This window comes from Spirochaeta lutea (assembly GCF_000758165.1).
Taxonomy (GTDB): Bacteria; Spirochaetota; Spirochaetia; order DSM-27196; family Salinispiraceae; genus Spirochaeta_D; species Spirochaeta_D lutea.
Map to the genome: position 1 here is coordinate 1 of NZ_JNUP01000064.1, position 230686 is coordinate 230686.

Consider the following 230686-nt stretch of genomic DNA (forward strand, 5'->3'; position numbering starts at 1 on the left):
ACCTACGTGCCGAAGTACATTTCGGCGTGATGAGGCGGGTGTGCTCTGGGGGGGTCTGAGGTGCAAAAAAGTTACAGGCTTTTGCGCACTATAAAACGGCATCCACCCACGCTGGAAAAGGCAGCGTTACCCATACCCCGGTCCATGCCCCGGCTACGGCACAGGCGGCCACGGTACATGCGGCCGGGGCGATTGCTTCCGGGACTACTCGTTCATTTTGCGCTTGAGATCTTCCATCATCTGGTCGACCTCGGCGGTATCAACATCCTCAGCCTTGGGGGCACTCTGGCCGGATGAGGCCTTTTTACCCGAGGCGCCGCTGGTATCCTCAATGTAGAGGCGGCTTTTCAGGTTTTCCAGCATTTCATCGGCGCTGCCCCCGGACCCGGCTTCAAGGGCGGCAAACTGCTGCTCCAGGGAGGTGTTGGAGGGACCGTCAAGCTCCTTCAGGGCATCTGCCTCGGCTTCAATCTGGTCTACCCGGGCCTCCATACGGTCGAAGGCCTCGAAGGCTGATGACTGGGAAATACCGGAAAGCTGATCCTGGATCCGCTTCTGGGCTTCCGCCCGGCGGCTGCGGGCCAGGAGAAGATTCTTTTTGCGCTGGGCTTCTTCGATACGCTGCTGGAGACCCCGCAGGGCATCCTTCAGCTTGGCCACAGACTCGTGCTGGGCCTCCCACTGCTCTTTGTATTTCTCCGCGTCGGATTCACACTGCTTTTTTTGAAGCAGGGCTTGTTTTGCCAAACCCTCGAAGTGGGCTGCCCGGTCCGGTTCCTTCTCGGCCGCCCGGACGGCAAGGATAGCCTTGCGCTCCCATTCCTTCGCCTGGTTGAGCATCTCCTGCATCTGACGCTCAAGTTTTTTCTCGTCTGCTATGGCCCCGGCCACACTTCGTTTCGACTCAATGAGCTGCTGATTCATCTCGGTGATGAGAGTGTTCAACATTTTTTCGGGATCTTCGGATTTACTGATTAACTGATTAAGGTTCGCGCTTATGACCCGCTTCAGTCTGCTAAAAAGGCCCATCTAATGTCCTCCTCAGGAATGCCTGTACTTAGATAATACCGGGTAGTGCTGGGCAATGGCCAGCCCGATGGCGTCCATTGATGCCTGAAACTCTTCCAAGTCCATGGTATTCAGCTCTAGGGTGTCCATTATTACAACATAATGATCTTCCAAGGCGTAGGCACCATGCACAAGATCGAGATTGAACCGCAGCAGGGTCTCAAAGAGTTCGCTGAGTTCCTGGCGGTCCCCAGGGGGAAGCTCCATTAACCGGCATCGGATGGTAACCAAGGACTCATCCACAAAGATGATGATCTGGTTTAAACCCTTGTCAGGATCGTTTACCAACCACACATCCTCACTTACCTGCTCGCTGGTAATACCCAGGGTTACGAGATAGCTTTGTATTCTATTATTTGCGTTATTCACAAAAGCCCCTTTCAGGATTGGTTTCCGGATAACCTCGAGGCCTATGATACCACGCTATCCAAGAAAAATCTGTCCTGAATTATCGATTGCCAGAATGGTCTTGCAGTTCGAGCAGCGAAAGCGCCCGGGTTTGGAGGCTTTGAGCTTGGTAGAACAGATCGGACAACGGAAAATCTTGGGAAAGGCATCAGAGGCTTGGCTGGAGGCGCCCTTCTTGAAGAAGTCCACCGCCTCATCAATATTATCTTTTATGTTGAAGAACTGGGAGAATCCAAGCAGCTGAAACACCTCGTATACCTTGGGCTGAATCTCCAAGAGGACCAGGTCTCCGCTTCGAGGCTTCACCGCCTTCAGGAAGGCAGTGAATGATCCGATTCCCGTACTGGAAACGTAGGTGAGGCCGTTACATTGGAATATTAGTTTGGTGAATCCGGTTTCGATAGCGCGGTTGACCCGTTTCTGAAAAAAGTTGGAGTTGTAGGTATCAATATAACCGTTCAGGTAAAGAACCAAGACCCCTTCCGCGCCTTCTATTTTCTGAAGCCGGATTTTAAGGCTTTCATCCTTCTCTTCGTCAAACCCTGGAACTATTTCGTTATTACTGCTCATGACTCCCCACTCTATTCGGTGAATTCATTCTATTCATCGGGATTTTCTTTGTCAAATCATTCGTTCAACTTACAGTATCGGCATACTACTCTTATTACTATAATCCCTGTCCAGCAGAAATTATAGCTCCATTTAACAGATTAGCGGGATTTTTTACCAGGAGGCGGATTAATTCATCCAGGTCCTCAGGCTTACCGGGCTCACCCTGGGGCAGATGACGTCTGGCTTGGGCAAGCAATCCCGGGCTGTAGTATTCCGTGGCGATGTATCCCGGACAGATTACATTGCAGCTTACTCCGAATTCTGCGGCTTGGCTACTCACTGATTTCGCCAACACCCCCAGGCCGGCTTTTGCCGCTTGATATACCGCGGTCTGCCGGTAGCCGTTTATACGGTCCGCCCCGGTTCCCCCGAACAGGAGGATTCTACCGAACCGGCGCTCCATCATCCCCGGGAGAACCGCAGAGACTAGTGCTCCGGGAAGCGCCAGGTTAAGCAGGGTAATGTGCTGCCAGTCCCCGGGGGCGGCCAGGGTGAGGGGGCCGTGGAGGTAGGGGCCGAAGGCACAAATCAGAATGTCCCATTGAGTAAGGGGGCCTGTTTCGTCCTGAAGTTGGGCGATGGTTTGTTCGGGCGTTCGAATCTCCATAGATACCACTGATAACCCCTGAACCCCAGCAAGCTCGGGACGGGATTTGGGTCTACCCAGGGCGGTAACCTGACAGCCCAGGTCTAATAGGGTATGGGTACAGGACAGGCCGATGCCCCCGGTGCCGCCGATGACCAGGGCTTTTTTGGTTTTCCATGTGGTTTCTTGACCCGGCATGGTTAGCATCATACTATGAAAGAAGCCATGTGTGCACAGGAGGTTGGTATGAAGCGGTCCTCGGGAGGTTTTTTTTGGTTTACCGGGTTGTTGTTAACCCTGGTTTTGGCCCAAGGGGCTGCCCAGAGCCAGGAGCCGGCGGAAGATCAGGGCGAACCCTACGACAGGGTGTATGTTTCCCGGGATTTACGGGATTTTTCCCGGGCCCTCTACGATCCTGAGGGCAGTGATTTTTCTATTGATCCCCAGGGCCGATACCTGATTATGGGGACGGTTTCCACGGTTACGGTGATTGATCCTGCGCCGGAGAGCTACTACACCGAGGTGGAGATTATTCAGGCGGAACGGATGCCGGATAATGAGCTGGAGCGCTTTGACGGGATTATTGCGGTCTTCGATTCGCGGTTCATGGATCTGATTCCCCAGCGGGCGCCCATGAACCCCGGGCCCGAGTTGATTGTCCCCAACCGGAAGGGGCTGTTCCTGGTGGAGTATTACGGTCCCTACGAAATGGGGGGCGGGGTTCTCATCCCGGTTTTCGTTTTATTGGAATACCAGGGGTTATAGGAATGATCCCAGGGCGCAACACCCCTTCGGTACCCACTGTGTATCTCAGCTCCGGCAGAATCATAGACGCCGGCGGTGTTTGGGCCGGCGGAGAGGGTGTATCTTGAACCGCTTGTCAGGGATGCTCCTGCTTTTTTCACGGGTGTTTGTGGCGCGTATGGTGGCAGTCCTGGCGGGATTGGCTATTCTGATTGTCGCCGATACCCTGGGGCTCATGTTCCTGGGGCAGGCCTGGGGTGCCTACGGGGCTCTGGGATGGTCCGGGTTGGCGAGTCTATTGATTACGGTTTTGGTGATTCTCCGGCTTCAGGCAGCCCGGGCGTTGTTGCTGGAACGGCTGAAGGCCGGGCAGCTGTCTTCGGGCATCCTGTACCGCTACATCGGGCTGGCAGTGGTGGTGATTCCTGCCATTCTGCCCGGGCCGGTCTCCCTTGGACTGTGTCTTTTTTTATACATTCCCGGGATGCGATGGCTGGTGGGCAGGCTGGTGCTCGGGGCGCGCAGTGATGTGCGCCGAGCCCTGGTGCAGCATTTGGCTGCAGACCACCACGAGGCGGGATAGGTTCGGGCCTCGTTTGTCCGGAGCTTTTCCCTGTTCCGGACCATGTCTCTGATTCTGTCCCTGTTCCAGAACATGTCCTTATGTAAGGGTATTGGATCCATGGGAGTCTGGTTCTTGATTGTCCGGTCATCCGGCTCATTACCCAACAGATCGCAGGTAAGCCGAGCGTAGTGCGCAAAAGGTTGTAACATTGCATCCCGGCAACACCACCCATGGGTGGACTGACTGATTGCTCCACTATATCTGGTGTCGTTTACAACCTTTTGCGCACTACGTAAGCCTAGCCAGCGCTTTCCCTCGAAATACACCCTATTGCTCGAGCATAGATACCCGTGATAATCCTATCGGCGGCGAAACACCCGTTCCATGAGGACCAAAAATCGGAACCAGGGCAGATGGATTCCGGTAAACACGAGCAGGGGATTACGGTACCACTCCCGAAGGAATTCCCGGCCGTTCCGGAAACTGATCCTGCTTACCCGGGGGGTGGTGCCCAGGGTCATGTTGAAAAATTCCCGGGAATAAATCTGAATACCCGAGTTGAGCCGGGTTCGTCGGCGGTATAGCCATTTGTTCTCGCCCCGGGGACCATCCCCCACCAGCAGTAGGTTCGGTGAGGCTTTTCGGATGGCCATACAGATATTGGTTTCCATCTCCCGGCTGTAGCGGCCCATAAAGCGGCCGACGATGCGCGCTCCCGGGAAGGTTTGGCGCAGGTTTGATTCGATCTGGCTGATCGCCGTGGAGCTGCCGCCGAGAAGGTACAGGGTACCCCGGCGCCGTTCCAGCCAGCCCAGTACGGATATGATTGCATCGAAGGGATAGTACCGGGCGGGCATGGGGCGCCCTAGGGCATGGAGTCCCCGGGTAATCTCTTTGGATACGGGAAGGACCAGGCTGGCAGCCTCAAGGGTTTTCCGGTAGCTGCGATCCCGCCGGGCCCGCAACAGGTCCCGGGTACGGAGAAACACGATCTGAGCCGGTTCCTGGCTGTCCATGAGACGATCCAGGACGGCATGAAAATCCTCCTGAAGAACACAATCCACCGGGATGCCGAGTATTCGTGTTCTCGTAATGAGTGTCCGTTGATTTTGATTTATCGATAGTTTATCTGCCACCGCGTAACCTCTCCACAAATTGCCTTGATTGCTCCCAGGGCGGCTACCACTGCTGTTTCGCAGCGGAGCACCGAGTTCCCCAGGTAGCCGGGTTGCCAGGAATGCTCCTGGAGCAGCCGGCGCTCCCGGGGTGATATACCGCCCTCGGGACCAAAGAGCAGATACACCTGCTCCGGCAGGGGACAAAGATAGTCGTGAAGGCCCTCTTTTGCAAGCATTGTCTCATGAAAATAGATGCCCAGCGCGCCATCTGTCGGGGTCATAATGACCCTTTCCAATGCCGCAGGATCCTGTAATTCCGGTATGCCCGGAGAACCGCTTTGCTGCACCGCCTCCTCTATGATCCGCCGGTAGCGTTGGCTCTTTTTCGCCCATCCCCGGGCATCCGGGTCGGGAATACTCCGGTCGCAGAGAATGGGCCGGATGGTCGCAACCCCGAGTTCGGTGGCCTGGCGGATGACCTGATCCAATTTCCGCGCCTTGGGATACCCTACCCAGAGGTGAATCTGAGGGTAGCCTGGGTGTCCGCCGAGCCTGCGGTCCAAACCGGGCTGGTCAAGAGCCTGTTCGGAATCACCCTTAGGGGAGGGTGACTCATCGGGATTGGCGGAGGGCAGGTCCCGATCCTCCTCAGTGCTGGTCCGGGGGGTGACCTCCCCTACAAGGCGGTCCTCGTAGATTTCAATGATGCGCAAGCTTCCCTGCTGGGGCTGAGACGGTGAGGGGACTAATACCGGAATGATCGTACCGACCGCGTACCGTCGTACCCGGACCAGGTAGTGATAGTCTTTTCCGGTGAGATACACCGTTCCCCCGTGGTCCGGCGCCTGGGGGAGTATGAACTGTTTCATTGCGGACTGGACAGGGCCGGCAAGGGAAGGCCGTGGCCTTGGCTGAAGTCAGCGTCCAGGGGCTCCCGGGATTCAATGATTTCACGCATTTCCCGGGGGTCGGCAATGAGTTCCAGGGCTCGCCGGAGGACCAGATCAAATTCAAGGTCATATACCGAGGTGGTGTTAGTCCTCCGCTCGAATTCCCGGCGGATAAGGCGCCTGATGAGCCTATCAGACAGGGAAATGTCGTACTCGGAATGCAGAGTTTCTAAAAACTCGCTAATCCGGGTCGGGCTGGGATCCGGGTTGTCGTCCAGGAATTGCTGAATACGCTGTTCCTCCGTCAAGCGGATAAAATCTTCCTCTTCCTCCCGGGTGAGGGCCGGTTCGCTCAATTCAATATCGGGGGCGATACCAACCTTATCGATGTAGACATTTCCCGGGGTATAATACTTAGACATCGTCAGCCGGAAACCCTTGGATCCGAGACTATGAATCTGCTGGACCGAGCCCTTTCCGTAGGTGGTTTCCCCGATCAAGACGGCCCGACCGCGGTTCCTCAAGGCTCCGGCTAGGATCTCTGCCGCCGAGGCAGTTCCCTGATCGACCAACACCACAATGGGCATGGTATCCGGGATAAGAGAACCGGGTTCAGCGACAAATTGATTGTTTTCCCGGGCAACCCGCCCCCGGGTTCCCACAATGAGGCCGTCGTCAAAGAAGAGATCGGCAGTATCCACCACAGCGGTTAACAATCCTCCTGGGTTGGTCCGTAGATCAATGATCAGCCCCTGAATGTTCTGATTCTTCAGGTCTTGCAGGGCCTGGGCGACTCGGTCATCCGTGGCCGGGGTAAACTGAATAATCCTCAGGTATCCATAGTCCCGGATGGGTTCATACTTAACCGTGGGTATTTCTATGATGGCCCGGGTAAGGGTGACATCAAACTGGGCTGTTTCGCCCCGTAGGATAGAAATGCGTACTTCCGAGCCCGGTTCGCCCCGGAGTCGGTCCACCACCTCGTCGATGGTAAGCTCCTCGGTAGAGGTATCCTCGATGGCGGTAATTAAATCACCGGGCATGAGTCCTGCCCGGAATCCGGGGGTATCTTCAATGGGAGATACGATTTCCACAAAGGGGCGGATCCAGGGTTCATCCTCAGGGGGGATAACCTTATTGATGTACAGCCCCACCCCGCCGAATTCTCCACTGGTTGTATCGCCAAGCTTCCGCATTTCAGTCTCGTCGAGAAACATGGAGTAGGGATCATCCAGGCTCTCGAACATTCCCTTGAGAGCGCCGTCGATGAGGGTTTCGGTATCAACCTCCTCGACATAGCTGTTCTGAATGAACTGCATCACCTGACGCAGCACCGTCAAGGCTTGGTCGTCAGCGGAGGAACCGCTCTGGGACCGTGCGCCCTGGGCAATGCCTTGGGCGGCTGCCACGAATAGAATAAATAATACACAGGCGAAAAATCCGACTGCCGTCCAAAGCCGGCGCTTAGTGGTAGGTGATGTACTCATGAATCCATGGTAGCACATGGAGCACTCCGGCTCAATGTATGCTTAGTGCGCAAAAGGTTGTAAACTACACCAGATATAGCGGAGCAACAGACATCTCTATCCTTAGGTGGTGTCGCCGGGGCGAAAAGTTACAACCTTTTGCGCACTATAGAATATATGCATCCCCGGGCTGCCGTGCAGGTCCGGCGGGGAGCTAAAAAAAAACGCCGCGGCCCGAAGACCGCAGCGGTGTGGTTGCTGCTCTTATGCCTTGTAGGCCCGCAGCATCCAGAGGGTTTTCTCGTAGCGGCCGATAAATCCGGCCATCAAATCTACGGTGCCCTGGTCCTTGGCCTCCTCAGCCAGGGTAAGGATCTCTCGGCTCTGCTTGAGCATGGCGTTAAAATCACCTTCCACAATATCCACCACTTCAGGACCCTTTACCGCCTTGCTGGGCAGTTCGGAAAGGGTTGCTGATGCCATAAAGTCCTTTAGACTCGCCAGGGGGCGGTATCCCAGGGTTAAAATGCGCTCAGCTACCTCGTCCAGGTCTTCCCCGGCCAGATCATAAAACTCCTCAAGCTTGGCATGGAGGGAGAAAAAGTTCTGTCCCTCTACATTCCAGTGCAGATTGTGCAGTTTTATATCCAGCACACCGAGGTTTGCCAGGTAGGTATTCAGGGCCTTAACCACACCCTGGATTTTGTCGTCAGAAAGCCCAATTACTGATGCACTCATACTACGTCTCCTTTTGATAAATCAGTTTTGTATTCAGTACAATTATATATTAATAACAATTTTCAGTTGCGTCAAGGTAATTGGGGGTAGAGTGAAGTAGCTCAGGGCTCCGGGGACGTATCCGGTTGCCCCGGCTTGGTATCGGCTATGCATAGAGTGCACAAAAGCTTGTAACATCCCCATCCGCGGCCCTATCCGGGGGTCAAACCCGGGCAGCTCCGCTATATCCGGTGTGATTTACAAGCTTTTGCGCACTACCCATGGGGCCGGTTTATCCGAAGAAAACCCGGGCTTAGGCGCTGCCCAGGCAGGAGGGGCAGAATCCGTTGAAGTGAACCGAGTGATCGTGTACCTCGAATCCCTGCAGATCCGGTAATGATAAGAGGCTCATGCCAACGGATATATCAAATACGTTCCCGCAGGATTCGCATTTAAAGTGGGCGTGGGTTTCAGGGTTATAGAGATCGTACCGGTTTTCCTTACCTTCGATGGTGATAACCTCGGCGATATGGCGTTCCACGAAGGTTTTTAGGGTATTATACACCGTGGTTTTAGAGAGGCTGGGGATGTCCCCCACCAAATCCTGGTAAATCTGTCCGACGGTGGGATGGTTGTGGTAGTCCATGAGGTATTCCAAGATCCGCTTGCGAGGATAGGAGGGACTCAGATCATGGTCCCGGAGCACGGACAGGGCATCCATGGAATTATCCTCGGGAGGGTCCTTATCAGCATCGGTTCGGAGGTTATGGTACCTGTTAGCATCCAATTTTGTATTCATTACATTAATATAATACTACCAAGATGCGGGGCAATCAAGCCGGCTGTCCCGGAAGTAGTGGTGCGGGGCGATCTTTTATGGTTGCAGTTTTGGCAGCCCGGGTTGAGGCTTGTTGGGGGTGCCGGTTCCCGGTGGGCTCTTAGTTACCCTTCGGGATTACCGTCCCTGGGACTCTTCATGGGTCCCTCCCTGAAACTCTCCCTCGAGCGCGCCACCCCCGAATCAGGAGCCGGCATCACCCTTGGACGCATCACCCTTGGACGCATCACCATTCTCACGTTCTTTACCGTCCGCGCTGTCCTCATCGGTCCCGGCCCGATGGGCTAACTGCTCTTCCAACATTCCCAGGGGAGGATCGGGGTCAACCTCTTCATACCCGGTGTTGATATTGTACAAGCGGTCGGCATACTCGGCCTGGGTCATGGTGTACCCCTGGTCTGGGTCCTGTTCGTCTTCCAGGCTCTCGGGGAGTACATCATCCTGGAGGGGATACACAAATACCCGGCTCCGGCGGTTAGGGTCGTATTTTTTCTGTTTGCTCTCGGGGAGATCCGCAGGGCCGGCCTGAATGAATCCCAGGTTTTCAAACCAGTCGCTGGTCTTTGTGGTTAACACGAACACCCGCTCCAGGCCTAGGCGCCGAGCCTTACCGATGAGGTAGCTCACGATCTTCTGTCCGATTCCCTTGGTGGAGAACCCCGGATCCACTGCAATACCCGCAATCTCTGCGGAATTATCCTCGTACCGGTGCAAGGCGCCGCATCCCCGGACCGAACCGTCGGTAATGTAAACCACGAAGTCCTGGTGCAAACGCTCCAGTTCCTGCTGATCCCGGCGCACGAGAATCCCCTTTTGAATATTGGGCTCCATGATATCCAACACCCCGGGTATATCATCAGCCTGCATATCCCGAATGGACTCAAAGGGATCGCTGTGCACCATGGTACCGAAACCCATGGTACTGAAAATTTCCTTGAGAATTACCCCTTCAATGCTGCCGTTTATAATATGCACCCGTTCTACACCATTGCTGGCGGCCCGGGCTGCCAGGTCGATGAAGAGGTAGTCCAGGGTCTCGGTGAGCTGGGTATTCAGTTCCAGGAACTCCCGGGCTGCGGGGACCGAAAGACGGGTGATGTTCCCAGCGTTGGTAACAACCCCCTCTTCGGGTAGACGGTAGCGATCCGCCGAAAGCTCCACCGAATCGGTGAGGAAGAATAGTTTTTCAGCCTTGAGTTGCTCGGCCAGATAGGTTGCCAGCTCCAATGAGCTGATATTGTATGGATTTCCTGTGGCGCTCCAGCCGATACAGGGGAGAATGGGCACCATCCCGTCTTCCAAGACCTTCTCCAGGAGCCGGACATCTATTTTACTTACCGCCCCGGTCTCCTGGTAGTCCACCCCGTCCACGACCCCGATGCTCCGGGCCCGCACCCAGCTGCCGATAACCGAATCAACATGAAGGCTGGATAGCTGGGTCATGAGTTTGTTGGCCACATCGAAGGCAGCCATCTTTATAAAGGGCATGTCCTCCCGGGCAGAAATACGGACCCCCAGATGCCTCCGGGACTCGTGGCCGTAGGCCTCCAGCACATCATCGATATGCCGCCCGGCTCCGGGCACCAGGAGAATCTGAATTCCGCTCTTATGCAGAATCCCAAGATCCCGGACCAGGGAGGGGAACCGGGGATCGTCAATGATGGCCGAGGAAATCATGATGACAAAGCGCTTATCAAAAAAGCGCTGGGCATACATGAAAACCTCGCGGATCAGGTCTACCTGACCCTGTAGAATACTTTCTTCCATAGGTTACTGGTAATTAATATACACCGGCCTGGGATCCAGACTCATGACCTCTTGGGGACTCATGAGGGGATCATCATACCCCTTATCCTTCCAATCCTTGGGGTAAAACAGCTTGAATCCTTTTAACGGCATATTCTCCGCCTCTACAATATAATTCCAGCTGTACATCTTCAAGGGCGGCGGGCCGAAGCCGTCGGCGTTATGGACCAAATCCACCCGCTCAAAATCAGACCGGACCAACTCCCGCTGGGTTATCATCTTCCGGTTGAATTGATGGACGATTAAAAACTTTCTGCCAGGAATCTCCTCCTGGATCAGATAATCCTGAATCATCTGCTGGGCCTCATTGACCTCCTGGGCGGAAACCCAACCGATCTCCTTTCCGGGCACCAGGGTAGACCATTCAGGATCGATGGCCAAATGAACCTGCTCGTACCGCAGCCAGGGCAGCATCTCTTTAACACTCTCCTCCACACTGAACTTTCCCAGTTGATGGTCCAGAATCACCAGCATGTCATGCTCGGCAGCATAATCCACGTACCGCTGTATAATAGAGGGAGCCAGCCGTCCTACGTTGGCATCGGCCCATACCGTAGCATAGATCAAGTGGAAGGCTGGGCGAACCCGGATATCCGGGGCCAGGGCCTGATATTCCTGGGCAACCTCCCGGAGGCGTTGGGCCGTCCGTTCGATGGACTGCTCCCCTAGAATCCCCATGAAGCTGGAATGAGGGTTCCCGTAGAATCCCAGAACCATGGAATCATCGAAGATGCTCGTAAAGGTCTTGTACTCTTCTGTTCCAGGTGATTCCAATGCCCCTGCATCCTGAGCCGTCCCCGGCTGACCCCGGTCACCCCCCGGCTCGTAGCCCTCTGACCGGTCCTCAATGCCCACCCCCTCCTCGCCGGGGAGGGACTGTTCGGACTGTTCCGGGTGTATCGGTCCTATTGATTGTTCTCCGGGCTGGGTTGCACCCCCATCCTCGGAACCGGACTGGGCTAGTGCCGGATTCTCAATCTCCGGCCCCTCCAGTTCCACCGGGCTTCCGTCCTCCTGGGATAACACCAGTACCGGACTGACAACCCCCAGAATAATAAGAAGACCCGCTATAAAGAGCCGCATAGGCTTGTGGATATCCTGCTGTTCAGTGCTCATGAAAACTCCGTCTTGCTCCAATAGTGAGTTTGCCTCATACTTGAGGAGTCATGGTTACTAGGAATGTCGGCATACCAGGAGTTTTCCTCAGCCCCAAAACCCAGGGATACACCCTATTCTGGGTTCTTTGGGCCGTGTTTTTACTCAACGCATGTTCCGTAGATCCCGCAGTTCAGCTAAACCGCATCGAAAGCCGCCTAACAACCATGGCCGAACTACGAAGCTACGAATATATCTACCGAGAGATTCTCTATTTCGGGGAACAGGAACGCTTTCTCGGTTTCATTCCCACAAAAAATCGACAGTTTCTCTTCAGCGTGAACCTCCACGTCTCTGCCGGCGTAGACCTTACCCAAGCGCGGGTCCGGCTGAATTCCCAGGACAATCCTGAACTGCTCCTACCCGAACCCCGCATTCTCTCCATCGATGCGCAAGAGGATTCCCTTCGACAGTACTTCTCCCAGGACCTTGGGGGAGGTCTCCAGCTTCTGGAGCTCAGTGATTTGCTCGACCAGGCCAAGGAATCCATCCAGGCCGATGCCGTGTCCCGGGGCATCCTGAACCAAGCCAGGGCGGAGGCTCAGGACATCCTTTCCGGGCTGGGAAGATCCCTGGGGTTTGAGCACATCCAAATCACCTGGTTGAAACCGGAAAATTCAGAGTCCGCGGAGCAGCCCCATGAGTAAGACTCCCAAAGAACCAAGACAGCAGTCTCCGAAACAGAAGGCCCCGCCCCGGGAGAACCGGAAGCCGCGGTTCCGGGTCTTCCGGTTTTTCGGTCGGCTGCTCTTCTCCAAGGTATTCTGGATACTGATACTTGCAGCCCTCCTGGTCCTCGGGTTTCTGCGCCTCTTTACCCCCTACCTCGGCCCGGCCCTGGTGCCCTCGGTGTCTCTGTTTAGCCGGAATCAGCACATGAGTACCGATGGACTCTTGGAAGAGATCCGCAGCCTGGATGAGCTGACCATCCTCGAATACCTGCACAAAGCCGTGTTCCCCTACGATTTTTTTGCCCCGGGAATCACCATCCCGGATATTTCCGAGAAACTCCGGACGGACCGGTCGGGCCGGACCCTGCGGGAGGTCCTGAGCGCCGAAGAATGGCAGACCCTGGAGGCCTATAACCTTGCCAGATTAACGGGGTTTGATCCCGGACTCTCCGGACGGCCTTTTCTCGTGGTTACCCTGGTATACCGCTACGGGTATAACCTCAAGGAACCGGGAATAATAACCATCCGGGAAAACCCGGGCGAGCAAACCGACTTTACCGTTTCCCTCCCGCCGCCCCGGCTTCTATCCATGGAGATAGAGGATCCCAGCCGCACCAGCTACCCCTACCCCGATGTGACCCTGGGAGTGCAGGAATGGAAACAGATCAGCAGCTTTATTTCCGGATACAGCCCCGGACTTCCCGATGAGGAAGCCGTCTTGCAAAGCGCCAAGGAATCCCTGACCCAGGTAATTACCGGGTTTCTTCCCGGAGACCTTGACTTCCGGGTCGAACTAACTACACCTTAGGTAGTGCATAGAAGGTTGTACACGACACCAGATTTCGTTGCATAGCCCGGAAATCAAGCCAGGGATGGTGTCGTCAGGGTGAATAGGTACAACCTTTTGCCCACTAATTGACCCTTAGAACCCTCGGTACACCCTGGGAGCACAGGGCCAGGTTCCCGGCAGGGCAACCTACTGCATTGACTTTTATGTATAGGGACTTTACATTACAAGAACTATCTAGTATATTCATATATAGAATTTTCAATATATAAGGACGGTAACAGTATGACACAGCAACTAACCAAGGAAGAATTTCTTGAAAAGGTTTTTAATTTCGAAGAAAAGAAGGACTGGGAGTATCAGGGCGATAAACCGGCCCTTATCGACTTCTACGCCGATTGGTGCGGCCCCTGTAAAATGGTAGCGCCCGTACTGGAGGAGATCTCCGAGGAATACGGCGATAAAATGCATGTATACAAGGTGAACACCGACGAGCAGCAGGAGCTCAGCATGGCCTTCGGCATCCAGAGCATCCCCAGCCTGCTTTTTATCCCCATGGGAGAGAAACCCCAGATGGCTCAGGGCGCCTTACCCAAGGAAACCCTGCTCCAGGCCATGAAGGAAGTATTGAAGGTTGAATAGACCCACCCTGTGCCGGCCTCTCGGGGCCGGCATACCCCGTTTTTCCTTCACCCGGTCCCCCGGACACCGCGGTCTTGCCAAAATCCTGGATGATCAGATAGACTACCGCCCATGAACGACGAACCTCCATCGAGTAGGGAGAATTCCCGATGACAACACATATTCTTGTGCTTGTCCTCCTGCTCGCACTCTCCGCATTCTTTTCCGGGACGGAAACGGCATTCACCAGCCTTTCTATGATTCAAATACAGCAAATCAAAAAACGGTACCGTAATCGCGGTGCCCTCATTGAACGGCTTCACAACCAGGCGGATACCCTTCTGGCCACGGTTCTCATCGGCAACAACCTGGTGAATATCGGAATGTCGGTGATCTCCTCGGAATTAACCATCCGTCTCTTCGGCTCCACGGCCCTGGGCATTACCACCGGCGTGCTTACCATGGCCATCCTGGTGTTTGGCGAGATCATTCCGAAACAAACCGCCATCTTAAATAACGCCTTTATTTGTATCCATACCGTGCGGATTATCTACCTGCTCTCCATTATATTTCGGCCCCTCATCTGGCTGCTCTCGGGTCTCAGCAGGATCATCTCCCGCCTCAGCCCGAAAAATCCCCGGACTCACCTTACCCTGGACGGAATTCTACACATGGTAAAACACGCCGAAAATATCGGCATATTGGAGAACTACCGCACCAGGATGGTGAAGAGCATTTTCCGGTTCAACGATGTAAGCGTCCATGCCATCATGACCCACCGGACCAAGGTGTTCAGTCTTCCCGCCTCTCTACCCATTTCCGAGGCCCTGCCCCTAATCACCGAGGCAGGATATTCCCGGATTCCAGTGTTTGGAAGGGATCAAGAGCAGATCTTGGGTATCGTATTGGAAAAGGAAGTAATCCGCGCCCTTAATGAGCCTGAAACCACCCTAAAGGATCTCATGATGCCCCCGGTGGTGGTGCCGGAAAGCTGGAAAATCCACCGGGTCTTTACCAAGCTCAAGGCTGAGCGGCTTAATCTTGCCATCGTACTGGATGAATACGGGGGATTAGCCGGGGTCGTTACCATGGAGGATCTGGTTGAGGAGATTATCGGCGAACTCTACGATGAGAATGAAGAGAAGGAGGGCAGCCGGGTAACCCGGAATGCCAGCGGTTGGTATACCATCCAGGGTGACACCCCCCTCCATGTCCTGGAAGATATTGTCGGCATAGAGTTTCCTCACGACCGTTCCATCGAAACCATCGGCGGATACCTGGCCGACCTGGCTGAGGAACTCCCGAATCCGGGAACCTCGATACCCACTGATGCGGGTACATTTATCATCGACCGGATCAGCCGGAAGCAGATCCTCTCGGTCCGATTCCGCCCCGGTACTGATGCCGATGAGACATAATGGTACCGGGCTGCCGGATTTCTGGCTTCCCTGGAGTCCGAGGCACGCCCCCTGGGGTTAGGAATCCCCGGGCTCCGGGCTTATCGACATCTTTATAAAAAACATGAGAGCCAATCGCAAAAATCGCCCGCAATTGACACTTTTTTTTTAACTTTTTTCTTGACAAAAAACTGGGTCATAGATTATATTACGCGCCGTTAGGACTTCTTCATTTAAAAAACTGTTCATTGTTTTTGTAACCGTACATCACATTGATTGTTTCCTACATGAACAGACTCGTTGCGATGGCTCGCATTGAGCTGCAACAAACCTCCTTTTTGTGTATCCGGCCTTGCCGTTGAGCAGTGGCTAGGGCCGGTATGTTTGACGATTCCCCTCGGGTTTACCTCCTTTCCCGAGGGGTTTTTTTATCGTAATTCATATTCCCAGCCGCGCCGGAGTCGATTGACGGTTCCTTGCCCCTGGGCTACTATTCCTGCCATGAGTAAATATCCATTTCATGACATCGAACGTAAATGGCAGGCAAGGTGGGAACGAGAACAAACCTTTGCCGTATCGGAAGATCCCTCGGTTCCTAAAGCAAAGCGGAAGTATGTTCTCGATATGTTTCCCTATCCCAGCGGAGCCGGACTGCATGTGGGTCATCCCGAGGGCTACACTGCTACCGATATTTACTGCCGCTACCTTCGAATGACGGGTCATCAGGTTCTGCATCCCATGGGTTTTGACTCCTTCGGCCTTCCTGCCGAAAACTATGCCATTAAAACGGGTACCCATCCCAAAATCACCACAGAACAAAACATCAATAAATTCCGGGAACAGATTAAACGCCTGGGGTTCTCCTACGACTGGAACCGGGAGATTTCGACCCATTCCTCGGACTACTATAAGTGGACCCAGTGGATTTTTCTCCAGCTCTATAAGAAGGGCCTGGCCTATGTGGCTGAAATTCCGGTTTGGTACTGTGAGGCTCTGGGAACGGTTCTTGCGAATGAGGAGGTGATTCAGAGCCCCGAGGGTCCCCGAAGTGAGATCGGCGGACATCCCGTGGTTCGGAAACCTCTGCGGCAATGGATGCTCAAGATCACCGAATACGCTGAACGCTTGCTTTCGGGTCTGGATGATTTGGACTGGCCGGAGTCTATTAAGGCAATGCAGCGCAATTGGATCGGAAAATCAGAGGGCGCGAACGTACGCTTTCCCCTGGCGGATAATCCCGAGACGGGGATTGAGATTTACACTACCCGCCCGGATACCCTCTTCGGCGCCACCTACATGGTCCTGGCCCCGGAACACCCCCTGGTTCAGGAGATTACAACCCCGGAGCAGAAGAAGGAGATCGATGGGTACATCCAGCGGGCTGCACTTAAAAGCGATTTGGAGCGGACCGAGTTATCCAAGGAAAAAACCGGCGCCTTCACCGGAGCCTATGCGATTAATCCCGTAAACGAGGCAAGGATTCCCATCTGGATTTCTGATTACATCTTGATTTCCTACGGTACCGGAGCAATCATGGCCGTACCGGCCCATGACGAGCGGGACTTTGAGTTTGCCCAGCGCTTCAACCTGGAGATTATCAAGGTGGTCGCCGATCCCCAGGATCCCGATGCCGCCCTGGTTGAGGCCTTTACCGATACGGGGATCAGCGTAAACTCCGGGCAGTTCTCCGGAAAACCCACCGAAACAGCCAAGGAAGAGATCATTCAATGGTTGGAGCAGGAGAAGATCGGATCCCGGGCGGTGAACTATAAGCTCCGCGACTGGATATTCAGCCGCCAACGGTATTGGGGAGAACCGATCCCCCTGGTTATCGGCGAAGACGGAGATATACAGCCCGTGGCCGAAGAGAACCTGCCCTTAACCCTACCGGAGGTGCAGAGTTACAAGCCCGCCGGCACCGGCGAGAGTCCCCTGGCAACGGTAACGGATTGGGTGCAAACCATGATGCCCGACGGTTCCGGGCGCCCGGGAAAACGGGAAACGAACACCATGCCCCAGTGGGCCGGCAGCTGCTGGTACTACCTGCGGTACCTAGACCCCAATAATCAGGATGTCTTCGCCGCCCGGGACAAGATTGACTATTGGATGCCCGTCGATTTGTATGTCGGGGGTGCGGAGCATGCGGTGCTCCATCTGCTGTATGCACGGTTCTGGCACAAGGTGCTTTTCGATATTGGGGTGGTGAACACTGATGAACCCTTTATGCGCCTGGTAAACCAGGGCATGATCACCTCCTACGCCTTCCAGCGGGGAGACGGCACCCTGGTGCCCACCGATGAGGTATCCGAAACCTCCCCGGATCAGTGGATCGAGACGGCTACGGGCAAACCCGTCGAGCGGGTTATAGCCAAGATGTCCAAGAGCCTGAAAAACGTTATCAATCCCGATGAGATTATCGAACAGTACGGTGCCGACAGCATGCGCCTCTACGAGATGTTCATGGGCCCGCTCCGGCAGTCGAAACCCTGGAGCACCCAGGGCCTCATCGGAATCCACCGATTTCTGGACAGGATCTGGCGGCTCAGCGAGAGGCCGGTAACCCATGAACCCTCCCCCGCGGAGCTTCAAAAGGTACTGCATAAGACCATTAAAAAGGTAGGCGAAGATACCGCCAACCTGGACTTTAATACCGCCATCAGTCAGATGATGATCTTCATCAATGAGGCGTTTAAGACTGAATCTCTCCACCGGGACGCTTGGGAACCCTTTGTTCTGGTATTAGCCCCCTATGCCCCCCATCTGGCGGAAGAATTGTGGGAGCGCCTGGGTCATACCGAGAGCTTGGCCTACCACCCCTTCCCGGAATACCAGGAAGAGCTTACCAAGGACGATCAGGTAACCCTGGTACTCCAGGTTAACGGGAAGGTCCGCAGCAAGGTAGAGATAGCCGCCGGTACCCCGAAGGAAGAACTTGAACCCCTGGCCCTGGCCCACGAGCGGGTTCAGGAATATACTACGGGAAAGACCGTCGTAAAGGTGATTACTGTTCCGGATAAATTGGTGAATGTGGTGGTGCGGTAAAACCATCCCCGGTTAGGAAGGCCCGATACCCGCGTATCGGGCCTGTTTTTTTTCAGCCTTTGCTGGTATGATTAGAATACTATGGAACAGAGTCAGGATTTTCTTACTACCCTTCAAGGGGCGGTACAGCAGAAATATGCCCACACTGCTAATATTACCGTCCCGAAACTCAAGGAAAACTTTCATTCCCTGGAGAGTAACTTCCGAAGTTTGCTTTCCCTCTGTCAACGCAAGGGTATTCTCAGAGAAGATCCTTATAAAAAAGAGCGGCAGATCTCCGAGGTTCAGGCCCCCCGGGATGAGATGTTTCAAGAATCCTACAAGGAAGATGAGCTTGCCATCCGGTTATCGGAATTCGACTCCCAGCTGGATTTTCTCAATCATTACACCTCCTTCGCCCTGGAAACCATGAACCTCAAGGAACTCAAAAGCCTGGTGAGTATGGTTCGTTTTATCCGCTGGACTGAGTTCTCCACCAATTCCACGAAACCCACCACCCGTCTCCTGGCTGAGGTGTTGGAGAAGATCCGGAAGGGCAGTGACTCTATGGCAGCGGGAGCGGTTAATTCATCCCTGAACCAATGTGCCAAAAATGCCAAGGAAGTAACTGAAGCCCTCAAACAGATTACCAACCTAAAACGCGAAGAATACAAGCTGGAGATACGGGAACGGATTCTCAGCCAGTGGGATATGGGAACCGCGATGCCCCACGACCTGTTCATTAAGGAAGTAAAACGCGCGTACACCGGGGCCGGGTTCATCCAGCCCTTTTACGGCGAGCTTGTTGAAGAGATTTACCAAGAGGATTTCGACGAGAGCAGGGAAGACTTCCGGAAAAAGGTATTCTCCCGGCTGGAGGTTCCCCAGCGCCAGGTCGCCGAGCCGGTTAAACAGGATGTTCTCAAGGAGATGCTCCTGGATGCCCTACGCGCCCTGGGAAATGCCAGCCGTCATCTGGAAATATCGGTTCAGAAGCTTAAGGAAAACAGCGCCATCCTTGAAAACCGACCCCGATCCTTCATGGAGCGATTCAGGGAGTGGATCATCCAGCTTTCCAGCGGTAAGGCGAAGGACATCGTGTACGAGGTGGAGTTTATCGATATAACAACCTCCGCCCATACGACCCGGCAGATTCAGTTTTCAAGCTTCATTGCCAATCTCGACCGGAAGGCCCGTCTGCTGACCGGCATCATCAATAAGCAGAGCTCGGCCTACCAAAAGCTGCGCATGGCGGATGAGGACCAACTGTACACCCTGTTGGAAAAAAACCTCTCAGACCTCATCGAAATACATAAGAACCTAGATGCCCTGGATACCTTTTTTAAGAGCGAGGTATCCCGGTTAAACCGGGATCAAATCCGAGGTATTAAAAACGAGCTTTCTGCCATTAAAAACAATATTCATCAGGCGAGCCAGCGTAAACACGAATACATCGCCAAGCGAGAAGAGATAGAACAGCTGCGGAAACTCGGCATTTCTCCGGTTTCCGGGGGATCTACCGGATCTCCGGGTGCACCAAGTTCATCGGGAACCGCCCCGCCCACCGGTCCACCCGTTTGATCCACCTCTAATCCAGCAGGTAGTGCACAACGGAGGGTAAGCCACATTTGGTGAACCGGTACTGCCTGGTGGCCGGCCCCAGGGGCAGCGCCGCCCATGGAGAACGTTCCAGGCATTTGCGCACTACAAAAACCGTACACCAACCCAAGTACTCACTAGGGAAACTACAGCCAGTTGAGGATCCAGGCCCTAGGCTTGAACATAGCGGCCCAATACCCGCAGGTCTTCCGTATGGTTCCCCAGTTCTGTTAGGGCATCCTGAAACACTCCCGGGTCTTGGGGCCGGCTCAGATCCAGGTAAAACATGTAGGTCCAGGGTTTGCCATGAATGGGGCGGGATTCTATCTTCTGCAGATTCACCTTCCTGTCGGATAGGACCTTCATGGCCTCTAGAAGTGCCCCGGGCCGGTCGGGGGTGGAGAAGACAATGCTCGCTTTGGTGGGGGAAGGGCTGTCCGGAACCTCGTTCCTGGCGATTATCACAAATCGAGTATAATTAACCGGATTGGTTTCGATACCTTCTTTCAGCACCTGGGCCCCGTAAATGGCCGCAGCCAGGGAGTTTGCAATAGCTGCAGACTGCTTGGAGCCCTCCTTCATAATCATGGAAACCGAGCCGGCAGTATCGTAGTGGGGAATCCGCGCCCAGGACGGCCAGGTATTCAGATAGCGCTCGCATTGCAGCAGTCCCTGGGGATGGCTGTACACCCTTTTGATGTCCTCCAGGGTGGAACCGGGCACTCCGATGAGGCTGTGCTGAATTCTAATCTTTGTTTCCCCGATGATTTTTATGTCCCGGTATTGCAGCAGAAGATCGTAGTTTTCATGGATGGAGCCGGTAAGGGCATTTTCGATGGGGAGCAGCCCCCGTTGAACCTCTCCCTTCAGGACAGCCTGGAACACATCCTCAAAGTGTTTACAGGGCACGGGCTGAGCGGAATCGAAGCCGAAGAAGCGTCCCAATGCCATCTCGCTGTAGGCTCCGCGTTCACCTTGGAAGGCCACCCGCGGTACGGAATTCTCCGAACTGCCCGGGGCGGTCCCACCCGAGGCCCCCGCCGCACCCGGTGATGCAACCACCACCTTGGGTCTTCGGTTTAGTTCCTTGCCGAGGACCGGGCAGAGGGCTTGAATGTCCCCCGAAAGCTTTTCAAACTGTTCGGGGTATAAACTCTGGGCTCCATCACTGAGGGCTTCTTCGGGGTTCGGATGGATTTCTACGATCAATCCATCGGCTCCGGCTGCCACCGCCCCCAGAGCCACCGGCAGCACCTTGTCCCGTATGCCGGTAGCGTGACTGGGATCGACAATCACCGGCAAATGGCTCAACTTTTTTACCACCGGTATAGACGAAATATCCAAACTGTTCCGGGTGTAGGTCTCAAAGGTTCTTATCCCCCGTTCGCACAGGATGATCTGATCTGTACCATGGGCCATCAGGTACTCCGCCGCCATGAGCCATTCCTCAATCCGGGCGGCTGCACCGCGTTTGAGGATAACCGGCATACCCATTCCACCGACGGATTTTAGCAGCTCAAAGTTCTGCATATTCCGGGCGCCGATTTGGAAGCAGTCAACGTACCCCCGCATCATGGTCAGGTGCTCAGCAGAGACTACCTCGCTGACCACCGGCAGCCCCAGGGATTCGCCGGCTTTTTTTAGAATCTCCAGGCCCCGCTCTCCCAGCCCTTGGAACGCATAGGGACTAGTTCTGGGTTTGAATGCCCCGCCCCGGAGCATCACTGCCCCCGCATCGGCAGCGGCCTCCCCGGCCCGCATCATTTGATCTTCACTCTCCACCGCACAGGGGCCGGCAATGAGAGATACCCGGCCGGCACCGATCCGTACCGGTCCCACAGATACCACGGTATCCTCGGGCTTAAACTCCCGACTCACCAGCTTGAAGGGCTTTGTGAGGGGTACCACCCGCTGAACCCCGGGAAGCACCTCGACCTCCCGGACATCCAGGGTGGAGGGCCCCACCGCACCGAAGATGGTTTCCTCTTCACCGGTTATCTCCCGGATCTGATATCCCCTGCCCTGCAGAAAATCCCGTAAAAAACGCTTCTGATCGGGACTAATGTGCTGATTTAATACGATGACCATTGGTGGAGTGTATCACGAAGCAGCGGTGGCTGGAATATCCTCCCCACCCCCTGGCGGTTACTCTCCCGTCCGGAAAACCACCTCGCTGCCCCGCCGAGACATGAACCGGGAGAATTCCCGGGCCAGGACCGACCGGAAGTTCATAATCAGGCGTACATAGCGTTGGGTGGACTCCGGGGTTTGGCCGTTTTTGACGCGGTACAATCCCGCGTTGTACACTGCCAGGGCCTCCTCCATAGAATCGGTTACAGAAACACACCAATCCAGATGACGAATCCCATGAAACACATTCACATCGATATTGAAGAAATCGTCCGGCCGCAGATGGGGAAAGCTCAAATTGTTCAACTGGAAAACCCCCCGGTCGTAGGAACCGGGATTTGCATTCACTGCCTCAGGCAAAAACCGGCTCTCCACATACGCCAGGGAAAAACTCACCAGGGCCGGAATATGGTAACGATCCGAATAATACAGGGTGGTCAGGGCCACCTCCTCGGATCCTGTCAGATCGATGAAAAAATCGATAACCAAATCCCGGGTATCTGGATTCCGGTACAGGGCCAGGGCCGGATTCGGCTGGCTCAGGTACGGCTCCAGATTGATGGGGATGGTAATATCGTCCATCCAAATGGTTTCCTTACTCGGTATAACCATGGTGACCAATCTGCTCTTTCGATACAAGCGGTGCTGGGCTTGATACTCGGTCAACGGGGTACGGAATACCGCCGGAATGATAGAACTGCCTGTAAGCAGAAAGGGGAGGATGAATAGGCAAATAAAACGAAATAACCCGGAACGAACCATAAAGAAAGCCTCACCTCATACAATCATAACAGAGTACAAGGATACTCTGCATATGATTCCAATTCAACTTCCCACACTTCCGGTGATGCGCGGTATTCTCTCGGGCCTGGTTGTACTCTACGGGCTGAGCCTGGCCTCCACCCATACCCGGCAGGGCTTCGGGATCTTTGTACTAACCGCAGGCCTGCAGCTGGTACGGGAACTGACACCCTTGAGCAGCCATCCGGTGTTCTTTTCCCTGATTGAAGGCGTGGTACTCATCCTCCTGCTCCTGCCCATGGGAAGATATTCCCCGGATATCCGGAGACATCTGTTGATAAGCCTGGTTGCCTACCTTGGTCTTGGAATAGCTTCCGGGCCGGGTTCGGCCCTCCACCAGGTTCTGGTATTCCCGGGCTTTCAGCTGAGCCTCCTCATTATTATGCATACCCGAATCCGAACCGAGCGCTACCAGGATCGACTGCACCTAAGCCAGATGAATCAAACCCTCAGCCTGATGAATACCACCCTGAGGTCCATGGGAACCCTCCTGGACGGCGGCAAGACCGGCGCTGAACTGTACGGAACCATTCTCAGCGGTGCCGTAGAACATGTGTACGCCGATGCCGGAATTCTGTTCCTGGTAGAAGACGGTCAGCAGGGTATCCTCCGGGTCGAGCAGACCCGGGGCCGCCCACCCCTGCTCCAGGAAATCACCCCCGTGGGCAACTCCGAAGGGGCTGACTACTACAGGGCGGAGGATCTATTTCCTGCCTCGGCCCCCTATATCCAGGAAGCGATACAGGAGGGTGTAACCCGATGGCACGTCCTGCCGGGGCAGCCCAAGGGCTGCCGTGTTATTGGGTTGAGTCCCCTTCTGGTGGATCAGAAGGTCTATGGGATCATCGTGCTGTTTCAGTTCCGGTCGTCCCGCATCCCCCGGGATCATCAGCGCAGCCAGTATAACCAGTATATCTCCCACGCAGGGATTACCCTTGAAACGGTGTTCTCCCTCTGGAAGGCCCAGGAGCTCCGGCTTCACACCGCTGAGGGTGATTATATCGGCCAGGCGCAAAAGCATCTGCTCCCCAAAGCCCTCCCCCCCGCCCCGGGGGCCGAGTACGAGGTTCTTTCCAGACCGGCCAGGGGTGTTCATTCCGACTACTGGGACGTATTCCCCGGACCCCAGGGCAATACCGCCTTTTTGGTGAGCGATATAGCCGGAAAGGGAATGTTATCTACCCTTACCATGACCATCATCCGCGGCACAGCCAACCTCATCGGCGGCAGTGAACGTAAGGCCGGGGAGGTGGTTACCTGGCTGAACCGTGCAATTACCAGGCGGTTAAAACTGGACCGCTTCGCAAACCTGGTGTACCTCAATCTGCAGCCAAGCCTCGGAACAGTAGAATGCGCCGGAACCAGTCACCAGAATATGATGATTTACCGCTTGGAAACGGGGTCCATTGAGACGGTCACCAGTGACCAGCCTGCCCTGGGCATTGATCCCGGTACCGAATACCTCAGCACCAGCGTCCCCGTGGATAGCGGCGACATCATACTAGTGTATACCGACGGAGTAGTGGAGAGTGTGAATCCCCAGGGCATTCAATACACCTCGAGGAACCTCGCCCGTCTGCTGGTGGAGGCCCATCACTACCCGGTTCGGGCGATTCGGGAGCGGATACAGGAGGATTTGCTGCGCTTTGAGGAGGGGGCAGGGAACCACGATGATCAGACCCTGGTGGTTATTAAGGTTAAATAGCCCTCGGGCTCTTGAGGAATGCAAACTGCAAGGGAGTGTACGGAGGGTAGTACCCAACACCGGATAGACTGGGGGTGCCTGTAATCCGGCTCCAGAGATAGCGATGTCCCTGGGCAACCCAACAATCCTTTGTGTAGTGCGCACGATAAACAATCTAAGGAGGAAGGCCATGGAACTATCACTCCGGAAAGCCGATGAAATCTACATTATCGATGTAACGGGCGAGCTGGACCTGTATAACACCAGCCAGCTCACCGAGCTGTTCCAAAAACTCATGGAGCGCCGTGTGACCCGGGTAGTAATCAATATGGCAGCCGTCAGCTACCTGGATTCCAGCGGGGTGGGTGCCTTGATCACCATCTATAACCAGGTGCAGCAGAAAAAGATTCGGTTTGCTATTTCTGGGGTCGGCGGATCCGCCCTACGGGTTATGGAGCTTACCCGCCTGACCGCGTATTTCCCTATGAAGGCAACCTGGGAAGAGGCGTTAGAATCACTTAGAAATTCCTAAATACACCAAAAAGGAGCAGCCCATGGATGAACCGAAATACATCCAGATCGACGATGCGAGTCCGTTATTGGACAAATCGGACATGTACTACAAGGAGTTTCCCTCGGATTTCCGGCAGATCCGGTATTTTACCCTGCTGATCGTCCAAAAGGCTCCTGCGGCTATCCGGGAGATCAACCTCCTGGAACAGCAGATCAGCGAGGTTATTAAAAATGCGGTTAAACACGGAAACGCCTCGGATCCTTCCAAGACGGTGCAGGTGTGGTACCGTTTTACCGAGGATGAGGCGCGGATCATCGTTAAGGATGAGGGAGGGGGATTCCAGGGCATTGAGGAATGGAATGAATTCAATCGAAAACGCCTGGAGTGCATTACCCAGGAAAATTTCGAGGAGATGATCAGGTATGTCAGCTACCGCACACCCCATTCCCAAGCCGACGACGGGGGAAACGCCCTCTTCGCTGCCGTGGAATTCTGGAACGGCGGCTATGTTTTCACATCCCGGCGGAATTGTGTCGCTGCCCAGCGCCGGTACCCAAAGAATCACATGGTAATGCCCGGTCGGGGAGCCTAAAACCAGAACCGGAGCAGCCTTCCGAACGGGGTATTTGCAGCCAGGGTAGTCAGGCTGCAGGTACCCAGCCGGCGTCCCGAAAGGGACCGCAGGGGGTGTCATGAGGAATAATCCATCCCGGCACCCTTGCCTGTTTGCATGAAAGCCATCATTATTAAAGCAGACCCCAGTGGGAGAAGACTATGCAGGATATTGACGATATTATGCGTTCCTTAGAGGATAAAACACCGCCCCAAATTGATGTACCCGAAGAGCCTAAGAAGGTTCTCCGCCTAGCTCGGAGCATTAAGGATCCCGGCGAAACCATCGCAAAGCTGGTGAATAACCGCTGGTACGTGGGGGCCGGGGCAAATCTCCTGGAGCTGGCGGACGATCTGACCACCTTTCCGGATATTCAGGCCGTGGGGGTGGTGGATGAAGACGACAAGGTTCTCGGGGTAATAGTCCGGCGGGATCTCTTCGATCTACTGGGCAGACCCTTCGGCCGGGACGTCATGCGCCGGGAGTTAGCATCCCGGGTGGCCCAGTCAACCCAGAGCTTCTACCATGATACCAACATTTTTTCCGTCAGCGAGAGCCTGAGCAAGGTGGACCATAGCGGGGAAGTCCAGTTTTTTCCTCTGAAAACCGGAACCGGGGAGTTTGTAGGGACCTTCAGCTCCCAGGACTTACTCATTTATCTGTCCCGGATTACCCAGAACGATATCGCCCTGGCCCGGAGCATCCAAAGCAGGATTGTAAAAGAGTTTAGTTACCACGAGGACGAGCATCTGGAGTTTGCCGGGTCCAGTACCATGGCGAAGGGTGTTGGGGGTGATTTTTATGCCGAGGCGCTCATTCAAGAGAACCGCTGGATGCATTGTCTCTGCGATGTATCAGGAAAGGGCATGGCAGCCTCCCTGGTAACCACCGCATTATGGGGTTCCCTCCGGACCTTTGATTACCGCCGGGGAATCGGCTCCCTTATTAAGACCCTGAACCAGGTGTTTATTTCCACCTTCGAGCTGGAAAAATATGTCACCGGAATTTTTGCAGATATCAACGCCGCCACAGGAACCCTGCTCCTGGCAGATATGGGCCACGGCTTCTCCTTCCTTCTCCGGAATAAGCAGCTCCTGAAGATGAAGGCCGGTGCTTCAAACATGCCCATCGGTGTGGTTCATGATTTGCGGCCCGAGATCAGCCGGTACCAGCTTGAACCCGGGGATTTACTGCTGTTTGTTACTGATGGAATCATTGAGCAGACTAACGAGATTGGCGAAGAGTTCGGCCTGGGACGGATTAAGCAGTTCCTCATGGAATCCACCAGCAAAAGTCTGAAAACTCAGAGAATTGAACTCATGGAGCGGTTCCACAGTTTTCGTAAACAGACCCCGCTCCACGATGATGTTACCTTCCTCATGATCCGCTACAAGGGATAGGCGGTCCGAAGAGCCGGAGGGCTGGGAGCTGGGAAGCCGGAGGGCTGGGAGCTGCCGTTCCATCCTCCGCTTTGCCTGCCGGCCGGGTACGTCGGCGCATTGGGTACGTCGGCGCATTGGGTACATCGGCGCATTGGGTGCATCGGCACGGCGCTGGCGGCGACCCATACTGCGGGTATCCGCCTCGGCAGAGGTTTGACCACCCGCTCTACCGGCTCAAAACCTCAAAGTCTGTGAACTCAGCCCGGCCGAGGGCTCGCAGGGATGTTTGGACGCCCCGGTTAACCCCGAACCAGGTCTTGTAGCGAACCTTTTCCTCACCGTTCACACTCAAGGTGATATAATCAAACTCAGGCTCGTAGAGAACCTCCAGATCCAAGTATCCGGATATGGGCTCCTGAATGGCCGCATGGAGAACCCGCTCCATATCTACATCATCTCTGGACCGGTAGACCTCGAGATAGGTCCGGTTGTTTCCATACACCTCCGGATCCCGGGTCAGCCACACCAGCAAACCCTCCCCGAATCCGTACCCCCGGGCCTCGGAGTTCTCGGTAAATAGATGCAGACCATACCCCACCCAATCGGGATCCAAACTCCGACCCCGCAGACGGTAGAGTAATGCTTGATTATCCTGGTTCAACCGGAAATCGTACCGGGCAAAATACTGATCAGGATCGGACTGTACCACCCCGTTCCTTGAGGCTGAGGGTGTTGCCGTATTCCAGGTACCCATGGCCGGAGTCCCCGACTCAAAACCCCTGAGCAGGGTTTGGGTAAACTCGCCCTTTACTACCCCAAGATATCCCTCAGCACCGAAGCGGGTAATAAGCTGGTTCTCAAGATCGTTACGGCTCTGGGTCATGTCCCTGAGCTGGTCCCGGAGAGATGCTATCTCCCTGGCTAGCTCCTGCCCCGCAGCCCGAAGATCTTGCCCCTCTTCCGCAGCTTCGCGTAAGTCTGTAGCCGTTTTTCGAAGCTCTTGTATCTCAGCCTTCAGGGCATCTACCTGGAATTCCAGGGCGGCAACCTGAGCGCGGAACTGTTCTTCATCTATTGAGTTGCCGGCTCCTGCCGCTCCGTCATCAGGGGCTGCATCCGGGTCATCATCGGACCTGGCAGCCAGTGCCTCCGCCAGGGAGGCCCGGACCTGAACAAGTTCTTTCTCAAGAGAAAGGTTTTCGTCCTCCAGCTGTTCAATCTGCATCCGGGCATCGGCAAGGGTCTGCTCAGCGGTAGAAGCCTGGCCGGTCAGCTCGTCTACCCTGCCCTCAAGATCGGTGACCTGGGAAGATAGCCGATTGCGATCGTTCTGGGCGGTCTGGAGATCATCCAAGGCATGGTCCCGCTGATCCCTAACCTCATTATAACTGTCCTTTAGCACAAATCCTGCATCGTTTAAAACCCGAGCCAGAGAGGTACCAATAATCGACCCGGTACTCAACATATCCGGGACCCCCAAGATCATATCCGGACCAAGTGACAATTCAGCCCGATAGGGTTTCCCATCCACTAAGATGCCGTCGATAGCTACCCGCGAGTCATCCAAGGCCTCCAATCGGGCGAAGTCCAGGATTACATCCGAAGGAAAAACCGCATCCTCCTGAGAAAACACCTGACCGAGCTGCCATTCGCCCTCAGCATTCTTGCGGAACAACAACGAAACGCTCTGGCCTTGAATACCCACATTCCGGAAGAAAAAGGCTGAAGGACCGGCAAAACTCACCCGGGTCTGGGAAAAATCGAAAGTAGTAAGATCCACCGACTCTGTTTCGAGTTCCTGGGCTGCAACCCTGTTCGCTAGCCCGAGAACCCCCACCATCAACAGGAGTAAGATCAAAACGTTTTTCTTTCTGCGGCTGCCCATTATTTCCTCCTATAGCTCTAGTCTATGTCGGCATCCCGAGGGTCCTACTTAAAGGATTGTTGAATATCCAACCCCGGAGCATTACAATTGTCCAGGAGGCCGTGATGAACATCGGAGTACCCAGAGAAATAAAAAACCATGAATATCGGGTAGGCTTAACCCCCGACTCTGTCAAGAGTTACGTCCAGCGTGGTCACCACGTAGCCATAGAAACCCAAGCAGGCGTCGGATCAGGGCACAGCGATGAAGAATACCGCAAGGCTGGAGCCCAAATAGCTAGCGGTCCGGAGGAGATTTGGACCGGTGCGGATATGATCATCAAGGTAAAAGAACCATTGGAATCTGAGTACCAGTACTTCAGGGAAGGGTTAATCCTTTTCACCTACCTGCACCTGGCTGCAAACAAGCCCCTCACCCAGGCCCTCATGGACAGCGGCGTAACAGCCATAGCATACGAAACCATTGAGTTACCCGACGGCCGCCTACCCTGTCTCACCCCTATGAGCGAGATTGCCGGCCGCTTGAGTATTCAGGAAGGCGCAAAGTACCTGGAAAAGTCCTTCGGCGGCCGGGGCATCCTGCTCGGCGGCGTACCGGGAGTCCACAGGGGCTCTGTTACCATACTCGGGGGCGGAACCGTAGGAACCAATGCATGCAAGATTGCCGTCGGCATCGGGGCTAACGTCACGATTCTTGACATTAACCCCCGCCGGCTCGCCTACCTGGACGATATCTTCGGCAGCTCCATCACCACCCTCTATGCCACCGAGGCCAACATCCACCAGGCAGCCGCAGATGCCGACATTCTGGTGGGAGCGGTACTCATTCCCGGAAAAGCAGCCCCGAAACTCATAACCCGGGACATCATCCAAACCATGCGCCCCGGTGCGGTTCTCGTAGACGTTGCTGTAGACCAGGGCGGTTGCGCCCAGACCAGCCGCCCCACCACCCATGACGACCCCATTTTCATTGTGGATAATGTCGTGCACTACTGTGTTGCCAACATGCCCGGCGCGGTGGCCTACACCTCAACCCAGGCACTCACCTCGGTAACCCTGCCCTACGGGCTTTCCCTTGCAGATCACGGGGTAGCCCAGAGTGTTTCCCGGAAGCCCGATCTCGCCCTCGGCCTAAACATCTACCAGGGAGAATGCGTCAACCAGGCAGTGGCCCAAAGCCTTGATCTTCCCTGGAAGGAGCTATAACCCATGGCAGAATTTCCTCATACAATCCTTCAGGAAAGCTTCTCCTTCCTGGTCTTCAACCAGGACACCCCCCCTGACGCCCTGACCTGGCAGTATGAAGATCCATCCCGATTCCAGATCACCTGCGATCAGAGCAGTATTCAGCGTCTTCTGCTGCTCTGGCTGGAAGCCTGCTTCAAGCTCCGGGACACCCTGGAAGTCACCATAAGTCTCCGGGAAAACCCCCTTCCCGGCGTACCCTATGGAATAGCCTTTCGGACTAGTCAGGTTGATTCCAATGCCGTCGCAACGATCATCGAATCCGAACCCGGGATCAAAGAACTCCTAGCAGCCCGGCGCCTGGAACTAGTGGACCACGGCATCCTGTTTCCAGTCCAGGAGGTTTCCCGCAGTCAGAAGGATCAGCCCCTGGACCTAACACAGCTCCACGGGAAATTCGAAGACCCCGCAGACGCCCAACTGCTTCTGGAACTCTTCATGCAGCACACACCGGTCCGGATCCTCCAGCTGGAAGACGCCTTATCTGCAGACAATTCCCGAGAGGCTCACCGACTGGCCCACTCCATCAAGGGAGGAGCCCTCAACATTTGTGCTGCGGATCTGGCAGAAACTGCAAAAACCCTGGAAGTTGAGCTAAAAACCCGGGGCTGTACTCCAAAAACCGTTGAATTATTATCTACACTGAAGAAACGCTACGGATTGGTCGATACCTATTGGAACAGCCTAGAGGGGGAGCAGTAGCATGGCTAACCAGCGCGTTCTTTATGCGGAAGACGAGGTAACCAACCGTCGGCTTCTACAAATCCAGTTACAACGAAACGGAATCACCTGCGACCTGGCCTCGGACGGTATTCAAGCTCTAGAGCTGTACCGAAATGAGTCCTACGGTGTTATTATCTTAGATCAATACATGCCCGGCATGAACGGCGATCAGGTTGCCCGGGAAATACTCCGGGACAACCCCGAAGCGGTTCTGATTGCCATTACCAGCGATGACTCGGAGCTCCAGAGCCTGGAGCAGGCCGGATTTAGGGAGGTCTTTATCAAACCTCTCCGAGGCAAGGAGTACATCGAGATTATCAAAAGCTATCTCTAAATTAGGATGCGCCATGAGAAAATATATCCTCCCCCTTTTGTTTGTTCTGATCTATGGCTTCCTTTCAGCAGCCTTGGGAGCAGCAACCCACGATGATGAGTACGTGGTCGTGTTAGGCCCAAGTTCTATTGAATGGAACCCTCTCTATACTTACTCCACCACCGAAGCCCAGCTGTACACCGCCGTATACGAGGGGCTGGTAGTCTACGATCCCCGCACCCTGCAACCCAGACCCGGGGTAGCCTCCCGGTGGAGTATCAGCGAAGATAAACGCAGCTACACCTTCCACCTGCGCAAGGATGCTCGGTATCAGGACGGAAGTCCGGTAACCGCCCAGGATTTCCGGGAGACCTGGGAACTAATGCTCCGCCAGGGAAATAACAGCCCCTTCTCCTTCCTATTGGAACCCATTCAAGGGGCGGCTGATTTTCGGTTAGGACGGACAAGGGATGCAAACACCCTGGGCATAGAAACCCCAGACGACCATACCCTGGTCATCACCCTGGAAAAACCTGCAGCGCATTTCCTCTCCATCCTCTGTCACCAGAGTCTGGTCCCCTTGCCCCAGGGCCACAGAACCGCCGAATCCTGGAACGGTTCAGACGAACTGCCCTCCAACGGCCCATACCGAATCGCTGAATACACCGATGAACACATCGTTTTTCAGAAAAACGATCAGTATTGGGATCGGGCCCGGGTACTGCTCCCCAGCATCCGGGTCCTTTTCAGGGAGGATCCCCTCAAAAATTCCCAGGAATTCAATTACGGCTCAGTCCAGTGGATCATGGATTCCTTCGACGCTGAGGCGATCCGCATCCCCGGCAGTCTGCAAATTCACCCCCAATTCAGCACCCACTACTACTTCTTCCGCTCCGCGGAGCCCCCCTGGGACGATCCATCCATACGGAAGGCCATTGCCCTCGCCCTGCCCCTTGCACAGCTCCGGTCCGAGGATGTGTACTTTGTACCCACCGCCCGGCTGGTCCCAGAAATACCCGGTTACCCGGAACCGGAAACCCTGGGTACCGCCCAGAATGCTTCGGCAGCCCGGGCCCTCTTGGCGGAAGCGGGCTACCCCCTGGGCAGGGGACTACCACCCCTCCGGGTCTTGCAGCCCGAGGGTCAGGAATCCCAACGGATCGGCACCCTGATAAAGGAGTCCCTGGAAGACACTCTGGAGCTGGAGGTAATCCTGGAAACACTTCCCTACGCCCAGTTCCAAGCCGCCCAGCGGGATGGATCCTTCACCCTCAGTACTATAAGCTGGGTAGGCGATTTCGCCGACCCCCTGACCTTTTTGAATATGTGGGTAACGGATAATCCAGTAAACATCGGGGGATACGCAAACCCGGAGTATGAGCAGCTCCTGGATCAGGCCTCTCTACTGGAAGGGGAGGAACGCTTCACCAAGCTCTCAGAAGCCGAAAGCCTTCTGTTGACCCAGGCGGCCCTCATTCCCATCAGCCACTCACCCTCTATAAACGTTATAGACCTGGAGGAAACCGAGGGCTGGTACCCCAATGCCCTGGACATCCATCCCTTTAAGAATATGGCCTTTGCCACCCAGCGGGCACCGTATAACGTGGTCCGCTTCTAACCCCCGAGAACCGTCAATTCTCGGGTCCGTGCTTTGACGAAGACCGGTTTTTTTGCTATACTCCCCCACCTATGAGCAATCAACCCCCTAAAACCGCCTTCGCGATGAACGAACGAATAGTTTACCCCCTTCAGGGGGTGGGTCACATCCAGGCCATTGAAGAACGGCCCTTCAGAGACAAAACAATCCTATACTATATTATTTACCTGGAAGTCTCGGATATGACCGTCATGATTCCTGTGGATAAGGCAGAAGAAATCGGCATACGCGCTATTGTATCCCGTAAACAGGCTGAAAACGCCCTGGATATTGTCGGCCAGGAAAATGAAGCAGCACCCACCGACTGGAAGATGCGCTACCAAATGAATCAGGAGCTCCTGAAAAAAGGCGATGTCAGCGACACAGCCTTGGTTGTTCGAACCCTCTACCACCGATCTAAGCTGAAAGAACTTCCCATCATGGAACGGAAGCTCTACGATTCAGCAAAAAAACTTCTGGTGGATGAAATAAGCCTGTCCCTCGGACTCGAGAAACCTGAAGTGGAAAAGATCATCCATACCAAACTTGAAGCCGAGTCTAACCGGCCGGTCAAAGAAACCCCGCCCATTGATGAGGCTGACGACTTCGAGGATGAAACCTTCGATGAAGAGGTAGAAGAAACACCCGTGGTGGAGGAGCGCTCTCTGGATGACATCGTCGAGGAAGAAGAAGAGCTTGACGACTCAGACGACGAGGACGAATAACCAGCCACCACCACCCTCCTGGGAAACATTCCTCGCGGAAATTTCCCGCCACATCCACGGCTGCGGAGCCCCGGCACCCGCCGTGGATACAATTCATCGCCGCTGGCCGGGCCCCTACAGTGTCCTAGTCTCCACCCTCATCAGTCTCCGTACCAAGGACAGCGTCACCCTTCAAAGCTCTGCCCGGCTGCTTGAGCAGGCGCCGACCCTGGAGGATCTAGCAGCCCTGGATACGGAACAAATTTCCCAGGCACTGTATCCTGCGGGATTCTACCGCCGTAAATCCCAGCAGCTGGCTCAAATCGCCCGATACATCATGGATCACCACCACGGCCGGATCCCTGATACCCGTGAGACCCTCCTCGCCCTGCCCGGTGTCGGTATTAAAACAGCAAACCTCGTCCTGGGGATCGGGTTCTCAATCCCGGCCATCTGCGTCGACATCCACGTGCACCGCATCGTAAACCGCTGCGGCCTGGTTTCCACCTCCAGTCCCGAAGAAACCCTCTCCGTCTTGGAAAAAACGGTTCCCCGGGATCATTGGATTGATGTAAACCAGATCCTCGTACCCTTCGGCCAGACAACCTGCAGCCCCGTAAGTCCCCGCTGCAGCACATGCCCCCTGGCCGATTGGTGTCCCCGAACCGGCGTTACCAATTCCCGATAGCAACCCGCAGCCTCGATACGCCCCCGGGGATTGCACCGAACCGTTTGTGCACTAACCAAAAAAAAGCAGAGCCGGGCTTCCCCCGCGCTCTGCTTTTTCTACAATCTTGACCAATGAGTCCTTCGTACGCAGGACCACCGTCATGGGAGTCGGGCTTTCAGGCTCCGACTCACCCTATTCCTCTGCGATCAGTAAGGTCTTGGAGTCGAGAATGAGGTGTAAATCCTCATCGACAATCCGGTCGTGATCCTTGCGCAGATTCAGTTTGATGTGATTCTTTTCATCCTCAAGGTCGATGAGCACGCTGAGAACCTGCTCGAAATTTGAAAGCTCCTTGGGGATTCCCCCGGTATTCTTTTCAATGTCGGCGGTAGCCCAAACAGTGAGATTATGCTTGGCTGCAAATCCCTTAAGTGCTTCGAAGGTTCCTACAGAACCCTTATCGAAGTCGTAGCCGTCAATAACCAGAAGATCGGCGGCAAAATGCCCTTCACTGATTAACGCCTCTATACTTTTTTCAATCTGATCGATGGTTACATCATGCTGGTTGAAGTTCAGAATTACCCGGTTCTTTACCAGTTCGTCATGAACCTCCACAGCGGACTCTAGATTACGGTTCGTGGCGATTTCTTTATATACCGCCTCGTACCAATCGATAATGTGGTCGGTTTTCGCTGCAAAAGAAAGATGGATAACATGCTTTCCCTGAAGCAGCTTATCCGTGGCGATGTGAACCAAACATGCGGTTTTTCCCACACCCCTGGGTGAGGCAATAACGCCGATATTACCGGCCTCGACGCCGCCCCGTGTTGACTTCTCCATTATTCGTAATGGACTACGCTTAACAAGCTCTGCTTTAACCATGGTTAATCTCCCCTCGTAGTTTAGGTTCTGATACCGTACCTACAGTGTAATACGAAAACCCGGGGGGTACATCAAAAAAAGGCTCCGGAACCAGAACCCGACAGAATCCCCCGAACATTACCTGTCTACGGCCAAAGAACAGGGGTCATGGTGGACCATGACCCCGTCGGTTGTTCCTTACTTTTGCTCAGCTCTCCGCTTCTCTTCGAATTGCTTCTTAAGATCATCAGAGATACTCTGGGGCACCCGTCCATATTTCAGGAATTCCATAGAGAACTCTGCTTTACCCTGGGTTAGGGAGCGCAAAACCGTGGAATAACCGAACATTTCGCTCAATGGCACCTCAGCTTCAACGGAGCAAAAGGCCGAATCCTCGGTAGATGATACGATTACACCCCGGCGCTGGTTGATAGACCCGAAGATGTTCCCCTGGAACTCCGTCGGTCCCTCGACAACAACCTTCATCAGGGGCTCAAGGATTACCGGCTTCGCCTTATCATACACCTGCCGGAAAGCACCCAGGGCAGCCTGCTGGAAGGCCATATCCGATGAGTCAACAGGGTGGGTAGAACCGTCGTTGATGGTCACCTTAATGCCGACAATAGGGAATCCGATCTGAGTACCCTTTTCCATGGCCTTCTTAAAGCCTTTTTCACAAGAAGGAATGTACTCGTTGGGAATTACCCCACCTTTTATGGCGTTAACAAACTCAAAATTACCCTCTTCCAGGGGCTCAAGGAATCCGGCAACCCGTCCGTACTGACCGGAACCACCGGTCTGCTTCTTGTGGGTGTAATCAAATTCAGCCCTCTGAGAAACTGCCTCACGATAGGCTACCTGGGGCTGCCCGGTCTGCACCTCGGCTTTGTACTCCCGCTTCATCCGTTCGATGTACACATCCAGGTGGAGTTCACCCATACCCTGAATAATGGTCTGATTGGATTCCGGATCAACATAGGTACGGAAGGTGGGATCCTCTTTGGTGAATCTATTCAGGGCCTTGGCCATATTGTCCGCGGCTTTTTTATCCACCGGTTCAATAGCCAGGTCGATTACCGGCTGGGGTATGAACATGGAGGTCATTGAGTAGTTAAGAGACGGATCGGTGAAGGTATCCCCGGAGGCACAATCCACGCCGAAAAGGGCGGCAATCATACCGGGCTCGGCCTCATCAATGTCTTCCATGTGATTAGCATGCATCCGGATCAACCGCCCGACCTTGAATTTCTTCTGGCTCCGGGTATTGAACAGTTCTCCGCCCTTTTTAACCACACCCTGGTATACCCGGATGTAGGTTAACTGACCGTACTGCCCGTCCTCAAGTTTAAATGCCAAGGCAACCGGCTTTTTACCATCCGCCTGGGGCTCCATAACCACCTCAGCTTCATCGTTATCCAAATCCAGGGCCTTGTTCTCAATATCAAGAGGGCTGGGAAGGAACCGAGTAACTCCATCAAGCAGAAGCTGAACACCCTTGTTCTTATAGGCTGAACCCATAAATACCGGGGTTAGGTCCAGGGTCAACGTACCCTTCCGAATAGCATCGTAAATGAGCTCTTCCGAGGCATCTCCCTCAAGGTAGGCTTCCGCCAGTTCATCACTGAACAGGGATGCAGCATCAATCAGCTCTTCTCTTCGCTGGTCCGCCTCAGCCTTGAGCTCCTCGGGAATATCGGTAATACGAATCTCCGTACCGTTATCACCCTCGAAATAGTAGGCCTTCATGGTTACAAGATCCACCACCCCTACATGCTTATCTTCCAGGCCGATAGGAATCTGAACAAGCACCGCATTATGGCCGAGCTTTTCGATGAGCTGATCCTTGACCTTATAGGGGTTGGCACCGGTACGGTCGAGCTTGTTGATGAAGGCGATCCGGGGGACGTTGTAGCGCTTCATCTGTCGGTCTACGGTAATGGACTGGGACTGGACCCCTTCTACACCGGAAAGCACCAGGATAGCGCCGTCCAATACCCGCAGCGCCCGCTCTACCTCAATGGTAAAGTCGACGTGCCCCGGGGTGTCGATGATGTTGATGGGAAAATCCTTCCACTCAACATGGGTAGCGGCAGATGCGATGGTAATACCACGCTCCCGCTCAAGTTCCATGGAGTCCATGGTTGCCCCAACTCCATCTTTTCCTCGCACCTCATGGATCGCATGGATCCGGTTGCAGTAGAAAAGAATCCGCTCGGTAAGGGTAGTTTTACCCGAGTCAATATGCGCGCTTATACCGATATTGCGCCGCTTCGTGATGTCTGCCATAAAAAATTAATACCTCTCAAACCAGAATAACGTGACTTATGTGTTTTGCTGCTAGACAATTACAGGCTGTGATATACTTTTGTCAGTATGGACACCCATAGTATCGTTAACCCATTCTTTTTTCAATACCCGGGTGATTTTACTCTACCGAAGATCGGGACGAGCGGTTTTTCCTACCGGGACTGGATCGGAACCGTGTACCCCAGGGGTACAAAAAGCTCGGACTTCCTGGAACATTACCAGCGGCTATTCACCTTCTGTGAAATAAACAGTACCTACTATCATATGCCCAGCCCATCCATGATCCAAGGGCTTGCAGCTAGGGCTGGCACCCTGGACCTAACCATCAAGCTTCCCGGTTCCCTGACCCACCCGCACCCCGACACACCCAGGACCCCCCAGGACACCGAAAACCTTCTGGATGAGTTTTTTACTAGTCTTCAGGCCGGCATGAACCCCGGGCCTATTCGGGGTATCTTACTCCAGTTCCCCTACCGCTTCGGGTATACCAAGGAGAACCGCTGGTATCTCGGGGAACTTACCGAGGGGGTGGTATCCCGCATTAGAGATCGTGACATCTCCCTAGAGGTATTCGTGGAGTTCCGAAAATCGGATTGGAATAAACAGCAGGTCTATCGGGGATTAGAATCCCGGGGTTGCCGTTGGGTACTCTGCGATCTGCCCTCCCTTCCGGGGCTGCCCTCCATGGAGGACCAGCTGCGGGCTGGAGGAAGCATCCCCCCAGGATACCTGCGGCTTCATGGGCGCCGCCAGGACACCTGGTGGCAGGGTACAGCGGTATCACGGTATGACTACCTGTACTCGCCGGACGAACTTACCTCCATTACAGGGGTCTTAAGACCCCTGCTCTCAGAGAAATCGATCCAGTACATCGCCTTTAATAACCATCACAAAGGAAAGGCGGCGGTTAACGCCATCCAGCTCTCAGAACTGTTACTCCCATTCATTGAAGAAAAGAATCAAGGTTAACCAGACCTCTTTTCCGCTCAGATCGAGCTCCTGTTCTTTAATACGTTGTTCAATTTCCTTCCGGGTTAAGCTGGGATTCTCCTGCTTCCATCCCACTACTGTCATGACATCATCCCGGGTAACATCATTCATGGATCCGAAGAAGCCCCGGTTGTTCAGAAGCATGACCCCGTACCGGAGCATGACCAGCTGATCGAGAATATTCTGCGCGGTTTCGTCACTGCGGCCCAAATGGGCGTCCTGGGCAACCTGCTGTTCCGCGAACTCATCCTGGCGGGTTATTATTCCCGCTATCTGGGTTTGGATAGCTGATAGCTGGTTCAGTATCTCCTCCTGCTCCGCTCGAACGCCCCTGAGGTATCGCATGACATACTCAGAGTCCTGGCTCAGAAGGTACTCCTCCGGGCTGTTCGCAATACGGATCAAGCGCTCGAAAAGCTCCTCAGCGGAGAAATACTGCCCACGAATCCTCAGTCTCAACTCATTAATAATCATGTTGAAGTCATAAAATAATGCACCATCAAATACAAAGGTTAACCCGCTGGGGAGGTACTGTAAAATGTCCCGTTCCTCAATCCGTAGATTTCGTAAGAGCACCACCGCCCTGGCATCCTGCTGCCCCAGGGTCAGCCTGATATTCCGGGGCTCAAAGAGGTCTGTACCATTAAGCGCGGAAAAAAGCTGCCGGGTGAAGGCAATGTTTTCCGGAGAGGCCACCGGGGTGGGAATCCCTGATAACTGCACCCTGAATCGTCCATCGCTCAGTTCATAATCGCCGAACTCGGTTTCCTGGGCCTGGATCCCAAGCTCACCCAGGGCTGTGAGCAGATCCCCGGATTGGGCTGTTACCCCGGGGGTGAGAAATAGGGTGAGTATCAGACCTAGGGTCCACCTCCAGGATGCTCGGCTAGGCTTCATATTCATCATCATTCATCTCCTCCGGAAATCGGTTGCTGCAGATTAAAGATCACCGCATCGAAGGGGAACAGTCTCTCGCCCTCCTGCAGCATCTCTAGCTGGGCAATAATATGGGGTTCCACCGCCTTCACACGGATGCGGCCGATCTGACGGGTATCTTCGCGGAAAATAAGAGCCTCAATACCGGGCACAATGAACTCTTTGTTCAAGGCGAAAAGCAGGATGTTTTCATCATCCCTGGCATCTACGATAAACCCGGAATCGCCGCTCCTCCGCGATAATGCCGCAAGAGAGTACTCCAGCTGACCAATGAAACTCTTCAACCGGTTCTGTTCAGCCACACTAGCCTCCAGACGACGGTTGGCAGCAGCTATCCGCTGGGTTGCCTCTTGAAATGCTGTTTCCTGGTCCAGAATCCGCTGGGACATCGCCTGACTAGACTCCTGCAATACCCGCAGATTTTGACCCTGGAGCTCCTTGAGCTGGCGCAGGGTTAACTCCACGGAGTTCGCGTATCCGACCCCGCCCAACCGGGTTATGAGGGCATCCATACCGGCAATATTGTTTTCAAGGTCCTCTATCTGCTGGAAGGACAGATCAAGAATCTGGCGGACCTCCCGCATCTGAGCGGTAAACCGCCAAATATCGGTGAGATTCGGTATCGCAGCCAACTCCTGAGACGGCTGGGGATTCAACCACTGGTCGGTGAACTCCTGGGAAAACACCGGATTGTAGGTAAGAAACATTTCATTTAGGGCGGCACGCTGTTCAGCCTCCAAGCGTTCCCGGAGGTTCTCTCGTAACTGCTCTTCAAACAGCTGCAGCTCCTGAAGTTCCTGCTCATGATCTGCTTCCAAGGCAGCGATCTGTTCTTCATACCGCGCTTGGACCTGCTCCAACTCAAGATTGAAGAGGCGTTTCTGGTTATCCAGGAGCTCTTCCTGGCGGCGGGCCTGCTCGACCTGCCGGGAATCGTATTGATCCATCTGGGCCTGGATACGCTGAATCTCCAGCTCCACCTCCTCAATCTGGGGTGCATACCGGGCCTGTACCTCGGCGATAGATTCCTGCAGCCGCTCCTGGATAAGCCGTTCTTCCTGTTGCATTTGGGCCTGGTTGAGGCCGCGGCTTTCAATGAGGGCTGTTTCCCGCTCGGATGCGGTGATCAGATCGTTTATTTCCTTCTCTTGGCTATTGCGGAGCTGCACCAGACGGCGTTGGGCTGCAGCCATGCTCTCATCAAGCCGTTTAGCGGTATTGAGCACATCCCGCAGATTCACATCGGCAAAGGCCCCCTCAAAATTGATGTCTGCCCGCTCATTCATACTCTGGATGTAGAAGGAGACCCCAATCGCCCCTCCGATGAGTACGACGGCAGTCAAGATTACAAAGAGGGGGATCAGAACCGATCGGTTCTTCTTCGTCTTTGCGAATTCTTCTTCCAGATTATAGCGCTTCTGCCGCTCCCTGAATTCCCGGGCCAATTCTTTGAGGAAGGTCTGTTTGCTCTGTTCTACAATCGCATTTATTTCTCTGTCATGGTCCATATTCCGCTCCATCCTCTGGGTGGCTTACCATCCTTGGTACGCTGTCTGAATATTTCGGCCATGGGTAACTCAATTTTGGAGAACTTCTCATGGGCAGCAGTCCAGTCTCCATCATAGTATTCGTAGAGTGCCTGCCTAAAAATGTCCGCTCTGGCCCTGAAGTCGGCATCCATCCGGCGGGTATCCAGGGGCCAAAAGATCTTTTTCCCTATGGTCTTACCCTTTACCTGAACCTGATCCAACTCCATGAAATAGTAGTGATCAAAATCAGATTCAACATGGTCCTTGATATATTCGCTCACAATCATGGGAACCCGGTAAAACCGGGTTAATCCTTCGAGACGGGAAGAACTATTCACGTTGTCTCCGATAACCGTATTTACCATCCGCTCGTTGGAACCGATATTCCCGTAGAAAACCTCGCCTCCGTCAATGCCGACCCCCACATCGATGAGCACCGCCTTGAAGACCCGCTCCTCAGCATCGGTTAAGGCCCCCCGGTTGGCCAAAATTTGTTCCCGGCGTTTAAACATCTGCTCCCGGAGGGTGGCGGCCACCCGAATAATCTGGTAGCCGGCCCTGATAGCCTGGTACGACTTGTTTTCATTAGGACGGCCGATAACCCCGAATACCGCAAGAAGGGCATCTCCGATGATGGAACCTACATCGCCGTTATTCTCATGGATATGCCGGATAGCCTGATCATAATGCAGGTTTAACAACTTGATGATATCCGTTCCCAGGGTTTCCGTCATGAAGGTGAATCCCTTGATATCGGAAAAAAGAATGGCCAAATCCCGCTTGGATCCCTCAAGCCGAATCTCACGTTCCCGGTAGGCTTTTTGGGCTACGTCCCGGGCAACGAACTTTTTAAAGATATTCAACAGGTTTTCGATGGTGCTCGCCAGGCTGTTAAAGGCTACCCCGAGATAGGAGATATCGTCGTTGGGAGCGCCGCGGATATCCACCAGTTCCATGGCTTGGCGCTCTTGCATTGCCATGATCTGGCTGGTGATTACTCCGACGAACTTTAAGATTCGCCGAAGAATGAGGACACCCACCACGGCACAAACCAGGGTAATCAGGAGAATCAGCCACAGGACCGTCTGAAAAATCCGAACAGAATCGGCGTAGAACTCGTTTTGATCCTCTGCCCGGATGAAAAACAACTCCCATTGGGGATGGTACTTATACACGCCGATGTATGGGCGGTCATCGTACACGAACCGGAACAACCCATCGGTGACACCTTCCTCCAATGCAGCATTCATACTCTGGAGTTGCTGCTGATCGGAAAAATCAATGGCCTGACCACCCCGGGGCGTTGCAACCATAAATATGGAGCCATCGGGGTAGAGTCCCATGGCCAAGGATCCATCCTGCTCCAACTGTTGGAGAGTACTCTGGGTGATATTCTCCCGGGCAGCGTCTACGTCCTGATTAAATTGAAATATCTCGTATTGGTTCGAAGCAAATACGTGCAGATCCTTAAGGTCGGCAATCAGCAGCTTGTTCAGCAGCCGGATCTGCTCTCCCTGGTTTAAGGTAAGGTTTAAATAGTTCGTTGAAACATTAGAAACCAGCAGAAAGACCGTGAACACCGTCACAATCTTCACCATTAACGGAACAACACGAACCCCCGAAACTTTCTTTCCCAACACGGTGTCGAGAAGTTTCATGAGCAGTCCCCTTTTCGTAATGAACTTTCCATCTCTCTTCACCAAGCATAGTCGATCCAGTTTTTTTTTCAATATTGACTAGAATAAAACTCAGAAAAAAGGCACCCCAATGGGTGCCTTTTTTTACTGGTACAGGTGTTTCTATGGATAATTACAACGGGCACGGCCTAACTGAGCAGTAACTCATCGTTCTCCAATTCGGTATTCCGAATCTCTTGGAACTTCTTCACCAGTTTCTCCACCGTTAACCCCTGCTTTTCTGGCCCGGATAGATCAAGAATAATCTCTCCCTTGTCCATCATGAGGATTCTATCCCCGTATTGAATGGCGTGATGCATGTTATGGGTGATCATCATGGTGGTAAGTCCGTACTCCCGAATGTACCGCAGGGTTAGATCCAGAACTACCTGGGCATTTTTGGGATCCAGGGCGGCAGTATGCTCATCTAAAAGAATGAGATCCGGCTTGCTCAACACCATCATTAATAGGGTCAGGGCCTGACGCTGCCCGCCGGATAGCAGCCCCACGTTATCCTTGAGCCGGTTTTCTAACCCCATCTGCAGGGGCACCAGCTGTTCCTGGAAGTACTCCCGCATCTGGTGGTTCAAGCTGATCCGGAGCCCCTTAAATCCCTTCTTCAGGGCGAGTATCATATTATCTTCCAGGCTCATATTACCGGCGGTCCCTAGTAGGGGGTTTTGAAAGATACGCCCGATATGTTTAGCCCGTTTGTATTCCGGCTGCTTACTAACGTTTTTTCCGTGGAGCCAGATTTCCCCGTTACTCGGAAGAAGAGTGCCGGAAATCAGGTTGAAAAGGGTGGATTTTCCTGCCCCGTTGGAACCGATTACGGTTATAAACTCACCCTGATTCACCGAAAGATCGATATTGCGAATAGCGAGATTTTCATTCACGGTGCCTGGATGGAACACCTTCTGGACGGCTTTTATCTCAAGCATCATCTCCCTCCTTGGTGCTAAGTACCTCTCCGGGTTTGGAAACCTGAGGTGGAGATGCCACACCCGGTGTGGGCTGGGTCGAGGCAAGGAGCTGCTTGGAGGGTTTATCCTTACGCATCTTTGTTGCCACCAGGGAGAGAATGATTAATAGGCCGGTGAGTAACTTGAGATCGTTCGGAGTTAACCCGACATAGTACCCGTAGTACCTGCCAAGATACATGATAGCCCGGAAGAGGATCGATCCCAGAATAACCCGGAGGGTCAGGGCGAAAATTCTATTGGATTTCCAGAGAAATTCTCCGATCATCACCGATGCCAGACCGGCAATGATAATCCCCTGGCCAAGATTCACATCGGCAAACCCCTGGAACTGGGCTGCGAAGGCCCCGGAGAGGGCAACCAATCCGTTAGACAATCCTACGCCGATCAGCTTCAGGTAGGAGGGGTTTACCCCGGTAGAGATAACCATTTGGGGATTATTCCCCAGGGCGCCCAGAGTCATACCCAGGTCGGTTCGGAAAAACACATCCAAAAGAAGCTTCACCATCATGACAATTAAAAAGAAAAACAACAAAAGCAGCCATTCCTGGGGAATTACACCCCCGAACTGAGATTCAAGATTCTTTAAGATGGTCACCTGCTGGATTAACGGCAGGTTAGCCCGGTTGCCCAAAACACGGATGTTAATAGACCACAACATGGTCATGGTAAGAATACCGGCGAGAAGGTTGGGTACCTTCAGGTAGTTATGTATTGCTGCAGTGCACAATCCCGCAAGGACACCTCCCAAAAAGGCAATACCGACAGAGATCCAAGGATCGACTCCCGCCGTGACCAGGCTGGCAAGGATTGCCGCACCCAAGGGAAAGGACCCATCCACCGTGAGATCGGGAAAATCAAGGATCCTGAAGGTGATGAACACCCCCAGGACCATGATCCCGTATAATAATCCTTCTACAAAGATTCCTTCTATCATACGGTACCTAACACCTTACTGCTTCACAACCTGGCCGTCTTGCACCAAGGTTGCAGCGGAGCTCCGAACATCCTGGGGAACGGTAATCCCGAGGGCTTCGGCGACATCCAGGTTGATGAGCAGGTCCACATCCGCAGCATCTGTCATGTACTGGGTCGGGATGCTTGCGGGGCTTTCGCCTTCCAGAAGCCGGGCGATGAGCCGGCCGGTAGCTCTTCCCATCTTATAGTAGTCAAATCCCCATGCCGCAAGAACACCAACCTCTTCGGCTGAGGAGGGATCGGCGCTCATGACGGGTTTTCCCTGCCTGCTGGCCACATCTACCAGAGCATTGAGGGCAGAAACCACCGTATTATCTGTGGATACATAGACCGCATCTACCTTATCTATGATGGTTTGGGTGGCCGTCCGTACCTCTGCGGAGTTGGTTACGGTTGCGGGAACAAATGTGAGTCCCAGCTCTGCCGCTGCCTGCTCGGCCAGTTCTGCCAGGGCTACCGCATTTGCCTCGCCGCTGGAATACACGTGCCCGATGGACTTGATGCTAGGGTTCAGACGGAGCAGCAGCTCCAGCTGTTCTTTAACGGGGGTCAGGTCAGAGATACCGGTTACATTCTCACCACCCTGGTCCACTGAGGGGACAAGGCCGGCACCTGCCGGATCGGTTACCGCACTGTAGACCACGGGAATATCCCGGAGGGTATTCACCAGGGCTTGGGCGGTGGGCGTGGCAATTCCCACTGCCAGAGCTACCTTATCTGCCCGGAATTTGTTAGCAATGGAAGTGGCGGTGTTTAAATCGCCGTTAGCGTTTTGAAGATCGTATTCGAGGTCAAATCCAAGTTCGCTAAGCTCATCCTGAATTCCCTGTTCGACGGCGTCCAGGGCGGGGTGAGCGACAATCTTGGAAATTCCAATGGTTTGTACCTGATTGCCCTGGGATGATTCCCCCGCTCCCGCGGCGAAAAGAGGCATCCCAGCCACCATGGCAATGAGTACCAGGACTAATCCTATAGTCTTGCGCATTTTGCTCCTCCTAAAATGTATGTAGGAGATATTAAAACCCATGACGGGTAACCTGTCCAGCGTCCAACCCGGGGCTTGACGCAGGTCCTTCGGCTTCCCACTATAATCCTCATGATTTTTGAGGTAGCGGTGATGCTTTTCGGCCAGTTTTCCGCAGCAACATCAATTCTAATGATCAAGGCATCGGCGGTGCCCCCGGGATATCTCGGAGCGTACCGGCTGGTTTTCGCAGCCCTTCTATTCGCCGGCCCGGGATTCCGGCGCTACCGGGAATGGAGGCGGAACATGCATGAGGCGACCAGCAGGCCTCCAGGGCTGGGGCAGCTGCTGCGCTACACCTGGTTGCCAGGGATTTTTCTTGGATTACATTTTTTTACCTGGAATATGGGTGCCAGATTAACCCTCGCAGGGAATGCCACCCTGGTAGTGAACATGATTCCCCTGGTCATGCCGATTCTCATGTACATCATGCACCGTATTGTTCCCAGCAGGCGGGAGTTGCTGGGCTCCGGGGTCGCCATGGCCGGCGTGGGGATCCTCGGAGTAGGATCAGTGCAGATTTCTCCCGAATCAGCAGCCGGGGATCTGCTCTGTTTTGTTGCCATGGTATTTTTGGCCCTCTACCTCATCTTCGCGAAAACAGCCCAGGGCGTAAACATACCCCTCCTGCTCTATTTAACCATGGTGTACATGGTCGGTTCACTCACCGCCTTTGTAATAAATCTCCCCTTTGCCCCGCCGGCTGTTGACCATCTTTTGCCACCCCAACTATGGTATATCCTCGGGCTCACCCTGGTACCGACCGTATTAGGGCATAGTCTGTTGAACCGGGCAATGCAGACTCTGCCGAGCCAGGTAGTAAGTATAGGACAGCTTTCTCAGTTCATTTGGGCTGCGTTACTGGCCTTTCTAGCATTCGGGGAGATTCCTGAACCGGTGTTTTACCCGGCAAGCGTTTTTGTGCTTATCGGCGCTGGGATAACCCTCTCCGCCCATAGAAAAAAATCCCTAGTTGTAAAGGAAAAACAGCAATGAACCTGATCTGTCTTGACCTCGAAGGTGTAATGGTACCGGAGATTTGGATAAACCTGGCAAAAAAAACCGGCATCGCCTCCCTGGAACGTACCACCCGAGATGAACCTGATTACAGCAAACTTATGAACGGCAGGTTGGAGATTCTGCGTGAGCATAACCTTACCATTCACGACATTCACGAGGTTATAAACTCTCTGGAGCCCCTGCCCGGTGCCGTGGACTTTCTTGATACCCTCCGGGAACAGGCCCAGGTGGTCATCCTCTCCGATACCTTCCAACAGTTCGCAGCCCCTCTGATGAGAAAACTCAGGTGGCCGACCCTCCTGTGCAACGACCTGGTTATCGACGATCATGGTGTTATTCAGGATTTCAAGCTTCGCCAGGCCGACGGGAAACGCAGGGCGGTAGAAGGGTTCCAGTCCATGGGTCTTTCCGTGACCGCCGCCGGAGATTCCTATAACGACCTGAGTATGATAAAGGCGGCCCAACGGGGAGCATTTTTTCGCCCGCCCCAGCGAATCACCCTGGAGGAACCGGACTACCCGGTATTCACGGAATACCCGCCCTTTGTGGATTTCCTATTGAATCGTATATAATACCCCCATGGACTCAGAGGATCAAAAAACGGGATGTTTTCGCAAGCTGGCGGAAGATCAGGTAGGTTCCGGCAAGATCGGTTCCGATGATCAATCCAGGCTCATCCGGGAACTGCGAATACACCAACGGGAACTTGAACTCCAGCAGGAGGCCCTGGAGGCAGTGCAGGAAGAGCTCCAGGAAAAAAACCGACAGTTTTCACTGCTCTTCCACCAGGCGCCGGTTCCGTACCTGCTGGTCAACCGGTCCGGCATGATCCTCATGGCCAATCAGGCGGCTGCGCGGCTCCTGCATTCCCAGAGCGATGCCGGATTGACGGGACATTCCGTGGCTGAATACATCCAATCGGGGGATCGCAAGCGCTTCAATCATCATCTTGATCAGGTACAAACCACCGGCAGCGCCCAGCTTGCGGACCTGGGGCTTCATGATATTGGGCTGTCCGGAGGACCGGAGAACCAGCGCTGGTGCTCCATAGACAGCCGATTCCATGACAGCGGTCAGGAAGGCTGGATTTTTATGGTTCTCCGGGAGATTACAAGTCAAAAAAACCTGGAGGATGATTTAATTCTCGCTCAACAGGAAGCCTTGAAGGCAAACCGGCTCAAAAATCTGTTCCTCGCTAATACCAGCCATGAGCTCCGGACTGCATTGCATTCCATTGCCCATCTACTCGCCGATTCAACCATATCCCCGGAAACCAGGGATTCGGTTATCCAGAATACGGTACAATCCACCCTCCGGGTAATCAACGATATCCTGGACTTTACCGCCATTGAAGAGGGAACCCTGGCAACCTCGGAATCCAATTTCACCCTGGAGCACATTGTACACCAAATCCGCAGCTCCTATGCTGGGTTATGCAGGGACAAGGGACTCACCCTGGAGTGCAGGGTTCAAGCACCGGATAAGCTTGAACTCTCCGGAGATCTTCAACGAATCCTGCAGATTCTGACGAACCTGGTACAGAACGCCCTGGACTATACCGACCGCGGACGGATTGACGTCATCGCCGATTATAAACCCATAACCAGCTTCCAGGGGGAGGTCGTATTTGAAATCCGGGATTCCGGCCGCGGCCTGAGCAGCGATGAACTTCACACCATCTGGCTTGAACCCTTCGATGAATCCAGCCGGTATAAAAAAAATACCAACGGACTCGGCATCGGTCTTCCCCTGTGTAAACGGTTAGCCCGATTACTGGGCGGGCAATTGTACCTGAGCTCCAACCAGGGCCTCGGAACTTCAGCCTTTTTCAGTATTCCCTTGTATCATGGCGATCCTCCAGCGGGGCAGCCAGCGCCATCCCCGACCCAGGGCAACCGCCACCGGAAAAAAATCCTGGTTGTTGAGGACAACGAACTGAACAGGATGGTGTTGGTTCACATCCTTCAACAACTGGGGTATGCCAATATCCTGGGGGCGGAAGACGGTCGGGAGGCCCTGGATCTGCTCTCCGAGCACGGGGACACAGCCCTCGTGCTGATGGATATTTCCATGCCCCGGATGGATGGACTCGAGGCGACCCGCCTGATTCGCCAAGGGCGCGCCGGGAATTCCGATATCCCCATCGTCGCCATCTCCGCTCACACCATGACCGGGGATGAAGAAACCTTCTTATCTGCGGGGATGAACGCCCATATCGCAAAACCCTTTACGCGGCATGACGTAGAAACCGTGGCATCCCGGTTCTTGGGGGCTGGTTCCGGATCTCAGCCCGGTTCGGGGAAAACGCCGGATCCGGAGGGGTAACCCATCCCCAGGCAGGAACTACCCCCACTCCGGAATCCGGAGAATCTGTCGGAGGATTTCCCGGGTAATCGCATAGAGGGGAGGAATTCCCTCGTTGGCTTGCAGGGAGTTCGCGAGGCTGCTGGTGGTATGAGCCAGGGGAAGATCGGAAACATAGTAGTAGAACCGCTGCTTGGTTTGTTTTCTCAGTAAACCGGTATAGATGCTTTCGGCAACCTGGCGGTGATAATAGCTTCCCTCCATCTCCAATCCAATAATGGCCCAGAGGTGCCGGTAAAACTGCAACATAAGGCGGTTCTGGAGCAGGGTACCCTCCACTGTCAGCATCGGCCCGGTATGCACCTGAATTCCTCCCAGGGTCTCGGTAAATCGCTGGGTGTCTGCCCGGGCCGGGGTCGGGACAGGATAGAGCTGATCCATGGCTTGGTCGAGAAAGGCTGTGGGAACCAGGATATCTCCTCGTTTTCCCGCCAAAGAGCCGGCCTTACCGAGAAAATTCACACTCTCAATACGGTGGCCGAAGAGCAAGATGAGGTTCCGAATGATATGTTCGGCCTGCTCCCCGAAGGCATAGTCAATATTTACAATGATGTCCTTGCAGCTCCTGGGCACAAGCCCGATACCCGGGTCAACCTCCGTACCGGCCAGGCGCGAGGCATCTATAATTTGCACCTGAATACCAGTGGACAGGGTTCCAGAAAGGGTTTTTATTCCCTGGGATTCTCCCGCCTGTTTTGCCAGGTTCTCCCGGTCGGGAAAGCTGCGAAAATAGTCCCGGAGCAGGGCGTAGGTTTTATCCTGGGGATTCGACCAGTCGAGGCTCAGCAGGGCATTGCCGGTATCCTTGGCCCAGGAGATGATCCTGTCCTGTTCTTCCAGGTACCAGGCATTCAGGCAGTTGGTAACCGAGTGGGTGTTTGAACTGATGATATGAACCCCAACACCCTCGGGAAGGGAGCCGGCATCACAGCCGAGGAGTTCCGACACTGCACTGCCCACATGGCCGGTCCAGATTTCGGTGCGCCGGCTGTTGTAATTATTCTTCTGCCGTCGGATATCGATACTGAACATCTCCCGGTGGTTTGTAATCTCGTAAATTCGCCGGGTGAGTTCCCGGGGCCAAACCCGGTAGAGCCGGTCGATTTCCTGGTCGTCAAAACCGAGGGTCCATAACAATTGCCGTTCCTGCTGGAGGTATTCTGGGCTTCCAGGCCGGGCGGGCGCGAACCCCGGCATCGCTCCATCCTGGAGCCACTGTTTGAGACGCGTCATCCCGTTGATGGCATACATCCGTTTTCTGATTTTCTGGGCCTCCACCGCGTACAGGCAGAGGCAGGTAATGAAGTCCATGAGATCGCTCATGCCGTTACGCAGGAGGACCAGGTCTTTTCCCGGCAGCATCTCCCAGATACTTCTCCGGCGGGCAGTCGAATCCACCCGGGGGAAAAAGTCTCCGGGACGCTTATAGGCCGTGGGAAGCTCGTCCCGAAGCAAAAACGCAAAGGTACGGGTCACATTTTCCGGCAGCCGGCGAACGGCATACTCCAATCCCCCAAGATCCAACTCAGTATCATCCACGGTTCCCCGGTGCAAGGCAGGCTCGAGACTCCGGTAAATATCCAGCAAGGCCGAAACGGTGATATGCCCCAGGGAAACCCCCCGGAGCACCTCGGCTCGAAACCGGTCAAAGGCCTGAAAAATACCCTGGCGATCCTTCAGAATGGTAGCCAGGGACTGGGCGAAGGCCCCGGAACTATGAACCAAGGATAAAAAGACATTCCCGGGAATCTTACAGCAGAGGGCGGAGGTCGCAGCACGGATGGAGAAAACCCGGGGGACCTCAAAAATAGCCTCCCACTCGCCGAAATAATGTCCCTGCTCGATGATGCTATGGGGCTCAAACTCCCCGGGAGATCCGGGATCGCCGTTGCCCACGGAAACGGAACCGGACAGCAATACATAGACCCAGCGGTCCTGGGTATCGCCCTGGCGGATAATTGCCTCGCTTTCTTCGAAGCGCACCACCTCGCTGGATTGAACCAGGCGCTGCATATGTGCCGAATCCAGAAACCGGAAGGGAATAACCTCACGAAGCTGCTGCTGATACACGGGATTCTTTTGCATGGTCACTCCTTGTGCTATACTATCACAGCATATGGAAAAGGAACGAGATCAAATTATCGACCATTTGAGCAACTGTTTTGCCCGGGATCTATTAACAGCCGAAGACTTTGAGCTCCGGGTGGAGCGGGCTCACCAGGCATCCACCCTCGACCAGCTGGCAGGATTGATCGAGGACCTTCCCACCCTGCCGGGGTCGCCTCGGTTCGCGGCACCATCGGGATCCCACTCCAGATTTCCCTCGGGCGACTACGCAGAAGGCCGCGGCGAGGGCAGTCCGGGGCCTTACAGGGGCGGGTTTCCCGGAGACCTGGAACCGGAAACCACCTATGCTATTTTTTCAGAGCAGAAGCTCGCGGGAAACTGGCTGCGCCGGAATAGTGCAGCTGCTACCGTGGCCCTGGGTTCCATGGTCATGGATCTGCGGGATGTAACCCTGGGTCCCTACACCGAAATCCAGCTGACGGCCTTTATGGGGGAGATAACCATAATCCTGCCGGATTACCCTGTTTTGGTGGAATCCTCTGTTTCGACGATCCTTGCGGAGTTTAAACGTAAGGGGATGGGACGAGCACCGGACAATGCGCCGTTGCTCAAACTCAAGGGCTATGCCGTTCTCAGTCAAATCACCCTAAAACAAAAGCGCTAAGACATCCTCAAGAATCGGTGCAGAGCCGGCTGAGGATGGGGCCGTGGTGGATGATGGGGTATTGGCAGACCATCCGGGTCAAGGCATCCACGGCCTGGGCGTAGGACGCATTGGTTGTATAATTAAACATACTATCCTCGACCTCTCGGCCGTCGGGTTCTCGGATATGCACAATGGGATTCATGAGCATGCCGCAGATGATCTTTTTGTCCACCCCCCGATTCAAGAGGTACCGGGCGAATGTAAAATCGCGAAGACTGATCTTCTCTCGCTGCTGGGTGTACAGATACCCCACCCCGTCCAGGATCTGTTCAAAGGGACCCTTGGAGTAATGAAAGGCCCGACTGGGATCATACTTCGGATCCAGGATTCCTCCATCCACCAGAGCCTGATGCATTCTCCGCACCAGGAGCTTAACCGATGAATAATCCCGCTCGGTCCGGAAGATCATAACGGCAATATCGGTTCCCTTGGCATTCTTGTGGAGCAGAGCGGGAATATCGTAATTCACCACATACACACCCTCGATGCGTTTAATGGTTTGGCCGTTGAGCATTACCATGTCCGCTTCATTCACCCAGGTGTGAAACAGCTCCTCCGGGGTCTTATCCAGACGTTCTAAGGCTTCGAAACTGCCAACAATCTCTGCTGAGTCAAAGTCCTCCCGGAAAAAATCGCTGAACCGCTCCGCCATGCTCAGGGTAAATGCCCGTTTTCCTACCACGGCGAAATGCAGCTTAAGGCTGTAGTACTGCTCCACAATGGTGTTTTTTACGATAAACTCCCCGGGAAAGTTCGCCATGTAGACCAGCTTCATGGGCTGTCCCTGCTCTGCGGTTTTAATGACCTTCAGCAGGGTGCTCTCCACCAGCACGCCGTTGGTCTCGGGCCGAAGATACACAAAAATGTCCTGTTCCTCGGGTTTGGCTGCAGGGCCGGGGTAAGGAACAATTACCGTAGGTAGGCTCGCCGCATGGGTGCTCATAACCTCTATTGTAAGGGGTTTTTGCGATTCTTTGCAGGGGTTTTATTAGGGTGATTCAACTGCCCGGAGCGCAGAGGGCTTTCAGGTTCTGTCGGGTCCCTTGGGCGGCCACGGTATGAATTTGCTGGTCCGCCGGGCGTACTCCTCAAAGCCGTCTCTGGCCTTCATGGACCGCTCCAGCATCGGTACCCCGGATACCCCGAGAATCAGCCAGGTTATGATCAGGGGCGAAACCAGGGCAATGAAGGATCCGCTATGGGCCAGGACGAATATTCCATAGCCCCACCATAGAAGAACCTCACCGAAATAGTTCGGATGTCTGGACCACGCCCAAAGACCTTCCCGGCAGAACCCGGCGCCGCCCCTGGACTTAAAGCCCTGTAGCTGGGCATCTGCCGCCCACTCCATGAGAAAACCCGCTGCCCAGATTATAGCCCCCAGGATCATCCCGGGCATCCACGGGGTTCCTTGGGAAGTGGTAAGCAACACTGCGGTAGCCGACGCCAGACCAGCAGCCAGCAGGGCCTGTAGGAGAAACACCTGAAACAGGGCCCCCAATAGCTGCCGGGAGCCCCAGCGCCTGCGGAACCCAGCATACCGCCGATCCTCGGGTTTGCCCCAGTTTCGGATCCCGATATGAACAGCTAAGCGAACCGCCCAACATCCCAGCATAATCAGGCCGGGATGAAGGGGGAGTGGGTCCCCGTAAATGCCGTGGGATGCCCCCAGGCCTGCGGCTAGGAATGCAAGCTGGGCAGGCCCCCAGAGAATATCAACAATTCCATTATTCCTGATTAGGCTGGCAACCACAAAACCCAGGAGCATCAGGAGAGTGATGCCGGCGGAACCCCAGGCCAGTAATTGGAGAAGGTTCATAACCGCCCGGACTCCGGAGGATCGGGGCTTGTACTGGTCTCCCCGGAGGACTGCTCTGGATCCGGACGTTCGAATCCCCTGGGAGGCTGAGATATTTCACCATTCCGATCTGCCCTACCGGTGTATAAGCCGTGGAGTAGCCAGACCTTTTCAAAGCGGTGCTCTTTGCCATGGATGAGCCGGGAAATATTCTTCCGGTGCAGGATGATAACCAGGGTCATAATAACAAGGCCGATGATCAGCGATGCGGCATCCCCGGATCCGGCGCCGGCCTCAAAGGGATCCAGGAGAATCCCCTGCATGGTCGGTAGTAGGATGGCGGCTACCAGAGACCCCACAGAGACAACGCCGGTCAGGAACAGTCCCAGTAAGAATCCGGCCAGACAGAACAAAAACACCGTAGGCCACATGGCTAAAACCACCCCCGCGCCGGTGGCTACCCCCTTGCCGCCCTTAAATCCGGCAAACAGGGGAAATGCATGGCCGAGCACCGCGGCGAACCCTGCCAACACCGGCAGAAGAACCATCAGGAGCGGGTCTCCGGAAACCCGCGGAACCACTGTGTTGAGGATCACCCGAGTCAGAAGCACCGGAACCGCCCCCTTGGCGATGTCGACCAACCCGGTACCAATGCCGAAGCCTAAGCCGAGGACCCTGACCACGTTGGTGGCCCCCGCATTACCGCTGCCATGCTCCCGTATATCAATCCCCTTAAAAACCCGGCCGACCACAATGGAGGTTGGGAAGGATCCCAGAAGGTACCCTAGGGTTAGGGCTGCAAAACTCGATAGCGCGATAATTCCGATCATCCTTCCATAGTACCACTTCATCATTTACTTGTCTGCACTTAGCAGGTTGTGGTACCCTTAAAGTACCGGGGGTGGGTACCCCAGGATTTAAAAAATGACGGAATCCGAATAACCGGCGGCAGAGGTTTCTACCACCGGTAGCCACACCGGATCAGGAGGAAGGAATGAATTTTATTACCGGAAAACAACTTTACTATGCATTCGCGGCTGGAGGCGAGGCAGTGATTGCCGAGCGGGAGATCCTAAACAGGATGAACGTCTTTCCCGTACCTGACGGCGATACCGGGTCCAACCTATCCTATACTCTGAAAAGCATTATAGAAAACACAGAAATCCATAACGACGCCGGGGCTACCATGCGGTCCCTGGCACAATCCGCCCTGGTAGGAGCCCGGGGAAACTCGGGAATACTCTTCGCCCAGTTTGTTAACGGAATGGCCGAGGCTGTGGGGGATCAAAGCCGAATTACCCTTGAGCAGTTTGTTGATTCGGTGAACCATGCCGTAACCAGAGCATACGAGGCCATATCGAACCCGGTAGAGGGTACCATGCTCACCGTTATGCGCGACTGGGCACACTCCATCAAGGAAGAACTCAATCACGTTAAAGACTATCCCAACCTATTCCGACGTACCCTGGACCGGGCGAAACAGAGCCTACAAGATACCATGTATAAGCTCGAACATCTCCGGAAAGCCGGGGTTACCGATGCCGGCGCCCGGGGGTTTGTGAACTTTATCTCAGGGTTCCACGACTTCCTGGAGGCTGGGGCGGAGGTGGATCATCTTCACGATCGGCCTGCCATCTCGGGGAGCCTGGCTGTGGATGAGGATCCCCATGCCGACCTGGAAGACCTGGAAGATCTAAGCTTCAGGTTCTGTACCGAGGGTATTGTATCCGGTACAGATATCGCCGCCGGCGGTGTCAGGGAGGCACTCAACGATCTCGGAGACAGCTTGATTGTGGCCGGGGGCGGTCCTCATGCCAGAATCCACATTCATAGCAACAATCCCGCCGAGGTCTTCTACCGGCTTAAGCAGTTCGGTACCGTCTCTAACCAGAAGGTAGACGATATGTTCCGGCAATTCCAGATGATGAAAAGCCCCAAGGCCAGGATTGGCCTTGTTATTGATTCCACCTGCGATCTTCCGCCGGAACTCTTGGATGAGCACCAAATTCACATGGCTCCCCTGACCATAAACTTCGGTGATAGCAGCTTCCTGGATAGACTCACCCTGAAGTCTGAGCAGTTCTACCGTCTCCTGGATGAGGAGAGCGACTTCCCCACAACAAGCCAACCCTCGCCTTCTATTTTTAGCAGACTCTACGGTCACCTGAGCAGCCATTACGATTCCATTATTGCAGTGCATATCTCCCGCCCCCTGAGCGGTACCTATAACACCAGTGCACAAGAGGCATCTCAAATTGAGGGTACAAAGATTTCTGTTCTGGATTCCAAGACCATCTCTGCTTCCCTGGGACTCATGGTACTGGAAGCGGCCCAGGCGATTGAAGAGGGAAAGAGCCATGAGGAGGTTGTCGAACTTCTGGATAATCTGTCCCACAGGACCGACATGTGGGTAACCACACCCAGTCTGAATAATTTCATTCGGGGCGGCCGGGTAAGTAAATTCAAGGGCGGCATCGGGAAGCTCTTGGGAATGCGGCCTATTATAGGCGTTACCCCCGAGGGTGCCAGCCGGTTCCGGGATAAGGCTTTCAGTTATAAAGGCGCATTAAAGAAGATTATCGATCAGGTCATCCGGGGCCATCAGGAACGGGGAATCCAAAGCTTTTCTGTGGTTCATGCTGCAGCGCAGGAAGAAGCGGAGTGGGTAGCCCGGGAGATAGAACAAGCGACCGGTGTGAAGAGCAGCTTTATTTCAGAGATCTCTCCGGTTCTCGGCGCCCATGCCGGGCTAGGCGCCGTAAACCTGGGGCTGCTCTATAAGAAATAGCCAGGCTGCAACAGGTCTTCCCCCTGCGCCATTAGAGGACAGCCTGGATGTTCCCAGGCTTACCCAATCCCTAATGGAGTGCGCAAAAGGTTGTAAACTACACCAGATATAGCGGCGCAACCAATAACTAAACCCATGGGTGGTGTCGACGGGGTGCAATGGTAGAACCTTTTGCACACTATAATCCCCTAGACTAACATGCCGGGCCCTTACCGGGCCTCTAACACCGATTCTATATCGATTTCTCCGGCGCTGCAGGGCATGGTGATTCCCCAATTCTCAAGAACACCGGGATGAATCTCCCCGAAAACCCCGACTTTTTTTCCACCCACGAGGATATCAGCGCACCGCCCCGAGATAAACCGGGGATCCTCGGATTCCTGCACCTGATAGTCCCAGGCCATGTAGTAGGCCAGGGCGTTGAACTGGCTGTACACCAGGTTGAATCCCGCCTCAGGATCAGCGGATAGAAAGCCGAGACTGGTAAGGGTTTTTGAACCGTAGTTTTCTCCGGAGTCGATCTTTACCACCTTCCCAACCTCGAAAATGTGGTGGGGATAGACGGCGTTGCCGGATACGGCCTCGCTGCTGAGCAGGGAAGGCAGGATTGAATTCCGTACATACTCGTAGTTCTCGCTCATGGGATTCATCACCCGAACAATGCTGGGATCCGTAATGAATGCTTCCAGGGTTTGCCCCTCTTCCAGGTTCGCTAAGAATTCCTGCATACCGGGATGCATACGGTAGATGTAGTCCCTACCCGATCCCAGATAGTTGTAAATCATCTCCTGAAACCCCTGGCCTACCATGAGCCCTTTGATTTTGCGGGATAGTTCCTCAACCTGGGTCAGCGCTCCCACGGTAAAATCCCGGGGTAGCTCGGGAGTAAAGCTGTCCATTCCCCGGCCGATCATGACATCCTCGATGATATCTACGGCATGGAGAAAGTCGTTCCGATAAGGTGCCGGAATAACCCTGAGAGACTCACCCTCCAACTCCACTGTATTACCCAACCGTTCAAGGGCGGCAGCCACTTCCCGAACGCTCAGGGTTTCTCCCAGGAGCTTATTTACAGCTGAAAGACTGGTGGTTTGGGGCTCCTGAAAGTAGTAGGGTGTAACCATTGCCGTCCCGAATTCGAGATCAGCGGGAAATGCCTGGGGATACTCAACCGCCACGGGCAGGATCTCAAATCCGGCATCGGACATATCACAGGCGACAATGTTTGCCGCCAGCAGCAGGGATCGTAGATCGGTGCCGGTAAGTTCTACGAACAACTCGGAGTCCCCCTCTTCCACAGCACCAATGTGAGCGCTGTTAATGATGGGAGGAAAACTGAGAACCTGATCCTCAGCATCCTTGAGGAAGGGGAACAGGGGTGCATCGGCAACAATGTGGCCGTATTCTTGGCCTTTGGGATGATTCTCCAGGATCTCCCGAAGGGTCAACTGGTTCTCCATTCCCAGGGGTACAAAGGCGGTGGTATCCGGATCGGCTCCCTGGTAGTACACAGGGTAGGATATGAGTTCAGACCGGTAAATCCCCATGGCAACGGCCCGACGTTTCTGTCCGAAATTCCAGCAGAGTTTCTCCTGGGTTTGGATCAAGTCCTTGAGTCCCGCCTCGTCCACCGGCGATCCCTTAGCCGCGAAGGCTACGATGTAGGGGCGTACACTGGCGGCACTGGGTTCGACCTTTACGACCCTGGTACCGGGATCCTGGGTCTCCGTCCGGGTGGACAGGAAGGTGTAACGGTTGGGTTTCTCTCCCCGGTACACCCGGAGTAGACGTCCCAACCCTGCGGCCGACCAGAGATCCGGGCGGTTGGTATCGTTCAATTCCACCTTCATGATCCCATCTTCGTTGGTCTGCTCATCCAGCTCAGCCTTTGCCGCAGGAAAGATCTCTTCAAGTTCTTCCGGGGTATATCGTTTTCCTACATATGAGAAAAGGGCATCTTCATAAACTTCAATTTTTGGCATTTCATGCTCCTCGTTCTGGTAGTCCGGCCTTACTGCTTCCGGCGCAGCCGGACATGCTCGATGTTCGGGGTGAAAAGCTCCCGAAGGTCATTCAGCCCCAGGTGCATCAGGGCCATACGGTCAATTCCGAGTCCCCAGGCGAGAACGGGAACGTCCACACCCATGGGTTTGGTAACCTCGGGCCGGAAGATTCCCGCACCGCCGAGTTCAAACCAACCGAGAACCGGGTGTTTTATATGCACCTCTACACTCGGTTCAGTGAAGGGGAAGTATCCCGGTACGTATTTTACCTCTGTGGCCCCGGCAATTTGTTCTGCGAACATCTTCAGCAGTCCTAGAAGGTTCTTCAGATTCACATCGTCGCCTAGCACGATACCCTCTGTCTGATAGAAATCCGACAGGTGGGTCGCATCCACCTGATCGTAACGGAAACATCGCAGTACACCAAAGTATTTTCCAGGTACCTGGGCACGCTGGAGGGTTTTAGCAGACATTACCGTGCCCTGACTACGGAGAATAAGGCGTTTGGTAAATTCCCGGTCGAATCCGTACTGCCAGCCCCGGCTTCCGGTCTGGCCGCCGTTTTCATGGGCAGCCGCGACATTATCAAGGAAGGGCTGCTCAATCTCCCGAGCAGACCGCGGCTCGTTCACATAATACACATCATGGATATCTCTTGCGCTGTGAAACTGGGGCATAAAAAGGGCATCTGAGTTCCAGAACTCGGTTTCCACCAAGGGACCGTCGAATTCCTCAAACCCAAGACCCACCAGCTTATCCTTGACCCAATCAAGGTATTCACAGTAGGGATTGCGTCGACCCATGGCGATACGACCCGGAGGAAGGGAAATATTGTAGGGTCGGAAGGAACCCTTCTTCCAGGAACCGGTTTTCAGCATGGCCGTGGTCAGACCGCCTAATTCTTCTCCGGTAATCCCCGCCTTGCTGAGTGCGGCTTGAAGCTGGAGTCCGGTGGGGGTAATCTCATAAGAAACAATTTCCCGCTCTACCATTTTAAAGGGAGCTGAGGAAGCACCGCGCTTCTTTGCCAAACCATCCATGGTGGTCCGCTCCTGAGGATCAAGCTGGTCTTCCATGAGGATGCCCTGAGGAGCGGTTCCAGCCTTATCAAGAATTGCCCGGATGGGGATCAGATCCTGAGCCTTTTCCCGGGAGACATACTCGGCCTGCTTCTGGGCATTCATTTTTACCGCACCCTGTTTGGAGAGGCTCCCGAAAGCGGATCCCACATCCTTATTCTCAAGGGAAAGAGCTTGGGCGAGCTCTGGAAGCGATGCTGGCCCCTTCTGCTCCAGGTGGGTCAGAATACGCTCCAGGGGTGTCCCCTGGGAGAGATAATCCCTACCCAGGTCGGTGAGTTCAAAGTAGACCTTCGTTATCCGGTTCACCTCCCGGAGACAGTCCTTGCCTGTAAGCCAGCTGATTGCCTGGTTTGCCTGCCCGGTCTTCCATTCCAGGGCATCGACTAAATCTTGGGCATGGAATGCCTTTCCTTCCTGCGCGGCGTAAAGGGCTTTAACTTCCAGGGGATGCAAGGTTTTAATGACTGCATCTGGATTCATGACAAACTCCTATTCCTGGTATGTAGAGTCGGGTTTCCCGACCACATACCCGGGGTGTACTACAATAAATATCCGAAAGAGGTGGTATTGTAAAGCATTTCGCTCCCGGGGTCACCTGTCGAAGCAGGAGGGCTCAGCTCCGGCCTCGAATTTCCTCCATCCGGTGGTAAATCGCCCGGAGGCGGGCTCTGATAGGCTCGCTGTCTTCTTTGGGAAGAATGGCAGCCATTTCCGTCAGCAGTCCGAAGGCTCGGCCGACCTTGGGCTGCTCTTCCGCGGGAGCGGCTTGCTTCGGAGCCTGGGCTTGCTTCGGAGCCTGGGATGGCGCGGGCGGGACAGGATGGGATTGGGAGGGATGCGAACCCGCGGGATTGGGGGACACCGTTTCCGGCCTCCCCGAAGCCCTTGGGGTTGTCGGGACAGGGGAATCCCCCTGAGCCTGACTTGCCAAACTCTTGTTCACCCGGCGTAACAGGTCCTTGGTTCCGCTGGCGGCAAATTCCGCGCGGATCGATTCCGGCAGTTCATCGGTGAGCTTCAGCAGATAGTCAAACAGACCGATTTGACGCTGGGGGTCCACACCGGAACTGCGGCTTCCTCGGCGGTCCTGCCCCGCGGGCGGGGTCTTGCCCGGGAATGCGCTTGGCGGCCCAGGGGGGGATTGGGCTGAGGCGGGACGGCGATCCGGCTGGGATTCAGAAACCGGCTGCTGATCTCCCAGGGGCAGTTCTTCTCGGGATTCCTTCTCAGTATCGGTTCCCTGATTCCCTAGGGATGCGAGATCCATATCCGGCTCTGCTCCGGATTCTGCTAAATCGGGCTCTGCTTCTGCCTCAGCTTCCGTTTCTGCTTCTGCCTCAGCTTCCGTTTTTTCATCTGTCTCCGCTTCCGTCCCAGTCGGGGTCTCCAGTGCCTGGTCAGCCTCAGATGTCTGGTTGGCCGCCGAGTCCTGTTCGGGCTCAAGCTCGGGTTCCTCGTCAAAGAGGGCTGCATCCAGGGGCTCAAAATCACCTTCGGAAATCAATTCTTCCTCGGGATCGATAGCACCATCGAATTCCGGCTCGGTTTCCTCGGTAATAAAGTCATCTTCCAGATGGATTCCATCCTGCTCGGGGGGGGTGTCCCCGGGTACGGTTTGAATCTGCCCATCGTCTTCCCCGTGATGGGGGGTGAGGGCGTCATCTGAGTAGGGTTCCCGAGGGGATTCGTTAGCTGGCTGCGGGGCGTATTCCTCGGGTTCATCCCAATTCTGCCGGTGGGGTGGGTATGATTCTTGGGGCGGCTGGGTCTGTTCAGGTGCCTGGGGTTGGGGGGCAGGTGCTTGGGGCGGCTGGGGTGGCTGCTCCTGCCTCGGAGGCGTGCTCGGGGGTCGTTCGGGGGCCGGGGGAGGCGGGGTTTGAGCCTGGGGTCCGGGCTGCGCCTGGGGTGGTATGGGTGGGGTCTGGGGGGCCTGGGTCTGGGCCGGATAGGGGGCAGCAGGCGGCTGGGGGGGCTGGACCGGTTGCCGGGGTGGATATCCCGGCGGAGGAAAGGCAGGCTGGGGAGGCTCTTGGTAGCCCTCCGGTGCTGCTGAATCAGCATAGCCTCCGGACTGACCTTGGGGTGCCCGGAGATCATCTTCAGGAGAACGGCGGACAGTGGGCTCGTCTACCATATTCATAAAGGGTTCTGAGATATCGCGTTCGGGCTGCTCAGATCTTGATCCTGGGTAACCGCCGGACTGGGATCCCGGGGTGACGCCGGATCCCAGGTTTGCGTAGCCGGACTCCGGCTCAGGTTGCTCTTCATCCTGCTCGGGCTCCTCAAGGATTTCGTCTATTTCCAGTCCCTCTTCTTCAAATAAAAATTCTTCATCAATGAGAGATTGGGTGTCGCCGAAATCCAGAACAGGAACGATATCTTCGTCAATCCCCTGGGGATTGTCCATATCGAGCCCATCGCTGCTCGCCGCAGCGGCGCTGCCGAATTTGCCTAAAGCAGATAGGCTTCGGTGCCAGGCTTCGCCGTGTTCATCCTGGTATGCGGATACCGCCTCTTCATACAGTTCCAGACTCTGGTTCAGGCTGGTGAGGTCATCCGGGGTTGCCCTCTTTCCTTGGAGGCTGATAAGTTCATCCGCTGCACCCAGGGCTTCGGCCCGCATTCCAAGATTTTGGTAGGTACGGGCCATGAGGCTGAGTATCTCTGCATCCCCGGGAATTCGGGCGTTAAGACCTTCCAACTGCCCCAAGGCCTGTTCGTACTCCCGGTGGTCCAGCATGATGGATACGAGGTAGACCGCTGCGGCACGATCCTCCGGAGTCTGCTCCAGGTAGGCAGTGAGGATTTCTTTGGCACGCTGATATTCGCCGCCCTCGTTCCAGGCCATGGCTTCAGCATGGGCGGGTGCTATGGGTTTTTCATTGAGCAGGGTTTGATTTTTCGGCTTACGGCTTCCCAGCTTCCGGGCCCGGTCGAAATACTCCTGAGCCTGGGTCCGGTCATTTTCCAGAAGGGAAATAATCCCCATAAGCCTGTCCATTTCGGGGGTTTGGTTTCCATTTCGCTGAAACGAATCAAGGACAGCCTTGGCTTCAGTGATATCTCCGCGCTTCCTCAGGGCTTGGGCGTAATGGTAGGCAATTTCGGGATTTTCCGGATTCCTGTCATAGAGGGTTTGCAGATCCGCTGCCGAGCTTCCTTCACGATCGGAATGTTCGAGGAGGTGCCCGAGATTTACTGCGGCACGTTCATATTCCGGCGCGTTATCCAGGGCGCTCTTGTAGAGTTGAATTGCCTCGTCCTGTCTTCCTTGGCGGGCATAGGTTGTTGCAAGGTTGTTCTTTGCCCGGACATTAGAATCATCCAAAGATAGAATTTCTTTAAACGCCTGCTCACTCTCATCGTATTTTTCCAGATGTTGCCGGATTATTCCCAGATTATTCAGGGCGTCAATCCAACCAGGCCGGAGGGAAAGGGCACGCTCGAAATCCTTTTCAGCATCATTGTAGGAATCCAGGTGTTGGAGAACCACCCCGCGGTTATAGAGGATCATGGGATGGTTCGGGTCCTGATCCAACCCCCTGTTGTAGACTTCCAGGGCAGAGTGGTAGTCGCCCTGCTGCTCATACAGGGTTCCCAGGTTGTTATAGGCCATCATGAGGTCGGGATCCAGGGTGATTGCATGGCTATACGACTCCACCGCGTCGGCAAACCGTTTCTGCTGCTTGTATACATTCCCCAGGTTGTAGGAGATATCCGCCCTCTCACCATGGTTTTCCCGGGCTTCCATGAGAACCTGCTCGGCCTTTCCGAGTTCCCCGTTGAATCGGTACATCACACCGAGGTTGTTCAATGCTTCAATATTCCCAGGCCTGAGTTCCAGGGCGCGATGAAACTCACCGATGGCTCGCTTGTATTCCTTTCTGGACCCCAGAACCATTCCCATGAGAATGTGCGGGGAGGCAGCGTAGGAGGCCTTCGCCATTACCTCCTTGGCATATTTTTCAGCGGTTTCCAGGTCCTGGAGGGCGTAGGCACGTGTTGCCCGGGTCATTAAATCTTCTAAAACTGTTTTTACCATGCACTCTATCCTTCAGCCCGAATATGAACTTCACTTGATAATTCCAGGGGAATATGAGCCCCCCGCTGGGGATTGTTGGAATAATTATAACTACCTACCCTAAAATAATACACTCTACCGGGCTGGAGGCCCTGGATAAGCGCCTGATTCCCCTGCTCCACCCTGCGGGGGTTCTGGTCGAAATAGGTATCCGGTCCCGTTCCGAAGAACACCATGTAACCCTCGGGGTTACCCCGTAGTACCGGATTCCATTCTAAGAGCACACCGTCCTCGGTGTTGCTCACCCGTACTCCCTGGGGTGCCGGGGGAACCGGGTCGGTTCGATATTCGACAGAAAGACTCCGGAGACCGGGTTTATTCTCCCTGACCCCATCGGGGAGCAGCTCGACCATGGTGTAGAGAAATCTCCCCCGGTAGGCAGGCCGGGGATCTTCGGAGACCTCTTTAAGGCCTCCTTGGACATCTAGCAGCTGCCAGCGCGGATCGCTAAATCCGGGATCCTCCAGGTAATCACTGAGAAAGAAATAGGTTCTGATCTCTGTAGCGCCAGGGGTTCGGCCTTCCACCTGCGCCCCCTGAACCCTGGCGCCGGGATAATACAGATCCAGAGGCCGGTAAATAAGACGGCCTCGTTCAAGATCGCCGGTTCTACTTTGATCCGGCTCCCTCCAGGTTCGGCTTATCCGGAACTCATCAACAGCTCCGTTGAGGTACTGGCCGATGCGAACCGCAGGTTCGCTGAGTTCGCCCACATACGGGTTGAAGGGAGTTCCGGTCTGATCCCCGGTATCGGTCACATGGACCACCGATTCAGGCACCCCGTTCACCAGATACTCCAACACACTGCGGTCCGGATTGTATCGCAACAGGTGATGACTCCAGGTTCGGGGAATCAACTCTCTACGCTGCCGAAGCACAACGGGCAATCCGGTGAATCCGTCGGTTTGATCTCCGATTTCACCCCGGACGAAGAAATTCTCCAGATTCCAGGTCAGGCGTCGATCCTGAAGGCTGACAAGGATTTTCTGAAAAAGCGGCTCGGTCCCAATCCAGCTTGAACCCTGCCAAGCCAGTACCTCCCCCCCTTCCCGCGGGGCTCCCGAGTAAAACCAAAACTCTATGCTGAAGGCCCCCAAATAGGTCCCTGGCTGAAACATGCTTCCCTGCCGGGGTTCCAAAACCATGCCTGCGCTGGAATCCAGGAATACCACAGCCCCGTTCCCCAGGGCATGAAGATCCTTTTGCAGGTACCCTTGAAAAGAAATGAGCTGGTAGGCACCCTGAACATCCGCCCGTCCGTCATCGAAAGAAAGTAATAAATCGGTGTCTTCATCCATGTGATGCACCGCATCGCGGATCGTAATTTCTTCCTCTCCGGCAGCGCCGCTGCGCCGCATTATCTCTTCCTGCCGGGCAAATTCACCCTGGTGCATCAAATCTACCACAGCCTCTCCGGCCTGGGCCTGGAGGCTGCTGGCAGCACCTCCCAGGAGAGCCATGGTGGTGAGCCACACCAATAATTCCTTCATATTCATTCTGATCCGTGCCCCTGGCTTCATAGTTTATTTTCCTTACAACTCGCTGTATCTTACTATCGGCATGAAAACTGAAACTCTGCATAGTCAAGCGAAACAGTTTCCCCGGGATCCCGGGGTCTATCTCATGAAAGACCCTAAGGGAACCATCATTTATGTGGGAAAAGCAAAGAACCTCAGGAATAGGGTACGGTCTTACTTCACGGGCCACAAGGACCCGAAAACGGCGGTGTTGGTCAGCAAGGTTCACCATATCGACTTTTTGGTCACCAAGAGTGAGTACGAGGCCCTGATACTGGAAAACAACCTCATCAAGGAATACACCCCCCGGTACAATATCAACCTGAAGGATGGGAAAACCTATCCGGTGATCCGCATTACTAATGATGCGTACCCCCGGGTCTTCAGAACACGACGGATTATTCGGGACGGGTCTCAGTACTTCGGGCCATACACCAATATAAAAGCCATTGAACTTTATCTTGAGGTGATCGACCGGTTATATCCCCTCCGAAAATGCCGCGGACCCCTTAAAAAACGCGAATCACCTTGCCTGTACTACCATATTGGAAAATGTCCGGGACCCTGTGCCGGTCTCATTTCCAAAGAAGATTATCGGAAGCGGGTCGCAAAGGTTGCCCGGCTTCTCTCCAAACCGCCGAAGACCCTTATAAAGGAATTTGAGCGGGACATGAAAAAAGCCAGCGCGAACCTTCAGTTTGAGGATGCGGCATACTATCGGGATGTCATTCAGGCCATGGAGGAGGTCTTTGCAGAGCAGCAGGTGGTGGACTATGACCAGGAAACCCGGGATTACATCGGCTGGTACAACCAGGACCAGTACCATAGTTTTGTAGTCCTGCAGATGCGGGAGGGGAAGCTGGCGGGTACCGATATGTTCCGCAGCCAAGGTTACGGCGAAGACTCAGAAAATCTGCTTCAGTTTATCACCCAATACTACAGCCAGCATGACCGGCGTCCGGCGGTGGTGTACCTCGGTGAACCGGACGTTCTTCCGGCGATTCAGGAGTTCTTTTCCAGCGAATTGGCATCTGCCATTAGGGCGGAAATACCCGAATCTGACCGTGATAGTTCCATCCTGGAGATGGCCAGGGAAAACGCCAGGCAGGATGGGCTCAAGCGGATTCATGAACTCGGCAGCCTGCCTGCATTGGAGGAGTTACAGAGGATACTACAGCTTCCCTCCCTCCCCCTGCGTATTGAGGGCTTCGATATTGCTCAGCTCCATGGCAAACACACCATTGCATCCCTGGTCAGTTTTCATCAGGGGAAACCCGATAAAGCCCAATACCGATATTATAAAATCAAGACCCTGGACGGGGGAATAGATGATTTTGAATCCATGCGTGAGGCGGTTGCCAGAAGATACAGCAGGCTTCTCAATGAGGATCGGGACATGCCCGATCTCATCCTTATAGACGGGGGCAAGGGGCAGTTGAGCGCTGCCAAATCGATTCTCGATAGCCTCGGCCTGGGAGACCTGGCAATCCTCGGATTGGCAAAGCAGGAGGAGGAGATTTTCCTCCCCGGCAGATCGAAGTCCATCACCCTACCCCCGGGCCACCCGGCGCTCCGTATTCTTCAGAATGTCCGTGATGAGGCCCACCGCTTTGCCACCGGTCTGAATCAACGCCTTCGCTCCGGAGACCTCCATCTTGAAACCTTGGAATCTATTCCCGGTATTGGTCCTGCCAGGGCAAAAAAGATACTGCAGCGGTATACGAGTATGAAGGTTATCCGGGATAAAACCGCCCAGGAAATCTCCCAGGACTGCGGGATTCCCCTGGCCGCAGCAACCGCATTAGAACATCAGCTCGGCCGAATCTCGAACCCCCTGGAGATCCTTGATACAGATTTCTCGGATTAGCTGGTCAAGCGCCGGGTTGAAAAATTCTGTCGCCGGCGGGGATTTTCCGATACAGAACCTCCCCGGCCCCTCCCCGTACCACAGCCTGGTAACAGAAGAGAGAAAGCAAATGACAATGCATCGCCGGGCGGTGCTCCCGGAGGGCAAACTCGTATTCTCCCGCTAACCGGACAATCCGGCCCAGTTCGATGAGAGAAAAATTTCGTAACCCCTGGGCGAATATCGCCTGGCTGCGCTTAAACACAACCCCGTGTTTTTTGAGACCCTCCTGGCTCGGTACGCCCCGGGGGTAATCGCTCTTTAACCCAAGCAGCACCCGGAACTGCCGAAGCAGCCCCGCCATGATCCCGATCCCCATGGAATCCCCGGCCGCAAAAACCTTTTGCAGCCCCTCCAAGGACAGGGAAAAATCCCGCTCCACCACATACTTAAAGATGGTGAAGGGATTTTCCTCCTTGCTATGGTAGATGTACTGCTCGATATCTTCGGCAACAATTTCACCGATCTGTTGGCCATCTCCGGAGGATATACCATGGAGCAATATCAATTTATCCGCCTCATGGGCCATCTGTTCGGTATTATTCTGGACAAGATCAAGAAACAGCTCAGCTGCTTCGGTACTGATTGTACTGCCCTTACTCCGAATATAGTTGATCAGCCAAGATTGGCGCTGGTTTTCAAACATCTCCCAAAATACCTTCTGGGCGGATTTAGGGGTCTTGGCAGCGATACGTTTGAGGCTTGCCGTCTTTTGGGATGAGGTTTCATCGCTTTCAAACACAACAAGGGTTTGCTCGGCCGGCTTCTTAAGGTACTCAGCCAGAAGGGAAAGATCACCCGTTCCCTTGATCTGCTCGGCATTCCGAAACCGGATGAAGACCCCGGCGGAAAAAAGACTACCATTTCTGGCCAGTTCGACCAGCCTGGAGAGGCTGTCCTCAAATCCGTAGAGGGTATAGGTGTCTATTTCCCCGCCTGCAGCGGATCGATACTGCTCCAGTAACCGGTTTACCGCGGCACCCTTCTCCCCGGATTCAGGACCGAGAAATAGATACACAGGAAACATGTTATTCATAGTTTCGAAGAATATGGGAGAGGGTTCCGAGAACCCGGACCTCCCGGGTATAGATGGAGGGATAAGCCGGATTTTCTGCCTGGAGTCTGACTCGGTTCCGTTCCTTATAAAACCGCTTCAAGGTAACCGCATCGTCTACCATGGCTACCACAATCTGCCCGTTATCCGCCGTTTGCACCTGCCGGACAATGGCCAGATCACCTTCCATGATCCCGGCATTCACCATGCTGTCACCCCGGACCCGAAGAGCAAAATAATCACCGTGTTTGAGCAGCCCTGCGGGCACCGGAAGAGCTCCTTCAAAGTTTTCCTGAGACAAAATCGGCAGACCTGCGGCAACGGTTCCCAAGATAGGAACACTCCGGACTATCTCCTCTTTCTCCTCAGAAACAATCTCAATGGACCTGCTCCGGTTGGAATCCGTATGGATCACTCCCTTCTTTTTCAGGGCCTGGAGATGGTCATAGGCTCCTCGCACCGAGATGTCAAAAAAATCAGACACCTCACGAATGGTCGGGGGATATTTATTCTGATCGATAAAGGACTCAATAAAACGCAAGATTTCCTTTTGTCGATTAGTCAGGTTTTTCATGGCTTCTCGATTCCGAACTTCTTCATTTTGCCGTGGAGATTACTAGGGTAGATTCCCATCGCAGTGGCAGCCTTGCTGATATTATACTCGTTCTCTTCCAATTTTTGAAGGATGTATCGCCGCTCAAACTCATCCTTTGCTTCATTCAGCCCCATAACAAAAAATTTATCAAGGCCGCCGAGACCATCTTTGTTGGCACCGATGTCCCGGCGCTCCTCCGCCAATGCACCATCCACTGCCTCGGCGTGAATGGTATGATTCTCCGAGAAGACGACCAGACGCTGCATGACGTTTTTAAACTGCCGGACGTTTCCCGGCCAGGGAAACTGTTTCAACCGATCCACCGCTTCATCCCTGAGAACAAACCGCTGCCCGGCTTCGGGATCTTGCCCCAGGAGCTGGAACTGAAACACGTCCAAGAAATGCTGTCCCAGAAGAGGAATATCCTCCTTCCGCTCCCGCAGGGGTGGTACGGCAACCGGCACCACATGTAACCGGTAGAACAAATCCTCTCGAAACCGGCCTTCGCTGATCTCCGTCTGCATGTTTTTATTGGTAGCTGCTACCACCCGTACATTAATATCGATGGTCTCCTCACCCCCGAGACGTTCGATCTTCAATTCCTGTACAGCCCTGAGGATCTTAGCCTGGGCTGACAGAGACAGATCTGCAATCTCGTCTAAAAACAGGGTTCCCCCGGCGGCAACCTCGAATTTCCCCCGTTTTCGGGAGACAGCCCCGGTAAACGCCCCCTTTTCATGGCCGAAGAGCTCGGATTCAATGAGATTTTCAGGAATTGCCGCACAGTTTACCGCCACAAAAGGCCCGTTCCTCCGCGGACTTCCCTCATGGACCTTCCGAGCCACCAGTTCTTTCCCAGTTCCGTTCTCTCCGGTAATGAAAACCGTAGCATTGCTTGGAGCCGCCTGGGCAATAATAGCCCGAATCTCATCCAACTGAGCTGCCTTGCCGAGCATCGCATCCTGGACATCCAGGGAATGTTTCAGTTGGCGGTTCTCCCGCTTTAAGGCCTCTACTGTGAGGGCGTTCCGTACCAGGGTTATCACCCGGTCGATGGATAGGGGTTTTTCCATCATATCAAAGGCACCCAGCTTGATAGCCTTCACCGCCATATCAATATTAGCGTGGCCGGAAATAATGATGACCTCGATCTGCGGATAATCGGCTTTTATATGCTCAAGAACCTCGATACCGCCCATCTTGGGAAGCCATACATCCAGAATAACCAGATCCACAACCCGGCTCTTAAGAATCTGAAGCCCTTCAACACCATCCTCGGCTGTTACTACCTGATACTCTTCGTCCTCGAGGATATCCTGGAGAACCTCCCTAATACCCGGTTCGTCATCAACAATAAGTATGGTGCTCATGTCTTTCCCTCCTGTTCGTCCATGGGATCCGGAAGATCGATATAAAACCGTGTACCGTGGTGTTCGGTGGATTCGAACCATATTTGCCCGAGATGATCACTGATAATCCGCTCCACAATGGCAAGTCCGAGCCCCGTCCCATCCTTTTTTGAGGTGTAATACGGGGTAAAAATCTTATCCCGATGCTCTTCGGCAATTCCCGGTCCGTCATCTTCCACGGTAATTCTGCAGTACGAGATTCCGCTTTTCTGTACCTTAAAGGCGCCGAGCTTTATCATACCACTTCTCTCACCAATTGCATCTACCGCGTTTGCTAGAAGATTTCCCAGAACCTGCCGCAACTGGCGTTCATCGGCGAACACGTGTAAATCGGGCGTTCCTACAGAAACCTCAATCCGGAGATTTGCATACCCGGAGTACATTCCTTGGAGGCTCTCCGCGAAGGGGGAGAATGGTATCCAGCTGGGTTCGGGATTCGGCAGACGGGCGAAGTTTCGGAATTCGGTAAGCATACTGCTGAGGCGATCAACCTCGGTGATTATCCGGGAAACAGATTGCTCGAGAACCCCGCGGAAGGTCTCTGGGGAGCTCTCATATTTCCGAATCAGCCGTTCTGTGGACAGCTTGATAGGGGTCAGGGGATTCTTAATCTCATGGGCCAGCCGCTGGGCGAGGTCTTTCCACGCCGCAATCCGCTCGGAATGAACCAGTTTTTGCCGGGACCTGTCCAATTCCAGGATCATCCGGTTAAAGGATTCAGCCAAATGATCGATATCCTCATTGCCCCGGGTAAGAATTCTATAAGAAAAATCACCCTGAGCAATACGCTGGGTCGCCACCTCCAGGTTCATTATGGGCCTGATGATCTCATCACTGAAATAGAAGCTGGCAAGCACCGCCACCAAGAGAAGGGGCAGGGCGAATAAGAGATAAAAGAACAGAACCGCAAAGGTAAAGGTGGCCTGATTCCGGCTAAATTGATTGAAATAGGTAACATTTTCCTGGATTGTCCGTGCCCGATCCTCAAACTCCGGGCTGATTTCCAGGGTCAACAGCACCACCACCCTCCGCCCGCCGTCTTGGAAGCTGCGCTTTATTCGTACTATGTCATGGTTTTCCAGGCTGTATCTGACGATCCTGCCGTCGGCCTCCTGTAATACCGCCTGGGCTGGGATCAACATGGAGGCCCCCCCCCATTGTCCGAGGATGACACCGTTTGCTGCGACTAATTGTACGGCGGACAGTTCGGGTCGTACCTGACGAATCCTCTGGATGATCCTATCCGGCTCAGAAGCAGCCCCCACCAAAATACCGTCCAGCAAATCAGACGCGGCGAATTGCTCCAACCTACGTACCTCCTGCTGGTAGTAGTCGATGGTCATGTCCAACCCGGCCTCGAGGGCCTGCCCCATCCCCGGACGGAACCAGGTTGAAACTGCAACCCGGACAAAGTTGAAGGAGAGCACGGCCTGGGGGATTGCTGAGATAAGCACGATAACCACAAAACTTGCTAACATCCGGTAACGGAACCGGGAACCGGGATGGCCCCTTCTCCGCTCCCGAACAAGTCTGAGAATGCGGATTATTACCGCGGCAATCAGGACCAAGGGAAGGAGCAGGGCGATGCCCAAAATCACCCAGAGAACGGCATTTTGCTGAAACTCAACCCCTTCCAAAACCTGAACGGAGAGCACCAGGAGCAGCGCCAGGATGAAGACATAGAGAAAAACCAGCCCCAACAGGGACCCCAGAGAGCTGCTACTGTTCCGTGCCATCGGTATCTCCCAAGGTTATAACCTGATCAAAGACCTCAACCCGCCCGGGGATGAGCACAGACAGGATCCACAGAGCCGGATCAAGTACATACCGCTCAAAGGTGACCCTAATTCGATAGTCCCCCGGAACACCGACCCTTAGAAAGGATCGGTCGGTAAAATGCCGGAGGGCATCGGAGAGTGCCGGGGCATTATACAGCAGGGTGTCCCCGTTTTTAACCAGGTATTGTTCTTCAAAGGGGTCGTAACTCAACTTTCGGTCCCAGACCCCGATGAGTGAATCCCCAGGGAGGGAGTAGAGCCGCCAGGTCAGCCGTACGGTCTGCCCGCCCAAAAGCAGGGATTCCACATAGGCCTGGTCATCCTGAGAAAGCCCGAACCTGGCATGTAAGCCCAGGGGGTCTTCAGGCCGGGGAAGGTAGACCGGTCCGGTAGATTGAGCGGCCAGGGGAAATTCCCCGAGGATCCATAGGAGGAACCATAATCCGAGGAACCGGGATGCCCCTGGGAGCCTACTGCTCCTCGAACCGGTTTTCGAATAGTGTCGCCAAGGCCTCCACTGCATCTTGCTCATCCGCTCCATCTGCTTCGATGGTAATCTCTGTATTGTATGACGCACCCAGGGTAATGATCCCCATGATGGATTTTGCGTTTATCTCTTCATTTTCCTTTTTGAAAAGAATCTTAGATTCAAAGCGCCCTGCGGTTTGGACAATGAGGGCAGCCGGGCGCGCATGTATCCCAGCCCTGTTCCGTACTGTTACAACTCGTTCAGTCATGAATACTCCGTATTACTCTGAGTCATCTCCCCGGAGTCTATCCTGGAGAGATTCAATCATCTGCCGTTTCTGCATGTATATTTTACGGGCATTTTCCGTTTCAAGCCACTTCATAACACTCTGGTTAAACTCTTTTGCGGAAAAATACCCCATTTTTTTTAACCGTTCATTCATGGCTGCGGTTTCGATGATGATCGGTATGTTTCTCCCCGGTTTTACCGGTACCAGGAGGTAGGGAACCTTGACTCCCAGGATCTCCGTGGTCTTCTCTTCTGCTCCGATACGGTCATACACCTTCTCGGAGTCCCAGTTTTCCAGTTCTACCACCAGCTGAATCTGCTTGGTTTCTCGTATGGCGCCAACTCCGAAGAGGTGGGTTATATTAATGATACCGAGCCCCCGGATCTCCATATGGTGGCCCAGGGCTTTGTTGGCTCCGGAGCCGATAAGCACGTTACCGGATACATTCCGAATCTCCACCGCATCGTCGGCAACCAGCCGATGTCCGCGGTGCACCAACTCCAGGGCGGCCTCGCTCTTGCCCACCCCGCTGTCTCCAATAATAAAAATTCCGATACCGAACACCTCCACCAAAACCCCGTGGGTTGTCAGGGTTTTGGCAAAAACATTGCTCAGGGCCCGGATAAGCCGGGAGTTAAAATCTGATGTGGCCAGACTTGTCTGCAAGACCGGGGTACCCGTGTCGGTGGCAATGGCGATTAACCGTTCGGTGGGATAAAGATCATGGGTAAAAATCGCGCAGGGTACCCCCTGTTCGAATAGATGCCTGATTGTATCGCTGTTCCCCTGGGCATCCAGTTTTTCTAAATAGGCGTGTTCCCCCCTGCCGAAGATCTGGATCCGCTCATACCCGAAATTATCAAAAAAACCCGAGAGAGCCAGGCCGGGACGGTTCAAATCCGGCATCCGAATCTCACGGCTTAAGCCCTGGCGCCCGGCGATACACCGGAGCCCCAGGTCATTATGTTCTTTCAGATCAAGGTTGAGTAGATCAAGAACGGTGAAGGTCTGTCTCATTTATGGTGATCCTGAATCTTATCCTTTTCTTTTCGCACCTTCTGCTCAAGTCTATCTATCAGTTTCTCGATGGCTTCATGGAGATTATAGTCACGCTCGGAGATATGGGCGCTTACACCAAACCGGAAGTTCACCGTTACCTCCGCAGTCCAATCGTTGCTTCCCTTACCTTTCGTGAGGGTGAAAAGCAGATCGGTAATCATGTCCGACGCAAAGTCCAGCTTGCTCAGCTTTGTTGTTAAAAATTCCCGGGTATCTTCTGTCAGTTCGTAGTGAACACCTTTAATCTCTACTCTCATTCAAGCCTCCGTTGTATTATGGTCGATCGTAAGAAGAAGAAATGTCGAGCTCCTTGCGGTATTTTGCCACGGTCCGCCTGGCTATGGAAACCCCGCGTTTTTTCAGGAGATCGGCAAGCTTCTGGTCCGAGAGGGTACCACCCTGCTCAGAATCAAGAATTTCTTTCAGTATCGCTTTCACCCCCTCCTTCGAGTATTGAATGCCCTTGGCGTTGGTTCCCGCAACGGCATTAGAAAAGAAATACTTCAGTTCAAACAGGCCAAAATCGGTATGTACATACTTTCCATTGGTAAGCCTGCTCACCGTTGCCTCGTGCACACCGATCTCCCCGGCAATATCCCGGAGGGTCAGGGGTACGATGTACTTCGGTCCCCGGAGAAAAAAATCACGCTGAAACTCCACGATGGCCTTGGCGACCTTTAACAAGGTTTTATTGCGCTGCTGAAGGGTCTGGATGAACCAGCGTGCATCCCGGATCTTGGAGGTTACAAACTGTTTCACCTCCTTCTGATCCCCCTGACTTTGGAGTACCTCATCAAAAAAGGCATTTACCCCGAGCACGGGTATTTCCTCATCATTGAGGATGATTACGAATTCGCCGTCCTTTTGGGTGATCATCAGGTCGGGAATGACGTACTGGGGACTGGTTGCAGAGTATTCCCGCCCCGGAAAGGGGGTAAGGGTTTGGATGAACTCAAGGGACCGCTCAATCTGATGCTCCGGAACCTTCAGCTGCCTGGCGATCTCCTTGAGCCTTCCTTTTTCCAGAAGCTCCAGGTGGTGCTCCAAAATCGGAATTACCGATGATGGCACTACTTCTTCGGAAAGCCGGGCCTGAACCAGGAGAGAATCCTGGTAGTTGGCAGTGCAGGTACCCTGGGGTTCAAATCCCTGGATGATGGACATCACCTGCCGGAGTGCGGGGTGCATTTCTTCGGGAACCAATTCCAGGGGATCTTCCCGGTGGAATCCGTTTCCATCCAGGTTCCGTATGAGTAATTCTCCAATCTGGAAAAACTCATCCGGAAGAGGCTGGAGGCGCAGCTGCCAAATGAGGTGATCCTGGAGGCTCTCGGGGCGGGCAATGGCCCCCTCCATGAACTTGCGCTTTGCCTCGCTGGCCTCATCGTCATAACCGCCGTAGGAGGTCGTGTAATCTCCGATATTTCCCGGATCACTGGTATTCTCGAAGGCCTCGTAATCCCCGGATTTCCCGGAGAACTCATCGATGGATACGGTTTTACGCTCCTCCACCACCTCGAGGGCAGGATTCACCTCCAGCTCTTCCTGAATCCGAGCCTGTAAATCCTGGAGGGGCATTGCTAATATCTGAATCCCCTGCAGCATCTGGGGGCTTAGTTTTAATTTCTGCTCCTGCATCATGGCAGGACGCTGGATCTGCATTGTTACTCCTTCGACGACCCTACTGTAATTGTGATTGAGCTATCCTGCTTTGTCAACGAAACGAAGAATCGCCCCGGAGGGTTACATCCGAAACGCAGACCCCAGGTAAATCTCCCGGGCAAGGGGATTATCCATGATTTCTTCCCGGGAACCGGAGACCAAAATCTCCCCCTGGGAGATAATGTAGGACCGATGGGTAATCTCCAGGGTATCCCGGACGTTGTGGTCGGTAATTAAAACCCCGATATTCTGTTCGGTTAGGGATGAGATTATCTGTTTGATTTCGTGGACGGCAATGGGGTCGATGCCGGCAAAGGGCTCATCCAGAAGCAGGAACTTGGGTTCGATGGCCAGGGCACGGGCAATCTCCGTACGGCGCCGCTCCCCTCCGGATAAACTGTAGGCCTGTTGGTTCCGACGGTCTTGTATGCCCAACTCTTCCAGAAGCAGCTCTAACCGCTCCCTTTTCTCCTTCTTGGAAAGGTCCTTTCGGGTTTCCAGGATTGCCCAAATATTGTCCTGAACACTGAGTTTCCGGAATACTGAGGCATCCTGGGGCAGGTAGCTGATTCCGAGCCGCGCCCGTTTATACATGGGAAGGTGGGTTATTTCGTGGTGGTCCAGCTCGATGAACCCGTCGGTGGGCTTTATAAACCCGACTATACTGTAGAAACAGGTCGTTTTGCCCGCCCCGTTCGGTCCCAAGAACCCCACGATTTCACCGGTGGTCATAGAAAAATCCACACCCTTCAGGGCAAATTTTTTTCCGTACCGCTTCTTGAGATTTCGAACCCTGAGCTCACTCATTTCGATTCTCCTGTTCGATGATACCGGTTACCCGGCCGTCTAGGAGGATGTCATCGGTGTCCAGGTTGATAGAGATGCGGTTCGCCCGGTATTCATCCCCGTCGCTGAAAACCAAGGGATTGCCGGAGAGTTCAAGCTGCTGGGTATTCCGGTGGTACTGCACTACCTCGGCCCGGGCCACGAGATCCTCCTTGAGAATCCGTACCCCCACTTGAATAATGGCCAGTTCCTGTTCCCCCCGGTTTTCTATAATACCGCCCCGGACGATCAGCCCCTCATCGGCATCCTCCAGCATGGCATTGCCCGATACCAGAAGAATGTCGTAGGTACGGTCGTATTCCAGGCTGTCCCCCTCCAGGGTGAGATTCTGCTTCTTTTCTATGATCAGCACCCCGCCGGTGGCCCGGATGGTTCGCTGATCGCTGCCGAGGATCTCAATCCGCTGGGCCTTGATCTGGACTCGTTCGGTATCTACCTGGGCATCACCCTGGAGAACGGTCCTCTCCCGGCCTTCGGCGGTTACCGATTCCACAGTCATGGCGGAAAACCGGATTGTCTCGCTGGCCAGGGGCATGAGAATCACCCCAAAAAAAAGCACTGCAAAACACCGAAGAGGGCACCGCTTCAGCGAGAGAAAGCTCAAGGTATTACTCTGTGGCATCGTTTGAAGATTCATCTTGCTCCTGGGCTTGAACCTCGCCGCTCACCCCGCCGCTAAACCGGATGGACTTCTCGGTAAGGTCCGCCGCGAACCCCCGGCCCTGGATCCGGTCTCCGTCATCGGTAACCACCTGGACCTCCTGATCAGACAAACTGGTGATCATTCGGTTAGAATCACTCCAATAAAAGTACTCCCCGGTGACCTCCGCCCCCTCCTGATCGCTGTATACCACAATATTTCCCTGGAGCTCCACATCCTCGGTATCGGTGAAGAGGGTGGCGAAGTCCGCGTGACCGTAGGATACCACCTCCCCCTTGAGGGAATACTCCTCAAACCGTACCCCTTCAAGTTCCCGGAGATTTCGAGAGGCATAGGATCGGGAGTGATCTGCTTCTAGCCGAAGCAGGAGGCTGTTATTGCGGTAGATGTTCTGCCGGAAGGCGGTAACCTCAATGTCCGGCACCTGATCGGATAGAGAATCGGCTTCTACATCGGCCCCGTAGTCCAGACGGCAGGCCTGGGTTGTCAACCCCATAGCCAGGAGAAGAAGCAGGGCCAAGGGTTTCCGAGGCTGCGTTCTAATCTGTATGTTTTTGTTGACACCCCGGGTGATCATACTCAGCTGTCCGTGCTATGGTTCGCAGCTTCAGGATTTGAACCGTTTTTCCCAGCTTCTATGGGTGTGCTGCGTTTCGCAGCTTCAATGAAGGAGGTAAAGAGGGGGTGACTTTTTAAGGGTTTTGAGAGGAATTCAGGGTGATATTGAACCCCGAGCCCCCAGGAATGGTTCGGCCACTGTACACTCTCCACGAGGTCGCCGTCCTTGGTTGTAGCGGTGATTAGCAGACCCGAGCGTTCTAGATCGGCACGCACCTTGTTGGAGACCTCATAACGATGCCGGTGCCGCTCGGCAATAACCGGGGCGCCGTAAATCGAGGCGATGGTTGTGCCCTCATGGAGATAGGAGTCGTTGCGCCCCAGGCGCATGGTACCGCCGTAGTTCTTCACGTCAATCTGCTCTTCCAGGAGGCTCACCACGGGGAACTTGCAGTCCGGTGCAAACTCCGTGCTATTAGCATCCTCCCAGTCAAGGACATCCCGCGCCCATTCGATAACCATGATCTGCATTCCCAAACAGATGCCAAAATACGGCAGCCCCCGCTCCCGACAGTACCGGGCGGTCAATACCATCCCCGGAATTCCACGGCTTCCGAACCCCCCGGGTACCAAAACGCCTTCCAGGTGGCCGAGCCGGTCCCCCAGGGCGTCCATGCCGCCTGCGGCATAGAGTTTTTCCAGCTCCTCGGAGTCGATCTTTTCGATTTCTACCCGAACCCCATTGGCTACCCCGGCGTGCAGCAGGGCCTCATCCACGGACTTGTAGCTATCCGCTAATTCGATGTATTTACCGATCATCCCGATGGTGATTACCCGCTGGGCGTTGGTGTAGGTAGTGACGTAGTTATTCCAATGGGACATATCGGCTTCCGGGGCCTGGATGCCCAGCCGGTGGAGGATGATCTGGTCGACCTTCTGCTTTTGGTAGCTGAGGGGGATTTCATAGATCGTACGGGAAACATCGTGGGCGCTTATCACGGCATCAAAATGCACGTTGGTGAACAGGGCGATTTTCCTACGCATATCGTCTTCAAGAACATGGGGGGCCCGACAGAAGAGCATATCCGGTTGAATACCGATTTCCCGCATTTTGTTAACCGAGTGCTGGGTGGGTTTTGTCTTCAGTTCGCCCCCGGCAACCTCGGGTATGAGGGTCAGGTGCAGAGACAGGGCGTTTTCATGGCCGATCTCGTGGATCATCTGACGGGCCGCTTCCAGGAACGGAATGCTTTCAATATCCCCAACGGTTCCGCCGACCTCTATGATCGTAACATCCACTTCTGCTTCTTCGCCCACCGCCAGAATGCGCTGCTTTATCCGGTCGGTAATATGGGGAATAACCTGGACAGTCCGGCCGAGGTAGCGGCCTTCCCGCTCCCGCTGAATGACCTCCTGGTATACCTGCCCGGTGGTGATGGAATTCTGGCGGCTGAGGGTGGAATTTGTGAACCGGGAATAATTACCCAGATCAAGGTCGGTTTCTGCTCCGTCATCGGTAACGAAAACCTCTCCATGTTGGTAGGGACTCATGGTGCCGGCATCAACATTGATGTAAGGATCAATCTTTACCATCCGAACAACAAGGCCCCGGGCCTCCAATAGACTCCCTACGGAGGCAGCTGCGATTCCCTTACCCAAACTGGAGCAAACGCCCCCGGTGACGAAAATATACTTCTTCATGTGTGATCATTATTCAAGGCACCCAGGGGGTTGTCAATGCCGTAGCTTTGACCGTCCGTATAATCTGGTTTTGCTTGACACCCCATGAGGGGGTGCATAGACTTTAACAATGTACAAACCCCCGCGGGAAAGCAGGTAGTCATGGCTGGTTTTCTTACCGACAGTGAATTTGATCAGTATAAAAAGCTCATATACGATGCCAGCGGAATAACCTTTTCAGCCAGCAACCGATCCATTCTTGAGAGCCGTCTCCGGGAACGGCTAAAGTCGGCAAATCTAGATTCTCCGGCCGAATACTATCGGCTCCTAACCAGCAGCCACGATGAACTCAAAACCCTGCTGGACTCTGTGACCACCAACCTTACGCGGTTCTTTCGTAATACAGCCCATATTCAAACCTTTGAGTATTACGTGATCCCTGAACTCATAAAGCAAAAACAGGCTTCGGGCAACAAGACTATAAAGCTGTGGAGCGCCGGGTGTTCCACCGGGGAGGAGCCCTACACCCTGGCAATGGTACTGAAGGAAACCCTGCCCGCCGACTTTACTATTCAGATCGTTGCATCGGATATCAGCCTTAAATCCTTGATGATCGGCAAAGAGGGATTTTACGGTCATAATAAAATGGCGGGGGTTCCCCAGAATTACCTCTCAAAATACTTCGATGAAAAGCCCGACGGTTTCCAGGTTAAGGGTTTTTTAAAGGACAATATCCGTTTCGATTACCATAATCTGAAGCATGATAGCGGACTCCGGGGGCTGGATGTTGTATTCTGCCGGAATGTGCTCATCTATTTTGATGCGCCGGCACAAAAGTCTGTGATCGACCGGTTTTGGGAGTGTATGGCCCCGAAGTCGTTCCTGTTCATCGGCCATAGTGAATCACTGTTCGGAATGGATACCCAATTCGAGTTTTTGAAAACCGATTGGGCGTGTATATACCAAAAGAAAACCTAAGCGAATCTCAGCCTGCTCCCAGGAGCCGGGCTTTATAATAGGATACGTAACGTTATAGAGGAACCCGTGGAAAAAAAACCAATTCAGGTGCTGGTGGTTGATGATTCAGCGCTCATGAGAAATATAGTCAGCCGGATTGTCGACTCGGCACCGGATCTTGAGGTAGCCGGCAAGGCCATGAATGGCCGTTTTGCCCTCCAAAAAATTGAAACCCTGAAACCGGATCTCATCATCCTGGATCTCGAAATGCCCGATATAAACGGCCTTGAGTTTCTCCAGGAACGCAGAAAACGGGAAATCGATATTCCAGTGATTGTTCTGTCGGCAGTAGCCCGGCGGGGGGCATCCATTACTATGGAAGCCCTGTCCTTGGGTGCTGCTGATTTTATAATGAAGCCCACCGGGGGAAATCCCGATGAGGTTCAACAGATTGCCAGCCAGCTGATAGAGCTCGCACGATCCTACGGGGCCACCTACCGGCAAAGCCATGGATTGGCTCCCATCGGCCTTAAACCGGGCACCGAGGAAACCCAGAAAAAATCTCCCGGCAGCGCCACTGCTCCGGCTGAAATACCCGGATTGCGAACCAGGCAGGACCAAGCGATTCCCGGCAAACCGGGAAGAATTCCGTCCAGTCCTTCGGGGGTTCCCCTGCGGAAACGAAGCCGTGCCGGTGGACCGGGCCCCCTGGAACTCATCGCCCTGGGTATTTCTACCGGGGGTCCGAATGCCCTGCGGCAGGTTTTTTCCGGGCTGGATCCGGAGCTGCAGACGCCCATCCTGGTAGTCCAGCACATGCCAGCCGGGTTCACCCTGGAATTTGCGAAGAGTTTGGACCGTATCTGCCCCATGGAAGTTAAGGAGGCTGAAGAGGGCGACCTGGTACGGCCCGGACGGATTCTCATTGCCCCGGGAGATTACCACATCGTTCTGGAACGCAAACGCTTGGCCACCATTGTCCACCTGGATTCCGGCCCGGCAAAAAACGGACACCGCCCCAGTGCCGACGTCCTGTTTGAATCTGCAGCCTCCATCTACGGTAACCGCTGTATGGGTGTAATCATGACCGGCATGGGTCGGGACGGGGCGGAGCATATCGGTGATATTTGGGAGGCCGGGGGGATAACCCTGGGACAGGATCAGCAGTCCAGCGTTGTCTACGGTATGCCCCGGGTGGCCTACGAATACGGCCACATTCTTAAGCAGGTAAGCCTTTCCGATATGGCAAAAGCCATCTGTGACTACGCCGCAGAGTTGGTGTAAGTTGGTGTAATTATGAGCACGGAATCAACGAAAAAACTCCTGGCGGTGCGCCACCTGGGCCTGGTCCCATACAGCCAGGCCTACGAAATTCAGCAGAGGCTCCACACCCAACGGGTTGAGGAAACCATTCCCGACACCCTTCTACTGCTCCAGCACCCCCATGTAATAACCCTGGGCAAACGCGGAACCGCCGAAGACTTGCTGCTCCCTCGAAGGGAGTATGACGAGCGAGGTATTGAGATAGTGGAAACCGACCGGGGCGGCCAGGTGACCTACCATGGCCCCGGACAGCTGGTGGGCTATATTATCAGTCATTTATACTCCCACAACAGGCGGCTCCGCTGGTTTGTGGAAACCCTTGAAGAGGTGATCTCGTCGGTTCTCCGGGACGGATTCGACCTTTCAGCCAGGGGAAGCGATACCGAACACGGGGTATGGGTCGATTCAGGAAATGAACCGCCCAGGAAAATAGCGGCCCTGGGAATTGCGGTAAAGAACCGGGTAACCATGCACGGCTTCGCACTGAATGTGGAACCGGATATGAGTTTCTTCAAGACCATCATTCCCTGTGGAATCCGAGACAAGGGCCAAACGAGTCTGCGCATGGAACTGGAACGTACTGGCGGTATCCGGGAGAACCGGCCCGCGTTAATGGATCAGGTGACGGAGCTGGTTATCCGGGAATTCTGCGAGTTGTACGACTATGAGGCGGTAGAATCCCCTTGACTATCCTCTTCGGGCTGAAGCTGTTCAGCCGGGGTTTCCACGGGCACCCGGACAGCCTCCACGGACACAGCCTTCCCGGAATCATCTAATTCGAAGATAGCCCCCTGAAGCTCCAGGCCCTGCCACCACTCATAGGACCGCTCAGGTATTCCGCCCACCAGCTGCTGGATCTCAATCTCCGGCTTGAACCCCTTTACGGACTGAATACTCCCGGTTCGGCCGGTATCAAGGATACTCCCGGTTCCCTTGGGCAGTACCTCGGCATCCGCGGTCAGGGTACGCATACCCGTTCCGGCGATCATCGTCACCTGGCCGTCGGCCATGAGTGCCATCGCCGCCTTTTCCGCGGTGGTGCAGGAATGGAAATCCAGAAAGGTGGCATGAACATCCTGGTTAATCCGCCGGAGGATCTCAGGTAAAAAGCTAAATGGGTTACTCGGATGCACCCGGTTGAATCCCGCCAGACCCATGAGGCTGATGACTGCAATCCGGTATTCGCCGAAGGTGAAGGTCCGCCAGCCCCGGCCGGGGTTTCCGGGCGGGAAATTGGCCGGGCGTAGGATGTAGGGTGCCTGCTCCATGTGGGGATGGAGATCCTTTTTAAAGTAGATTTGATCGCCTCCGGTGAGCACGTCGATTCCGAGCTTCCGGAGGTAGATGGAGTGGTTCCGCCCAAGGCCGTAGCCGTGGGTCGCCCCGTCGGCATTGGCTATGACACCGTCAATCCCTTGTTCTTCCTTGAAGCGCTGGAGCGCCGTCTTTACTACATAGATTCCCGGTTTACCGACAATTTCACCCAGAGCAAGTATTCGTAATCCCATCCCGCCATACTACCCCATCGGAGAAAAAAAGTATTCCCATGGACGATGATTTCCTTGGGTTTTCTCTGGAGTATGAGTATATTTGCATCACAGACCCAGCGCTCCTGAGAGGAGGCTGGACCAGGCGAGGGTTCCTGCTTGGACGGTCTGATTACAATGCTACTGCCCCGTAACGGGGAGCAGCCACAATCGCTTTAAGGAGGATTGTATGAAAAACAGAGATTTTTTGGATCTGCGTGAACTAATGGATGAGATTTTTGAAGCCGCCACTGATTTCAAAAACGCATTCACCGATGAGATGGGTTCCTGGAAACCCGACTTCAACTGGGGCGAACACCGGGATTACTACCCCGCCTATTCCTACCCCCCGACCAATGTGTACATGACTGCCGATAAGAGCCTGGTATTCCAGTTCGCTCTGGCAGGCTTCCAGGAAGAGCATATCGGCCTTGAATTCCGGGGCGATTACCTCTTCTTCTCCGCTAAGGCCCCGGAGGGCTTTGAGGAGGATGAGTCGGTTAAGTACTTCAAACGCAGACTGAAATTCAAAGACATCAAAGAGCAGAAGTATTTTGTTCCCGAGGATAAGTTTAATCGCGAGGCTGTGAAAGCTGTGTTAAAACATGCTATTCTCACCGTAACGATTCCAGCAAAGGATGAGGTGAAGGGTCCCGAAGGGGTAAAGGTTACCATCGTATCGGAAGATGAGCCTGGCCAGGCCCCGCCCAAAACCGGAAAGAAAGACAAGGAATAACCCAGGAGGAACAGATGTTAGGCACATTGTTTACCGTGCTGGTGGGAGTTGTCCTCGGATACGTGTTCAAACCCCAGATTGACCGGGCCCTGAAAAAGGTGGTCCGCAAGCTTGAGGATAAGAGCAAGGACGATTACCGCGACTTTTAGCACACGTTCTTATTAGAACAAAAGGAACCCAAGGGGACTGTCTCATTCGCAGGCAGCCCCTTTTTTTATCCTCCCCGCAGGCCTAAATCAGGTCCTCAACACAAACAAACCATGGCGTGTATTTCCCAATCAACCAAACTCCGGTATTCTCCGGCAGGCGGGGAACGCCGAAGACCTGGGGGCCCCGGTGGGTATCGGCCGGCGGTGGCTGAGCGGCCTGCTACAAGTGAAATTTACAGAAAGAGTGTTTCGTATTCATCGGCCGGCTTTCTGGAATGTCTTGTAGTGCGCAAAAAATGGTTCGACAAGGTTCGGCCACCAAGGTGGCGGGAAAGCCCCCTTGGTGGTCCGAGGTAGGCAGGCCGCGGCGGACAACGGCGGAAGATCGAATTCACTCTACTCAGAGCATCCCCCGCATCTTGACAGGTGCTGAGAGAATACGGTATTGTATGCGAACCTGATGCCCAGGTGGCGGAATTGGTAGACGCGCTAGATTCAGGTTCTAGTGGGGGCAACCCCGTGGAGGTTCAAGTCCTCTTCTGGGCATAGAAAAAGCAGATTGGCCTCTGGCCGGTCTGCTTTTTTTTGTGTCCAATGACCGGCGGACTTGAAGCGGAGGCGCGGAGTAATTCAAGACCCAACCCTCGGGTAGTGCCGCCACCATACATAGTTGCAACTCGCAGTACGCTGCAAAACCGTAACCCCCAGGTACAGAACCCAGGAAAACACCGGTTACTTGCACAAACCCTCCGGTGCTGGTACTATCGGGTACTCATTTTTAGGGAGAATCGACGGGATGATAGACAGAAACTAGGGAGTACCGGACAACTCGAAGCGGCACGTACTCACTGTTTCTCTATCCTCAGCCGCTCATAAATACCTTTAGGAGGTGATTATGGGCAAGTCGTTCCTTCATATATCGGAACTAACGTTTTCCTATCCCCAATCACATACGAATATCTTCAACCACTTTAGTATCCAACTCCCAGAGGGATGGACCGCTGTAACCGGGGCAAACGGGAGCGGAAAATCCACCCTCTTGAAGCTTGTTGCGGGGCGGCTTATCCCGGAAGCGGGTCAGATCCGATTTGACGGTACCTGTGTATACTGTCCCCAGGAGGTCAGGGTTATGGAAGAGAACCTTATTGGTTTCTTTTCCGAGCTTTACGATGGAAACTCCCTTGCGGGTAGATTGTTCAGTCAGCTGGAGCTGGACCATGATTGGCCGTACCGCTGGGAAAGCCTGAGTTACGGTGAGCGCAAGCGATTCCAGCTGGCCCGGGTGCTACTCGATGACCCGGAGGTGTTACTATTGGATGAGCCTACCAATCATCTGGATACCCGGGCACAACACTTGGTTTCGGAAGTACTCTCGGACTACCACGGTATAGCCCTTCTGGTAAGCCATGACCGGCGGCTTCTGAACCGGCTGACCACCCACACCCTCATGCTCTCATCCGCCGGTGACGGGGCTGAACCGAGATTTTTTAAGGGCAATTGGGACAGCGCTTGGACACAGTATGAACAGGAGCAGGAAACACTGCTGAAAAACCGCCGAAAGGCCCAGGTTGAAGAACAACGCCTGAGGCGGGAAATCCAACGGCGCAAGCAAGAGGCTCAGGGACATAAAAAGGACTTCAGCAAACGGCATCTCGACCCCAAAGACCATGACGGCAAGGGAAAGATTGATCTCATGAGGCTCACATCCAAGGATGCTACTGGAGCCAACGTTATTAAGAACCTTGAAGGCAGGGTTCAGGATCTACAGGACGGTCAGATCAAGCCCGATTACCGGAAAAAAACAGGAGTTACCCTGATTTCCCGCTCATTTGCTTCGGATTCCTTTTTTCAACTGGAGCCAGGGACTCTAGACCTGGGTGAAAAAAGGCTTGTTTATCCGGAGATTAGCATGGCTGCGGCGGACAGGATCTGCCTGGTGGGCCCGAACGGATCCGGAAAAACCAGTATTATTCGGCTGATTCTGAGCAAGTCGGGGTTGGGAAAAGAAGACTACGCCTACCTGCCCCAGGAGATACCTTCCCAAGACGCCGAAGATCTATTACTGCAATTCTCATCTCTAAACAACACAGAACGGGGAGAGATTCTTTCCCACTATTCCAGGCTCAATGGTGATCCCCAGTCCTTACAGGATGAGGATGTGCCGAGTCCCGGGGAACTACGCAAGATCCTGGTGGCTATGGCGTTTTTTAGAGCAATTCCCCTGATAATCCTCGATGAGCCTACGAATCATTTGGACCTTCCCTCACGGATGGCCCTGGAGGAGGCCTTGGTCCAGTATACTGGCGCAGTACTGCTGGTGAGTCACGATGACGAGTTCCGGGATAAAATTGGTTGCAGAATTTGGGATATCTGTCAGAATGGACAAGTTCATAGGTTGCAGCGGGATTAGTAACCCGCTGCCTGACGGGAAAGACTTGTGCCAATGTCATTTGTGGGGTAATTTTCCCTTCATACCGGGTACCGGGCTTCTAGTCGGAATCACCTGCAATACTGAGGTTGCCATGCACAATAAAATCACCATAAAGGATATAGCCCGGGAAGCTGGGGTTGGTATAAGCACTGTTTCCCGGGTCCTCAACGGATACCCCCTGGTAAAGGAAGAAACCAGAACAAGGGTTTTGGATATCTGCAATAAGAGAAACTTCATTCCCAACGGCGCCGCGAGAATGCTGGTTAAAAAATCGGGACAGGAAAATACCATCGCCATAGTCATGTCGGAGATCGCCCACCAGTTTTTCTTCGAACTCATCTCCAGTATGCAGGCCAATATGAGGAATGCTGGTTTTCATGCCATGATCTTCAACACCGACCAAGGCCGGGAATCGGTGATTCAGTACATCATTGAGCTGGGAATCTCGGCAGTCATTATTATGGGCACCCCTCAAATATCGGATGCCGATAAAGAACTGCTCCGGTTATACCGGGTGCCGCTTCTGTACATTGATCGCCACGATAAAGATTCCAACTTCATCACCTATTCCAATCACCACGGCGGCCGTCTGGCTGCCTCATACCTGGCAGAGAAGGGAGCCACCCAGGTGATGCTGGTAGGACTCACCGACCGGTCTGAACCCCAGGTGGACCGGTTTGAGGGGTTTCTGGCATACATTAAGGACGCCAATCTGCCCATGAGGACCCAGGAAGTATTGGTCTCTGACGAACAGGGAGCCTATACCTTGGCGAAGTCATTGATGTTGGATCAATCCATAGACGGCTATTTTTTCTTTATCGATACCATGGCAATGGCGGGAAAACAGGCAGCCAGGGATCTAAATAGAAACGTTCCCATTATTGGATACGATGATATATTTCCCGCCCGCTTTATGAATCTAACCACCGTCAGACAATCAGTAGCGGTACTGGGCGAGAAAACGGTCGGAATTATCAAAACTCTGATAACAGAACATCCAGATCATCTGATACAGGAAATCCTTACTCCGGAACTAATTATACGCGACTGACCTCACACGGACAGCAAAAGCCTCCATCTCGGAGAATTACTGGCGAAGTAGGTTCCTTCAAATCGGATCTTTGAAGGAGCCATGGGCTGGAATAGCAGAACTTTTGCAATTGGCACGTTGGAAAATCCTTGACAACAAAAAGATTATGCCTGACCATATATACCAGAAAATGAAAACGTTTTCATTTTCAGATTTTTTTAATGGAGGACTTCTTTATGAAGCGACTAACTGCTCTTGTTTTAATCCTGGTAGCAGCCACAGGATTTGTATTTGCTGGAGGAGATCAAGAGGGAGGCGGAGTGCCCCGACTCGAGATTCTCCAGAATAAGCCCGAAATAGATGCTCAACTCAAAGCCTATGCTGCAGCATGGGGACAAAAAAACGGTGTCCAGGTTGTAGTAAAGACCGTTGGAGGTTCGGTCGACGTAGACGTTGACCAGATGCTCACCATCGGGTATGCAGCCGGAGAAATGCCGGATATCTTCGTATTTCCCGGAGTGGCGGACTATGAAAAATGGTCGGAAGTAATTCTTGATGTTTCTGATCAGCCCTGGGTTGAAGAGACCTCGGTAGAATTCACCTATGACGGAAAGGTCTACGGCTTCCCTGTTGCAGTTGAGGGCTGGGGCCTTGCCTACAATGCCGACATCCTTGAGGCTGCCGGTGTTGATCCTGCTTCATTGGTGAACTATGCAGGTTACAAGGCAGCTTTCGAGAAAATTGACTCTATGAAAGCGGAATTAGGCCTGGAATCTGTGGTCTCCATGGCTGCATCCATTTCTATGTCGTGGGTAACCGCTCACCATAACTTCAACAGCCTACTTTCCGCAGGACTTCCCTACGGTGACCTTTCGGTGGTAAACGATCTTTTGGCGGGTAATGTAGATATGGCACGTCTGAGCCAATATGCCGACTGGGTTGAACTGCTCTTCACATACGCCGACCAGGCGGTACTGCTGACCGGAGATTACGATGCCCAGGTTGGCGCCTTCGCCCAGGGCAAGGCTGCATTCCTGCACCAAGGAAACTGGGCGGATGGTAACATTGAGGCTGCTGGCGCGGAATTCCCCCGGGCATTCGCTCCCCACGGCGCTCTCGCTACCGAAACAGACGGTATCTTTGCCTCAGCCCCGGCATACTACGCCATCAATGCTGATTCGGATGTTCAGGAACTTGCAAAGAAATTCCTGAATGACCTGGTATTCACCGATGCCGGACATCGCTACATGGTAGAGGAAGCCGGAATGATTCCCGCCTTTGCCTCAGTAGAACTGTCCCCCGCCTCCCCCCTGTCTCAGTCCGTACAGGAATGGGTTGCTTCCGGCAAGGTATACAGCTGGAACCAGTATTACTTCAGCGATTCCTTCCGTGACGACACCCTTGGTCCCATTTATAACCAGTTCGCCAGCGGAACCCTTTCAAAGGCCCAATTCATTCAGGCAATGAAGCAAGCCTTCGAATCACGGTAATCAGCTAACGGGATGGCGTGTACCCGCAGTGACCGGAAAAGCCGAAGGCTTGTACTGGGCATTGGGAATACACGCCAGTTGACTGAAGTTGCGAAGCAGCGGAAGACAACTGGCGGGCTTGTCCGCCGCCCGATTTTCTAAATACCCTCCCCGGCACTCTCATTACGGGAGTGTCGGGTTACATCATTATCAGGTACAAATATGAGAAAACAAAAATTCGATATGACCTCATGGCTTTTGCTGCTGCCTGCTCTTTTTGCCTTTGTTATGGTAATTATCATCCCATTTATTATGGGAATCCTCTATTCTTTTACCGACTGGTCATCCCGTCCGCAGCCCGACGGTATGCAGGTGGTAGGACTTTTAAACTACCTAGAAACCTTTAAGGATCCCTCCTTTCTCTATTCCTTTATTGTTACTACGGTGTACACCGCCCTCAATATGCTCATAATCAATGTAGTCGCCTTCATTCTTGCATTGCTGGTAACCAGTAATATCAAGTTTAAACACGCCTACCGGGTGGGATTCTTTCTTCCCAACCTCATCGGCGGGCTCATTCTGGGGTACATCTGGCAGTTTATTTTCAACATCGTAGTTCCGAACCTCCCCCTCATTACTGAATTGATTCCGGCCATCCAAAATCCTGCCAACTATATTCTGGCGGAGCGAAATTCCGCTTTGATGGCTATTGTGATCGCAGGGAGTTGGCAATACGCCGGCTATATAATGATGATTTATGTTGCCGCAATCATATCCGTTCCCGGGGAACTCTTCGAAGCCGCTAAAATCGATGGTGCCGGCCCCTGGATGCAGCTACGAACCATCATCATTCCCATGACCGCCCAGGCGTTTACCGTCACCCTCTTTCTTACCCTGGTACAATCCTTCAAGCAGTACGATGTAAACGTATCCCTGACCGGCGGTGGCCCGGCTACAACCTTTATGGAAAAGTCCATCCTGGGAACCGAACTATTGGCTATGAACATCTATAACACCGCCTTCAAAGCGAACCAACTGGCGCAGAGTCAGGCCAGAGCAGTAATCTTTTTCCTCGTCCTGGCTGTCATTTCTACATTCCAGGTCCGGGCAAATAAAAAACAGGAGATCGAATTATAATGGCAGATCAACATACCCAGTTTCAAAAAACCGGAGTACAGGCCAAAAAACTCCGTCAAACCCGGGAAACCAGAGCAAAAACGGGACTCATCGGTCTTGAGATCATTACCGCCCTACTTTTTCTTGTTACCCTCTTTCCCATTTTTCTGGTCTTGATTAACTCTGGAAAAACCGCCTTTTCCGTAACGGCATCCCCCCTTACCCTGCCCGAGGATTGGCTCCAGATCTTTCGGAACATGAAAACCATTTGGGTGGATCCGAATATCCAGTACGGCTCTTCCTTCTATTCGTCCCTCTTGATAACGGTTTTTTCCGTTGGGGCGATTATCCTGATTTCAGCCCAAGCCGCTTGGGTCCTAGTACGCAGCAAAACCAGGATCGCTGCCTTCCTCTTTATGATGTTCGTTGCCGCAATGACGATCCCGTTCCAGATCGTTATGCTTCCCCTGGTGCAGTGGTTTCGAATTTTAGGTGATTTTATCGGATTCCGGCTGCTTCGAACCTATCCGGGAATGATTCTATCGTATATGGGCTTCGGAATGAGTTTATCCATCTTCCTGTACCACGGCTTTATTAAAGGGATTCCCTACGAGCTTGAGGAGGCCGCAATCATCGACGGAGCCTCCCGGGTCGGTACCTTTTACCAAATTGTGTTTCCCTTGTTAAAACCCATCACCGCCACGGTGATGATTCTCAACGGGATATGGATTTGGAACGACTACCTTCTGCCCCTTTTAATCCTCGGGAAGGGCAACAGAATTCAGACCATTCCCTTGGCGGTTGCAAACTTCGCAGGTGCCTATGTTAAGCAGTGGGACCTCATTCTTACGGCCATCCTCATGGCCATGATCCCGGTTATCATCGTCTTTTTAATCGCCCAGAAGCAGATTATTAAGGGCATGGTTGCCGGTTCTATAAAATAATCCATACAACCTCCTAATACCCCTTTTTCTCGCCCGGACTCCCCCAGGAGTCCGGGCCTTTTTTCATCTCATCTTACCTTTCGTCAATGCACCGGTCTCTCCATACCTGGATACTATGAAAAACACGTATTCAGGAGTTGATTATGAACAATTCATCATCCCCGAAGGCTGGATGGACTATCGACAAAGGGCAACGAAGAGCAGCCCTGCAGAGCGGGATCTATCTTCTATTGATGGCGGTATTCGCCGGAATTGCCTACGGGGCCATCCATGGGCAGCTTGTGGTTGCCGGAAATTCCGATGCGACCGCTGCCAATATTGCTACTGCGCCGTGGCTCTGGGGTACAGAGATTGCTCTTTGGCTGGTGATTGCCGGTCTGGATGTTGCTGTCTCTCTCAGTTTGTTCGGGTTATTTGCGGGGACAGACCAAGCCCTGACTCGCGGAATGGCGGTCAGCCGCATCTTGTACACCCTGGTATTGGGGGCAGGCATCAGTCAATTGTTTTTTGGATTTCAGGGTGCAGGGGCTCTCGATGCAATCCAGCGCTTCGAGACTATTTGGTACTGGGGACTCATAGTCTTCGGCATTCATCTTTGTCTGCTCGCGTTCCTATCGGCTCGTAGCAGGTTTATACCCTGGGTACTCACCGGGTTACTCTTTATCGCTGGCCCTGCATACACCGTTATCCATGTGTTGTTTGTAATCGGGGGTGGAGCCAAGGAATTCGGACTGACATTGCAAGGAATATTCATGATCCCCATGACCTTGGGAGAACTGGGCCTAGCCCTGTGGCTCATAATCCTGGTTTATATCCAGCGGCGTCGGACTATCGCCCACGCTGATGGAGACGCCGCTTTATCCGGCTCAGAGACTCCGGTGTAACACCGAGGTAACTGGCAAGCTGGTGCTGGGGTACTCGGGCGGCTAAGCCAGGGCGTTTTTGGAGAAGGTAGATGTAGCGGTCCGCGGGATTTGATGATCTAAAGGTAGCCAGATCCTCCTGACCCGCTGCAAGATTCTCCTCCATGGCGGACCGGGTTATTTCAGCAAGGAAGGGAAATCGGCGGTTCATCTCATCCTCGTTGGTGAGATCCCCTTCCAAGAGAAGACAATCCTCAAGGCATTCCACGGCGTAGGGGGAGGGATGCTGATGTTTGTAGCTTTCAAAGATCACTAGGGATTGGGATTCGGTAATGAAATCGCTGGTGTGTTCAACCCCCGCCTCATCGACAAAAAACAACCTGAGGCACCCGGATAGAACAAAATAGCAGTCGGCAGCAACATCACCTTGCCGAACCAGGATGGTTTTTTTCGGGTACTCCCGGGCCGGGAGTGCGGCAACTAGTTCTTCCAACCTATCCTCAGCTAATTGGGGAGCCATAGACCGGATGAATTGTGATAATGAGATGCCCATACACCCTCCTGGGAGATTATACCCGATATTCTTGAGCAAGTGATTCCATGAATCAACTAGGGTATACGCAAAGGCTTGGGAACTAGGCCGGGTATGGCGGGACTCTAGTCCTTTCTCCGAGCCGATGGCAGACCGAGATACACCAGGGCTGAAATAAACAAGGCTGCCCCGGAAACCGTCCAAACCAGGGGAATCGAGTAGGTTCTAGCAAGAAACCCTAGGATAACCGATCCGCCTAGACCGCCGAACTGCATGATCAAAGAAGCCACGGAAAGTACGGTACTTCGGCGGTCAGAGGATACCTCGCGGTTAAGCACGGCAGATTCCGGGGAATTAGCCATTCCGTTAAAGAAAAACGTACCTATATAGAAAACCGAAAAGCCCGGTAATCCCCGGCTGCGGGCCAGCAGTACGAGACCTGCCGCCATCGCAGCGCGAATAAGAACCAGCATGAGGGTATAGTTCCCCTTGGTAAGGCGTCCTACCAACCCCGAGACAAGACTCCCGGCTGCGGCAGCCACGAAGTAACCCGCGGCAAGAAACCCAAAAACCCGGGAGTGAACCTCATCTGAACCTATCTCTTGAACCCGGGGCTGCCAGAACTGCTCCAGCCCGGAGATGGAAAAACCCCAGAGAAATCCCCCTATTAATAAAAGTAGGATCGCTTTATTTTTTAATCCTAGCTCCAAGGCGGACACAATAATACGGGGTACCGCCTTGAATCCCTCGGATAGCTGTTGTAACCCCGGACGCGGTCGGGATTCATGAATGAGCGTCAGAGTCAGAAGCATTTGAATCACCATAAGAGAAAGCATGACCAGAACATTCAGGCTGTAGGCATCTCTGAGAAGCCAGGGGACACCCAATCCCTCGCTGAGGTCGGGCAGATACCCGCCCAGAAGGGAGAACAGCCCGAGGGAAACCGGCACAGCCGCATGCACCTTCGCCATGACGCGTTGAAGATCGACCTCCGGATTTTCAGCATAGAGGGCGTCGATAAAGTGGGCATCCATGGTTCCCGAAGCGAGGGCCCGGCCTGTACCCAAGAACAAAAAGGCAACGGCTATTCCGGTGAAGGATCGGGCAGCATAGAAAACAAGGGCACCGGCGGCCATACAGCAGAGGGCGGATAGGTACACCGTTTTCCGACCCAGACTATCAGCCAACCCGCCCGTGGGAAGCTCAAGGACCACTGTGGCCCCGGAGTAAACAGCCATGAGGATACCGAGCTGGAAATAATTCATGCCCTTGGCAAGGATAGCCAGGGAAAGTACCGGGAAGATCACACCGACAATGGACCAGTGAATCCCCTGATTCAGAATAAACAGTCCCTGGGTGGATAGACGGGGCGGTACGCCATTAGAGCGGGGTTGCGCTTTCATGCCTCCATAGTGCACCATGGGAACGCTGTCGTCCATATCCGGAGGCTATCATGGGCTTTGAAGTATTATTTTTTTTAATCTTTGCAGGGGGCTGGGTCATGGGTCGTTTGGCCGAGAGATTCCGGTTGCCCGGGGTTTTGGGTATGACGATCTGGGGGATTGTCCTGGCCTTAATTCCCAGCCTGTTAGCCGGGGGGTCGGCTGACATGGGGGCGGCGGCACCCTCGGTCGGCTCCGGAAGCGGATTCTGGCCGTCGGGATTCTGGGAAACTGCTCCGTTTTTAAAATCCTTGGCTTTGGTGGTGATTCTCCTGCGTGCCGGCCTGGGAATCAGCAAGAGCGACCTTTCCCGGGCCGGAACAGCAGCCCTGCTGATGGCCTTTATTCCCTGCCTATTTGAGGGGGCCGTACTCACCCTTCTCTTTCACGGTCTCATGGGATTTCCCTGGATGGTAGCGGGGCTAACCGCCTTTATGTTGGCTGCGGTGAGCCCCGCTGTAGTAGTTCCATCCATGCTCGAGCTTCAGGACCGGGGATTGGGTAGACAAAATGGTGTGATTACTACGGTATTAGCCGGAGCCTCGGTGGATGATGTGGTGGTGATTACCCTGTTTACCCTGTTTTTGAACCTGGCTGTCAGCCCGGAACAGACCCGAATCGGATTAACCCTGGTTAGCATTCCCCTTTCCCTGCTGGGGGGGATCGCCCTTGGGGCGGTAATCGGATTGGTGCTTGCCTGGTGGTTCCGAAGTCACCATGCCTCCATTCGAGCTACGGAGAAGGCTCTGCTGCTCCTGGCTTCCTCGGTTTTCCTCCTGCAGGTAGGGGACTGGGTTCATCTCGCTGCCCTGCTGGGGGTGATGACCATCGGGTTTGTCCTTCTCGAACGGGCCGAACCCCAGGCTAGAGAACTAGCTGGGAAACTGGGTAAGGTCTGGGTGCCTGCCCAGATTGCATTGTTTGTGATAATCGGTTTATCCATAGATGTGCAGACAGCCTTCGAGGTTGGACCGGTAGCCCTGCTCATCATACTTACAGGCCTTCTTGCCCGGTCGGTCGGAGTAGTATTTGCAACCCTCCCCTCATCCATGAACTGGAAGGAGCGGCTATTCTGCGTCATCGCCTATACGCCCAAGGCCACCGTACAGGCGGCACTGGGCGGAGCTGCCTTATCCGCTGGACTACCCCAGGGCAAGATCATTCTGGCAGTGGCGGTGCTGGCGATTGTTATTACGGCACCCCTGGGGCTTATTGGCATCCGCGGATCAGCAAAACGGCTATTGGCTTCCGAGTTATGACTCCCGGATCTTCCTTTCCATGGAGTGTTGGAGGATATGGTAGCAGAAAAACCCTACTCCCACCCCCAAGACCTTATCAACCACATTAATCAGAACCCGAGCGATGAATGCCGAAGATCCGATGGACTGACCGGCCACAACCAAGGCGCGTACCAAGGAATCCACGGGCTCTCCCGTGGTCCCGCCCATGAATACTGTAACAATAACCGTCCCAGCCAAGGCATTCGCCAGGGCGACTGCAATGAGAACCACCAGGGCATCCAACAGACTGTTAAAATGTCCGTTCCGAACAAAGAGATGTACAATGACGGCGGTGAGCATGTTCACCAACGCGAAGGGGTACAAAAACCCGGGAAATCCAGCGATGACCTCAAAAAACAAGTTTGAGAGAACCCCAACGGTTAGTCCCGGCCAGAGACCGAATAATACCGTAGCAATAATGGTGAAATTAGAATCTAAAAAGACCGGGAGCATGAGCACTCGGTTGAGTAAAAAAAAGAGCCCGTTCATCAATACGGCACCTACAATACCAACACCGACCACAACCCTGCTCATAGGAGGGTCTATAAGTTTATGAATTTCCATACTGCTCTGCCTCTCAATACCAGTTCATCTCATTAAACCATGTGTAGTGCGCAAAAGGTTGTAACTTTTGGCCTCCGCGACACCATCCCTGGGTTAGCGTTCGGAACGCGCCGCTATATCTGGTGTCGTTTACAACCTTTTGCGCACTAAATAAACCATGAAGCCTTCGATTCTTCATGCTGTAGCATCACTTCATGGCTAACAAGAAAAGGTGTCCACATTCTCCAGTATAGAACCCTTCCAGTTTTTTGCGAAGTCTTTTTCTCCCATCCCTGGGAACCGTAATTTTTTGGCGGAGATAGCAGCACGGCGTGGCGACGGATTCTTGGTGGATCCCAGGTGGGGTGGTGTGTTTCGGGAGGTAGTTATCTAGGGAGGTAGGGGGTGCTGGCAGCCTTGCCTATCCATGAGCCCGGGGAAACGCCGGTGTATTAATTTTCTAGTAGCAGGATCTCAACCCGCCTATTTTTTTGTCTCCCCTGCTCGGTTTGATTATCAGCTACGGGTTCAAGACCGCCTACTCCTCGGTAGATGATACGCCTGGCTTCGATCCCGCGGCGGATGAGTTCATCAGCAATTACCCTGGCACGCTGCTCCGAAAGCTCTTGTTGGCTCTCCTGGGTGCCAACATCGGCGGTGTGACCAGTTATGAGGATGTTTCGGTCGGGATACTGACCAAGGATCCGGGAAATCGCCTCCAGCCGAGACTGCTCACCAGGCAGCAAAAGGGATTGATCCGCAATAAAGAGTAGGTTCTCCAGGGAAACGCGGATACCCTCGGCTACCTGGGTAATGTTTACGTCCTTCAATTCTTCAGCATCCACCCGGGCTTGGAGTTCACGGGTTATTTCCTGCCGGGGCAGAGCCGCAAGATACTCATACCAGGTTAGAAAAAAGCCCCGGTTCTCAACCGTTCCGCCTCCCTGGATGCCGAACTGTTCTTCCACGGTGGAACGGAAAAAGAGGGGCTGCCAATCTTTCGTATAGTAAATCACCGATTGGTGACGGCCTTGGGCAGAAACCACCTTAGGATCCCCATAGGGATCTCCACCCCGGTAGCGCAGGGCGAACAAGCTATCGACAACCCAAACAGCCTGCTCTCCATAGGTTCCTTCCCCCCTGAGTCGGTATTCGGCGATTATAGGAATACGGGTCATTTCCCCGCTATCCAGAGGATCCACTAAAACGGCGCCCAGGGCTTGCCAGGATTCCCCCACTGCCACAGGCTCCGGCGGCGGGGCGGGAATGTTCTGAAAGAGTAAGACATCCTCTTCCTCGGGTATTTGAATCACCCCACGATCATCCACAGTCACCGGCGCAGACGCAACCGTTTCAACCAACCGCTTCTCCAAACGGCCGTCATGGGCTAATTTCTCAAGATTATACTGGTGAATCCGAAGGTCAGGGGGAGATTCAGAAATCAGGGAAAACCGGTATTCACCGTACACCAGCCCCTGGTACCGGTTATTCACCGTCCTGCGTACATCATACCGAGTTGTTATCCTTCGATGGGTCTGTCCCGGCAGAGCGATGGAGGTTCCTAGCACAAAAACCAGGATGGATACCGTAAGAGTACACCGGCGTACCATCAGAAAACCCTGTACTCACGGATGCTATCTATTTGTATGCGCACCCGAACCTCTGCTAGAAACTCCCCGGCTCTGACTATGATCCGCGGTGGGGTCTCCAGCAGCACTTGGCCCTCCAAGGACTGGGGCTTGTCGTAGGTTATCCCTCTTGCATGACTCCGGATTGCTTGTTTTACCGCCTCTTGAACAGCCTGAAGCTGGCCTGAGACATCCATGGTATAGGAAGCGGTTCCTCTGGACTGACTATTTGGAATTCCCGGGGTAAGCCAGGCGTTCCGCCGTTGAATTTGCCAGTCCTGGAGCCAGTATCGCAGACGCAGCTCAATCATGGAGGCATCGTCATACCCCTCTAAAAACTCAAGTCCCGGATCGCCCCAAGGAATACGGTGGAGGGGGGTCAGGGTAAAGCGCTCTGACACCTGTCTCGCATTGTCGGAGGGTATATAAGAAAAGGAATATCCGTAGATCATTCCAGAGACCAGAGATCGAGCGAAATCCAATAACACGGCAATCCGTAGGTCCGGCGTCTCGATGGCCGTGGGATCAACCAAGCGATCAACCAGGCCCGCCTCTCCAGGGGGCACGGGCTCGGGGGTCATGGGTATTGATTCAGAGGATTCTTCAGCAGGAGTTCGCGCCGCCGAGTCTGCTCCCTTGGGGCCTCCAATCCCAGGATCCCCGGATTCACTCCAGGAATGCATCAGCACCTCCGGCTCCGGGGCCTCCCTATCCATCCAAACCAGCAGTTCCAGGACCCCATCCTCGGGAGGCATCTGGGCGTACCCGGCAACCGGAGTACCGGCAAACAACCAGAAAACGAGAATTACCCCAAAAATTCCGTGCTGTGCCCCGGTAGAAACCATCCTAGATACCCCATGGTAATTCCGCCGAACAGTTCCGGGCACTACCGTTGTCCGAACCATATTCGAAAGGCGTTTCTATTGAGACGAAGCAGCAAGTACAAATAGGCAAAGGCAAACCCGGCAAGGTGGGTAAGATGGGCCACCCCGCTGCCGGGATTACTGAGTTGGCTGAAGAGCTCAATGACCGTATAACCGATCACCAACACTGGACTTCGAATGGGAAATATACCAAATACAAAAATCCGCGCATCAGGATAGTAAACCGCGAAGCCAAGAAGCACGGCGAATACAGCCCCACTGGCACCCAGGAGGAACACCCCGTAGGCACCGGTTACAAGAAAAATGACCAGGGATAATAACCCTGCTAAGAGCCCTGTAATAAGGTAGAAGGTCAAAAACTCCCAGGTTCCCAGGGTTCGTTCCAGCTGGGTGCCAAAAAAGAACAGACCAAGCATGTTAAAGAGCAAGTGGGTGATATTCGCGTGGGCAAACATGTAGGTAAAGGGTTGCCAAATAAATCCCCGCTGGGTCACCAGAATGGGGTTCATGGCCAAGTAGCCCATCAGGTCTTGGAAGATATTCAGCCGCAGGAGAAACTGGTGAATTACAAATACAGCAACATTCAACCCTATTAAAAGCAGGGTAATATTCCGAAACTCAAAACGAAACGGTCTCTTATAGAGGGGGATGGTATTTCCAGTCATTCCATTAATCTATGCACAAAGTCTGCAGCGGTCAAGGCAGCCCCGATAGAAGCCGGCAGGGCTACCGCAATTCGCTTTCCAGGCTTTGGAATTTGCCGAAGCCGTAGTATAGTTTAGGAATCATTATGATTATAAAAAAATACGGGCCGGTCATTCTGAGCCTGACTTCGTTACTGGTACTAAGCCTCCCCGGTTGTGCAACCATGGAACGCTACTCCAGCTTTCCCGATGCACGCATTCGCCGGGGGGAGCGTCAACCGAATCAATTGCTTCCCCGCCTCACCGCCGACGACAGCGGTTCTGAACAGGCAAACCGGCAACCCGGCGACACACGGGTGCAGCAGACCAGGGCCGCCGGCTCCGGAATCTCCCGGATGGTCGAAGACGGGTACGGGCGTGAATTTTCGGTCTCCACAGCCGGTCTCTCCGAGAACAGACGTCGACTCGTCCAGGCAGCGCTCTCCCTCCTCGGCCGTGAAAACCTCCGTTTTTCCGATGCTACCTTCCCTCTGGACTGCACGGGGGTTGTTCTGGCTGCCTACCACGAGGCGGACCTCGATCTGACGGCGGAGTTTACCAAGTACACCGGGAACGGCGTCCAACGCCTCTATGAAATGGCGTACTCCAACGGGACGGCCTTTTCCTCCCGGCTGCCAGCGCCCGGAGATGTAATAATTTGGGACAATACCTACGATCGGAATGAAAACACCAGGTGGGATGATGAATACACCCACACCGGCATTGTCGTTGATGTTAACCAAGACGGTCAAATCACCTACATCCACCACAACTATGCCAAGGGAATTGTTGCCGCCCGGATGAACCTCCAGAAAGCCCAGACGTACCTGGCAGAAACACAGGAGTCCGGCAGTACCCTGATCAACTCGCCCATGAGGATGAAAAGCCACCGCTACCTGAACCCGGACATGTGGTTATCCAGCCACCTATTCCGGACCTACGTAAGTCTGGCCGAGCTACCTCGAGATTAGGAGCCCCCTATTCCCCCCCCTATTCCCCCCCTGTTCCCGCTATGGAACTAGGGACGAATAGAGCATTCAGGGCCAAAAACCCCTAACACTCAGTAGCGCCGGGATGCCAACAGGGTATTCAGGTCTACCAAGGTAGTGCGTAGCCCCTCATGGCCGCTGCTCGGGCCGTCCTGGAAAACCCGGTCGATCTCCGCCTCGGCCCGCACCATGTATGTATGAGCCTCGTTATGGGCTGCAACAAAACCCCCGGCTGTTTCTATCTCTTCCAGGATTTCTGAGAACGCGTTTTCATCCCCGGATTTAAACCTACGTATCCCCTGGATCAACCGGACTCGCTCGTTCTTTTGGGATGATTTTAATGCCTCGATAACCGGCAGGGTTATTTGTCCGTCCCGGAGATCCTGTCCAAGGGGTTTGCCAAAGCGCTTGGGGTCACCCTTAAAGTCAAGGATATCGTCCTGTATCTGGAAGGCAAGCCCCAGGTAGTACCCCGCCCGGCGGAGCATCTGCGCCCGTGAGCCCTCAGCACCCATTTCCCTAGCGCCGACATGGAAGGCCAGGCTGAACAGCAGAGCAGTTTTACCGGTTATAACCCGCACATACCGCCTCCTGCTGGGATTCTGAAGCAAGGTAAAAAAACGCTCCCGGTCTTCAGCCTGAAAAAACTCGCTGCGACACATCACCCGCACCATACTGGAGAGCAGCTGCCCGGTCTGGGGCTCTGCACCATGACTCACCAGGGCGAAGGTAAGGCTTAACAGCAGATCTCCCAGAAGAACCGCCTGGCTTGCACCAATCTGCTTCCACACCGCCGGCAATCCCCGGCGCTGGGTTGATCCGTCAATCACATCATCGTGGACCAGGGTGGCAAGATGTAATAGCTCTAGGGATGCTGCGAGAAGATAGATCCGCCGGGGAAGTCCGCCCGGGAAGGCCGGCTGATTTTTCCACTCGAGAATTTCCTGGTGTTCCTTGGCAGAAACCGTCCATCCGCTGCGTTTCAGTCTGGTCAGAAACCCATGATCGTGCCTGAGGATCCTGGACAATTCCGCGGTACCCGGAGCACCCGATTTCTGAGAGGGGTAGCCCGGCGGATACACCTCCGGACCTGACCCCTCTGTTCGCGCACCGAGAATGACCAGCAGGGGCCGCAGAAGTTTACCCCGGGCCGCTGAGAACCCTCGAAGGACCCGGGCGACCTCGGGGGCCTGTCGGGCCTCTTCATCCAGGAGGTAGTCAAGAATGGACTGTACATATGAAAGTTCAGCCTGGATCCACGGCTGTTTACACAGAGAATCCAGGCTGGTAATAGGTTTACTCATGCGGTGATGGTAGCTATTTACGCTTCTTTTTTACAATAGGTTCGCCATCGTAGAGGAAGGTCCGTTGAGCAAGTTTGGTGCTGTTCCAGCGATCCTTCAACCATGGCATAACCCAGTGATCAAGACCGGCCGCATGACCTGCTCCACCCATCATTACGATAGCAATGAAGATAAACCAGAGCTGGTTCCATGCGAACATCCCCGAGAGGGTAAAGACAACACACATCCCGATGGACACAACAGCTGCTGGCCAGGTCAACAATCCCGCCATGAGGGCAAGGCCGATGGCAACCTCTGTTCCGACGATCATTACCTGGAAAAATTGGTAGGGCAGCAGGGCGAAAAGACCGTCCATGAAGGTTTCCCTGAACCAGGTTACCAGAGGAGAATTCCAAGCGAAGATCGGCGCTTCTAAATCCCAGCCCCAGGGCTCGAAACCACCGCTGGCAACATCCGCAACCGTGTCCGTTGCAGTATCCCAGGCTTCACTGGCGGCCGTCGTCGCATCCGCAGCTGCCGAGGAAACTGCGTCCCCAGCCTGGGCCGCTGCATCACCAGCTGCATCCCAGGCCTCGCTGGCAGCAGCCGTGGCATCGGCACCTGCGGTAGCCGTATCTGCGGCTTGTGCCACAGCATCAGCACCCTCTTCCCAGGCTTCGCTGGCTGCGGCGGTTGCATCCGCCGCGGCAGTTGCTGTTCCCCCCGAGGCAGCTGCAGACTTAACCCCAGCCTGTGAAACCCCGGCACTGAACATCCAGCCTGACTTTGAACCAAGCTCAAAGTTAAACCAGCCCTCGCCGATTTTATTAACACCTTCGATGACCCACATCAGCCCAAGCCATAACCGGGCCGGCAGCGCCCAGTACGCGGGAATTTTTGCCGAAGCATGCCCGCCAAGAATCGAACGCTTATTTTTGATCTGGAAGAATTCCTCCTGGAGGTATCCCCAGCAGGCGTTAAAGCCGGCTAATCCCCAGAGGTAATGCAGGTTAATAAAGTGCTTCAACGCCATGGCGAAAAACCCGTAGAGGTTCATCCCCATAACAGAGGCAACACCGTACCGTCCTCCGATGGAAACCATGAATCCATGGTAGTTGGGCTTATAGGTCTTTTTATCTTGTTTACTGATCTCGGCAATGATGTTGTGGGCCGCCACTTCAGCACTCTGCAGGGCGTTTTCTACAATCTGGGGTACAACCTTTTCCTCATGGAGATACCAGATCATGTCCCCTGCGAGAAATACATTAGGGAAATCCACGGATTGCATATTATCGTTTACTAAGATACGGCCCCGTTCACCCACGATATCCCGGTCTTCCTCATCAAAGTGACAGCCGGCCATACCATGAATACCCTCAGGTGTTGCAATAGAACAGGTATCATTGGAAACACGGCCCTTGGTCAAGCCGATCTTTGCGGTAAATTCCGAACCCTGGATACCACAGGTCCATACGAAGGTGTCTGCATCGATGGTGCGTCCATCCTTGAGGGTGTAGGTACCTTCCCCGTCGCCCTTCACAATCGGTGCGTTTAACAGGATTTCTACACCGTGCTTCTCCATATAATTACGGGCTTTTCGCTGGGGTTTATCCGAGAGGATTGGGAGAATTCGATCCTGGGCCTCTATTACCATAATCCGCACCTCATCCTTATCGATGTGGTACTTCCGGCACAGGGTCTCGGACCGTTCAATCAGTTCCCCGACCAGCTCAATTCCGGTGAACCCCGCCCCTGCGACCGCAAAGGTTAGGTGCTTACGCCGCCGCTGCTCGTTGGGCTCCTTGGCTGCTGCCCGGAACATCAGCTCGACATGTTCACGAATTCGGATGGCATCCTCCAGAGACCAGAGAGTAAAGCTGTTCTGCTGAATCCCCTCGATCCCGAAGAATTCCGGATGCCCCCCGGTGCTTAATACGAGATAATCGTAGTGATACTCCGAATCCTCGGATTTTAAGACCTTGGTCTCAAAATCAATGCCCTCGATTTCATCGACAACCACCCTGACCCGGGTACCGCTGAAAATCCGTTTAAAGCTAACCTGAACCGCTTCAGGTTCGGTACGGTGCCCTGCTACCTCATGCAGTTCTGTCATGAGGGTGTGGTAGGGGTTCCGGTCAATGAGAGTTATCTCAACATCCTTATCCTTACGGTATTTCTTGTTGAGGATTTTTGCAGATTCTATTCCTGCGTATCCTCCCCCAAGAATGACTATGCGCGTTTTGGTACTCATTATCTCTCCTTCTACCTGGTAATCCAGAGATTTATTGTCTTTTTATTACAAGTATGATTATCTGTGGATCATGAAACGAATCAAACCCACAGGTATTGTACTACCGATTATATTCTTTGTGGCCGTCTATCTTACCGGCTGCACACAAAATGCCGCTCCGACCTCCCGAACCAGCCTAGACTGGCTGGGAACAACCATCACTATTACGGTCTATGACCGCGTTAATTCCAACACCATGGATGCGGTGTTCTCACGAATTGAAGACATTCATACAAAAATGAGCCTCCAATTGCCGACCAGCGAGATCTCCAGGATAAATGCCGCCGCCGGAGATTCCCCGGTTTCGGTATCGCCGGACACCTACTATGTGATCCAAAGGGCTATGGAGATCGCCGAAGCCTCCCAGGGAGCCTTTGATCCGACCATCGGGCCCCTGGTAAGTCTCTGGGACATTACCGGTACCCCGTACCTACCAACCCAGGCTGAACTTGATGAACTCATTCCCTTGGTAAACTACCGGTTGGTTGAACTCAGCCCGGAAAACCGCTCGGTGTATCTACCCCTTCAGGGTATGAAACTTGACCTGGGTGCAATAGCCAAGGGCTATGCTGCAGATGAATCCGCCTCCATCCTCCGAGATGCAGGAGTTGAACACGCTATTCTGGATCTCGGGGGTAACATTGTAGTCATGGGGAATAAACCCGACGACTCACCGTGGCGCGTAGGCATTCAAAACCCCTTCTCTCCCAGAGGATCTCATCTGGCCATCTATGCTGCCAAGAATCAGACCCTGGTCAGTTCCGGTATGTACGAACGGTTTTTCATCCAGGATGGGATCCGGTACCATCACATCCTCGATCCTTCCACAGGGTTTCCCGCGGAAGCCGGTATCGCCGGTGTTACCATTATCAGCGACTCATCAATCCTTGCCGATGCTCTTTCAACTGCATCCTTTGTTCTCGGGGTAGAGAAGGGTATGAACCTTATTTCCCGTTACCCGGGTGTTGAAGCAATTTTTATTACATACGGTCAGGAAATTATCACCAGTAAATCAATGAATAATCAGCTCAATTATACAGACGAGGACTTTTCTAACACCACCTATTCCGGTACGCGGTAACCTCCCCGACCCTTAATTAACTGCTGCTGCTCTCCCGAAGGAGAACAGCAGCTACCCCGAAGGGTTTATCGCATCTCTCGGACCTTCTGGACCAAACCGGCGAAGTTATTGTAGGCACCGGTTGCTCCGGTAATTACATCGGCCTCACTGACACTCTGATTCGCTACCAGGGCGTCCGCATAGGCTTTATACACCTCTGCAGGATTCTGTCCCCAGCGCTCGGCATATGCAGCATCCTCAGACTTCCGATAGTTGATGGTTCCATCCTCAGCCTTTTTTACCTCATCGTAGGCAACTTCAGCAATCTTATCGTTGCGATAGGTTACTTCCAAATGGGCAATGTATCCCCGGGAATCCGGCTCAGTCTCTACTACGTAGGTATCGTTCATGGGAAGAACAGCGGTAGTTGTATCGCCGGCTTTTGCCTTGGCCAGTGCAGCCTGTGCCAGGGCATTGAAGTTTTCAGTCGAGTGGGTAGCACCGGCAATAACATCGACAGGAGCGCTTTGCTTCTCTACCAGAGCCTTTTCGAGAGCCACGGTAAATTGCTCAGGATTGGTGGTGCCGGTAATTTGGAGCATGCGCTGATTATATCCATCGTCTTCACTCTTCCGAGCTCCGGCTTTATTCACATAATCAAAATCTACCTCGGTGATTTTTCCACCCTCGGTAACAGCAACCTCAACATAGGGCTTCCATCCGTGGCTGTCCAGTGCACTGTACTCAGCACGGTAGGTTACAGCCTCTTCTTGGCCGCAGCCGACGAACAGCAGCAGAGCAGCCGCAACAATAAATAGGGCGATCATGGATTTTCTCATAATCTTCCTCCTTTTGTGATTTCGGTATGGTTTCGGAATAATTCCTGTTAACCAGTGTAATGTGAGAATAAAAAAGTGAAAAGTAGTTTTTGCCTTTTTCTGATATGAATCACAATAAAAAAACAATCTGTTCACAATAAATGCCGGATTATTCCTTTTTTATTGTGAAATAGTAACTTTATTTCGTGTTTTTATGTGTTAATAAGATAATAAATCAGCTTCTTCTGTACTTTCTGTTGTATTATTTGCAGAATCTGCCTCTACCCTGACAAAAAGCTTGTTGGGCAAACAGGCGGTCCATTCATTCTCATGCTCCAGCCAGCCGGCAGCAACACAAACCTGATCCCTGCAGGGGGAAGAAAGTACCCGGACACGGTGGTCATGGATTTCCACCACCGTTTCTCCAATGGGCCCGGTAAATACGAACTCCCCCGGCTGCTCTAAAGAGTAGAGGTAATCCCCGGTTTCAGCCTGAACATGCACCTGCCCTCCCTGATTCGAAGAAGAATATGCCGCCGCCGTAACCCCGAGAAACACGGCCAGGGACACTAAAAAGACAACCCCGTCCAGAAGGGTAATGGTTATACCAAGTCTTCGTATCGTGAACGCCTTCACCCCCTAGGACCTCCGCCTTCTGCTATCCCGAACATAGATGGTTTTCGACAGCCCCGAGGGACTAATCCGTGCATCCACATCAAAGAGCCCGATTGCCCTGATTAGTTCTCCGAGCTTTTGATAGCCGTAGTTCCGGGTGTCAAAGTCCGGAAACTTATTGGTAATCTTTTGTCCCAGGGTTCCCAGGTTGGCCCAGCCGTCATCATCCGCAGAGTCTTCGATGGCATTTCGAATGCTGTTCACCAGCCAGCTGTCCTGGCGCAGATCGTTATTGGAGGCTTTTCGCGGTTTCGGCGTCGTCTCCTTTTCCGTATCCGTCCTCAGGTTCTCGGTATATATAAAACGGTCGCAGGAGCCGACGAAGGATTTTGGGGTCTTTTTCTCCCCAAACCCGTAAACGATCATACCTCCTTCTCTCAGGCGGGCTGCTAAGCGGGTAAAATCGCTATCCGAGCTGACGATACAAAAACCATCCAGGGTATTGGTGTATAACAGATCCATGGCATCAATGATCAGCGCTGAATCCGTGGAGTTCTTTCCCGTGGTGTAACTAAATTGCTGGATGGGTTGAATCCCGTACTGTAGGAGGGTTTCCTTCCAGCCCTTGAGGTTTGGACTCGTCCAGTCGCCGTAAATCCGCTTTACGCTGGCAACGCCAAGATTTGCCACCTCTTCCAGTAGCCCCTCAATGATTGCCGAAGGGGCATTATCGGCATCAATGAGCACCGCAAGGCGGCGTTGATTCTCTGAACTCATGTCATCCTCCCTGTGGTAAGTTTCAATGCCAGACGCTGGCGTTCACGGCTGGATAAGCCGCTGTGTTCCAGGGCCGACTGCAGCGCCCCGGGCACGGAGGCATCAGAATCCCCTTTAATCCCAACAAGCTCCTGCAGTATCGCGAACTCCTTGGCAGAGAAGGTTACCGCTCCAAGCCGGTGGGTTGAAAAACTCTCGCAGGCCATGGGTACAACGGTTTTAGCAATCTCGAACATGGTTTGGGCATAGGCGCGGATCTCGTACTGGGCATGATTGTCCATACGCAGCCGGAGGAAGTGAAAGAGGTTATGGAGATCTATCTGCCAGTACCATTCAGTATACATGGAAAGCGGCAGGTTTATCCGGGCCAGCTCCCGGGCCAGCCCCTGATCAATGAGGGCCTGATACGCCTGGTAGGCTGCCCCCTGTTGGGATTCCAAACTTTGCCGGATCCGCTCCTGAACCTCCGGGGGGACCGGCTCATCGCTGCGGCCCTGTTTATTGTCCTCACTCTGCAAAGAAATATGTTCGCCCCTGGGCAGGTAAAACTCATCCTTCATAATACTGTAACGGCCGCTGATCTCATTCAGCCGGGCGGTACGGTGACGGACCCATTGCCGGGCTACAAATACCGGCATCTTGGCATGAAAGGTCAGCACCACCTGCTCAAAGGGGCTGGTATGTTCATTACGCAGCAGATAATCAATGAGTCCCTGGTCCTGCCGGTAGCTTTTTGTGCCCTCGCCGTAACTTACCCGGGCGGCTTGGACGATCCGTTGATCCGAGCCCAGGTAGTCAACCAGGCGTATAAAACCCTTATCAAGAACGGGGTATTCCTTATCAAGTATGGCTTCGGCTTCAGGAACCAGAGTATGAGCCATGATGTTCTCCTTATGTGTTGATAGATGGTTAATCTAGGATGATTCTACTGCCAGTGTATCTCATAGACGGCATTACTGCCAGAAGCAGCCCATCCTGCGGACCCCTGGCTGAGGCTGATCCCGGTGCATGGCTTTGATAGTGCACATAAGAATGTACACCGCCCAAGATATGGCCGCTCCATCTACGGGTCACACAACCGGCTGGGTCGTCAGCACCGGATGTTACAACCCTTTGCGTACTACCCCTGGCGTGTAACCTACATCCGCCAGACTCCAACCCTTCGTGGGGAGGAGCTCCAGGCATAATAACCTTGGCTTGTTGTAAGGCTGGACGCTGCCCTTCCCTGGGGCATTCCCATGAGAGCCTACCAGGGAGTCCGATCGCGCTTCAATGCATGCCTCAGAAGGCTTTGAACCTGTTCCAGGCGGTTCCGGTAGAAGGTGCGCCATTCTTCTCGGAGATTTTTATCCTGGGTTAGATCCCTGAGCAGGTTCACGAAGGTTCCTTGTTCGGCGGAGGGGCCTGTACGGACGTTTTTAGTACTGATGAGGATTGCCTGAGGCATGTCCATGGTGATTTCCGGTGAATACTGCCCTGGCCGGTATCGGCGATGGACCCGAACCCGAAGCAGCACGGAATCCCCGGTAAAGGCCCGGTTGACCGCCCAATCCCCGGGGCCGAGAAACCAGGTCTGTCCGGAAACAAAGTTGCCTAGGGAGGGCATGATTACTCCCCGGATCCTGGGAAGATAGGGATCGTCTGCTTCCGGATATCCCGGGGTAACATCAGCAGGGGGCGGGGCATATTGAACCTCCCAGGGCTGTAATACGTGGGGATGGTGTCCCCAGACGATATCCGCACCTGCCTCATAGAGTTGGCGCATAAAAGCCATTTTCCGTTCCTGAGGCTGGGTCACATATTCAGTACCCCCATGGTAGGACAGGATAAAGAGGTCAAACCGGGGGCGGTGCTCCCGGATTAAGGAAAGCAGGGCACGTTCTGCCTCAGCATCCCAATAGGGAACCATGTAGGTTCGTTCATGCCCCTTCCACTCATTGATAAACGCGGTAACCGATAAAAACCCGATGGTCCAGTCCCAGTGGCGGATCTCGGTAATGCCCATGGCTTCCTGTTCATGCCTCCGAATACCCGAGCTATGTACCCGGCCGGGATAGGTGCGCTGCAATCTCTGAACCGAGAGCAGGGTTTGCAGGGCGCTCCAGGAACCATGGTCGTTGGTGTGGTTATTCGCCAGGCTGAAGACATCAAAACCGGCTAGTACCGCTTCCTCCACATAGGGAATGCGTACATTAAAAAAGGGAAAGGTCTGGTAGGCTTTAAAGGGATCCACCACGGTTTCCAGGTTAACAAAACTGAGATCATCCCTATGAAGCAGCTCTCCCAGCCCGGCATAGATGTCTGAAAAATCTGACATGCGAAACGAGGGGGCATGAGCCATGAGATCCCCAGCGAAGGTCAGTACCAGGGAATCACCGGTGGTCTGGGCGGATAGGTGGGCCCCAGCCGGAAGGTACAAGAAGAAGGGAATCAAAATGAATGGGAAGGTATGCCTTTTTTTCATGGGGGTAGTATCATATAGCCTATGAATCTCTCGAATGCACAGGTAACTATACACGGCTTTTTCTGGTTCCGGAAACTAAAAACCGTTTTTTTTCTTTTTGTGATGGTGATTTTCCCCATTTTGATACTTCCAGCCCAGAATCCCCAGGTACTACCCCTGGACTACCATCAGACCGAAGACGGCAGGGTCATTTTTTATACGACCAACACCCTGATCAGCCAGGCCTATCTCTTTGTCGATTTTCCTCAGCTTCGAAACATGGAAGCCTCTGTGGAGTTACCCTACCGGCTGGGGGTTACTCCGGATCAGACCGGTAACCCCCGGAACGTCCCCCTTCCCGAGGGGTGGCAGCCCGGACAACGTGATCTCATACTGTTTTCCCTCGAACCCAGGGATCCCGGAACAGGTCGGGGATATTCCACCAGTTTCCAGGTCCGGTACCGAAGTGCCTGGGGAAACCCCGATACCGTAACACCCGACGGATTTTCTTACTGGCTGCCCTACGAACACGGAACCAAACATCAATTAACCCAGGGATTCAACGGCAATTTCACCCACTTCGGCGAGAACCAGTTTGCCCTGGATTTTGATTTGGATACGGGTACCCCTGTTCATGCAGCCCGGGCTGGCATAGTCATTGAGGTTAAGGAGGATTCGAACCGCGGAGGCAGTAGTGCCGCGTATTCCCAGGATGCAAACTTTATCCTCATCGCACATCAAGACGGAACCTTTGGGAATTACGTCCATCTGCAACCCGGAGGCTCTCTGGTTGAACCGGGAGACAGGATTGAGGCAGGGGATCACATCGGATTTTCCGGAAACACGGGTCGTTCATCAGGTCCTCATTTGCATTTTGATGTTCGGATTCCGACCCATGAGGGGCGCATGATTTCTATTCCAATTGAACTACGCGGTCGAAATGGTATACCCGAAGAGCCCCGAGAAGGACGTTTTTACTACGCCTACCACCCCGGAGGTCCAGCCTTTGAGGCCGTTTTCGGCTCGGAACTCAGTAACCAGGATTATGAAGACCATACGGCATCAATTGCAGCCACGGATACCATTACATTCCGAACCGAAGAGGTAGACAGTACGATTATTGTATTTCTCCAAAACGGCTTTGCAGAGCCCCAGTATGTGGAGGTTCAACTGGGACTAACGAATATGACAAGCACCCAAGGCAGGTCGGTTTCTCTGGAGGTTCCAGGGACAACCGAGGTGTTTCTCACTATCCTGCGGCCCAACCCCGGGGTTTCTCGGGCAGCTTACCGATTCCAGTACCGTTACTCTCCCCGATGAAAGGCAGCGGCGTAGTCTTCCAGGTACATGTCATAGATCTTCTGGATCATCCGGATTCCCGGGTGGAGGGGCATTTCTATGGTCCCTGGCAGATGGTGGAGGGGTTCGGGATTCAGGGCGTGCCGGGGTCCTTGATAGCCTTCTTGGCCGAGGGGATTCATGATCCGGGAGATGGGCATTATCTTCGTTGAGGTGCTGGAAACCCAAAGACTGATTGTTCCTGAAGCCAAATTCTCCAGGGAAAGGGGCTTCTCAACACATGCAATACCATGGTTCTTCAGGGCGGTGATAATAGTCCGCCGAGTAATGCCCTCGAGGACCGTTGTACCCGGAGGCGTATACACTACCGGCGGGAGCTCCGTGGTGCTCCCACTCCTGTCCATCGGCAGAAAAAAGATATTCGTCCTTGTCCCCTCCGTCACCTCCCGTCGATGATTAACCAATAATGCGTCATAACAGTCCATTTCTTGTGCTTGGCGAAAAGCCAGAGTACTCATGAGCATGGATAGACTCTTGGCCTGGGGAAAGTGGCGTTCCCCCATGTAGAGGGATGCCGTTCCCCCATGTTTTAGCTGCCGCCGGTCCGGGTACAAGGGATTGGTCAGAAATGCATACACATCCCCGGGTCTTCCCGTGTGGCCCACCAGAATAACCTTGATATTCCAGCTGCCCGGCTGGGAATTGCTCTGGGACTGGCCCCATGCCATAAGGTCCCGCAATCCTTGAACTAGTTGGCCGGGCTTGAGTTCATGGCGGATACCAAGTAATTGCGCTGAGTTCATGAGACGTTCTTCATGGAAGTCAGGGAAGAATAACACCCCGTTTCGAACCTTTAGGGTCTCATATACCCCGTACCCGTAGGCAACATCGATGTCTGCCAATGAAACCCGGGCCTCTTCATCAGCAACCAGTCTGTTATTCAGTAGTATTCGGCTTTCTCTCACATTCAAATCCCTTCAATCCTGTATGTAGTACTTCCTGGGCAAAGACTGTAAACACCCCTGTGGAGAAGTGAAGTGTTCTGATTCCGCCCCATTGGTCGGGTCGAAGGAGGGGAATGCTCCATGCCTTTGCGCACTATCAACTCATTCCTGTGTTGCCTTGGGGGGTTTCCGCCGAACACTGAACTCCTGACGGTTTATCGCTTTTTTTGCCCGTTTCGTCTGCCGGAGCGATTGGTAGCGCGCCCATTGGGATTCCAGGGGCGGCTCGTTGGGGCCGGGTTGAATTCGAGTATAGCTCCCGTCGGGCTGTAACTCATAGGCCTGCTGGTTGTCCCCTAGGCAGAGATCCAGGCTTTCACGTAGGCGTTGCTTCAATTCCGGCTGCTCAATGGGAAACATGAGTTCAACCCGGCGTTCCAGGTTCCGAGGCATCCAATCCGCGCTGGACAGGTAGTACTCACCATCCCCGCCGTTTCCGACGAAAAGCGCCCGGGTATGTTCGAGATAGCGGTCTACAATGCTGCTAACCCGGATGTTCTCACTCTGCCCCGGTACCCCGGGTACCAACATACAAATGCCCCGGATATTCAGGAAAATTCGCACATGGTGGTTGTTTGCCCGATAGAGAGCCTCAATGATATCCACATCTGCAAGGGCGTTGAGTTTCGCGATGATTAACCCGGGCACCTCCGGAGACGATTTCTGAATCTCCCGATGAATCAGCTCCAGCAAACGCGGTTTTAAAACATGGGGGGCCATCAAGAGTTTTGTGAGGTTAGGTATCGCCGAGTATCCGGTTATGGCATTGAAAAAGAGGCCCGCCTCGTAACAGAGATCGTCCCGGCTGGTTAGAATACTCATATCTGTGTAGAGTTTAGCGGTTTTATCGTTATAGTTCCCGGTTCCCAGATGCAAGTAGCGTTTGATCCCGAAGCTCTCTTTCCGGACCACCAGCATGGCTTTAGCATGAACCTTCAGCTGGGCAATTCCATAAATAACGATGACCCCTGCCTGTTCCAACCGCTCAGCCCAGGAGATGTTTCGCTGTTCATCAAAGCGGGCCTTTAGCTCAACCAAAACCGTCACCTGCTTCCCGTTCTGTGCAGCCCGTTGGAGGGCTCGGACAATGGGTGAGTTACCGCTGGTTCGATAGAGAGTCATTTTTATCGCGAGTACCTGGGGGTCCTCTGCCGCTTCTTCAACCATCCGGATGACCGGGTTGAAGCTCTCGAAGGGATGGTGCAGCAATACATCACCCCGTTTCAGCTGCTCAAAAACCGATTCATCCTCGGGTATCAGGGTGGAATCCATGGGGGGCCAGCCTTCAATTTTCAGATGGTCAAAGCCCGGAAGGGCTACGATAGCCATGAGGCTGTTGAGTTCCAAGGGTTCGGGCACCGAGTACACCTCCCGGTCGCTCAACCCCAGACTGCTTCGAAGAATTTCTCTCAGCCGGTCGCTGGTATTGCCAACGGTCATACGTACTGCCATGCTCTTATCCCGATTGTTCAATACCTGTTCCATGGCCTCAACAAAGTCTTCATCACGGCTCTCATCAACACCGAAATCTGCATCCCGGGTAACACGGAAGACCAGGTGCTCAGTAATATCGTATCCGGGGAACAGGGTATGGGCAAACTCCTCGATAAGGGTTTCCAGGAGTACAAAGCTTCGATGATCTCCGCGGTCTGGGAGAAACACCACCCGGTCCAGACTGGAGGGAATTTGTACGATTGCAAGGTGATCTTCCTGGTCCTCGGGCCGGATCAATTGAACGCCCTGGGTTGCATGCAGTAAAAACGCCACCTGGAGCCGCAAATTTGCACCCCGGAGGGTTGGATCCTCAACATTCATCCGCACCGGTGTCAGCAGGGGAAAAACCTGATTCGTGAAGAAGCTCTTTGCATAACTCCGTTGTTCCGGGTCCAGATCCTGGTACTGCACCTTATGCTCCAGCCCCTGGACCGTCAGTTTAGGGAATACATCGTGTAACAGGCATTCGTACTGGGCCTGAACCAGTTCTCTAACCGTATCCGAACATGCCTTCAGCTGGGCCTCGGGACTCATTCGGCTAGGACAGGTCGTATAGTTTCCATTTAAATACTGGCGCTTCAAACTCGCCATTCTAACCATGAAAAACTCATCCAGGTTGGCACTCACGATCGCGAGGAATTTAAGGCGCTCCAGTAACGGTTTGTCCTTACGCTGAGCCTCGGAAAGCACCCGGCGGTTAAACTCCAACCAGCTGAGTTCTCTATTAAAAAACCGTTGAAACGTAGTACTCATATCTTACCTATTCCTGCTCCAGGACAATCCTGTATCCAAAGATCTCTTCGAAAAGGCTGCCCTTTCTACTGAGACCGTATCGTTCTACCGCGAGATCACCCCTAAAGGGTACCCTGAGGATCAAATCACCATCAACAATAGTACAAACCACCGAGGAAATCTGCTGGTTATGGTTCCGGTCCAGGGCATCAGCTACCCGGAGGATTGAACTGAGTTTCATAACGATGAGCCGTTCATCCCGGGCCAGACTGGAGTACTCAAAATGATTATTACTCGGTTTGGTAGTCCGATGGTACCGTACGATATTCGAGATAATTTGTATATCGTTCTTCGATAATCCGAAGATCTCCGAATGCTGCACGATGTACTGCCCATGTTTATGGTGCCCGCTGGGATTAATGAAGTACCCGATATCATGGAGAATCCCCGCCACTTCGAGGTATAGACGCTCCCGTTTTCCTAACCCGTGCTCAGCCACCAACTGATCAAAGAGCTGGAGAGCAAGCCCGGTTACATGCTGGCTATGCTTTTCATCCGAATGGTATTTCTTACCCAAACTTTGGGCGCTCGCCACTACCTGACTGGCAAACTGTGGATTCAGGTTGTTATCATGACCCAGGGCATACCGGAGCAAAACCCCTTCCCGAATACTGACATTGGGCACGATAATAATCTCCGCATTGGTTTCTTCCAAGAAGATTTTATATACCGTCAACGCGGGCTGCAGGTTTTCTGCCTCATGGTAGGTTATCCCTAGGCTTCTCACGATCTCTTCCACCGACCATCTCTGCAACTGAGCTACGAAATTGACAAAATCATTACGTTCAATAATCCAATACGCCTCACCCTGGGACGTCCCGACGTTATGGGCGGCTATCCGGGCATCTCCGCCGACCATCACAAAATATCTGAGCCGTCCGATGGAGGTTTCCGCATCAATCCCGTCCATGGTCACCCGAAACTGCTCACGGATATACTCCTCAAAGGGGAACTCGCCGCCGGACTGTGAGACCGTTGGAGCCATCTGTTGTTCGATACGGATGGTTCCCATCTTCAGGCTATGGGTGGCCGCCATCTTTCCACGCTTTAAAACCATTACTTCAATGGATCCACCGCCAACTTCCAGGATAAGCGAATTGGCCTTAGAGAAGGACCCATACATTCCGTCTACGGAGTGTTGCACAGCAATATAGGTCAAATGGTTCTCTTCAACCCCTTCCACCACCCTAACCTTTAGGCCCGTCTTCATAAGAACCCGGTCGATAAAGGTATCCCGGTTCCGGGCCTCCCGGATTGCACTGGTAGCGATAACGAAAATATCCTCTTCTCCAACCTGCCAGCCCTTCATGAGTTCCACAAATCCGGACAAAATGGTGATAGCCTGGAGGATGGTATCCCGTTTTATAACCCGGGTCATAAAAACATCCCGCCCGAGGCGAACAGGACGGTTCGCCCGGTCCACCCGTTGGTAGGTTCCGTCTGCTAACACCTCAATCACCACCAACCGAATAGCAGTTGACCCTATATCAATCACCGCCACCAGACGCGGTTTTCCCAGAAATACATCCTGGCGTCGTTTTTGTTTCATAATGCTACACCACTTCCCATCTTCCTAGAGTATAACCAGGAACCAGTACCCTTGTCGCCGTATGCCTTCCCTGGGTACATTGTGCCCATGGATACACCCCAACATCCAACCCAGCAAAAACCGGAACCACAAGGAACACCCCATACCACCGGGGCAATCATCGGCCGGTTCATGCCCCCCCATAATGGGCACCGCTACCTCATCGATTTTGCCCAGGGTTTCGTGGATCACCTCACCGTATTCCTCTGCTCTCTGCCCGATGAGCCCATTCCCGGTGAGCTGCGGGAGCGGTGGATGCAGGAGCTTTTCCCCCAGGTAACCCTCGTCCACTTTACTCAAGCCATTCCTGAGGCCCACCGTGACAATCCCCACAGCCCAAGCATCTGGGCACAGGCGATGAAACCCCATCTGCCCCAATCCACCGACTACCTTTTTGCCAGCGAATCCTACGGCGAAAACCTCGCCAAGGCCTTGGGGGCTCGATTTATTCCAGTCGATCCTAGTCGTAATCAGATTGCTGTATCCGCTAGTCTGATTCGGAAAAGCCCCCTCGCCTACTGGAGCTACATTCCCCCTCCCGTACGGCCCTATTTTGTCCGACGGATCTTAGTGATAGCCGGCTCGAAAAGCGAGGATATTGCCCAACACCTCTCCGAGGTATTCTCCACCGTATACCTTCCTCATTATACCAGTAGATCGTTACAAAACCATGAACTGGAATCCATCCACGCCGCCCAGTGGTACGCCCTATCCCGGCAGGCAAACCGACTCATCTTCTACCCCCAAAACCCGAATTCCAGTCAGCACTCCACCCTGGCCATTACCCCCCCCGGCCTTCCGGAACCTCACCTTATTCTGGTATTCGAACAGGGCCTTTCATCCGGCGACCTGCACGCCCTCAAAACAAAGACCTCCGACATGAATCTACCCATCCACTACTTCGATAAGGCGGTCGGTATAAATCTGGAGGTTCTCAAGCATAGAATACTTGCGGAATTCCACCAATGGGGATTAGACTCTCTTTAAATGGGTATATCTGAAATCATCTGGTTAGTTCTCGGCTTAGGTCTCATCCTCTCAGAGTTCGCTCTTCCCGGATTTGTCATCTTCTTCTTCGGCACCGGGGCCCTTCTCACTGGGCTTCTAACCTGGCTCATCCCCGGTCTGGGCAGCAACCTGCTTCTTCAAATCATCCTGTGGCTTGGTACCTCGGCATTATCCCTGGGGTTCCTGCGGAAAAAACTATCCTCGGTCTTTAAGGGGACTCTTTTAGGTGATTCCAAGGCCCCACAGCTCGAATCCGATGCAGATTCGGGACAGACAGCCACGGTGGTTCAGGACATCTCCCCGGAAAAAGCCGGGAGAATAAGTCTTCATGGGACCACCTGGACAGCTAAGAGTTTCGATGAGCACTTCCAGAAGGGCGAGACCGTAGAGATTCTCAAGAAGGAAGGCATGACCTACTGGGTAACCCGTAGCCTCATCTAAGCAAAACCCGCTGAATCTGAATATCTCCCCATCCGGGGGGTACAACAAGCACAACCAAATAAAAGGAGAAGCCTATGGATCTAGTAACAAGCTGGATTTTGGCCGGCGGTTTACTCGTACTGTTCTTTATTGTCTTCTTTAAGATGATTCGAATAGTACCCGAACAACAGGCCTGGATTGTAGAATTTCTAGGTAAATATCAAAGAAGCCTTGGACCCGGATTTCACCTCGTAATCCCCTTCGTACAAAAGATTTCCTACAAGCAAATCCTCAAAGAAGAGGTCATCGATGTTCCCCCCCAAGTCTGCATTACCAGGGATAACGTCCAGGTTACGGTAGACGGAGTCCTCTACCTAAAGGTGATCGACCCTGCAAAGGCTGGATACGGCATCGACGATTACCGCTTTGCTACCAAGCAGCTGGCTCAAACCACCATGCGTTCGGAAATCGGTAAAATTGAACTCGATAACACCTTCAGCGAGCGGAACCGCATTAACGAGGCCATCGTTCAGGCCGTGGATGAGGCCTCTGATCCCTGGGGTATCAAGGTCACCCGCTACGAAATCAAGGATATTACCCCGACCCAAACCGTTGAGGAAGCCATGGAACAACAGGTCCGGGCAGAACGCGAAAAGCGTGCGGAGATCTTAACCTCAGAGGGTGAACGGGAAAGCCGGATCAATGTCTCCGAAGGAAACCGGGAAGAATCCATTAACCTGAGTCAGGGGGAACGTCAAAAACGGATCAACGAAGCCGACGGGCGCGCTGAAGCCATGGAGATCCTTGCCAACGCTACCGCCGAAGGGATCAAGGAAGTAGCGGAAGCAATAAATATTCCCAACGGAGAAAAGGCAGTAAAACTCCGTATCGCTGAGCAATTCATTGACCAGCTACGGACGATTCTCAGCGAGGCAGAAACCAGCGTACTACCCCACGACTTAGCACAGCTGCAAGGGGTCATCGGCACATTGTTTAACGGAAATCAATCTGGCCAGACGGCCAAATCAGGTGCCGGCAAAGGTGGACCGACCTCGGGAATTAAGGGAGGTAACGCATGATTAACCCGGTAATTATTGTACTCGGATTATTTGGTTTTGTAGTTCTGGTCTCCATTTTGCGGAGCATCAGAATCGTCCCTGCCCAACAAGCCCAGATTGTGGAGCGCCTTGGTAAGTATGCCGGCACCCTGCAAAGCGGGTTCCACATCCTTGTTCCCTTCATCGACAAGGTCCGGTATCACCACAGTCTAAAAGAACAAGCAGTGGATGTTCCGGTACAAACCTGTTTTACCCACGACAACGTAAAAATTCAGGTCGACGGAGTGTTGTATTACCGTGTCGTCGATCCAAAAAAAGCCAGCTACGGTATCACCAACTTCCAGCAGGGAACCGTTCAGCTGGCCCAAACAACCATGCGGTCTGTCATTGGGAAGCTTGAGCTAGACAAGTCTTTTGAAGAACGAGACAATATCAATGCAGCCATCGTCCGCGAGGTGGACGAAGCCTCCGACGAGTGGGGTGTGAAGGTCACCAGGTACGAAATCAAGAACATAGAAGTACCCCGTACCATACTCGGGGCCATGGAAGTTCAGATGAAGGCCGAGCGGGAAAAACGCGCACTCATTGCCCGGTCCCTGGGGGAAAAAGAATCAAAGGTAAACTACTCCCAAGGTATTATGACCGAGTCAGTCAACCGCTCCGAGGGTGAAAAGCAGAAGATGATTAACGAAGCCGAGGGCCGGGCCGCAGAAATCCGTGCCATTGCCAGGGCAACGGCCACTTCTATTAAGACCCTTGCCCAGGCGATATCGGTCCCTGGTGGTCCAGATGCGGTTAATCTTCAGTTGGCTGAACAGTACATCCACACCCTAAACTCCGTAGCACGGAAGGGAACAAAGGTGGTTCTCCCAATGGATCTAACCGATATGGAAGGAACCATGGAGACTCTAAAAAAACTCACCAAAAATTAGTAGCATAATAAAACTGCTCAGGACACCCCGAGGTGTCCTGAGCCTATTCTAAAAAGCCTTTCAGTTTTTGATGCTCTGGAAAAATTAAAACCAGTGAGGTTCAATCAATACCCTCTGTTGCATGAACCATGGGTCGGACTAAAACCAGAAAACCAATTCTTGGAGATGATCTCCTGTTCTCCAATCATTGGGGATACCCAGGGCTATCGACGCTAAACCATGGATTACTGACCATCCCCCACCAGGAGCTTTTTTACAAAATTTGCAGCGTTTTCCCGCTCGGTAAATCCATGGGCCGCGTAAAATCCCCGGGCATAGGAGGGCATTTCCTTCAAATTATTGAGCATTAGCCGTTTACAACTCTGTGCCTGGGCAAATTGTTCCGCATGAGCCAGTAGCAGACTGCCGCACCCCCTGCCTCGGTAATCCGGTGATACGAGTAAGTCCGAAATATACAGCTCCCTGCCGGCCATGAGGGGAAAGGGGATCATATGAACGCCAATGTACCCGACCACCGACTCCCCTTCCGCTGCAACAAACACCCTGCTTAACGCCTCTCCGCCGGTTCGGGATAGGGAACCCATGAACTCGAGTTGATCCAGAACCTTCTGGTAATCCTCTTCAGAAAACTCCTTCGCGGTTTCTGCGCGGTACCCTTTTATGAGCCCGCAAATCTGCTGAATATGCTTTTTTTCCAGGGATTCTATCGTTATCGACATTCTAGGGTTTGATCCGTTTCCGGTCCCGGGGGAAGAGGCTAGCCTCCTTCACATTGCTGAGACCAAGAATTTTCTGGGTTATCCGTTCCAGGCCAATGGCAAATCCCCCATGGGGAGGACACCCGTATTTAAAGATATCCGTGTAGCCGCCTAGGCCCTCTTCGGTTAGTCCGAAGCGTGGCAGGGTTTCCAGCAGCATCGGATATTCGTTTATCCGCCTTCCACCGGTAGTGATTTCCAACCCCCTGAATATTAGGTCGAAACTCATGGTTTTTAATCCCTTGGGGTAGGTATAAAAGGGGCGTTTTTTCCGGGGAAACTCATTGATGTACACCAAATCTACCCCGTACTCCTCCATAGCCCATTCACAAATCACCCGCTCAGCCTCGGGATTAATCTCGAAAACCCTCCGTCCCAAACGTTGGGACACAATCTTTTTCGCTTCCTCATGGGCAATTCGGGGTGCTCGAGCTACATCCTCGGGACTCGGTACCCGAGCATCCCATAGCTCGAGAATATCCGAGTGCTCCTCTTGAATCCGGGCGAACATATAGCTCAGAATCCCGGATTCAAGATCCATCAAATCATGTTCATCCTCAATAAACCCCATCTCCACATCGAGGGAAATGTATTCATTGAGATGCCGGGGTGTCTCATGCTTTTCTGCTCGGTAGGCTGCTCCTACCTCGAAGACCCGCTCCATACCGGAGCTTACCATGGCCTGTTTATAAAACTGAGGACTCTGAGCCAGATACACCTTGGTGTCAAAATACTCAACCTCAAAGAGACCTGTTCCACCCTCGGTACCGCTCCCGATGAGTTTGCTGGTTTTGATTTCGGTGAAGTCCTGGTTGTGAAGGTACTCAGCGAAGTAGCGGCAGATCTCGCTCTGCAATGTAAAAATGCTGCGGATCTTGGGATTCCGCAGACTAATCAACCGGTTATCGAGTATTGCCTCAATCCCAAAGTTCTTGGGATCCTGGTTTACCGGGACCGGTAGATCGGGTGCAGCCGTGGCTAAAACCCTGGTCTCTGCAACCAACAACTCGAATCCTGCGGGTGCTTTTACATTTTTTTGGACCCTCCCTGAAACCGATACAACGGTTTCCAGGGTAACATCCACCGATCCTTCATAGACCAGCTGTGCCTGACCGGAACGATCACGAAGAATTACAAAGTTTATACCCCCCAGCTCTCGGATACGGTGTACCCAGCCCTGAAGTGTAATCTCCTGTTCAACATGGTCTGCGATATCTTTTATTAGTACTCTACTCATATCATTTCCTTAAGAACTGCCTGGACCGCCTGAGGTTCTGCTCGGCCGGCAGTAGCTTTCATAACCTGACCCATAAGGAACCCGAAGGGTTTGGGATCGCCTGCTCTAATCTGCTCAATAGCCTTGGAATGTTCCTGAAGGATCGGCTCGATAATGGCAGCAATTTCCTTCGGATCGGTTATCTGTTCCAATCCCTTGTCCTTCATAACCTGTTCAGGATCCACATCCTCTTCGAACACAATATCCAGGATCTGTTTCGCAATCTTGCCGTGGATTTTCCCCGATGCCAACAGGGTCAATAATTGATGAAACCTGGGTGGGGTTAGAACCGAATTGGAAGCCTGCACCCCGTACCGGTTAAGCAGCTTTTGAACATCCCCTGAGAGCCAGGTTGCCAGGGCGACCGGATCCGAGCCTAGGGCGATGATCTCCTCAAAATAATCAGCGGTACTGCGCTCCTCACAGATTTGCTCAGCCTGCTGCTCGTGTATCCCGTAGTCATTGATGAGCCGAAGCTTTCTTGCCAGGGGCAATTCGCATAACCGCTCCTCAATTCGAGTCAGAAACGGCTGATCGGTTACAAAGGGGGGTAAATCGGGTTCAGGGAAATACCGGTAATCATTGGCATTTTCCTTACTACGCATAACCACGGTCTGATCACGGTTCTCGTTCCATAACCGTGTTTCCTGTACCACCGTGCCTCCCTCTTCCAGGATTTCAGATTGACGGTCAATCTCATAATTCAGACCAAGGCGGACAAACCGGCTGGAGTTCAGGTTTTTAATTTCCACCTTACGGCCAAGGCCATGCCCCTTCAAGTTGAGGGAGATATTCGCATCGCATCTCATGGATCCTTCATCCATATTTCCGTCGCTCACTCCTAAATACCGCACGATCCTTCGTAGCTCATGCATGAGAATCTCTGCTTCCTCCCCTAGACTCATGTCGGGTTCGGTGACTATCTCTAACAGCGGTGTTCCGGTTCGGTTGTAATCCACCAGTGACATATCCCCAGCATGGATCATCTTTCCGGCATCCTCTTCGAGATGGCATTCATGGATGCGAACACGTTTAACCTGGCCATCCACTTGGATATCAATGTATCCATTTGTACCCAAGGGGGCATCAAACTGGCTGATTTGGTAGTTCTTCGGTAAATCCGGGTAAAAATAGTTCTTTCGTTCAAACATGGTCCGGGGGGTTAGGGTACAGTTCAGCGCTCTGGCCACCAGATACGCCTTTTCCATGGCTTCGGCATTCAGACTTGGTAAGCTCCCGGGCAGCCCCATACAAACAGGGCAGATATTGGTATTAGGCTCATCTCCGAAGTTATTTTTGCATGAGCAGAAAACCTTTGATTCCGTGGTTAGCTGCACATGAATTTCTAGACCTACAAAACTATCATACTTTGTTTGATACCTCATACTGCTCCTCCCGATCCAGCCATGGTGTAGGGATGGGGGGTATGGGGTGAATACTGTACTGGCAACAGCTCCGATAGCCGTCTTGCCACATCCATCAGTCTCTCTTCCCCGAAATACGGACCCATACACTGGATTCCCGTTGGCAGGCCCTGATGAACCCCGGTGGGAATCGCCAGGGCAGGCATACCCGTGAGGTTCGCTGCTGTGGTGAATTTATCTGCAACTTTCTGCTGAAAGGGATCCAGGCCACCCTCCCCATGTTTAAATGCCTGGGTGGGATACACCGGCATAATGATTGCGTCTACCTTTGAGAAAATACGTTCAAAATCCATCCGAATGGCAGTTCGAATTTTTTGAGCCCGGTGATAAAACTGGTCTTGAAATCCGCTCCGGAGGACGTAGGTTCCGAGAAGGATCCGGAGCTTCACCTCATCACCGAATCCCTCATCTCGGCTCTTTCTGATGAGCTCTTCCGGATTTTCAGCAAAAATCGGCCGATGGCCGTATCGGATGCCGTTGAACCGTGCAAGGTTGGCACTTGCTTCGGCGGTAGCGATGGTGTAGTAGGCTGGTACGGCATATTCAAGCATGGGCAGGGAGATCTCCTCCACCGTATAACCAAGCTGCTCCAGAGCTTTCCGGGAATTCCCGTACGCCTCGGCTACACCGGGATCAAGGCCTAAATCGCCTACCAGCATTCCAATGGTCCGCCCCGCGGTTTTGGTTTCCCGGACATGAGAATCATCCCAAACTAGACTGGTCTGATCCCGCGGGTCCACTCCCCGCATCGTCCGGAAACACTGCTCTAAAAGGTCAATGTCGAGACTGGTGATTCCAATGACCTCCAAACTGGACGCATAGGCAACCAGACCATAGCGGCTCACAGCCCCGTAGGTAGGTTTCAAGCCGTACACACCGCAAAAATTCGCCGGTTGCCGTACAGAGCCCCCGGTATCGCTGCCAAGAGCCAGGGGTACGAGTCCGGCAGCAACCGATGATGCGGAACCGCCGGAACTGCCCCCGGCGACAAACTCGGAATTCCAGGGGTTATTGGTGTTCATTAATGCGGAATTATCGGTGGATGATCCCATCCCGAATTCATCCAGGTTGGTTTTTCCCACTGGCACGGCCCCTTGGGTAATGAGGCGTTCCACAGCGGTGGCTGTGTAGGGGCTTACAAAGGTGGAAAGCATCTTACTTCCGCAGGTTAGTTTGAAGTTTTTGAGGGCGATGTTGTCTTTAATTGCGAAGGGAATATTCTTTAGAAGGGGCTCGGAATCGGAAACTTCTGTTTTTTTCTGGGTCTGGGCGGTCATCAGCCCCCGGGCGGGATCGAATTCCAGAAACGATCCGAGGGTTTGATCCTTTTCACGTACCCATTGGGCATACGAACGCCCTCCAGCCTCAGAAAGGACACTACTCCAGTGCTTTTGTTGTTCCATGTGTATCTCACTATGTCTAACGAATGGTTAGGTGTCGTCCACCTGCTCCTTGATCGACGACGTTTTATGTGCTGCTTGTAATGATAAAATAGGGTTGCAGTTGTATTAATTTTTACAGCACGTTGGGAATACAGATAAAACGATCTTCAAGATCAGGAGCCTGTTCCAGAATATCGTCGGCCAGGTCTGAGGTATTATTATTGTCCGGCCGGAGCCGGTTCGTTTTAAGCATTGCATGGGTGGTCGGCTCCAACCCCTCGACAGAGACTTCCATCATTTTTTCGAAGTAGGAAACCATTTGGGTAACCTCTTGGGTTAATCGTTCGGTTTCCTCTTCACGGAGCTCAATTTGTGCAAGCTCCGCAGTAACTGTCAGTTCACGCTTCTCCATAGTCTCACTGTTTACAACGCCCCTGGGGTACTGTCAAGGTTCCACCCTCCCGATTCACCGAATTAGGGTTCGGGAAAGCAAGGACCATGATTTGACGGATTAAAAAATATGAAATAAATTAGGGTCGGCGAGTTCAAAAACAAGATGCCTATGGTATACTTATAGTTCTATATATAAAGAGAATAATCGATGGTCATCAATGTAACCGAGCATCGATGATAGAATTCAATGGTACGTTACTATACCCCGGTGTTCATTCGTAAAATTTAGGCGGGAACAGAATACCGCCGCTGGTATAACGTTAGCAGGTATACATAATTCTCCAACGTTCCAGAACCGAATAAGTCATCTCACGGCTTTTCGGCTTGGGTTGTAGGATTTATCATAGATTGCTGCGTAGCGGGTATAAGATAAGGAGTTTTCGTGGCGAAAAAAGACTTTCCTGGTGTCCACTTTTATGATCAGGACTTCGTCGATGTGTATGACCAAACCTGGGCTTGGATTGAAGAATTCTGGCAGAAGGGTTCAGAAGAAAATGGGTTGCAGCCAAAATTTTTCAACCAGCCAACCGCAGAAACCATTAGCCAAGTCGAAGCCTGTTTCTCCACATTCTTCCTTGTCTACAGTAATAAAATCTACCCCTGCACTCCCCAGCTTGACAATTTTTATGCAAAACAGGAAGAAAATGGTGCAATCAGGAGTGAATACCGGGTTAGCGACGGCTCAGCCTTTTTAACGGACGATAACCCGGAGGGGGTATGTCTACCCTTATTTTCATGGGCTGAGCATAACCTCTTTCATAAAATCGGTAATAAAAAGCGAATCAAAGAAATCATGCCGATCCTTGAGAAACACTTCTCCTGGCTGGAGTCGACCTTTAAGGATGAAAACGGCCTCTACCGCGTACCGCTCTCAGCAACCGGGATGCCGAACAGTCCCCGTAAAAACAGCGTATACTATTGCGATTTCAATATGGTTATGGCAGTGAATGCCATGTATATGGCCGAGCTGGCTGATATTCTCAATGATAAAGAAATCAGCTTTTTTTATAAACGCCATTACTTCTCACTTAAAACGAAAATCAACCAGCTCATGTGGAATGAAGAATCAGGAACCTATTTTGACCTTGATGAGTCCCTTGCCCAGGTTCCGGTAAAACATCTGGGAGCCTTCTGGAGCCTGCTCTGTGAATTGCCCAACGATGCGAAGGCTGAAAAGCTTCTCGACCATCTCAAGAATCCCGATACCTTCGGTACCCCCAACCCCTTTCCTTCCCTTGCCGCTGATGAACCTGAGTTTCACGAAACCGGCAATGGATACCGGGGGTCGGTATTCCCCCACCTGACGTTCATGGTCATAAAGGGGCTTGAGAAGTACGCCGGCTACTCCCTGGCCCGGGAGAGCGCTATCCGCCACCTCTACTATATGCTTGATACCCTTCATCCCGAGGGCAATCGACGGGGTAAGGTATGGGAAGCCTATAAACCGACCAAAGAAGGTCCGGCAGAGTGGCCGGACAACCCAGATTTTCCCCGTGAGCAGTTCATCACCACCGTTAGCCTCTCAACCATAACCCTGATGATAGAGAATGTCATAGGATTGTTTGTTAGCTTGCCCCGAAAAACGGTGGATTGGATCGTCCCGACCCTGGAGGTCATGGGAATTGATAATCTATCCCTAAAACGCAACCTCATAACCATCCTTAGCAACAAATCAAATAGGGGCTGGGAGATCAGGTTAGAGAGCGAAAAATTGTATTACTTTACCATCGATATAATCGGGGATAAGAAAAAGACCCTGCCCATCCCCTCCGGTAAGTGTTCAATGCTCATCGACAAGCTGTAACCAGGGGTCAGATTTTAATTCCGCCTGGAGGGCATACAAGGTTGCAAGGGTTCCTACAGGCGGTACAATTCCGTGGGTCACCCACTGGTTATAAAACCCGGGACTAGACTACTTTCCTTCAATTATTGCAGGCTCTTCAAACATTTGCTTTGAATGAGCCCCGCGCTGGACCAAAAAACAGAACCTCGTTTCTAAGAAATGAGGTTCTGTTCTCTAATTGCCGCGTACTAGGTGCAGACGACTTCTGCACTTGGCTCATCAAGTTATTTTTTTTCTTCGCCTCTGCCCAATACGAGGTCGGTTAATTGCCGGGATAAACTCAGGGCCGGAGGCAGGAGCGGTAGATCCCCGGCAGTATAGAACCCTGCATGGGCTAACTCATCCTCCTGGAGATCCAGTTCTCCCGAGTGATATTCCGCCGTGTATCCCAGCATGAGCCCCTCCGGAAAGGGCCAGGGTTGGCTCTTCCAATAGCGAAGACGGTGTATGCGAATGCCGGTTTCTTCTAAAACCTCACGGTGTACCGCTTCCTCGGCGGATTCGCCGGGTTCGATAAACCCTGCAATCAACCCATAAAAACCATGGGGCCGGTTGGTATGTTTAGCCAAGAGCACTGCAGGCCCCCGATCCGTCGGTCTTGTGATCGCCACGATAATCGCCGGGCTTATTTTTGGATAGTACACCTCGTTACACTGGGTACAGGTTTTTGAAATCTCCCGGGTATTCCAAAGAGTAGCAGCTCCACACCGGCCGCAAAACTGAGAACGTATATGCCAGTGGTACACATGCGCCGCCCGCCCTGCGAACCAAAAAACAGGTTCCTCAATCAGTCCGTACAGCTCACGGAGGGGTATCGCCTGGCCTCCGGGCAGCCTACCGTAGGACTGGGCGACAGAATGGTGGCAGACGAACACCGCCGCAGACCCGAGACTACCCACAGGAACCAGCTCCGACCGGGGAATTGTGAGCCCATGGTAGGCCCAAAACACGCCACCCTCAGGAATAACCACACCGGAATCGGTTACAACCAAAATGAGATCAGCCGGTTGGGGGGTTCCTTCTCCGGGCAGATAATTCTTATCCATAGAATCAGCCTACCCGCTTTAAACGCCCCTTTCAACACTGCTGATCCCCAAGAGGATCGGTCACCGGGAAATCCCCGCACCCAACTCAGTAGAAAGTACGCAAAAGGTTGTAACGTACCCGCTATGCTAACTCGCCGTTCCCGCGTATAGTCAGTGCCTATGAATACTCCCTTCATTGTGTCCGGAGAGTTGCTTGCCCTCGGAACGGCACTGTGCTGGACAATTACCTCCATCATGTTTTCCGAGGCAGGCAGGCGGGTGGGCAGCCTCAATCTCAATCTCATCCGGTTACTCATCGCCTTGGGATTCTTCACCCTGTTCCAGGCTGTCACCGGCGGAGAACTCATCCCATTCTCAGCCCCCCAGCGAATCTGGGCTACTATGGGGATATCGGGCCTCATCGGATTTGTTCTAGGCGACCTGTTCCTGTTTCAAGCCTTTATCCTCATCGGACCACGGTTATCTATGCTGGTCTACTCATCGGTGCCGGTGATTACCCTGGTTCTCGGATGGTTCTTTTTGGGCGAAACCCTGGGGGCCGGTCAGGGCTGGGGAGTCGCTCTTACTCTTGGGGGGATTCTCATGGTAATCGCCCTCAGAAACCGCTCGCCATCAACCGGATCTGGGGAGACAACGCTCCGCGAATTTGTGGTAGGTGTGCTCTGTGCGTTTTTAGGAAGTATCGGCCAAGCCGGGGGGCTCATCGTCGGCAGATTCGGCGCGGGAACAGAGTATTCTGCCTTCGCGGCTACCCAGATCCGTGTCATTGCAGGAATCATCGGTTTTTTGGTGGTGTTTATCCTCACCCGCCGTTGGCGACAGCTCTGGGGAGCCCTGCATAACGCAAAGGCCTACCCCTTCATCGTGGCCGGTTCATTCTTCGGTCCGTTTCTAGGGGTTAGTTTGGGTCTTTGGGCTGCTCAACGTACTCAAACCGGAATAGCAGCCACCCTTATGGCAATTGTCCCGGTGTTGATTGTTATTCCCTCCATCCTCATCTACAAAGAAAAAATCAATCTCGCAGAGATAATCGGTACCGGGATAACCTTGTGGGGGGTCAGTTTTTTGTTATAATCACTGGGTATGTCCGGCCCAAGGCAATCCCCCACCCCCGAAATCTCGGCAATTGTATTTCTCGGTAATCCGGGATCCCAGTACAGTAAAACCCGACATAATGCAGCATGGCAGGTTTGTGACGCTTGGCGTACCGGCCAGTCCTGGGAAAAAAAATTTTCATCCCTCTGGTCAAAAACCTCGGTAGGGGGAAAGGATGTCCTTCTTCAGAAACCGGAAACCTACATGAATAATTCCGGTAGAGCAGTACAAGCCCTCCTGCAGTTTTTTAAGATCCCCCTCCAGTCCTGTCTTGTGGTTCACGATGATCTTGAGCTCCCCTTTGGTACGGTCGGGTTCCAGGCCGGCGGAGGTCTGCAAGGGCACAACGGCCTCAAATCCATAGCTGGGTCCTGCGGAGGGCCCGGCTTCCTTCGCCTTCGAATCGGTATCGGACGACCGGTTCACGGCTCCGTCAGCTCCTTCGTGCTGAGCCGGTTCTCTCGGGAGGAAGAGATTCAATTCCCTCTGGTTGTTGAAACATCCCGTAAACTCCTCGAAGACCTGCTTGGGGGATCCGTGAAGCTGGAAGGTTCCGGTCGAATCAAGCGAGAAATTTGATTCTCTGCATTTCTACCGGGAACCCTGAGGAAATACCGGGCTTTTATACCTTAATCCTGTGCTGGGATGGCCTGGGCGAGCTCCTCGAAAAAGAGCCCTTCATCCCACCTGGAGGGGAGTTCTTGATGCCAGCCCCGTACCATCCATTCATCGTCAATCTCAAGCTGGGGAATGGAAAATTCTCCCGCTTTGGCAACCATATGTTCTCTAGCAGAGGCGTTGGAATCCACATCCACCTCTGAAAACTCCAGACCTTGACGGGTTAGTAATTTTTTAAGCCGATGGCAATCAGAGCACCACGGGGTCGTATAAATCCGGAGCGACCGGGATTTTAAATCATTCCAATTCATGCCAATAGTATACTAAAAATTAGTTCTGCCGCGTAGGGATCGCGCCAAGGTGAGCTTATCCGCATACTCCAAATCACCCCCGACCGGAAGTCCCAGGGCCAGACGAGATACCCGTACCTGAGATTCCTTGAATAAGGTGTGGATGTACAGAGCCGTGGTATCACCCTCCACGGTTGGATTGGTGGCGAGGATGATTTCAGCTACCTCTCCGTTTCGGACCCGCGAAACTAATTTCGCAATATTCAATTGTTCGGGACCAACGCCGTCCAGGGGTGCCAGAACCCCATTGAGCACGTGGTATAAGCCGTTGTACTCATGGCTGGCCTCTAAGACCGCAACATCCTGGGGCTGTTCCACCACACAAATCACCGACTGGTCCCGGCGACGATCGGAACATACACCACAGATATCCTGTTCGGAATAATTCCCGCAAACCCTGCAGGGACGAATGGTCTGCTTCAGGTCGATCATAGCATCTGCGAGACCCTTGGCCACGGCGGCATCACTTTTCAGGATGAAATATGCAATCCGGGTCGCCGATTTTTTTCCAATCCCGGGTAGCTTCGAAAAAAGGGTAATCAGCCGATCAAGGCTTGTCATACCATTCCTTTCAGAAATGGGAAATCGTTACCGAGAGAGCCTGCCTCTTGTTGCAGGCGTTCCTTCAATTTTGCATTTGCATCCCGGAATGCGGCTACAATGAGGTCCTGCAGCATATCCACATCTTCCGGATCTACAGCCTCGGGGCTGATCTTAATTCCGGTCAACTCCATGGTTCCGCTGAGTTCCACTGCAACCATATCTCCCCCGGCTGTGCCAACAACGCGGATGGTTCCTAATTTTTCCTGGCTCTCCTGAAGAGTTTTTTGTATGGATGATAGGTTTTTAAAGAGATCCATCGGATTCACTGCGTACCTCACTCTCGTCTATAATTTGTCCCCGAAATACTTCCTGAACCCTCTGTACGTTCGGGTCCAGCCCTGTGCCCTCTCGGCTAGATGTCTGCTTAACCAGGGCCTTCAGCTTTAACCCGGGCATCAACAAGCGCTCGATGTAGGCGCCGAGGGTCGAGGCCTCTTGGTTAATCACCTTTGCATTATACGGCTTATCGAAGGTCAGAACCAAGGTATCCCCATCCAGACGCCACTCCAGGGCAGTTCCCAGGGTAATAGCCAGGGTGGCATTATCATGCTTCACCGCTTCTATTACCTCCCGCTGATGGCTTTCACTGATCACATCCGGGTTGTCCGCGGCAGGGCTAGTGCTCCGTCCATCGGTCCCCCCAGAGTTCATCGGGGTAATCTCCTGACGGGTTTGTACATCTTTCGGGGATTCCGGTTGGGATTCGGTCCCGGGGTGACCTCCCTCCCGGGTGCCAGAGCCGTCTTGTGTGCCAGCACCGCTCCGGGTGTCAGAACCGCCTTGTGTGCCAGCACCGACCTGGGTCGAACCAGGTGACTGGGGAGGTTCAGATCCGGATACATCGCCCCTTGCCCCCTGATTTGAATAATCCTGCTTCTTTGCGGATTGTGGTGAGGAGGGAACGGTGGGCTGGCGGAGATGTTTTGGTTCTTCGGTGGTGTTGCCAGATGCCTTGAGGTGAGAGGCATCTCCGGCGATCCCTGTTTTTAGCTCGGCAAGCTCACGCAGGGCATCCTCCAGGGTTAGGTACCGGGTTATCCCGCATGCTTTGCTTACAAAAACCTCAATATCGAACCGAGGATTCAAACTGTAGCGAATATTCCGGTAGGTCTGGAGCAGCAGCTCCAGTAACCGTTCAAGCTGGACCGCCGAAAGCCCATCCTGTACGAGATTCGAAAACCGGCCAGGGGATGCGCCAAGAAGATGCTCTCGGGTTATTCCATGTTTTAGAAATAATACACTCCGGAAGTATTCACTTAGATCGGTAATAAACTGCTCAATAGAAATCCCAGCTGACAGAATTTTATCCAGCTGTTCGAGGGCCTCATGTCCGTTACCCTGCACAAGCACCTCGGCGAACTCATTTACCCGATCCAATCCGATTAAGCCAAGTTTTTCCCGGATCTTCTCCATGGAAATCCTGCCCTCTGAAAAACTAATTACCTGGTCAAAAAGGGTGTATGCATCCCGAAGAGATCCGGTTGCTTCCTTAGCTATCCAGGTAAGGGCCTCTGATTCAGCCTCGATGTTCATTTCGTCGCAGGCCTCTGCCAGAAGAGTCCGTATTTGCTCGAGGGGAATGAGCCGAAAACTGAATTGCTGACATCGACTGCGAATCGTTGCCGGAACCTTATGAATTTCTGTTGTGGCGAAGATAAATACTATGTAGGGAGGAGGCTCTTCGATGGTCTTCAACAAGGCATTAAATGCCGAGTTTGAGAGCATGTGAACCTCGTCAATTATATAGATCTTATATCGAGAGCTTTGGGGCGGAAACAATACCTCGTCCTTGATCGCTCGGACGTCATTTACCGATGTATTACTCGCCCCGTCAATCTCGATTACATCGATGGCCGTACCTCGGGAGATCTCTTCTCCCCCAGGATAATCCAAACAAGCCTCGGCGCTTGGTCCGCCGGGGCAGTTTAATGCCCGGGCAAGAATCCGGGCGGCGCTGGTCTTCCCGACCCCCCGGGGTCCGGAAAAAAGATAGGCATGCGCAATCCGGCCAGACACAAGAGAGTTCTTGAGGGTTGCGACAACAAACTCCTGCCCTACCAAGTGGTCAAACGTCTTTGGTCTTTTTCTACTGGCGGTAACTTCGTATGCCATCTTATTCCCCCAGGGGTTTACCGCGGATCAGATGGTATCTACCAATCAGCCCGGCTTTTTACATTGTACTCAGATACGCTCTGGACGGCCGATCCCAATACAATATGGTCAATCGACGCTCAGGATAAAAAAAACCCCTTTAGCTCCGGTCAAGCAATCTGCGGCACACCCATAGGCCGCCTACCGTTGCTCCCTTCCGGGCCTGGCGGAGTTTGGCGGTTACGAATTGCACAGCGCCTGACCTTCAACACTAAAGGGGTGAAAACGGAGAGAGAGGGATTCGAACCCTCGGTACCCGGATAGAGTACACACGCGTTCCAGGCGTGCACCTTCAACCACTCGGTCACCTCTCCAGTTATTTTCTAATGGTACTCTCAAGCCGACGGAGAGAGAGGGATTCGAACCCTCGGTACTGCAGAACAGTACAACGGATTTCGAGTCCGCCCGATTCAACCACTCTCGCATCTCTCCATTGGGGATGGCAGGTTGATCACATCGGCCAGACTCCCCGCTACGTACCCTAGAGGATTCGAACCTCCGACCTTCAGATCCGCAATCTGATGCTCTATCCAACTGAGCTAAGGGTACAAACCGTAATACGGAGAGGGTGGGATTCGAACCCACGGTACCCGGTTAGGGCACAACTCCTTAGCAGGGAGCCCGATTCGGCCACTCTCGCACCTCTCCAATGAATTACACCTACATTTTTACTATGCCGCTGATTTTTTGGCAAGGCGGCTTATCCAGGGTACCCGCCAGTCCATCAGGAATAGTCCGGAGAGGGTGGGATTCGAACCCACGGTAGGGGACACCTACAACGGTTTTCAAGACCGCCTCCTTAAACCGCTCGGACACCTCTCCAAAATGAGAGCACAATATAGCTTGCACCAAGGTTCTTGTCAACTCACCGGAATTTTCAACACAGGACCGGCACATCACTTCCCGATTAGTTCCTACTCTGAGACGCCGGATATCAGGGCAAAAACGCGTTCTAAATCATCCTGGCTGTAGTAGCTGATTTCTATTTTTCCCTGGGTATTTGAACCCTTGAGCTGAACCTTGGTTCCCAGGTGACGGATAAGATGCTCTTCCATATCCCAGAGCTCGGGATTCTTTCGCCGAGTATCCGACGAGGGATCTTCCTTTTTTACGAACCGGGCACCTTGGGTTAAGGCCATGAGATCAATTTCCGGCTCCGGACTTTCTTGTACTATCCCGTCCTCATTCGGTTGCCCGTTATTTCGGAGAGATGTTAACGCATGGGCGGGATTCACCCCTTGGTTAATAACCTTGGCAAGAGCTTCGGCATCCCGCACAGATAATCCATGATCCAGAATCGTCCTAAACATCTGGATTTGAGCCTCGTCCCCCTGGGTAATGGAAAGTAGTGCCCGGGCATGCCCTGCTGACATCATTCCATCGTTCAATGATTCCTGAATATCATCAGGCAATTTCAGTAACCGGAGGGCGTTGGCGATGGTAGAGCGGTTTTTGCCTAATTTACGCGCCAATTCCTCCTGACTCAATTCAAACCGGTCAATCAAGTTTTTGAATGCCCGGGCTTCTTCGATGGCTGTTAAATCCTCCCGCTGGATATTCTCTATCAGCGCAATCTCATACTTTTCTTCTTCACTAAAGGTACGAATAATCGCCGGTACCTGCTCCAGACCAGCAATACCTGCAGCGCGGTAGCGCCGCTCTCCCGCTATTATCCGATACGCCTCTCCGTAGGGCTCAACTAAAATCGGTTGTATAATTCCGTTTTGCGTAATTGATTCGGCGAGTTCCTTCAGATGATCCTCATTGAACTCTTTTCGAGGCTGATCGGGATTCGCAACCAGCGATTCAATCGGCAGGGACGCTACCCTGGAGCCGGACACATCCGCCCCATCCACCGCCTGGGTTCCAGACTCCTGCCCCGAGACCGGCTCATCCCGAGTTACCTGAATCAACGAATCGATTCCCCTTCCTAATCCACGTTTAGCCACGGGATAGCACCTCCTGGGCAAATAGTCGATAGCTTTTCGCACCGGAACACCCGGGATCATATTGATTAATCGGAAGACCATGGGAGGGGGCTTCAGAGAGCCGTATGTTCCGAGGAATAATGGTTTTAAACACCTTTTTCCCGAAATACTGAACAACTTCTTGGACTACATCCTGGGCCAACCGAGTACGAGAATCATACATGGTAAAAAAGATCCCCCCCAAAACCAACCGAGGGTTGGAGCTTTTCTGAACCAACTTAATGCTTTCGATCAACTGGGTAAGCCCTTCCAAGGCGAAATACTCGGTCTGCAGGGGAATATAGACTGCATCTGCAGCGGTAAGCCCGTTCAAGGTTAAGATTCCCAGGGAGGGCGGGCAATCAATAAACAGATAATCATAATCCGCCACCAAGGGCTCCAAGGCCCGCTTTAAAAACAGTTCCCGGTTCTTTTCCCCCACCAACTCAACCGTTGCCCCGGTCAAATCGATACTGGCAGGAATAACAAAGAGGTTCTCACCCTTTGTGGACTGAACAACCTGGGTTGTTTCTGCCTGTCCGGTAATGAGTTCATAAATACCCATGCCATCCCGGTCCGCCCCGACGCTAGAGGACAAATTACCCTGGGGATCAAAGTCGATCAGCAGTACTTTCTTACCGAGTTCAGCCAGGTAGGCGCCTAAGTTAGCCGCAGATGTGGTCTTTCCAACCCCACCCTTTTGGTTTGCAAATACAATTGTAGTTCCCATCAATAAGAGAGTATATCCGAATACCGCATACCTGTCATTGTTCAAAACCGAAAGGTTTTATATGATCATTTCTGTAATATTTTAACACCCTTTTCTTTAGGAGGATTTGAATGCCACGGGATTCAAAATCAGTCGTTTCTTTTTACCAGTTCTTCCCCCTGGCTCATCCCCAGGGCTTTCGGACCATCCTACAAACCGAAGCGGACCGGTTAGAAATCACCGGTACGGTATTACTTGCCCAGGAGGGTGTAAATGCCAGCATCTGCGGCAACCGAGCCCAGGCTGAGCAGTTCATGGAATTGCTTTCATCCCTGTGGTCAACCCGGTTTGAAATTGTTAACTGGTCCGGAGTACCTGAGGACATACACCCCTTCAGAAGATTCAAGGTTAAGGTAAAGTCTGAAATCATAACCATGGGTATTCCAACCATTGATCCGGTTTCCATGCGGGGAGTCTATGTTTCCCCGCAGCAGTGGAATCACCTTATTTCAGATCCTAAGACCCTGGTACTTGATACCAGAAACGAGTATGAGGTAGCAGCCGGCACCTTTGAGTATGCTGCCAACCCCAACATAACCCGGTTCCGCGACTTCCCCCACAGGGCGTCCGACATATTGGAGGAGACGAATCCGGACCAGGTTGCACTTTTTTGTACAGGAGGAATTCGGTGTGAAAAAGCATCCGCTTACCTCCGCAGCCTCGGGATTCCACGGGTGTACCATCTAAAGGGTGGTATCTTGTCCTACCTCACCCAAATACCGGCATCCCAGAGCCTTTGGACGGGCCAGTGTTTTCTTTTTGACGATCGGATTGGGATAGATTACCATGGCCTTCACCCGACTAAACAGGATACCTGATCCCTTGAACACACTAGTTGTAGCTGCAGCCATTTGTATCGATACATCCGGTAGAATTCTCCTAGGTAGGCGCCGCCCAACCAAGAAAAATGCCGGATTATGGGAGCTGCCCGGCGGAAAGGTCGAATCGGAAGAAACAGCCCCGGAAGCTCTTGTTCGCGAACTCAGGGAAGAACTTGGGATTGAAAGCAGGATAATCCGGCATTACATGGATTCTGCCTCTCCCACTCAAACCGGTACCTTACTGCTCACCTGCTTCCTTGTTGAACTCCACAACCCGGCTGTTCAATCAACCGATCATGATCTACTGCAGTGGTACTCTCCCCATGAACTTGCTAGGGTAGTTTCCGATGAAGGGCTGGTATCATTACCGGATATACCGGTCCTGAAACAGTTGCTGGTAGATTGTAATTGACCCCTCCCCAGCGAATCTCTATTATCACTCATTGTTCACGCTAATTTTGCCGAACTATTCTAGTATCTCAAGGAATTATTATGACAGAAACCCTAGCTGATTTAATTCAAAGGATCCGTCCCGCTCTCCAGCAGGATGGTGGTGACATTGAGCTTATCCGGGTAACCGAATCAAACCAGGTTGTAGTCCGTCTTACCGGCGCCTGCAACGGATGCCCCATGTCACAAATCACGTTAAAACAGGGAATCGAACGGTTCTTGAAGGAACAGCTTCCAGAAATATCTGAGGTAATTCAAGAATGACATTGAATTTATAATAAAATTAATTAGATTTGTATTAACAGCAAAGAAAGTAGAGGGACCCATGGTAAGCGATAAGGAAAAACAAGTATTATCTCAAGAGAATGTTATGAAGGATTTCCCCAAGGTTGAACTCCATCGCCATCTTGAAGGAACCTTTTCCCTGGAAACTCTTTACAATATCTCCAAAAAAAACGGCCTGGATACACCCAATTCCTTTGAAGAGTTCAAAAAGGCTGTCCAGTTTCCGAAAAACGGGGATCCCGATTTTCTTCTTTTCCTTTCGAAATTTCGCACCGATTGGTACCGATCCTTCGATGATGTCTACCAAGTTGTGTACAACTCTGTAAAAGACTTCAAAGACGACGGCCTGCACTATATCGAACTCCGATTTTCCCCTGAACATTTTTCATTACAGAACAATTTCAACCGCTTAGATATTACCAAGTTAGTTGTTGAAGCCGGTAATGCAGCCGCAGCGGAGATTGGTGTTGAGTTAACCTACCTGCTTACCTTTAATAGAAGTAAACAAGAAGAGGAGGATATGATTTCCCTCTATAAGAAGCTCATGAATCTTGCTCTCCCTGAGGTGGTGGGAATTGATCTCGCAGGTGATGAACTCAACTTCCCCCCTGAGGGCTTTAAGCGCTTCTTTGAACTGGTGGATTCGGATGGTATACCTTCTACTATTCACGCAGGTGAGGTGACACCCTCTTCCCAAATATGGACAGCCATAGACACTTTACATGCCAACCGCATTGGTCATGGCACCTCAGCGATAAATGACCCCCAACTTCAAACCGTGCTCAAAGATCGGGGCATCGCCCTTGAGCAGTGCATAACATCTAACTACCAAACCGGTTCATGGGTGGATGAACAAAATCATCCATTGGGGAGGCTTTTTAAATCTGGGGTCCCGGTTACGATAAACAGTGACGATCCGTTCATCCAGGATACAAGCCTTTCAGATGATTATAGAAAAACTGTCCGGTATTTTGATTTCGGCGTTGAAGAACTAAAAAAAGCAAACCACATTGCTATTGATGCGTCCTTTGTGAGTAAGGAACGGAAACTGTCCTTGAAAAATGAATTCGATCGGAAGGTTCAGGCCTTTGTCACAAAATACGCTCTGTAACTAGGTGTTCTCTAAACCAGCAGTTCAGAACAAGCACACATCGTACCACTACTCTTCGATTACGGTTACTTGAATAGTACCCTTGGAAAGCTCGGTGATATCTCGCATCAAGGGCCTCAAGCTCTCAGATATTACCGATCCCTGAAGTGTTATCTCTTCGGAAAACTCCTCCCGTAAATCACCAACTCCGTACCGCGAAAAAAGGTCCCGAAATTCTCGGTGTAGATTATACGGAATCACTACAGAAAATGTTTCACGTGAAACATAGGGAACTTGGGTCGTATGGGACAACACCTCCTGAGCAGCCCTCGTATATGCGCGAACCAATCCCCCGGTACCAAGCTTCGTTCCCCCAAAATAGCGGGTTACCGTTATTAGGATATTGGTGATGGGAGAACCTTTAAGCACCTCTAGGACCGGCCGCCCGGCGGTTCCCCGGGGTTCTCCGTCATCGCTCATACCAAGTAGTTTGGTATTCCCCCTACCCCATTTATACGCATATACAGTGTGGGATGCCCCAGGATGTTCCTCCCGTACCGACTGAATGATCTCTTTTGCTTCAGTCTGCTCACCTATGAAAAAAGCGGTCGCTATAAACCGCGACCGCTTCTCCTCTATTTCATAACTAATAGTATTCTGTATAACATACTCAAGCTGTTTCACGTGAAACAACCCCTCTACTCATCTTGAGGATTATCCAGGTCTTCCTCGTCTTCTTCCGGGAGGGTCTCTTCCTCGGGATCCTCTGGATTCTCAAGGGTTCTTGGATCCTGAATATCCTCGTCCTCTGCTTCCTCATCCTCCCGGGTTGCGGTATCAATTCCAACTACAAAGTCGGGTTTTACCAGGGAAACAATCCGCACCCCACGTGTATTTCTGCCGAGAAGGCTGATGGTATCCGAGATCATCTTTATGGTTGTACCCTGGCTGGTCATAGCAATAACAAGATCATCATCTCCAACCTTCATGGCGCCGACCACCTCACCGGTTAAATCGGAGCAATTATACACCCTCTGTCCGCTGGTGTTTCGCCCATGGGGTGAGAGTTCTCCTGCCAACATCCGTTTTCCCCATCCGTTTTCCGTAACGAAAATGATCTTTGTTTCATCATCAACCTCGATGGCTGATGCCAGCTCATCAGCAGACGCAAGTTTCATTCCACCCACGCCTTGGGCCGTACGTCCCATAACCCTCACCTCTGATGGCGCCATTCTGAGGCCCTTCCCAAGTCGACTCACAAGAGTGATATCTTGTTCCCCGGTGGTATGGATTGCAGAAACAATCTTATCATCGCCATGGAGGGTCATAGCTACAATACCTCGGGTTTTTGCATTCCTGAACTCCGAGGTTTTGACCCTTTTCACCATTCCGCGACTCGTGGCGAAGAAGATAAACTCATCTTCAAGGAAGTCCTTTAAGGAAACCACCGCTGCCACTTCCTCGTTAACGTTGATCTGGAGCAGGGCCCGGATATGTTGACCCTTGCTGGTCCTCGATCCCTCGGGAATTTCATGCACCTTAAGCCAGTATGCCTTACCCTCAGAAGAAATAATCATGATGTAATCATGGGTATTGGCAATGAAAAGCTGTTGAATAAAATCGTCATCCCGGAGGGTAGCCGAGCTTGAGCCTCTTCCTCCCCGGCCTTGTACGCGATAAGCGCTAAACGGTACCCTTTTGATATAACCGCGGTGAGATATTAAGACGACCATATCCTCTTTCTGGATAAGATCTTCAATATTAATCTCCTCTACCTCGTCACGAATAATATCCGTTCTTCTCGGGTCCCCAAACTTTCCGGCAAGCTCAACCGTTTCTTCCTTTACAACACCGAGGATTTTCTGTTCGCTTGCTAGAAGATCCTTTAGTTTCTGAATTAGGGCCAATATTTCCCGGAGCTCTTCAAGAATCTTTTTGGTTTCCAAGCTTGTAAGCTTCTGCAATCGCATATCAAGAATCGCCTGAGCCTGGATCTCAGATAGGCCGAAACGATTCATGAGGCGCGTTCGGGCGGTGTCAACATTCTCTGATTCCTTGATGATTTTAATTACCTCATCAATGTTTTCCAGAGCAATCTTGAGACCTTCTAATATGTGGGCGCGTTCCTCCGCCTTCCGTAAGTCATACTTCGTCCTCCGGATAATCACATCTCTACGATGCGAGACGAAGTGAACGATCATATCCTTTAGATTTAGTACTTCCGGCTTTCCGTTTACCAGGGCGAGGCTATTCACGTTGAAATTGACCTGGAGCTGGGTGTGGGTGAACAAGTGGTTCAGAACGATCTTGGGACTCGCTCCCCGTTTTAACTCTATTACGACACGCAGACCGTCCCGGTCGGACTCATCCCTCATATCAGAGATGCCATCGATAATCTTATCACGCACCAAATCGGCAATCCGAATCATGAGATTGGCTTTATTCACCTGGTAGGGTATTTCGTGGAAGATAATGACATCTTTCCCAGAATTTGTAGATTCTATGGAAAATTTAGAACGGACGGTTATTTTTCCACGACCCTTCGTGTAGGCGTCGCGTATTCCCTTGCGTCCGAAAATTGTTCCACCGGTAGGAAAGTCAGGACCAGAAATAAACTTCATTAATCCGTCAATAGTTATCTCGGGATTATCGATATACGCGCCAATAGCCGCGGCCACCTCATTTAGGTTATGGGGTGGTATATTGGTGGCCATGCCCACGGCAATTCCGCTTGCCCCGTTCACCAGAAGGTAGGGTAAGGCTGCGGGCAATACGGAGGGCTCCTCCATGGAGTCATCATAGTTAGGAACGAAATCAACCGTTTCCTTTTTGATATCCCGCAACATCTCTTCAGCAAGTTTATGCATCCGAGCTTCGGTATACCGCATCGCTGCAGGTGGATCCCCGTCAACGGAGCCATAGTTACCCTGTCCGTTGACCAAGGGATAGCGCATGGAGAATTCTTGGGCGAGACGAACCAAGGCATCGTATACGCTTTGATCACCATGGGGATGAAACTTACCCAGAACGTCACCGACGATTCTGGCACTCTTTTTCGGGGCCTTATCGGACCGAAGACCCATCTCGTTCATACCGTGCAAAATTCTGCGGTGTACGGGCTTTAACCCATCCCGTACATCGGGTAGTGCTCGCGATATAATTACTGACATTGCATAATTCAGATACGAGGTTTTAACCTCATCCTCAATTGCGATAGGTATAACTCTTCCACGGTTTTCAATCATGAATTACTCCACTTAGTAACTGAAGTCAGGTCTAGACATCGAGGTTAACAACCCTGAGGGCGTTTTCCTCGATAAATTCTCTTCTGGGTGCCACATGCTCGCCCATTAAGGTGGTGAAAATAGTCTCAGCTTCGACGGCATCTTCCATCGTAACCTGCATAATATTCCTGGTTTCGGGGTTCATGGTGGTTTCCCAAAGCTGATCGGGATTCATTTCTCCTAGACCCTTATACCGCTGAATATTCAGCTTCTCTTTATCCAAAACATCAAAATCCTTAATAATCCGCTCACGCTCGATATCGTTATAGGCGTATTCAACCCGTTTATTATAGGAAATCTTATATAAGGGCGGCATAGCGATGTAGACATGTCCCTTTTCGATTAGTTCGGTCATGTATCGGTAGAAGAAGGTTAGCAATAATGTCCTGATGTGTGATCCGTCAACATCGGCGTCTGCCATAATAATCACTTTATGGTAACGAAGCTTCTCTAACGAGAAATTGGTTCCGACGTTACAACCAAGACTTGCAATGATGGGCTGCAGTTTATCGTTGGAGAGTACCTTTTCAATTCTCGTTTTTTCTACATTGAGCATCTTTCCCCACAGAGCAAGAATCGCCTGAATACTCCGGTCTCTTCCCTGCTTCGCTGAACCTCCCGCGGAATCACCCTCAACAATAAAAATCTCGCACTTCGTCGGATCCTTTTCCGAACAGTCCGCAAGCTTCCCGGGTAGTCCCGTAGAATCAAGAAAACTCTTCCGCCGGGTTAACTCCCGTGCCTTTCTGGCCGCGGCCCTGGCTTTAGCCGCTACAACCGCTTTTTCTAGTATGGAGTTAATGACAGAGGGATTCTCTTCGCAGAAATAACTGAGGTGCTCGTTCGTAATGGATTCCACAATTCCTTTTACCTCAGAGTTACCCAGTTTCCCCTTGGTCTGACCCTCAAATTGGGGATTCGGTACCTTTACGGAAACTACTGCAGTCAATCCTTCGCGGACATCATCCCCAGAAAGGTTCTCATCAATTTTTTTTGATAGTTTCGATTTCTTTAAAAAATCATTTAGTGTTCTTGTAAGGGCAGATCTGAACCCTACGAGATGAGTTCCCCCCTCCCGGGTATTAATGTTGTTTACAAAACTAAACAGGGTCTCATTGTAGCCATCATTGTATTCGATAGCTATTTCAGCCATTACGTCATCACGTTCTGCCTCAAAGTAGATCGGTTCCTTATGGACGGTGGATTTATTTTTATTCAGAAACTGTACGAATTCTTTCACCCCACCCTCAAAGGTAAATTGATGCTCCTTTGGGGTTGGCAATCGATTGTCCGTGATTGTAATGGTAATTCCCTTGTTCAGAAACGCCAGCTCACGCAGCCGCTGACTCAGTACATCAAAGCTAAAGGTACAACTTTCAAAGATCTCATCGTCGGGTATGAACCGCACTTCGGTACCGCTGATATCTGATTCACCAATAATCTCCACCGGCTTATCAGGGATCCCACGGCAATAGCTCTGGTGATAAATACTGCCGTTTTTATATACGAATGCCTGGCATCTCACCGATAGGGCGTTCACCACCGAGACCCCAACCCCGTGTAAGCCTCCGGAAACCTTATAGCTTTTCTTATCGAATTTACCTCCGGCGTGTAGCCGGGTTAGTACGATTTCCAGGGCGCTGACATTCTCAACAGGGTGCATATCTACGGGGATCCCCCGTCCGTTATCCCGCACGACTACCTCATTACCCGGTTCTAGATAAACCGAAATTTGGGAGCAATGTCCGGCTAACGCTTCATCTATGCTATTGTCAACGATTTCATAAACAAGGTGGTGAAGGCCTTCGGGACCGGTGGAACCGATATACATCCCGGGACGCTTTCTAACCGCCTCCAAGCCTTTAAGTACTTGGATATTTGACGCGGAGTAGTTTTCCTGCATGTAGGTATATGTCCTCTTCTGTGTGAAGTCTGTCCATTATACCTTTGCACTATTAAATAGTAAACCTAGCTTGCACCAGGGGCCTTTTCCGGTGAAAATAAGGTTCACTGAGAATCTAAACCCTAGGGAGTCAAACCATGAGTGATGGAAATGTGGATTACCGCATTTTCTGGGATGAAGCCATCAACCAGATAAAAGAAACGATTTCTGAACAAGAATACCAGCTCTGGTTTTCCCGGCTTGAATATCTCCGCTCCCAAAACGATTCGCTGTTTATCAGCGTTCCCTCCTCCTTTTACCGGGATCAGGTTAAATCACGCTACCTCGGCCTCATAGAAACCAAACTTCGGGAGTTATTTGGCGCCTCATTCAAAATCGAATTTGAAGTAAAACCCCTGGATCCCTACCACCCGGAAAAAAATAACCATCAGATTCACCAAGAAAAGAAGGATCATTCCCAGAAAGTTCAATCAGAGGTGCCACCCCATTCTCCTTCCCGGGCAATTCCCACGGTTCAGGACTTCGGCTTTTCCTCCCTACCCGCCCGTCCAAAAAACCATCCCAAGTTAAAGGACGTGTATACCTTTGAGAACTTTATTATCGGCGACAACAATAGTTTTGCGGCTAATGCTGCGGTGGCAATCGCAAAAAACCCCGGCACAGGCTACAACCCCTGCCTCATATACGGAGGCGTTGGTCTTGGGAAAACACACTTAATTCAATCCATAGGAAACTCGGTTTACCAAGAGTTCCCCGATAAAAAGATTATCTACGTAACCATGGAAAGCTTTACCAATGAGTTTATTCAAAGCATCAGGGAAAAAACTCAAAACCAGTTCAAGAATAAGTATCGCCATGCGGATGTACTGCTCATCGACGATATACATTTTTTACAAAACAAAACGGAAACCCAAGAAGAGTTATTCCACACCTTTAATGCCCTGTATGATAATAATAAGCAAATGGTATTCACCTGTGACCGACCGGTTAGTGAAATTAAGGATCTTACCGACAGGCTGCGCAGTAGGTTTGAACGGGGATTGAATGTTGATTTACAGCCTCCGAGCTATGAAACCCGCTATGCCATTCTCAAGAAAAAGATCGAAGCAAGCGGCATTACTATTCCAGAGGAATCCATTGAACTCATCTGCAGCAATATCACCACCAATGTTCGGGATCTTGAGGCAGCGTTAACGAAGCTGATTGCCTATGCGGAACTAGTAAGTCGTGACATCACCCCCGAAATAACCAAACAGCAGCTAAAAGATTTCTTTGCCAATCCGAAACAAAAAAATATCACCATAGATGTTATTCAGCGAATGGTGGCGAGTTATTTTAATCTTTCGAGTCAGGATCTGAAGAGTAAACGCAAAACCAAGGCAATCAGTTTTCCGAGACAAATCGCCATGTATATTTCCCGTGAGGTTACCGAGTATTCCACCACCGAAATCGGCCTAGAATTCGGCGGACGAGATCACACCACTATTATGCATGGGTGTACCCGGGTAGCAGATAGAATGAAAAGTGATCCAACCCTGGAGCCTATGGTTAAACAATTAATCAGGCAGATAAAGGAAGAAAGCACCAAGGCGTAACCTTCTCACCGCAGCCTCTTGCAATGGTCTTGCAATACCAGAAAAACCCACCTTCCTGCCAATCGAGCACCCCAGTCCTTGATGGAAACCGGTATAATCGGCCCGTTAGCCGGGTAACCGATTCACCATGCAAACATTCATATCCTGACACGTGTGGAGGATTTTTGCTCATTTTCCCGTATATTATGGAGATATGTTTAACCGCCTTGGCTGTGGGATTTTCCTGAGTTTCCGTGGAATCATTGACATTTCTTGGGGATTATTATCAGTATAGGTGTAATTGTGGATAATCTTGCTGGGTAGGTAGCTGTGTTGTTCTAGCAATAGATCATTGCAGTACAGGAGATTAAGCTAGTTATCCACAAATCTACAGGCCCTACTACTACTATTACTAGAATTTATATACTAGGTTCTAGTAATATCAGGTATAATTCGGCAAGGAGAACCGTATGAAGTTTACCTGTGAACGTGATGTCATCATGAAAGAGATTCAGATAGCTCAGGAAATTATTTCTTCCCGGAATGCTCTTTCGATTCTTTCCAATGTGTTGCTCTCCGCGGATGATGGAGCCTTGCTCATTAGAGCTACTGATTTGAAGGTTAGTTTTGAAACGAGAATTCCTATAGAGGTTTCGGATCCAGGAACCACTACAGTTTTTTGCGATAAATTGTTGAGCATTCTTCGAACCCTCCCCCAGGGAGAAGTTTCATTTGAGATCCAGGATAATGACCGCTTTGTAATCAAACCCCTATTCAAAAATAATATTGATTTTAGATTAAAGAGTATCGGGTCTGATAAATTCCCGGAGATTCAAACTGCCGACAGAAATCTCTATTTTGAGCTTCCCCAAAAAGAACTCATCGAGATGATCAGCCAAACGGTTTTTGCAGTAAGCGATGATGAAACCCGTTACTACATGAACGGGGTGTATTTAGTAAAAAAAGAAAATAATTTGGTGATGGTCGCCACTGACGGTCGTCGCTTGTCTTACATTGCCAAGGATCTTAATACCACCATTCCCGAGTTTGAAGGCGTAATAATCCCCCCAAAAATTCTTCACCTGATTCGAAAACTAGCATCTGGAGAGGGGTCGGTACAGATAGCCATTACTGATAAGCATATGTTTATCGAGTTTGATAACCAGAAAATTTCCTCAGCGTTAATCGAAGGGACCTTTCCAACCTATCAGCGGGTCATTCCGGAGTCTCAAGAGTATAGCGTTATTGTTAGCCGTGATGAGCTTATGGAGGCACTTAAGCGTGTGGGTCTTATGGTGGAAAAATCGAGGCGAATTCTGCTTACCCTCACCACGGATACCCTTACCCTCAAGAGCGAGGAGAGCGAACTCGGGATTGCCAAAGAGGATATTCCATGTCGCTATGAGGGACCGGATGCGGTGATAGCGTTAAACTACCAATACATTACCGATCCTCTCCGCGTTATTGATGCATCAGAAATACAGATTCAGTTCACGGAAACCAATAGGGCGATTAGTATTTATTCCATTCCTGAGGCGGATTATTTCCATATCATCATGCCCATGCAGCTTGATTAGGACCAATTATGGCCTTTACGGCGATGCGTTTTTACCAGTTTAGGAATTTACAGAGTGCAGAAATACCTGTTCATAGCGAACAGGTATTTTTTGTTGGAGAGAACGGCCAGGGAAAAACCAATTTTTTGGAAGCCGTGTATTTGTTATGTTACGGTTCCAGTTTTCGAACCCGGAAGGATGATTCGTTGATACGGTCCGGTGCGGATTCCATGGCGGTACATGGGGTATTCACCCACCAGGGAATCGAACGCGTTATTCAGGTTCGGATCGTCGGGGGAAAAAAAGAGGTCCGGGTGGATGATCAGGTTATCAAAGACCGGCGTGAGCTTGTTGAACAAATACCCTGTATTGTGTTCAGTCATGAGGATATTGACTTTGTGAAGGGCCCGCCGGAGATGCAGCGGTATTTTTTTAACCAAACGGGAACCATGCTGGGAATCCAGTTTCTTGACGATCTTCGCCGGTATACCAGGGTGTTAAAGACCAGGAACCAGGTGTTGAAGGACGGCCGCTATGATCTGCTGGATCTCTACGATAGCCAGCTCTGTGAGTACGGGGAGGTTATTCAGGAACGGCGCCGTGAGCTGACTGAACAGTTTAATGCAGTGTTTCTGGATGTATTTTCCCGGGTTTCTGGATTAAAACCCTCAGTAGAAATCCAGTATCAACCCAGTTGGAGTTCTACCCTATCGTCAGATCAATTACGTGAACATGTGTATCTCCGGCGTGAAGCGGATATCTCCCAACGAACTACAACCAGCGGGCCTCACCGGGACCGCTTCGTTTTTTCACTGATGGGTGAGGATTTCCTTCCTCAGGCTAGTACCGGGCAGCTGCGATTGATCTCGTTGATACTTCGGGTTGCCCAGGCACGGTTATTGGCGGATATGCGGGATAGTAAACCAATTTTGTTGATTGATGACGTGCTGCTTGAGTTGGATCCTGAGCGGCGGCGGCGGTTTATTGAGGTATTACCGGAATTTGAGCAGGCATTTTATACCTTTTTACCGGATGAACACATTATCAGACGGATAGAGGGTGATTCGACTGTGGGATTTCGGGTTGAAAATGGAAGTTTCCAGCGGATTACTTCTTAATCCTTGAAAGGATATCCTTCGAGGAGTATTGTTCAGGTATATGAACCGGGTCGCTGACATTATTTCCCGCTATTTTGAGAATCACTCTATGGAAGGAACGGGTGGAGAGGTCTCGTCATTTTTTACCCGGTGGCAAGAGATAGCAGGACCGGGCTTGGCCGATCATTCTCGGATAGCAGATATCCGTCATGGATCGGTTATTGTGTATGTAGATCATCCCGGGTGGATGCAGAAACTCTCCATGCAGAAAAACCGAATCCTGCGCAGTATACAGAAACGCTACCCGAGCCTTGAGATAACTAATTTGCTCATGCGTTGTGTTGATAAAAAAACCTTCAGGGGTGCTCAGACCATCGAGGAGCAGCAACGGGCGATCCAACAGGCAGGAATCCGAAAGGAGTATCCCGCCGACTCGGAATCCGGCGAAATCCAGGAAAGCCTGGGTGAGAACCGCGATCTTTCCAAGATTACCGATCCAAAACTAAGAGAGTTATTAGAGCGATTTAGTGAAGAAGGACGGGGAAAGTCAGCTGATTGACAATCCTTCTGATCTAGCAATATACTACGCTACCGAATTTTAACTTCAGTGCAATATCTTTTGAGGAGTTTTGATAATGAAACGTACGTATCAGCCCAGCCGCACAAAGCGGACCCGCAAACTCGGCTTTCGGGCTCGAATGAAAACCAAGGGTGGCCGGCTCGTGTTAAAACGGCGTAGGGCAAAAGGCCGGAAAAAACTTACGGTATCGGATGAAAAGAAGCCTTACTAGGCTTGAACGGGTAAGGGGAAGGGGCCTCATACGAAGCCTCTTCAGATCCCCCCGGAAATTTACGTGTAGGGGGTTGGCCCTTCGGATTACCCCCAATGGTCTTGATTTTACTAGGATTTTAGTGTCCCCGGGACGCAAGTTTGGGAACGCAGTACAGAGAAACTATGTAAAGCGTATCGCCCGGGAGTATTATCGTACCCATAAAGAGTGCATAGACCCAGGCTATGACCTTGCATTTATCTTTTATTCCGGGGAGTATAGCTTTCAAGACCGATGCACTCAAATGGAAGGCCTTTTAAAAAAGGCCGGTATTTACCATTCTGTTACATAATTTTGCTGCCAGCCCTGTGAACATGGTCGGGTAGCTACTTCTTGAGGAATTCATGGATAAAAGAACTCTGTTGGCAATAATACTCTCGGTGATTGTAATTACCATAGGTTTTACTATACAAAGCATTTTGTATCCTCCGGTAACCCCTGAAACAGCTACAACGGAGTCAAACCAAGGTTCTCAAGGAGCTGACAGCTCCGAGGTGCAAGAGAGATCTGATGAGAATTCCGGGGAGGTAAATGCGTCCCAGGATGTTTCCCAAGGCTTCATTGCTCTCGGTGATGATCCGGGTTCGACCTCTCCGGTAAGTTTTTCTGACGGAGCGGTGTATGAAGGCGTTATTGACCCGGTAGGGGCTTCACTCATCAGTTTTAAACTGCTTGAACACCGGGATGGTGAGGACCCTGTTGATATACTGTATGATGATGGATCCGATCTGGTAGGGTTGCGAACCCGCTTTGGGGGTTGGAATGGGCAGGATATGAATGTGCCGTTCCATCGACAAGCATCTACAGATCCTGGGGTGCTGCGCTTTTATCGGGACTTTGCCCCAAACAACGATCCGGAGAAGGCATTTCGGATTACTAAAAGTTATCATTTTTATCCTGAAGAATACATGTTCGAATTAACGGTGGAGATAGAGAACATTGCTGAACCAAGCAAGATTCCACCGATACAAATCGCGGATAATTCTTACTCGGTGGTAGTGACACCCCAGATTGGACCTCGAATTACGGCCCTTGGCTCTGCAAGACAACGGGGGGTCGATTACCGACGATTTATGGCTTACACAGGCGATAAGCGGATTGAATTAAAAAATTCTAATCCCGGAAGTCCTGAGGTTCGAGAGGATCGTTTTACCTGGGTTGCCGTTGATGGAAAATACTTTTCCCTGGCAGTGATTCCTGGGAATGCGGAATTTAGTTCGGTATTCTCCACTGAACAAACCAAGGATGGTTTGCAGGGCAATGCAGTAGCCCTTGAACGGGCTCCTCTTTCGGGTAGCAAGCAGATTGATACCTATCGGATTTATGCGGGTCCTAAAAAACCTGAAACCCTGAAACAATACAACCTCCCTCAAAATAATGAACTTGGATTACGAGGACTAGATCTGGATGTCCTTGTTGATGGTGGAATGCTTACCTGGCTGGAGAACATCCTCAAGGAAGGTTTGAAATTATTCTACTATATTATTCCAAACTGGGGTGTGGCGATAATTCTCCTGACAATCCTTGTTAAACTGCTGTTCTACCCGCTAACTAAGAAGAGTCTCGAATCAACAAGGAAAATGCAGGAGTTCGCTCCTCAACTCAAGGAGATTCAGGAAAAACACAAAGATAATCCTCAGAAGGCCCAACAAGCTCAGGCGGAATTCTATAAAAAGAATGGGTTGAATCCCCTAGGCGGTTGTTTACCTATACTTATACAGTTCCCATTCTTCATTGCCATGTACGGGTTATTCAATAATCATTTCGATCTTCGGGGGGCGATGTTTATTCCTGGATGGATAACCGATCTCTCAACCGCCGATACTATACTAAACTTCGGATTTACGATTCCAATTCTCGGGTGGAGCGAGCTGCACCTTCTACCCTTCATCTATTTGGCAAGTCAGCTGCTTTACGGAAAAATTACTCAAAACCCGGGTCAGGGTGCTGCGGGTGGTAAACAAGCAAAGATGATGATGTTTGCATTACCGATTGTATTCTTTTTCGTGCTGTACAATGTTCCATCTGGATTATTGGTGTACTGGATTAGTCAAAATATCGTAACGATGGTGCAGCAGATTTGGGTAAATAAACACCCCAAAAAGAAGAAAGCTTAAACCAAAACCAGATTGAGCAGCTGATACCCTGGGGTAGGTGGCTGCCGCTGGTAGGGAGACAATATGGTTCATGAATTTGAAGGAAGAACTGAAAAAGAAGCCATCGATACTGCGGTACAGAGCCTCGGCCTGACCCGGGATGAGTTTGACGTCGAGATCTTAGAAACCCAAAAATCAGGGTTGTTCAACCTATCTAAAAAGGTACGGATCCGGGTCTTTACCCGTAATAAAGGGGGGGACTCATCAGTTCAGACCCCGATCCTAGAAAAACCAAGGCAGCAGACCGGGAACCAAGTAACCTACGGACCCCAGAATCCTGATCCTGAGAATGATTTTGAGCATGCCGTTTTTGATTTTATCGGTCAGGTAACCGAGAAAATGGGGTTTCCAGCAACGCCGGTAATTTTATACCGTGAAGCGGAAAAACTCGGAATTCGGTTGGATTCTGAACATTCAGGTATTTTGATTGGAAAAAAAGGAAAGAATCTGGATGCCTTGCAACTTCTGGTGAATGTACTAGCCGCACGAATGATAGGCGGTGATTTTCGGGTTGTAATTGATACTGAAAACTATCGGAGTAGAAGAGAGGAAGCCTTGATTCGCCTCGCAGAGAAGACTGGAGACCAGGTTAAACGGACAAAAAAGTCCCGACTCCTTGAACCTATGAACCCCTTTGAACGTCGCCTCATTCATACAGCCCTGAACAATATTTCTGATATTGAAACCAAGAGTGAAGGTGACGGATTATACAAACAGGTTCGGGTAATCTACAAAGGATTACGGTGACAATCGGTTAATCATCCCAGGAGCGATAAAGTGGGTTGAGCGAGTCATGAGCTGGGTACGGTCAATTCGGAACCGCGGTAGTGGAAATCCGGATCCTGCAGATGCAATCTAGCTGGCGTTAAATGGAGTTTCCATTGGGGTTCCATACATATTAGATTATAGAGGTGGCTGCGTGAATTATAAAATTACGCAGCTATTTTTTTGTGCATAACCTGTGGATAAAATTCTGCAATTCTTCTGTTAGTTTTTCATTAATCATTGTAATACAATGATTTAGCTGAGTTCATGGAACTATATAGACAAAAATGTCCATTTTTAAACCACGGTAGATGGATTTTCTATATCACGAGAATAAAAATCTTTAGGATTGGTTTCGTGCAGTGCTGTGGATATCTTGTGGATAAAAGCGGGAATTTCTTGTATTGGTATCGGGTACCATGAAAATACATAGGAAATCGCCACGCTAGGAACATTACCGGTTATACTAAGCCTATGAAGTATCAGCTTCCATTAATGGCCACCCACAGGGCATTAAACGCCAAAATGGTTGATTTCGCCGGGTGGGAAATGCCGTTACACTATAAAAGCCCCAAGATTGAGCATCTGTCTGTGAGAAACCATGCCGGTGTTTTTGATATCAGCCATATGGCCCGGTTTTCCATTGAAGGATCGGGTGCCGCGTCCTACCTTATGGGATTACTTACCTGTGATTGCGAGAATATGGATCCTCTAACGGGGCGGTATGGGCTCATCCCTTCGGATGAGGGAGGGATTCTCGATGATGTTTTTGTGTACCGCCTTACCCAGACAGCGTTCATACTTGTAGCGAATGCGGGGAATCGTCACCGTGTTTGGTCTCATATTTCCCGGGCTACTGAATCCGTTAAGGTGACAGATCTGACAGAAACTCTCGGTATGGTCGCTCTTCAGGGGCCTAAGGCCCTGGAATTATGGAATGATAGGTACCATGATTTTAATGATTATGGCTCATTAGCTTGTCCCGAGGAACGGAATAGCCTGACCGTTTCTGGCCCGATCCGAAAAATGGTTTTTCTATCTCGAACCGGATACACCGGGGAAGATGGATTAGAAATTATTGGGGACCCTGAGTTTTTAAACCAGCTATGGGAAACCCTCATGAGCGCTGGGGTAACACCCTGCGGTTTGGCGGCACGAGATTCTTTACGGTTCGAGGCTGGGTTTCCCTTGTACGGCCATGAATTAACAGAAGCCATTACCCCCAGGGAAGCGGGTCTGCTTTGGGCGGTACGAAAACGCGACCTTGATCGTTTACCCTTCGGAGAGAAACTACGCACTACAATACCCCGGTTCCGGTTGGTTTGGTTTGTTATGACTGAACCTTCGGTTGCTCGCCAGGGATATCGCGTTTTTTCTACCCAAGGTCAAGTATTAGGAACAGTAGTAAGCGGGATGTATGCCCCGACCCTGGAAGGCTTTTACGGTAACCTTTATATTCCTCGGGAATTAGAACAGAACTACTTGCCTGGTGCAGAAATTTGTGTTGAAATTCACGGATCAATGAGGGCTGCCCGGGTAACCAAGGCGCCTCTTTACACTCCGGTGTACCGGAGAAAAAAGGAGTAGGATATGACCTTTGACGAAACGGTACGGTATCAGGATTCTCATGAATGGGCCCGTAAGGACGGGGACTTCTATGTGATTGGTATCAGCGATTTCGCCCAGGATAGTCTTGGGGACGTTGTGTTTGTGGAGTTTCCTGAATTGGGTGCAACATTAAAAAAGGGAAGTGCGTTCGGGGTTGTGGAAAGTGTAAAAGCCGCAAGTGACGTTTTTATGCCCCTGGGGGGTGAGGTGGTAGAGATAAATACCGTATTGAAAGATAGTCCTGAGAAAATCAATCAGGATCCCTTTGGTGACGGGTGGATTTTGAAGATCAAGGCTACTTCCGACCAGGATTTTCAAAACCTCATGGATGCGGAAGAATATAAAAACTATACCAAAGATCTAGACGATTAGAACAGCTAAATAGTGCGCAAACGGTTGTAAACGAAACCAGATATAGCGGAGCGGCCTATGATCCCACCCATGGGTTGTGTCACCGGGGAGCAATGTTACAACCTTTTGCGCACTACAGAACAGGTACGATTCTTCCGGGAAGGGGGTAAGATGGATTTTATTGGGGTTAACCATGATGATAAAAACCGTCAGCTAAAATTTCTTGGACTTGATTCCGAAGATGCATTATTTAGCTCCGTACCTGAACAGCTCCGAGTTTCACCGGCTGCTGACGATAACGGCGTGACTGAGTTACAGTTGCGCCGTTTTTTTTCTGGATTGCAAAAAACACCGGATGGAAGTATTGAGCAGGCCCGGCGATTTATCGGGGCTGGGGCGTATAACCATTTTATTCCAGCCTGTGTGGATGCATTGGCCTCCGATTCTTCTTTTACCACAGCCTACACACCCTATCAACCTGAAGCAAGCCAGGGTACATTACAGGCGTTATTCGAGTACCAGACCTTTATGGGTGAACTCCTGATGATGGATGTGGTGAATGCCAGCCATTATGATGGCGGAACAGCCCTAGCTGAGGCGGTGAGAATGGCCTTTGCTGTACGTCCCGGGGATGATCACCGTGAGTTCGCTATAATTGGGCGGCTGCATCCTGAGATCGTGGAGGTTCTAAACACCTACTGCTCACACCTGGAAATTCGGTTTTGTGAATTCTCCCAAGAGGATACCTTCAGTACTGAAGAGGTGGTGAAGTGGCTTCAGGGCCTGGAGTATCTATTTGCCGGACTGGTGGTATCTCCTGATTTTTACGGCTCTGTGATTGATTATGAGGATGTGGGGCACGAGATTCATAGAAAAGGTGGATTATTTCTTGTTCATACCGATCCGCTTTCCTGCGTTATGTTCGAGCCACCGGGTTCACAGGGTGCGGATATCGTTTCCGCCGAGGGACAACCCTTTGGAATCCCCCTATCCTACGGAGGGCCCTACCTCGGGATTCTGGCATGCAAGGAAGGGTTAGTGCGAAAATTACCCGGTCGGCTCTGTGGTGAGACGGTTGATGATCGGGGACAGCGAGGCTTCGTACTAACCCTCAGTACCAGGGAGCAACATATTAGGAGGGAGAGGGCCACAAGTAATATTTGCACAAATCAGGGGCTCATGGCATTGCGGGCGCTCTTGTACATGGCATGGATGGGTAAAAGCGGATTACATCGTATCGCTGAGCTCTGTTACTACCGGGCGAATTATCTGGCTCGTAAACTTGCTGCTCTACCGGGGGTGGAACTAGTCAACCCGGGAGCTTTTTTTCGAGAGTTTTGTATACGGCTGCCCCGGGGGTGTTCAGCTAAGAATGTAACTGCCCGGTTAACAGCTCAGGGCTTCGAGGCAGGGGTTGCCCTTTCACGATTTGATTCAGGTAACACCAGAGAACTGTTGATAGCGGTAACCGAAGTGAATACCCGTGAATCCATGGATGCATTAGTGGAAGCATGTACCGAGGTTCTGGGGAAGAAAGAGGGGTGATCATGGATTCCTATTCGCGAGTAGTACGCTCTCCCGCGTTGCTTTGGGAAACCCCCGAAAGCGGGGGAGTGCTGAGTAATCTCCCCGAGTTGGATGTTCCCCGGGATGAGTATACCCAGGGAAAGGGGGTACCCAAGAAACGGAGGCACCTTACCATACCCGATCACTCAGAACTGGAGGTGGTACGGCATTTTAAAGGGCTTGGGCGGGCGAATTTCAGCATTGATGATACCATGTATCCACTTGGCTCCTGTACCATGAAGTATAATCCAAAGATTTCTGAGGAGGTTGCAGGCAACTCGGTGTTTAAAAACACCCATCCGTATTCTGAAGCAGGAGAGGAGCTGCATGCCCGGATTGTGCATGGACTCCAGGACTTCTTGGTCTCGTTGACAGGGTTACCGGGGGTGAGCCTAACCCCTGCTGCCGGTGCTCAGGGAGAATTGTCCGGAGTTCTGATTATTCGGGAGTATCAAAGACAGCGGGGTAGCTCACGTCAAGTGATGTTAATTCCCGATAGTGCCCATGGCACAAATCCGGCCAGCGTCGCAATGGCTGGTTTGGTTCCCAAGACAATCAAGACCGGACCGGAGGGACGGCTTCGACTTGCAGATGTTCTTGAGGTGCTTGATGAATCTGTAGCGGGTATCATGGTTACTAATCCAAACACCCTGGGAATCTTCGAACATGAGCTGCCTGCCATCGCGGAGGCCGTGCATGAAATTGGCGGACTGGTGTACGGAGACGGAGCGAACTTCAATGCAATTGCGGGCATTATACGGCCGGGAGATCTGGGTGTTGATATCATGCATATCAACCTTCATAAAACCTTCGGTACGCCCCATGGTGGTGGTGGGCCGGGGGCCGGTCCGCTTTGTGTGACCAGGGAGTTAGCGCCGTTTTTGCCGGGGCCGGTAGCGGTTTCCCAAACCGTTTCTCATAAATCGACGGTGACAGAGTTGGGTAATGATTCCAATGACGGCAGAGAGGGGTCGCGACAGAGCTTTCGCTTTGTTATGCCCGAGCGCTCTGTTGGCAGGGTTAGGACCTTCTACGGAAATTTTGGTATTACCCTCCGGGCCTATGTGTACATTCTTGTTCATGGTCTGAATGGGATACGCCGGAATTCCATCCAGGCGGTATTAAACGCCAATTATCTGAGAAAACGGTTGCAACCTACGCTTTCACCGGCCTTCGGAGATGAGTGTATGCATGAGTTTGTCTGCCCGAATCCTCTGGTTACCCAAGGGGTTCATACGATTGATATCGCAAAACGGATGCTGGATTATGGAATCCATGCACCCACGGTGTATTTCCCTCTTATTGTTAAAGAGGCCCTCATGATTGAACCCACAGAAAGTGAATCATTGGCTCAATTGGATGCCCTCGGGGAGGTGTTGGAGAAGATTGTGAAGGAGGGTCTGGAAAACGCCGAAACCCTGAAGCGGGCCCCGCATAATCTACCCCTGGGTAGATTGGATGAACTGCTCGCGAATAAAAAGCCGGTGTATCGCCACCGGCTTGGGGGTTAGATTAGTCGTCGTGTCCGTCAATGCGCTGGACTTCCACCCGCACATGGGTTAGAAGGGCTGCTGCAGCACCGATAGCCGCGAGTACGGGTGCAAAGAGAGTCAAAGCTCCGCCAACTGCCACACCTGCAGTTACCGGGATCTCAAAAAGGACTTCACCGTTTTCTTTTTTTATGGTGATTTTGCGTACATTGCCCTGATGAATAAGTTCTTTTATCCGCTCGACTAGTTCGCTACCGTTGAATTTAAACTCTTCTTTCTGGCTCATTGTGAATCCTCCTAGAAGTACTATACCACTTCTGTAGAATCTTATTCGAAAAAGTAATAAAAAAAGTGCGGACAGTGTACCATTCTGTCCGCACCATACCAGAAACCACGACCTCTAACAGAGGATCACAGCTGAAGGAAAACCAACGGAATCCCTTCAAAGCATAACCAAAATCCACAGTCTTAGGAGACTTTGTACTGACAATATATAATACCGTACAAAAATAGTCAAGTATAAATGCTAACTATCTCACATGAGATGTTTATACCTTTCGGTGGTAATCGGCTGAGGGCCAGATTGACATTCCGAGGATGCTTGTCTATTTTTCTGGTATGACAGACAAACAAGTACCGATTACCAAGTCTTGGGTTGAGGAGCATCAGGCCACCATTCCTACACCCTACCACCTGTATGATGAGCGGAATATCCGGGAGAACGCCCGGTATGTAAACGGCGCCTTTTCCTGGGTGTCAAATTCTGAGGCGAAGCCCGGGGGATTTAAGAATTATTTTGCGGTGAAGGCTCTTCCTAATCCGGCAATTATGAGACTGCTTCAGGAAGAGGGGATGGGATTTGATTGCAGCTCAGGTGCGGAGCTTGCTCTCTGTGAACGGATTGGGGTTAGGGGTGAGGAAATTATGTTTACCTCTAACGATACCACCCGGGAGGAATATGAGAAGGCAGCTGCGCTGGGTGCGATTATAAACCTTGATGATATTTCCCATATCGCGTTTCTTGAAAAGACCCTGGGTTCATTGCCGGAGCTGCTTTGTTTCCGTTACAATCCGGGTCCACTCCGGGAGGGGAATGTAATTATCGGGAGGCCGGAAGAAGCCAAGTACGGGTTTACCCGGGATCAGATTCTGAAAGGCTATGAAATCTGTAAACAGAAAGGCGTGAAGCGTTTCGGACTCCATACCATGGTTGCCAGTAACGAGCTGGATCCGGATTATTTTATTGAAACTGCGCGGATGCTGTTTGAACTCGCTGTGGAGGTTAAGCAAACTCTAGGTATTTCTATAGAGTTCGTGAACCTAGGGGGAGGTATCGGGATTCCTTACAAGCCTGAGGATACCAGGGTAGATCTCGAGTATGTAAGTACGGGTATTGAAACCTTGTATGAGCAGATCATTGTACCCGAAGGACTGCATCCTCTCAGGATTGTCATGGAGAACGGTCGGATGATTACCGGTCCCTATGGATACCTGGTTACACGTGTTCTCCATCTGAAAAACACCTATAAGTCGTATGTTGGTTTGGATGCAAGCATGGCAAATCTCATGCGGCCCGGAATGTATGGGGCCTATCACCATATTACTGTCTTGGGCAAGGAGCATTCTGAACCGACCTCGGTTTATGATGTTACCGGAAGTCTATGTGAAAATAATGATAAGTTTGCCATCGACCGTTCCTTACCGTCCATCGGGGTGGATGATGTCCTGGTGATTCATGACACCGGTGCCCACGGCCATTCCATGGGGTTTAACTACAATGGGAAATTACGCTCCGCTGAGGTTTTATTGCAGATGGATGGATCCCCCCGGGTAATTCGTAGAAAAGAAACCCTGGAGGATTATTTCGCAACCCTGGAATTCTAATACGAAGCTTGAGTGCTTTCCGGTTGATTGCATCACCCGGATGTATTGGATAGTGCGCAAAAGGTTGTAAACGACACCGATATAGCGGCGCAGGCTATAATCCCACCCATGGGTGGGGTCGCCGGGGTGCAATAGTACAACCTCTGCGCACCAGCGATACATTACGAAGATAGGTACTCTAGTGCGAGGGATGCTGCATACGTCAGGGTGAAAACAATAAAGCTTTTTGATATGGCCCCCATGGAGGGGCCTTTTCTTTGGTGGGATAGACCGCGGCTGATGGCTCTTCCTATGAGGATTACGGATACCCCCCAGCCGACTGTTACAAGCAGCAGGCGGGGGAGATGTATATCCGAGACTAGGAGGGCAATTAGATACGCAAGGGTGATTTCACCGTAGATGAGCACCTTGGAAAGGCGGTAACCAAGAAGTATCGAGAGGGTTTTTCGGCCTGCCTTGGCATCTCCTTCAATATCGCAGGTATTATTCACCGTTAATATGCCAGCAATAAAAATGGTACTCGGTAGGGACGATAGAATCACCCCGGAAGAAATCGGAACATTTTGACTCAATACCACTACGAAAAACAGAATAGAGCCCAAAAACCCTCCGGCAAACAGCTCGCCCAGAGGAGTACGGCTGATGGGTTTGGGTCCCCCAGAATAGAGATACCCGGCTGATAAACTTAATACTCCCAGAATGAGGAGCGGCCATCCCGTTCTAAGAATGAGTATGAATCCGAGAACGATGGCGATAGTAAATAATCCGGCGGAGATGAGAAGGGCGTAGGCAGGAGGTACTTGTTGATGCACCAGTACCTTATCCTCTTCGCGGTTATGCTCGCGATGATCCACCTGATGTTCATAGTCGAAAAAGGTATTAAAGCCGGTGGTCCCCATGTCTACCAGGAGGGCAGCAGAAACGGTAAGAATTAGGTTGGTCAGGTTCAGCTGGAATCCCTGGGCAAGCAGGTAGAGGTGAGCAATGAGCAGGGTGGAGACGGAGACTATTTTTGTTCGTATTTCGACTATGCGAAAAAACTGGTGGGCCGTTAGACTCACAGGATGTGCTCCAGAAAGCGTTTGGTTCGATCCTCCCGTGGATTCTCAAATATGTCCTTCGGCGAACCGGTTTCTACGATTTGTCCCTCGTCCATAAAAATAACGGTGTCTGCGGCGGCACGGGCAAAACCCATTTCATGACTTACGACGAGCATGGTCATCCCTTCTTTGGCAAGATCCATCATAACGTCAAGCACCTCTTTGATCATTTCTGGATCTAGGGCGCTGGTAGGTTCGTCAAAGAGCATGACCTTTGGATTCATCGCCAGGGCCCGGGCGATGGCGACCCGCTGTTGTTGGCCGCCGGAGAGTTGATCCGGGTAGGAGTCAGCTTTGTCGGCGAGTCCCACCCGCTCTAAGAGATGCCTGGCCGTTTCTTGTGCTTCCCCTTTCGGTATGTGTTTTACCGTGGTAGGTGCCATGGTGATGTTATCGAGCACGGTGAGGTGGGGGAAGAGATGGAAATTCTGAAACACCATCCCCACTTCTTCCCGGATTAAACGGATGTCGGTGCGGGGGTCGGTTACCGAATCTTGATCAATCCAGATTTGACCCTTGCTGAGGTACTCAAGGCGGTTAATGCTGCGCAGCAGGGTGCTTTTTCCGCTGCCCGAGGGCCCGATGATCAGAATGACCTGGCCGGGTTTAACGTCTAAAGAGACATTGTTTACGGCAAGAAGCGAGCCGAACCGTTTAGTCGCATTGCGAATAGTCACCCGGTTATGTTCGGGTGGATTTGCAATCTTTGCAGATCTAGTTTTTTTTGCTGTCACGATTGTCTAACCTTTCTTCGAGGATTCCAACGAGTTTAGAGAAAAAGAGGGTCAAAAGAAGGTATACCAAGGCTACCACAGTAAAGGCTTCAAAGTACTCGAAGGTTGTGGATGAGTATTCCCGGGCTCTACGGAGCAGGTCGCTCACCGCCAGGATTGAGACGAGGCTTGAATCCTTTAGCATGGCGATAAACTCGTTTCCTACCGGGGGGAGGATGATTTTAATGGTTTGTGGCAGGATGATCTTTCTGATGGCTTGACCGCGGCTGAGTCCCAGGGCGAGGGCTGCCTCAAACTGTCCCCGGGGTATGGATTGTAATCCCGCCCGGAAAATTTCTGCCATGTATGCCCCGTAACAGATTGTCATAGCGGTGATTGCACTGATAAACGGAGAAAGACGTAAAATTCCACCCAGGGCAAAATAAATATAAAACAGCTGTACCAGAAGGGGAATACCCCGGATTATTTCCACATATACCGTAGCAATGCGGTTTATGAGAATGTTTCGGGATATACGTCCGAGTCCGACAAATAGCCCTACCACCAAGGATAGCAGGATCGAAATAACGGTGACCTCAAAGGTTACGAGTACCCCGTCGGGTATGAACGTAAGAATTGTCCAGTATGGATCAGGTTTTACAATGGGTAAGATAATGAGAAGGGCGAGGGCTCCGAAGAAGGCAATGTTCCACGAGCTGAATAGAGCGTTGTCGCCGCGTTCGGGTATGAGTTGCCCGTCAGATATTTCAATACGAAGACCCCCTTTTACGGGGGTCTCTGAGGTTTTTTCTTTGGATTTCTCGTTTAGTACAGCCACTTTGCCTTAAGCTCCTCTAACTTTCCGGACTGAGTGATTGCCCTGAGTCCGGTGTTAATCAGATCAAGAATCTCGGAATTTCCCTTGCGGACAGCGATCCCGAAATATTCTTCGGTGAAGGGTTCTCCGACGATTTTTAGGTTCTCGGCATAGCTTGGATTCTGCAATGCAAAGTCGGCAGCGATGGGGCTGTCTGCGATTACGGCATCAATATCGCCCTTTTGCAGTGCGGCCATGGCAAGACCAATCTCATCATAGGATTTCAGGGTGGCGTTCTCAATGGACTGTACCGCGATGGCACCAGTGGTGCCCTGTTGTGCTCCGATGCTTTTTCCTGTGAGATCCAAGTGGCTAGAAATATTGGTGTTATCCGTACGGACAACTACCACCTGGCCGGCGTTTACATAGGGGTCTGAGAAATCCATCGATTTTTTCCGATCTTCGGTGATGGTTACAGAGCTAATAACAGCATCATACTGGCCGTTTGCCAGCCCGGCAAAGATTCCGTCCCATGCGGTATTTTTTATTTCCACGGCGAAGCCGGCTTCGGCGGCGATGGCATTCATTACATCGATGTCGAACCCTACGAGTTCTTTATTCTCATTGATGAACTCCATGGGGGGCCAGGTTGCATCACTGGCTACGGTTATTGTGAGAACTCCGTCGGCGCTTTCTTGACCACCTCCGGCGATTGCAAGAGGTAACACGGCCAATACCATGACCAGAGTTACGATAATCTTGATGATTCCTTTCATGTGTACTCCTCCTGTATAATTATTCAGTACAATGTAAAATTATACAGTACGGAAGAAAAAAGTAAAGATAGATTGGGGGGAGTTTCTTGCCGGGACGATTAGTTTCTCCATGCACGAAAGGTTGTACCATCGCCCTTCGACGACACTACCCCTGGAGCTGGTCTGCCTCTAACCCCGCTATATCCAGTGTATTCAACAAGCTTCTCGGCACTTGGGTAGTGTTTATACCGGATTACGGAGATTCAGGTGGAGTAACGAGGTGGGTATCCCCGGTGGGAAAACGGTTATTCGTTTATGTGTTCGAGTCCGTCGTTTATTATGCAGGAGACATGGCTATCTGAGATGGAATAGTAGGCGGTTTTTCCCTCTTTTCGAAATGTGACGAGATTTGCTTGGCGGAGGATCTTCAGCTGATGGCTAATACCCGATTGACTGGCATTCAGAGCTTCCGCAATTTGACCGACGTTGAGTTCTTTATTCATGAGGGCGAAGAGAATGCGCTGCCTGGTTGGATCGCCGAAAACCTTAAAAAAATCTGCGAGTCTTTGCAGGGTCTGGTTGTCCGGGGCAGGATTGTAATCGTGACATAGGGGTTCTACCATGTCGTTCTGGTGATTCATTGTATTACTATACACCAAGGTGGTACTAGGGTCGAGGCTGGGTTGGGAAAAGAAAGCGAATACAGAGTCCTGTGGTGTTGGTATGGGGATTTACTAACAGATCTCCTCCCATACTTTGGGTTAGGGAACGGGCGATGGATAGTCCGAGTCCTAAGCCCTGGTTTGAAGCAGTACCGGCTGCTCCACGGAAGAAACGCTGGGTTATCTTTTCCTCCTCCCCGGGTTCGACGCCGGGACCGTGGTCCAAGACCTGAATCATGACAGCCCCAGCCTGAGGATCGTACCAGGCGGAGATTTGTACGGGCGGTGCTCCGTAACGGTAGGCATTATCCAGGAGGATGGTGAGCAATTGGGTTATGATCTGAGGGTTACCCCAGGGTTCCAGGTCTGGGAGCGCTGCAACCTGTGATGAAATATCCTCCGGACCTATCTCAGTATGGGTTGCTGTAAACTCGTGCTGTACTGTCGTTATGGTGTGGAGCAGATCAAAGGGTTCCTTAGGAATAGGGCTGATTCCTGCATCAAGGCGAGAAAGGGTCAGTAGGTTTTCTACGATCCCCCGCATGCGGAAAAGCTGATTCTCTAGGTCGGAGAGAAGTTCTTGGGAGTCGCCAGAGGAGGTATGGGTGGAATAGCTCATGAGTTCCTTGCGGAGCAGCTCGGTGAAGGCCAATCCTGCTGTGAGGGGGGTTCGTAACTCATGGCTTGCATCTGCGAGGAAGTACTTGAGGCTGTCTCGCTCCTGCTGCAACTCCCTGTACTTTTGGGCTAATCCGTCGGCCATGGCGGAAAACCCGATACTCAGTTGTTCAACCTCTCGACTTCCCGGGTTTTTCAGAATAAAGGCGGTTCCAGGGTTGGGGGGATCCTCATGGGGAGATGTCTTCAGGGAAAATTCCTCAACCCTGGTCTTCAGAGAAAGTAAGGGATTAGCAATATTCCGGGTGATTACCAGGGCCATAATAGATGCCAGCAGCAGACTCAAGCCTGCTGCCGCTGAATACCCCACTAGTGCATCCTTTTGTATACGATCAAGAAACGTCGTTTCTGAAAGGAGTTCTAATGCGGGTGAGCCAGGAAGGGGAGAAAGAGGTACGACAAGGCGGCTGCCGTCGCTGCGGGTGGGATTACTACCCAGGGGTTGGTCAGAACTATTCCGGGAGCGGTGCATGGCTGGTCCCAATTGATCAAAGAGAAAATCATGAAGGGGCATGGTAGGCCGGCCGGAATTTCGTTGGAATAGGATTGAATCTGTTACCTGCCCTGATTCATCGAGGATTCGGAACTGCAACTGAGATTGTTCCTGTTCCCTGGAAAGCAATCGGCGCAGTATCTGGTTATCTAGGGTGCTTAGGTTTGGATCGTTGGCGTTATCTCGTTGACGCCGAAACTCTTCCAGGAGTTGGACAGCCTTCTGCTCAAGATAATCTCTACTGAGGTTCCTCGTGTATCCCCGAAGAAACACCAAAAACAGCCCGCCAAGAAGCAGCAGGCTGAATAGGGTGGTAGAGAGGAGACCGATGGTAATCCGTGACCGGATAGATGGTATCATGTGCTCTCCCATGTACGTAGCGAAAATGCCGTGGTATTAACGACGACCGCGGCTCGGACCCCGGGGGGTGTCAGGTGTTCCGAACCCGCGCTCTTGGAAAAAACCCATGGGTCCCGTCCTGGCATTCCCGAAGGCTCTGCTCATTCCAAGATTGGGGAAGGGGTGGTATTGAATCCCAAGGTAGGGGTGACCATCCTCTGATCCCAGGGTAACAGTAATCTCTTGGGAATCGCTGGATTGTAACAGAGATTGAACCGTGAGCGATACAGAATCTCCGGGTTCCAGTTCTGATATGATACCGGCTACATCGGCGCTGGCCAAGGGTTCGCCGTTTATTTCCGAGATGAGCATTCCAGGGGTAAGTCCTGCCTTCTGGGCGGGGCTATCGGGTTGTACTGCAACAATGACCGCACCGAGGGTACCCGCAGCAGAGCCATCCCAGGGAACTACCTCATCGCCGAAGAACATCCGTCCGAACATTCCCGGCTGGCTGTTTTGGGTTAGAATACCGATGTACGGGCGGAAGAGACGGGTTTCGATGGTAAGGTTCTTTGTAAGAGATGCGGTTCCGCGCTTAATTTCCAGGGCAACGGTCTGACCGGCCTCAAGGTCTGCGAGAGCTTGATCGATATCCTGCCTGGAGTTCACCGCAGTACCTTGGATTGAGAGAATGATATCTCCCCGCTGGAGTCCTGCCTGGTGAGCGGGTGTGTCCTGGATAATCCCGGTGATTAGGACGCCCTCGTATTCCACCAGTTCAAGATCCTGGTTCTGCCAGAGACCCTGCTGTCCCATAGAGCCGTGGTACCCGCCCATGCCGGGAAAGAATCCGTTTCCGCGGTACTGAACCGGTTGTACCGCGCCTTGTTCATCTGTACCTCCTGCAAAGCCTATTCCTGCAATGAGGAGACTAAGAACCATCAGCAAAGCCATGGTCCGTGTCGTGTGTCTATCTTTCATAGAGCACCTCCTGAATTAGGTATGCTCAAACAATACATCCAGCCCTTTAAGGCGGTGTTGCGGTTGCTTTAAGATTTCTTAACATAGGGGCTCACCCTTTCGGCGGCTCTCAAACCCGGCGGAACTGCAGGATCGTGGGGTTCCTTGGGTGATTTATTCGGTGAATCGGTAGCCGAACCCCCGGACAGTCTGAATGAATTGGGGGTTTGCCGGGTCTGATTCGAGTTTTTCCCGGAGATGGCGGATGTGTACGTCGACGGTGCGTTCGTCTTCTAGGAAAATTTGCTCGCCCCAGACAGCGGTAATGATCTGCTGACGCGTCACTACTTGGTTCGGGTTATCCAGGAAGTAGAGCAGGATTCTGGTTTCAATGGGGGTGAGGAAGATTTCTTCTGAAGCAGAGGCTGATTGGCGGTAAAGCCGTTGGGTGCCCCGGTGGAAGGTCAGGGTGCCAAAGACGGTGGAATCACCCTGGGAAAAATTCTGAGAATATGAACTCCGCCGGAGTAAGGCTTTTATGCGGCTCTGCAGCTCCCGGAGGCTGAAGGGCTTGACCATATAGTCATCAGCACCGATTTCGAGGCCGAGAATGGTATCAATTTCCTCGTCCCGGGCTGTTAGCATGAGGACGGGAAGGGTGTTGCCGGATTCGCGGATTTTTTTGCAGATGGTGAAGCCGTCCAGACCCGGCAGACGGACATCAAGGATAACCAGGTCTGGATGGTTTTGGGAGATCCAAGGCAGGGCATGGTCGCCGTGGTCGACGTGGGCGACGGTGTACCCCTCCTGGGTCAGACCCCGGGTTACGGCTTTCGCGATTCCCGGATCGTCTTCGACAAGCAGCAGTGTAGCCATGGTGATAGTATCCGGATTGGACCCCTAGAAGGCAAGGGTTTTTATTGCCTCCAGATTTTTCGGATTTTGGGGGTGATCGCCTTCACTTGTATACATGTATTCCAGAAGCTCGCTATGGGATTCATGAATTCGGTACCGGACCATCTTCATGGTGGAGTTTATCATCTTGTTGGCTTCAGAGAAGGGTTCGGTAAGGATTTGGAAGGTTTTCGGTGTCCACGCCTTGGGGAACCTGCCCTTGTAGGCTGATTCGGAGAGGTATTTGTGGAACTGACCTTCAATGACTGGCAATAGTTTTTCAGGGGAGGTGATTTTTTGCTTGTCCTTGAGGTAGCTGAGGGTATCGCTGTCCAGAGAAATGAGGGCGGTGGTGTACTTCTTATGATCGCAGTAGAGCATGCACTGGCTGATTACCGGAGCCACGTTTACGATAGCTTCCTCAATTTCTTCGGGGCTGTATTTCTCTCCATCGGGGGAGATTAGTAGTGCCTTTTCCCGGCCCGAAACGTACAGAAAGCCGTCGTGGTCCATGCTGCCGAGGTCCCCGGTGTATAGCCACCCGTCTTTCACGGTCTGGGAAGTGGCATCGGGATTGCGGTAATATCCCTTCATTACGTTTATACCGCGGATTATGATTTGCCCCTTGCTGCCCAGGGGCAGCTCAGTACCTGAATCATCGACAATCTTGCATTCAATTCCGGGAAGGATATTTCCGGAGCTGCCGATTTTATGCAGGCCATCACGGTTGGTGGAGATTACCGGGCTTGCCTCGGTTAGACCGTATCCCTGGTATACCGGAACACCGATAGCCTTAAAGAACTGCTGTTGGGTTACATCCAGATATGCTCCTCCGCTGATACAGAACCGGAGATTACCACCGAAAACCTCTCGGAGTTTTGGGAAAATCAGGAGATTGGTGAGGGCAAACGGCCAGAAGTGGAAAAAGCGGGTTACTATTCCCGGCTTATTCCAGGCATCGCCGTTCATAATGATGCGGCTCTTCAAACCCCGGTGGAACAGTTTTTCGATGAACCCGCCTTTTTTCCGGATGGCTGTAAGCATCCGGTTCATGAAGTTCTGGGTCAGGGCAGGAACTGTGAGCAGAAAATCGGGCTTTACTTCCTGTAGATTGATGGGGATATTTCGAAGGATACTCATAGCTCCACCCCGGGCATCTACAAAATAGAGGGAGAATTTCCGCAGAAGGGCTGCGTAGAGGGCGATGGTGTGGGCAAAACTATGGTCAACCGGCAGGATAACCAGGGTTTTCAGTCCATAGGGAATGAAAAACAGGTCGGTGGATTGGGTAACATTGGCGCAGAAGTTCTGGTGGGTGAGCATGGCGCCCTTGGGGTTGCCGGTGGTTCCCGAGGTGTAACAGATGGTGGCATTATGATCTGGACTGATATCCGATTCGATGGCAGCTACCTGGCTCTGAACCTCCTGGATTTTTAGGGCTTCGGATCCTTGGGCGATGAGATCTTCCAGGGTAAAGAGCCCGGAGCCGAATCGTAGACCGGTTTCCGCCTCAATCCGCTGGATGCTTTCCTGATCAGAATCCAGGTAGATGAGTTTAGGTTTTTCCTCAAAACTGCTGTACACCTGAAGAACCTTATCGATGGTAACCTTACTGAAGGCCACTGCCTTTGATTGGGAATGGTTAATCCGGAAGGGGAGCTCCTCGGCCAGTAATTTAATGGACAAGGGGACGGTGGTTCCGCCGGAAAGCAGAATCCCCAGTTCTGATATAACCCATTCCGGCCTTCCTTCTGAGACCAGGCTTAGATTGCCCACCAGGTCGTGGGACAGGAGTGCAGCAGCAAGAGCCCTTGCCTGCTCTCGGGCTTCCTTGTAGGTGGTACCCTTCCAGCCGTCATCAGTCTTTTTAAACAGATAGTCTGAATCGCCGAATTCTTCACAGGCGAAATTTAATAGTTCCGGAATGGTTTTAAACATGAATCACTCCTTGTTGGTCATTAAGACCAGAGCTGAGTATGGATTTTTTTGACATGGTCACTGCTTAGAATACCAGGAAACCAGCAGAAAGCAAAGTAATTATTGAATTGGCTTCAGTAATGGGCTGATCGGGAATGGGCGAATAGGGCAGACCTCTTCAAGAATCGAGGGTGTTTCCAGGGCAGTCGGATAGTATTGGCGCTCAGCTCTTTGAGATGTTTGGTTCATGGTGATTCCAATGCTTCTATGGAGCGTAAAGGATTATACCATCCCCGCTGTCGGCGACCTCTCGTATTGTCCGCCGAGAAATCCCCCAGGGGTCATGAGTGTCTTTGTTTACTGGTTGTCTTCTACCGGTCCATGTTCCGCTGGGGATTGGCGGGCTGGGCCATCCCCTTCGGCCGCAAACCTGGCAAGGATGATTTCCTCCCTACCGAAGCCTCCATAAAATACCAACTCTGCCTCCTCCAGGGTGTCACCGGAGATGTGGTAGCCCTTGGTAAGACTGAGATTTCTCAGGAATATATTCTCATATTCCAGGGTTCTCCCGGCCATCTTTGTACTCGCCAGGGATGAAAACTCGATGGTTCCGCTCTGGGGTGTACCGCCGGTTACCTGGTAACGCCCGAAGAACTGATTGACACCTCCGTGTCCCTTCAAGGGCGGTTCTGCCTGGGGGAGGAGCTGGAACCAGACGGTTCCCTCGGCGGGTTTCCGTGCTGAGTCGGATTCAAACAACCAGGTCAGATTCCATCGTGGTCCCTCAATGGTCGGGATGTTTACCGCGGGTTCGGGGACAGGCTCAGGCTGGGGTGCCGGTTCCTGGACGGGTTCCGGATCGGCAGGAGGAGGGGGTTGTACCGGGGAAGAGGTGGCACAGCTCCAAAGCATAACGGCAACCAGAATGGGAAGCAAAACCAGGGGTAGGTGAGTAAAGCGTTTCATGGATAAAACCATATACTAGATTGGGGGTGTCTGAAAGCCAGGTAGAACAGTTCTTTTTAATGCACATCTTTTTGGCGCGCGAAAGGTTGTAGACGATGCCGGATACGGCGGTGCTCGCTGGGGTCCAGCCCCGGGGGTAATGCCGTCGAGGTGTAATACCACAGCCTTTTCCACACTAGGCAATATATTACTGCAACATACGGGATTGCCGGTAAGAGAAACTTGCGGGCCGGGGTAAATTCTGGTAGTGTCGCCCTATCCATGCGCATAGAAATAACCTATAAACCTGGCCTCGCCGACGGACGGGCAAAGCGGACGGCCCACCGCCTTGCCAAGGTCAACCAATTACCAGTTGACCATGTACGTATTGTCGACGTTTATTGTCTTGACGGAATTGCTGGTCTGGAGCCGGATCAGCTACAGGGAATTTTCTGCGAAGAGGTGTCCCAAGATATTCTCGTTAACCGTTCCTTTGCCCGGGAAGAGAGGGCGAATCAGGATGGCGGTGAGCAGTCCCAGGGCTGGGACCTGGCGGTAGAGATTGCCTATAAACCGGGAGTGACAGACCCGGTGGCGATTACGGTGCGGGGAGCCCTGGAACTGGAGCTTGGGGAAACGCTTCCCGGGGATGCAGTGATTCAGACGGCAAGACAATTCATCATCACTTATAGCCCGAACGTTGAGGCTGCGAAAAAAGAAACCCTGCCCCAGGACATCTCCCGTGCCCTATACAATCCCCTCATTCAACAAGCCGGTGTGATACCCCGCGAAGTCTTTTTTGCCGGGAAGGGATTTCCCGAACTGTACCCCCTGGTACATACGGGAGAGGTAGAACCGGTGCAGATGTACGATGTGGCAACCATGACTGATCAGGAATTGCTGGTTCTCAGTAAAGAACGGCTCCTGGCGCTAACCTTGGATGAGATGCAGGTCATCCGAGATTATTATCGAGATCCTCGGGTTCAAGAAAGCCGCCGGGTCTCGGGATTATCGGCCTTTGCCAGCGATATTGAATTAGAAATGCTGGGACAGACCTGGAGTGAACACTGCAAACATAAGATTTTCGCTGCCGCTATTGAGTACCATGACGGTGCTGAGGTAACGATGATCACCCGGGGGGTGTTCAAAGAGTTCATCAAGGCTACCACGGATGAACTCATGAAGCTGCGACCGGATTTACGGTCGGTGTTTCATGATAACTCCGGTGTCATGGATTTTGATGATGACTATGTGGTCTGCATAAAGGCGGAGACCCATAATAGTCCCAGTGCGCTGGATCCCTACGGCGGGGCTATTACCGGAATAGTGGGGGTAAATAGAGATATACTAGGCACGGGCATAGGTGCATGGCCCTTTTTTAATACCAATGTTCTTTGTTTCGGTCATCCCGATACTCCCCACGAGGATGTGCCCTCCACTCTGCTTCACCCTAAAACCGTGATGGCGGGTGTCCATGAGGGCATTGTTGACGGCGGAAATCAGAGCGGGATTCCAGTGGCCGGCGGAGCCTTCCTCTTTGATGAGAGTTACCTTGGTAAACCCCTTGTGTTTTGCGGTACCGGCGGACTCATGCCCCGGATTATCAACGGCCGCAATTCATGGGAGAAGCGAATAGAGCCGGGAGATCTGGCTGTGATGATTGGCGGCCGGGTGGGGAAGGACGGTATTCACGGTGCCACCTTCAGCTCCCTTGCCCTGGACGAGACATCTCCCACTAGTGCGGTCCAAATTGGTGATCCTATTACCCAACGGAAGGTTATCGATTTCCTCATGGAAGCCCGGGACAGGGATCTTTTTAAGGGACTGACGGATAACGGGGCCGGGGGACTGTCGTCGAGTTTTGGAGAGATGGCAGAGTACAGCGGGGGCATCCGAATCAACCTTGAACAGGTTCTGTTAAAATATCCCGGGTTGGCACCCTGGGAGATTTGGGTGAGTGAGAGCCAAGAGCGGATGAGTCTTGCGGTTGATCCTGCGAAGCGGGAGGAGTTCTTTGATCTGGCCCGCCGGCTGAGCGTTGAGGCATGTGCCATCGGGGAGTTCACCGATTCCGGTAAGATCGAACTGTACTATCAGAACCAGCCGGCGGGTGTACTGGATATGGATTTTGTTCATAACGGTCTTCCCCAGATGAGGCTGAAAGCTCGTTGGGTGGATTCATCCCAGCGCAGACCCTTGTCGGTCCAGGTCGCCGAGGCCATTCGGGAGGTTATTACCAACCGGGGTGGCAATGATGAGATGTTAATCCACCAGGATCTTCTCAATCTTCTGGCTGAGCCCAATATCAGGAGTAAGGAGTCCTTGGTTCGGCAGTACGATCATGAGGTTCAGGGCCGGTCGGTGGTGAAGCCGTTTGTTGGTGAAGCCGGGGACGGGCCCAGTGATGGAGGGGTACTGCAGGTGCGGGAAGGTAGTTACCGGGGGGTGAGTGTTACCCATGGTATTTGCCCCAGGGTGGGTGATGATGATACCTATGCCATGGCCCAGCTGGGTGTTGATGAAGCATACCGTGCCCATATTGCCCTGGGAGGGGATCCCCTGGGGGCAAGTGCCCTAGATAATTTCTGCTGGCCGGATCCGGTTTTAAGCGATGCAACTCCGGATGGGGAGTATAAACTTGCCCAGTTGGTTCGGGCAAATCAGGGGTTACAGGAGATTTGCCGGGCCTACACCCTTCCCCTCATTTCCGGAAAAGATTCAATGAAGAACGATGTTGTTCTGGCGGGAAAAAAGGTGTCGGTACGGCCCACTCTTTTGGTTACCCTTATGGGTATTGTGCCCGATGTCAGGAGATCCGGGACCAGTGATTTTAAGGATCCCGGGGATAGGATCTATCTGATTGCCGGGGGTGATTCCGCCCGGGAAGATACTCCTGATAACCGGATCAGTGATGTTGCTATGGGGGGATCTTACTACGAGAAACTCATTCAGCAGCGGTATAAAGGCGGGTATCTGGATTCTGCTGCCGATTATAGCAGGGACTCCCGGGTGCACCTCGGTGCGGCTCCCAGGGTGGATGTGTCTCGGGCACCGGCATTCTACACTCAGGTTCACGGGCTCTTGTCCCGGGGTATGATCAAGTCCATCCACGACCTTTCCGACGGCGGTCTCGGGGTTGCCCTAGCAGAATGCTGTATCGGAGGGCGGCTTGGAGCTGCGGTTTCGCTTTCAAGCATCGAGGGACTTCATGAAAACCTTGCTGAGTCCCGGTATCTTCAGCAAGCCTTTGCATTGTTTAATGAGGAGCCGAGCCGATTTATTATTTCAGTATCCCCGGAGAAGGAGACAGAAGTACAATCTGCCTTGGATGGATACCATGTGATGAAATTAGGAACAGTTGAATACCCGGAGTTTGGCTTGGAAATTCGCTGGGATGGTGAACCGGGAAACCGATGGTCCATGGATGAGTTATTGATGGCCTGGAATACCGGATGGGAGGAGTAACCATGGGCATGAGTGCAGCGCGGACAGTGCAGGTCGGGATTATAACGGGCTTCGGAATCAACGCTGATAAGGAGTTGGGACAGGCTTTTACCCTTGCCGGAGGCGAGGTTCGGTATTGCCATATCAATGATTTACGGGCAGCGCCTGAATCATTGCTCGACTTTTCTATTATTGCGTTTCCTGGTGGGTTCTCCTTCGGTGATCATGTTGGATCCGGGAAGATCCTGTCCCATTTGGTTCGAGTCCAGTTTCGGAATGTCTTGGATACACTGATTGCAGGAGGAGGATTGATCCTCGGTATTTGCAACGGTTTTCAAACCCTGGTGAAAATGGGGATACTACCCAATCTGAACCAGGATTGGACCCCCGAGGTGTCCCTCATTCATAATGAGTCGGGTGAATTTGTGGATCGATGGGTAGAACTTCAGGTCAACCCGAGAAACGGTTCCCCATGGCTCCATGGGTTGTCTGAAACCCATATTGAGTACCCGATTCGTCACGGGGAGGGCCGCTTTATTCCTCGGGATGATACGGTATTGAACCAGTTAAAACAGGGGAATCTCATTGCCTTTCAGTATGCCGAGAATCCTAATGGATCTGTGGATGCCATAGCGGGAATTACTGATGAGACGGGCCGGGTTCTCGGGCTTATGCCGCACCCGGAGGCGGCGGTGTCGTTTTATCAGAACCCCCGGTGGGCTCGCCAGGAAGCTTCTGGGGGACCCACTCCGGGATTGCAGCTACTGAAGAATGCCGTGGACTGGGCGGCCGGGATTTAATTACCCGGTTGTTTCTTCTGATGGTTGTGGGTACCTTATATAGAGATGCGAAATACAATGTTAGTTGAGGCAAGGGTTTGGACCCTGCTCCGGACCGACCGGGGTAGTGCTGTTCTGGTTAAACCCTTGGAATCCACCCGGGTGGTGCCAATATTTATCGATACGCTGGAGATTCGATCCATTCGATTGGGACTGGGGAAGGTGTCGTTACCCCGGCCGCTTTCCCATGATCTCATGCTCAGCATTTTTGACAAACTTCATCTGGTTGTAGACCGGGTAGAGATCAATGACCTGCAGGATGGCATTTTTTATGCTCGCATTATTGCGCGCCAGGGGATGAAGAAATACGTGTTCGACTCTCGCCCATCGGATGCTTTGAGTATAGCAGTCAGGGTGGAATGCCCGGTGTATATCGCCGAGTTCATTGTTGATGAGACGGGCATACCTGAAACAATGTTCACTGAAGCTCCGGAAATCAGCCCGACGGAGCTTGAGGAATTGATGTCGGTAATGGATGAGGAAGAACGGACCGAGCTGGAGTCTGAAGTTTCTCCCGGGAGCAAATCAAAAAAAGAAGAAAACCCCCTAACACTGATTAGAGAACAGCTTGAGCAGCGGTTGGCTGCAGCTGTGGCAGTGGAAAACTATGAAGAGGCTGCTGCTTTGCGGGATGAAATCAATGATATCGATCGGATGAGTGGGGAACAGTCAGCTAGCAATCCTAATCATGACGATAAATCGGATGAGAATCCCGGTAGTTAGTGCGCAAATGGTTGTAAACGACACCAGATATAGCGAAACAACCTATAGGTAAACCCATGGGTGGTGTCTCCGGGGTGCAATGTTACAAGCTTTTGCGCACTAAGAACCGCTTACCGCCGCCGGCACTGGAATCTACTGGTTCCTCTGCATAGTGCACCCTTATCGACCGCTTACCTCCTCCGACTTCGGTGTATTAATAAATATGACGCCTTAGGCGGAAATAAAGAATGCTGATTGCAGGATCGAAGCACCACCTCCCAACCGTGTCAGGGTGATTCTTGCTCTGCCTGCCTTTGGGCAATCAGGGACTCCAGATCCCGAACAAGCTGGGTAAGTTCGGAGTAGGTTTCCTGGGAAATTTCTTCCGGCGCATAGAGAGAACGTTCCAAAAGCTGGAGGATCCTTGTACTAATTTCTCGGGCATATTCGGGAATAGCTCCGACAATCTCCCTGAGAGTCATGTGTTGGGTCAGAACAACACCAAGGGAAATCGCGGCATCAAGAAATCTACGGAAGAGATCTATGAGGCGATTAAGGGTCTTGTTTCGTTTACCCTTCAGTGCTTCAGTTGTTCGCACCTGGGTGAGATAGCTTTGTAAAAACTCGTCCGATGAGAGTCCGGCTTTTCTTGCCCAGGATCGGTGTCGGAAACGAAAGATACTCTGTAAAAGCGACCATATTCTTGCTAGAATTTTTCCTACACCCCGGAATAGGTTTCCAAGCCAGCTCCGGGAGAAAAACTGGCCCAGGGTTCTAAGTAAGTGACTCAATCCTCCATGCTGGATGGCGGGATATACTAAAAAGATAATAACCCCCAGTACAGCACCGATTTTTAAGGAATTAATAATAATCTCTATGAAAATAGTCCAGAACTCCGAGGGTTGGGCCGCGACCTCCTCCATAGGGGGCTGTCCCCATTGGGGCAACTCGGAGGTAGTGGTCAGAAAGTGTTGAATTTCCATAGCCGTCTGGCTAGATCGGTCCGATGAGAAAATCCCCACAATCCAAATAAAGATTGATTCAAGCACAGCCAGGGGTAGAAGGGAGCGGTTACGGGCGATGAAGAATGGGATGAGAAACGAAAACCCGATAAGCACCAGGGCAAGCCCGACCCGGGTTACCCGTTGCTCATCCGAAGCAAGACAGGTCCGCTGAATCGTACGGTGGTCATCCAAATAGGTGTTCCCCAAAGCAAGTCCGGCCAAGGCAAAGACGCCTGATATAATGGCAGAAATTTGGAATGGCAGGGTGATTTGAACCTCTCCGAGCCACAGGGTTAGTGTCATGAGGATGAGCAGGAATATTCCTCCAATACTCCCCCGGTTCAGAGATACAATCCGGGACAACCCATCCAGAATCCGCGGATGATCCTGTTGCAGTACGTGGAGCAGGTCTTCACCGCGTTTACCCGCCATATCCAAGAGGAGTTCTTCACGGTCGAGCAAGGCATTATGCCGGGAGCCCATGAGCCAAAACACAAAAACGGAGAAGAGTGGCGGGCTAAGGGTTGCAAGGCTCGGTAAAAACCGGCTGAAGTCGGTCAGGGGACCTGGTAGAAAAAGACCTGCGAGTAGATAACTTACTACACCGGTAACAATAAAGACTCGAACCCGCAGAAAGCGGCCCGTATCCGGTCCTGTAAAGAAAAAGGTTATAATCAACTCGGTAGCTACTGCAGCTAGGCAGATAATGAGAAAAAACCAGAGGGGCACACCCAGTGGCTGAACGAAGGCAGTCATCAGGGCTGATAGGAAACTCAGTACAGCAATACTGAAGGATACGGCGTACACCCCGGCGATAATAATGTGAAATCCTGTTAATAGATTCTGAGGGGTCCGGTCCTGATTAGTCATTCAGTACATCCTCCCCGAACTCCGTTATGGTAAAGACCCGAAAACGATTACCCGGCAGGAGATCATGACCGGTGATGCGCTGGGGTTGGGAAATTTTCTCGTCGAGAATCCAAAGGTCGATGTTCCAACTGTGGCTAAAGGGGGCTATGGATTGGGAGAATTCCTCCCTGTCCAGGCTCGGGCCAATGTAGATAATCCGGGTACCCGGGGAAGGTCTGAGACGGAGAACCTGATTAAATAGTTCTCTGGAACCTTCAGGCCAGCCTTGGGCCGGTCGGGTGAGGATGGCTAACCGGCTGAGGATATGGGAGGCTTGTCCCCGGCCCTTGCCGCTGGGTATACAGAGCAGGGGTATCTGGGATTCCTCTTGGCTGGGCTGTTCCGGGGGGGCTTCTGTATCATCCAGGGCTTCCCCGGTATGGGCCATGGTAACTCCGTTGGTTACAAATGCTACATGTTCGCCCAACTCTCCCCAATAATGTACTGCCGAAGCGGCCGCTTCCACTGCCCGTTCGAGGTGGAGGTGGGCTCTTCGGCCCTTAAAATCTTCGGGATTCAGGTTCAGGAGAATGATTCCCGGTACGGACAGGGTTGCCAGATACTCTGCTACCTGCATCTGACCGGAACGTGCGCTGACCTTCCATTGGATGCGTCGGGGATCGTCCCCGGGTTCATATTCCCGGATGTTTCGAAACCGGCTCGGATCTTCATAGAGGGGGTTCTGAATTTTCAGGGGGCCCATGGGAGCTCCCCGTTGGAGGAGCAATTCCAGGGGAAATATCCGGGGGAACACCAAAAAAATGCCCGGGAGGGTGATGGTCCGCTGCCAGGGGAAAAAGCCCATAGGATCTGATGACTGGAGGGTGATGGGTCCGAGGGCGTACCGTCCGCGTTCGTGGGCCTTAACATGGTATGAAATTCGTACCCTCTGTCCCGGAGACAGGGCGATTACCTGGCGTTCCCGGTCGTCGGAGATGAGTGCCCCCGGCTCATCGGCAATCAGCAGGGTCGGAACCGGGAGGGGCAGATAATTGGTGACAATGAGTTGGGTTTCGGTCTTGGTGTGCCGATATGCCACTACCTGAGATTCCGCCCGGTCCACCCAGATGTGTTTTTGCATGAGGCGTGAGTACACCCAGGAGAGCAGTACCAGCAACAGGGTAGATAGGGCTATCCACTGAAGAATCTGCAGGGGAATGAATACGAGGATAAAAAGACTGATGCCGGTGAGTAAAACAGTACCCCGCACTGGTGGATCAGCCCTCCTTGGGCTCGGAGACCAGGGGAACCTCGGTAGCTTCAATCAGTTCGGTAATCAATTGTTCCGGGGTAGTGCCGCGTATTTGGCTTTCTGGTTTAACTATAATCCGCTGAAGAAACACAGGCTGAACGAGCTCCTTCACATCATCGGGGATTACGTAGTGGCGGCCCCGGAGGGCGGCTAGGGCCTGGGCAGCTTTGGAAAGGGCGAGGGTACCTCGGGGGCTGACACCGATTCGAATGGAGGGATGGTTTCGACTCGATTCTACCAGGGTAACAATGTAATCGAGTATTGAGGGATCCATGTAGACGTGGTGGAGGATACCCTGTATGTCCGCCACCTCTTCGGGGGAGGTTACCGGGGCGAGATCCTCAATGGGGTGTCCCGTTCTGCGTTGTCTGAGCACCACCTCTTTTTCTATATCCCGGTGGGGGTAGCCCAAACTGAGGGTCATCAGAAAACGGTCCTTTTGGGCCTCCGGGAGGGGAAAGGTTCCCTCAAAATCAATGGGATTTTCGGTGGCAATGAGAAAAAAGGGTTTGGGTAGGGTGAGGGTGTGACCATCTACCGAAATCTGTCCCTCGGCCATGGCCTCTAACAAGGCTGATTGGGTACGCGGAGTGGCACGGTTAATTTCATCTACCAGTACCACATGGCTGAGGATGGGGCCCCTGCGAAATCGGAAGTTTCCTTCCTGGGGATTATAAATAGAAACACCGAGAACGTCGGTTGGCAGAAGATCCGGGGTCCCTTGGATGCGGCTAAATCTTCCTCCCATACTGGTTGATAAAGCCCGGGCAAGGATAGTTTTACCGGTTCCCGGCAGATCCTCTAGGAGTATATGACCGCCCAGGAGAAGGGCTACCAGCATATGTTCCACAACCTGGGGTTTACCGAGGAATACCTTTTCCACCTCGGCGGTTATTTTAGCCGCCCATTCTTGAGTCTGGGCTATCTGCTGCCTGCTGACTGTTTTGCTCTTGTTCTGTTGATCTGCTGCCATTATCCTGCTCCGCTGCCTTGAGATACGTTTCTTTATCGACCATGTAGTAGCGGCCGGAATTGTTCCAGAGAGAGAATCCTGATCCGCCGCCATTTATGGTACCACGAATCTGAAGATTCAGATACTCGGTATATTCAGGATACTCGTATCGAAGCTCCCCGCCGATGAGGAAGGCCTGAATGTACGGACGGATAAGTGCGCGATCTCCTGTAATGGTACGTGCTCGGATAGTGCCCTCATCGTAGAGGGTTTCAGCACGTTCAAAGTAGGTCTGTTCCGGGAGGAAGTCCCGGGCGTAGTGGCTAGGATAGGCCATGGGGCTAATGACATCCACATAAAAAGATATTGCCTCAATGTCTTGTCCCAGGTATCCCATCCGTGCCCAGGCATTGAAGCCGAACACATCGGTTCCAATAGGAATGGTAAGGGCTTCTCTGGCTTTCCGGAGAAAGCTGCTCAGGGCTTCAACCCGGTGGGGGATGTCATCCTCGGAAGCCGCACCCGGTTCCGGCCAACCCGCCCGGGCGAGAAGCTCGGGGTGGACCACCAGGCCAGCTGCCTGTTGCTCCTCGTAACCCTGGGGGCGGGATTGGGAATCACGTTGCTCGTAGTAACGGCTGCGGATGTTCCGGGTAAGCCCGTCGGAGGGAAAACGGATGTAATCGAACTGGATTTCATCTACACCCAGCTCTTGAAGTTCCCGGGCTATGGCGATGTTGTACTGGTGGACAAAATCCGCATAGGGATCGACCCAGTACTCGATCTGAACCCATTTGGATTCGGGTTCGGGATTTTCCTCCGAGGCGGCCGGGGTTTCCTGGCGCCAGACGCCCCAAGGTGCGTTTTTTGTGTGGTCCCAGAGGGCATAGGAATGGTTTTTATACCGGTAGAGCTGTTTGTCCTTAAACACCACTACCCGGGCAATAACATAGATTCCGCGTTCATGGGCTTTCTGGATGAGTTCCTCAACATCAAACCGGATCCACTGGGAATCCACCTCGTCGATGATTTCCAATTGCGAGTCATAGGTTAGGTTCCCCTGATCGTCCTTAAAATCCACAATGATGCTGTTCATGCCATGGTCTTCAACAAAGTCCAGGTGTTCTTCTAGGTTGTTTTCTGCCTGCCAGGGATTGAGATAGATGCCCCGCTTATCCGATGCTTGCTCCCGGCGTCGCCAAAAATCCTCGTCTAGTTGCTTCGTCTGGGCGGCTTCTTGGTTGGCTGCAGGAGGTATGGGCCAATTCTGGGGATAGAGGGGCAGCAGCCGTCGACTGCGGGGGCTTGAGGCATCCCGAGGAAGGTCCAGGGGCCGAAGGTAGCCTCCCTGAATGGCCGGAACCCGACTGGAGAGGTCTTGGGAGGTACCCATCCAGGTGATGGCTGCCCTGTCCATGCTGTATTCATACCAGGTGTTGCTGTATCCCTCCCGGATAAGCAGGGTATTCGGGGTTTCGGGGTGAAACAGTATTGCGGCTGCTTCATTGTAAAAACCGGCGCCTTGGTAGAAGGTATTCAATCCCCCCCGGTCGTTCAGGAGGCTCCAGGTTTTACCATCGTCGGTGCTTTCGTAAAAACCTTCGAAGCTGGTTCCGATGATAATATGCCGGGAATTTCGGGGGTTTACGGCTGCGGCGGTGAGATAGGTGCTCGTGTTTATTTCACTCAGGGGATCCAAGGATTCCCAGGTAGTTCCGCTGTCTGAGCTACGGTATAACCGCGTCCGGGATGGGTACACGAGTACCTCCGGGGGATCAGTTGGGGGTGAATCCTGTAGACCAGATGAGGATGAAGCGGGTTGATGCTGGGAAACCAGGGTAGCTGATGGGGACTCTCCGGGTTTCTCCGAGGGCACCGGGGTACCCCCTTCCGGGGAAGGGGTGAGCACCTCCGGTCGGGTAGCACCGGCATTAAAATCACCCTTTCCATTTGAAGAAATGAAGGAAGTACTATATACAACTCCGAGGGTCCCCAAAAGGACCCCCATGACACCCGAGATAAGGATTGTTTGCTTTTTCACCCGGTCAGTATAACCGGAACGGTATTGCTTGTGCACCTTTTGTCGGCTTGCTACAATTAGAAATACAAGGAGATTTGATTACGATGAAATTTTCAGGATTAAACCGCCCTCTTGCGGGGGTGCTGGTTCCCGTGTTCTCTCTGCGGTCGAAGGAATCAGCCGGGACGGGAGAATTCCTGGATCTAGTACCCTTCGGAGATTGGTGTAAAAAGTCAGGACTTGAGGTAATTCAGCTGCTGCCGGTTAACGATACGGGGGATGATCCTTCGCCCTACAGCGCCCTGAGCGCCTTTGCCTTGCATCCCCTGTATACCCGGGTGCAGGCCCTCCCCGAGCTGGATTCGGTGAAAAATAAGCAGGAAATCATCAAGAAGCTTGCAAACCTGCGGGTAAGCCATGATGGATCCTCCCGGCTAGCCTACCGCGATGTCCTGTACGGCAAGCTTGAGATTCTTCATGATGTGTTCCGTGCCAATGAGGCTGTCATTACAGCGGATAGCGAACTCAAGACGTGGATAAAACGCAATCCCTGGGTGACGGAGTATGCGGTATTCCGAGCCTTGAAGGATCGGGAGCAGCTGCGGAGCTGGGTTGAGTGGTCAGATAATATCCAGCCGACCACTGAAGACATTCAGAAACTGTGGAAGTCGAAGAAATTACCGACCTTGTTCTATGCCTGGATTCAGTACCGCCTGGAGCAGCAGTTTTTGGCTGCAGCGCAGCATCTTCAAACCCTGGGAATTCTGTTGAAGGGTGATATTCCCATTCTGATGAATGAGGACAGTGTGGATGTCTGGGCTCACCGGGATATCTTCTATGTGGACCAGCGAGCTGGTGCCCCTCCCGATGGGTTCAGTCCCGAGGGTCAGAACTGGGGATTCCCCATTTACAACTGGGATGCTTTGCAGGCTCAGGATTACGGGTGGTGGCGCCGTAGACTGCTACAGGCAGATAAGTTCTACCAAGCCTACCGGATCGACCATGTTTTAGGATTTTTTCGGATCTGGACCATCGGCACCGAGCATAGTACCGGAGCCCTGGGATATTTTAATCCGGCCGCGTACATCCACCGGGCAGATTTTTACCGGAAGGGATTCGACGATGCCAGGATACGGTGGTTGAGTGAGCCCCACATCCGCGGTGAGCATATTCGGGGTGTTTTCGGTGTGCGTTCCGATGAGGTAATTAAGCTCTGTTTCAGCCAGGTTGGCAATGAGGATCTCTATGTCTTTACCTCAGCAATAACGGGTGAGAAGGCCATCCAGGAGTTACCCATTGCATGGCAGGAAAAGGATACCCTGTTGGGCTGGTTCAGAGATCGAACCTTCATTCAGGTTAATGACCATGAGTTTGCTCCAGCCTGGACGTTCCGGGATTGCAGCCGGTTCCAGGAGTTGGGGGACGGTGAGAAGGCAGCCATTGAGGAACTGGTGGCCCAGAAGGGTGGAGAGAGCGAACATCTCTGGGCACAGACGGGTAAGAGACTCCTGGGATTTATGCGAGAAACCGTCGAAATGCTGACCTGTGCGGAGGATTTGGGTGCAGTTCCTGACTGTGTTCCCCGAACCCTTGGTGAACTTTCCATCCTCGGTTTAAAGATTCCCCGATGGTCCCGGCGCTGGCATGAGCCCGGGCAACCCTATGTTCCAATTTGGGACTATCCCTTTTTGTCGGTATGCGCCCCTTCCGTCCATGATACCTCCACCCTGCGGGATTGGTGGGAAAATGAAGACGGCAGCGAGGCTTTCTGGTACAGCTTAGGCTGTCATGAGGGATATCCCCGAGACTTCAACCCTAGTATTGCTCAGAAGGTGCTCAAGAAGCTTATGGAAGCCGGATCGGCCCTGTGCGTTTTTCAGCTCCAGGACTATTTTGCCCTCTACAATCCCTACAGGGTCGATGATCCTCAGGATGAACGGATCAATATACCTGGTACAGTCCAGGAGACGAACTGGTCCTACCGGATTCCTATGACCATTGAGGATCTGCAGAAGGAGGACGGTTTTACCGCTGCGGTCCGAGATGTGACCTCGGTACGGGCACAGTCCTAGCCTGGCTCTGGATGTACCTTCTGTGCGGGCTCAGTCTGATCCCCGGTCTGGGGGAGGGTTTCTAAATCCCCCGAGAGCCATGGGGATCCGGGCACAGTCCTAGCTTGGCTCGGCGGAAGATTCTTTGCCCGTCCCCGGCTGGTAACCTAGTGCGTAAAAGCCTGTGATCTGCCCTGAGTATCGTAGATTTATCCGGGAACCGATCCAGGGTAGTCCAGCCGGGGGGTAAAAAGCTCTATTGCTTCGCGCGCTCGGCGAGGGCCATGGGAGTATTCGGTCAGAACCCCGGAACCCACCCGGAAGGCCCGACGGCAGAGAGGTTCACCCTGCCCTGGGCGTAAGTAACTAAAAATGGTTCACAAAGAACCGGTAAAGAGGGTTACACTGGTAGTAGCAGCTTCCTCCGCGGAGGGGCCTGCACAGTGTAACCCTTTTTTTGGGGAAAACGGGGGGACGGTTACAGACCGTTATTTGAAAGAAAAGGAGTCCGCTATGCCAGAAATTACCACCACAACCAACGTCTCGCGGGAGTTCCATATCCGGGGATCATTACGGAAGGCCCTTAACTGCTGTGAGGAATTATTCTCCAGCGAAGGTCCGCTGGTCTTTGCCAACCTTAAGGCAGCTCGGGAATTCACCAAGAGCTACATTGAATGGAAGGTGGCCCAGGGTGAGCCCGAGCCGGTTATTCGTCCCGAGGATGTCTATGCCATGGGCCTGATTGATGAAATTAACCATTTCGTTTTTCATCTCTACCGTCAGGAAACCAGGGAGAGCATGCTTCAGGATGTACTAGTTGAAGCGGAAAGACAGCTGGGTTCCAAACCTGTGCAGGAATGCATCCAGGCCTTTACCCAGGAATTTCCTCCGGGCCCGGTTTTTCGGGAAACCATGGGCATTTCTAAGTATTTGGAAGGGAACCACGGTACCCAAGGGGATTCAGGCTGGGCTGTATCTCTGGAGGAAGGGATTATGCTGTGGCTGCAGTCGAAAAATCCCGGATACGATATAGCAGCCGATTTATTTGAGCACCAAGCTCTGGTGGAAGAAACCCAGTTTTCGGATCTCATTACCACCATCCGAAACTATCTCGCGAAACAGCCTGTCTTCGGGCCCGATAATCAGCCCATTCTGGATATGCTCCGATCCCCAGCCATAGCTCATCCAGACTCATTACAGCAACAGCTTGAATTTATCCGGGACCGTTGGGGGTACCTTTTAGGGGATCGCTTTCTACGCCTCCTACGGGGGATTGATTACCTCAATGAGGTTAACCAATTTGCCGCCAACATGGGGAAGCTCTGGGGAAAACCGGTTACCTCAATCATGGATTATACCGGACTGGAGGAGTATGAGCGGTTTAGTCCTGACCGGGATTGGATGCCCCAGGTTGTCATGATCGCTAAGAGTACGCTTGTCTGGTTGGATCAGCTTTCCAAACAGTATAACCGGGAGATTCGGACCCTGGATCAGATCCCCGACCAGGAGCTTGATATTTTGGCTTCAAGGGGATTCAACGGTCTGTGGCTCATCGGCTTGTGGGAGCGGTCGGATGCCAGCAGAAAGATAAAGAATCACTGCGGAAATCCCGAAGCGGCAGCCTCAGCCTACTCCTTGCATGACTACGATATTGCAGGAGCCCTGGGGGGTTGGGAGGCGCTGGAGCGCTTGCGGGAGCGGTGCAACTACCGGGGTATCCGCCTTGCCAGCGATATGGTACCCAATCATACCGGAATAGACAGCCATTGGATGCATCACCATCCGGACCGATTTCTCCAGCTGCCCTACAGCCCATTTCCATCCTACACCTTTAACGGCGAGAATCTGTCATCCCATCCGGATGTGGGCATTTATCTGGAGGATCATTATTACAACCAAAGTGATGCAGCTGTGGTCTTTAAGCGGGTGGATTTCCGCAACGGCGACACCCGGTATATTTACCATGGTAATGATGGTACCCATATGCCGTGGAATGACACCGCCCAGCTGAACTACCTGAACCCCGATACCCGGGAAGCAGTCATTCAGACGATTATCCACGTCGCTCGAAATTTCTCCATTATCCGGTTCGATGCGGCCATGACCCTGGCAAAGAAACACATCCAGCGGCTCTGGTTCCCCGAGCCGGGGAGGGCCGGAGACATTCCAAGCAGAGCCGAACACGGGATGAGCCATTTTGAGTTTAACCAGGCCATTCCCCAGGAGTTCTGGCGGGAGGTTGTGGACCGCTGTGCTGTGGAGGCTCCGGATACCTTGTTGCTGGCTGAGGCGTTTTGGATGATGGAGGGGTATTTTGTACGGACCCTCGGGATGCACCGGGTATATAATTCTGCCTTCATGAATATGTTGAAAAATGAAGAGAACGGGAAGTATAGGCAGACCATCAAGAATACTCTGGAGTTCGACAAGGATATTCTCAAGCGCTTTGTGAACTTCATGAATAATCCTGATGAGGAAACGGCAGTCGCCCAGTTTGGGAAGGGAGACAAGTACATCGGGGTTTGCACCCTGATGGTCACCATGCCGGGCCTGCCGATGTTCGGTCATGGCCAGGTTGAGGGATTCCATGAGAAATACGGAATGGAATACCAGCGGGCATATTTTAACGAGGTACCCGACCAGGATCTCATTACCCGCCATGAGCAGGATGTCTTCCCCCTCATGAAAAAGCGCTACCTCTTTGCCGACGTTCGGAATTTTTATCTCTATGATTTTTACAGCGACGGCGGCTGGGTGAATGAGAACGTGTTTGCCTATTCCAATGCAACAGATTTGGAACGGGCTCTGGTGGTCTATAATAACTCCTACGAAAGGACCTGGGGTTTTATAAACCAATCGGCAGGGTATGTGGAAAAACTTGAAGCCGGCGAGAAGCAGTTTCGTCAGACTACCCTGGGAAACGCCCTTCGCTTACGGAATGAGGACCACTGTTACCTGCTGCTCTGGGAACAACGGAGCGGGTTGTGGTTTATCCGTAAGTCTACGGAGCTCCTTCATTCCGGATTATACATCGAATTGAATGGGTATTCCTCTCAGGTGTTTATGAATATCCATGAGGTTGAGGATAATAAATTCGGTCATTACCGGATCCTCCATGAGCAGCTCCAGGGACGGGGGGTTAAGGATATATCCCAGGCCATCCGTGATATCATCCTTGAGCCAGTGTATCGGGGCTTTAAAAGCCTTTACTCCCCTGAATATCTGGAAAAGTTTGAGGAATTCCTGGGGATAACAAGTGGAAAAGCACCGAAATTGATCGCATGGTTTGTGGATTCCTTGAAGGCATTTTTGGATGGAATACAGGAATTCCTCAGTTCATCCACCGATCCAGAGCAGATAACCACCAGATATGCACAGTATTTACAGAATATTCTGGGCATTCATCGTTTGTTGGCTAGTTCTGAGGAAGCCGCCAAGAACAACCTTGTGGATGAATTTACATACATCGCCCCGAGACTCTTCGGTTCAACCGGGAGTGAATCCTTCGGCTCGTCAGCTGGAGAGCCCGTAGGGCTAACCCTTTCTGCCTTTGTGATCCTGGCAGCCCTGGGTGAACAGGATGACGAGTGGTATTTGGAAGGGAAGATTCAGGAAATCACCCAGAAGCCACTCCAGCTTGAGGTTCTGTTCAAATGGATTGAGTCCTATGAATCTTGGGCATCCGAGATCCCGGCGCGTGAGGATCTGGTCGGCGCCTTGGACATTCATGCCGTCGTAGAATTCATCGGTGCCAACTATTACGATGGTGTAGTTTGGTACCGAAAGGAAGGAATGGAGGATTTTGCCTGGTGGGCCTGTGTATACCATCTCCTCCAGGGAAAATCGGTTACCGTTTCTGGGGTACGGAAGAGTTACCAGCGCAGTATCGAATGGCTTTCGGCTATGGAGGCCTCGGGGTATGATCTTAACAGACTCTTAGAGCTTGTAGAGCAGTCCAAACCGAAACAGAGGGCCAATTCTAAAACCGTAAAGAAAAACACCTCCGATCCAAAGGCTAAAAAACCGAAGCCAGGATCGAAGGATGGTAAACCCTCTGGAAAGGGTGCATCCACGGCCGCAAAAAAGAAGGCCCCGGGTTCGAAGGCAAAGGGTAAGGATGGAACTAAGCCCTAACTAGTGCGTAGAAGGATGGATGTAGAGGACCTAGGATTCGGCGGTTCCCCCTAGGGCTCCCCTAGGGGGAGAGTCTTCAGTAACGGAAGACACAACCGTCTGGACACGATCTAATACGCGAAGAACAAGTATATAGAGCCTCTTTGGTGAGCCCCTGATTACCTATAGAGTGCGCAAAAGGTTGTAAACTACACCAGATATGGTGGTTCACTCCGGCACCCGACCCGGGATAGTGCCGCTGGCCTGAAAGATTACCAGCTTTTTGCGCACTTCCGATTACCCCCGGTATTCAGGGGCTTTTGGGGGGATGGTCATCCCTAGGGATTCGGTGGGCAAAGCCGGACTCGTACCATTCGCGGGCAGTACCTAGGTTCTTGGGAATTACCTGAGAACCTGTAGGGCCAATAGGCTGATATCATCGTCGAAGTGATCGCTCATGGACAGAGCTCGCACCTGGTTTACCACCTCGTCGAGGTTGGCTTGAGCCCTATTCCGCAATAGAGGTAATAACCGGGTGAACTCCTGGAGGCCGAGCATTCTTCCGTTGGGTCGGGCAATCTCGAAAATTCCGTCTGAGAACACATACAGATAATCCTGGGACTGCATCTGGAACGATCCGGTCTGGTATTCGTGTTCGTCGTCGGCCCCCATCAACACATCCTGGGTATTCAGAGTGAATATTTCTGGTTCAGGGAGATTCTGAGGGGGATGATCTGGGGATGCGGTGATAACCGGAGCCGGGGGACGAATAAGCAGGGCCGGAGGAGCGCCACCGCTGGCGTATTTTAGATGTCCTGTCTCTACATCCAGGACGCCGTACCAGATAGTGAAGAAGGCATTCACCTCCGCTTCGCTCTGGAAGCTCTGGTTGAGTTTTGTTAACAAATCTCCGGGGTTGTAAAAATCCGCACCAGGTACAGCCCGATTATTGAGGGCGTTGGACAGACTCACCGAAAGCAGCGCAGATTTAATACCGTGGCCGCTTACATCGAGAACAAAGAGAGAAAGGGTGTGGGAATCCAGCCAGTAATGGCCGGCGTAGTCTCCCCCCAGCTGGGCGGAAGGAATGAAGGTGAGGCCGGTTTCGACCTCGGGAGTGGTAATGGGTTTGGGCAGTAGACTCGATATGTAGTGGGCTGCGTCCGATAATTCGCCGGCCAGGGCTTGTTGGCTCTCAATGATGGCCTGAAGGTAGATTTCTTGTTGTTCTTGAAGGCGTTTTCGCTCCAGGGATGCGTCAATTCTGGCCCAGAGGATTGATGGTTCAAAATCCTTGGGCAGGTAGTCCTCTGCGCCGAGCTTAATGCACTGGGCCACGCTCTCAGAGCTGTCGAGACTGGAAATCATAATTACGGGAATATCCCGAAGGGCTTCATCCCGCTTGAGCTCCCGGAGGACCTGATACCCGGTCATTCCCGGCATGAGGACATCCAGGATTATTATATCAACGGTATTATTTTGGAGATACTCCAAGGCTTCCTCGCCGGAGTTCATGGGTATGGTCGTGTGGCCCAGGGCGGAAAGATGCCGGGTTAGTAGATTCTGGCTGGCCGGGCTGTCATCGACGATAAGGATTTTTCCGATGATTCGTGCCTTCTCTCCGGCCAGATCCTCCCCGACCTCACCCTCAAACTCTCTGAAACTTGGAATATCCTCGATACTGAGGGGTTTCTTTTCTTTCGGGGGATTTTTGAGCGCGGGGGGGCGTTGTCGGTTTCTGAGATCCTCCAACTGCAGATCGATTATTTCTGCTTCTACAAGATCGAGCATCTGGTTAGCGACGGCCAACAGCTGTTCCATATCTCGGATAAAAATTGGCTCCTGACTTCTAAACAGAACCAGGAGCCTACGGGCGTCGGAGATTATTTGTACCAGGGGAACATAAAAAGCCTTGCGGATGTCCTCGGGCGTTGCGATGGCTAATAGATCGGTATCATCATCAAAGAAAAAAGAGATAAGTTTTCGAACCTTCTCGGCCTTTTTCGCGATTTGTTCAAGGCCTGGGATGAACTCAACCTTCCCGTACTCACGAGCATCTGTCCGGATAATGTCGCTATACCCGGTAATGTGGTTTAGGTAGGTGCGTAGATCATGCCGAAGTTGCTCAAAATGACTAGTTCCGTGCAAAAATTCCTCCCGGATTCCGAAGAATTGGGATGCCCTGGGTCAAGCGCCCTGTTATTCTTCGAATCCGTGCTGTCATTCTATGTCTACGCCGAGTAAAAATTCAAGGTCAGCAAGGGCATTTTGAATGGAGAAGCTGTGCCCTAACTGCTCTAGCCGGCGGTTTATTACCTGTATTTGAGCCCCTTGATACTGTTCCCGGGTTATCAGCTGATTTTCGAAGCTGACCCGGGCGTTTTTTTCCTGCTCCAAGGCAAATTCCAGCTGGGCGGAACTGAGGGTATACTGCTCCCGGCTGCGGATGAGTGCTTCCAGGGCTGTCATAACCTGGAGTTCCAAGCTCTGGTTCAACTGGGAAAGGGCGGCTGCGGCCTGATCCCGCTGCAGGCCTGCTTGTTTTACCTTAGCAGCCTGGGCGCCGCCGTCCAGCATACGGATGCTGGTACCTACCGATACGGTTAGGTTGGCATCCCAGGTGTTATACCAATTGGGAATTCCCGGAAATCGCTGCCCTGTTAATTCAAGAGCTACCGATAGACCTAGGTCAGGGAACCAGGAATTTGTACGCTTCTGAATGGTGATTCCGGCCTCAGCCTGCTGAATTTGGTGTCCCAGGCTTGCAAAGAGGGGATTGTGGGTCTTGGCCCGGGCGACGAGATCTGGTAGATCCTCCACCCCAGGAAGCACCTCCGGATCGGGTATCGGGAGGGTAGGATCCCCAACCAGGATATCATCTAGGGTTAGTTGATCCGAACCGGAGAGGTAGGCCAGGCTCAGGCGGGACTGCTGAATGCCCGCCCGGGCGATGGCTGCCTGGGTTGTAATGGCCGCAAGATTCTGTCGGGCCTCGAGGAGCGATTCCCGGTTAATAGAACCCTGGGCGAAGGATTGTTCCCGGTCCTGTACGATCTGGGTTAAGAGATCCTGGGCTTCCAAGAGGATTTCCCTGCTCTTCACGGTGCTAATTAATCCGTAGTAGGCCTTGGTAATGTCGCGCTTCAGTTCCTGCTGGGAACGGAGCTGGGATGAGGCCGCCGCAGCATATCCGTGTTCGGCTGCTGCTTTTCCGAGGTTGATCTTTCCCCAGGTGAAGATGGGCTGGGTTAGGTTGAGTTTCAACTGAAAGTAGGTAGACTCCGGATCGGGGACCAGCACAATATCCTGGTTCGGTACGGGAACCGGAAAGGTCGAGTTCGGCGCCGGGCTGGTGCCCAGCTGCCCCTGGGAAATAGTAACTCCCTCAGGAGGATTCGCCAGATAGCTTGCTGAACTGGAAAGCTCGATGGTCGGCCAGTAGCGGGCCCGGGCCTGGTCTACCGAAACGCCTGCCTGTTCCCGGGCAATGGCGGAGTCCTGCAGCACCGGGGAATGGTCCATGGCACGGACGGTCAGTTCCTCCAGGGTAATGCTCCACCCCGTCCAGGTCTGGGTAATCCACAGAATACCCCAGAGTAGACCGAAGGAAACTCTGGCTACAGCACGCCGGCTGACGGGATGCCGGCGCAGGGGGGGTGGGTTCATCGGTACTCCACGCATAATCATTACGGAATCACGACCCGTAGATCGGGTAGGTAGTAGGGATCCTGGTGGGAGCTGATGTCAAAATCCTGGGAGAAGGTGGTTTTCTGGATTCCGTCTGCCGGATCAATCAACTCGCTCGATCCCGGATTCGTGTAGGTGATGGTTACCGTCAGACCGTCCTCCCCCGCCGGGATTTCCGGGGCTGGGGTGTCATCCGCATCCTCGGCACCGTAGTCCCCGGGAGTGGAATCATGCCAAGATACCGTCAGTGAAAAGCGACCGTTCTGCCCGGTGGTCGTTTTCTGAACCGCGGTTCCGCCTCCGGCCTTCGTAAAGGATACCTGCACCTCGATACCCTGAACGGGCACCGCATCACCACTGGAGGTCTCCCGGTACGCGTACCCCGAAACACTGGTGGAAAAGCCGGTTACGGGTTTCCGGGTCAGCTCGATGGGAGAACCCGGCACGGGCAGCAGTTCATCGTCATCGGTGGATTCCTGGACCGTGATGGTCACCGTATCCGAGGATTCGTAGGTCTCGTCATCCACGGAAATGATAAACTCGGTTTCTTTACTCTCGTCTTCGGTAAGCCAGCTGACCTCCTCAAAGCGGTAGAATCCCCCTTCCCCCTGTTCATTATTCCCCGTCCGCACGGCGTATTCGTTATCCGGCACATCCGTCTGGGTTAACAGAACCCGGACGCCGTTGGTTCCCGAACCGGACTGGTTCACCACCTGGCCCTGGATTATCGGCGCCTTAAGACGCGCCCTGGGCATCAGGATGTCGGGAATGGTATTGGAACCGTCAGAAAGGACCCCCTTATGGGTCATGAAGGTGGTCTGGTAATCCTCATGGAGGACTATAAGGTAAATGGTTCCCGAGTCGGCATCGGGCCAGAACCGGCCCATGGAGGTTTCCCAGAATACCCGGGAAGTGAAGTAGCCGTCCTGGCCGTTCTGGGTAACCGAGGCAACGCTGGTAATGGCGGAATCGGCATAGGCGTCTTCTGCCAGATCCGCCGGATCGCTATCAAAGAGATAGATGGTCGCCCCGTTTATTCCTCCGGAGGATTCGGCGTCCTTCACGAAGCCCTGGACGGAAGCACCGTAGTAGTTGGTGCAGCCTGAGAACACCAGAATTATCAGGAGCAGTACGGCCGGGGGGATGAGGTTTTTCATGGATTGTCTCCTTCTTGGATAGGGTGATTCGAATGCCTGCGGATCCAGGGCTTAATTCTGGCTTCCACGAGCCAGTAGATGGTCGGAATGAGCACCAGGGTAATGAGGGTAGAGGTGGTCAGCCCTCCCACCACGGCGCGTGCCATGGGAGCCCTGAGCTCAGAGCCGATGCCGAATCCCAGGGACATGGGAAAGAGTCCGAGAATGGTGGTGGTCGTGGTCATGAGAATGGGCTTCAAACGGGTTCTTCCCCCCTGGATAATAGCCTGCTCCAGGGGTACCCCCCGCTGCTGAAGAACCGACATGTAGTCCAACAGCACGATGGCGTTGTTTACCACAATCCCCACCAGCAGAATGGCCCCGGTAAAGGACAGAATATTGAAGGTGGTGTTGGTAATAAGCAGGGCTGCCGTTAGGCCGATGATGGCGAAGGGAACGCTGAACATTACGATTATGGGCTTAACAAGGCTTTCAAACTGGCTTGCCATAACCATGTAAACCAGCATGACGGCAAGAATCAGGGCGAAAAAGAGGCTCTCGAAGCTGCTGGTCATTTCCGCGCTGGCCCCTTCGATGCTTAAACTAACCCCCACTGGCGGCGGACCGAGATCGGCGATGGCTTGTTCAACATCCTCGGTGATCCGATTGAGGGGCCGTTCCCCCGTGGTTCCGGCCACGGCGGAAATAACCCGTACCCGGTCCTTCCGCTGAATAGACACAGGTCCCTGGTCTTCAACCAGTTCTACTACATTTTCTAGGGGGATGGCGGATCCAGCCTGGTTGTAAAAGGTAATCTCACGAATGCGTTCAACATCGTTGCGGTCCGCCTCGCGGAGTAATAGCAGCACATCGTAGTCCTGGCCGTCGGCCGTAAAGGTGGTGGCCGTATAGCCGTTGTAGGCAGTTCGGATGGTACCGGCGATCTGCAAAGGATTCAGTCCGAGGCTTACCGCTTCGCGGCGTCGAATTTTAAACTGTAGTTCCGGTTTTCCCAGGCTGTAGTCCAGCCGGGGACTGCGGATCCCCGGAATTTTCTCCATAGCCCCCACGATACGCGAGCCATAATCGTACATCGCATCGATGGAATCCCCGGAAAGCTCCATAGCAATGGGGGTATTCCCGGTTCCGCTGGCCATTCCTGCCAGGGATGCCATGCCGAGGATCTCGATGCTGTGTTTTATGTCCATTACTTCCTCGCTCACCCGCCGGTTAATAGCATTGGTGAGCTCCCAAATATCCACCGGACGCTTATCCTTGTCGAGGAGCTTAACGGAGATGGCCCCGAAATGGCTGCCGCCTTCACCGACTCGGCTTGCCATGGTCTCGATGTACTCTCCGGCTTCAGCACGAATAATCTGTTCAATGGATGCGACCTTCCCGGCGGTAAAATCATGGGGAGATCCCACCCGGGTTTCAATGGTTACCTGGAATGACCCCTCATCGGCCTCGGGTAAGAATTCCATTCCCAGTAGGAAGATGGAGCCCAGGCTCAACCCAAGGAGCACCAGGGCGCTACCGAAGACCCATCCGGGGTTACGGATTGCTGTGGAAATGAGCCGTTCATATCCCGCATCCAGCCATTGAAGGATCTTCTGAATGGTGCCGCTGAGGGCAGTAATAATCCTGTTCTTACTGATAACCTCCACATCCGCCAGGGACAGCTCATGATGTTCGCCTTCGGCTTTCTGCCGCTGAGTCAGGCTTACCTTGCCCACATGGAGAAAGCGGCTGCAGAGGACCGGAATCATCCCCAAGGCTGCAATTAGGGAAACCGCAAGACTGAAGCTGATCGTCAAGGAGAGGTCCTGGAACAGAGCGCCGGCTAATCCCTCCACAAATAACATCGGCAGGAATACCGCCATGGATGTGAGGGTGGATGCCGTAATAGCCTGGCTAACCTCCTCGGCGCCTTCAATGGCAGCATCATGGGGAGATAATCCCTGAAGCTGTTTCCGGTAGATCGATTCAAGGACGACAATAGCGTTATCAACAAACATACCGATGGCTAGGGTTATTCCCAGCAGGCTTGTAATGTTCAGGGTCATACCGCCGAAGTCAATCAGGGAAAAGGTAGCAATTACGGATACCGGAATCACCATGGAAATGATGATGGTGGACCGGATATTCCGCAGGAAAAACAGCAGTACCAGGATCGCTAAAAGCCCTCCTTGCCAAGCAGAATCGGCTACACCCCCGATACTTGCCCGTACCTGAACTGCCTGATCTTCCTGAATCTCTATTTCAATAGAGGGCGGTAGATTTTTCTTGAGATCATCCAGCTTTTCCAGCACCGCCTCGTTCACCTGAACCGTGTTGTAGCCCGATTGTTTCTGGATATTAAGACGAAGCCCTTCGTAGCCCCCGGTATTGAGGTACTCTTCCTGGGGTTTATATCCCAGGGTGATGGATGCAATGTCGCTGAGGAAGACGGGACTATTTCCGGCGGTGCCCACCAGCACATTACCGATATCATTCAGGGATAGAAACTCCCCGGTGGTACGGAGGATGATGGTCTGATCATCCAGGCGAATCGTACCTCCGGGCAGACTGACGTTTTCTCCCTGGAACACCTGCATTACCTGGGTCACCGGAATTGCGAGCTTATTCAGACTATCCAAATCCAATTCCACCAAAACGGCTTCTTCTTTTCCACCGAATAACGAGACCTGAGCTACCCCGGGAATCCGTTCCAATTGAGGAACAATTGCATCCTCGGCAAGACTTCGGATATTTATACCCGGTGTTTTTGTGTATAAATTCAACCGCAGAGAGGGCAGTTGGTTGGCGCTGAACCGGAAAAGCTGGGGTCGCTCCGTTCCTTCGGGGAACTGCCCCTCAACAGCCGTCAGAGCCTCCCGTACCTCGGTAACCGCCAGGGTAAGGTCGGTTCCGCTGGCGAAGCCCACCACCACCTGGCTGGCGCTATCCAGGCTGGTAGACGATATGGATTCCACTCCGCTGAGACCCGCCACAGCACCCTCTATGGGAATGCTGATCTGAGCCTCAACCTCCCGGGGACCCACACCCGGACTTACCGTAACAGCAACAATGGTGGGAAATTCCACATCGGGAAACAGCTCCTGGCCGATCCTTGTTAACGAGAGAAGTCCCAGGATAAAAAACCCCGAGAATACCATTGCAGCAGTAACCGGATGCTTAACGGATAAACTGGGAATACTCACGAATTCCCCTCCTGAATCAGGGAGACCTCCTGGCCGTCTTCCAAGAAAGAATTCCCTTCGATAATTATTCTATCTTCCGGTGTAATTCCTTCCAGAATCTGGGTATACCCGTTGCTGGAGATCCCCGGAACCACGGGATGCATCCGGGCATTCCAGGAGCCGTCATCTTGTTCCTCCACGGAGAAGACAAGGTAACGGGTTTCCCGTTGTAACACCGCTGAGTCCGGTACAACCAAGGCATCTGGTATGGTATCCAATGTTAGCCGCGCATTTACATACATTCCGGGCCTCAACAGCTCCGACTGGTTGTCAACGGCAATCTCTACCTCAAAGGTACGGGTGGCGGGATTCAGGATGGTTCCTATGCGGCTTATCGTTCCCTGGAAGGGAGGTTCCTGGGGATAGGCAATGGGCTTTACCGCAACCGAAATAGCCGAATCCGATAGGGCAACCCTGCCGTAGAGTCGTTCCGGAAGGTTTAGAGTGGCGAATATGACATCATCGCTGATTATGGTCATGACAGGTGATTGGGGTCCTACCAGGTTCCCCTCTTCCACATGAATGGACACAATACGCCCGGTTACCGGACTGTGTATCTGGGAATAGGACCGTTGTAGCTCGGCGAGTTCGTATTGCCGCTCAGCGGCTTCAGCATTGGCAAGTGCCGAGGCCAGATCCTCACTGCGTACCCCCTCTTCGAGCAGCTGCAGGCTGCGCTGGGCGTTTTCAACCTCGGTTTGTGCCGAGGAGAACCGTGTTTGTGCATCTTCATAGGCTGACCGGGATATGGCTCCGGCCTCGAAGAGGTTGGCGGTACGTTCGAGGTTGGTTCTCGCGTTTTGGAGATTTGACCGGGCTTGTTGAACGCTGGCCCGGGCGGACGCGATTTCTTCGGGACGGGCTCCTTGCTGGGCCTTCTCGTACTGGGCCTGAGCCGCCAACCAGGCTGACCGTGCCTGGGCAGCCTGGAGCCGAACAACATCATCTTCCTGCTGTACCAAGAGCTGCCCTCGCTGCACGACAGCACCCTCGTTTACCGGAATATCAAGAATCCTGCCGGAAATTTTGGGGATAATGTTGGTGGTACGTTCCGGCTTCAGGTTACCCGAGTACTGAAGGCTTTCCTGAAGATCCATTACCTCCGGAAAACCGGTCAGGACGGGGGTCGGCCGGAACTGGATTTCCGGATCTCTGTTCTGGACGAGTTGGAAAATCACCAGACCTATGAAGGCCAGGGGAATAAGGGAGATAGCACCGATACGTAATGATCTTTTCATGGGGTGTGAACCAATAATGCCTTTCTGATAACGCTCTTCTGCCGTTCAATCTCCCCATCAATACGCTCGAAGGGGAGGGAGGATAGGGTGAATAACATGCCCGATATCCAAACCTTCAGGAGATACATCCGGTTACGTTTATCGAACCGGGATAGGGTGTATTTATCCTCATCTGCCCGTTCAAAAAAGAAGGACAGCTGTTTGGCAAGTTTGACCAGGTTTTTGTGGAAGAGATTCAAACGGTTCGCTTCCTGGTACATTCCCCGGACCAAGGGGTGCAGTTCTTTCAGCAGATCAAAGCCGTAGTCCAACATGGCATCTAGTTGGCTGGAAAAGGTTTCCTGTTCCTTAAGAATAGCGGCCAACCCCTGGTGAAATTGCTTCCAAACGGTATCTACCGCAGAAATGAAGAGTACCTCTTTGTCCCGAAAGTAGGTGTATATCGACCCCGGCGCAATATCAGCCTGTTCGGCGATATCTTTCATGGTGGTGGTGGTAAAACCCTTTTCACCGAAGGCTTGTATAGCCGATTGAAGGATTCTTGTCCTCTTTTCGTCATCCTGGTGGCGAGCCATATCGTACGTATCCTTGATTTTTTGAATTAGTGTTCAGTAATATCTAAATATACTGAATGCCGTTTAAAAAAACAACTGCCGCCCCTGAAAAATTTCCTAGTGCGCAAAAGGTTGTAACATTGCACCCCGGCGACACCACCCAAGGGTGAGATTAAAGGCTGTGCCGCTATATCTGGTGTGGTTTACAGCCTTTTGCGCACTACAGAACAGTTTGAACCAAGCGCCGGTGCCGCATCGGCACAGGGCGTAAAAGACCGGAGTTTCGGCGGGTTAAAAGGTGAGAGTCAGGTGGATGGTAACCTGTCCGTCGCTTTCCGACCGGTTTACGAAGCTTTCGAAGTTGATGTTCACCTTATTGCAGGCCTCGCTGAGGTACGACAGGTAATACAGCCCCAGATTCATGTTCTCCTGAAAGTCCGGGCTAGAGTCATAAAAATCTTTGAGGCTCTTGCCGGAAATATTGGTGGTGATGCGGCTGTTAATCTTCTGTTTTAAATCATCAAAGCTGGATTTTTGATTTGAAAGCATGAGGTGCATTCGTGCGCGATCCCCGGCCTCGGGGCGTTTTTTATTCATACGAAGCAAAACATAGATGTTGTCATCCTGGAGAAGCCGGGAATATTGGCTGGTGGCGTTAGTCATGCTCATGTTCATGAGCAGCTCGACTACCATGAGGGCCAGGTATTCGGGTATGGAGGATCGATCCATGGCGGATACCAAGAACCGCTGGATTTCCCGGATTAATTGGAAATACCCTGTACTGCCCCGGTGAATGGTAAGAATAAAGAAGATGAGGGGGTTTAGATTATCCAGAAACTTTTCCGCAAGAAAGGTATTTATTCGTTTTTCGGTATCCTGAAGATGCTCGCTTTTCTGAATTCGCTGCACCACGGGTCGCAAGACAAGGTTTTTAATCTCGTTTATGGCTCCCTCGTTCTTTTCCAGAACATTCTTGAGTACTTGGCTGTTTATCTTTGTTTTATAATCGATGGGGTTTTTTACATTATGCCGGTTCCAGGTTTTGATGAGATCTGATTCAACGACACAGCTAAAAACCGTGGTATCGTACTGCCGGTAGAGCATGCCGTAGGTCATCAGTTTTATCAGATCGATGATTTCCTTGCGTTTTGAAACAGTGTTGTTCAAGGGAAGTTCAATCTTGCTCAGGTAGCCGAGGAGCTGCATCCGCTGGATGGTTGCCGGTGAGAAGTCCACTACATGGATGCCGAACTCTTCCACCCCATCGGAAAGCCGAAACCGGCTGATACGCTTTCCCTGGTTGGTGAAATAATGCACGCCGTCTTCGGTAAAAATGAGGCGCATGGGAATGTCGATTATACCTTTGCGTGCTGACATATTCATAGGATTGCTGTTATTTCATACTATCTCAGCCTTCTGGAGAGTGCAAGAAGCTCTTTGGAATTTCGAATAATTTGTCCAATCGTCCCGGTTTATTAATCCTGACTTCGAAGCTCATAAAAACTCCGCGCGATGGGAATCCGCCGGCCGGCTCCGAAGGCTCGGGGACTTACTTTTAGAACCGGCGGCGCCTGTCGGCGTTTATACTCCGATGCAGCCAGGAGCTTCAGAACCTGGTCAACCGCCTCCTCGGGGAGTCCCTGGGCAATGAGTTCAGTCCTGGTCCGGTGTTCGATGATGAATCCCTTGAGAATCTCATCAAGAATTTCGTATGCCGGCAGGCTGTCCTGATCCCGTTGATCCGGTCGCAGTTCCGCGGAAGGGGCTTTGGTTATAATTGCTTCGGGGATGATTTCAATGTCCCTGTTAAGATGGCGGCAGAGCTGGTACACCTCGGTCTTAAAAAGATCTCCGATGACCGCCAGACTACCGGCCATATCTCCATAGAGGGTGCAATACCCCACGGCCAACTCTGACTTGTTCCCGGTGGTTAATACCAGGGAGCCGAACTTATTGGAGTAGCCCATGAGAAGCAGACCGCGGATTCTCGCCTGGATATTTTCCTCGGCAAGATCGGGTTCCCGCCCCTGAAAATGAGGCTCCAGGGCCTGAGTAACACTGGAATACACCGGCTGAATCGGGATAGTTGCCGTTTCTATTCCCAGACGCCGGGCGAGTTCCAGGGAATCATCAATACTTCCCTGGGAGCTGTACTGGCTTGGCAGCAGGAAGGCCGAAACCCGTTCAGGTCCGAGGGCTTGAACTGCCAGGGTAAGCACCAAAGCTGAATCGATTCCGCCGGAAAGGCCAAGGTGAACCCGGGAAAAACCGGTCTTCTTTAGATAATCGGATATGCCTAATCGAAGGGCCTGGGCGATTTCCTCGTATCGGTCCACCCGGAGCTCCTGGGGTTGATTCTGGCGGAAGGGTTCAACAATAGAAACGTCCCATGCAAACCCCGGGCTTTGGTGAATGAGTCGTCCCGTCCCGTCGGTAGCCAGGGAATTGCCGTCAAAGATAAGACTATCGTTTGCACCCACGGTGTTAACATACACCACCGGAACACCGGATCCTCGCCCGATCCGTTCCATGAGGGATAACCGAATCCGGGTTTTTTCCGCATAAAACGGGGATGCCGAAGGTACGACGATGAGCTGTGCGCCATTATCCAGAAGGTGCTTGACCGGATCGATGGGATACCGGGTAAGAACATTCGGCTCGGATTCCCACCACATATCCTCGCAGATGGCAATGCCGATTCTGCAATCCTTGAATTCCACCGGTTGCCATCGATTTGCCGGCGCGAAATATCGAGCTTCATCGAATACATCGTAGGTTGGGAGAAGGGTTTTTGCCTGGCGGTGAATTATTCTGCCCTGGTGAATCAGGGCGCAAACGTTTTGTAATGACTTCCCAGCAAGTTCGGTGGCTGTGTCAACATAGCCCACGATTACCCCCATGGTTTCGGGAAGCTGCGATTGGAGAACACGAAGATACCGAAGATTCTCCGACACAAACCCGGGATGATCCAAAAGATCCATGGGCGGGTATCCACATAGGCAGAGTTCGGGAAAAACAATCAAATCTGCACCCTTCTCTGATGCGAGTTTTGATTGAGCGATTATCTGCTGAGTGTTGCCTTCAAAGTCGGCAATTTTTGGATTGATTTGTCCGATGGCAATCTTTAGGTTGTTCATCCGCGATAATTCCTTTCCCTTGACCGCTGGTTTTGGTACCGGTAGACTCACTGTATCATGAATCCCGTATACCTGATAACAGGATCCCAGGGTCCGTTTATGACCTTCCTCGTGAAGTATCTCCTGGAACAAAACGCGCAGGTTTGGGCTCCTCCGGGACAACCCGAAGCGCAGATTATACCCCCCAAGGGAACCGAGGAGGCCTTTCATCCCCTTGCTCAGATTCCCCGGACCCCCTTGGCCGCCCGGGCGTTGATGCTGGATTTTAAGAATAATCAACGTACCCTGGATTACCATTTGCATATCTACAATCCAGCCGTCCAGGGAAAATCTCTCGGAGAGATTTCTGCAACGGTCATTGATCAGAACATTGATACGTCCATCAAGGGGCTGGTCTTTCCCTTACGAGAGTCCCTTACCTACATGCTCGCCCAGGAATCCGGAAGTGTAGCATTGGTGATTCTCGGTGGGATGAATACCATCTTCCCGCCTCTACAGAGCATCGGTTACGGAGCTGTACAGGAGGTTGGTCGGTCTCTCTTTTCCCTCTATCAGAATGAGGGAATTGCCGTCCGTGGTTTTCAAGCGCCGGCGGATGTTGATTATGGTCTGTATTTAGATTACATATCTTCGGTTCTTCGGGAAAATACCGGAAAGACCCGGGGAAGATGGAATAAGTTTAGTGGAAAAACAGGCCTGTTCGGCCTTCGGTAAACCCGGGTCTTCTATGAGGAGATGGAGCCTGGTACACGATGAAAACGTATGAGGCTCAAAACAGGCCTGGTTCCCGGGCTGTATGCAGTATTTCCGGGCTTGAACAGGAAGCCTATGGCGCAAAGGGATGCAGCGGTATCTCTCGGGGCACTACCTCTGGAGTCAGACCCCCCAGGTAGCACCGCATTATCCGGTGTAGTGTACAAACCGTGGCGCGTTAATAACAGGAAGGATAGTCGATGAAATTATGGATACGTCTTTTACTAGGAGCTGCTGCCGGGGTGATACTCGGATGGCTGCTGCCCCTTTCGGGAGGGGACACAGAGTCTTTTTTCCAGGGGATTGCCGGCCTCACCATTAATATCGGCCGGTATATTGTGTTCCCCTTGGTGTTTTTCAGTGCGAGTATCGCAGTGTACGAGCTCTGGTTCGAGGGAAAACTTCTCCGTCTTACTGCCTTTGTTCTTCCCGGGATAGTAATTTCCACCGGACTCACAGTGTTGTTCTCCGGGCTGTTCTTTCTCATCTTCCAACCCGAGCGAATTCCAATCATTATTAAAGAAGGGGATATCCTGGCCCTCCCTGACCCCTTGAGCTTACTTCAAGGTGTGTTCCCGGCGAATCTCTTCCAGGGCTTTGTTCAGAACAGCAACTATTTGTTACCGGTGTTCCTATTTGCGGTGATTCTCGGGTTTGCCTTCCATTACCATAAAGCCCATGCAGAGCCGAGCCTTGACGTGTTTGATTCCCTGAGCCGGGTGTTATTCAGGGTGAATTATTACATGGTTGAGTTCATGATACTTGGTTTTGCCATATTAGCCGGGTACAGGGTGCTGCAGATTCGGGGATTTGGTGATGTGGAACTCTTTTCCCAGCTTTTTCTTTTGTTGGCTGTGCTGACGGTGTTTTTTGCTGTAATTGCGTATCCCCTGATCTTTTGGGCTGTTACTAGGATCGCAAAAAAGCCCGGAAACCCCTATAAGCTGCTGGTCAGCAGTCTCATTCCCGGCATTGCCGGTTTATTATCCGGGGATAATTATTTTACCTACGGATTTCTGGTGAGGACGGGAAAGGAGCAGTCGTTATTACCCCGCCGGGGAGGAGCGACCATCTATCCTCTATCGGTCATGTTTGCCAAAGCAGGAACGGCAGCGGTTATTGCCGTATCCTTTATGTTGATTCTTCGGTCCTACTCCAGCCTAGAGATTTCTACGGGTCAGTTTTTCTGGGTGATTGCTGCAAGTATCGGGGTATCCTTTCTTCTGGCTGGAGAACCGGGTACAGGGGTTATCGTGGGGTTGGCCCTGGTTTCATCCTGGTACGGTCAGGGACTTGAGGAAGGATACCTAATCCTCTTGCCTGCAGCGCCGATCCTTATCGCCTTCGGTGTCTTGTTGGATACCATGGCGGTTGGTTTAATAGCCGGACTCACCGCCAGAATTCAGGAGATTGAGTTTAAAAACTAGGGTAGCGCACAATAGGTTGTTCACTACATTGATACCGGTGTACAGCAACCATTGCTCCCAAGGGTTAGCTTAGAGGCGGACTTCGAGGCCGAGGTTTACCCAGATAAACAGGGTATCGTAGAAGGGCATGGCCGCTTCATCCCAGGCATGCCAGATGGGGAATTCCGTTTTTATCATCCCGATGAATGAAACGGCGGATCCAATGGCGACTCGGGAGCCAAGGCGTACTTCCGGAAAAAACCATCGCCCGCGGGTATGCAAGTCGGTCCAGATAATGCCGATTTCATCCTGGGTTGTACCGTCGATGCCCCAGAGGGGGATCCGTAGAATCCCGCTGATTCCTGGACCGAAGAATAGATCAACCGACGGCCCCAAGCGCAGGGTTATTTCCAGAGGCAGGGTAATCCCTAACCCGAATACCTGGGCAATTGGTCCCAGATTACCCCCGCTTTCGATCTGGGTTGGTACGGCCCTTCCTACAGATTCAGAATACAGGTACTCATCAGTAAAAAAGTCTAAGGCGGGATTCAAGGCTAATACTGTGGAAAAGGGAAGGCGCAGAGAGATACCGAATGCACCCAGGATGGGTGAGGTTTCCGCTCCTTGTACGGTCCCCGGTACTGATTGCCCCTGCCAAAAGACCCCCCTGTGAAAGCCTAAGGCCACCCCCGGGGTATCGTTTCCCCGGCTTTGAGGTTCCTGAGGCGCGGGGGATTGTTCCACGTCCGGGGATTCATGCTGGGAGAATCCGGCGGGTAGGAGAAGGGACAGGAGAATAAGTGCTGTGACAGCCTTAAGACCTGTTTTTTTACCGCGTTTCATGGGGTACCCTCTCAGTGTCCCAGTATACTACAGGGCTGCAGGGATTGCCGGTCTCCGGTGCATTTTCATGGTCTAGTAGGCCTTTGCAAAGACAGCTGCGTACTTTGCCGGCTCCCCGGTAAAGATACAAGTGTTTCCCTGGGCGGTTTCCTCGTTTCCGAAGGGTAGAACCCGAATGGTGGCCTTTGTTTCTTCTTTCACCCTGGCTTCTACAGCGGGGTCTCCGTTCCAGTACGCTGTTACGAATCCGCCCCCGCCGTCGGAGTTGAAGTAGGCTTTAAACTCGTCGTAGGTGCTTGCTTGGAAGGTATTCTGATCCCTGAAGGTACGAGCCCGTTGGAGAAGGTTGGATTGAATTTCTTCCATGAGCTGCTGTACCCGGCCGGCCGCCTCGGCGGCTGGGACTATTTCTTTTTCCCCCGTATCCCGGCGTACAATTACGACCTTCTGATTTTCCATATCCCGGGGGCCAATTTCAATGCGAACCGGTACGCCAACCATCTCCCACTCGGCGAATTTCCACCCGGGGCTGTTGGAGTCATCCTCATCGATAATGACGGTATTGAGTTCATTGCCCAGGGTCTCCTGGAGAGCTGCAAACACTGAGCGGGCATAGGTAAGAACCTGATCTTTATTTTTATTCCGGAAGATTGGAACAATCACTGCCTTGGTGGGTGCGATCCGAGGGGGAAGGACCAGGCCGTTGTCGTCCGAGTGTGCCATAATGAGTGCCCCGATGAGGCGGGTTGAAACACCCCAGCTGGATGCCCACACATAGTCGAGGGTTCCTTCAGGGGTTTGGTAGGTTACATCAAAGGCTTTGGCAAAGTTTTGACCAAGAAAATGGCTTGTTCCGGCCTGTAAGGCTTTTTTATCCTGCATGAGAGCTTCAATTGCATAGGTATTGACTGCCCCTGCAAATTTCTCGCTCTGGCTCTTGACCCCGGTTAGCACCGGAAGGGCAAGGTAGTCTTCAGCGAAGGTTTTATACACCTCAAGCATCCGGAGGGTCTCTTCTTCGGCCTCCTGGGAACTCGCATGAGCTGTGTGGCCTTCCTGCCACAGGAATTCACTGGTCCGGAGGAACAAACGTGTTCTTTTTTCCCAGCGTAGAACATTTGCCCATTGGTTGATAAGCAGGGGAAGATCCCGGTAGCTTTGGATCCACTTTTTATACATGCTCCAGATGATGGTTTCCGAGGTCGGGCGGATTACCAGGGGTTCTTCCAGCTCTGAGCCGCCGCCATGGGTTACCACTGCAAGCTCGGGGGCGAACCCTTCAACATGCTCCGCCTCCTTCTGTAGGTAACTCTGGGGAATAAGGAGGGGAAAGTAGGCGTTGACATGACCGGTTTCTTTAAACATCCGGTCGAGATTGCTCTGGATTTTTTCCCAGAGGGCATAGCCCCGAGGGCGGATGACCATGGAGCCCTTTACCGGGCTGTAGTCGGCTAGTTTTGCCTGGGTAACAATATCAATGTACCAATCGCTGTAATTTGTGTTTCGGGGTGTAATTCGTTCTGCCATGGGAGCATAGTATTTTTTTTACTCTGTATTGTCCAGCAAGTTACCCCGGGAGAATTACCACACTTTTACGGTTTCTACCATGTACCGTATGGAAGCACCATTGGTATCCTGTTGCATGACCTTCTCCACAACCATGATGACGGATTTTTCGTCGGGACTGAGGATCACTTGTTTGAGTCGGTAGCTGGAGACGCCTCTCCGGTAGAAGTCGGGAATGCCTACCGTGTAGGCTCGCACCTGGCCGTCTTTAGGGGTTGCAGTCAGCTGAATATGGAATGCCGCCTCGCTTTGAGGGGATTCTTCTGAGGTGGTTCGGGCTGTCTGTTTTAGGTGAAGATCGTACTGCGTCTCGGTATTAAAATCCCTGAACCGGATCTGTTCCTTGGGAATATCCCCGTTAATATACAGATACACCAGCCGGCCTTGGGCGGTATGATCGATGGACCATCGCTGTACCAAGGGAGTTACGGTATGCAGGAGATTATACAATGCGCCGCTTCCATCTTGACCGAGGCTGACAGGATGTTGGGGTTCATAGGAGTGTACACCCTGAGATGTAAATTCGTTTTGTGCAACATCGACAAAAAAGATGGAAGCAAAGGGGATGGAGGTGTTTTTATCGATCCCGTATTGGCCAAAAACAAAGGTTTTTGAATCCTGGGAGAATCCGAGATTTACGTAGTGGGCAATGTCGCCGCCAAAGAGAAGGCTCGGAACTATAAGTAGTGCAAAAAGTAAACATCGTTTCATGGATTGTTCCTCCAATTAGTTTATCGTATGCCCTGGCTGAATCTAAAGGGTTTTTTTACACCCGTACTAGCGAAACCTGCCGTTTCTGATATAGTATGGGGTATGACGCTCCGGGTTAGGAATACGATCCTCTATTGTATAGCTGCAGCAGTGTTTGGTGTAGCCGTTTCTTTGATAGCCTTGGCTCCGAGGATTGTATCCTTGTTTCAGGTGTTGTCCCTGTCCGAGCGGGTGCTGCTGTTCTCCCGGAGCTTCGGGGAGTGGCGTGTTTACCAGACTCAGCTGAGTGTGGTGTTATTGTCTATGGTTGCCCCTCTCCTGGTTAGCGTTCTGGGGTACCTGGGGTTCCTCCGGTTCTTTCGAAAGATTACTGGACCGTTGATCTTTTTCTTCTTTATTTTCCTGGGGAGTTTGGTTTTTGAAACCCTGCCGATATGGACGCTTTTGGCGCGAATGAACCGTGAACCCCTGGGCCTTATCGCAGGCCTGACCAGGCTGCATACCTTCGGATTAATTCTCGGCGGAGCCGCCTTGTTTACAGCGGGGTTATACACTGCCGGTGTAAAATATCAGTATCAAGGCGGGGCATTAATCATTACCCTCGGGGTAGCCGGCGGACTTTCCTATCTATTACCCGTGGATGTATCTGTGATGGCCAGCAATTTTTTGGCAAAGGCTGGATTATCATCAATCGTGTCTCTCGTCCTGGTCTTTTTAATGGCGGCAACCCTCCTGAACTTTTTTAAGAGCAGTTTGATGAACCAGTCGCCGGGAGACATGGTATACGGATTTTCTGTGGTTGGTATGATGGCCGGGCGGTGGATGATCCACTCCAGTCCAAACGTGTGGATGCTGGTGGTCGGGGTGGTGCTGCTTATTACTGGATCTGTGGTATATGCCCGCCGAGTGTTCCGAGCCTATCTTTGGTATTAGGTTGGTTTCTAGTGGGCAAGCAGTGTTCCCTGTTTTACCCGGCTTTAGGGATACGATAGTGTACCACCGGTTCAGCATCGCGTATCATCAGGACCGGGCTTTTAATTGCGGATTACAGAGAAAATCTGTGATTACAGCACTAAAAGAGCGAAGGCGCCGGTGACTGTCGGCATCACAATGTTGTCAAAATCCCGGGTCGGCAGGGCTTCGATGAAGGCTGCAAAGGCGGCAATAACTATAGCCAGGGAGACCTGAGGTTCCACGAGGAGATATGTGGGGATGAAGACTGCAAGAAAACACCCCAGACTTCCTTCCAGGGACTTCCCGCCGGTCAGGGGGAGCTTAATGCGGCCGAATGCCTTACCAAAGAGACTTGCCATTCCGTCCCCGAATGCCAGGGCATAAATGGCGATGGAGGCAGCAGGCTCAGGATAGAGCATGAGAGCCAACATCGCACCTAGACCAAGGGTAACCGGGCCGAGTACAAAATGATTCTTATCCCGATCACGGGAGGCGAGTTCTGTAATTCGGCTAATGAGGGGAACCCGGGTGCCCGTGTAGCGTAGGTATTCGGCGGAGGTATACAGGATAATACCCGCTCCAAGCAGCAGCAGGGTAGGAGGAACTCCTATGAGGGTGGCCACCATAGGAACGAAACCAATTAATAAATGGATTGATTTTCTTACAACTTCTATTTGCAGCTCTGCTCGACGGCTTGGGACAGTCAGCCCCGCAGCTGCATGACCATGAATATAATTCGTAGAAATCGTTGACATCTTGTACACCTTGGCTACTGTACAAGCAATTCTTGTGCCAAGATTATACTAATAAGCAGATGGGGCTATCTAGCTGTTTACAAACAAGTTAATATTGCCTCATGCCACAGCCTCTGGTAGGATCATTTTTGATTGTATACAAAAGAGTACAAATCTATTCATTTATTACCACGGAGACAGAAGTGAAGGTTGTATCAGGGGGGATTGCAGTAATAGTACTACTGTTTAGCGCCTGCGGGCAAGGAAAATCGGCTTTGTACGACGGGTCTGCCGAACGGTATCGAGCCGCTACTGCTGCCGAAGCGGCTGCCTACACGGCACCCCGGATGGACCTTGAGCAGCTGGTTGGGCAGATGCTCATCCTCCAGCTGCGGTACACCCGGACCGGAGGTCCCAAACGGAGCCTGGAGCCCGAAGACAGGGCGTTGCTCAGGCAGATTGGCCCAGGTGGGGTTGTCTTTTTCGGAGAGAATATGGGGAACATTCCCCAGGTGGTCACCCTCGGCCGGGATATTCAGGAGGCTGCACAGGGCTCTGTTGCGGGAAGACCGTTTATTGCTATTGATCAAGAGGGTGGACTGGTAAGCCGATTGCATTCATCGGGGGGTATTCCGGCCACGAGGATTCCCAGTGCCCGCAGTATCGGAAGAACCGGGGACTACAGGGTTGCGGAGGGGGCCGGGGAGATCACCGGACGGGAGCTGAGTAGCCTGGGTATACAGTTGAATTTCGCCCCTGTGGCGGATCTTTCGGCCTGGCAGACTGATTCCTTTATCGGAAGCCGTTCCTACGGCGGGGATCCCGAAACAACGGCAGGGTTCGTGGCAGCATTTATCCAGGGCCAGCGCTCCCAGGGGGTATGGTCGGTGATTAAACACTATCCAGGACATGGAGATACCACCCAGGACAGCCACCATCAGGTGGTGGAATTTGAGGCGGATATCGGGGAATTGATGGACGGGGCCCTGGTTCCGTTTATCCGGGGGATTGATGCCGGGGCTGCAGGGATTATGGCCGCGCATATTGCCTACCCTCGGGTGGATGAAACAGGGCTGCCTGCTTCGGTTTCGCCGGTGTTGTTAGGGGGACTTCTGCGGGAACGCCTGGGGTTTGATGGGTTAATAGTGACCGATGCCCTGGAGATGCGCGGATTATCCCGGGTGATGTCCCCTGAGCAAGCCGCCGTTCAGGCTGTATTAGCCGGGGCGGACTGTATTCTGACCACCGAAGATCCTCTACCGACGAGAGATGCCATCGTTGCGGCGGTACGGACCGGGGTTATTTCCAGAGATCGAATCGTTCAATCGGTCAGGAGAATTCTGGGGATGAAAGGGGAGATGGGTCTGCTGGGAGGCATTGGAATCACCCTGGAAGAGGCTGTAACTAAGGCTGAGGGAATAATCGGTCGTCCGGAACATAAAATGCGGTTAGAATCCCTGATTTCCGGGGCTGGCGGGATTTGACAGCTTTAGAATTCTGGTTAAGATGACTAAACCAGGCAGGTATATTGAATGCTTGTCTGTTTTTATATATATTAAAATGAATATATAAGCCAATTGAAAAGGAGTTGGACGCATGATTATAGGTGTACCAAAGGAGTTGCATCCCGATGAACTGCGGGTTGCCCTGGTGCCTGTTCAGGTTCCTCGGTTAAAAAAAGCTGGTCACGAGGTGCTTATTGAAACGGGGGCGGGTGAAGCTGCGGGGTATCCCGACCAGGAGTACCAGGAAAAAGGTGCTCAGCTGGTTGGCCGTGGGGATGTTTTTGCCAAATCAGATTTTCTGGTTACCCTTCGCGGGGGGGCGAATGCCGATGAACAGTTTGTAAAGGATGCCCAGGGCCTACAGGACGGCGCTTCGGTTATCGGAATGTTGGATCCCTATGAGCCCCATGATCTGTTTACCCTCTACGGGAAGAAAAAAATTACCGCGTATTCCTTGGAGTTGATTCCCCGTATTACCCGAGCCCAGAGTATGGATGTACTATCGTCCATGGCAAACCTGGCGGGTTACAAGGCAGCCTTGTTGGCTGCGGATAATTTGAAGAAGATGTTTCCAATGATGATGACCGCAGCGGGGACGATTGTGCCTGCTAAGGCGTTTATTCTAGGGGTCGGGGTGGCCGGGCTCCAGGCCATTGCAACCACCAAACGGTTGGGTGCTGTGGTGAGTGCATACGATGTACGGCCGGCGGTTAAGGATCAGGTGTTAAGTCTGGGGGCGAAGTTTGTGGAAATGGAGCTGGATACCGCAGACAGCGAGTCCTCAGGCGGATATGCCAAGGCCATGGATGAAGAGTTCTACCGAAAACAACGGGAGCTTCTGACCGGTGTCTTAAAGGAAACGGATGTTGTTATTACAACGGCGGCCATTCCCGGGAAAAAGTCGCCGGTGTTGATCACCGAGGAAATGGTCAAAGAGATGCAGCCAGGTTCGGTTGTTGTGGACCTGGCGGTGGAACGCGGGGGCAACTGTGAATTATCCGAGGCTGGGAAGACCGTCGTGAAACACGGGGTCACCATTATCGGTCCGGTAAATGTTCCTGCTGCATTGGCCTACCATGCCAGCCAGCTCTTTTCCAAGAACCTGGAGACCTTCTTCCTGAATCTCTTTTCAAAGGAGGGGGATTTAAAGTCCCCAGGTGAGGATGAGATCGTGGATACTACCCGTATTCTGGCTGACGGCGGTGCTGTGCATGAGGACCGTCGGAAGATTCTGGGGCTGTAGACCCGACCCAGGGTTCTTGTTGTTCTTAAATTGAAGGAGTTGATATGGATTTAGTGAGCTTGATTACCGTATTTGTGCTTGCGGTTTTTCTAGGATTTGAGGTGATAACTAAGGTGCCGCCGATTCTGCACACTCCCCTAATGTCGGGTTCGAATGCTATATCCGGCATAGCGATTATCGGTGCGTTAATTGCTACCGGGGCGGAGAATAGTACGGTTAGTACGGTATTGGGTGTGATCGCTCTGGTGGCCGCTACCATCAATGTTGTTGGGGGTTTTTTAGTGACCCATCGTATGCTGGACAAGTTTAAAAAGAAGGATTAGGCCATGGAATTAACGGTTATTACGAATCTTGTGTACCTTCTGGCCGCGGTTCTGTTTATTTTGGGTCTGAAGGGGCTCGGACATCCTCGGACTGCGGTGCGGGGTAATCTGCTGGGGGCTGTTGCCATGCTTATGGCTATTGTGGTGACCCTGGTGGCTAATGAAATTGTAAAAGTAGAATGGGTTATTGCAGGTATTGTTCTGGGAAGTTTAATTGGCGGAGTGTTGGCCCTCAAGATAAAGATGACTGCCATGCCTCAGCTGGTTGGATTATTCAATGGTTTCGGGGGGTTGGCATCGGTTCTGGTGGCAACGGTTGCAATTATTGACGCGGTTACGGGTTTTTCCATGGGCAAGGCGGTTACCGGTCTTGTGCAGCGTCTCGGGGGTGTGGCATTTGATCCCCAATTCGTGGTTGCAACAGCCTTTTCAGCCTTCGTTGGAGGGGTTACGTTCTGGGGATCGTTGATTGCCTTCGGGAAATTGCAAGGGATCGTCTCTGAAAAGTCGGTTCGGTACCCTGGAGACCAGATCGTAAAGGCCTTGGTTTTTGTTGCATCCCTGGTAATGGGCGTTTTAGTGGTGATTGAGCCCTCGAATCTGACCTATTACTGGATACTGCTGGGATTATCCTCACTTCTTGGTCTCTTGCTGACCGTACCCATCGGCGGCGCGGATATGCCAATTGTTATTGCCCTGCTGAATTCCTACTCGGGAATCGCTGCAGCCGCTACAGGATTTGTGCTTAATAATACCATTTTGATTATTGCCGGATCCTTGGTGGGGGCCAGCGGGATTATTCTGACTCAGATTATGTGTAAGGCCATGAACCGGTCCTTGGCGAATGTACTGTTCGGCGGACTGGGGGGAGCCCAGGTCCAGGAGGATCTTGGGGATATCTATACGGGTAAGATCAAATCCACCAGCGCCGATGAGGTTGCCATGATTCTGAAGAGCGCCCAGCGGGTGGTGTTCGTTCCCGGTTACGGGATGGCGGTGGCCCGGGCCCAGACTGCTGTTCGTCAGCTTACCGAGGCACTGGAAAAAGACGGAATCCAGGTGGAATTCGGTATACACCCCGTTGCCGGCCGGATGCCGGGTCACATGAATGTTCTGCTCGCTGAGGAGAATATCAGCTACGATAAACTGCGTGAAATGGATGCGATCAATCCGAGTTTTCCAAACACTGATGTGGCCATTGTGATCGGAGCGAACGATGTAGTGAACCCTCTGGCCAGAGATAGCCAGGGCTCACCAATTTCGGGCATGCCCATTTTAGACGTCGATAAGGCTCGGACCGTGGTGGTTATTAAGCGGTCCTTGAGTCCGGGATTTGCAGGGATTGATAATCCCCTTTTCGCTGCTGATAATACCTTGATGCTCTTTGGCGACGGGAAACAGGCGGTTGAAGATATGATATCTGCCTATAAGGACGCTTAAGAGACGACAATCGATAGTTTTCGGATTGTAGGGGGGTATGTACGGGTTTCCGTACATACCCCTTTTTTGCGGACATTTACATGGACGGTGGGGCGGATGGCGGATCGAGGTCTGGAACGTGGACCTATTGGGCCTCTTGATCCTGGTACCGCTGCGCGACTTGCTGGAGTTGGGGATAGACCTCAAAGAAGCATTCCACGACCTCCGGGTCGAACTTGGAGCCGGACAGGGATCGGAGTTCTTCCAGGACATCTTCTTCTTTCCAGGCCTCCTTATAGGAGCGTTTGGACCTCAAAGCATCGTACACATCGGCGATAGCGACTATGCGGCCGAAGATGGGGATTTCTTTGCCTTTTCTACCTAGTACCTGTCCGTCTGCGTCGGTTTTTTCCGGTAACCCTGTTTCCAGATTGATGTATCCGGGGTAGCCGGTGCCATCCCAGTTTTCATGGTGGGTTAGGGCGACCAGCCGGGCAAGTTTATCGAATTCGCTCTGTTCATCGAGGAAGAGTTTGGCACCGAATATGGTATGGTGCTGCATGATTTTATATTCCTCCGGGGTGAAGCGGGCGGGTTTTTTAAGAATGATATCGCTGATAGCCACCTTTCCGGCATCGTGGAGCATGGCGGCCATACGAAGATTATCCCGGTCCTTCTGAATTTTGTGGTCAGGGATGCCCTTTTTTGAGGCCCAGCGCTCGTAAATCTCCACGGAGTACCCTGCTACGCGGTTTACATGGGCTCCGGTTTCTTTAGGGTCGCGGAGCTCGGCCATTTGAATCATCCTGAGTAATAAGGCTCGGGTCATTTGGGCCCGCTCGAGAGTAATGACTACATTGTTTGCGAAATGGTTAATTAGCAGTTCGTCCTCCCGCGTAAAGGGTTCGTAGCCCTCGGAACCCGCTCGTTTGTTGATGACCTGCAATACGCCCAGGAGGTTTCCCATGTTCGAGAGCATGGGCACGGCCAGCATGGACTGGCTATGGTATTCACTCACCTTGTCATAGAAGGGGTCGAAGGTGTAGGGAGCGGACTCGGGGATGGAGTATACATCCTCTATATTGACGATCCGCCGGGTTTTCGCACAGTAGCCGGAGATGGTTTTTTTGTTTATGGGGATTTTGAAGATGTTGTATATCAGCTTTTGGCCTTCAGGCAGCTTTGCTTGAAGGCTGTCGTTCTGACTGTAGCTGATTTCCAGTTTTCCGTCGTTTACAATATATATTGAGCCGGCTTCGGCATTAACTAACCGTCGCGCAACCTGGAGGATTCGTTCCAGCAGGATGTCCTGGTCTTGAATTTTATTCAAATCGGAATCTATGGTGATGATCTCTTGAAGTTTATCGCTGTCGCTTATCATATGCTTCCTTATTGTTCCATTATGAATTCATAATCGGGGTTTTACAAGGATGGCTGAAGAATATATAGCTGTGAGGTGGCTCCTTGATGCGGTCGCTTGGCGCCAACCAGGGGCTCCGGGTGGGGTTGAGTAGCCGGGCAGGAACGTTGGGAAAAAAAAACAGCTCCCTGGGGAGCTGCTTCTATTACTGCAGGTGGATGGGTTTACATAACATCCTTTAGTGTCAGTCCCTTTTTTCGAAGGAATGCTGACAGGCCTACCTTGGTAATGCTGCGGATAGCACTGGTTGAAAGACGCAGCCGAACCTCACGGCCCAGTTCAGGGTCATAAAAACGCTTGTACTGGATGTTTGGCTTCTGCCAGCGCTTATTCTTGTTGTTGGCGTGAGAAACATTGTTTCCCGCCATGGGTTTCTTACCGCTTATAACACACTTTCTTGACACGGGATCCTCCAAATACGGTTTTCTTACTGGTTAGGCGCTGCTCTTAGAACTTGCTTGTTTCTTTATAGAGAACGTGCTTCCGAACCACCGGATCGTATTTTTTGAGCTCCATCTTGTTTGGAAGATTGCGCTTGTTCTTGGTGGTATAGTAGCAGTGACCGCTCTCTGTACTCTGAAGACGTACCTTTGCAGCACCTTTATTTGCTTTTGCCATAGTTCTTCACCTCATCATGCTGATAGGGGCACACATTACTATTATTTCCTTGGAGGTGTCAACAGAAAGTGGGGATAGTTATGGGCTTAACTCTAGATATAATCAAAGATTAGGCGATTTGTCTAGATGTAGGGGCGGGAGTGGACTTGCATAATATTTAAAACCTTCCTATTATTATGCATAATTATACAATAAAAGAAGCGGAGATACCATGGATAAACAACTACTATCAAAACTGCGGATCTCAGAAGAGCTGAAAAGCGTTCTTGAGTCTGCCCAGAACATTATCGTTCCCGAATCCCGGCAGCAGCTGTTGGATCTCACATTCATGGGAAGCGATGTTCACGAGGTTGCATATGAGGTGCCCGGCAAGGGGCGCGTGGTGGAAGCAACGGTAACCCGCTGTAAAAACGGAGCATCAGTAAACTATATTGAACCCTATATGCGGCGCCGTGATCCCGAAGCAATGGTGATTGCCGATGAGCTTCCCACGGATAAAACAAAGTACCAAGACCGGTTCGGTAGCGGCTTTACCCAGACCCGGAAGGAGGCCCTCCAGTGGCTGGCCCAGCAGAAGGACCTGGTTGTTATGCCCTTTTTATCCGGGGATGATGCTGAGGGGTACCCCTCCCTGCTCATTTGTCCTGCCAATGCAGGATTTTTCGTAACCGGCTTGGCGGATCTCCAGGGGTTCATCCCGAAGGCCGAGCTGAAAGACGGGTTCGAGCCCATCGGAATGCTCTTCATCGTGCCTCCCTTTAGGCATACCCACTTTAAGGGCCGCCAGGTTGTGGTGCATAACCGGACCCCCAAGGTTCATGAGGAGTTCTGTTTTAATCTCTACCCCGGTCCGAGCGCAAAAAAGGGTGTGTACAGTATCCTTCTCCACCAGGGCGAGAAGGAGGGTTGGGTTACCCTGCATAGCTCAGCGGTCCGCCTGATAACCCCCTACGATAATGAGTTTGTGATTCTCCATGAAGGGGCCAGCGGCGGCGGAAAGTCCGAGATGACCCAGGCAATTCATCGCATGCCCGACGGCCGGATAATGCTGGCGGAGAATACCTTGACGAAGGATAGAATTTTCCTGGAGATGCACGATACCTGCGAGCTTCATCCGGTGGCCGACGATATGGCTATTGCCCATCCGAGCCCGACAGGGGACGGGAAGCTAGCTATTACCGATGCAGAGAATGGTTGGTTTTTGCGGGTCGACCATCTGGATGAGTACGGCAGAGAGCCGAGCCTGGAAAAACTCTGTATTAATCCGCCGGAACCCCTGATCTTCTTGAACATTGATGGAAAGCCCAATGCCACTGCGCTTATTTGGGAACATACCATGGATGAGCCGGGTAAACCCTGCCCAAATCCCCGGGTGGTAATGCCCCGACGCCACGTGGAAAACATTGTGAGCGGCAAGGTTGAGGTGGATGTACGATCCTTTGGGGTTCGGACTCCGCCCACCACCAAGGAAAAACCCAATTACGGCATCCTGGGTATGCTCCATATTCTGCCTCCCGCCCTCGGCTGGCTCTGGAGGCTGGTTGCTCCCCGGGGACACGCAAACCCGAGTATTGTGAGTTCCAAGGGGCTGACCAGCGAGGGCGTCGGCTCTTACTGGCCTTTTGCAACGGGGAAGATGGTGACCCAGGCCAACCTGCTGCTGGAGCTTATTATGAAGACTCCCAATACACGCTACGTGCTAATTCCGAACCAGTATGTCGGTGCCTACCATGTGGGATTTAAGCCTGAATGGATTGCCCGGGAGTACATCGCCAGGCGCGGAAGCGTAAAATTCCGGGACGGTCAACTCCTAGCCAGCCGGTGTCCGCTCCTAGGGTATACCCTGCCGGGGTTCCGGGTGAACGGCCAGGATATTCCCCATACCCTGCTGCAGGTTCACGACCAGGTTGAGGTGGGTCTTGAGGGCTACGATGCCGGGGCGAAGATTTTGTATGACTTCTTCAAAGACGAGCTGAAAAAATACGATACCCCGGAACTGCATCCCCTGGGCCGGAAGATAATTGATACTGTGCTGAACGAGGGCAACGTAGATGCCTTTAATGCAGTAATGCCGGGGTGATCCACCGGGGTTGCTTCAGATGACCATGCCACGGTAGGTGGCTGAAACCCAGGGCGCCTGTGCAGGGCGCCGGGAACTGAGCCGGGCCGATCTCGCTGATGCGGGGGCCCGGCTTTTTTATTGCCTTGGGCGCACTAGTAATTAGGGACTGGGCAAGGGGCCGGAAGCGGGTGCCGCCGGGGGGATGGGTGCCGAGATCGGCTCCGAGGCGGTACCGCAGAGGGGGGAAGGGCTTGAGGAGCGGTCTCCGGAATGCTGGGGCATGGGAATCACCCTGTAATACCGAGGAGGAAACCCAGAGGCCGGGAAATTGCAATTTGCCGAAAGCTTAGTATACTGGTGGGACCTGGAGGACAGAGTATGAAGGCAAGCCTAGGGATCGGGATGGGATATGTGGCAGCGGCCTGGTGGGCGGTCATCGCCCTGGGGCAGCGGGTGGTACTGAATGACCTTTTTCTGCTGGGAGTAATCCTCCTGCATGCCCTGTACGGAATTTACCGGGTAATGCGGAGCCTGGGGGAGCCCATGGGGCAGGACGGGAGGGAGAGCCGGCTGGGAATGGACGCCTTGATGGGGGCTGCCCTGGTCAGTTTTCTGTTCAGCTATTTCTTCGCCCTGACGGCGAATCTCGATTATGTACAACGATTTCAGCTTGGGTCGGATGCGTTAAATCTTGCCGTGGATAGTGGTGAGGAACAACGGATCGTCATATTCCGGTACCTGCCCCTGGGTGTTGCCTACCTGTGGGGATTGCTGTTTCGCCACGGGGGGCGGTGGTGGGCGTTTCCCCTGCTGCTGGCCAGCACGGTGGTGCATGCCCTGGCCTTTCCGAGCAGGTTTTTCCCCCAGGGGATCGGACCCTTAATTTTTATCGCCTATGTTCCGCTATTTTTCCTGTTGAGCCGGGTAAAGCGCTTCGGGCAATGGTGGGTGTACGGGATGTTCTGGGGGCTGGTTTCCACCATGCTGCGGAACTACTGGCTGGGGACCTATAGTTTGGTGACCCTCCAGGGGGTGGTGCTGGTTTTCATTGTCCGGTTTGGGCTGTTCTTTTTGGTGGGATGGCCGGTGTTCCGGGCTGTGGCGGGGTTGGCAAAGCGGCGGCCCTGGGCTGCAGCCCTCCCCTGGTTATTCTGGGCGATGGCCATCACCCTTTTCGAGTATTGGGCAAGTCATAGCTGGGTGGGGTATCCCTGGACCTTGACGGCCCACGCCTTGTACCGCTGGCCGGAGGCGATCCAGTTTGCGGGAGCGGCGGGGGTTTGGGGGGTTAGTTTCTTGGTGCTGGTGGTGAACGCTGGGCTTGCTTGGGCGATTCAGTCCAGGGACTGGCGGCCCGGGGCGGCGGTGCTGGGAATATTCGGCATTAATGTTTTAATTGGGGTGATTCTCATGCCCCCGGTTCATCCTGCGGAGGGCGAGGTAGCAACCTATTATATCGATCCGGATTCCGGTTCATCCCGACCCCGGGTGCAGAACAGCGGCAGAGAGAGGCATCCTGAGGCGGTGCGCTTGGCCCTGGTACAGCAGAATACCGATCCGCGCAAGAATGATTACGATGTGACCTTGGATACCCTCATAACCCTGTCGGATATCGGGTTGCGCTACGATCCCGACCTGGTTGCCTGGTCGGAGACCGCCTTCGTACCGAATATCCGGCGCTGGAGCCAGGTTCCCCCAAGCGAAAACCGGCTGGCACGCACGGTGGACCGGTTCCTGAAGTACCAGGAGGGTATGGGCACCTACCTGATAACCGGCAATGACGATTACCAGGTGGTCCGGAATGACCAGGGGCAGGAGATTGACCGGATAAACTACAACGCCACCATCATGTTCTCCGACGCTGGGGAGCGGCTCCAGACCTACCATAAGATGGTGTTGGTGCCCCTGACCGAGACCTTTCCCTACGAGGACTTTTTTCCTGGCTGGTTCTATGACTTGTTTCCAGGAGTAGAAGGTTGGTTTGCTGGTCTCCTGGATCTGCTGGAACGGTTGGATGTAAACCTCTGGGGCGAGGGGGTTGAGTATGTTCAGTTTGAACATCCGGACTTCCGGTTTTCGACGCCCATCTGTTTTGAGGATGCCTTCGCCTACCATGTGCGGGACTTTGTTCTGGCCGGAAGCGATATGATTGTGAATCTCTCCAATGATTATTGGTCCTTGGATGAGGTGGAGGCCCAGCAGCACTTCGCTACCGGACTGTTCAGGACGGTGGAAAACCGCGTTCCCATGGCCAGAGCGACGGCCAGTGGTGTTACGGGTTACATTGATGCCTACGGCCGGCTGTTAACCCGGATTCCGAACTACGTCGAGGGGGTTGTGGTGGTGGATACCCTGCCGGGAAGGCAGGGAGGCATGACCCTCTATACCCGGTGGGGTGACTGGTTTCCCATCCTATTGGCATGGTTGATTCTTATTCAGGTCGGCGGATACGTCGGGGCCGGTCTTTGGCGCTGGATAGAGTCCGGCCGGGGTGAGAAGGAATGAATCTTGGACCGGTGTTCCCGGTGTTGGATTTTGCCGGGACCTTCGTATTTGCCCTTTCCGGGTCTATTGCCGCTGCGCGGAAGAACATGGATGTGTATGGGTCTGTTATTCTTGCCATTGTGACTGCCCTGGGGGGCGGGATGATCCGGGATGTGCTTCTGGGCAGGACGCCTCCCGGAGCCTTCCAGGATATCGGCTACCTGGTGGTAGCCTTCGCAGGGTCGCTCTCGGTGTTTTTTCTCTACGATACCATCAGCCGGCTACACCACCCCCTGCGGGTTCTGGATGCCCTGGGGCTCGGAGCATTTACGGTGATTGGGGTGACCATCGCGGTGGAACAGGGGGCGACCTGGTTCGGGGCGATTCTTTTAGGGATTATGTCTGGGACCGGAGGCGGTATGATTCGGGATGTGCTGAGTCAGGAGGTGCCTTTGGTGCTGCAGCGGGAGGTGTATGCCGTAGCCAGTCTGGTGGGAGCCCTGCTTAATGTGGTGCTTTTGAGGATTGGGCTGGCGCCGGCAGCCTCTGCACTGATCTCGGCGGGTGTTATTTCGGGGATTCGGATACTCTCGGTGGAGTATGACTGGCATCTTCCCCGGGCTGCCTGGCAGAAGCCCAAGGAATAGGCTGTAACCGTCAACATCGACGGTTACAACCCCTTGGCTCGCAGTCTAATCTTTATTCGATTTGCTCTCTGTATGATCAGTGAATCCCTGCACTGTGGGACGGCGGTTATGGATCAGCTTGAGGACTACCAGCAGGGCCACACCGCTGAGAGCCATTACCAGAGACAAAATTTGCCCCATACTGATATCCAGCAGGGAAGTAAAGAGCTGGGGCGGGTTGTTTTGACCACCCAGGGAGATGATGAAGCCAAGGCCCGCATCGGGTTCGCGGAAGTATTCCACGATAAACCGGGCGAGACCGTATCCGATGATGTAGATGCCTATGCTGAATCCCCTGAAGGTTTTCCGGGGACGTACCAGGAACCAAAGGATGGCCCAAAGCAGGATTCCCTCGAGGAAGGCCTCGTAGAGTTGGCTTGGGTGGCGGGGAAGGTTGATAAGCAGGGCTGAATCCGGGATCTGCATCCCCGCTTGCTGGGCAGTCTCCTGAACCCAATCCAGATTGGTGGGAAGGGGCCGCGCCGAGGGGAATACCATGGACCAGGGAGCGGGACTGACCCTGCCGTAGAGTTCGCCGTTGATGAAGTTTCCCAACCGGCCGAAGGTGTATCCCAGGGGGGCTCCGTTGGCGATCATATCGCCCCACTGGAGCAGATCAATTTTCTTGATCTTGGCGTAAATAGCAAAGCCCGTCAGCAGACCGACAAACCCGCCATGGTAGCTCATGCCCTGGAGCCCCACAAACTGCCCGTTATCGAAGGGCCAGATGATGCGCCAGGGTTCTCGGGCAAACTGGCCCGTGGGATCGTAGAAGATCACTGAGAAAAGCCGTGCGCCTACGAGAAGCCCTAAAATCCCCCAGAAGAAGAAATTAAGCACATCGTCCGAGGAGATGTCGAGTTTCTGTTGTTTTATTTGGCGCATGAAGAGAAGGTAGGTGACACCGAAGGCGACCAGGTACATGAGTCCATACCACCGAAAGGGTAGTCCGGGGATGATCTCCGGGGAAATCCATGATGGAAACTGAAGGTAGAGGGGCATGATGCCTCCTTTCATGATATTTGGCTCCGGTAGCGCACCCGTGGATACGTTCCGGGCTGCCTGCCTCAGGGCAGGGACCAGGGGCTCTAGGGCTCTTCAGCAGGGACGTTCTGCGGTTTCTCCGGAGCATCTGAATCGTTGTCCGGGGATGTTCGTTTTTTCTTCGCTGCCTCGACCTCGGCAATGTCTTTTTCTACAATCCGGCCTAAATCGGTATCGAAGACGTAGGCTACTGATTTTTTTTCTCCGGGAATCTCGTATATACGCCCGTGGCTTTCCAGAACGACGCCGGGATAGGCGGTGCCGCGGACAATAATAGCGGAATCAAAATGCTGTTCAAACCTCTCCTTGAGCATAAACAACCGGAGATTCCTTTTTTCCAGGAGCTTAATCATTTTTGTCTTCTGGTTGAACATCTGCTGAAGCTCCTGCTTGTTGGAGAGCTTGTCTTTCTGCTTCATGGCCCTGTCCAGGGCGGCCATTTGGCCTTGAATCTTCTTTATTTCCTTTTCTTCCACACTGATCTGGTCCTCCACCAGGTAGTCCTGGCCGAAATGGATCTGGGTAGTAATCCCGCGGTCCGAACCGAGGTTTCCGGTTTCAAGACCGAACTTAACCTTCAGAGTGCCGCCAATTACCCGGCCCTTTTCCGGGAGAAGCAGCCTGCCGTTTGCCTTGATATTGGAACGCATGACCGCTTTGGAAAACTTGATATCCTGGACCGCCAGGACCGTAGCCTGTTCTACGAAGGCGGCAAAAATATTCTGTTTGGCCCGGAGAACCCCCCGGCGGCCTCCCTTGACGCCTCCCTTGATCAGGATGTCTCCGGCCGCCGAGAGCAGCGCCGCATCTACCCCTCCGGCAATCTTTATATCTCCTCCGCTCATGACCACAAAACCGCTTTCCACATCCCCGGTTACCTGAACCGTACCCGGGAATTTGATGTTGCCGGTTTTTAGGTTGACGTTCCCCTGGACAGTGTGGGTGGCAAGGACCTGGATAGTGTTTTTTTCGTACTGGATCTCTCCATCCGCGGTGGCCACCAGGAGTTTGATTCCCTCCTCCTCTTCCTGGGCTTCAATGTTTTCACCGATTTCAATAGTCCGGTTTTTGTTGGTGAAGGGTTTTATCTCCTTACCGGTGATGTCCCAGCCGCTTTGGGGTTCGGAAAGGGGCGGCAGCAGTTTTGCGATTTGGGTTCCGGCTTTTACCCGGGTTATCTGGTCCTTGTTCCGGTAATCTGCCCGTCCGTCAGCCAGGATCGTGACGTTCTTACCGCTGGCCATGGCGATAAGGAACTGAAGCTTTTCTTGGCCTCCCTCTTCAGCGGATTGCCCCTGAGCAAAATGCAGCCCCGAGACAGGTTCTTCCTGTTCCACCGCCTGCTGGATGGTCTCCATGGCTTCCGGAATGATGCCCTTGGTGATTCCCTGGGCTTCTATGGCTTGATGTATCCGGTCCATGGTGATTTTACGGCCCGTGCCCTCGCTCCGGGAAAAGCTGATAAAAGCAGCCATTTTATCCGGATCCATCTGAATGGTGATGTCGGCATCCCGGTGGGGTCGGACACGGAGGTGGAACTCGTCCCCTACTATGGACCGCTCCATAAGACCTTCCATAACGGAAATAACCAGGTTGTCCTTGTGTTCTAAGCCCTCGTAGAGCCGGAGTTTAACTGCTTCCCCGGGCAACCCTTCAATGGCGGATCCGAACACGTCAACTCCGGGCTCCCCCTTTACCAAGGGGCCGAGGGTTAGAATACGTTGCTCGTTTTCCACATCTGCCAGTCCTTCCAGATCGTTGATGGGGAAGGTTTCCGCTGATTCTAGGTCCTGAAGCTGGTCGAGGCTTGAGAGGATCTGCTCCTTCGTTTCCAGGAATTCCTTTTCATCGTAGAAGCGTACCGACCAATCTACGGCCTGTTTCGGTCCCTCCTGGGGTTCTTTTCCGAAGGCGATTTCATATCCAATGAGCTCGTGGTCCGGAGATTTGTAGAAGTCCAGTATATCCTGGCGCAGAATGTCCATATCGGGAATCTTTACCTTGCTTTCCCGGATGGCCTTGCCGACCTCCTTGAGCACCAGGGGGCGGCCCTCGCCCCGTCCTTTTCTCATGTTAAGCACTGCGGTGAGCCTGTCCTCGCTGATGACCACCTCGAAATAGGCGTCGTCCTGGGGGGTCAGGGGGATCTGTTCCAGGGGGCTTTGTTCCCGGATGGCGCGTTCGATGAGCAGCCGGATATCCTGCTCGGGCATGAGGTGTTCGGTAGAAAACTGGAGTTCCTCGGCCTTGGAATGTATCTCGGCGCAATCGGGCGGGGGGATGATGGAATCCCCGGGGGTGAAGGTGAGTAGGCAGGTTGCCTTGTCCTCGCTGAGCTCGAGCTGCCACCGGTGGGCTTGGAAGGGGATGATGTCGGCCCAGTTCTTGCCCACCCGGAGGATGCCGGAGGTTTGCGCCATGGCTTCATGGCCTTTTTTTTGGATGTTCTCTCCCAGGTAGAAGCGGGGGTCCGGCAGGGCTACGGGGGGGATGGGGTCGCCCTTTAGGTTTTTACCGGGTTTCCCCTGGGTAATGGGGTAGAGGGTAGCAAGGACGGCTCCCTCCGGGGCGTAGAGGACTTCCTCCACGGTGGGATCAATGTAAACCCTGTCCCGTTTAACCTCGGTTTCCGTGTAGGTGACTGTCTCTTTCTTTACCGGGACGAAGGGCAGGGGAGATTTTTTTTCTACTTCCCGTTCTTTTTTTACCTTGATGGAGGTTTCTGTGTAGATGGTGGGGGCGGGGCTGGAGTCAACCTTTTTCTGGATGTATTCCTCGAGCTCCTGGGGGATGTCCAGGGGCTTCCAGTCCGGTGTCTCGGGCTGCATAGGTTCCGGCGGCTGGCCCTGGGCGATGGTTAGGGTAACGGGGTTTTCGGATTTCTCGCCGGCGATCTTAAGCTGTCGGCGGATTTCGTCGGCTGAATACCCATAGGTTATACCCCGGTTACGCAGCTCGGTGAGGATGGTGTCCGTATTGAAGCCCGGTCCTTCCTGAGATTTGGTAATTGCAAGCCGGGCAATCAGGTAGGTGCTGTCGATGGACAGTTCAAAACTGCCCTGGAGTGTTGCCTCTTTTTTTGCCATTGAAATGGATCCCTAGAGCTTATAACCCTGGTGGGCAGCCTTTACGAGTTTACTTTTATACAACATATTTTCTTTTTTCAGCTGATTTATTTCAAGCTGTTGGTTCTTCACCGTTTCTAGAAGATCTCCGGTACTTAACGCCCCGGTATGAAGAAGATCTTCAAGATACTCAATCCGGGTCTGAAAGTCGATCTGCGCCTCCAGGTTAGCCGTCTCAAAACTCTCATCAGAGGTCTCTTGGGAGTTTATCAGGCCCTGCTGGTCGTCTTCTAATTCGAACTGTAGAAGCTTATCGGCGATGCGGTAGACTGCCTGGGAGAGCACAGCCTTGGGTTTGTAGATAATGATGGGCAGTCCCGAGGATAGGGCCGTATCTTGGAGGTCGTCACGGTACATGATCCCGAGATGTTCCAGATCGAAGCCCAGGTATTCTCGGCAGCTGCGCCGGAGCTTTCCCGCCCGCTCGCTGTCCTTGGGGTCCTCGAGCATATTCATGATCAACCTGGGGTGGAACCGTCCGGCGGTTTGCATATGGGTTTGATAACTTTGAGGATCTATCTCTTTAATTTTTTCAAGGAGTTCCATCATATACACCCGCTGGAGGCTGGCGCTGTTTTTTTCAAGGCTGCGTAAATACTGATCTGCCGGGGATCCTTTTTTACAGGATGAATTAAGAATTCGGAACATGGAATTTTTCAGGAAGACATAGGCGTTGACCAATGCGGTGGGGGTGGGCGTCGTTACGATCGTTCCGGCTCCTGAGAGCAGAAAGAAGTCGATGGTATTGTAGTTGCTTCCCGCGCCGAGATCGAGAATCAGGTAATCCGCTGCGAGGTTCCCTAATTGGTTGATGAGTTTGCGTTTTTGTGCGGCGGTGAGGTTCGCGATGCCCGGGATCTCAGAATCTCCCGGGAGGAAGGAGAGATTCTCATACTGGGTGGGAATGATGTAGTCCCCGAGATTGGGTCGTGATTCGTTGAGGAAGATTCCTACACCGCTGAGGGATTTCCGGATCCCCAGGATGAGATGCAGGTTGGACCCGCCGAGATCAAGATCGGCCAGAACGACCGACTTGCCCGCCTGGCCAAGGGCAATGGCGAGATTCGCAGCAAACAGGGATTTTCCTACACCGCCCTTTCCACTGGCGATTGGAATGATGTGCATTTACATGCTCCTTCTACGGATCAGGCTCGGAATCTGAATTCACCGGTTAGCCTGGGGCTCAGTCCTGCCGCGGGATGCAGCCAGGGGTAAAGCGACTAGAATTATAAGATCAAAACCAAGCAAACCGAGACTCCGGAACAGAAATAACGCAGATTCGGAATCCGGTACTACCGTTCCGGTTCGTAAGCCTTGTACCCATAATAGTACAAGAACTGCCAAGGAAGCGGTAGTGGCGAGTTTACCAATTATGAAGATGGGAAAAAAGTGCCTTCCTGTTCTTGATGTAGATCGGGATTCTTGACGGCTTGATGTTGGAACCAGGCCGTAGAAAAAGGCGCCGGCAAGAAGCCCTGCTTGAGGGGCGGCGAACACAGCTAGGACGACCGGTGATAGGGTACCGTAGATAAGGTTGGCAGTTAACACTACGTACCAGAGCAGCAAAATACGAAGGGTCTCCCAGATGCCGAGGAGAATCCAGATTGGTTTTGGTAGGTTCATTGGTTTGAAGTGTATGGGCCTTAACCTGGCCAGTCAAGGGAAGCAGGCGTTGCCTAGACAAGGTGAATGGGGTAGCCTGAATCCGGAGGATGACTATGAAGAAAAAATTATTGATTAGCCTGTTTCTGGCAGTGGTTCTTGCCGGGGCAGGTGCAGATACCTTTGTGTTGGGAACGCTAAAGGGTCCCAGCGGGGTGGGGTTAGCGCCGATGATTGTTGAGCCTGTTACCCTGGACAACGGAATACCGGTTGAGGTTGTGGCTCTGGGGGCGCCGGATGTCATGGTTTCCCGGATTATTAATCGGGAGGTGGATGCGGCGGTATTGCCGGTTAATCTTGCTGCGAAGTTATACAACGCCGGTCAGCCCATCCGCCTGGCAGCCATTGTCGGCAACGGTATGCTGAGTCTGGTCAGCCGGGATACCGGGGTTGGCAATCTGGCTGACTTAGGGGGAGACGGGGTGTATGTGGCCGGCCAGGGCAGCACCCCGGAGTTTGTCTTTCGATTCCTCCTTGATAAAGCGGGACTTTCGGGGGTGCAGGATCGGAGCAGCGGGTTGGCGAGTACTGAGGTCGGGTTGAATTTTTCCATGCCCTACCCGGAGATTACTGCCTCGATTATCGCTGGACGGATTGACCACGCTGTCCTGCCCGAGCCGTTCGCTACTATGGCGGTGTTGCGGGGCCAGGGTGCTATTCGCAAGGCGGCAGATTTACAGGAATTGTGGGCTCGGGTTCCCGGGAATGAGGAAGATTATCCCATGACCGCCTTGGTGGTCCGCAGGGATGTCGTTGAGGATGAACCCGAAACCCTCGAACTGGTACTTGAGGCGTACCGGGAAAGTTTGGAGACGGTCCTGGCCGATCCCCAGGCTGCAGGTCCGGTGGTTGAGCGGTCCGGTCTGGGTTTGCAGGCTCCGGTGGCAGCCCAAGCGATTCCGGTGACCAACTATGTGTATATTCCGGCCGTGGAAAGCCGACAGAAGGTTGAAGGACTGTTACGGGTGTTTCTGGATTTTGCTCCACCGTCCATCGGCGGCAAACTGCCGGATGACGGATTCTATCTGAGGTAACCGTGATATGAAGCCCCAACAGCCGGAAATCCCCCGGCGTCCAAGGAAGCATCTGCCCCCCGGGCAGGAATACTCGGGCTTAATCCGCTTGTTTCGGATGCTCAAACCCTGGGCCTGGTACCTTCTGGGTGTCGGTGCTCTGGCGGTGGGCTGGGTGATAGCAGCCTGGGTTATTGATGCGTCAATCATTCTGCCCGGTCCTGAATTGGTTCTCAGGAGACTCGGCAATTACATGGGGCAGACAAGGTTTTGGTCTGCCCTCGGGGGTACTGTTCTCCGGGTTTTAGCGGGTTTCGGATTGTCCCTCGCTGTAGCGACGGTTCTCGGCGGGTTGGCCGGGGTGTTTCCCGGGGTGCGGTGGGCTATTACTCCCCTGCTGAGGTTAGTGCAGGCTGTGCCGGTGTTAGCGGTCATTCTGATTGCCCTCATCTGGTTCGGTAGTGAACAGGTACCGGTGTTTACGGCTGTGTTGATGGGGATGCCGGTGATGACCGAGGGGGTAATTCAGGGGGTTCGGGGGGCTGATCCGGGGCTGGTGGAAATGGCCCGGGCGTACCGGGTTCCAGGGTTGCGGATTTTTACGGGGATTCAGCTGCCCTCGGCCCTGCCCTTTCTTGCCGCTGCTGCCAGGGCCTCATTAGGGTTGACCTGGAAGGTGGTTGTGGCGGCGGAGGTGCTGGCCCAGCCGATTCATGGAATCGGAACGGGGATGCAGGGGGACAAGATTATCTTGGAAACCCCGGGTGTGTTGGCGTGGACCGCAGCGGCAGTAGTGCTTAGTGCGGTGAGCCAAGGGGTGTTTTCTCTCGTGCTCCGCGGATGGAGGCGTTATGGACGCGGTTAAGAACCGGGATGCGGACTGGGGATTGTCTGGGGTACGTTTTACGTACCCGGACACCGGGATTGAGATTGCCAGGAACCTGGAGCTGGCGCTTCCGGGCGGCAAGATTACCGCCGTGCTCGGTCCTTCGGGCTGCGGAAAATCGACTCTTCTGCATGTATTATCCGGGGAGCTGGATCCCCAGGAGGGGGAGGCTGATATACCCGGTGACGGGAATGTTTCGATGATTTACCAAGATCCGCGGCTGATCCCCTGGAAGAGTGTGGAGGGGAATCTGGAATTTGTGCTCAGGGGTTGGTTTGAGGCTCAGGAGCGCCGGAGGCGGATCGCCCAAGGCCTTGATCTGGTGGGGCTAGGTGGCCGGGCCAGGGACCTGCCCGATCAGCTGAGCGGCGGACAGCGGCAGCGGGTAAATATGCTCCGGGCCTTTTTGGTGCCCGGGGATGTGCTGCTGATGGATGAGCCCTTCCAGGGGCTGGATGTGGTACTGCGGATACAGTTGCTGGAGGTATTCGCCCGGTTATGGCTGGAGCGTCCCCGGAGTGTCTTGGCGGTGACCCATGAGCCCCGGGATGCGGCGTTACTGGGTCACCAGTGTCTGATCGTATCCGGACCGCCGGTGCGGATTGAGGGCAGAATTACCGGACTTGGACCCCGGTTGGATGTGGGTGCAGGGGATGATGGGACCGCAGGGGTAGAAACCAGAATTATTGCTCAGTTGATGGCGTCGGGGCGCAGGGGCACTGGGTCATCGGGATAGAGGGTATCTCATGATCGCCATGGTAATGCGACGAACAATGTATGTTCCTTTCATTGCCTCTCCGGGGCAGTCTTTGTATATTATTGCCCATCGGAGAGCGTCTTAGTCGGGGTGTAGTCCCCAGGCAGGGATGCTGTGTACGGGCGTTAGAATCCCCCTATCAAATAAAACCACAAGGAGATTGCCACATGGCAAAGCACAGTTTTCAGACCGAGGTGGGGCAGCTGCTCCAGCTCATTACCCACAGTCTCTATTCCCACAAGGAGATTTTCATCCGGGAGCTGGTTTCTAATTCGTCGGATGCCCTGGATAAGCTCAAGTACCTGACATTGACGGATGATCAATTTAAAGAGCTGTCCTTTGAGCCCAGGATTGATATTTCGTTTACCGATGATGGTATTACCATCCAGGATAACGGCATCGGGATGAATGAGGCAGATTTGACTGAGCATCTTGGAACCATCGCAAAATCGGGAACCAAGGCGTTTCTGGGGCAGCTAACCGGGGATACCAAGAAGGATTCCAACCTGATCGGCCAGTTCGGGGTAGGGTTTTATTCTGCCTTTATGGTGGCGGATACCATTGATGTGTTTAGCCGGCGGGCAGGAGAGGATCAAGCCTACCAGTGGTCCAGTGACGGGAAGGGTGAATTCGAGACTGCCCCGGTATCCTCTGAACAGGCGGGTTTTGAAGGCCAGGGAACACGAATTATCCTGCATATAAACGAAGAAGGTAAGGAGTACGCGAACCGCTGGCAGATTGAACAGGTGGTGAAGAAGTATTCTAATCATATTGCCTTCCCGATTTTCCTGCATTACGACGAGAAGCAGTATGATGATAAGGGAAAGGAAAAGGGTACCGAGGCAAAGGTTAGCCAGATTAATAGTGCTAATGCTCTTTGGAAGCGGCCGAAATCCGAGTTGGCTGAGTCAGACTACCATGAGTTTTATAAGACCATCGGTCATGATACCGAGGATCCGTTGTTTTACCTGCATACCCAGGCTGAGGGTACCCTGGAATATACCACCTTGTTTTATGTTCCGAAGAAGGCGCCCTTTGATTTGTTCCATGCTGATTACAAGCCCGGGGTCAAGCTGTATGTGAAGCGGGTGTTTATTACCGATGATGATAAGGAGTTGTTACCCTCCTATCTGCGCTTTGTACGCGGGGTAATTGACAGTGAGGATCTTCCCTTGAATGTGAGCAGGGAGATTCTTCAGCAGAACCGGGTGATGGTTAATATCCGCAATGCTTCGGTTAAAAAACTGCTGGGAGAGTTCACCCGGATTGCCCTGGAGGATAAGGAGACCTACAAGAGCTTTATTGACGAGTTCAACCGGCCCCTGAAGGAGGGGTTGTACAGCGACTACGCCAATAAAGAGCAGCTTTTGGAGCTGGTACGGTTTAAATCCACCAAAGAAGAGGGCTGGGTGAGTCTGGAAGAGTATAAGAGCCGGATGCTGCCCGACCAGAAGGCTATTTATTACATTACCGGCGAAAAAGAGCATGTTCTGAGAAACAGTCCCCTCCTGGAAGCCTATAAGAAGAAGGACATTGAGGTGCTGATCATGGACGACGAGATTGATGAGATCGTTGTTCCCGGCATCGGTACCTATAAAGAGGTGGAGCTGAAGGCGGTAAACCGGAGTGATGCCGGTGAAGACCTGAAAGAGAAGAAGGATAAAAAGAAGGAAAAAGAAACCCAACCGGTGGTAGAGAAGATAAAAAAGGCTCTCGGTGACCGGATTAAGGATGTGCGGGTTTCGGTACGCCTGGCTGACAGCCCCAGCTGTATTGTGATGGATGAGAGTGATCCCAGCTTCCAGATGCAGGCCATGTTGAAGGCTATGGGCCAGAATGCCGGGCTGGGTGAGGTGAAGCCGATTCTTGAGGTGAATCCTGACCATGCAATTGTTCAGAGCCTTAAGTCCGTGGAGGATGAGCAGCGGATTGCTGACCTGAGCTTTTTACTGTTTGAGCAGGCTATGCTGATTGAGGGGGCTGAACTGAAGGACCCGGCGGAGTTTGTAAAACGGCTGAACAGGGTTCTGGAACGCAGTATTTCCTAAGCGCTGACTTGTGGGTAGTTGGTTGTAAGGGTGCGCCTGGGAGCAGGTGCTCCAGGAGGTAAGATTGCTCCCGGGCAAGGGATGTCTCCGGGAGACGGTGTTGCCCCTCGGGCCGGCCACCTGATGGTACTATCCTACCTGGTGTAGCCTACAGTTGTTTGCCCACCAAGTCTCACATACCAAGATAGCCCACCGTGGCCGGTTTCAGTTCCGGCGGATGGTGGATGGTGAATGATGATACGGCTGCCTGGGAGGCGATCCCAGGCAGTTTTTTTTATAGTGCGCAAAAGGTTGTACCTTTTCACCTTGCCACACTACCCGTGGATAAAAAATAGGATGGTTCTGCTATATATGGTGTAGTTTCCACCCTTTTGCGCACAATGAATACCCTAGAGTCCGCCGGTGAGTTGGTAGAGCAGGGCTGTTAAGAGGGCACCGAGAACCGTATATCCCAGGTACAGGGCGAATACCCGTTTTTTCGCAACACCCCATACGGCTGTCATCGCAGGTATGGTTGTAGTGGCACCCGCCACGAGAAACGCCAGGGCCGCTCCCCCGCTCATGCCCTTGGTGAGGAGTCCGCCCACAATACCCAGGGCTGATAGGGAGGTGGTGTAGAGGGGCAGTCCCAGTCCGAGCCCAATAAATATCGAGTAGGGGCTTTGGGTACCCAGGGGTCCGGTGACCCAGGTGCTGGGGAGGTATAGGGTGATGAGGGCTTCGAGGAAAAAGGCGATGAGCATGAATTTGCCTATCCACCACAGAATCTCCACGCTCTCCTTACCCAGGCGGGTTAAAAAGTCCCGGTTCAGATAGCGGTAGCGCCATTTGGTCAGGATGGAGGCCGAGGCTCCGAGATGAACCTCCGGTCCGGATGAGGGTGCAGTCCGGCAGGCACAGGCTTCCGGGGGGGCCTCGGAGGTGTTGGCCAGGATGGGGTTCACTGATAGAGAACCGACCTCCCTGGGGAGGATTCTCAGGGGAATCCCCGTGGGAGCTCCGAGCTTCCCGGGTGCTGCCGGTGTGAGCCCCTCGGGGGCAGGGGAGATCTTGGCGGATTCGGGGTGGGTTGGCGCGGTCCGGGGGTTCAGGGTGCCGGGGCTGGGACCGGTGCTGAGTGTTGGGTGCTGTTGATGGCGTTTGAGGACCGATGCGGGGAGCCATCCGCGAAGGGAAAGGAGGTGGGTGATAAATCCCGCCCCAAGGCTCATTAGGAAGGTCCCGGAAAGCCGCCATACGGCAAGATTCCAGCCGATGGTTGACACCGAGAGAAAGAAGATTTCCGGGTCCATGGACGGGCTGGCAAGCCAGAAGCTCATGACCGGAGCCAAGGGAACCCCGCTTATGAGCAATCCGGTGACGACGGGAATAACCGAACAGCTGCAGAGGGGGCTAAGAGCGCCGATGGCGGTTCCTAAGAGAATGGCCGGTATCGGTCTGCGCCGCATCACTGAACCTAAGACCTCTCCGGCTCCGCTCAGGCGGACCGCCGCCGCCAAGGGAATGGTTACCAGGAACAGGGGCCAGGAATGAAGGATCTTTTCCAAGACGAATCCTAGAATATCGAGAATATAGTTCATCGGGGGGCTCCTTGGGGGTTGGGCTGGGGGGTTACTCCTGGGGCTGAGCTGCCGCCGAAGGCGTCCTGTACCATCCGGCTGTACCAGTGGATGGTATCCTTATTCAGACAGTAGCGGATGGCGGTGCCCTCTATGGTTCCTTGGATTATTCCTGCCTCCTTCAGGGCCTTGAGGTGCTGGCTGACCGTGGCCTGGGAGAGGGGAAGTTGGTGTACAATGGATCCGGTGATACAGCTGCTGGTCCGGCTTAATAACCGGATAATCTCCAGCCGGGCGGGATTGCCCAGGGCTCGGCTTATTTTCCAGAACTGCTCCCGGTCCCTGGGGTTGTCGAGAATACTGTTTTCACAACAGGGTGGAATTTCTTTCATCGTAAAAATACGATATACTGTATGGGAGGCTGCGTCAAGGACTGAATGCAGGGATATTGGAAGGTCCAGGAATCTATGCTATGCATTCATCATGAATACATCGCACGATCCCTGGTTTGCCAGGGTTATTGAAGGGCTGAAGGATCTTCCCGGGGTGGAGGCTATTGCCCTCGGGGGTTCCCGGGGAGCTGGCACCTCCGATGCCGGGAGTGACTACGATTTATACGTGTATGTCCGGGAGATGGTTGATCCCTCCCGGAGAGAGGCGATTTTGGCGCCTTTATGCTCCTATCTTGAGGTAAATAATCAATTCTGGGAGACCGAGGATGACGGGATTTTACGCAGCGGGATTCCTGTGGATGTGGTGTACCGGAGCCTGGATTGGCTTACTGAACATCTTGAGTCCCTTTTGGGGGCGGGGCAGGCTGCTACGGGATACACAACCTGTTTTTGGTATAATCTTCTGAATTCCCGGGTGCTGTACGATCCCAGGGGCGGGTACGCGGCTCTCCAGGAAAAGTGGCGCATTGCCTACCCCCGGAAATTGCAAGAAAACATCCTCTCAAAAAACCTGCCCCTCCTCCGGGGAAAGCTACCCTCCTACCTGGGCCAGGTGGAAAAGGCCGTAGGCCGTAACGATTGGGTCAGCGTACACCACCGAGTTACGGCTCTCATGGAGAGTGTGTTTGATATTCTTTTTGCCCTGGGGGAGATGCCCCACCCCGGGGAAAAACGCCAGGTTCAATTTCTCCTGGATGCCGGCACCCCGGTGCCTGAGAATTTTGAGGATCAGGTAGAGAACATTATGGAGAACACCGGACCGGCAGGGGCTGCTGTACTTCCGGGGTTATTGAACACCCTCATTGACGGGGTGTATTCCCTGGCGGGATGGATAGAGCATGAGTGAGCTATCGACCCCACGGCTGCTGCTGCGCCGCTTCAGCCCTCGGGATGGGGATGATTTATTTGACTACCTCGGGCTGCCGGAGACCTATACCTTCGAACCGGGTAAGCCCTTAACCAGAGAGCAGTCCCGGCAGGTCGCAGCGGAGCGGGCAGCTTTGGATATGTTTTGGGCGGTGGTATTACAGGAAACGGGTAAGGTAATCGGTCATCTCTATTTCGAGGAAAAGAATCCCCGGGGAGACCGGATTTGGACTCTGGGGTACATCTTCAATCCGGCATTCCAGCGCCGGGGATACTGTACCGAGGCCAGCCGGGGCTTAATCGGCCATGCCTTTGAGAACCTCGGGGCGAGTAAAATCACGGCCTCCTGCAATTCTAGGAATACTGCCTCCTGGAAAACCCTTGAGTCCCTGGGATTTACCCGAGACGAAATACGGCTAAACGACGACGGGACCCATGGGTCGTACACCTACGGATTGCTGGCAGAGGATTTTTCAAGGGGCCGGGGTGAATGAGTGGTACTTCGGAATTATCAATAGCCGGCAGGCCCGGGCTCTCTAGGCCTGTCGGGGTTCGGAGAGCTTAAACCGGCCGATGTTCTGGTCGGCGGCTTCTAGGGATTGGTCCAACCCGGCGGAGAGGGCGTTTAGGGACTCCATACTGTCTGCGATGGCCTGCATACCCTGGTTTATTTCGCCGATGGATTGATCCACAAAACTGCTGATGTTTCCCAGGTGTTCCATGATGGCGGTGATCTTCTGGTTCGATGAGCCGAGGTTTTGGGCTTGTTCGGTCAGGGTTTGGCTATGGTGATTTAGCTGCTCCATTGCCTGTAAAACTTGGCTGCCGCCCTGGTTCATTTCTTGGGTGTTGTCGGTGATGTCCTGAAATGCTGAAGTGAGGGTGTGCACCTCTGATTGGATACCCTCATACACACGGGAGGTGAACTGAGTGGCGTCCAGGGCGCTTTTGATTTTCTCGACAATCCCTGATAGTACGGTGCTGATGGACTGGCTCTGTTGACTCGAGGTCTCGGCAAGTTTTCGGATCTCGTCCGCCACCACGGCAAAACCCCGGCCGGCGTCTCCGGCGTGAGCAGCTTCAATGGCTGCGTTCATTGCC

General features: G+C 52.7%; 197 protein-coding genes, 6 tRNA genes and 1 other RNA gene (1 of these 204 cut by a window edge). 86 read left to right on the plus strand and 118 right to left on the minus strand.

All coding sequences use genetic code 11. From position 1 onward, the window contains the following. Positions 1–204 precede the first annotated feature (204 nt). From DC28_RS08025 to DC28_RS08040, 4 genes are all read right to left on the minus strand, one after another. Complete coding sequence (locus DC28_RS08025; RefSeq protein WP_037547624.1) at positions 205–1029, minus strand: PspA/IM30 family protein; 825 nt, start codon at positions 1027–1029, stop codon at positions 205–207. A 12-nt stretch (positions 1030–1041) separates the two neighbouring features. After that, positions 1042–1437: a type III secretion system chaperone family protein gene (locus DC28_RS08030; RefSeq protein ID WP_037547626.1), complete on the minus strand. Its 396-nt coding sequence runs from the start codon at positions 1435–1437 to the stop codon at positions 1042–1044. 54 nt (positions 1438–1491) lie between these two features. Beyond that, on the minus strand, positions 1492–2046 hold the full coding sequence (locus tag DC28_RS08035; protein ID WP_037547628.1) for an STAS domain-containing protein: 555 nt from the start codon (positions 2044–2046) through the stop codon (positions 1492–1494). Between the two features lie 97 nt (positions 2047–2143). Further along, a complete protein-coding gene (locus DC28_RS08040) occupies positions 2144–2872 on the minus strand; it encodes an SDR family NAD(P)-dependent oxidoreductase (RefSeq protein ID WP_052078623.1) in 729 nt (242 codons plus the stop codon). Between the two features lie 48 nt (positions 2873–2920). Here DC28_RS08040 and DC28_RS08045 point away from each other — a divergent pair, with 48 nt between their 5' ends. Together DC28_RS08045 and DC28_RS08050 are read left to right on the plus strand one after the other, a co-directional pair. Continuing rightward, complete coding sequence (locus DC28_RS08045; protein WP_037547630.1) at positions 2921–3439, plus strand: hypothetical protein; 519 nt, start codon at positions 2921–2923, stop codon at positions 3437–3439. Positions 3440–3542: 103 nt separating this feature from the next. Beyond that, positions 3543–4001, plus strand: a complete 459-nt coding sequence (locus DC28_RS08050) for a hypothetical protein (RefSeq protein WP_156104629.1) — start codon at positions 3543–3545, stop codon at positions 3999–4001. 341 nt (positions 4002–4342) lie between these two features. On the opposite strand, the gene DC28_RS08055 is transcribed toward DC28_RS08050, so the two are convergent. From DC28_RS08055 to DC28_RS08085, 7 genes are all read right to left on the minus strand, one after another. After that, positions 4343–5119, minus strand: a complete 777-nt coding sequence (locus tag DC28_RS08055; RefSeq protein WP_156104630.1) for a WecB/TagA/CpsF family glycosyltransferase — start codon at positions 5117–5119, stop codon at positions 4343–4345. Next, complete coding sequence (locus DC28_RS08060) at positions 5098–5970, minus strand: RsmE family RNA methyltransferase (RefSeq protein ID WP_037547635.1); 873 nt, start codon at positions 5968–5970, stop codon at positions 5098–5100. Before DC28_RS08060 ends, DC28_RS08055 begins: the two co-directional genes overlap by 22 nt. Further along, positions 5967–7478: a S41 family peptidase gene (locus DC28_RS08065; protein ID WP_162180214.1), complete on the minus strand. Its 1512-nt coding sequence runs from the start codon at positions 7476–7478 to the stop codon at positions 5967–5969. Before DC28_RS08065 ends, DC28_RS08060 begins: the two co-directional genes overlap by 4 nt. 243 nt (positions 7479–7721) lie before the next feature. Next, on the minus strand, positions 7722–8195 hold the full coding sequence (locus DC28_RS08070) for a Dps family protein (RefSeq protein ID WP_052078626.1): 474 nt from the start codon (positions 8193–8195) through the stop codon (positions 7722–7724). Between the two features lie 292 nt (positions 8196–8487). Beyond that, positions 8488–8973 (minus strand): Fur family transcriptional regulator, encoded by a 486-nt coding sequence (locus DC28_RS08075; protein ID WP_052078627.1) that lies wholly within the window; start codon positions 8971–8973, stop codon positions 8488–8490. Between the two features lie 222 nt (positions 8974–9195). Next, on the minus strand, positions 9196–10779 hold the full coding sequence (argA, locus tag DC28_RS08080) for an amino-acid N-acetyltransferase (RefSeq protein ID WP_052078628.1): 1584 nt from the start codon (positions 10777–10779) through the stop codon (positions 9196–9198). Between the two features lie 3 nt (positions 10780–10782). Continuing rightward, complete coding sequence (locus DC28_RS08085; RefSeq protein ID WP_052078629.1) at positions 10783–11934, minus strand: hypothetical protein; 1152 nt, start codon at positions 11932–11934, stop codon at positions 10783–10785. A 50-nt stretch (positions 11935–11984) separates the two neighbouring features. On the opposite strand from DC28_RS08085, the gene DC28_RS08090 reads away from it, so the two are divergent. The 6 genes from DC28_RS08090 to DC28_RS08115 all read left to right on the plus strand — a co-directional run bounded on the left by DC28_RS08090 (position 11985) and on the right by DC28_RS08115 (position 20051). Beyond that, positions 11985–12620: a DUF4230 domain-containing protein gene (locus tag DC28_RS08090; RefSeq protein ID WP_037547638.1), complete on the plus strand. Its 636-nt coding sequence runs from the start codon at positions 11985–11987 to the stop codon at positions 12618–12620. Next, positions 12613–13452, plus strand: a complete 840-nt coding sequence (locus tag DC28_RS08095; RefSeq protein ID WP_037547641.1) for a DUF4230 domain-containing protein — start codon at positions 12613–12615, stop codon at positions 13450–13452. Before DC28_RS08090 ends, DC28_RS08095 begins: the two co-directional genes overlap by 8 nt. Positions 13453–13695: 243 nt before the next feature. Next, on the plus strand, positions 13696–14073 hold the full coding sequence (trxA, locus tag DC28_RS08100) for a thioredoxin (protein ID WP_342585332.1): 378 nt from the start codon (positions 13696–13698) through the stop codon (positions 14071–14073). Between the two features lie 149 nt (positions 14074–14222). After that, on the plus strand, positions 14223–15470 hold the full coding sequence (locus DC28_RS08105; RefSeq protein ID WP_037547645.1) for a hemolysin family protein: 1248 nt from the start codon (positions 14223–14225) through the stop codon (positions 15468–15470). A gap of 480 nt (positions 15471–15950) precedes the next feature. Further along, positions 15951–18491: a leucine--tRNA ligase gene (gene leuS / locus DC28_RS08110; RefSeq protein WP_037547647.1), complete on the plus strand. Its 2541-nt coding sequence runs from the start codon at positions 15951–15953 to the stop codon at positions 18489–18491. Between the two features lie 81 nt (positions 18492–18572). Next, positions 18573–20051 carry a hypothetical protein gene (locus DC28_RS08115; RefSeq protein ID WP_037547649.1) on the plus strand — a complete coding sequence of 493 codons (1479 nt, stop codon included), beginning with the start codon at positions 18573–18575 and terminating at the stop codon, positions 20049–20051. 189 nt (positions 20052–20240) lie between these two features. Here the strand turns inward: DC28_RS08115 and aroF are convergent, their stop codons facing one another. Continuing rightward, the gene (aroF, locus tag DC28_RS08120) at positions 20241–22157 is read right to left on the minus strand and encodes a 3-deoxy-7-phosphoheptulonate synthase (protein WP_037547651.1); all 1917 of its coding nucleotides are present in this window, start codon (positions 22155–22157) and stop codon (positions 20241–20243) included. Positions 22158–22214: 57 nt separating this feature from the next. After that, positions 22215–22865, minus strand: coding sequence for a transglycosylase SLT domain-containing protein (locus DC28_RS08125; protein WP_162180215.1), 651 nt, complete (start codon positions 22863–22865; stop codon positions 22215–22217). A 148-nt stretch (positions 22866–23013) separates the two neighbouring features. Here DC28_RS08125 and DC28_RS08130 point away from each other — a divergent pair, with 148 nt between their 5' ends. From DC28_RS08130 to DC28_RS08145, 4 genes are all read left to right on the plus strand, one after another. After that, positions 23014–24705: a PP2C family protein-serine/threonine phosphatase gene (locus tag DC28_RS08130; protein ID WP_037547654.1), complete on the plus strand. Its 1692-nt coding sequence runs from the start codon at positions 23014–23016 to the stop codon at positions 24703–24705. A gap of 169 nt (positions 24706–24874) precedes the next feature. After that, on the plus strand, positions 24875–25216 hold the full coding sequence (locus DC28_RS08135) for an STAS domain-containing protein (protein WP_037547655.1): 342 nt from the start codon (positions 24875–24877) through the stop codon (positions 25214–25216). A 22-nt stretch (positions 25217–25238) separates the two neighbouring features. Next, positions 25239–25790 carry an ATP-binding protein gene (locus DC28_RS08140; RefSeq protein WP_037547657.1) on the plus strand — a complete coding sequence of 184 codons (552 nt, stop codon included), beginning with the start codon at positions 25239–25241 and terminating at the stop codon, positions 25788–25790. A gap of 182 nt (positions 25791–25972) precedes the next feature. After that, complete coding sequence (locus tag DC28_RS08145; RefSeq protein WP_037547659.1) at positions 25973–27211, plus strand: PP2C family protein-serine/threonine phosphatase; 1239 nt, start codon at positions 25973–25975, stop codon at positions 27209–27211. 208 nt (positions 27212–27419) lie between these two features. Here DC28_RS08145 and DC28_RS08150 read toward each other — a convergent pair whose 3' ends face one another. Next, complete coding sequence (locus DC28_RS08150) at positions 27420–29078, minus strand: coiled-coil domain-containing protein (RefSeq protein WP_037547661.1); 1659 nt, start codon at positions 29076–29078, stop codon at positions 27420–27422. Between the two features lie 104 nt (positions 29079–29182). Between DC28_RS08150 and ald the strand changes: the two genes are divergently transcribed. From ald to DC28_RS08180, 6 genes are all read left to right on the plus strand, one after another. Then, positions 29183–30283, plus strand: coding sequence for an alanine dehydrogenase (gene ald, locus DC28_RS08155; protein WP_037547663.1), 1101 nt, complete (start codon positions 29183–29185; stop codon positions 30281–30283). A gap of 3 nt (positions 30284–30286) precedes the next feature. After that, the gene (locus tag DC28_RS08160; protein WP_037547665.1) at positions 30287–31024 is read left to right on the plus strand and encodes an Hpt domain-containing protein; all 738 of its coding nucleotides are present in this window, start codon (positions 30287–30289) and stop codon (positions 31022–31024) included. Between the two features lies 1 nt (position 31025). Continuing rightward, positions 31026–31379 (plus strand): response regulator, encoded by a 354-nt coding sequence (locus tag DC28_RS08165; protein WP_037547668.1) that lies wholly within the window; start codon positions 31026–31028, stop codon positions 31377–31379. 13 nt (positions 31380–31392) lie between these two features. Further along, entirely contained in the window at positions 31393–32976 is a 1584-nt protein-coding gene (locus DC28_RS08170; protein ID WP_052078631.1) for a peptide ABC transporter substrate-binding protein, read from the plus strand. 71 nt (positions 32977–33047) lie between these two features. Then, positions 33048–33719 carry a CarD family transcriptional regulator gene (locus DC28_RS08175; RefSeq protein WP_037547669.1) on the plus strand — a complete coding sequence of 224 codons (672 nt, stop codon included), beginning with the start codon at positions 33048–33050 and terminating at the stop codon, positions 33717–33719. A gap of 82 nt (positions 33720–33801) precedes the next feature. Further along, entirely contained in the window at positions 33802–34386 is a 585-nt protein-coding gene (locus DC28_RS08180) for an endonuclease III domain-containing protein (RefSeq protein WP_052078632.1), read from the plus strand. Positions 34387–34560: 174 nt separating this feature from the next. On the opposite strand, the gene DC28_RS08185 is transcribed toward DC28_RS08180, so the two are convergent. Together DC28_RS08185 and fusA are read right to left on the minus strand one after the other, a co-directional pair. After that, complete coding sequence (locus DC28_RS08185; protein ID WP_037547671.1) at positions 34561–35250, minus strand: hypothetical protein; 690 nt, start codon at positions 35248–35250, stop codon at positions 34561–34563. 177 nt (positions 35251–35427) lie between these two features. Continuing rightward, positions 35428–37515 carry an elongation factor G gene (gene fusA, locus DC28_RS08190; RefSeq protein WP_037547673.1) on the minus strand — a complete coding sequence of 696 codons (2088 nt, stop codon included), beginning with the start codon at positions 37513–37515 and terminating at the stop codon, positions 35428–35430. 87 nt (positions 37516–37602) lie between these two features. Here fusA and DC28_RS08195 point away from each other — a divergent pair, with 87 nt between their 5' ends. Continuing rightward, the gene (locus DC28_RS08195) at positions 37603–38505 is read left to right on the plus strand and encodes a DUF72 domain-containing protein (protein WP_037547674.1); all 903 of its coding nucleotides are present in this window, start codon (positions 37603–37605) and stop codon (positions 38503–38505) included. Here DC28_RS08195 and DC28_RS08200 read toward each other — a convergent pair. The 6 genes from DC28_RS08200 to DC28_RS08225 form a co-directional block, all read right to left on the minus strand. Continuing rightward, the gene (locus DC28_RS08200) at positions 38470–39423 is read right to left on the minus strand and encodes a hypothetical protein (protein WP_156104631.1); all 954 of its coding nucleotides are present in this window, start codon (positions 39421–39423) and stop codon (positions 38470–38472) included. The two genes, DC28_RS08195 and DC28_RS08200, sit on opposite strands and share 36 nt — an antisense overlap. Before the next feature lie 8 nt (positions 39424–39431). Further along, entirely contained in the window at positions 39432–40970 is a 1539-nt protein-coding gene (locus tag DC28_RS08205) for a hypothetical protein (RefSeq protein ID WP_156104632.1), read from the minus strand. Beyond that, the gene (locus tag DC28_RS08210) at positions 40949–42649 is read right to left on the minus strand and encodes an adenylate/guanylate cyclase domain-containing protein (RefSeq protein WP_052078633.1); all 1701 of its coding nucleotides are present in this window, start codon (positions 42647–42649) and stop codon (positions 40949–40951) included. Before DC28_RS08210 ends, DC28_RS08205 begins: the two co-directional genes overlap by 22 nt. A gap of 167 nt (positions 42650–42816) precedes the next feature. Then, a complete protein-coding gene (locus DC28_RS08215) occupies positions 42817–43608 on the minus strand; it encodes an ABC transporter ATP-binding protein (protein ID WP_037547680.1) in 792 nt (263 codons plus the stop codon). After that, the gene (locus tag DC28_RS08220; protein WP_081942068.1) at positions 43601–44584 is read right to left on the minus strand and encodes an ABC transporter permease; all 984 of its coding nucleotides are present in this window, start codon (positions 44582–44584) and stop codon (positions 43601–43603) included. The genes DC28_RS08215 and DC28_RS08220 overlap by 8 nt, the downstream gene beginning before the upstream one ends. Positions 44585–44599: 15 nt before the next feature. Further along, the gene (locus DC28_RS08225) at positions 44600–45610 is read right to left on the minus strand and encodes an ABC transporter substrate-binding protein (protein ID WP_037547682.1); all 1011 of its coding nucleotides are present in this window, start codon (positions 45608–45610) and stop codon (positions 44600–44602) included. Positions 45611–45721: 111 nt separating this feature from the next. On the opposite strand from DC28_RS08225, the gene DC28_RS08230 reads away from it, so the two are divergent. From DC28_RS08230 to DC28_RS08240, 3 genes are read left to right on the plus strand one after another with little or no spacing between them, the layout of a single operon-like run. Then, positions 45722–46645 (plus strand): DMT family transporter, encoded by a 924-nt coding sequence (locus DC28_RS08230; protein ID WP_081942069.1) that lies wholly within the window; start codon positions 45722–45724, stop codon positions 46643–46645. After that, positions 46642–47241, plus strand: a complete 600-nt coding sequence (thrH, locus tag DC28_RS08235) for a bifunctional phosphoserine phosphatase/homoserine phosphotransferase ThrH (RefSeq protein WP_037547686.1) — start codon at positions 46642–46644, stop codon at positions 47239–47241. Before DC28_RS08230 ends, thrH begins: the two co-directional genes overlap by 4 nt. A 7-nt stretch (positions 47242–47248) precedes the next feature. After that, positions 47249–48994 (plus strand): response regulator, encoded by a 1746-nt coding sequence (locus tag DC28_RS08240; protein WP_037547688.1) that lies wholly within the window; start codon positions 47249–47251, stop codon positions 48992–48994. An 18-nt stretch (positions 48995–49012) separates the two neighbouring features. Here the strand turns inward: DC28_RS08240 and DC28_RS08245 are convergent, their stop codons facing one another. Next, entirely contained in the window at positions 49013–51118 is a 2106-nt protein-coding gene (locus DC28_RS08245; protein WP_037547689.1) for a DUF6909 family protein, read from the minus strand. 31 nt (positions 51119–51149) lie between these two features. Between DC28_RS08245 and DC28_RS08250 the strand changes: the two genes are divergently transcribed. After that, on the plus strand, positions 51150–51764 hold the full coding sequence (locus tag DC28_RS08250; RefSeq protein ID WP_037547691.1) for a DUF1707 SHOCT-like domain-containing protein: 615 nt from the start codon (positions 51150–51152) through the stop codon (positions 51762–51764). 7 nt (positions 51765–51771) lie between these two features. Here DC28_RS08250 and DC28_RS08255 read toward each other — a convergent pair whose 3' ends face one another. The 3 genes from DC28_RS08255 to plsY form a co-directional block, all read right to left on the minus strand. Beyond that, the gene (locus tag DC28_RS08255) at positions 51772–52749 is read right to left on the minus strand and encodes a hypothetical protein (RefSeq protein WP_052078634.1); all 978 of its coding nucleotides are present in this window, start codon (positions 52747–52749) and stop codon (positions 51772–51774) included. Between the two features lie 81 nt (positions 52750–52830). Beyond that, the gene (locus DC28_RS08260) at positions 52831–53625 is read right to left on the minus strand and encodes a DUF1295 domain-containing protein (RefSeq protein WP_037547693.1); all 795 of its coding nucleotides are present in this window, start codon (positions 53623–53625) and stop codon (positions 52831–52833) included. Then, a complete protein-coding gene (gene plsY, locus DC28_RS08265; protein ID WP_052078635.1) occupies positions 53622–54434 on the minus strand; it encodes a glycerol-3-phosphate 1-O-acyltransferase PlsY in 813 nt (270 codons plus the stop codon). Before plsY ends, DC28_RS08260 begins: the two co-directional genes overlap by 4 nt. A 164-nt stretch (positions 54435–54598) precedes the next feature. Here plsY and DC28_RS08270 point away from each other — a divergent pair, with 164 nt between their 5' ends. Continuing rightward, a complete protein-coding gene (locus DC28_RS08270; RefSeq protein ID WP_037547695.1) occupies positions 54599–56392 on the plus strand; it encodes a DAK2 domain-containing protein in 1794 nt (597 codons plus the stop codon). Between the two features lie 209 nt (positions 56393–56601). Here the strand turns inward: DC28_RS08270 and pheT are convergent, their stop codons facing one another. The 4 genes from pheT to DC28_RS08290 form a co-directional block, all read right to left on the minus strand. Further along, positions 56602–58374: a phenylalanine--tRNA ligase subunit beta gene (gene pheT / locus DC28_RS08275; protein WP_037547697.1), complete on the minus strand. Its 1773-nt coding sequence runs from the start codon at positions 58372–58374 to the stop codon at positions 56602–56604. A gap of 29 nt (positions 58375–58403) precedes the next feature. Further along, positions 58404–59957, minus strand: a complete 1554-nt coding sequence (pheS, locus tag DC28_RS08280; protein ID WP_037547699.1) for a phenylalanine--tRNA ligase subunit alpha — start codon at positions 59955–59957, stop codon at positions 58404–58406. 133 nt (positions 59958–60090) lie between these two features. Further along, positions 60091–63519, minus strand: a complete 3429-nt coding sequence (locus DC28_RS08285) for a tetratricopeptide repeat protein (RefSeq protein ID WP_037547701.1) — start codon at positions 63517–63519, stop codon at positions 60091–60093. 5 nt (positions 63520–63524) lie between these two features. Continuing rightward, the gene (locus DC28_RS08290; protein WP_081942095.1) at positions 63525–65078 is read right to left on the minus strand and encodes a fibronectin type III domain-containing protein; all 1554 of its coding nucleotides are present in this window, start codon (positions 65076–65078) and stop codon (positions 63525–63527) included. 40 nt (positions 65079–65118) lie between these two features. Between DC28_RS08290 and uvrC the strand changes: the two genes are divergently transcribed. Continuing rightward, the gene (gene uvrC, locus DC28_RS08295) at positions 65119–66942 is read left to right on the plus strand and encodes an excinuclease ABC subunit UvrC (protein WP_162180216.1); all 1824 of its coding nucleotides are present in this window, start codon (positions 65119–65121) and stop codon (positions 66940–66942) included. A gap of 4 nt (positions 66943–66946) precedes the next feature. Here uvrC and holA read toward each other — a convergent pair whose 3' ends face one another. From holA to DC28_RS08360, 13 genes are all read right to left on the minus strand, one after another. Then, a complete protein-coding gene (gene holA / locus DC28_RS08300) occupies positions 66947–68017 on the minus strand; it encodes a DNA polymerase III subunit delta (protein WP_081942072.1) in 1071 nt (356 codons plus the stop codon). Then, a complete protein-coding gene (gene lexA / locus DC28_RS08305; protein ID WP_037547707.1) occupies positions 68010–68609 on the minus strand; it encodes a transcriptional repressor LexA in 600 nt (199 codons plus the stop codon). The genes holA and lexA overlap by 8 nt, the downstream gene beginning before the upstream one ends. Next, complete coding sequence (locus DC28_RS08310) at positions 68606–70000, minus strand: sigma-54-dependent transcriptional regulator (RefSeq protein ID WP_037547709.1); 1395 nt, start codon at positions 69998–70000, stop codon at positions 68606–68608. Before DC28_RS08310 ends, lexA begins: the two co-directional genes overlap by 4 nt. Next, positions 69997–71775, minus strand: coding sequence for a sensor histidine kinase (locus DC28_RS15485; RefSeq protein WP_052078636.1), 1779 nt, complete (start codon positions 71773–71775; stop codon positions 69997–69999). Before DC28_RS15485 ends, DC28_RS08310 begins: the two co-directional genes overlap by 4 nt. Continuing rightward, positions 71759–72349 (minus strand): hypothetical protein, encoded by a 591-nt coding sequence (locus tag DC28_RS08320; protein ID WP_162180217.1) that lies wholly within the window; start codon positions 72347–72349, stop codon positions 71759–71761. Before DC28_RS08320 ends, DC28_RS15485 begins: the two co-directional genes overlap by 17 nt. Further along, positions 72288–72554, minus strand: a complete 267-nt coding sequence (locus DC28_RS08325) for an HPr family phosphocarrier protein (RefSeq protein ID WP_037547712.1) — start codon at positions 72552–72554, stop codon at positions 72288–72290. The genes DC28_RS08320 and DC28_RS08325 overlap by 62 nt, the downstream gene beginning before the upstream one ends. Before the next feature lie 12 nt (positions 72555–72566). Then, positions 72567–73592: an HPr(Ser) kinase/phosphatase gene (hprK, locus tag DC28_RS08330; RefSeq protein ID WP_052078637.1), complete on the minus strand. Its 1026-nt coding sequence runs from the start codon at positions 73590–73592 to the stop codon at positions 72567–72569. Continuing rightward, on the minus strand, positions 73589–73891 hold the full coding sequence (gene hpf / locus DC28_RS08335; protein WP_037547714.1) for a ribosome hibernation-promoting factor, HPF/YfiA family: 303 nt from the start codon (positions 73889–73891) through the stop codon (positions 73589–73591). The genes hprK and hpf overlap by 4 nt, the downstream gene beginning before the upstream one ends. Positions 73892–73907: 16 nt before the next feature. Then, a complete protein-coding gene (gene rpoN, locus DC28_RS08340) occupies positions 73908–75296 on the minus strand; it encodes an RNA polymerase factor sigma-54 (protein ID WP_037547716.1) in 1389 nt (462 codons plus the stop codon). A gap of 81 nt (positions 75297–75377) precedes the next feature. Beyond that, positions 75378–76103 carry an LPS export ABC transporter ATP-binding protein gene (gene lptB / locus DC28_RS08345; RefSeq protein ID WP_037547718.1) on the minus strand — a complete coding sequence of 242 codons (726 nt, stop codon included), beginning with the start codon at positions 76101–76103 and terminating at the stop codon, positions 75378–75380. Then, on the minus strand, positions 76096–76779 hold the full coding sequence (locus DC28_RS08350; protein ID WP_156104633.1) for a hypothetical protein: 684 nt from the start codon (positions 76777–76779) through the stop codon (positions 76096–76098). Before DC28_RS08350 ends, lptB begins: the two co-directional genes overlap by 8 nt. Next, positions 76751–77380 (minus strand): LPS export ABC transporter periplasmic protein LptC, encoded by a 630-nt coding sequence (lptC, locus tag DC28_RS08355; protein ID WP_037547722.1) that lies wholly within the window; start codon positions 77378–77380, stop codon positions 76751–76753. The genes DC28_RS08350 and lptC overlap by 29 nt, the downstream gene beginning before the upstream one ends. Positions 77381–77382: 2 nt before the next feature. Then, positions 77383–79062, minus strand: coding sequence for a CTP synthase (locus tag DC28_RS08360; protein WP_037547724.1), 1680 nt, complete (start codon positions 79060–79062; stop codon positions 77383–77385). A 141-nt stretch (positions 79063–79203) separates the two neighbouring features. On the opposite strand from DC28_RS08360, the gene DC28_RS08365 reads away from it, so the two are divergent. From DC28_RS08365 to lipB, 3 genes are all read left to right on the plus strand, one after another. Then, complete coding sequence (locus tag DC28_RS08365; protein ID WP_037547726.1) at positions 79204–80019, plus strand: CheR family methyltransferase; 816 nt, start codon at positions 79204–79206, stop codon at positions 80017–80019. A gap of 66 nt (positions 80020–80085) precedes the next feature. After that, positions 80086–81282 carry a protein-glutamate methylesterase/protein-glutamine glutaminase gene (locus tag DC28_RS08370; RefSeq protein WP_037547728.1) on the plus strand — a complete coding sequence of 399 codons (1197 nt, stop codon included), beginning with the start codon at positions 80086–80088 and terminating at the stop codon, positions 81280–81282. Between the two features lie 12 nt (positions 81283–81294). Continuing rightward, positions 81295–82008 (plus strand): lipoyl(octanoyl) transferase LipB, encoded by a 714-nt coding sequence (gene lipB, locus DC28_RS08375; RefSeq protein ID WP_052078638.1) that lies wholly within the window; start codon positions 81295–81297, stop codon positions 82006–82008. On the opposite strand, the gene DC28_RS08380 is transcribed toward lipB, so the two are convergent. Continuing rightward, positions 81984–82829, minus strand: coding sequence for a TIGR00282 family metallophosphoesterase (locus DC28_RS08380; protein WP_037547730.1), 846 nt, complete (start codon positions 82827–82829; stop codon positions 81984–81986). The genes lipB and DC28_RS08380 overlap by 25 nt on opposite strands. A 208-nt stretch (positions 82830–83037) precedes the next feature. Between DC28_RS08380 and DC28_RS08385 the strand changes: the two genes are divergently transcribed. The 9 genes from DC28_RS08385 to DC28_RS08420 all read left to right on the plus strand — a co-directional run bounded on the left by DC28_RS08385 (position 83038) and on the right by DC28_RS08420 (position 91606). Beyond that, a complete protein-coding gene (locus DC28_RS08385) occupies positions 83038–83583 on the plus strand; it encodes an Hsp20/alpha crystallin family protein (protein WP_052078639.1) in 546 nt (181 codons plus the stop codon). 14 nt (positions 83584–83597) lie between these two features. Continuing rightward, positions 83598–83732 (plus strand): hypothetical protein, encoded by a 135-nt coding sequence (locus DC28_RS16845; protein ID WP_280938011.1) that lies wholly within the window; start codon positions 83598–83600, stop codon positions 83730–83732. Between the two features lie 462 nt (positions 83733–84194). Beyond that, positions 84195–84278, plus strand: a tRNA-Leu gene (locus tag DC28_RS08390). 349 nt (positions 84279–84627) lie between these two features. Next, positions 84628–86142 carry an ATP-binding cassette domain-containing protein gene (locus DC28_RS08395; protein WP_037547731.1) on the plus strand — a complete coding sequence of 505 codons (1515 nt, stop codon included), beginning with the start codon at positions 84628–84630 and terminating at the stop codon, positions 86140–86142. Between the two features lie 112 nt (positions 86143–86254). Next, the gene (locus DC28_RS08400; protein WP_037547733.1) at positions 86255–87214 is read left to right on the plus strand and encodes a LacI family DNA-binding transcriptional regulator; all 960 of its coding nucleotides are present in this window, start codon (positions 86255–86257) and stop codon (positions 87212–87214) included. Positions 87215–87429: 215 nt separating this feature from the next. Next, on the plus strand, positions 87430–88683 hold the full coding sequence (locus DC28_RS08405; protein WP_037547920.1) for an ABC transporter substrate-binding protein: 1254 nt from the start codon (positions 87430–87432) through the stop codon (positions 88681–88683). A gap of 201 nt (positions 88684–88884) precedes the next feature. Next, positions 88885–89799, plus strand: a complete 915-nt coding sequence (locus DC28_RS08410; RefSeq protein WP_037547735.1) for a carbohydrate ABC transporter permease — start codon at positions 88885–88887, stop codon at positions 89797–89799. Beyond that, complete coding sequence (locus DC28_RS08415; RefSeq protein ID WP_081942074.1) at positions 89799–90722, plus strand: carbohydrate ABC transporter permease; 924 nt, start codon at positions 89799–89801, stop codon at positions 90720–90722. Before DC28_RS08410 ends, DC28_RS08415 begins: the two co-directional genes overlap by 1 nt. A gap of 143 nt (positions 90723–90865) precedes the next feature. Next, the gene (locus tag DC28_RS08420) at positions 90866–91606 is read left to right on the plus strand and encodes a DUF4386 domain-containing protein (protein WP_037547737.1); all 741 of its coding nucleotides are present in this window, start codon (positions 90866–90868) and stop codon (positions 91604–91606) included. Here the strand turns inward: DC28_RS08420 and DC28_RS08425 are convergent. Beyond that, a complete protein-coding gene (locus DC28_RS08425; protein ID WP_037547739.1) occupies positions 91551–92138 on the minus strand; it encodes a Crp/Fnr family transcriptional regulator in 588 nt (195 codons plus the stop codon). The two genes, DC28_RS08420 and DC28_RS08425, sit on opposite strands and share 56 nt — an antisense overlap. A gap of 104 nt (positions 92139–92242) precedes the next feature. Next, complete coding sequence (locus DC28_RS08430; RefSeq protein ID WP_081942075.1) at positions 92243–93556, minus strand: MFS transporter; 1314 nt, start codon at positions 93554–93556, stop codon at positions 92243–92245. A 14-nt stretch (positions 93557–93570) separates the two neighbouring features. Here DC28_RS08430 and DC28_RS08435 point away from each other — a divergent pair, with 14 nt between their 5' ends. Next, positions 93571–94818, plus strand: a complete 1248-nt coding sequence (locus DC28_RS08435) for a cation:proton antiporter domain-containing protein (protein WP_052078640.1) — start codon at positions 93571–93573, stop codon at positions 94816–94818. On the opposite strand, the gene DC28_RS08440 is transcribed toward DC28_RS08435, so the two are convergent. The 4 genes from DC28_RS08440 to DC28_RS08455 form a co-directional block, all read right to left on the minus strand. Further along, a complete protein-coding gene (locus DC28_RS08440) occupies positions 94813–95373 on the minus strand; it encodes a hypothetical protein (protein WP_156104634.1) in 561 nt (186 codons plus the stop codon). The genes DC28_RS08435 and DC28_RS08440 overlap by 6 nt on opposite strands. Before the next feature lie 461 nt (positions 95374–95834). Next, positions 95835–96992 carry an OmpA family protein gene (locus DC28_RS15490; RefSeq protein ID WP_052078642.1) on the minus strand — a complete coding sequence of 386 codons (1158 nt, stop codon included), beginning with the start codon at positions 96990–96992 and terminating at the stop codon, positions 95835–95837. Then, positions 96992–97855 (minus strand): hypothetical protein, encoded by an 864-nt coding sequence (locus DC28_RS08450; protein WP_037547743.1) that lies wholly within the window; start codon positions 97853–97855, stop codon positions 96992–96994. Before DC28_RS08450 ends, DC28_RS15490 begins: the two co-directional genes overlap by 1 nt. A 41-nt stretch (positions 97856–97896) precedes the next feature. Then, a complete protein-coding gene (locus DC28_RS08455) occupies positions 97897–98559 on the minus strand; it encodes a rhomboid family intramembrane serine protease (protein ID WP_037547745.1) in 663 nt (220 codons plus the stop codon). Positions 98560–98684: 125 nt separating this feature from the next. Between DC28_RS08455 and DC28_RS08460 the strand changes: the two genes are divergently transcribed. Further along, positions 98685–99548, plus strand: coding sequence for a CHAP domain-containing protein (locus DC28_RS08460; protein ID WP_052078643.1), 864 nt, complete (start codon positions 98685–98687; stop codon positions 99546–99548). Between the two features lie 89 nt (positions 99549–99637). Here the strand turns inward: DC28_RS08460 and DC28_RS15495 are convergent, their stop codons facing one another. Both DC28_RS15495 and DC28_RS08470 read right to left on the minus strand, forming a co-directional pair. Beyond that, complete coding sequence (locus DC28_RS15495; RefSeq protein ID WP_052078644.1) at positions 99638–100870, minus strand: polyprenyl synthetase family protein; 1233 nt, start codon at positions 100868–100870, stop codon at positions 99638–99640. A gap of 13 nt (positions 100871–100883) precedes the next feature. Continuing rightward, positions 100884–103100 carry an FAD-dependent oxidoreductase gene (locus DC28_RS08470; RefSeq protein ID WP_037547747.1) on the minus strand — a complete coding sequence of 739 codons (2217 nt, stop codon included), beginning with the start codon at positions 103098–103100 and terminating at the stop codon, positions 100884–100886. 70 nt (positions 103101–103170) lie between these two features. On the opposite strand from DC28_RS08470, the gene DC28_RS08475 reads away from it, so the two are divergent. Next, positions 103171–104220, plus strand: a complete 1050-nt coding sequence (locus tag DC28_RS08475) for an FAD:protein FMN transferase (protein ID WP_037547748.1) — start codon at positions 103171–103173, stop codon at positions 104218–104220. A 65-nt stretch (positions 104221–104285) separates the two neighbouring features. Here DC28_RS08475 and DC28_RS08480 read toward each other — a convergent pair whose 3' ends face one another. From DC28_RS08480 to DC28_RS08500, 5 genes are all read right to left on the minus strand, one after another. Then, positions 104286–105038 (minus strand): FMN-binding protein, encoded by a 753-nt coding sequence (locus tag DC28_RS08480; protein WP_037547751.1) that lies wholly within the window; start codon positions 105036–105038, stop codon positions 104286–104288. A 198-nt stretch (positions 105039–105236) separates the two neighbouring features. Then, complete coding sequence (locus tag DC28_RS15500) at positions 105237–105653, minus strand: NusG domain II-containing protein (protein ID WP_052078645.1); 417 nt, start codon at positions 105651–105653, stop codon at positions 105237–105239. A 3-nt stretch (positions 105654–105656) separates the two neighbouring features. After that, complete coding sequence (locus DC28_RS08490; protein ID WP_037547753.1) at positions 105657–106409, minus strand: NYN domain-containing protein; 753 nt, start codon at positions 106407–106409, stop codon at positions 105657–105659. Continuing rightward, positions 106406–107290: an FAD-dependent thymidylate synthase gene (gene thyX, locus DC28_RS08495; protein ID WP_037547754.1), complete on the minus strand. Its 885-nt coding sequence runs from the start codon at positions 107288–107290 to the stop codon at positions 106406–106408. Before thyX ends, DC28_RS08490 begins: the two co-directional genes overlap by 4 nt. 365 nt (positions 107291–107655) lie before the next feature. After that, positions 107656–108873 (minus strand): CapA family protein, encoded by a 1218-nt coding sequence (locus tag DC28_RS08500; RefSeq protein WP_052078646.1) that lies wholly within the window; start codon positions 108871–108873, stop codon positions 107656–107658. A gap of 21 nt (positions 108874–108894) precedes the next feature. On the opposite strand from DC28_RS08500, the gene DC28_RS08505 reads away from it, so the two are divergent. Then, positions 108895–110172, plus strand: a complete 1278-nt coding sequence (locus DC28_RS08505; RefSeq protein WP_052078647.1) for a M23 family metallopeptidase — start codon at positions 108895–108897, stop codon at positions 110170–110172. On the opposite strand, the gene DC28_RS15505 is transcribed toward DC28_RS08505, so the two are convergent. The 3 genes from DC28_RS15505 to DC28_RS08520 all read right to left on the minus strand — a co-directional run bounded on the left by DC28_RS15505 (position 110157) and on the right by DC28_RS08520 (position 114990). Further along, positions 110157–111116, minus strand: coding sequence for an aminotransferase class IV (locus DC28_RS15505; protein ID WP_052078648.1), 960 nt, complete (start codon positions 111114–111116; stop codon positions 110157–110159). The genes DC28_RS08505 and DC28_RS15505 overlap by 16 nt on opposite strands. Positions 111117–111257: 141 nt before the next feature. Further along, entirely contained in the window at positions 111258–113402 is a 2145-nt protein-coding gene (ppk1, locus tag DC28_RS08515) for a polyphosphate kinase 1 (protein WP_037547756.1), read from the minus strand. Positions 113403–113409: 7 nt separating this feature from the next. Continuing rightward, positions 113410–114990, minus strand: a complete 1581-nt coding sequence (locus DC28_RS08520; protein ID WP_238565796.1) for a Ppx/GppA phosphatase family protein — start codon at positions 114988–114990, stop codon at positions 113410–113412. Between the two features lie 87 nt (positions 114991–115077). Here DC28_RS08520 and DC28_RS15510 point away from each other — a divergent pair, with 87 nt between their 5' ends. From DC28_RS15510 to DC28_RS08540, 4 genes are all read left to right on the plus strand, one after another. Next, on the plus strand, positions 115078–116016 hold the full coding sequence (locus DC28_RS15510; protein WP_052078649.1) for an adenylyltransferase/cytidyltransferase family protein: 939 nt from the start codon (positions 115078–115080) through the stop codon (positions 116014–116016). After that, on the plus strand, positions 116017–116478 hold the full coding sequence (locus DC28_RS08530) for an NfeD family protein (RefSeq protein ID WP_037547758.1): 462 nt from the start codon (positions 116017–116019) through the stop codon (positions 116476–116478). 74 nt (positions 116479–116552) lie between these two features. Then, complete coding sequence (locus DC28_RS08535) at positions 116553–117536, plus strand: SPFH domain-containing protein (protein WP_037547760.1); 984 nt, start codon at positions 116553–116555, stop codon at positions 117534–117536. Beyond that, positions 117533–118447 (plus strand): SPFH domain-containing protein, encoded by a 915-nt coding sequence (locus DC28_RS08540; protein WP_156104635.1) that lies wholly within the window; start codon positions 117533–117535, stop codon positions 118445–118447. Before DC28_RS08535 ends, DC28_RS08540 begins: the two co-directional genes overlap by 4 nt. A gap of 224 nt (positions 118448–118671) precedes the next feature. Here DC28_RS08540 and DC28_RS15515 read toward each other — a convergent pair whose 3' ends face one another. The 5 genes from DC28_RS15515 to gatC all read right to left on the minus strand — a co-directional run bounded on the left by DC28_RS15515 (position 118672) and on the right by gatC (position 123699). Further along, positions 118672–119166, minus strand: coding sequence for a GNAT family N-acetyltransferase (locus tag DC28_RS15515; RefSeq protein WP_052078650.1), 495 nt, complete (start codon positions 119164–119166; stop codon positions 118672–118674). Between the two features lies 1 nt (position 119167). Beyond that, the gene (gene aspS, locus DC28_RS08550; protein ID WP_037547762.1) at positions 119168–120442 is read right to left on the minus strand and encodes an aspartate--tRNA(Asn) ligase; all 1275 of its coding nucleotides are present in this window, start codon (positions 120440–120442) and stop codon (positions 119168–119170) included. Continuing rightward, the gene (gene gatB / locus DC28_RS08555) at positions 120439–121866 is read right to left on the minus strand and encodes an Asp-tRNA(Asn)/Glu-tRNA(Gln) amidotransferase subunit GatB (protein ID WP_037547764.1); all 1428 of its coding nucleotides are present in this window, start codon (positions 121864–121866) and stop codon (positions 120439–120441) included. Before gatB ends, aspS begins: the two co-directional genes overlap by 4 nt. Continuing rightward, a complete protein-coding gene (gatA, locus tag DC28_RS08560; RefSeq protein ID WP_052078651.1) occupies positions 121863–123308 on the minus strand; it encodes an Asp-tRNA(Asn)/Glu-tRNA(Gln) amidotransferase subunit GatA in 1446 nt (481 codons plus the stop codon). The genes gatB and gatA overlap by 4 nt, the downstream gene beginning before the upstream one ends. Before the next feature lie 112 nt (positions 123309–123420). Then, positions 123421–123699 carry an Asp-tRNA(Asn)/Glu-tRNA(Gln) amidotransferase subunit GatC gene (gene gatC / locus DC28_RS08565; protein WP_037547766.1) on the minus strand — a complete coding sequence of 93 codons (279 nt, stop codon included), beginning with the start codon at positions 123697–123699 and terminating at the stop codon, positions 123421–123423. A 423-nt stretch (positions 123700–124122) separates the two neighbouring features. Between gatC and DC28_RS08570 the strand changes: the two genes are divergently transcribed. Continuing rightward, positions 124123–125544: an MGH1-like glycoside hydrolase domain-containing protein gene (locus tag DC28_RS08570; RefSeq protein WP_037547768.1), complete on the plus strand. Its 1422-nt coding sequence runs from the start codon at positions 124123–124125 to the stop codon at positions 125542–125544. A 263-nt stretch (positions 125545–125807) separates the two neighbouring features. On the opposite strand, the gene nudC is transcribed toward DC28_RS08570, so the two are convergent. Further along, positions 125808–126629: an NAD(+) diphosphatase gene (gene nudC, locus DC28_RS08575; RefSeq protein ID WP_052078652.1), complete on the minus strand. Its 822-nt coding sequence runs from the start codon at positions 126627–126629 to the stop codon at positions 125808–125810. Between the two features lie 159 nt (positions 126630–126788). Between nudC and DC28_RS08580 the strand changes: the two genes are divergently transcribed. Further along, positions 126789–127703: a DMT family transporter gene (locus DC28_RS08580; RefSeq protein WP_037547771.1), complete on the plus strand. Its 915-nt coding sequence runs from the start codon at positions 126789–126791 to the stop codon at positions 127701–127703. A gap of 9 nt (positions 127704–127712) precedes the next feature. Then, on the plus strand, positions 127713–128303 hold the full coding sequence (gene pth, locus DC28_RS08585; RefSeq protein WP_052078653.1) for an aminoacyl-tRNA hydrolase: 591 nt from the start codon (positions 127713–127715) through the stop codon (positions 128301–128303). Positions 128304–128353: 50 nt separating this feature from the next. Here the strand turns inward: pth and DC28_RS16240 are convergent, their stop codons facing one another. The 12 genes from DC28_RS16240 to DC28_RS08635 form a co-directional block, all read right to left on the minus strand. Further along, positions 128354–128653, minus strand: coding sequence for a glutaredoxin family protein (locus DC28_RS16240; protein ID WP_081942077.1), 300 nt, complete (start codon positions 128651–128653; stop codon positions 128354–128356). Between the two features lie 12 nt (positions 128654–128665). Next, complete coding sequence (gene recR / locus DC28_RS08595; protein WP_037547775.1) at positions 128666–129253, minus strand: recombination mediator RecR; 588 nt, start codon at positions 129251–129253, stop codon at positions 128666–128668. Then, positions 129250–129552: a YbaB/EbfC family nucleoid-associated protein gene (locus tag DC28_RS08600; protein ID WP_238565797.1), complete on the minus strand. Its 303-nt coding sequence runs from the start codon at positions 129550–129552 to the stop codon at positions 129250–129252. The genes recR and DC28_RS08600 overlap by 4 nt, the downstream gene beginning before the upstream one ends. Beyond that, positions 129539–131407, minus strand: a complete 1869-nt coding sequence (gene dnaX / locus DC28_RS15520) for a DNA polymerase III subunit gamma/tau (RefSeq protein ID WP_052078654.1) — start codon at positions 131405–131407, stop codon at positions 129539–129541. The genes DC28_RS08600 and dnaX overlap by 14 nt, the downstream gene beginning before the upstream one ends. Positions 131408–131551: 144 nt before the next feature. Beyond that, an RNA gene (ffs, locus tag DC28_RS16015) (signal recognition particle sRNA small type) lies at positions 131552–131650 on the minus strand. A gap of 22 nt (positions 131651–131672) precedes the next feature. After that, a tRNA-Ser gene (locus DC28_RS08610) sits at positions 131673–131760 on the minus strand. A gap of 30 nt (positions 131761–131790) precedes the next feature. Continuing rightward, positions 131791–131878: transfer RNA gene (locus tag DC28_RS08615), tRNA-Ser, on the minus strand. Positions 131879–131921: 43 nt separating this feature from the next. Continuing rightward, positions 131922–131995 (minus strand) — tRNA-Arg (locus DC28_RS08620). Positions 131996–132006: 11 nt separating this feature from the next. Beyond that, positions 132007–132094 (minus strand) — tRNA-Ser (locus DC28_RS16440). Positions 132095–132182: 88 nt separating this feature from the next. Beyond that, positions 132183–132268, minus strand: a tRNA-Ser gene (locus tag DC28_RS08625). Between the two features lie 92 nt (positions 132269–132360). After that, the gene (locus tag DC28_RS08630; RefSeq protein WP_037547779.1) at positions 132361–133395 is read right to left on the minus strand and encodes a ParB/RepB/Spo0J family partition protein; all 1035 of its coding nucleotides are present in this window, start codon (positions 133393–133395) and stop codon (positions 132361–132363) included. Further along, positions 133388–134143 (minus strand): ParA family protein, encoded by a 756-nt coding sequence (locus tag DC28_RS08635; protein ID WP_037547781.1) that lies wholly within the window; start codon positions 134141–134143, stop codon positions 133388–133390. The genes DC28_RS08630 and DC28_RS08635 overlap by 8 nt, the downstream gene beginning before the upstream one ends. 110 nt (positions 134144–134253) lie before the next feature. Here DC28_RS08635 and trhO point away from each other — a divergent pair, with 110 nt between their 5' ends. The 4 genes from trhO (at position 134254) to add (ending at position 136849) form a co-directional block, all read left to right on the plus strand. Next, positions 134254–135000 (plus strand): oxygen-dependent tRNA uridine(34) hydroxylase TrhO, encoded by a 747-nt coding sequence (gene trhO / locus DC28_RS08640; RefSeq protein WP_052078655.1) that lies wholly within the window; start codon positions 134254–134256, stop codon positions 134998–135000. A 4-nt stretch (positions 135001–135004) separates the two neighbouring features. Next, a complete protein-coding gene (locus tag DC28_RS08645; protein ID WP_037547940.1) occupies positions 135005–135415 on the plus strand; it encodes a (deoxy)nucleoside triphosphate pyrophosphohydrolase in 411 nt (136 codons plus the stop codon). An 80-nt stretch (positions 135416–135495) separates the two neighbouring features. Next, entirely contained in the window at positions 135496–135717 is a 222-nt protein-coding gene (locus tag DC28_RS08650; protein ID WP_037547783.1) for a NifU family protein, read from the plus strand. A 61-nt stretch (positions 135718–135778) separates the two neighbouring features. Next, positions 135779–136849 carry an adenosine deaminase gene (add, locus tag DC28_RS08655; protein ID WP_052078657.1) on the plus strand — a complete coding sequence of 357 codons (1071 nt, stop codon included), beginning with the start codon at positions 135779–135781 and terminating at the stop codon, positions 136847–136849. A gap of 48 nt (positions 136850–136897) precedes the next feature. On the opposite strand, the gene DC28_RS08660 is transcribed toward add, so the two are convergent. The 3 genes from DC28_RS08660 to gyrB are packed head-to-tail and all read right to left on the minus strand — an operon-like array spanning position 136898 to position 142015. Continuing rightward, positions 136898–137512, minus strand: a complete 615-nt coding sequence (locus DC28_RS08660; protein ID WP_052078658.1) for an IMPACT family protein — start codon at positions 137510–137512, stop codon at positions 136898–136900. A gap of 14 nt (positions 137513–137526) precedes the next feature. Then, entirely contained in the window at positions 137527–140073 is a 2547-nt protein-coding gene (gyrA, locus tag DC28_RS08665) for a DNA topoisomerase (ATP-hydrolyzing) subunit A (protein WP_052078659.1), read from the minus strand. A 31-nt stretch (positions 140074–140104) separates the two neighbouring features. Continuing rightward, on the minus strand, positions 140105–142015 hold the full coding sequence (gene gyrB, locus DC28_RS08670) for a DNA topoisomerase (ATP-hydrolyzing) subunit B (RefSeq protein WP_037547785.1): 1911 nt from the start codon (positions 142013–142015) through the stop codon (positions 140105–140107). 137 nt (positions 142016–142152) lie between these two features. Here gyrB and dnaA point away from each other — a divergent pair, with 137 nt between their 5' ends. The 12 genes from dnaA to gcvPB all read left to right on the plus strand — a co-directional run bounded on the left by dnaA (position 142153) and on the right by gcvPB (position 155029). Next, positions 142153–143610: a chromosomal replication initiator protein DnaA gene (gene dnaA / locus DC28_RS08675; protein ID WP_037547787.1), complete on the plus strand. Its 1458-nt coding sequence runs from the start codon at positions 142153–142155 to the stop codon at positions 143608–143610. Positions 143611–144059: 449 nt separating this feature from the next. Then, a complete protein-coding gene (gene dnaN / locus DC28_RS08680) occupies positions 144060–145166 on the plus strand; it encodes a DNA polymerase III subunit beta (protein WP_037547789.1) in 1107 nt (368 codons plus the stop codon). A gap of 8 nt (positions 145167–145174) precedes the next feature. Continuing rightward, complete coding sequence (gene recF, locus DC28_RS08685) at positions 145175–146263, plus strand: DNA replication/repair protein RecF (RefSeq protein ID WP_037547791.1); 1089 nt, start codon at positions 145175–145177, stop codon at positions 146261–146263. 40 nt (positions 146264–146303) lie between these two features. Continuing rightward, positions 146304–146801 (plus strand): DUF721 domain-containing protein, encoded by a 498-nt coding sequence (locus tag DC28_RS08690; protein ID WP_037547793.1) that lies wholly within the window; start codon positions 146304–146306, stop codon positions 146799–146801. Positions 146802–146877: 76 nt separating this feature from the next. Beyond that, positions 146878–147033 (plus strand): 50S ribosomal protein L34, encoded by a 156-nt coding sequence (gene rpmH, locus DC28_RS08695; RefSeq protein ID WP_037547794.1) that lies wholly within the window; start codon positions 146878–146880, stop codon positions 147031–147033. After that, positions 147014–147364: a ribonuclease P protein component gene (gene rnpA / locus DC28_RS16930; RefSeq protein WP_081942079.1), complete on the plus strand. Its 351-nt coding sequence runs from the start codon at positions 147014–147016 to the stop codon at positions 147362–147364. Before rpmH ends, rnpA begins: the two co-directional genes overlap by 20 nt. Before the next feature lie 52 nt (positions 147365–147416). After that, a complete protein-coding gene (gene yidC, locus DC28_RS08700) occupies positions 147417–149189 on the plus strand; it encodes a membrane protein insertase YidC (RefSeq protein WP_037547796.1) in 1773 nt (590 codons plus the stop codon). 63 nt (positions 149190–149252) lie between these two features. Beyond that, positions 149253–149975 carry an RNA-binding cell elongation regulator Jag/EloR gene (jag, locus tag DC28_RS08705; RefSeq protein WP_037547798.1) on the plus strand — a complete coding sequence of 241 codons (723 nt, stop codon included), beginning with the start codon at positions 149253–149255 and terminating at the stop codon, positions 149973–149975. 492 nt (positions 149976–150467) lie between these two features. After that, entirely contained in the window at positions 150468–151580 is a 1113-nt protein-coding gene (gene gcvT / locus DC28_RS08710) for a glycine cleavage system aminomethyltransferase GcvT (RefSeq protein ID WP_052078660.1), read from the plus strand. A 3-nt stretch (positions 151581–151583) separates the two neighbouring features. Beyond that, the gene (gene gcvH, locus DC28_RS08715) at positions 151584–151973 is read left to right on the plus strand and encodes a glycine cleavage system protein GcvH (RefSeq protein ID WP_037547802.1); all 390 of its coding nucleotides are present in this window, start codon (positions 151584–151586) and stop codon (positions 151971–151973) included. 150 nt (positions 151974–152123) lie between these two features. Further along, positions 152124–153497: an aminomethyl-transferring glycine dehydrogenase subunit GcvPA gene (gene gcvPA, locus DC28_RS08720; RefSeq protein ID WP_037547804.1), complete on the plus strand. Its 1374-nt coding sequence runs from the start codon at positions 152124–152126 to the stop codon at positions 153495–153497. Positions 153498–153499: 2 nt separating this feature from the next. Continuing rightward, complete coding sequence (gene gcvPB / locus DC28_RS08725; RefSeq protein ID WP_052078661.1) at positions 153500–155029, plus strand: aminomethyl-transferring glycine dehydrogenase subunit GcvPB; 1530 nt, start codon at positions 153500–153502, stop codon at positions 155027–155029. A gap of 1 nt (position 155030) precedes the next feature. Here gcvPB and DC28_RS08730 read toward each other — a convergent pair whose 3' ends face one another. After that, positions 155031–155294 (minus strand): DUF4342 domain-containing protein, encoded by a 264-nt coding sequence (locus tag DC28_RS08730; protein ID WP_037547806.1) that lies wholly within the window; start codon positions 155292–155294, stop codon positions 155031–155033. Positions 155295–155626: 332 nt separating this feature from the next. Here DC28_RS08730 and DC28_RS08735 point away from each other — a divergent pair, with 332 nt between their 5' ends. After that, the gene (locus DC28_RS08735; RefSeq protein ID WP_037547808.1) at positions 155627–156892 is read left to right on the plus strand and encodes a diaminopimelate decarboxylase; all 1266 of its coding nucleotides are present in this window, start codon (positions 155627–155629) and stop codon (positions 156890–156892) included. 161 nt (positions 156893–157053) lie between these two features. Here the strand turns inward: DC28_RS08735 and DC28_RS08740 are convergent, their stop codons facing one another. The 10 genes from DC28_RS08740 to DC28_RS08785 form a co-directional block, all read right to left on the minus strand. Then, positions 157054–157953, minus strand: coding sequence for a prenyltransferase (locus DC28_RS08740; protein ID WP_037547810.1), 900 nt, complete (start codon positions 157951–157953; stop codon positions 157054–157056). Then, on the minus strand, positions 157950–158729 hold the full coding sequence (locus DC28_RS08745; protein WP_408020231.1) for an amino acid ABC transporter ATP-binding protein: 780 nt from the start codon (positions 158727–158729) through the stop codon (positions 157950–157952). Before DC28_RS08745 ends, DC28_RS08740 begins: the two co-directional genes overlap by 4 nt. Further along, positions 158707–159543, minus strand: coding sequence for an amino acid ABC transporter permease (locus DC28_RS08750; protein WP_052078662.1), 837 nt, complete (start codon positions 159541–159543; stop codon positions 158707–158709). Before DC28_RS08750 ends, DC28_RS08745 begins: the two co-directional genes overlap by 23 nt. Then, on the minus strand, positions 159531–160298 hold the full coding sequence (locus DC28_RS08755; protein ID WP_037547812.1) for a basic amino acid ABC transporter substrate-binding protein: 768 nt from the start codon (positions 160296–160298) through the stop codon (positions 159531–159533). The genes DC28_RS08750 and DC28_RS08755 overlap by 13 nt, the downstream gene beginning before the upstream one ends. Positions 160299–160582: 284 nt before the next feature. Next, complete coding sequence (locus tag DC28_RS08760; RefSeq protein ID WP_081942081.1) at positions 160583–160918, minus strand: ArsR/SmtB family transcription factor; 336 nt, start codon at positions 160916–160918, stop codon at positions 160583–160585. Between the two features lie 25 nt (positions 160919–160943). Beyond that, entirely contained in the window at positions 160944–162470 is a 1527-nt protein-coding gene (locus DC28_RS08765) for a sensor histidine kinase (RefSeq protein WP_037547814.1), read from the minus strand. Between the two features lie 36 nt (positions 162471–162506). After that, complete coding sequence (locus DC28_RS08770; RefSeq protein ID WP_081942083.1) at positions 162507–163430, minus strand: PDZ domain-containing protein; 924 nt, start codon at positions 163428–163430, stop codon at positions 162507–162509. A 153-nt stretch (positions 163431–163583) separates the two neighbouring features. After that, positions 163584–164285 (minus strand): response regulator transcription factor, encoded by a 702-nt coding sequence (locus DC28_RS08775; RefSeq protein ID WP_037547818.1) that lies wholly within the window; start codon positions 164283–164285, stop codon positions 163584–163586. A gap of 24 nt (positions 164286–164309) precedes the next feature. Continuing rightward, complete coding sequence (locus tag DC28_RS08780; RefSeq protein ID WP_037547820.1) at positions 164310–166241, minus strand: AMP-dependent synthetase/ligase; 1932 nt, start codon at positions 166239–166241, stop codon at positions 164310–164312. Positions 166242–166577: 336 nt separating this feature from the next. Beyond that, positions 166578–167186 carry an META domain-containing protein gene (locus DC28_RS08785; protein WP_037547822.1) on the minus strand — a complete coding sequence of 203 codons (609 nt, stop codon included), beginning with the start codon at positions 167184–167186 and terminating at the stop codon, positions 166578–166580. Positions 167187–167447: 261 nt separating this feature from the next. Between DC28_RS08785 and DC28_RS08790 the strand changes: the two genes are divergently transcribed. Genes DC28_RS08790 through DC28_RS08800 form a run of 3 tightly spaced genes read left to right on the plus strand, consistent with a single transcriptional unit; the run spans position 167448 to position 172171 of the window. After that, positions 167448–170630, plus strand: coding sequence for an AIR synthase-related protein (locus tag DC28_RS08790; protein WP_052078663.1), 3183 nt, complete (start codon positions 167448–167450; stop codon positions 170628–170630). Positions 170631–170632: 2 nt separating this feature from the next. Continuing rightward, positions 170633–171409, plus strand: a complete 777-nt coding sequence (locus DC28_RS08795; protein WP_052078664.1) for a phosphoribosylformylglycinamidine synthase subunit PurQ — start codon at positions 170633–170635, stop codon at positions 171407–171409. A 45-nt stretch (positions 171410–171454) separates the two neighbouring features. Further along, positions 171455–172171: a bifunctional nuclease family protein gene (locus DC28_RS08800; protein ID WP_081942086.1), complete on the plus strand. Its 717-nt coding sequence runs from the start codon at positions 171455–171457 to the stop codon at positions 172169–172171. A 266-nt stretch (positions 172172–172437) separates the two neighbouring features. Here DC28_RS08800 and DC28_RS08805 read toward each other — a convergent pair whose 3' ends face one another. From DC28_RS08805 to DC28_RS15525, 4 genes are read right to left on the minus strand one after another with little or no spacing between them, the layout of a single operon-like run. Continuing rightward, positions 172438–174024 (minus strand): DUF4129 domain-containing protein, encoded by a 1587-nt coding sequence (locus DC28_RS08805; protein ID WP_037547825.1) that lies wholly within the window; start codon positions 174022–174024, stop codon positions 172438–172440. After that, a complete protein-coding gene (locus DC28_RS08810; RefSeq protein WP_037547827.1) occupies positions 174017–175273 on the minus strand; it encodes a DUF58 domain-containing protein in 1257 nt (418 codons plus the stop codon). The genes DC28_RS08805 and DC28_RS08810 overlap by 8 nt, the downstream gene beginning before the upstream one ends. A 7-nt stretch (positions 175274–175280) precedes the next feature. Then, on the minus strand, positions 175281–176288 hold the full coding sequence (locus tag DC28_RS08815; RefSeq protein WP_081942087.1) for an AAA family ATPase: 1008 nt from the start codon (positions 176286–176288) through the stop codon (positions 175281–175283). Beyond that, the gene (locus tag DC28_RS15525; protein ID WP_156104636.1) at positions 176212–178308 is read right to left on the minus strand and encodes a putative glycoside hydrolase; all 2097 of its coding nucleotides are present in this window, start codon (positions 178306–178308) and stop codon (positions 176212–176214) included. The genes DC28_RS08815 and DC28_RS15525 overlap by 77 nt, the downstream gene beginning before the upstream one ends. A gap of 83 nt (positions 178309–178391) precedes the next feature. On the opposite strand from DC28_RS15525, the gene DC28_RS08825 reads away from it, so the two are divergent. Both DC28_RS08825 and DC28_RS08830 read left to right on the plus strand, forming a co-directional pair. After that, the gene (locus DC28_RS08825; RefSeq protein WP_037547829.1) at positions 178392–180359 is read left to right on the plus strand and encodes a 4-alpha-glucanotransferase; all 1968 of its coding nucleotides are present in this window, start codon (positions 178392–178394) and stop codon (positions 180357–180359) included. Positions 180360–180851: 492 nt separating this feature from the next. Further along, on the plus strand, positions 180852–184472 hold the full coding sequence (locus DC28_RS08830) for an alpha-amylase family glycosyl hydrolase (RefSeq protein ID WP_037547831.1): 3621 nt from the start codon (positions 180852–180854) through the stop codon (positions 184470–184472). A 381-nt stretch (positions 184473–184853) separates the two neighbouring features. On the opposite strand, the gene DC28_RS08835 is transcribed toward DC28_RS08830, so the two are convergent. The 8 genes from DC28_RS08835 to DC28_RS08870 all read right to left on the minus strand — a co-directional run bounded on the left by DC28_RS08835 (position 184854) and on the right by DC28_RS08870 (position 197445). Beyond that, positions 184854–186599 (minus strand): PP2C family protein-serine/threonine phosphatase, encoded by a 1746-nt coding sequence (locus DC28_RS08835; RefSeq protein WP_037547833.1) that lies wholly within the window; start codon positions 186597–186599, stop codon positions 184854–184856. A gap of 72 nt (positions 186600–186671) precedes the next feature. Then, on the minus strand, positions 186672–188117 hold the full coding sequence (locus DC28_RS08840; protein WP_037547835.1) for a TolC family protein: 1446 nt from the start codon (positions 188115–188117) through the stop codon (positions 186672–186674). Between the two features lie 20 nt (positions 188118–188137). Further along, entirely contained in the window at positions 188138–189295 is a 1158-nt protein-coding gene (locus tag DC28_RS08845) for a hypothetical protein (protein WP_037547837.1), read from the minus strand. After that, positions 189292–192477, minus strand: coding sequence for an efflux RND transporter permease subunit (locus DC28_RS08850; protein ID WP_037547839.1), 3186 nt, complete (start codon positions 192475–192477; stop codon positions 189292–189294). Before DC28_RS08850 ends, DC28_RS08845 begins: the two co-directional genes overlap by 4 nt. Continuing rightward, on the minus strand, positions 192474–193754 hold the full coding sequence (locus DC28_RS08855; protein WP_037547841.1) for an efflux RND transporter periplasmic adaptor subunit: 1281 nt from the start codon (positions 193752–193754) through the stop codon (positions 192474–192476). The genes DC28_RS08850 and DC28_RS08855 overlap by 4 nt, the downstream gene beginning before the upstream one ends. Continuing rightward, positions 193751–194329 carry a TetR/AcrR family transcriptional regulator gene (locus tag DC28_RS15530; protein WP_052078672.1) on the minus strand — a complete coding sequence of 193 codons (579 nt, stop codon included), beginning with the start codon at positions 194327–194329 and terminating at the stop codon, positions 193751–193753. Before DC28_RS15530 ends, DC28_RS08855 begins: the two co-directional genes overlap by 4 nt. Positions 194330–194599: 270 nt before the next feature. Continuing rightward, positions 194600–195685 carry a hypothetical protein gene (locus DC28_RS08865; RefSeq protein ID WP_156104637.1) on the minus strand — a complete coding sequence of 362 codons (1086 nt, stop codon included), beginning with the start codon at positions 195683–195685 and terminating at the stop codon, positions 194600–194602. 98 nt (positions 195686–195783) lie between these two features. Then, complete coding sequence (locus DC28_RS08870) at positions 195784–197445, minus strand: NAD+ synthase (protein WP_037547955.1); 1662 nt, start codon at positions 197443–197445, stop codon at positions 195784–195786. Positions 197446–197502: 57 nt separating this feature from the next. On the opposite strand from DC28_RS08870, the gene DC28_RS08875 reads away from it, so the two are divergent. Both DC28_RS08875 and DC28_RS15535 read left to right on the plus strand, forming a co-directional pair. Next, complete coding sequence (locus DC28_RS08875; RefSeq protein WP_156104638.1) at positions 197503–198159, plus strand: Rossmann-fold NAD(P)-binding domain-containing protein; 657 nt, start codon at positions 197503–197505, stop codon at positions 198157–198159. Positions 198160–198398: 239 nt separating this feature from the next. Beyond that, positions 198399–199625: a dicarboxylate/amino acid:cation symporter gene (locus DC28_RS15535; protein ID WP_052078678.1), complete on the plus strand. Its 1227-nt coding sequence runs from the start codon at positions 198399–198401 to the stop codon at positions 199623–199625. Between the two features lie 69 nt (positions 199626–199694). Here the strand turns inward: DC28_RS15535 and DC28_RS08890 are convergent, their stop codons facing one another. The 3 genes from DC28_RS08890 to DC28_RS08900 all read right to left on the minus strand — a co-directional run bounded on the left by DC28_RS08890 (position 199695) and on the right by DC28_RS08900 (position 202724). Further along, complete coding sequence (locus DC28_RS08890) at positions 199695–200447, minus strand: hypothetical protein (protein ID WP_037547849.1); 753 nt, start codon at positions 200445–200447, stop codon at positions 199695–199697. Positions 200448–200519: 72 nt separating this feature from the next. Next, positions 200520–201974: a proline--tRNA ligase gene (gene proS / locus DC28_RS08895; protein WP_037547851.1), complete on the minus strand. Its 1455-nt coding sequence runs from the start codon at positions 201972–201974 to the stop codon at positions 200520–200522. Between the two features lie 54 nt (positions 201975–202028). Continuing rightward, the gene (locus tag DC28_RS08900; RefSeq protein ID WP_037547852.1) at positions 202029–202724 is read right to left on the minus strand and encodes a DUF2259 domain-containing protein; all 696 of its coding nucleotides are present in this window, start codon (positions 202722–202724) and stop codon (positions 202029–202031) included. 102 nt (positions 202725–202826) lie between these two features. Between DC28_RS08900 and DC28_RS08905 the strand changes: the two genes are divergently transcribed. After that, complete coding sequence (locus DC28_RS08905) at positions 202827–203657, plus strand: hypothetical protein (RefSeq protein WP_156104639.1); 831 nt, start codon at positions 202827–202829, stop codon at positions 203655–203657. Between the two features lie 131 nt (positions 203658–203788). Here DC28_RS08905 and DC28_RS08910 read toward each other — a convergent pair whose 3' ends face one another. After that, complete coding sequence (locus DC28_RS08910; RefSeq protein WP_238565798.1) at positions 203789–204433, minus strand: diacylglycerol/polyprenol kinase family protein; 645 nt, start codon at positions 204431–204433, stop codon at positions 203789–203791. Between the two features lie 182 nt (positions 204434–204615). Between DC28_RS08910 and DC28_RS08915 the strand changes: the two genes are divergently transcribed. The 4 genes from DC28_RS08915 (at position 204616) to DC28_RS08930 (ending at position 208923) form a co-directional block, all read left to right on the plus strand. Beyond that, the gene (locus DC28_RS08915) at positions 204616–205896 is read left to right on the plus strand and encodes a glycoside hydrolase family 3 protein (RefSeq protein ID WP_052078679.1); all 1281 of its coding nucleotides are present in this window, start codon (positions 204616–204618) and stop codon (positions 205894–205896) included. Positions 205897–206008: 112 nt separating this feature from the next. Then, positions 206009–207160 carry a Re/Si-specific NAD(P)(+) transhydrogenase subunit alpha gene (locus DC28_RS08920; protein WP_037547856.1) on the plus strand — a complete coding sequence of 384 codons (1152 nt, stop codon included), beginning with the start codon at positions 206009–206011 and terminating at the stop codon, positions 207158–207160. Positions 207161–207204: 44 nt separating this feature from the next. Continuing rightward, entirely contained in the window at positions 207205–207483 is a 279-nt protein-coding gene (locus DC28_RS08925; protein WP_037547858.1) for an NAD(P) transhydrogenase subunit alpha, read from the plus strand. 3 nt (positions 207484–207486) lie between these two features. Then, complete coding sequence (locus tag DC28_RS08930; RefSeq protein WP_037547860.1) at positions 207487–208923, plus strand: NAD(P)(+) transhydrogenase (Re/Si-specific) subunit beta; 1437 nt, start codon at positions 207487–207489, stop codon at positions 208921–208923. A gap of 124 nt (positions 208924–209047) precedes the next feature. On the opposite strand, the gene DC28_RS08935 is transcribed toward DC28_RS08930, so the two are convergent. The 3 genes from DC28_RS08935 to rpmG form a co-directional block, all read right to left on the minus strand. Beyond that, positions 209048–210283 carry an HD domain-containing phosphohydrolase gene (locus DC28_RS08935; RefSeq protein ID WP_037547862.1) on the minus strand — a complete coding sequence of 412 codons (1236 nt, stop codon included), beginning with the start codon at positions 210281–210283 and terminating at the stop codon, positions 209048–209050. Between the two features lie 203 nt (positions 210284–210486). Next, on the minus strand, positions 210487–210726 hold the full coding sequence (gene rpmB, locus DC28_RS08940) for a 50S ribosomal protein L28 (protein WP_037547864.1): 240 nt from the start codon (positions 210724–210726) through the stop codon (positions 210487–210489). 43 nt (positions 210727–210769) lie between these two features. Further along, positions 210770–210940: a 50S ribosomal protein L33 gene (gene rpmG / locus DC28_RS08945; RefSeq protein ID WP_037547866.1), complete on the minus strand. Its 171-nt coding sequence runs from the start codon at positions 210938–210940 to the stop codon at positions 210770–210772. A gap of 211 nt (positions 210941–211151) precedes the next feature. Between rpmG and DC28_RS08950 the strand changes: the two genes are divergently transcribed. The 3 genes from DC28_RS08950 to DC28_RS08965 all read left to right on the plus strand — a co-directional run bounded on the left by DC28_RS08950 (position 211152) and on the right by DC28_RS08965 (position 216133). Continuing rightward, entirely contained in the window at positions 211152–213020 is a 1869-nt protein-coding gene (locus tag DC28_RS08950) for a DUF4914 family protein (RefSeq protein ID WP_037547868.1), read from the plus strand. A 360-nt stretch (positions 213021–213380) separates the two neighbouring features. Beyond that, positions 213381–215507, plus strand: a complete 2127-nt coding sequence (gene lnt, locus DC28_RS08960) for an apolipoprotein N-acyltransferase (protein WP_037547872.1) — start codon at positions 213381–213383, stop codon at positions 215505–215507. Continuing rightward, positions 215504–216133: a trimeric intracellular cation channel family protein gene (locus DC28_RS08965; protein WP_037547873.1), complete on the plus strand. Its 630-nt coding sequence runs from the start codon at positions 215504–215506 to the stop codon at positions 216131–216133. Before lnt ends, DC28_RS08965 begins: the two co-directional genes overlap by 4 nt. Before the next feature lie 45 nt (positions 216134–216178). Here DC28_RS08965 and lgt read toward each other — a convergent pair whose 3' ends face one another. The 4 genes from lgt to DC28_RS08985 form a co-directional block, all read right to left on the minus strand. Beyond that, positions 216179–217189 carry a prolipoprotein diacylglyceryl transferase gene (lgt, locus tag DC28_RS08970; protein ID WP_238565799.1) on the minus strand — a complete coding sequence of 337 codons (1011 nt, stop codon included), beginning with the start codon at positions 217187–217189 and terminating at the stop codon, positions 216179–216181. A gap of 71 nt (positions 217190–217260) precedes the next feature. Continuing rightward, entirely contained in the window at positions 217261–220302 is a 3042-nt protein-coding gene (locus DC28_RS08975) for a flagellar assembly protein A (protein ID WP_052078680.1), read from the minus strand. A gap of 12 nt (positions 220303–220314) precedes the next feature. After that, entirely contained in the window at positions 220315–221466 is a 1152-nt protein-coding gene (locus DC28_RS08980) for a P-loop NTPase (protein WP_037547875.1), read from the minus strand. 39 nt (positions 221467–221505) lie between these two features. Further along, positions 221506–221964 (minus strand): hypothetical protein, encoded by a 459-nt coding sequence (locus DC28_RS08985; protein ID WP_037547877.1) that lies wholly within the window; start codon positions 221962–221964, stop codon positions 221506–221508. 95 nt (positions 221965–222059) lie between these two features. Here DC28_RS08985 and DC28_RS08990 point away from each other — a divergent pair, with 95 nt between their 5' ends. The 4 genes from DC28_RS08990 (at position 222060) to htpG (ending at position 226707) form a co-directional block, all read left to right on the plus strand. Continuing rightward, positions 222060–223037, plus strand: coding sequence for an ABC transporter substrate-binding protein (locus tag DC28_RS08990; RefSeq protein ID WP_037547879.1), 978 nt, complete (start codon positions 222060–222062; stop codon positions 223035–223037). A gap of 7 nt (positions 223038–223044) precedes the next feature. Further along, positions 223045–223881: an ABC transporter permease gene (locus tag DC28_RS08995; protein ID WP_052078681.1), complete on the plus strand. Its 837-nt coding sequence runs from the start codon at positions 223045–223047 to the stop codon at positions 223879–223881. Next, positions 223868–224638 carry an ABC transporter ATP-binding protein gene (locus DC28_RS09000; protein WP_052078682.1) on the plus strand — a complete coding sequence of 257 codons (771 nt, stop codon included), beginning with the start codon at positions 223868–223870 and terminating at the stop codon, positions 224636–224638. The genes DC28_RS08995 and DC28_RS09000 overlap by 14 nt, the downstream gene beginning before the upstream one ends. A gap of 188 nt (positions 224639–224826) precedes the next feature. After that, complete coding sequence (htpG, locus tag DC28_RS09005) at positions 224827–226707, plus strand: molecular chaperone HtpG (protein WP_037547881.1); 1881 nt, start codon at positions 224827–224829, stop codon at positions 226705–226707. A gap of 389 nt (positions 226708–227096) precedes the next feature. On the opposite strand, the gene DC28_RS15540 is transcribed toward htpG, so the two are convergent. Both DC28_RS15540 and DC28_RS09020 read right to left on the minus strand, forming a co-directional pair. Then, entirely contained in the window at positions 227097–228287 is a 1191-nt protein-coding gene (locus DC28_RS15540; RefSeq protein WP_052078683.1) for a permease, read from the minus strand. Then, complete coding sequence (locus tag DC28_RS09020; protein WP_081942098.1) at positions 228284–228658, minus strand: ArsR/SmtB family transcription factor; 375 nt, start codon at positions 228656–228658, stop codon at positions 228284–228286. Before DC28_RS09020 ends, DC28_RS15540 begins: the two co-directional genes overlap by 4 nt. A gap of 91 nt (positions 228659–228749) precedes the next feature. Here DC28_RS09020 and DC28_RS09025 point away from each other — a divergent pair, with 91 nt between their 5' ends. Both DC28_RS09025 and DC28_RS09030 read left to right on the plus strand, forming a co-directional pair. Beyond that, positions 228750–229565: a nucleotidyltransferase domain-containing protein gene (locus DC28_RS09025; protein WP_052078684.1), complete on the plus strand. Its 816-nt coding sequence runs from the start codon at positions 228750–228752 to the stop codon at positions 229563–229565. Further along, on the plus strand, positions 229558–230079 hold the full coding sequence (locus tag DC28_RS09030; RefSeq protein WP_052078685.1) for a GNAT family N-acetyltransferase: 522 nt from the start codon (positions 229558–229560) through the stop codon (positions 230077–230079). Before DC28_RS09025 ends, DC28_RS09030 begins: the two co-directional genes overlap by 8 nt. Positions 230080–230121: 42 nt before the next feature. Here the strand turns inward: DC28_RS09030 and DC28_RS09035 are convergent, their stop codons facing one another. Then, a protein-coding gene (locus DC28_RS09035) for a methyl-accepting chemotaxis protein (RefSeq protein WP_037547883.1) crosses the window boundary here: on the minus strand, positions 230122–230686 show its 3' end. The gene runs 1229 nt beyond the window's last position; 565 of the gene's 1794 nt are visible here — the last part of the coding sequence; its start codon lies off the right edge, out of view; its stop codon occupies positions 230122–230124.

Coding starts and splice junctions, on each gene's coding strand:
- aroF (WP_037547651.1), bottom strand. CDS start 22,157: ATGGTCATCGTATTAAATCAGCACATTAGTCCCGATCAGAAGCGTTTT.
- DC28_RS09030 (WP_052078685.1), top strand. CDS start 229,558: ATGAGTGAGCTATCGACCCCACGGCTGCTGCTGCGCCGCTTCAGCCCT.
- DC28_RS15540 (WP_052078683.1), bottom strand. CDS start 228,287: ATGAACTATATTCTCGATATTCTAGGATTCGTCTTGGAAAAGATCCTT.
- DC28_RS15530 (WP_052078672.1), bottom strand. CDS start 194,329: ATGGCTCGCCACCAGGATGACGAAAAGAGGACAAGAATCCTTCAATCG.
- dnaA (WP_037547787.1), top strand. CDS start 142,153: ATGAGTGATGGAAATGTGGATTACCGCATTTTCTGGGATGAAGCCATC.
- DC28_RS08170 (WP_052078631.1), top strand. CDS start 31,393: ATGAGAAAATATATCCTCCCCCTTTTGTTTGTTCTGATCTATGGCTTC.
- lipB (WP_052078638.1), top strand. CDS start 81,295: ATGAGCACGGAATCAACGAAAAAACTCCTGGCGGTGCGCCACCTGGGC.
- DC28_RS08520 (WP_238565796.1), bottom strand. CDS start 114,990: ATGAAACAAAAACGACGCCAGGATGTATTTCTGGGAAAACCGCGTCTG.
- rnpA (WP_081942079.1), top strand. CDS start 147,014: ATGAAAAGAAGCCTTACTAGGCTTGAACGGGTAAGGGGAAGGGGCCTC.
- argA (WP_052078628.1), bottom strand. CDS start 10,779: ATGGAAGAAAGTATTCTACAGGGTCAGGTAGACCTGATCCGCGAGGTT.
- DC28_RS08440 (WP_156104634.1), bottom strand. CDS start 95,373: ATGAGCAGGGTTGTGGTCGGTGTTGGTATTGTAGGTGCCGTATTGATG.
- DC28_RS08365 (WP_037547726.1), top strand. CDS start 79,204: ATGGCTGGTTTTCTTACCGACAGTGAATTTGATCAGTATAAAAAGCTC.
- rpmH (WP_037547794.1), top strand. CDS start 146,878: ATGAAACGTACGTATCAGCCCAGCCGCACAAAGCGGACCCGCAAACTC.
- DC28_RS08780 (WP_037547820.1), bottom strand. CDS start 166,241: ATGTTTAAAACCATTCCGGAACTATTAAATTTCGCCTGTGAAGAATTC.
- DC28_RS08130 (WP_037547654.1), top strand. CDS start 23,014: ATGATTCCAATTCAACTTCCCACACTTCCGGTGATGCGCGGTATTCTC.
- DC28_RS08145 (WP_037547659.1), top strand. CDS start 25,973: ATGCAGGATATTGACGATATTATGCGTTCCTTAGAGGATAAAACACCG.
- htpG (WP_037547881.1), top strand. CDS start 224,827: ATGGCAAAGCACAGTTTTCAGACCGAGGTGGGGCAGCTGCTCCAGCTC.
- DC28_RS08065 (WP_162180214.1), bottom strand. CDS start 7,478: ATGAGTACATCACCTACCACTAAGCGCCGGCTTTGGACGGCAGTCGGA.
- proS (WP_037547851.1), bottom strand. CDS start 201,974: ATGGCAGAACGAATTACACCCCGAAACACAAATTACAGCGATTGGTAC.
- DC28_RS08505 (WP_052078647.1), top strand. CDS start 108,895: ATGAATCTCTCGAATGCACAGGTAACTATACACGGCTTTTTCTGGTTC.
- DC28_RS08205 (WP_156104632.1), bottom strand. CDS start 40,970: ATGGACCATGACAGAGAAATAAATGCGATTGTAGAACAGAGCAAACAG.
- DC28_RS09020 (WP_081942098.1), bottom strand. CDS start 228,658: ATGAAAGAAATTCCACCCTGTTGTGAAAACAGTATTCTCGACAACCCC.
- gatB (WP_037547764.1), bottom strand. CDS start 121,866: ATGAGGTATCAAACAAAGTATGATAGTTTTGTAGGTCTAGAAATTCAT.
- DC28_RS08140 (WP_037547657.1), top strand. CDS start 25,239: ATGGATGAACCGAAATACATCCAGATCGACGATGCGAGTCCGTTATTG.
- rpoN (WP_037547716.1), bottom strand. CDS start 75,296: ATGCAGATCCAGCGTCCTGCCATGATGCAGGAGCAGAAATTAAAACTA.
- ppk1 (WP_037547756.1), bottom strand. CDS start 113,402: ATGAGTACTACGTTTCAACGGTTTTTTAATAGAGAACTCAGCTGGTTG.
- DC28_RS08785 (WP_037547822.1), bottom strand. CDS start 167,186: ATGAAACGCTTTACTCACCTACCCCTGGTTTTGCTTCCCATTCTGGTT.
- DC28_RS15515 (WP_052078650.1), bottom strand. CDS start 119,166: ATGTCGATAACGATAGAATCCCTGGAAAAAAAGCATATTCAGCAGATT.
- DC28_RS08230 (WP_081942069.1), top strand. CDS start 45,722: ATGATTTTTGAGGTAGCGGTGATGCTTTTCGGCCAGTTTTCCGCAGCA.
- DC28_RS08400 (WP_037547733.1), top strand. CDS start 86,255: ATGCACAATAAAATCACCATAAAGGATATAGCCCGGGAAGCTGGGGTT.
- DC28_RS08350 (WP_156104633.1), bottom strand. CDS start 76,779: ATGAATCTTCAAACGATGCCACAGAGTAATACCTTGAGCTTTCTCTCG.
- DC28_RS08360 (WP_037547724.1), bottom strand. CDS start 79,062: ATGAAGAAGTATATTTTCGTCACCGGGGGCGTTTGCTCCAGTTTGGGT.
- DC28_RS08025 (WP_037547624.1), bottom strand. CDS start 1,029: ATGGGCCTTTTTAGCAGACTGAAGCGGGTCATAAGCGCGAACCTTAAT.
- DC28_RS08185 (WP_037547671.1), bottom strand. CDS start 35,250: ATGGTTAAAGCAGAGCTTGTTAAGCGTAGTCCATTACGAATAATGGAG.
- DC28_RS08900 (WP_037547852.1), bottom strand. CDS start 202,724: ATGAAACGATGTTTACTTTTTGCACTACTTATAGTTCCGAGCCTTCTC.
- DC28_RS08040 (WP_052078623.1), bottom strand. CDS start 2,872: ATGCCGGGTCAAGAAACCACATGGAAAACCAAAAAAGCCCTGGTCATC.
- DC28_RS08325 (WP_037547712.1), bottom strand. CDS start 72,554: ATGACTGAACGAGTTGTAACAGTACGGAACAGGGCTGGGATACATGCG.
- DC28_RS08875 (WP_156104638.1), top strand. CDS start 197,503: ATGAATCCCGTATACCTGATAACAGGATCCCAGGGTCCGTTTATGACC.
- DC28_RS08160 (WP_037547665.1), top strand. CDS start 30,287: ATGGCAGAATTTCCTCATACAATCCTTCAGGAAAGCTTCTCCTTCCTG.
- DC28_RS08150 (WP_037547661.1), bottom strand. CDS start 29,078: ATGGGCAGCCGCAGAAAGAAAAACGTTTTGATCTTACTCCTGTTGATG.
- DC28_RS08285 (WP_037547701.1), bottom strand. CDS start 63,519: ATGGTAAAAACAGTTTTAGAAGATTTAATGACCCGGGCAACACGTGCC.
- DC28_RS08910 (WP_238565798.1), bottom strand. CDS start 204,433: ATGTCAACGATTTCTACGAATTATATTCATGGTCATGCAGCTGCGGGG.
- lgt (WP_238565799.1), bottom strand. CDS start 217,189: ATGAAAGGAGGCATCATGCCCCTCTACCTTCAGTTTCCATCATGGATT.
- DC28_RS08070 (WP_052078626.1), bottom strand. CDS start 8,195: ATGAGTGCATCAGTAATTGGGCTTTCTGACGACAAAATCCAGGGTGTG.
- DC28_RS08530 (WP_037547758.1), top strand. CDS start 116,017: ATGGGTATATCTGAAATCATCTGGTTAGTTCTCGGCTTAGGTCTCATC.
- add (WP_052078657.1), top strand. CDS start 135,779: ATGGTAAGCGATAAGGAAAAACAAGTATTATCTCAAGAGAATGTTATG.
- DC28_RS08765 (WP_037547814.1), bottom strand. CDS start 162,470: ATGATACCATCTATCCGGTCACGGATTACCATCGGTCTCCTCTCTACC.
- gcvPB (WP_052078661.1), top strand. CDS start 153,500: ATGGATTCCTATTCGCGAGTAGTACGCTCTCCCGCGTTGCTTTGGGAA.
- pheS (WP_037547699.1), bottom strand. CDS start 59,957: ATGAATCCAGATGCAGTCATTAAAACCTTGCATCCCCTGGAAGTTAAA.
- DC28_RS08060 (WP_037547635.1), bottom strand. CDS start 5,970: ATGAAACAGTTCATACTCCCCCAGGCGCCGGACCACGGGGGAACGGTG.
- DC28_RS08085 (WP_052078629.1), bottom strand. CDS start 11,934: ATGAGCACTGAACAGCAGGATATCCACAAGCCTATGCGGCTCTTTATA.
- thyX (WP_037547754.1), bottom strand. CDS start 107,290: ATGGCTCATACTCTGGTTCCTGAAGCCGAAGCCATACTTGATAAGGAA.
- DC28_RS08730 (WP_037547806.1), bottom strand. CDS start 155,294: ATGAGCCAGAAAGAAGAGTTTAAATTCAACGGTAGCGAACTAGTCGAG.
- DC28_RS08200 (WP_156104631.1), bottom strand. CDS start 39,423: ATGAAGCCTAGCCGAGCATCCTGGAGGTGGACCCTAGGTCTGATACTC.
- DC28_RS08220 (WP_081942068.1), bottom strand. CDS start 44,584: ATGATAGAAGGAATCTTTGTAGAAGGATTATTATACGGGATCATGGTC.
- DC28_RS08480 (WP_037547751.1), bottom strand. CDS start 105,038: ATGAGAAAATCCATGATCGCCCTATTTATTGTTGCGGCTGCTCTGCTG.
- recR (WP_037547775.1), bottom strand. CDS start 129,253: ATGACAAGCCTTGATCGGCTGATTACCCTTTTTTCGAAGCTACCCGGG.
- fusA (WP_037547673.1), bottom strand. CDS start 37,515: ATGGCAGACATCACGAAGCGGCGCAATATCGGTATAAGCGCGCATATT.
- DC28_RS09000 (WP_052078682.1), top strand. CDS start 223,868: ATGGACGCGGTTAAGAACCGGGATGCGGACTGGGGATTGTCTGGGGTA.
- DC28_RS08245 (WP_037547689.1), bottom strand. CDS start 51,118: ATGCAAAAGAATCCCGTGTATCAGCAGCAGCTTCGTGAGGTTATTCCC.
- thrH (WP_037547686.1), top strand. CDS start 46,642: ATGAACCTGATCTGTCTTGACCTCGAAGGTGTAATGGTACCGGAGATT.
- DC28_RS08600 (WP_238565797.1), bottom strand. CDS start 129,552: ATGGATCTCTTTAAAAACCTATCATCCATACAAAAAACTCTTCAGGAG.
- DC28_RS08775 (WP_037547818.1), bottom strand. CDS start 164,285: ATGGCTACACTGCTGCTTGTCGAAGACGATCCGGGAATCGCGAAAGCC.
- DC28_RS15535 (WP_052078678.1), top strand. CDS start 198,399: ATGAAATTATGGATACGTCTTTTACTAGGAGCTGCTGCCGGGGTGATA.
- DC28_RS08830 (WP_037547831.1), top strand. CDS start 180,852: ATGCCAGAAATTACCACCACAACCAACGTCTCGCGGGAGTTCCATATC.
- DC28_RS09025 (WP_052078684.1), top strand. CDS start 228,750: ATGAATACATCGCACGATCCCTGGTTTGCCAGGGTTATTGAAGGGCTG.
- DC28_RS08975 (WP_052078680.1), bottom strand. CDS start 220,302: ATGGCAAAAAAAGAGGCAACACTCCAGGGCAGTTTTGAACTGTCCATC.
- DC28_RS08425 (WP_037547739.1), bottom strand. CDS start 92,138: ATGGGCATCTCATTATCACAATTCATCCGGTCTATGGCTCCCCAATTA.
- rpmG (WP_037547866.1), bottom strand. CDS start 210,940: ATGGCAAAAGCAAATAAAGGTGCTGCAAAGGTACGTCTTCAGAGTACA.
- DC28_RS08580 (WP_037547771.1), top strand. CDS start 126,789: ATGAATACTCCCTTCATTGTGTCCGGAGAGTTGCTTGCCCTCGGAACG.
- DC28_RS08420 (WP_037547737.1), top strand. CDS start 90,866: ATGAACAATTCATCATCCCCGAAGGCTGGATGGACTATCGACAAAGGG.
- gcvPA (WP_037547804.1), top strand. CDS start 152,124: ATGGATTTTATTGGGGTTAACCATGATGATAAAAACCGTCAGCTAAAA.
- DC28_RS08475 (WP_037547748.1), top strand. CDS start 103,171: ATGAAACGAATCAAACCCACAGGTATTGTACTACCGATTATATTCTTT.
- DC28_RS08965 (WP_037547873.1), top strand. CDS start 215,504: ATGAATCTTGGACCGGTGTTCCCGGTGTTGGATTTTGCCGGGACCTTC.
- DC28_RS15510 (WP_052078649.1), top strand. CDS start 115,078: ATGGATACACCCCAACATCCAACCCAGCAAAAACCGGAACCACAAGGA.
- DC28_RS08690 (WP_037547793.1), top strand. CDS start 146,304: ATGAACCGGGTCGCTGACATTATTTCCCGCTATTTTGAGAATCACTCT.
- DC28_RS08240 (WP_037547688.1), top strand. CDS start 47,249: ATGGACTCAGAGGATCAAAAAACGGGATGTTTTCGCAAGCTGGCGGAA.
- DC28_RS08790 (WP_052078663.1), top strand. CDS start 167,448: ATGCGCATAGAAATAACCTATAAACCTGGCCTCGCCGACGGACGGGCA.
- DC28_RS08770 (WP_081942083.1), bottom strand. CDS start 163,430: ATGAAAGATAGACACACGACACGGACCATGGCTTTGCTGATGGTTCTT.
- dnaN (WP_037547789.1), top strand. CDS start 144,060: ATGAAGTTTACCTGTGAACGTGATGTCATCATGAAAGAGATTCAGATA.
- lnt (WP_037547872.1), top strand. CDS start 213,381: ATGAAGGCAAGCCTAGGGATCGGGATGGGATATGTGGCAGCGGCCTGG.
- DC28_RS08135 (WP_037547655.1), top strand. CDS start 24,875: ATGGAACTATCACTCCGGAAAGCCGATGAAATCTACATTATCGATGTA.
- DC28_RS08105 (WP_037547645.1), top strand. CDS start 14,223: ATGACAACACATATTCTTGTGCTTGTCCTCCTGCTCGCACTCTCCGCA.
- DC28_RS16240 (WP_081942077.1), bottom strand. CDS start 128,653: ATGAATTGGAATGATTTAAAATCCCGGTCGCTCCGGATTTATACGACC.
- DC28_RS08455 (WP_037547745.1), bottom strand. CDS start 98,559: ATGACTGGAAATACCATCCCCCTCTATAAGAGACCGTTTCGTTTTGAG.
- pth (WP_052078653.1), top strand. CDS start 127,713: ATGTCCGGCCCAAGGCAATCCCCCACCCCCGAAATCTCGGCAATTGTA.
- DC28_RS08090 (WP_037547638.1), top strand. CDS start 11,985: ATGGTTACTAGGAATGTCGGCATACCAGGAGTTTTCCTCAGCCCCAAA.
- DC28_RS08460 (WP_052078643.1), top strand. CDS start 98,685: ATGATTATAAAAAAATACGGGCCGGTCATTCTGAGCCTGACTTCGTTA.
- DC28_RS08095 (WP_037547641.1), top strand. CDS start 12,613: ATGAGTAAGACTCCCAAAGAACCAAGACAGCAGTCTCCGAAACAGAAG.
- DC28_RS08225 (WP_037547682.1), bottom strand. CDS start 45,610: ATGCGCAAGACTATAGGATTAGTCCTGGTACTCATTGCCATGGTGGCT.
- DC28_RS15490 (WP_052078642.1), bottom strand. CDS start 96,992: ATGGTACGCCGGTGTACTCTTACGGTATCCATCCTGGTTTTTGTGCTA.
- DC28_RS08920 (WP_037547856.1), top strand. CDS start 206,009: ATGATTATAGGTGTACCAAAGGAGTTGCATCCCGATGAACTGCGGGTT.
- nudC (WP_052078652.1), bottom strand. CDS start 126,629: ATGGATAAGAATTATCTGCCCGGAGAAGGAACCCCCCAACCGGCTGAT.
- DC28_RS08250 (WP_037547691.1), top strand. CDS start 51,150: ATGGAAAAGGAACGAGATCAAATTATCGACCATTTGAGCAACTGTTTT.
- DC28_RS08815 (WP_081942087.1), bottom strand. CDS start 176,288: ATGGCAGCAGATCAACAGAACAAGAGCAAAACAGTCAGCAGGCAGCAG.
- DC28_RS08865 (WP_156104637.1), bottom strand. CDS start 195,685: ATGTCAGCACGCAAAGGTATAATCGACATTCCCATGCGCCTCATTTTT.
- DC28_RS15485 (WP_052078636.1), bottom strand. CDS start 71,775: ATGGCACGGAACAGTAGCAGCTCTCTGGGGTCCCTGTTGGGGCTGGTT.
- DC28_RS08450 (WP_037547743.1), bottom strand. CDS start 97,855: ATGGTTTCTACCGGGGCACAGCACGGAATTTTTGGGGTAATTCTCGTT.
- DC28_RS08805 (WP_037547825.1), bottom strand. CDS start 174,024: ATGACTAATCAGGACCGGACCCCTCAGAATCTATTAACAGGATTTCAC.
- DC28_RS08165 (WP_037547668.1), top strand. CDS start 31,026: ATGGCTAACCAGCGCGTTCTTTATGCGGAAGACGAGGTAACCAACCGT.
- DC28_RS08320 (WP_162180217.1), bottom strand. CDS start 72,349: ATGAGCAAGATGCAGTGGAGGCCTTGGCGACACTATTCGAAAACCGGT.
- DC28_RS08870 (WP_037547955.1), bottom strand. CDS start 197,445: ATGAACAACCTAAAGATTGCCATCGGACAAATCAATCCAAAAATTGCC.
- DC28_RS08500 (WP_052078646.1), bottom strand. CDS start 108,873: ATGAAAAAAAGGCATACCTTCCCATTCATTTTGATTCCCTTCTTCTTG.
- aspS (WP_037547762.1), bottom strand. CDS start 120,442: ATGAGTAGAGTACTAATAAAAGATATCGCAGACCATGTTGAACAGGAG.
- gatA (WP_052078651.1), bottom strand. CDS start 123,308: ATGGAACAACAAAAGCACTGGAGTAGTGTCCTTTCTGAGGCTGGAGGG.
- gyrA (WP_052078659.1), bottom strand. CDS start 140,073: ATGATTGAAAACCGTGGAAGAGTTATACCTATCGCAATTGAGGATGAG.
- DC28_RS08845 (WP_037547837.1), bottom strand. CDS start 189,295: ATGAAAAACCTCATCCCCCCGGCCGTACTGCTCCTGATAATTCTGGTG.
- lexA (WP_037547707.1), bottom strand. CDS start 68,609: ATGAAAAACCTGACTAATCGACAAAAGGAAATCTTGCGTTTTATTGAG.
- gcvH (WP_037547802.1), top strand. CDS start 151,584: ATGACCTTTGACGAAACGGTACGGTATCAGGATTCTCATGAATGGGCC.
- DC28_RS08195 (WP_037547674.1), top strand. CDS start 37,603: ATGGACACCCATAGTATCGTTAACCCATTCTTTTTTCAATACCCGGGT.
- DC28_RS08905 (WP_156104639.1), top strand. CDS start 202,827: ATGACGCTCCGGGTTAGGAATACGATCCTCTATTGTATAGCTGCAGCA.
- DC28_RS08755 (WP_037547812.1), bottom strand. CDS start 160,298: ATGAAAGGAATCATCAAGATTATCGTAACTCTGGTCATGGTATTGGCC.
- gcvT (WP_052078660.1), top strand. CDS start 150,468: ATGAAGTATCAGCTTCCATTAATGGCCACCCACAGGGCATTAAACGCC.
- DC28_RS08045 (WP_037547630.1), top strand. CDS start 2,921: ATGAAGCGGTCCTCGGGAGGTTTTTTTTGGTTTACCGGGTTGTTGTTA.
- dnaX (WP_052078654.1), bottom strand. CDS start 131,407: ATGGCATACGAAGTTACCGCCAGTAGAAAAAGACCAAAGACGTTTGAC.
- DC28_RS08035 (WP_037547628.1), bottom strand. CDS start 2,046: ATGAGCAGTAATAACGAAATAGTTCCAGGGTTTGACGAAGAGAAGGAT.
- DC28_RS08650 (WP_037547783.1), top strand. CDS start 135,496: ATGACAGAAACCCTAGCTGATTTAATTCAAAGGATCCGTCCCGCTCTC.
- hpf (WP_037547714.1), bottom strand. CDS start 73,891: ATGAGAGTAGAGATTAAAGGTGTTCACTACGAACTGACAGAAGATACC.
- DC28_RS08935 (WP_037547862.1), bottom strand. CDS start 210,283: ATGATAAGCGACAGCGATAAACTTCAAGAGATCATCACCATAGATTCC.
- gatC (WP_037547766.1), bottom strand. CDS start 123,699: ATGGAGAAGCGTGAACTGACAGTTACTGCGGAGCTTGCACAAATTGAG.
- DC28_RS08215 (WP_037547680.1), bottom strand. CDS start 43,608: ATGCTTGAGATAAAAGCCGTCCAGAAGGTGTTCCATCCAGGCACCGTG.
- DC28_RS08995 (WP_052078681.1), top strand. CDS start 223,045: ATGAAGCCCCAACAGCCGGAAATCCCCCGGCGTCCAAGGAAGCATCTG.
- DC28_RS08985 (WP_037547877.1), bottom strand. CDS start 221,964: ATGAACCTACCAAAACCAATCTGGATTCTCCTCGGCATCTGGGAGACC.
- DC28_RS08115 (WP_037547649.1), top strand. CDS start 18,573: ATGGAACAGAGTCAGGATTTTCTTACTACCCTTCAAGGGGCGGTACAG.
- DC28_RS08075 (WP_052078627.1), bottom strand. CDS start 8,973: ATGAATACAAAATTGGATGCTAACAGGTACCATAACCTCCGAACCGAT.
- DC28_RS08415 (WP_081942074.1), top strand. CDS start 89,799: ATGGCAGATCAACATACCCAGTTTCAAAAAACCGGAGTACAGGCCAAA.
- ald (WP_037547663.1), top strand. CDS start 29,183: ATGAACATCGGAGTACCCAGAGAAATAAAAAACCATGAATATCGGGTA.
- DC28_RS08950 (WP_037547868.1), top strand. CDS start 211,152: ATGGATAAACAACTACTATCAAAACTGCGGATCTCAGAAGAGCTGAAA.
- DC28_RS08825 (WP_037547829.1), top strand. CDS start 178,392: ATGAAATTTTCAGGATTAAACCGCCCTCTTGCGGGGGTGCTGGTTCCC.
- lptB (WP_037547718.1), bottom strand. CDS start 76,103: ATGAGTGAGCTCAGGGTTCGAAATCTCAAGAAGCGGTACGGAAAAAAA.
- DC28_RS08540 (WP_156104635.1), top strand. CDS start 117,533: ATGATTAACCCGGTAATTATTGTACTCGGATTATTTGGTTTTGTAGTT.
- DC28_RS08380 (WP_037547730.1), bottom strand. CDS start 82,829: ATGGGATTACGAATACTTGCTCTGGGTGAAATTGTCGGTAAACCGGGA.
- DC28_RS08395 (WP_037547731.1), top strand. CDS start 84,628: ATGGGCAAGTCGTTCCTTCATATATCGGAACTAACGTTTTCCTATCCC.
- DC28_RS15495 (WP_052078644.1), bottom strand. CDS start 100,870: ATGAGTAAACCTATTACCAGCCTGGATTCTCTGTGTAAACAGCCGTGG.
- DC28_RS08635 (WP_037547781.1), bottom strand. CDS start 134,143: ATGGGAACTACAATTGTATTTGCAAACCAAAAGGGTGGGGTTGGAAAG.
- DC28_RS08930 (WP_037547860.1), top strand. CDS start 207,487: ATGGAATTAACGGTTATTACGAATCTTGTGTACCTTCTGGCCGCGGTT.
- DC28_RS08260 (WP_037547693.1), bottom strand. CDS start 53,625: ATGAACCTTCTCCAATTACTGGCCTGGGGTTCCGCCGGCATCACTCTC.
- DC28_RS08270 (WP_037547695.1), top strand. CDS start 54,599: ATGAATTTTATTACCGGAAAACAACTTTACTATGCATTCGCGGCTGGA.
- gyrB (WP_037547785.1), bottom strand. CDS start 142,015: ATGCAGGAAAACTACTCCGCGTCAAATATCCAAGTACTTAAAGGCTTG.
- plsY (WP_052078635.1), bottom strand. CDS start 54,434: ATGATCGGAATTATCGCGCTATCGAGTTTTGCAGCCCTAACCCTAGGG.
- DC28_RS08980 (WP_037547875.1), bottom strand. CDS start 221,466: ATGCACATCATTCCAATCGCCAGTGGAAAGGGCGGTGTAGGAAAATCC.
- DC28_RS08210 (WP_052078633.1), bottom strand. CDS start 42,649: ATGAAACTTCTCGACACCGTGTTGGGAAAGAAAGTTTCGGGGGTTCGT.
- DC28_RS08405 (WP_037547920.1), top strand. CDS start 87,430: ATGAAGCGACTAACTGCTCTTGTTTTAATCCTGGTAGCAGCCACAGGA.
- DC28_RS08310 (WP_037547709.1), bottom strand. CDS start 70,000: ATGAGCACCATACTTATTGTTGATGACGAACCGGGTATTAGGGAGGTT.
- pheT (WP_037547697.1), bottom strand. CDS start 58,374: ATGCCAAAAATTGAAGTTTATGAAGATGCCCTTTTCTCATATGTAGGA.
- DC28_RS08470 (WP_037547747.1), bottom strand. CDS start 103,100: ATGAGTACCAAAACGCGCATAGTCATTCTTGGGGGAGGATACGCAGGA.
- DC28_RS08410 (WP_037547735.1), top strand. CDS start 88,885: ATGAGAAAACAAAAATTCGATATGACCTCATGGCTTTTGCTGCTGCCT.
- DC28_RS08800 (WP_081942086.1), top strand. CDS start 171,455: ATGCGAAATACAATGTTAGTTGAGGCAAGGGTTTGGACCCTGCTCCGG.
- DC28_RS08735 (WP_037547808.1), top strand. CDS start 155,627: ATGACAGACAAACAAGTACCGATTACCAAGTCTTGGGTTGAGGAGCAT.
- DC28_RS08925 (WP_037547858.1), top strand. CDS start 207,205: ATGGATTTAGTGAGCTTGATTACCGTATTTGTGCTTGCGGTTTTTCTA.
- DC28_RS08760 (WP_081942081.1), bottom strand. CDS start 160,918: ATGAATCACCAGAACGACATGGTAGAACCCCTATGTCACGATTACAAT.
- DC28_RS08795 (WP_052078664.1), top strand. CDS start 170,633: ATGGGCATGAGTGCAGCGCGGACAGTGCAGGTCGGGATTATAACGGGC.
- DC28_RS08990 (WP_037547879.1), top strand. CDS start 222,060: ATGAAGAAAAAATTATTGATTAGCCTGTTTCTGGCAGTGGTTCTTGCC.
- DC28_RS08490 (WP_037547753.1), bottom strand. CDS start 106,409: ATGAGTTCAGAGAATCAACGCCGCCTTGCGGTGCTCATTGATGCCGAT.
- jag (WP_037547798.1), top strand. CDS start 149,253: ATGGTTCATGAATTTGAAGGAAGAACTGAAAAAGAAGCCATCGATACT.
- leuS (WP_037547647.1), top strand. CDS start 15,951: ATGAGTAAATATCCATTTCATGACATCGAACGTAAATGGCAGGCAAGG.
- trhO (WP_052078655.1), top strand. CDS start 134,254: ATGCCACGGGATTCAAAATCAGTCGTTTCTTTTTACCAGTTCTTCCCC.
- yidC (WP_037547796.1), top strand. CDS start 147,417: ATGGATAAAAGAACTCTGTTGGCAATAATACTCTCGGTGATTGTAATT.
- DC28_RS08290 (WP_081942095.1), bottom strand. CDS start 65,078: ATGAAGCCAGGGGCACGGATCAGAATGAATATGAAGGAATTATTGGTG.
- lptC (WP_037547722.1), bottom strand. CDS start 77,380: ATGATCACCCGGGGTGTCAACAAAAACATACAGATTAGAACGCAGCCT.
- DC28_RS08255 (WP_052078634.1), bottom strand. CDS start 52,749: ATGAGCACCCATGCGGCGAGCCTACCTACGGTAATTGTTCCTTACCCC.
- holA (WP_081942072.1), bottom strand. CDS start 68,017: ATGAATAACATGTTTCCTGTGTATCTATTTCTCGGTCCTGAATCCGGG.
- uvrC (WP_162180216.1), top strand. CDS start 65,119: ATGAAAACTGAAACTCTGCATAGTCAAGCGAAACAGTTTCCCCGGGAT.
- DC28_RS08430 (WP_081942075.1), bottom strand. CDS start 93,556: ATGGACGACAGCGTTCCCATGGTGCACTATGGAGGCATGAAAGCGCAA.
- DC28_RS08435 (WP_052078640.1), top strand. CDS start 93,571: ATGGGCTTTGAAGTATTATTTTTTTTAATCTTTGCAGGGGGCTGGGTC.
- DC28_RS08890 (WP_037547849.1), bottom strand. CDS start 200,447: ATGAAACGCGGTAAAAAAACAGGTCTTAAGGCTGTCACAGCACTTATT.
- DC28_RS08385 (WP_052078639.1), top strand. CDS start 83,038: ATGAAAAACAGAGATTTTTTGGATCTGCGTGAACTAATGGATGAGATT.
- DC28_RS16845 (WP_280938011.1), top strand. CDS start 83,598: ATGTTAGGCACATTGTTTACCGTGCTGGTGGGAGTTGTCCTCGGATAC.
- hprK (WP_052078637.1), bottom strand. CDS start 73,592: ATGAGACAGACCTTCACCGTTCTTGATCTACTCAACCTTGATCTGAAA.
- DC28_RS08840 (WP_037547835.1), bottom strand. CDS start 188,117: ATGAACCCACCCCCCCTGCGCCGGCATCCCGTCAGCCGGCGTGCTGTA.
- recF (WP_037547791.1), top strand. CDS start 145,175: ATGGCCTTTACGGCGATGCGTTTTTACCAGTTTAGGAATTTACAGAGT.
- DC28_RS08535 (WP_037547760.1), top strand. CDS start 116,553: ATGGATCTAGTAACAAGCTGGATTTTGGCCGGCGGTTTACTCGTACTG.
- DC28_RS08855 (WP_037547841.1), bottom strand. CDS start 193,754: ATGAAAAGATCATTACGTATCGGTGCTATCTCCCTTATTCCCCTGGCC.
- DC28_RS08175 (WP_037547669.1), top strand. CDS start 33,048: ATGAGCAATCAACCCCCTAAAACCGCCTTCGCGATGAACGAACGAATA.